General features: G+C 52.8%; 140 protein-coding genes (1 of these 140 only partly in view). 68 read left to right on the forward strand and 72 right to left on the reverse strand.

Annotated features, from left to right (window positions below):
* Positions 1-673: the start of a glycosyltransferase family 2 protein gene (locus VFA09_08335; GenBank protein ID HZU67271.1), read on the reverse strand. It extends 740 nt beyond the left edge of the window; 673 of the gene's 1,413 nt are visible here — the first part of the coding sequence; its start codon is at positions 671-673; the stop codon falls past the left edge of the window.
* 274 nt (positions 674-947) lie between these two features.
* Here VFA09_08335 and VFA09_08340 point away from each other — a divergent pair, with 274 nt between their 5' ends.
* Entirely contained in the window at positions 948-2,732 is a 1,785-nt protein-coding gene (locus tag VFA09_08340) for a DNA methyltransferase (protein HZU67272.1), read from the forward strand.
* Between the two features lie 282 nt (positions 2,733-3,014).
* Positions 3,015-3,230: a hypothetical protein gene (locus tag VFA09_08345; protein ID HZU67273.1), complete on the forward strand. Its 216-nt coding sequence runs from the start codon at positions 3,015-3,017 to the stop codon at positions 3,228-3,230.
* Between the two features lie 31 nt (positions 3,231-3,261).
* Here VFA09_08345 and VFA09_08350 read toward each other — a convergent pair whose 3' ends face one another.
* On the reverse strand, positions 3,262-4,455 hold the full coding sequence (locus tag VFA09_08350; protein ID HZU67274.1) for a serine hydrolase domain-containing protein: 1,194 nt from the start codon (positions 4,453-4,455) through the stop codon (positions 3,262-3,264).
* A gap of 398 nt (positions 4,456-4,853) precedes the next feature.
* Between VFA09_08350 and VFA09_08355 the strand changes: the two genes are divergently transcribed.
* Positions 4,854-5,255, forward strand: coding sequence for an SPW repeat protein (locus VFA09_08355; GenBank protein ID HZU67275.1), 402 nt, complete (start codon positions 4,854-4,856; stop codon positions 5,253-5,255).
* Between the two features lie 84 nt (positions 5,256-5,339).
* On the opposite strand, the gene rocF is transcribed toward VFA09_08355, so the two are convergent.
* Positions 5,340-6,233, reverse strand: coding sequence for an arginase (gene rocF, locus VFA09_08360; protein ID HZU67276.1), 894 nt, complete (start codon positions 6,231-6,233; stop codon positions 5,340-5,342).
* Positions 6,234-6,404: 171 nt separating this feature from the next.
* Between rocF and VFA09_08365 the strand changes: the two genes are divergently transcribed.
* Both VFA09_08365 and VFA09_08370 read left to right on the forward strand, forming a co-directional pair.
* Positions 6,405-7,214 carry a hypothetical protein gene (locus tag VFA09_08365; protein HZU67277.1) on the forward strand — a complete coding sequence of 270 codons (810 nt, stop codon included), beginning with the start codon at positions 6,405-6,407 and terminating at the stop codon, positions 7,212-7,214.
* Positions 7,215-7,260: 46 nt separating this feature from the next.
* Positions 7,261-8,919: a M20/M25/M40 family metallo-hydrolase gene (locus VFA09_08370; protein HZU67278.1), complete on the forward strand. Its 1,659-nt coding sequence runs from the start codon at positions 7,261-7,263 to the stop codon at positions 8,917-8,919.
* Positions 8,920-8,986: 67 nt separating this feature from the next.
* On the opposite strand, the gene argS is transcribed toward VFA09_08370, so the two are convergent.
* A complete protein-coding gene (argS, locus tag VFA09_08375) occupies positions 8,987-11,020 on the reverse strand; it encodes an arginine--tRNA ligase (protein HZU67279.1) in 2,034 nt (677 codons plus the stop codon).
* Between the two features lie 274 nt (positions 11,021-11,294).
* Here argS and VFA09_08380 point away from each other — a divergent pair, with 274 nt between their 5' ends.
* Positions 11,295-11,879, forward strand: a complete 585-nt coding sequence (locus VFA09_08380; GenBank protein ID HZU67280.1) for a TIGR00730 family Rossman fold protein — start codon at positions 11,295-11,297, stop codon at positions 11,877-11,879.
* Between the two features lie 521 nt (positions 11,880-12,400).
* Positions 12,401-13,936 (forward strand): cell division protein FtsZ, encoded by a 1,536-nt coding sequence (ftsZ, locus tag VFA09_08385; protein HZU67281.1) that lies wholly within the window; start codon positions 12,401-12,403, stop codon positions 13,934-13,936.
* Positions 13,937-13,996: 60 nt separating this feature from the next.
* Here ftsZ and VFA09_08390 read toward each other — a convergent pair whose 3' ends face one another.
* Positions 13,997-14,269, reverse strand: coding sequence for a KGG domain-containing protein (locus VFA09_08390; protein HZU67282.1), 273 nt, complete (start codon positions 14,267-14,269; stop codon positions 13,997-13,999).
* A gap of 84 nt (positions 14,270-14,353) precedes the next feature.
* Positions 14,354-15,136: a nickel pincer cofactor biosynthesis protein LarB gene (gene larB, locus VFA09_08395; protein HZU67283.1), complete on the reverse strand. Its 783-nt coding sequence runs from the start codon at positions 15,134-15,136 to the stop codon at positions 14,354-14,356.
* Between the two features lie 479 nt (positions 15,137-15,615).
* On the opposite strand from larB, the gene VFA09_08400 reads away from it, so the two are divergent.
* On the forward strand, positions 15,616-16,035 hold the full coding sequence (locus tag VFA09_08400) for a hypothetical protein (GenBank protein ID HZU67284.1): 420 nt from the start codon (positions 15,616-15,618) through the stop codon (positions 16,033-16,035).
* Here the strand turns inward: VFA09_08400 and mutM are convergent.
* Positions 16,022-16,972, reverse strand: coding sequence for a DNA-formamidopyrimidine glycosylase (mutM, locus tag VFA09_08405; GenBank protein ID HZU67285.1), 951 nt, complete (start codon positions 16,970-16,972; stop codon positions 16,022-16,024). The genes VFA09_08400 and mutM overlap by 14 nt on opposite strands.
* Positions 16,973-17,455: 483 nt before the next feature.
* Between mutM and VFA09_08410 the strand changes: the two genes are divergently transcribed.
* Entirely contained in the window at positions 17,456-18,547 is a 1,092-nt protein-coding gene (locus VFA09_08410; protein HZU67286.1) for a hybrid sensor histidine kinase/response regulator, read from the forward strand.
* A gap of 2 nt (positions 18,548-18,549) precedes the next feature.
* Here VFA09_08410 and VFA09_08415 read toward each other — a convergent pair whose 3' ends face one another.
* Positions 18,550-19,170 carry a PadR family transcriptional regulator gene (locus VFA09_08415; GenBank protein HZU67287.1) on the reverse strand — a complete coding sequence of 207 codons (621 nt, stop codon included), beginning with the start codon at positions 19,168-19,170 and terminating at the stop codon, positions 18,550-18,552.
* Positions 19,171-19,390: 220 nt separating this feature from the next.
* Here VFA09_08415 and VFA09_08420 point away from each other — a divergent pair, with 220 nt between their 5' ends.
* From VFA09_08420 to VFA09_08430, 3 genes are all read left to right on the forward strand, one after another.
* On the forward strand, positions 19,391-19,858 hold the full coding sequence (locus tag VFA09_08420; GenBank protein HZU67288.1) for an SRPBCC family protein: 468 nt from the start codon (positions 19,391-19,393) through the stop codon (positions 19,856-19,858).
* Between the two features lie 178 nt (positions 19,859-20,036).
* The gene (locus tag VFA09_08425) at positions 20,037-20,348 is read left to right on the forward strand and encodes a hypothetical protein (GenBank protein ID HZU67289.1); all 312 of its coding nucleotides are present in this window, start codon (positions 20,037-20,039) and stop codon (positions 20,346-20,348) included.
* A complete protein-coding gene (locus VFA09_08430) occupies positions 20,348-20,827 on the forward strand; it encodes a type II toxin-antitoxin system VapC family toxin (GenBank protein ID HZU67290.1) in 480 nt (159 codons plus the stop codon). Before VFA09_08425 ends, VFA09_08430 begins: the two co-directional genes overlap by 1 nt.
* A gap of 60 nt (positions 20,828-20,887) precedes the next feature.
* Here VFA09_08430 and VFA09_08435 read toward each other — a convergent pair whose 3' ends face one another.
* The 3 genes from VFA09_08435 to VFA09_08445 all read right to left on the reverse strand — a co-directional run bounded on the left by VFA09_08435 (position 20,888) and on the right by VFA09_08445 (position 23,676).
* Positions 20,888-21,523 carry a DUF3267 domain-containing protein gene (locus tag VFA09_08435; GenBank protein ID HZU67291.1) on the reverse strand — a complete coding sequence of 212 codons (636 nt, stop codon included), beginning with the start codon at positions 21,521-21,523 and terminating at the stop codon, positions 20,888-20,890.
* A gap of 113 nt (positions 21,524-21,636) precedes the next feature.
* Positions 21,637-22,431 (reverse strand): PhzF family phenazine biosynthesis protein, encoded by a 795-nt coding sequence (locus VFA09_08440; GenBank protein ID HZU67292.1) that lies wholly within the window; start codon positions 22,429-22,431, stop codon positions 21,637-21,639.
* Between the two features lie 234 nt (positions 22,432-22,665).
* Entirely contained in the window at positions 22,666-23,676 is a 1,011-nt protein-coding gene (locus VFA09_08445; GenBank protein HZU67293.1) for a DUF1848 domain-containing protein, read from the reverse strand.
* A gap of 171 nt (positions 23,677-23,847) precedes the next feature.
* Here VFA09_08445 and VFA09_08450 point away from each other — a divergent pair, with 171 nt between their 5' ends.
* The 3 genes from VFA09_08450 (at position 23,848) to VFA09_08460 (ending at position 29,779) form a co-directional block, all read left to right on the forward strand.
* Positions 23,848-24,987 carry a hypothetical protein gene (locus tag VFA09_08450; protein ID HZU67294.1) on the forward strand — a complete coding sequence of 380 codons (1,140 nt, stop codon included), beginning with the start codon at positions 23,848-23,850 and terminating at the stop codon, positions 24,985-24,987.
* 14 nt (positions 24,988-25,001) lie between these two features.
* Positions 25,002-26,663 carry an O-antigen ligase family protein gene (locus tag VFA09_08455; GenBank protein HZU67295.1) on the forward strand — a complete coding sequence of 554 codons (1,662 nt, stop codon included), beginning with the start codon at positions 25,002-25,004 and terminating at the stop codon, positions 26,661-26,663.
* 308 nt (positions 26,664-26,971) lie between these two features.
* Entirely contained in the window at positions 26,972-29,779 is a 2,808-nt protein-coding gene (locus VFA09_08460) for a tetratricopeptide repeat protein (GenBank protein HZU67296.1), read from the forward strand.
* Positions 29,780-30,020: 241 nt separating this feature from the next.
* On the opposite strand, the gene VFA09_08465 is transcribed toward VFA09_08460, so the two are convergent.
* Positions 30,021-31,199, reverse strand: coding sequence for an FAD-dependent oxidoreductase (locus VFA09_08465; GenBank protein HZU67297.1), 1,179 nt, complete (start codon positions 31,197-31,199; stop codon positions 30,021-30,023).
* A gap of 470 nt (positions 31,200-31,669) precedes the next feature.
* On the opposite strand from VFA09_08465, the gene VFA09_08470 reads away from it, so the two are divergent.
* On the forward strand, positions 31,670-31,921 hold the full coding sequence (locus tag VFA09_08470) for a hypothetical protein (protein ID HZU67298.1): 252 nt from the start codon (positions 31,670-31,672) through the stop codon (positions 31,919-31,921).
* Positions 31,922-31,939: 18 nt separating this feature from the next.
* Positions 31,940-33,205, forward strand: coding sequence for a radical SAM protein (locus tag VFA09_08475; GenBank protein HZU67299.1), 1,266 nt, complete (start codon positions 31,940-31,942; stop codon positions 33,203-33,205).
* 47 nt (positions 33,206-33,252) lie between these two features.
* Here VFA09_08475 and VFA09_08480 read toward each other — a convergent pair whose 3' ends face one another.
* From VFA09_08480 to ispE, 8 genes are all read right to left on the reverse strand, one after another.
* Complete coding sequence (locus VFA09_08480; protein ID HZU67300.1) at positions 33,253-34,122, reverse strand: DUF1186 domain-containing protein; 870 nt, start codon at positions 34,120-34,122, stop codon at positions 33,253-33,255.
* An 11-nt stretch (positions 34,123-34,133) separates the two neighbouring features.
* Positions 34,134-35,108 carry a D-glycero-beta-D-manno-heptose-7-phosphate kinase gene (gene rfaE1, locus VFA09_08485; GenBank protein HZU67301.1) on the reverse strand — a complete coding sequence of 325 codons (975 nt, stop codon included), beginning with the start codon at positions 35,106-35,108 and terminating at the stop codon, positions 34,134-34,136.
* A gap of 29 nt (positions 35,109-35,137) precedes the next feature.
* The gene (locus VFA09_08490; protein ID HZU67302.1) at positions 35,138-36,316 is read right to left on the reverse strand and encodes a glycosyltransferase family 9 protein; all 1,179 of its coding nucleotides are present in this window, start codon (positions 36,314-36,316) and stop codon (positions 35,138-35,140) included.
* Between the two features lie 202 nt (positions 36,317-36,518).
* Complete coding sequence (gene waaF / locus VFA09_08495) at positions 36,519-37,898, reverse strand: lipopolysaccharide heptosyltransferase II (protein ID HZU67303.1); 1,380 nt, start codon at positions 37,896-37,898, stop codon at positions 36,519-36,521.
* Positions 37,877-39,103, reverse strand: coding sequence for a glycosyltransferase family 9 protein (locus VFA09_08500; GenBank protein ID HZU67304.1), 1,227 nt, complete (start codon positions 39,101-39,103; stop codon positions 37,877-37,879). The genes waaF (VFA09_08495) and VFA09_08500 overlap by 22 nt, the downstream gene beginning before the upstream one ends.
* A complete protein-coding gene (waaF, locus tag VFA09_08505; protein HZU67305.1) occupies positions 39,100-40,293 on the reverse strand; it encodes a lipopolysaccharide heptosyltransferase II in 1,194 nt (397 codons plus the stop codon). The genes VFA09_08500 and waaF (VFA09_08505) overlap by 4 nt, the downstream gene beginning before the upstream one ends.
* A 97-nt stretch (positions 40,294-40,390) precedes the next feature.
* A complete protein-coding gene (locus VFA09_08510) occupies positions 40,391-40,549 on the reverse strand; it encodes a DUF5679 domain-containing protein (protein HZU67306.1) in 159 nt (52 codons plus the stop codon).
* Between the two features lie 30 nt (positions 40,550-40,579).
* Positions 40,580-41,497, reverse strand: coding sequence for a 4-(cytidine 5'-diphospho)-2-C-methyl-D-erythritol kinase (gene ispE, locus VFA09_08515; GenBank protein ID HZU67307.1), 918 nt, complete (start codon positions 41,495-41,497; stop codon positions 40,580-40,582).
* 199 nt (positions 41,498-41,696) lie between these two features.
* Here ispE and VFA09_08520 point away from each other — a divergent pair, with 199 nt between their 5' ends.
* On the forward strand, positions 41,697-42,650 hold the full coding sequence (locus tag VFA09_08520; protein HZU67308.1) for a hypothetical protein: 954 nt from the start codon (positions 41,697-41,699) through the stop codon (positions 42,648-42,650).
* Positions 42,651-42,717: 67 nt separating this feature from the next.
* Here the strand turns inward: VFA09_08520 and VFA09_08525 are convergent, their stop codons facing one another.
* Positions 42,718-43,506: a hypothetical protein gene (locus VFA09_08525; GenBank protein ID HZU67309.1), complete on the reverse strand. Its 789-nt coding sequence runs from the start codon at positions 43,504-43,506 to the stop codon at positions 42,718-42,720.
* Between the two features lie 421 nt (positions 43,507-43,927).
* On the opposite strand from VFA09_08525, the gene VFA09_08530 reads away from it, so the two are divergent.
* Together VFA09_08530 and VFA09_08535 are read left to right on the forward strand one after the other, a co-directional pair.
* Positions 43,928-44,821, forward strand: coding sequence for a tyrosine-type recombinase/integrase (locus tag VFA09_08530; protein HZU67310.1), 894 nt, complete (start codon positions 43,928-43,930; stop codon positions 44,819-44,821).
* A gap of 46 nt (positions 44,822-44,867) precedes the next feature.
* Entirely contained in the window at positions 44,868-45,719 is an 852-nt protein-coding gene (locus tag VFA09_08535; GenBank protein ID HZU67311.1) for a purine-nucleoside phosphorylase, read from the forward strand.
* Here the strand turns inward: VFA09_08535 and VFA09_08540 are convergent.
* Positions 45,697-46,374 (reverse strand): hypothetical protein, encoded by a 678-nt coding sequence (locus VFA09_08540; GenBank protein HZU67312.1) that lies wholly within the window; start codon positions 46,372-46,374, stop codon positions 45,697-45,699. The genes VFA09_08535 and VFA09_08540 overlap by 23 nt on opposite strands.
* A gap of 463 nt (positions 46,375-46,837) precedes the next feature.
* Between VFA09_08540 and VFA09_08545 the strand changes: the two genes are divergently transcribed.
* Positions 46,838-47,665: an alpha/beta hydrolase gene (locus VFA09_08545; protein HZU67313.1), complete on the forward strand. Its 828-nt coding sequence runs from the start codon at positions 46,838-46,840 to the stop codon at positions 47,663-47,665.
* Positions 47,666-47,719: 54 nt separating this feature from the next.
* Here the strand turns inward: VFA09_08545 and VFA09_08550 are convergent, their stop codons facing one another.
* From VFA09_08550 to VFA09_08565, 4 genes are all read right to left on the reverse strand, one after another.
* Positions 47,720-48,490: an HD-GYP domain-containing protein gene (locus VFA09_08550; GenBank protein ID HZU67314.1), complete on the reverse strand. Its 771-nt coding sequence runs from the start codon at positions 48,488-48,490 to the stop codon at positions 47,720-47,722.
* Positions 48,491-48,628: 138 nt separating this feature from the next.
* Positions 48,629-51,613 carry an FHA domain-containing protein gene (locus VFA09_08555; GenBank protein HZU67315.1) on the reverse strand — a complete coding sequence of 995 codons (2,985 nt, stop codon included), beginning with the start codon at positions 51,611-51,613 and terminating at the stop codon, positions 48,629-48,631.
* 187 nt (positions 51,614-51,800) lie between these two features.
* Positions 51,801-52,385, reverse strand: coding sequence for a hypothetical protein (locus VFA09_08560; GenBank protein ID HZU67316.1), 585 nt, complete (start codon positions 52,383-52,385; stop codon positions 51,801-51,803).
* 15 nt (positions 52,386-52,400) lie between these two features.
* Positions 52,401-53,618 carry a hypothetical protein gene (locus VFA09_08565; GenBank protein ID HZU67317.1) on the reverse strand — a complete coding sequence of 406 codons (1,218 nt, stop codon included), beginning with the start codon at positions 53,616-53,618 and terminating at the stop codon, positions 52,401-52,403.
* Positions 53,619-53,760: 142 nt separating this feature from the next.
* Here VFA09_08565 and VFA09_08570 point away from each other — a divergent pair, with 142 nt between their 5' ends.
* From VFA09_08570 to VFA09_08580, 3 genes are all read left to right on the forward strand, one after another.
* Positions 53,761-54,648, forward strand: a complete 888-nt coding sequence (locus VFA09_08570) for a WD40 repeat domain-containing protein (GenBank protein ID HZU67318.1) — start codon at positions 53,761-53,763, stop codon at positions 54,646-54,648.
* A 463-nt stretch (positions 54,649-55,111) separates the two neighbouring features.
* A complete protein-coding gene (locus VFA09_08575; protein HZU67319.1) occupies positions 55,112-55,426 on the forward strand; it encodes a twin-arginine translocase TatA/TatE family subunit in 315 nt (104 codons plus the stop codon).
* Positions 55,413-55,784 carry a 4a-hydroxytetrahydrobiopterin dehydratase gene (locus tag VFA09_08580; GenBank protein ID HZU67320.1) on the forward strand — a complete coding sequence of 124 codons (372 nt, stop codon included), beginning with the start codon at positions 55,413-55,415 and terminating at the stop codon, positions 55,782-55,784. Before VFA09_08575 ends, VFA09_08580 begins: the two co-directional genes overlap by 14 nt.
* Before the next feature lie 183 nt (positions 55,785-55,967).
* On the opposite strand, the gene VFA09_08585 is transcribed toward VFA09_08580, so the two are convergent.
* Complete coding sequence (locus tag VFA09_08585; GenBank protein ID HZU67321.1) at positions 55,968-56,381, reverse strand: hypothetical protein; 414 nt, start codon at positions 56,379-56,381, stop codon at positions 55,968-55,970.
* A gap of 140 nt (positions 56,382-56,521) precedes the next feature.
* Positions 56,522-57,988, reverse strand: coding sequence for a hypothetical protein (locus VFA09_08590; protein HZU67322.1), 1,467 nt, complete (start codon positions 57,986-57,988; stop codon positions 56,522-56,524).
* A gap of 269 nt (positions 57,989-58,257) precedes the next feature.
* On the opposite strand from VFA09_08590, the gene VFA09_08595 reads away from it, so the two are divergent.
* A complete protein-coding gene (locus VFA09_08595) occupies positions 58,258-59,691 on the forward strand; it encodes an IS66 family transposase (GenBank protein HZU67323.1) in 1,434 nt (477 codons plus the stop codon).
* A 115-nt stretch (positions 59,692-59,806) separates the two neighbouring features.
* Here VFA09_08595 and VFA09_08600 read toward each other — a convergent pair whose 3' ends face one another.
* The 3 genes from VFA09_08600 to VFA09_08610 form a co-directional block, all read right to left on the reverse strand.
* Entirely contained in the window at positions 59,807-60,928 is a 1,122-nt protein-coding gene (locus tag VFA09_08600; protein HZU67324.1) for a tyrosine-type recombinase/integrase, read from the reverse strand.
* A gap of 21 nt (positions 60,929-60,949) precedes the next feature.
* Positions 60,950-61,156 carry a helix-turn-helix domain-containing protein gene (locus tag VFA09_08605; protein HZU67325.1) on the reverse strand — a complete coding sequence of 69 codons (207 nt, stop codon included), beginning with the start codon at positions 61,154-61,156 and terminating at the stop codon, positions 60,950-60,952.
* Between the two features lie 733 nt (positions 61,157-61,889).
* Positions 61,890-62,705, reverse strand: coding sequence for a sigma-70 family RNA polymerase sigma factor (locus tag VFA09_08610; GenBank protein HZU67326.1), 816 nt, complete (start codon positions 62,703-62,705; stop codon positions 61,890-61,892).
* Between the two features lie 625 nt (positions 62,706-63,330).
* Here VFA09_08610 and VFA09_08615 point away from each other — a divergent pair.
* Complete coding sequence (locus VFA09_08615) at positions 63,331-64,272, forward strand: hypothetical protein (GenBank protein HZU67327.1); 942 nt, start codon at positions 63,331-63,333, stop codon at positions 64,270-64,272.
* Between the two features lie 467 nt (positions 64,273-64,739).
* Here VFA09_08615 and VFA09_08620 read toward each other — a convergent pair whose 3' ends face one another.
* A complete protein-coding gene (locus VFA09_08620) occupies positions 64,740-65,681 on the reverse strand; it encodes a hypothetical protein (GenBank protein ID HZU67328.1) in 942 nt (313 codons plus the stop codon).
* A 272-nt stretch (positions 65,682-65,953) separates the two neighbouring features.
* Positions 65,954-67,039, reverse strand: coding sequence for a hypothetical protein (locus tag VFA09_08625; GenBank protein HZU67329.1), 1,086 nt, complete (start codon positions 67,037-67,039; stop codon positions 65,954-65,956).
* A gap of 252 nt (positions 67,040-67,291) precedes the next feature.
* Here VFA09_08625 and VFA09_08630 point away from each other — a divergent pair, with 252 nt between their 5' ends.
* Positions 67,292-68,689, forward strand: coding sequence for a PQQ-binding-like beta-propeller repeat protein (locus VFA09_08630; protein HZU67330.1), 1,398 nt, complete (start codon positions 67,292-67,294; stop codon positions 68,687-68,689).
* A 68-nt stretch (positions 68,690-68,757) separates the two neighbouring features.
* Here VFA09_08630 and VFA09_08635 read toward each other — a convergent pair whose 3' ends face one another.
* From VFA09_08635 to VFA09_08645, 3 genes are all read right to left on the reverse strand, one after another.
* A complete protein-coding gene (locus VFA09_08635) occupies positions 68,758-69,702 on the reverse strand; it encodes a CoA ester lyase (protein ID HZU67331.1) in 945 nt (314 codons plus the stop codon).
* A 94-nt stretch (positions 69,703-69,796) separates the two neighbouring features.
* Positions 69,797-70,567 carry a hypothetical protein gene (locus tag VFA09_08640; GenBank protein ID HZU67332.1) on the reverse strand — a complete coding sequence of 257 codons (771 nt, stop codon included), beginning with the start codon at positions 70,565-70,567 and terminating at the stop codon, positions 69,797-69,799.
* Positions 70,560-71,078 carry a MaoC family dehydratase gene (locus tag VFA09_08645; protein ID HZU67333.1) on the reverse strand — a complete coding sequence of 173 codons (519 nt, stop codon included), beginning with the start codon at positions 71,076-71,078 and terminating at the stop codon, positions 70,560-70,562. Before VFA09_08645 ends, VFA09_08640 begins: the two co-directional genes overlap by 8 nt.
* 200 nt (positions 71,079-71,278) lie before the next feature.
* Between VFA09_08645 and VFA09_08650 the strand changes: the two genes are divergently transcribed.
* Both VFA09_08650 and VFA09_08655 read left to right on the forward strand, forming a co-directional pair.
* Positions 71,279-72,274: a Virginiamycin B lyase gene (locus VFA09_08650; protein HZU67334.1), complete on the forward strand. Its 996-nt coding sequence runs from the start codon at positions 71,279-71,281 to the stop codon at positions 72,272-72,274.
* Between the two features lie 73 nt (positions 72,275-72,347).
* Positions 72,348-73,340: a Virginiamycin B lyase gene (locus VFA09_08655; GenBank protein ID HZU67335.1), complete on the forward strand. Its 993-nt coding sequence runs from the start codon at positions 72,348-72,350 to the stop codon at positions 73,338-73,340.
* Between the two features lie 113 nt (positions 73,341-73,453).
* Here VFA09_08655 and VFA09_08660 read toward each other — a convergent pair whose 3' ends face one another.
* The 3 genes from VFA09_08660 to VFA09_08670 form a co-directional block, all read right to left on the reverse strand.
* A complete protein-coding gene (locus VFA09_08660) occupies positions 73,454-74,611 on the reverse strand; it encodes an acyl-CoA dehydrogenase family protein (protein ID HZU67336.1) in 1,158 nt (385 codons plus the stop codon).
* A gap of 18 nt (positions 74,612-74,629) precedes the next feature.
* The gene (locus VFA09_08665; GenBank protein ID HZU67337.1) at positions 74,630-75,547 is read right to left on the reverse strand and encodes a LysR family transcriptional regulator; all 918 of its coding nucleotides are present in this window, start codon (positions 75,545-75,547) and stop codon (positions 74,630-74,632) included.
* A gap of 87 nt (positions 75,548-75,634) precedes the next feature.
* Positions 75,635-76,084 (reverse strand): hypothetical protein, encoded by a 450-nt coding sequence (locus VFA09_08670; GenBank protein ID HZU67338.1) that lies wholly within the window; start codon positions 76,082-76,084, stop codon positions 75,635-75,637.
* A 400-nt stretch (positions 76,085-76,484) separates the two neighbouring features.
* Between VFA09_08670 and VFA09_08675 the strand changes: the two genes are divergently transcribed.
* Together VFA09_08675 and VFA09_08680 are read left to right on the forward strand one after the other, a co-directional pair.
* Complete coding sequence (locus VFA09_08675; protein HZU67339.1) at positions 76,485-77,270, forward strand: cytidylate kinase-like family protein; 786 nt, start codon at positions 76,485-76,487, stop codon at positions 77,268-77,270.
* A 623-nt stretch (positions 77,271-77,893) separates the two neighbouring features.
* Positions 77,894-79,156 (forward strand): alkaline phosphatase family protein, encoded by a 1,263-nt coding sequence (locus VFA09_08680; GenBank protein HZU67340.1) that lies wholly within the window; start codon positions 77,894-77,896, stop codon positions 79,154-79,156.
* Positions 79,157-79,279: 123 nt separating this feature from the next.
* Here VFA09_08680 and VFA09_08685 read toward each other — a convergent pair whose 3' ends face one another.
* From VFA09_08685 to VFA09_08695, 3 genes are all read right to left on the reverse strand, one after another.
* The gene (locus VFA09_08685) at positions 79,280-80,416 is read right to left on the reverse strand and encodes a lipocalin family protein (protein ID HZU67341.1); all 1,137 of its coding nucleotides are present in this window, start codon (positions 80,414-80,416) and stop codon (positions 79,280-79,282) included.
* Positions 80,413-82,836 (reverse strand): MMPL family transporter, encoded by a 2,424-nt coding sequence (locus VFA09_08690; GenBank protein HZU67342.1) that lies wholly within the window; start codon positions 82,834-82,836, stop codon positions 80,413-80,415. Before VFA09_08690 ends, VFA09_08685 begins: the two co-directional genes overlap by 4 nt.
* A gap of 241 nt (positions 82,837-83,077) precedes the next feature.
* Complete coding sequence (locus tag VFA09_08695) at positions 83,078-84,103, reverse strand: WD40 repeat domain-containing protein (protein ID HZU67343.1); 1,026 nt, start codon at positions 84,101-84,103, stop codon at positions 83,078-83,080.
* A gap of 163 nt (positions 84,104-84,266) precedes the next feature.
* Between VFA09_08695 and smpB the strand changes: the two genes are divergently transcribed.
* The gene (gene smpB, locus VFA09_08700; GenBank protein HZU67344.1) at positions 84,267-84,770 is read left to right on the forward strand and encodes an SsrA-binding protein SmpB; all 504 of its coding nucleotides are present in this window, start codon (positions 84,267-84,269) and stop codon (positions 84,768-84,770) included.
* A gap of 2 nt (positions 84,771-84,772) precedes the next feature.
* On the forward strand, positions 84,773-85,231 hold the full coding sequence (locus tag VFA09_08705) for a PaaI family thioesterase (GenBank protein HZU67345.1): 459 nt from the start codon (positions 84,773-84,775) through the stop codon (positions 85,229-85,231).
* A 103-nt stretch (positions 85,232-85,334) separates the two neighbouring features.
* Here VFA09_08705 and VFA09_08710 read toward each other — a convergent pair whose 3' ends face one another.
* The 11 genes from VFA09_08710 to VFA09_08760 form a co-directional block, all read right to left on the reverse strand.
* Positions 85,335-86,906, reverse strand: a complete 1,572-nt coding sequence (locus VFA09_08710) for an MDR family MFS transporter (GenBank protein ID HZU67346.1) — start codon at positions 86,904-86,906, stop codon at positions 85,335-85,337.
* A 174-nt stretch (positions 86,907-87,080) separates the two neighbouring features.
* Entirely contained in the window at positions 87,081-88,388 is a 1,308-nt protein-coding gene (locus VFA09_08715) for an MFS transporter (GenBank protein HZU67347.1), read from the reverse strand.
* A 1-nt stretch (position 88,389) separates the two neighbouring features.
* Positions 88,390-88,590 (reverse strand): hypothetical protein, encoded by a 201-nt coding sequence (locus VFA09_08720; protein ID HZU67348.1) that lies wholly within the window; start codon positions 88,588-88,590, stop codon positions 88,390-88,392.
* 246 nt (positions 88,591-88,836) lie between these two features.
* A complete protein-coding gene (locus VFA09_08725) occupies positions 88,837-89,817 on the reverse strand; it encodes a GNAT family N-acetyltransferase (protein HZU67349.1) in 981 nt (326 codons plus the stop codon).
* 195 nt (positions 89,818-90,012) lie between these two features.
* Positions 90,013-90,693 carry a GNAT family N-acetyltransferase gene (locus tag VFA09_08730; protein ID HZU67350.1) on the reverse strand — a complete coding sequence of 227 codons (681 nt, stop codon included), beginning with the start codon at positions 90,691-90,693 and terminating at the stop codon, positions 90,013-90,015.
* Positions 90,694-90,773: 80 nt separating this feature from the next.
* A complete protein-coding gene (locus VFA09_08735; GenBank protein HZU67351.1) occupies positions 90,774-91,760 on the reverse strand; it encodes a GNAT family N-acetyltransferase in 987 nt (328 codons plus the stop codon).
* Between the two features lie 102 nt (positions 91,761-91,862).
* The gene (locus VFA09_08740) at positions 91,863-92,693 is read right to left on the reverse strand and encodes an ABC transporter permease (GenBank protein ID HZU67352.1); all 831 of its coding nucleotides are present in this window, start codon (positions 92,691-92,693) and stop codon (positions 91,863-91,865) included.
* Positions 92,694-92,764: 71 nt separating this feature from the next.
* Positions 92,765-93,718 (reverse strand): ABC transporter ATP-binding protein, encoded by a 954-nt coding sequence (locus VFA09_08745; protein HZU67353.1) that lies wholly within the window; start codon positions 93,716-93,718, stop codon positions 92,765-92,767.
* A gap of 609 nt (positions 93,719-94,327) precedes the next feature.
* A complete protein-coding gene (locus tag VFA09_08750) occupies positions 94,328-96,796 on the reverse strand; it encodes a transglutaminase domain-containing protein (GenBank protein ID HZU67354.1) in 2,469 nt (822 codons plus the stop codon).
* Between the two features lie 5 nt (positions 96,797-96,801).
* Positions 96,802-98,013, reverse strand: a complete 1,212-nt coding sequence (locus tag VFA09_08755; protein HZU67355.1) for a DUF58 domain-containing protein — start codon at positions 98,011-98,013, stop codon at positions 96,802-96,804.
* A gap of 3 nt (positions 98,014-98,016) precedes the next feature.
* Complete coding sequence (locus tag VFA09_08760) at positions 98,017-98,988, reverse strand: MoxR family ATPase (GenBank protein HZU67356.1); 972 nt, start codon at positions 98,986-98,988, stop codon at positions 98,017-98,019.
* 487 nt (positions 98,989-99,475) lie between these two features.
* Between VFA09_08760 and VFA09_08765 the strand changes: the two genes are divergently transcribed.
* The 6 genes from VFA09_08765 to VFA09_08790 all read left to right on the forward strand — a co-directional run bounded on the left by VFA09_08765 (position 99,476) and on the right by VFA09_08790 (position 105,831).
* A complete protein-coding gene (locus VFA09_08765) occupies positions 99,476-99,772 on the forward strand; it encodes an acylphosphatase (protein ID HZU67357.1) in 297 nt (98 codons plus the stop codon).
* 332 nt (positions 99,773-100,104) lie between these two features.
* A complete protein-coding gene (locus VFA09_08770; protein HZU67358.1) occupies positions 100,105-101,610 on the forward strand; it encodes a PAS domain S-box protein in 1,506 nt (501 codons plus the stop codon).
* A gap of 101 nt (positions 101,611-101,711) precedes the next feature.
* Positions 101,712-101,993 carry an Asp-tRNA(Asn)/Glu-tRNA(Gln) amidotransferase subunit GatC gene (gatC, locus tag VFA09_08775; protein HZU67359.1) on the forward strand — a complete coding sequence of 94 codons (282 nt, stop codon included), beginning with the start codon at positions 101,712-101,714 and terminating at the stop codon, positions 101,991-101,993.
* Positions 101,994-101,999: 6 nt separating this feature from the next.
* Positions 102,000-103,409, forward strand: a complete 1,410-nt coding sequence (gene gatA, locus VFA09_08780) for an Asp-tRNA(Asn)/Glu-tRNA(Gln) amidotransferase subunit GatA (GenBank protein HZU67360.1) — start codon at positions 102,000-102,002, stop codon at positions 103,407-103,409.
* Positions 103,406-104,752 carry an Asp-tRNA(Asn)/Glu-tRNA(Gln) amidotransferase subunit GatB gene (gene gatB / locus VFA09_08785; GenBank protein HZU67361.1) on the forward strand — a complete coding sequence of 449 codons (1,347 nt, stop codon included), beginning with the start codon at positions 103,406-103,408 and terminating at the stop codon, positions 104,750-104,752. The genes gatA and gatB overlap by 4 nt, the downstream gene beginning before the upstream one ends.
* A gap of 83 nt (positions 104,753-104,835) precedes the next feature.
* Positions 104,836-105,831 carry a D-alanyl-D-alanine carboxypeptidase family protein gene (locus tag VFA09_08790; protein HZU67362.1) on the forward strand — a complete coding sequence of 332 codons (996 nt, stop codon included), beginning with the start codon at positions 104,836-104,838 and terminating at the stop codon, positions 105,829-105,831.
* 5 nt (positions 105,832-105,836) lie between these two features.
* Here the strand turns inward: VFA09_08790 and VFA09_08795 are convergent, their stop codons facing one another.
* The gene (locus VFA09_08795) at positions 105,837-107,111 is read right to left on the reverse strand and encodes an alkaline phosphatase family protein (GenBank protein ID HZU67363.1); all 1,275 of its coding nucleotides are present in this window, start codon (positions 107,109-107,111) and stop codon (positions 105,837-105,839) included.
* A gap of 272 nt (positions 107,112-107,383) precedes the next feature.
* Between VFA09_08795 and VFA09_08800 the strand changes: the two genes are divergently transcribed.
* Positions 107,384-108,460: a Glu/Leu/Phe/Val dehydrogenase dimerization domain-containing protein gene (locus VFA09_08800; protein HZU67364.1), complete on the forward strand. Its 1,077-nt coding sequence runs from the start codon at positions 107,384-107,386 to the stop codon at positions 108,458-108,460.
* 16 nt (positions 108,461-108,476) lie between these two features.
* Positions 108,477-109,145: a class I SAM-dependent methyltransferase gene (locus VFA09_08805; GenBank protein HZU67365.1), complete on the forward strand. Its 669-nt coding sequence runs from the start codon at positions 108,477-108,479 to the stop codon at positions 109,143-109,145.
* Here the strand turns inward: VFA09_08805 and VFA09_08810 are convergent.
* Positions 109,142-110,302 carry a hypothetical protein gene (locus VFA09_08810; GenBank protein ID HZU67366.1) on the reverse strand — a complete coding sequence of 387 codons (1,161 nt, stop codon included), beginning with the start codon at positions 110,300-110,302 and terminating at the stop codon, positions 109,142-109,144. The two genes, VFA09_08805 and VFA09_08810, sit on opposite strands and share 4 nt — an antisense overlap.
* A 284-nt stretch (positions 110,303-110,586) precedes the next feature.
* On the opposite strand from VFA09_08810, the gene VFA09_08815 reads away from it, so the two are divergent.
* The gene (locus VFA09_08815; GenBank protein ID HZU67367.1) at positions 110,587-111,516 is read left to right on the forward strand and encodes a family 16 glycoside hydrolase; all 930 of its coding nucleotides are present in this window, start codon (positions 110,587-110,589) and stop codon (positions 111,514-111,516) included.
* A gap of 260 nt (positions 111,517-111,776) precedes the next feature.
* Here VFA09_08815 and VFA09_08820 read toward each other — a convergent pair whose 3' ends face one another.
* Positions 111,777-113,906: an ATP-binding protein gene (locus tag VFA09_08820; GenBank protein HZU67368.1), complete on the reverse strand. Its 2,130-nt coding sequence runs from the start codon at positions 113,904-113,906 to the stop codon at positions 111,777-111,779.
* Between the two features lie 538 nt (positions 113,907-114,444).
* Between VFA09_08820 and VFA09_08825 the strand changes: the two genes are divergently transcribed.
* The 10 genes from VFA09_08825 (at position 114,445) to VFA09_08870 (ending at position 125,808) form a co-directional block, all read left to right on the forward strand.
* Positions 114,445-115,665, forward strand: coding sequence for a hypothetical protein (locus VFA09_08825; GenBank protein HZU67369.1), 1,221 nt, complete (start codon positions 114,445-114,447; stop codon positions 115,663-115,665).
* A 128-nt stretch (positions 115,666-115,793) separates the two neighbouring features.
* Positions 115,794-115,931 carry a hypothetical protein gene (locus tag VFA09_08830; protein ID HZU67370.1) on the forward strand — a complete coding sequence of 46 codons (138 nt, stop codon included), beginning with the start codon at positions 115,794-115,796 and terminating at the stop codon, positions 115,929-115,931.
* Positions 115,932-115,940: 9 nt separating this feature from the next.
* Entirely contained in the window at positions 115,941-117,281 is a 1,341-nt protein-coding gene (locus tag VFA09_08835; GenBank protein ID HZU67371.1) for an alkyl hydroperoxide reductase, read from the forward strand.
* A gap of 30 nt (positions 117,282-117,311) precedes the next feature.
* Positions 117,312-118,175 carry an LLM class flavin-dependent oxidoreductase gene (locus VFA09_08840; protein ID HZU67372.1) on the forward strand — a complete coding sequence of 288 codons (864 nt, stop codon included), beginning with the start codon at positions 117,312-117,314 and terminating at the stop codon, positions 118,173-118,175.
* A gap of 152 nt (positions 118,176-118,327) precedes the next feature.
* The gene (gene pruA / locus VFA09_08845) at positions 118,328-119,905 is read left to right on the forward strand and encodes an L-glutamate gamma-semialdehyde dehydrogenase (GenBank protein HZU67373.1); all 1,578 of its coding nucleotides are present in this window, start codon (positions 118,328-118,330) and stop codon (positions 119,903-119,905) included.
* 12 nt (positions 119,906-119,917) lie between these two features.
* Positions 119,918-120,853, forward strand: a complete 936-nt coding sequence (locus VFA09_08850) for an MBL fold metallo-hydrolase (protein HZU67374.1) — start codon at positions 119,918-119,920, stop codon at positions 120,851-120,853.
* A gap of 61 nt (positions 120,854-120,914) precedes the next feature.
* Entirely contained in the window at positions 120,915-121,742 is an 828-nt protein-coding gene (locus VFA09_08855; protein ID HZU67375.1) for an IclR family transcriptional regulator, read from the forward strand.
* Positions 121,743-121,775: 33 nt separating this feature from the next.
* Complete coding sequence (locus VFA09_08860) at positions 121,776-122,255, forward strand: (2Fe-2S)-binding protein (protein ID HZU67376.1); 480 nt, start codon at positions 121,776-121,778, stop codon at positions 122,253-122,255.
* The gene (locus tag VFA09_08865) at positions 122,252-124,804 is read left to right on the forward strand and encodes a molybdopterin cofactor-binding domain-containing protein (GenBank protein HZU67377.1); all 2,553 of its coding nucleotides are present in this window, start codon (positions 122,252-122,254) and stop codon (positions 124,802-124,804) included. The genes VFA09_08860 and VFA09_08865 overlap by 4 nt, the downstream gene beginning before the upstream one ends.
* Positions 124,804-125,808 (forward strand): FAD binding domain-containing protein, encoded by a 1,005-nt coding sequence (locus VFA09_08870; GenBank protein HZU67378.1) that lies wholly within the window; start codon positions 124,804-124,806, stop codon positions 125,806-125,808. Before VFA09_08865 ends, VFA09_08870 begins: the two co-directional genes overlap by 1 nt.
* Positions 125,809-125,856: 48 nt before the next feature.
* On the opposite strand, the gene VFA09_08875 is transcribed toward VFA09_08870, so the two are convergent.
* Positions 125,857-127,368: an alkaline phosphatase family protein gene (locus tag VFA09_08875; protein ID HZU67379.1), complete on the reverse strand. Its 1,512-nt coding sequence runs from the start codon at positions 127,366-127,368 to the stop codon at positions 125,857-125,859.
* Between the two features lie 417 nt (positions 127,369-127,785).
* Between VFA09_08875 and VFA09_08880 the strand changes: the two genes are divergently transcribed.
* Positions 127,786-128,601: a hypothetical protein gene (locus VFA09_08880; GenBank protein ID HZU67380.1), complete on the forward strand. Its 816-nt coding sequence runs from the start codon at positions 127,786-127,788 to the stop codon at positions 128,599-128,601.
* Between the two features lie 11 nt (positions 128,602-128,612).
* Here the strand turns inward: VFA09_08880 and VFA09_08885 are convergent, their stop codons facing one another.
* Complete coding sequence (locus VFA09_08885; GenBank protein ID HZU67381.1) at positions 128,613-130,127, reverse strand: MFS transporter; 1,515 nt, start codon at positions 130,125-130,127, stop codon at positions 128,613-128,615.
* Between the two features lie 344 nt (positions 130,128-130,471).
* Between VFA09_08885 and VFA09_08890 the strand changes: the two genes are divergently transcribed.
* The gene (locus VFA09_08890) at positions 130,472-131,833 is read left to right on the forward strand and encodes an alkaline phosphatase family protein (GenBank protein ID HZU67382.1); all 1,362 of its coding nucleotides are present in this window, start codon (positions 130,472-130,474) and stop codon (positions 131,831-131,833) included.
* Between the two features lie 26 nt (positions 131,834-131,859).
* Complete coding sequence (locus tag VFA09_08895) at positions 131,860-133,221, forward strand: hypothetical protein (protein HZU67383.1); 1,362 nt, start codon at positions 131,860-131,862, stop codon at positions 133,219-133,221.
* A 20-nt stretch (positions 133,222-133,241) separates the two neighbouring features.
* Here VFA09_08895 and VFA09_08900 read toward each other — a convergent pair whose 3' ends face one another.
* The 5 genes from VFA09_08900 to VFA09_08920 form a co-directional block, all read right to left on the reverse strand.
* Positions 133,242-133,988, reverse strand: coding sequence for a hypothetical protein (locus VFA09_08900; GenBank protein ID HZU67384.1), 747 nt, complete (start codon positions 133,986-133,988; stop codon positions 133,242-133,244).
* Positions 133,989-134,195: 207 nt separating this feature from the next.
* Positions 134,196-135,215, reverse strand: coding sequence for a succinylglutamate desuccinylase/aspartoacylase family protein (locus VFA09_08905; GenBank protein ID HZU67385.1), 1,020 nt, complete (start codon positions 135,213-135,215; stop codon positions 134,196-134,198).
* 59 nt (positions 135,216-135,274) lie between these two features.
* Positions 135,275-136,117 carry a class I SAM-dependent methyltransferase gene (locus tag VFA09_08910; GenBank protein ID HZU67386.1) on the reverse strand — a complete coding sequence of 281 codons (843 nt, stop codon included), beginning with the start codon at positions 136,115-136,117 and terminating at the stop codon, positions 135,275-135,277.
* Between the two features lie 167 nt (positions 136,118-136,284).
* On the reverse strand, positions 136,285-136,755 hold the full coding sequence (locus tag VFA09_08915) for a DinB family protein (GenBank protein ID HZU67387.1): 471 nt from the start codon (positions 136,753-136,755) through the stop codon (positions 136,285-136,287).
* A gap of 144 nt (positions 136,756-136,899) precedes the next feature.
* The gene (locus VFA09_08920; protein HZU67388.1) at positions 136,900-137,883 is read right to left on the reverse strand and encodes a hypothetical protein; all 984 of its coding nucleotides are present in this window, start codon (positions 137,881-137,883) and stop codon (positions 136,900-136,902) included.
* A 253-nt stretch (positions 137,884-138,136) separates the two neighbouring features.
* On the opposite strand from VFA09_08920, the gene VFA09_08925 reads away from it, so the two are divergent.
* Both VFA09_08925 and VFA09_08930 read left to right on the forward strand, forming a co-directional pair.
* Entirely contained in the window at positions 138,137-140,110 is a 1,974-nt protein-coding gene (locus VFA09_08925) for an FAD-dependent oxidoreductase (GenBank protein ID HZU67389.1), read from the forward strand.
* Positions 140,110-142,095, forward strand: coding sequence for a mycofactocin system FadH/OYE family oxidoreductase 2 (locus VFA09_08930; GenBank protein HZU67390.1), 1,986 nt, complete (start codon positions 140,110-140,112; stop codon positions 142,093-142,095). The genes VFA09_08925 and VFA09_08930 overlap by 1 nt, the downstream gene beginning before the upstream one ends.
* A gap of 67 nt (positions 142,096-142,162) precedes the next feature.
* On the opposite strand, the gene VFA09_08935 is transcribed toward VFA09_08930, so the two are convergent.
* Both VFA09_08935 and VFA09_08940 read right to left on the reverse strand, forming a co-directional pair.
* Complete coding sequence (locus tag VFA09_08935; GenBank protein HZU67391.1) at positions 142,163-143,269, reverse strand: hypothetical protein; 1,107 nt, start codon at positions 143,267-143,269, stop codon at positions 142,163-142,165.
* A gap of 283 nt (positions 143,270-143,552) precedes the next feature.
* Positions 143,553-144,626, reverse strand: a complete 1,074-nt coding sequence (locus VFA09_08940) for a dipeptidase (GenBank protein ID HZU67392.1) — start codon at positions 144,624-144,626, stop codon at positions 143,553-143,555.
* A gap of 160 nt (positions 144,627-144,786) precedes the next feature.
* Between VFA09_08940 and VFA09_08945 the strand changes: the two genes are divergently transcribed.
* The 6 genes from VFA09_08945 (at position 144,787) to VFA09_08970 (ending at position 150,810) form a co-directional block, all read left to right on the forward strand.
* Positions 144,787-145,803 carry an electron transfer flavoprotein subunit alpha/FixB family protein gene (locus VFA09_08945; protein HZU67393.1) on the forward strand — a complete coding sequence of 339 codons (1,017 nt, stop codon included), beginning with the start codon at positions 144,787-144,789 and terminating at the stop codon, positions 145,801-145,803.
* Between the two features lie 85 nt (positions 145,804-145,888).
* Entirely contained in the window at positions 145,889-146,839 is a 951-nt protein-coding gene (locus tag VFA09_08950; GenBank protein ID HZU67394.1) for a zinc-binding dehydrogenase, read from the forward strand.
* Positions 146,840-146,853: 14 nt separating this feature from the next.
* Positions 146,854-148,158 carry an MFS transporter gene (locus tag VFA09_08955; GenBank protein HZU67395.1) on the forward strand — a complete coding sequence of 435 codons (1,305 nt, stop codon included), beginning with the start codon at positions 146,854-146,856 and terminating at the stop codon, positions 148,156-148,158.
* Positions 148,159-148,348: 190 nt separating this feature from the next.
* Positions 148,349-149,659: an FAD-dependent oxidoreductase gene (locus VFA09_08960; GenBank protein ID HZU67396.1), complete on the forward strand. Its 1,311-nt coding sequence runs from the start codon at positions 148,349-148,351 to the stop codon at positions 149,657-149,659.
* A 25-nt stretch (positions 149,660-149,684) separates the two neighbouring features.
* The gene (locus tag VFA09_08965; GenBank protein ID HZU67397.1) at positions 149,685-149,957 is read left to right on the forward strand and encodes a 4Fe-4S dicluster domain-containing protein; all 273 of its coding nucleotides are present in this window, start codon (positions 149,685-149,687) and stop codon (positions 149,955-149,957) included.
* Positions 149,958-149,982: 25 nt separating this feature from the next.
* The gene (locus tag VFA09_08970; protein HZU67398.1) at positions 149,983-150,810 is read left to right on the forward strand and encodes a methyltransferase domain-containing protein; all 828 of its coding nucleotides are present in this window, start codon (positions 149,983-149,985) and stop codon (positions 150,808-150,810) included.
* A 15-nt stretch (positions 150,811-150,825) separates the two neighbouring features.
* On the opposite strand, the gene VFA09_08975 is transcribed toward VFA09_08970, so the two are convergent.
* The 4 genes from VFA09_08975 to VFA09_08990 form a co-directional block, all read right to left on the reverse strand.
* Entirely contained in the window at positions 150,826-151,206 is a 381-nt protein-coding gene (locus tag VFA09_08975; GenBank protein HZU67399.1) for a response regulator, read from the reverse strand.
* Positions 151,207-151,324: 118 nt separating this feature from the next.
* On the reverse strand, positions 151,325-152,776 hold the full coding sequence (locus VFA09_08980) for an alkaline phosphatase family protein (GenBank protein HZU67400.1): 1,452 nt from the start codon (positions 152,774-152,776) through the stop codon (positions 151,325-151,327).
* A gap of 272 nt (positions 152,777-153,048) precedes the next feature.
* Positions 153,049-153,705 carry a hypothetical protein gene (locus tag VFA09_08985; GenBank protein ID HZU67401.1) on the reverse strand — a complete coding sequence of 219 codons (657 nt, stop codon included), beginning with the start codon at positions 153,703-153,705 and terminating at the stop codon, positions 153,049-153,051.
* A gap of 26 nt (positions 153,706-153,731) precedes the next feature.
* Positions 153,732-154,571, reverse strand: coding sequence for a hypothetical protein (locus VFA09_08990; GenBank protein HZU67402.1), 840 nt, complete (start codon positions 154,569-154,571; stop codon positions 153,732-153,734).
* A 554-nt stretch (positions 154,572-155,125) separates the two neighbouring features.
* On the opposite strand from VFA09_08990, the gene VFA09_08995 reads away from it, so the two are divergent.
* The 3 genes from VFA09_08995 to VFA09_09005 all read left to right on the forward strand — a co-directional run bounded on the left by VFA09_08995 (position 155,126) and on the right by VFA09_09005 (position 158,038).
* Complete coding sequence (locus VFA09_08995) at positions 155,126-156,517, forward strand: alkaline phosphatase family protein (protein HZU67403.1); 1,392 nt, start codon at positions 155,126-155,128, stop codon at positions 156,515-156,517.
* A 138-nt stretch (positions 156,518-156,655) separates the two neighbouring features.
* Positions 156,656-157,138, forward strand: a complete 483-nt coding sequence (locus VFA09_09000; GenBank protein ID HZU67404.1) for a RidA family protein — start codon at positions 156,656-156,658, stop codon at positions 157,136-157,138.
* Positions 157,139-157,156: 18 nt separating this feature from the next.
* Positions 157,157-158,038, forward strand: coding sequence for an electron transfer flavoprotein subunit beta/FixA family protein (locus VFA09_09005; GenBank protein HZU67405.1), 882 nt, complete (start codon positions 157,157-157,159; stop codon positions 158,036-158,038).
* A gap of 67 nt (positions 158,039-158,105) precedes the next feature.
* Here VFA09_09005 and VFA09_09010 read toward each other — a convergent pair whose 3' ends face one another.
* From VFA09_09010 to VFA09_09020, 3 genes are all read right to left on the reverse strand, one after another.
* Positions 158,106-160,562, reverse strand: a complete 2,457-nt coding sequence (locus VFA09_09010; GenBank protein HZU67406.1) for a flippase activity-associated protein Agl23 — start codon at positions 160,560-160,562, stop codon at positions 158,106-158,108.
* 121 nt (positions 160,563-160,683) lie between these two features.
* Positions 160,684-163,500 carry a DUF2298 domain-containing protein gene (locus VFA09_09015; protein HZU67407.1) on the reverse strand — a complete coding sequence of 939 codons (2,817 nt, stop codon included), beginning with the start codon at positions 163,498-163,500 and terminating at the stop codon, positions 160,684-160,686.
* Between the two features lie 178 nt (positions 163,501-163,678).
* Entirely contained in the window at positions 163,679-168,010 is a 4,332-nt protein-coding gene (locus VFA09_09020; protein ID HZU67408.1) for a DUF2298 domain-containing protein, read from the reverse strand.
* A gap of 196 nt (positions 168,011-168,206) precedes the next feature.
* Between VFA09_09020 and VFA09_09025 the strand changes: the two genes are divergently transcribed.
* Complete coding sequence (locus VFA09_09025; protein ID HZU67409.1) at positions 168,207-170,645, forward strand: glycosyltransferase family 39 protein; 2,439 nt, start codon at positions 168,207-168,209, stop codon at positions 170,643-170,645.
* Positions 170,646-170,818: 173 nt separating this feature from the next.
* Positions 170,819-173,395 (forward strand): BsuBI/PstI family type II restriction endonuclease, encoded by a 2,577-nt coding sequence (locus VFA09_09030; GenBank protein ID HZU67410.1) that lies wholly within the window; start codon positions 170,819-170,821, stop codon positions 173,393-173,395.
* The last annotated feature ends 63 nt before the right edge of the window (positions 173,396-173,458 follow it).

Here is a 173,458-nt window from a genome sequence, read left to right on the forward strand (position 1 = left end):
CGAACGCGCGTGGGTGCGCAGGATCGCTAATCTCGCCCGGTGTCACACGATGGGCCAGGATCACCTCGCTCAAGGGCATCAGCAAGGGCATCGCCGTGCCACTCATATCCATCAGATTTGTGTACATGGTCAGTAAATCGATGTTCCGGCCCAACGCGTGCCCGACCATCAGGCGCAGCGTCTGTGGAGCATGCCGTGTATCGGCGTCCGTAAACAGCATCCATTCGCCATCTGTAAGGGTAGCTCCCGTATGCAGCGCGTGCGGCTTGCCCGCCCAATCAGGGGGCAGATCGTCAATCCGGTGTACCATGATACGCGGGTCGCGTCCTCTCCACTGATCCAGCAGGCAAGGAGTAGCGTCGGTTGAGCCATCATCGATAACCGTGATACTGAAATTTGGATAATCCTGCGCCAGCAGCGATTTGAGGCAGGCATCAATATTCGCCTCCTCATTGCGTACCGGCAGGATAATCGAGACACGCGGTGCCGTTTCCGGCAAAGGAAGATCGTCCGGTGGATGTAGCTCTCGAACGGCGCGATGCGAACGATAACTCTGATACAGCGCAATCAGCGCCATGATGGAGAGTCCCCCCAGCATGAGGAAGTGCTGTAGGGACAGTGCCTGGTGCCTGTCCCGTTTCCCCATGTCACCTGTGGTTCGACCTGAAAACATAATAACTCCTGCTAGAAAAATTGATGAGTAGATTACTCAGGTTAATTATCGCATATAATGGGAAGATATAGAGAATGCTGGTGCCTGTCGACGCCCGCATTCGGCAATCTCGGTACGTTTTGTAGGGACAAGCAACTGTCCCTACAAAACGTACCACAATCAGGTCTCTAGATTTGGCTAACAGCAAGAAATAACATACAATAGTTTCATGCAATCCCCGGCCAGAATCATAAATAAGGCGGGAAACACGGTATTAAAGGTGTATTCAGAGAAAATGGGTAAATATAATCTGATCTTAGGCGATAGCTCCCAACTCATTAAAACAATACCCGACCAATCCATTGACCTGATTCTAACAGACCCACCCTATAATCTAGGCCGTTACTCCACCGGCAACATCAAAATGTCCTGGCGAAAAGACTTTAATAACGACGTTGCCGAGTGGGATACCACCATCTTCAACCCCGCTGATTGGCTAAATGAGTTCAAACGCGTGCTGAAGCCAACAGGCACCATCTTTGCTTTCACCAGCTATAACTTATTGGGCCAGTGGCACCAGGTGTTTGATCCTGCCTTCGATACCTTTCAGTTCATGGTGTGGCATAAGTGTCTTGCCGCAAGTACAAGGGTATACGCCAGGACTGCTGAAGGCGATGGCCCGCTGATGCTAAAAGACCTTGTGCGTATGGAGCCTTGTTCTGTAAAGCTTTGGAATGGGCAGAAGTGGACGCAGGTACTATCGTGGGACAGGGCGCAACCAGGGAGCGAAGGACTTGAGATAGAGCTTCGCAGCGGTGAAAAAATTTCTGCCACCAAGGAACATCGCTGGCCGACAGCGCGCGGGTTGGTTCCTACGCGAGATTTGCAGATTGGCGATATCATCCAGACAACAGTCATCCCAGAGCCTGATACTCCCGATTATCCTGCCTTTTTGCCTGACGAAGAAATCGGCTGGTTTGTGGGTATGTACCTGGCGGAAGGCAATATAGGTACTGATAACGACACGGTCTTTTTTGCGGCACATAGAAAAGAGACAGCAAGGTTTGATCGCATTGACCGTATAGCGAGAGCGCTGGGCTGTTCATCAGATACAAAATACTATGGTGATGGGGATGGAGCTACCACCATTATCCGGGGGAAGATAGCAGTCGAGGTGATCAAAAAGTATATTGATGACACAAACGCAAAGACCAGGCATCTACGCATGACTTGCTGGCGAAGGTCGAACCGGTTTCTGGAATCATTGCTTGCCGGTTACTTAGAGGGTGATGGAAATTATGATGAGCAGAATGAACGCTGGCGACTGAGCTTTACCTGCAATGATGCACTGGCGCGGGATATGCGAACGCTCTGCGCTCGTCTGGGATACCACCTGACGCTCAAGGTTGCTGATGGCCGGTTGAGGGATGTGCCATTCCCCAAATACATGGGTACTATTCGCACGAGTCGCAATGGGCATAGTGATGAGAAGCAGAGGAGCGAAGTAATAGCTGTCAGGCCATCCATGTGTGACACATTCTGGGATGTAACGCTCGCGGATGATCCGCATGTCTTTGCCCTGGCTTCTGGTATTCTTACCCATAACACCAACCCGCCGCCAAAGCTCAGGCGAGCAGGCTTCCTCAATAGCTGCGAACTCATCGTATGCGTCTGGAACAAAGGGCACACCTGGAATTTTACCAGGCAGAAAGACATGCACAACTTCATAGAAAGCCCCATCTGTATGGGCAAGGAACGAGTAAAAAACCCTGTTCATCCAACTCAGAAGCCCATCAAGGTGTTGAGCAGACTGATAGAATTAGCCACCCATCCAGGCGACCTCGTGTTCGACCCCTTTATGGGAGTTGGTTCAACTGGAGTAGCTGCCTTGCAACTCAACCGGTGTTTTACCGGCATAGAAATCGATCCAGCCTACTTCGCCGCAGCCGAGAAACGCATCCAGCTGGCCGCATTTACTCCCGAAGTGTTTGCACCTGAGTCAGAAGACCGGAAGAATAACGCCCGTGTCGATAATCTCAATGAGGAGAGTCAAGAGCAGACACTTTTTGCATCGAATTAAGCAGACCCATAATCCCTGCGCTTAGAATAACATGACCAGAATCATGTCATTCTGAGCAAAGCGAAGAATCTCCTGGCCCCTGCATGTCATTCTGAGCGCAATAAGCCGAAGCCCTGAGGAATGAAAGGGGAAGAATCCTTCAAATCGAAAATGTTAAATGAATGATAAATTTGCCAGTTCCCTTCAAGCGGCATTTTCAGCTATCCTGTGCAATCGGGGGTATTAGCCACGCAGATTGATAGGATATCTGCTCTTGTGACCCCAGAAGGAGCTATTGCTACCATGTATGAGATTACCATTCGCGCCCAGATCGAAGCCTCTGTCGTTCCTTATGAGCTCAAAAATATCGAGCGAACAGAAATGATGGTAGAAGGTGCTGTAAGCTTAACGCTCGAAAAGCTATTCGCGATTGTCAATATGAAAGGGGTAACCATAAGCCCATCTTCACGAGAGTTTGAACCGGACCTCGACGGCTTGCTTTCACAGGAACGCTACTAAACAGCACCGGTTCCGACAATCCCCCCCTGTCTTATACCATAGCGGCCAATGCCAGCCCCGTTCGCAACACATTTGTCGTCTCCAGGTTGCTCAGCACAACGACGACAAGATTGCTTTTGGGATAGAAGCCATTATATGTGAAGAATCCGTCAATATGGCCGACATGATAGATCAATCTGCCCTGCGGCTCCGCGGCAATGAACCAGCCATAGCCGTATCCCAGGTCCGCGTGTTGCAAACAACCGCCCGGTCCAGGCGGCGGGCACGCGATATGTGGGGTGAACATCGCATCTAGCGCCTGCTGGGAAACCAGTTTATGCATCATCAGCGCCTGGTCCCATATGTTCAAATCTTCCACGGTCGAATACAATGCCCCTGCCGCGTAGAGCACTGTGGGATCATAGGGCGCCGGTTTGATGTATCCCTGGTAATAGCCGGTGGCATGTTGTGGCAGCGCAGGGTAGGTCGTATCGTAGCCCGTATTGTACATCTTGAGCGGTGTAAAGATATTTTGCTGCAAAAACGCCGCATACGATTCACCGCTGACACGCTCGATGATATAGCCCAGCAGGGTATAGCCCGAATTGCTGTACTTGAAACGCGAGCCGGGTGTAAATTCAAGCGGCAGGTCTTTAAAACGCGCAACCAGTTCTTCAGGAGTGGCAGGCTTAAGCCAGAACGATAGGAAATCAGGTGAGTTGATGTAATCAGGAATGCCGGAAGTATGTGTTAGCAGATTTTCGATAGTGATAGACTGCCAATCCTGCGGGCAGTCGGGAACATAGAGGCAGATGTGGTCCTGCACATGCAATTTGCCACGTTCCTGTAATAGAAGGATCGCCATCGCCGTAAACTGCTTGGTATTCGAGCCGATGCGGAAGCGTGTCTGCGGCGTATTAGGAATATTCGCGTCCTTATCTGCCAGCCCGTAGCCTTTCTCGAAGAGCATCCCATCATGTGCTACAAGTACGGACCCGCTCAAAACGCCCTTCTGTTCCAGTCCCGTCAGGTAAGCATCGATTTGAGCCGCATTGGGAAAGGGTGTTGAAGCGGTTGGAACATTCAAGGTGGCAGTAGCAACGGGTTTTTTAGTGAGAGTAGTAACACCCGATGTTCCGCAACCAGCCACTAGCAAGATGAGCATAAGCATACAAACAGAGAACCAGGCGCTATAGTAGGGGCGTACCCTTGTGGTCGCCCATTTTTCTACATTATCTTTTGACACCTTGTTTGCCTATCTCCATCATGGTATTCCTCTTTATCAGGTAGCTATGAAAAAGAGTTCCTTGCATGTCATTCTGAGCGCAGCGAAGAATCTGAGGCAAGCACCTGACCGATCTGGCTCCTTTCAGATTCTTCGCTGCGCTCAGAATGACACGTTCGAACTGGTTTTCAGTAGCTAGCCAGGTTTTTGCCCTCAACACACCCAGCATAACATGAAAAAACACGTGCGTCATTCGCCAAAGGACGTATTGTGAATGATCTAGACGACAAATTATTCCGTACATTACGACAAATAGCACTACTGAAAGCTTCAGGCGGTGCTAGATAAAGGTAAAACGGTTATATATCGTCATCTTTGCTGATTATTCAGCAGGATCATTACGAAAGGAAATTACTTTAATGAACAGCATTCGTTTTGTGCCCACATCGATTCATGGCATCTTCGACTACATCGGTGGTGTTGGACTGATCGCCGCTCCATTTGTTTTCGGTTTCTTCAACGTCGGTGGGATAGCCGTTATTCTGCCCATGGTACTTGGCGTCGTCCTCATCATCTATAGCCTGTTGACCAACTACGAGCGTGGCATTCCGGGCGTGCGCTTCCTGCCCATGACCTACCACCTGGTCATCGACTTCCTGGCCGCCGCGTTTCTCGCCGTCTCGCCATTCCTGTTCGGATTTTACAAGGACGCTCCGAACGTCTGGCTGCCGCACCTGATCGCCGGTGTCACCGTCGTAATCCTGGTGCTGGTTTCACAGACAAAACCACGGACAGCAGCTATGGCCAAAGCTACGGCGTAAGTAATAACTCAGGTTTTTAGCAATAAGAGGAACGCCAAAACCTCGCCCGGGCGAGGTTTTGGCGTTCCTCTTATTGCTAAAAACCTAATAAATGCGCTTCCCAAAAGCGGACAGTATCAGATCTACCGCCATCATTGCCGTCCGGTTCTTGTTGTCGAGTAAAGGATTATCCTCAACCACATCCAGCGAGGTCATCTTGCCAGATGCCGCGATCTCTTCCATCACCACGCTGGCCTCGCGGTACGTCAGGCCGCCTCTGACCGGCGTACCCACACCGTGCGCCTCTCGCGGATCAAGCACATCGATATCAAAACTCACATGCAGGCCGCGTGTGCCATTTGTTGTAATTGCCAGCGCCTGCTCGATAACGGCGGCAATACCCATATGGTCGATATCTTTCATCGTAAAGACATGCACCTGGGCGGCGCGCAGCAGTTCCTTCTCACCCACATCGAGGTCGCGCACTCCCACAATAGCGATATGCGCCGGGTCCAGCTTTGGACTGAATCCGCCGAGGGAAACCAGCCGCTCATCGCCGAAGCCTGCCAGCGCCGCCAGTGGCATACCGTGAATATGACCGGAGGGCGAAGTCTGATCGGTGTTGAAATCGCCATGCGCGTCAACCCATAACAGGCCCAACGGCTTCTGAATCTTCGCGACTCCGGTAATCGACCCCAGCGCCAGGCTATGGTCACCGCCGATCACCAGCGGAAAATCACCCCCGGCCGCGATGTCTTCTACACGCCTGGCCAACTCTGTACATACTTCCAGAATAGGCTCCAGATTTGTCAGCTTTGGTTCACCCGAAAGGGATGTTTCAGGGCCAGGAACAGGCAGATTTCCCTCGTCAATAACCGTATAACCCAGCTGGCGTAGCTTTTTGTTCAGGTCGGCGTAACGAATTGCCGCCGGTCCTAAATCGGCCCCATGCCGGCCAGCGCCCAGGTCTATTGGGACTCCGATAACACGAATGTTCACAATCTTTCCTCGTCTCTTCTCTTCTCCATTGAACAGCGAAACTGCCGTCTATTGTAGCCCTACATTTCGTGCTTGTCCAGACGGTATGATCACTGGTGGCTTGACACATGGAATATGATTGAAGCTGATCTACAAGTGTGCTAAAGCGCTATGAGACTGGAGGATTTCCGCATGTTTGGTCACCACGAGTCTGCCCAGGCAAAGGTTCTGTACGCCGAGATGGTGTTCGGCCGTTGGGAAGAAGAGCACCATGACAAATTTGAGTTTGTGCTGGAGGTACACCCTGCAAACCGCCAGCCGTTCAGGGCGAAGACCACGCACCACTTTTACTCGTTTACCCCCCATCCCGAGGTGGGCGATACGGTGAATGTGAAGTATGATCCCAACAGCCTGGAAGTTGAGCTTGATCTATCTCATGATGACCGCTATGACTTGAAAGGAATGAAACATAGGCAGCAAGTCGAGCGGCAGGCAGAAAAGGTCAGGCGCGATGCGCTGCTCTCGGCACCGCCCGGAACACCTGCTTCGTCCGCTACCGGCGCTGGAAAGTACGGCCTGGACCCAGAATTGCAGGCCTTAATGGACCTGGAAGAAGCTGAGCGCCGGGCAGAACAGGCCAGTAGTAGGCAGCAGCGGACTATGCCCGGCGCTCAGCAGCCCGCTGGTTTCTCGGGCATGGCCGCCCAGGTTGATGCACAGGCGGCTCTGGCACTGGCAGAGGTGCAGATGCTGCATCATCAGCTAGAGAAAACTGGAGCTTCAGGGCAGGCGAGCATTCTGCGCAAACAGCAAGCAGGTGCTCCGATCCAGCGCTTCGCCCCGTTTTTTGTTGAGGTAGAGGTACAGCCGGATAACATGGGGTTTCCTTTTCAAAGCTCCTTCACTACCTGGATCGATACCAGTAAGATAACGCTCACGGAAGGATTCACGTTTCCGGTCAAATACGACCCGCAAAACCCTTCGCGCATGGTGTTTGTCTGATTGCATCCACGGAACGGCGCTGTCTGCTATATGAGGGAAAATTTCTTTGCAAAATAACTGGTATGATGTAGTGCGAGATTATACGCTACGCCTGGTAGGGATACGCAGCGTCAACTCGACCGGTGGCGAATTGCGCGTTGCTGAAGAGGTGCTGCACCTGCTTCGATCAGATGGCCTGGAAAACGCCTATACCGCCACCGGGCTTGATCCGCTCCCCAATGACCCTTATGGACGCGCGAATGTCTATGCCTTCCTGCGCGGAAACAGCCATCGCACGCTCGTACTGCTCGGGCATATCGATACCGTAGATACAACGGACTATGGCCCGCTCGAACCATGGGCGCTCGATCCTCAAGGCCTCACGGAACGATTGGACATATTAACGAACTTAGCTCCCGGCCTCGCGGAAGACTTGCGAACTCACCCTGACGATTGGATGTTCGGGCGCGGTTCCGCGGATATGAAAAGTGGAGTTGCTGCCAACATCGCCGTCATGCGCCGCCTTGCTCAGTTGTCCCAGGAAGGCAGTCTGCCGCTCTCGGTCGTCATGCTGGCGGAAGCCGATGAAGAAAACGCGTCGATGGGCGTTTTGCAGGCCGTGAACTTTCTCTTGCACCTGCGCAAAGAGTACGGGCTGGAATATCTTGGGACCATCAATACCGACTACACAACCGCGCGCTATCCCGGTGATCCGCACCGCTATATCTACACCGGCACTGTAGGCAAACTCCTGCCCAGTTTCCTCATTATCGGACGCGAATCCCATGTCGGCCTGCCTTTCGACGGCCTCGATGCCAACCTGCTGGCGGCAGAGTTGATACGCAACCTCAGTATGAACCACGAGTTATGCGACATCGTGCGCGGGCAAATTACACCACCGCCGGTCACCTTACACGCGACCGATCTCAAAACCCGCTACGATGTGCAGCTCCCCTTTATGGCCTATTTCTATCTGAACGTCCTGACCTACTCCACCACACCCGGCCAATTACTGGCGCGCTTGCAAGGCTTATCCGAAACGGTGCTGGATCAGACCCTACAACGCATTGATGAAGCAGAGCGCCGCTGGATGCAGGCTGCCGGCAATCCTTCACCGGATTCAGTATTGAAGCCCCGCGCCGGTTCAGTGCTGACCTTTGCCGGTCTTTATGCCGCTCTGGCGCAACAACTCGGCCAGCAGCGCCTGGATGGTGAACTCAATAGAGCCTGGGAAAGCTGCCCCCCTGACCTTGATGCTCGCGAACGCGCTCTTCACCTGGTGGGCAGCCTGTGGAAGCTCAGTGGTAGAGTCGGGCCGGCCATCATCATTTACTATTCACCGCCCTATTACCCACACGTGCCCGCAACTCCATGCGCGTTAGTTGACGCCGTTCAAACCGTAGCAGAGTCGCATCCCGAACTGCACCTGCTCGTCCAGGAATATTACCCCTATATTTCCGATATGAGTTACCTGCGCCTCGATCCAGGCACCGATATCACAGCTTTGACAGCCAATATACCCACCTGGCAGCCAGCTGCTAAGAGCGCCCGCCCCGGTTCCTACAGCCTTCCTTTGCAGGCTATTGCGGACCTGGGCATGCCCGTGGTCAACCTTGGCCCATATGGGCGCGGCGTCCACCAATCCGGCGAAGGCGTGCTCATGTCCTACTCGTTCGGCGTGCTGCCGCAATTGATCTACGAAGTGATTCAGAAACTGAAGGCATGAGCAATGCCGGCCCCATATCAGCGCACGCGCTGATATGGGGCCGGCATTGCTCATGTAATTCACTTCATCAAATGCTTTCCAACGGTACAAACCCCATCACCCGCAGCGCGTTGTCCATCGTCTGCACCGTCGCCTGCACCAGGCGCGCGCGGAATGCCTTCACCCGTTCATCATCTTCTCTCACGATTGGAGGCGTGTGTTCGTAGAAATCGCTGAAATGGGATGCCAGATCAAACACGTAGGAGGCCAGCATGTGAGGAGCGAGCTGCCGGCTTGCCTCTGCCAGGCTTCTTGGATAAGCGTCGATCTGGCGCAGCAGTTCCCACTCGCTCTGCTCAAGTTGATCGGGCAGAGCGTCCAATCGCTCGGGAATCTCATAGCCCGTCTCCTGTAAGCGTCGCGCAATGCTATTGGCTCGCGCATAGGCATATTGCAGGTAGACTCCCGTATCACCGTTCGCGCGCAAGGTCTCGTTGATATCCAGCGCGATGGTCTGTTGTAACCCGAAACGGATCATATAGTAGCGAATCGCCGACGCCGCCAGGGCAGTTGCTGTTTCAGCAGGCAGGTCTGGCTTTGTCTCTCGCATGCGTGCAACCGCCGCGTTCACCAGGTCATCGGCTTTTACCTCGATACCTTTGCGCCCGGAGAACGCGTACACCTCGCGCCCATCCGATGTATCTATGCCCAGCTGCGCAGCGGTAGCGGCAGAAAGCGCGACGATCTCATAAGCCAGGTGGATCGAATTCTCCGCCTGCTCCACGTAGCCCAGCCGTCGCAGGCTCTCGTATACTACCTGCTGTGGGTACGTTTGGCGCACATCGATCACAGTGATTACTCGTTTCGCGTGTCCGAAGCGTTTGGGATTCGCCTCTATCTCCGGCTCGATACCCTCTGCTGTTCCGCGCATCGACCATAGCATACGCCCATCATGTTGCCGTCCCCACGGCACAAAATGGAAGTGGACATCCAGATCATCGGAGAGGCCGAATTTCCACAACTGGTAAGCAATATCCTTCCCCGTATACGTCGCCGTCCCATCGCTCTTCACTAGAATCTTATCGCTGCTGCGCTCGCCATCTTCTGTCTGCGCTTCTCCATCGCCAAAGGGGATTACCCAGCAGCCAGCCGCTTTGCCCGTCTCAGGATGCTCCAACACTCCCCTATCGCGCAGCATTTCAAACGTGCGTTTCCACAGCCCCGCCGTCAGGATCGCGGATTCCCAGGTCAGCAGATCATATGAGACATTGAGCCGCCCCATCGTCTTCAAGTGGGCCTGCACGATTTTGTGCGAGAGGTCGGCTGCCATTTCCGCGTATGGTTCGTCGCGATGCTCGATGGCGCGCAAAACTTCCTTGCGCCGTTCGAGCAATTCGGGATGGTTTTCATATGCCTTACCCACGGCAACATAGAGGCGCGAACAATAGTAATCAAAAGATTCGCCCGGCAAGCGCTCGATACCCTCCGGTATATCCAGTATGCCCTCATTGAGCACGGTGAACGCCACGATCACATCTGCCACCTGTACGCCTGTGTCATCAATATAATTCTCGGCCTCGACCTGGTAGCCCTGCGAGCGCAGCATACGCACAACAGTATCGCCAATAGAGGCATTGCGGACATGGCCCACGTGCGCAGCCTTGTTGCTATTGATACTTGTATGCTCGACAACCACCTTCGTACCAACACCTACATCGCTTTGACCAAAATCCGCCCCCGCTTCCAGCACGCGCTCGATAATCTGCTGCCCTACCTGCGGATGGCTCAGCCGGAAATTGATATACCCCGGTCTGGTGGCCGTAACCTCTTCAATGGCGGGAATATGCATCGCGTTCAGTAGCGCGGCCAGCGCCTCAGCAATCTCCATGGGCGGGCGCCCCAGCTTGTTCTTCCCTGCCCAGGACATCACAGGCATAGAATAATCGCCAAAACTGGCCTGCGCCGAGAAGCCGAGGTTAAAAGGCAATTGCTCAATATCGCAATCTATTTGCTCTTGAGCAAGATAGGTTCGAACCGCCTGTCGAATAATTCGCACAAGATATTCATAAAGATCTTCTGGTTGTGTTTCAGCAGTTTCCGCTTCCTGACTGGTTAATGACATTACTCCTCACTCTCTTTATCTCTTCATAGACAAACCGCTCATAATGAGAGATATTCCCTGACCGGTATATGTTTTCCCCACTATAACCTAATGTATCTGTCCGGTCAAGGATTTTTCCAGAGCGCCATTCCCAAATCCCCTTCAGGACTCCAACAAGGACAGGGATGAGTCGCTGTCCCTAGAGAACGGTATTGCAAGGACGCGCTATACTACTGAATGGGGCTAACGTCTCACAACTAAGAGCATTCATCATATGTACTATAAGGAAAAAGTTATGCAACGTATCTGTGTGTTCGCGGGATCAAATAAAGGCAATCGTCCAGAATACGAAGAGGCGGCTCGCGCCCTGGGCCAGGAACTGGCGAAGCGCGAACTCGGCCTCGTCTATGGAGGCGCAAGTGTCGGCTTGATGGGCATCGTTGCCAATACAGTTCTGGCCGCGGGAGGCGAAGCCATCGGCGTGCTGCCACGCGGATTATTTCGCCGCGAAATACCGCATAAGGGCCTGACTGAGATGCATGAAGTCGGCAGTATGCACGAGCGTAAAGCGTTAATGGCCGATCTCGCGGATGGCTTCATCGCCCTTCCCGGCGGTTTTGGCACATTCGACGAACTCTTCGAAATCATTACCTGGGCACAGCTTGGATTGCATAAGAAGCCGGTTGGCCTGGTGAATGTCGCCAATTATTTCGAGCCATTACTTGCCCTTGTTCGCCATGCCTCGACAGAAGGCTTCATTCCAGAGATTCACCTGTCACTGCTCATGCATGAAGAGCATCCTGCCCTCTTGCTGGATCGCTTTGCGCAATACAAACCACTCGATACATCTTCTAAATGGGCCGATCTTCCAGAGCGATAGGAGGGAAGAGATGCAGGAAGCGTAGACCCCACTTGAGTATATCTGGTACAATACGGGTATCAACATGATGTCGGCTTTCATCTAGTAAGCGTTCATCAAAGGAGGTTTTTGTGGCTAACAAAGAGCAGAAAAAAGTGCAAAAGGCGCCGCCCAAGTCCAATAAACAAAAGAAAGAGATGCAAAAAGAGAAAAAAGCGGCTAAATCAAGCAAACAATCCGGGCTATAATTTACGGGAAACCACAAGGATACGCCCCTACCCCATCCATGTGGGGTAGGAGCGTATCCTTGTGGTTTCCCTCTTTTCATTTTCCCCGTTCCTCTCTCCAATTCATAGAGATCAACACTTTTCCTCTTCTCATTCGTTAATGCTAGTAGACAGGTAGAAGCCCGCTCGCTCTTGACAGGATTGTTACAATGCGGAAAGAAAAGCCATCCAATGTTGTAGATAACCTGCTCAAAGCGCGTGGGCCTATTGCTCGGCCATCTCGCGACGAGCGGGACAAGCAGAAATGGGGGTATTGTGCAGTATAAGCCTCACGACGATGCAAACAAACGCGAGCAGACCCCACAGCAACGGCAAGGGATGGCTCCAGGAAAGCCGGACATGTACCGGGAGCAGGAAGATCAATGGGCCGTACTCCGGCATGAGGTGGAGGAGGAGGATATGAGGAGGCAAGACGAGCCAGGCCGGCCAGTCTGGGATCAACGAGATACAGAGGATGACGCGATCTCCTCTCAGGCATCTCTGGATGATATGCTTGCGGAAGCGCCCAACCAGGTAGATATTGTTGTCGCGGGCATTGGCGGAGCAGGTATGAATGCCGTCAACCGCATGATTACCCGGCGCGTGCGCGGGGTGCGTTTCGTTGCCATGAACACCGATGCCCAGGTGCTTTCCCTATCCGAAGCCCCCGCGCGTATCTGTCTGGGGCAGCACATTACGAAAGGTCTGGGCGCCGGCGGTAACGCTGCTGTCGGAGCGCGTGCCGCTGCCGAGAGCGAAGCGGAGATTCAAGAGGCGCTCAATGGCGCCAATCTCGTTTTCATCGCCGCCGGTATGGGTGGAGGAACCGGCACCGGAGGCGCGCCGGTAGTCGCCTCGATTGCCAAAAAACTGGGTGCCCTCACCGTCGGAATCGTCACGCTGCCTTTCGCTTTCGAAGGCAGGCGCCGGCGGAAAATCGCGGAAGATGGCCTGGCGGCCCTTGGTGCCGAGATCGACGCGCTCATCACCGTACCCAATGACCGGCTCCTTGCTGTGACGGGAAAAGATCGCAGCCTCGCCGATGCTTTCAGGCTCGCGGATGATGTGTTGCGCCAGGGCGTGCAGGGGATCGCCGAAGTCATTAATGTGCCAGGACTGGTAAACGTAGACTTTGCCGATGTTCGCAGCGTCTTGCGCGAAGCAGGTACCGCGTTAATGAGTATTGGCCAGGGGAAAGGACGCAATCGCGCCCAACTCGCTGCCCAGGAAGCCATTGCCGGGGGTTTTCTCAATGTAACCATTCGCGGCGCGCAGCGCGTACTGTTCAATATCAGCGGTGGAGAAGATATGACATTGTTCGAGGTCAACGAAGTGGCCGAATACATTGGCAACGCGATCGACAACAGCGCCGATATCACTTTTGGAGCCGTCATCGACCCCGCCCTGGATGATGTCATTCGTGTGACGTTGATCGCGGCAGGTATGGAGGAACTGCGAACAAAGCGCATTCCGGCTCTCAATGTAGAGCAATCACACACATCTTTTGTGACATCGCCTCGTGCAGGAACCGCTTCACCTGGGCTTTCTACGCCCCAGCAGCCGCCTTACGCACAATCTGTAGGGAAAGCGCCCCAGCCATCATCAGCGCCAAAACCTCCCCTTGCCCGGCCTGTTGGCCCGGCAGCATCAGGGCGGCCACAGCGCAGCCTGGATGATTTGCGCGGCCTGCGCGATATGGGCCGTCGCCAGGGTCAAGAACCCTCACGAGGGAAACCCCGGCAAACAAATGACGGCGATCCGGCAGAAGATGTTGGTGTAGATGTCCCCCCTTTCATCAAAAAGTACCGCTAGTTGCATTTGTATATTCTCGAGGTGAGACAGGCCGGTAAAGGCCTGTCCCACCCCGTGAAACTACTCTTTATCAGCTGCGACAGCGCGACCGCGCTCTCCGCCTTTTTTCCCAATTTTAGAATAGAACTCGGAGCCTTGCTGGCGCTTCGTGGACTCGCCACCTTTCTTTCCAATCTCAGCATAAAATTGTGGCCCACGTTTCTCCTTGACCGTTTCGCCGCCTTTTTTGCCGATTCTGGAGTAGAACTCCGCACCGTACTTTTCACGTACGGCCTGGCCGCCTCGCTTCGCCTTTTGTGACCCAGGTTCTGGTCCGCGTTTGTTATTTGCCATAGAAGTTTCGCCCTTCTTAAACTCAAACTACCACACCAAACAAAGCGGTGAGACATCCTGCTGCCAGAACATCCCGCTGCTTCCCTACTGCGCTTGATGTTCTCGCGCCTGTGCCACGCGATTAGCAATAATCGCGGCGGTACTTCCCGCGCCTACGCCGTTGTCGATGTTGACCACAGAAAGACCCGGCACACACGTTTGTAACATCGAAAGCAACGCGGCGACACCTTTGCCGCCCATACCATAGCCAATTGAGGTTGGCAAACCAATAACAGGGACAGGAACCAGTCCTGCCACTACTGACGGCAACGCACCATCCATACCCGCTGCAACAATGATCACATCCACACCGTTGGAGAGGAGATTCCGCAAGGGCTCCATCAGGCGATGCAATCCTGCTACCCCCACATCATAGATGCGCGTTACATGACAACCCATCTCTTCCGCAATCAGAGCCGCCTCCTCTGCCACCGGAATGTCAGACGTGCCAGCACTGATTACACCAACAAGCCCTCCCGTGCTCCGTCGCACATAGTCAGGCCTGTAAATAACTACTGCCCGAGCCTGTTCGCGAATACGAAATTCGTTTCCCTGAAACTCCTCACGCAGTACCTCTACGATCCCAGGTTGGACGCGACTGATAATCGCACGTCCAGAAGCCGAAAGCAGGCTCCTGGCCATCGCTATGATTTGCCCCGGCTCTTTTGTCTCCCCCAAAATTACTTCCGGGACGCCTTTACGCCTTTCGCGTTCGGGATCTGCACGTATCTCGATTATCGATGAGATGTCATCGCTCAGAATTCTATGTAAATCCTGCTGTCTATCACCAGCAGGCTGTTGATCACTTTGCCGTTCGTTCAATGACAAACTACTCCCATCACCTTGCTAAAATGCTTCCCACAGAGCAAGAGGTCAATAGTAGTACACCATAAGTTGTACCCTCAGCCCGGTGATTTACAGGAATGTACATCCTTACTTGAGCTTGTAGGGTAATGCTCTCTCTCATCCAGAAGTCTTCCAACCAGTCTTAGTTTAACACACTCAAACCAATTGAGCAAGCCAACAATTCCACAATCTTTTGGAAAAACCGCAATAAATCGCAACGCTCCTCAATACATTATAGAAAATAGACAAAATATCCCGTCTCCCCGCGGCTCGCATGACCTGTTCGAGGCGATTGTCTCACAGAATTTGCACAGAAAGCCTTACTCTGTTATAGTAAATCGCAGGGATATTCTCGAGACGATGTTGATGAGTTCTTCATTTGACAAAATAGCTCTATAAAGATGACGAAAAAGATGATGAACAAGTTCCGCTTTCTTACGTTAGGATCAGTTTTCCTTGTAATGCTGCTTGCAACAGCGTGTGGCACCTCCGCGACCGCTATAAAGCCGCAACCAACCGTCGTAATCAGCAAATCGTTCCAAAACCAGCTTTCGCCGATTCCCACGGCTCCCACGTATAGCTGTGGGGCGTGGTCATCAAACAACACCCCAGGTCCAGGCGCGACGATTAACATTTATGCCAGAATCATGCATGACCTCAAACCGGTCAGCGGCGCAACCGCTTCGGCAGTGGTACACTTCCAAAACTTCGATCAGCAGCTTGGGCAGGAAACGAGCGATAATGGAGGTTACGTGACGTTCACGCTCTCCCTGCAAGGCCACCAGCCGGTAAACGTTCCCGCGACCGTCGATGTCACCGTGACCAACTTACCAGGCGGAAAGACAGTACACTGCACCCCGGCATTTTTCACTCCGGTATGAGCTTTTGGCATGTAGGACAGAAGTGGGTTCCGCGTTGACCAACCACAATGCGCTCGATAAGCGTTCCACAGCGTGGGCAGGGCTTTCCCTCTTGTTGGTAGACGCGAACATGGTCGTAGTTATCGCCTGCCTCACCCCACAGGTCGCGATACTCATTGAAGGATGTACCCCCGTGTTCGATGCCGAGCGTCAGCACCGCGATAATCCCCTCGTGCAACCAGCGTACTTCCTCCACCGTGAGCGACCCTGCGCGGCGTAGGGGATGAATGCGGGCGTAGAAAAGGGCCTCGTCCGCGTAAATGTTGCCCAGGCCCGCTATCACCTCCTGCGACAGCAGCACCTGTTTGATCGCGCCCCTGCGCCCCACCAGGCGCTGCGCCAGGCTTTCCACCGTAAATTCGTCGCTTAAAGGCTCCGGCCCCAGCCTCTCCAGCGCCTCCGCCTCTTGTTCTCGCGGCCATAACTCGATGCGTCCAAATTTGCGTGGGTCGGTGAAGAGCAGGCGCCTCCCGTCGGTAAGATTGAAGCAAACGCGGCAATACGCCGTTTTAGGAGAGGATACGATGGTTTGCTGGTTTCCCTGCTGCTCGGAATGAGTTTCGCGTATAGAAAAGGTTGGCCCTTTTCGATCCCATGTCGCCAGATCGCTCTCTCTCAAGCTCGTATCGATCTCCCAACCAGGCGGCAGCAGCAGCAAATTCCCCGACATACGCCGGTGAATGGTCAAAAGCAGCTCTCCTTCCAGGTCCATCACCAGAAATTTCCCGCGCCGTCGAACTCCAAGGATACGGCTCTGCGCGATTCCGGCGAGAAAATCGGGCAGGTCGGGATGGCCGATAGAGCGCTGCCAAAAGACAAGCGCCCCCGCAATGGTTGCATCTACGATGGCATGTCGTAGCTGGCGGGCAGTATATTCTACTTCGGGTAATTCTGGCACAGTTATCCTGGTTCTAGAGCGGGTTGATATCCTTCCGCACGTATGCGATGCTTGTGCTCTTTAATTTCTCTTTGTTTTAGCCTCTTTTCCAATGCTCGTCCTTGTTCGTTGCGTATTGGAGGCTTTCTGGTAGTATTGTATCACGCCTGGAAGGATATCATGCCCGCTCTTTCCCTCCTTTATGAAGTTAAGCTGGCAAGAGGATTTTTAAAGTATCAAAACAAGAAAGGGGTTATGTATTGAAGATTGGCCCGGGAACACTGAAGAACTCATCCTCACCACCAAAAAAGGAGCAGGAATAATCCCACTCCTCCCCCACTTCTCCCCCCTATAGACACGTAGCAAGCAGGCAAAAAGTTACATGATTAACTCCTCCCGCTGAAACGGTAGAGTTCCTTTCGTTCGTATTATAAGAAAAGCCTGATTGTCTTGCCGGTGGGGAGAGGCATCAGCACAAAAAACAGCGGATGAAGGAGGTACTGAATGGATTCGCCTCATATCCTTCTCGTTGATGATGATAGAGCGTTACTGCAAGCACTGCCTCATATGGTTGCTCTGCGCATCCACGGCGTACAGGTCGATACTTCCGATACAGCCCAGGGAGCGCTCGAGCAGATTCAGGAGCATGATTACGATGCCATTGTCACCGATATCAAGATGCCGGGCATGGATGGACTGGAGCTGCTGGCAAAGATACAGGAACTGCGCCCAGAGATACCAACCCTACTGATTACCGGGCATGCGGATCAGTCACTGATTATCCAGGCCCTGCGCTATGGAGCCTATGATTTTATTGAAAAACCTATTGACCGTGTCTACTTTGTAGCCGCGTTGCATCGCGCCATCCAGGCGCGTCAATTACGACGGCAGGTGCAGGAACAACAGCACGCTTTAGAACAGCACGCCCAAACGCTTGAGCAACTGGTGGAGCAGCGCACGCGGGAACTACTCGTGGCCAATGAACTCATGGACTCACTTGTCCGTGATCTGCTCGATTACTCTCTCATCCAATCAGGTGAATTCGTCCTCCACCCGGAGAGGTGCAACCTGGTCGAACTATGCCAGCAGGTACTGGACGCTTATACGACCGGTGCAGGTCTTGCATTAGTCTTTGAATCTGATGCGGCGCCGGTAGAGGTCGATGTGGATCGCGAGCGCATTGGTCAGGTACTCATTCACCTGCTTTCACATGCGCGTAAGCATTCCCCAGTTGGAACTCCTATCTCGATCACCCTACATCATTCTCATAAAGCAGCAATTATAGAGGTGCGAGATAGCGGTATTGGTCTGGAGCATGAGCTACTGCCTCATATCTTTGAGCCATTCTATCGCGCCCCAGAAATTGAAGCGCCAGCTACGATGCGTCCCAACATCAGCCCTGGACTGTACCTTTCACGATATATCATAGAACAACACGGGGGGTCTATCGAGGTTCAGAGTATTCCTGGTGAAGGTAACATATTCTCTATCATGCTGCCGCTTGCCACCAGTTCCACAGAGGAAGAGGTGAATGATCTGGTTTCTGCGGGGCGTGTATCATCGCCCTTTCAGCCACCGCGCTGGCTTGTTTCGTGAACTCACTCTTCGTCCTCAGATGGTTGCCCCTCAGGGGATTCAACCATTTCCAGCGCTTCGTATAGCCATTGCAGGTAGGTTTGCTCGAAAGCGATGGCAAAGCGAGCAATCAGGTTGAGATAGGGATTTTCCTGACTCTCAGTAGTGTAGGGGTTTGGGCGTTTGTTATCGTGCCGAAATGCTCCCTGCATAGGCATGGAGAGGGCGTTCTGCCGGTAGGCGAGCAGACGCATTTGATGCTCGGTGATACTGGTACGCAAGTTCCGTGCCAGGTCGCCAGGAGAGGCGAAGATGCCAAACAGGACTTTGAGCAGCAATTCATCACGAATTTGAAAGACATCGGGTGGCTGTGCCTGCCAACTTCGTAATGCCGCGTAGCCTTGCTCCGTAATAGAGTAGACCTTGCGGTCGGGACGCGATTCCTGCTCCTCTCGCTCCATCCTGACCCAGCCAAGTTCTTTCATGCGCCGCAATTCTTTATAGACCTGGCTCTGCACCACTCCCCACATCGGTGCCAGGATATGATCACTTAAATGCTTCAGGTCATATCCTGATAAAGGTCCCCACAAAGCCAGCAAGCCGAGCATGCCATAAGTGATTGGATAGGCTTCAAGCGATTCCATTATGTTCTCTTCCCTCTTTTTCTGCCAATCAAGAGAATAGGTCGGAGCCGATTACGATATCCGCACCATTCTCTGCTCTTGACGAATCCTATGTTCTCCTATTATACTCGTTAGAGGAATATAACTTGAAGATATATTGTTTGAAGGAATAAACAGCTGAGAACCTGCTTCGATCAGAAACCATGGGCGAGGAAGAGTCATCAAAGAAAGGAAAAAATATATGGGACAGATCACAGTGAAGTCAGAAGCTGTGCTTGAGGCGCCAGCGGAGGATGTATATGCTACGATAGCTGATTATTATCAGGGACATCCCAGGATTCTGCCCAAAGAGTTTGAAGATTTGCGGGTCGAGCAGGGAGGCTATGGAGCAGGAACCATTATCCGCTTTAAGATGCGTGTGATGGGATCTGAGCAATCATTCTACCAGCGGGTGAGCGAACCGGAACCAGGCCGGGTGCTGGTCGAGCAAGATATCAACCCCCCGCAACAAGTCACCACGACTTTCAAAGTAGATCCCCTCGAACAGGGACAAAAATCTCACGTCGAGATTTCCACTACAATGAAGACCAGCCCTGGTTTGCGGGGTCTGGTTGAACGAATCCTGGTGCCGATGATCAATCCAGCTGTCTACCGGAAAGAACTCAAGTTGCTGGAAGAGGTTACGCGCAAAAGAAGTACACGTGCGTAATCATCAAGGCATTTCAAGACAGCATGCAATGTATCGGTTGGAAGGTTTTCCCTTAGCTCGCAGAAATAGCTATCAGGTTTCTTTGTGTTTATGGTATAGTACAGAAAAATGGCCAGCGGGAGAGTGTCTGATAGACGAGCAGCATCTCCCTTAGTTCCCTCATAGGAGAAACGTCTCTATGACATATCAAATTACCTTGAGCGACAAGGAATATGCAGCACTTGCCGCTGCCGCTGCTCAAAGGGGTACAGAGCCTGAAAAGCTTTTGCATGATATACTCCTGGACTTACAAACATCGTTTCAAGGAAAGCAAAATTTGATGGTGCAGGAGATAGCAAGAAGGCAATATGATGAAGGGAAAATTAGCCATATTCCCACAAGACAGCCACTCACTGTAGAAGAACGTGAATTGCGTGAGCAACGAGCTCGTCGTTTTGCTGGGGGGAAGTCTGCATCTCAAATGGTCATTGAAGATCGGGGACCTTATTAATGGTAGTATATTTTCTTGATTCTTCGGCTATTGTGAAGCGATACTTTTATGAGAAAGGGCATGATTGGGTAGAATCACTTCATGATCCAATCCAGGGGCATGCACTCTACATTGCGCAGGCGGCTCTAGTTGAGGTAGTAGCAAGCATTTGCCGGAAAGCGCGTGAGCAAAATATATCTTTTGAGGAACGAGATTCTACCATTGATGATTTCCGAGGAGATGTGCAAAATATCTACAGTATCTGGTTGATTGATAATGCTCTATATACTGCTGCTGGTAACCTATGCCGCTTGTACCGATTACGTGCCTATGATGCCATTCAGTTAGCCTGTGCTATCGCGGTACGTGAGGATATTTCCAAAACTCAGTTGCTTCAGACTGAACAGCCTGACTTTATCTTCGTTTCAGCAGATGTTGGACTACTCACCATTGCTAGCGCCGCCGGACTTAGCGTCGAGAACCCGAACAATTATGTTTAAACTTCCTTCAAGTTTTAAGAACATCCGATCATTCTCATAAAGATTGATGAGCTAAATACGTCACGCCACTTCCCAGACCCTGTACCCCGCCTCTGTGTCCTCCACCAGCGCCGATTTTGGATACCTCAACAATCGGGCAACAGTCCAGACATCGCCCGCTGCGCCGGAGACGTTACCCAGGCTGGCAAAGAGCGTGTACGACGCCAGCACGGGATTGAGCAGGGTGAAGATAATGCCTGCCAGGGTCAGCACAACGAGCGGGGCCAGGCCGATCACAAGATACTGGTCGCGGTGAAACAACTGATTTTTCGCGCCACAGTAGAGCGCCAGCGGCAGTTTCGTGCCAAAATAGGGCCTGCCACCCCAGAATAGGAAGGCTAACGCATGCACAACTTCATGAATTGGCAGGATAAGCACGTAGCCGGCGATATTGATTGCCAGCCACAGCAGCACACTTCCCCAGGTAAGATGCAGGGCAAGCGTGCGCGTTCGCCAGAAATAGGCGGCATAGTTCAGCACGACGAAAAATACCGCGCCGATACCCAACATTTGCAGGCTGATTTTTGCCAGGGGCTGCAATTGTTCAGGCTCGAGCAGTTCAAGTTCTTCGAGCTTCTGAATTTGCTCGGCATCTACTGCTTTCTGCTCCTCACGTGCTAAGTCAGGGTGAAAGCGATCAATGATAGTTAAGGACATAACCTTCCTCTTTATATCATCAGCATCGCGCTTTCGACTATTTTTGTGCTCTCAATCGCAATTGTTGCGCTTGCCTGGGCGCATACACATGATTTTGATCAGGCTGATTCCAACTATTCTCCGACCAGTTCTCCCTTTAAAACCGTCACTGCCTGTCCACCAAGATAAACCCGGTCACCCTCCACGCGCACACGTATCGTACCACCGCGGGGTGAGGCCTGGTGGGCCACGAATTCTTTTTGCCCCAGGCGCTTGCTCCAGTAGGGACCCAGGCAGCAGTGCGCGGAGCCTGTCACCGGGTCCTCGGGAACGCCCACCTGCGGCGCGAAAAAGCGCGAGACAAAATCATAGCCTTGCTTGCTGGGAATGCTCGTCACTATCACACCTCGCACGGGTACCTTCGCCAGCAGCGTGAAATCCGGCTGCATGTTGCGTACCACCTCCTCCGAGTCCACCTCGACCAGGTAATCGAATTTGTTCCTGCCGACATAGGCTGCTGGTACGCCCAGCGCCTCTATCAAACCATCGGGAGCCTCGGCAGCTTCCTCAGGCGTGGCCGGAAAGTTCATCTCGATCCAATCGTCCTTACGTTCGGCCGTCAGCAGGCCGCTGCGAGTGCTGAAACGCGCCTGCTCCTCCGGCTTCAGATATCCCTCTTCCCAGAGAATATGCGCGCTGGCGAGTGTCGCATGCCCGCAGAGATCAACCTCCACAGCAGGCGTGAACCAGCGCAAATTGTAGCCATCTGCCTCCTTCAGCAGGAAAGCGGTTTCAGACAGGTTCATCTCACGCGCTACATTTTGCATCCAGGCATCGTCCCGTAGCCTGGACAGGACACACACGCCCGCAGGATTGCCCGCGAATGGTTTATCTGTAAATGCATCAACCTGGAAAATTGTTTGTGCCATATGCTCTCTGCTCCTTCTCTGATAGATGGGTAACTTACTTTTGTGTTTTGCGAGTTATCGCAATTCGTCGGCTCCATATCACAGACATAGCATAGGATAAAGAGTAGGCAATGTAAACAGCCAATAGGGGACAACATACCCGTATGAATAGGAACAGCCGAATTCAGGCCTGTCATTCTGAGTGCAGCGAAGAATCCCGCTCGCCCATGAATAGGAACAGCCGAATTCGGCCTGTCATTCTGAGTGAAGCGAAGAATCTCGCTCACCCAGGAGCTTCTTCTTTTTCCGAACCTGTAGTGCCGGAATAATCTGTTGTCTCTCCATCTCCTCATCTGCCGCCACAGAATCGTCATGGGGAAACAGAAATTCGCTCGTGGGGTCGTGTGCCTTGTAGCGTTCCAGCGCCAGGTCGCGATGCTGCACTGCGTAGCAATACACGCATCCATGCGGGCACGTATCGTATTCGCCGATATCTCTCGACTCGTAGCAGCCGCACTCCTCGCGATTACCTTTGAGCCTGATGCGATTAGTCAGCAGCTTGCCGGAAACCTTCTCAAGCCGCTCCGCATCGACGCAGCGCGCCTCCTGGGTCACACCCGGAATGACGAAATCTCTCTGGGAGCAAATCTTCACCTGCATACCATGTGAACCCGCTACCTGGGCAAGCCCGGCAATCAGATTCCTTATATTCTCTAGCGACATGACCTCGTGTTCGTGCCATTGGAAGCCAAACTCTTTTGCCGCCCAGTCCATATTGCGCCGCGTCTTCTTGTAGATTTGCGCGAACGAGATAACCACTTCGTCCGTCGATCCCTCTAGAGCGCGGGCAAGGTGCTCGAAATTGCGCCGATGCCAGTCCGCATCCGTGAGAGATGAGATCACAATGGGGTCGTAGCGCCAGACCGCGACGTATGGCCCATAATTCTCCGCCAGCGCCTTCATGTGTTCGACGGTATGCGTGTAATTGATGACCCGGTATTCCAGCTCGCGTGGATAGCCCGTAATGGTATGCTGCACAATGAACGGGTAACCGCGCTGCCGCACTTCCGGCAGGTATTTAAGGAAAGGGCCAATATTTTTAGTCCAGAAGACAAAGCCATCCACGTATCCGGGCGTAAGATCGATGGTGTAAAAGCGACGCGCGTAGGGGCTAACCGTCTTACAATAGCCGGCCCGCAAACGGTTCATAAACCATTCACCGTAGAAGGTCGGGATATCGGTCCTGTAACTGGCCGAGATTATCATGGCATCGATCTCCTCTGTAGTACAATAGTCTCTGCTTTTTCAAAAGATATTGCCATCGCTTCGTTTATTCTGCTATAGTACCTTTGGGTTATTCAGTATATTGGACTAGTGGCTTTATGTGATGCCTTTACTCTAAGGCAGAAAAAGCATGGATAAAAGGACGTAATCGCCGTGTTAAAGGAAATGAGCCGGTCAGATGACCGACCTTCAGCGCCCAGTTTTAACCAGCGCCTGTACAACCTGCTCTGGCGTCCATCGCTCCTTGTGGCCGTCGCATACCTGCTTTTTCTCGCTTATTTCACCATCAGTCATCATTACCAGCTCATCGATTACGTTCACATCGGCACCCGCTTTTCGCTCCATGACCCTCATGGCACAAATGGATATGATGGGCAATTCTATTATTATATAGCGCGCGACCCCTTACACGCATACCGGTATATGGATAGCGCTCCATATCGTTACCAGCGTATTCTTTTTGGCATTGTCATCTATGTCCTCAGCCTGGGAAATGCCTCGCTTATTCCATTTCTCATGCTGTTTGTCAATTTTCTCTCCATCGTTCTCAGTGTTGAGATCGTATCGCGTTTGCTTGCCAGGAGAAACCTCTCGCCCTGGTTCAGCCTGGCGCTTGCTTTCTATTTCGGCCAGACTGCTGCCCTGCTTTTTGATACAGCCGAACCATTTGCGATTCTCCTGCTGTGTGCGGGTTTATGGTGCATGGATGATGAAAACGTAACGCTCGCCGCGATTTTTATGGGACTGGCCGCGTTGACACGAGAAACAACTATTTTCTTCCCACTCGTGTATATGCTTGCTTTTCTCTGGCAGCGTCGTTGGTCGGATGCCATCCGTTTCCTTGTCCTGGCCATATTACCCCTGGCTGCCTGGTATATTGTCATCTGGATCATCTTCGGACAACTGGGAGCAGCAGCAGCGCCGGCATTTGAACGCATCCCATTCGCGGGCATTTTCGCTTATCTGTCTCAGTATCGCTACTTCCTGTCTCTGGTTGCCCTGATTCTCATCCCAACCGTTGGGGGATGGCTTTACGCGGTACGAGAGGTATTGCGGGGGAACTGGCGCAGTAGCGTTTTCTTTATCTGGGTGTTAAATCTTATCCTCGTTACCTTTATGTCAGCAACTTCGTATGAAGATTATGTCTCTTGCGGACGTATCTCGACAACTTTAATCCTTGCCACGTTGCTTTATGCCTGGTCTAACAAAGACCGGTGGCTTCTGTGGGCATCGCAGTATTACCTGCTGACGGTTCCATTATATGTAATTGGTCTCAGGCTCATTCATACCTGAGCAGGAGTACAAACGTGATTGACCGGTTGGGTCAACAGGTCAACAGCCTGGACCCAGTTGAAAGTCCCTCTGGAGAGGAAGAGAAAAAAGCGCGATCTACGTCTTTCTGGCGTATGCGGGCTATCGAAGCCGGCATGATTCTTTCGATGGCGCTCTATTATGTTGCCTGCAATCCGAACATTCGCATTCATTCTATGCATCTGCCGGCGCAAAATCTCAATCCCCTCTATTCTCTGCCATTTTTGTTAATTTTCGCGATATTATGCTGGTATCGTTTTCCGGTTGCTATTGCCCTGTTGCCCCTTTCTCTACCGTTTTGTTACGTGCAAAAAGATGTAACCCAGAACCTGCGTTTTAGCCTGGTAGAGATTACTTTATATACCTGCGTAACTGTCGGCATATTGCAGTATCTCGTCTACCTTCTTCGACGGAAAAAGTGGCCTTACCAGCTCTCGTGGTCTGCTTTGCGCAATCGCTATGGCCCGTTTCTCTTGCCCATAGGCATCTTCTTCCTGGCGGCGCTGGTCTCGATTGCGATTGCGTATTCGCAGCGCAATGCCGCGCGCGCCTTTCGCGAAGAGGTTTTTGGTCCGCTGCTCTATGTCGTGTTGATCTTTTTGTGCCTGCGCACCCGCCAGGATTTGCTGCGTTTGCTGCTGGCCTTGTTTGGCTCTGGTTTGATCGTTGCCTTGATAGGTGCCGTACAGTATTTCTTCTTTAGAAGTACCATCGTTCCAGACGTAGATGGTCTCAGGCGCGTTACAGCCGTTTATAGCAGTGGGAACGGGATTGGCACCTTTTTTGATTATATGCTCCCGCTGGGGCTGGCCATCATATGCTCTCGTCTTTCATGGAAATGGCGCCTTCCCATCCTGATCTGCTGTCTCCCCTTTTTGTTCGTGCTGTATGAGAGCGGCTCGCGCGGCGCGATTCTGCTGGCAATACCCGCCGCGCTGGTATTTATCGTCGCGTTCGCCATTCGCAACCGTAGAATATTGCTGATCGCCTCCATCTCTTTTATAGTCGTGGCGTCTATTGTTGGCAGCCTCTATTCACAAAAAATCGTCAATGCTATCCTGGATGCGCATACCAGCAGCAACGGGCAGAGTACGGTTCTGGAACGCCCCTGGTTATGGCTCACTGCTCTTGACATGATTCACGACAGCCCCTGGCTCGGCTACGGCATGGATAACTGGCTCTGCCATTTCAGCAACAGCTATTACAACGTCTGCCTGTATCCCAACGGTTTCCCCGGGGGCAAATGGGTGCCCGGATCGCCTCCTCATCCACCGCTGCATGCCTACTGGATTACTCGCACCCCCTCTGGCCAGCCAACCGGCCTCGGCAGCCAGCCAACCCTATCGCACCCGCACAATGTCTTTTTACAGGTCTGGGTCAGCATCGGCATTTTCGGCTTGCTGGCCTTTCTCTCCATCCTGGTCCTCTTCTACTGGACGTTCGCTCGCCTCTTACGCTATCTCGCGAAAATAGGCCCGCCCGATTATGAGCTGCAGCGCACCCTGCTCATAGGTATCGGTGCCGGAATGCTGGCCGCGCTTGTGCAGGGCCTGGGTGACAGTTCTTTCCTGGAGCAGAACCTGTCGTTCTGTTTCTGGATACTGGTTGCCGCCCTGCTCCTCATTCGTTTTCGTCTTCGCATGCCCTGGCGTAGATAGACCCTGGTGAATTTTTCCTGGCAAAATCGGTAATCCGAGCGATCCCAACCGTGTCATTCTGAGCGCAGCGAAGAATCTGCGTCCACTGGCCCTGAGATTCTTCGCTGCGCTCAGAATGATCCGGCCTGGGAGCGATTACCAGTTTTGGTGGTAAAAATTCATGAGGGACAGCGGCTCGTCCCTGTCCCCGTCCCTATGCAACCATTCGACCTGATGATCTTTTCCAACCGAACATAGAATTGCTACAAACACAGCCTGTGCTATAATCATAACAGTCTATACCACTCAAAATCGAGGAAGATGGAAATATGCAGCAGGTTCAGGGACGGCAGCCGAAACGATCAATTCGCGTGCGCCTGATCGTATTTATAATCGCGCTACTCATACTCATCGCCGGCGCGATCTTCCTGGCTTTGCAGAGCCTCAACTCCCTCCCTGCCCTTATCGTAACAATTTTCGGCGCGTTGGCAACCATATTTACCTTCCTGCAATTGTGGCCCATTTTCTTCCAAAAACCACCTGGACCGGTTGCAGCCGCACCGCCCGTTCCCGTACCCCAGCCTATCAACATCCACTTTCACAATCCAGGTGGTACAGCATCTACAATGTTGCCGGTTATTACAACGGAGCCTCAACCGGTTAGCACCTTACCTGATCCACCTGCCCCAGCTATTGCTCGCGATGATCTTACCCTGCACGCTCTACCTTTGCCCACAGACCCATCCAGCATCCAGCAGCGCCAGATAGCCGTTGATGAAATCTACTCATTGCTAGTTGCTCCCGATACCGCCGCCGTTGTACTTACTGGCATCGGTGGCATCGGCAAATCCACGCTAGCATCGTTAGTATTCAACCACGCGGAACGCGAGCGGCGCGCAGGCAGAGGACCTTTTCAAAGCGAAGCCATATTATTGCGCATCAATGACAATACCACCTTCCTCGAACTTGCTACCAACCTCTTTGCCGCCACGAATAGATCTATGCCCAATTTGGCAAACCTGCCACCACAGAATCAGGCCTTCGCCGTCTTCAATGCCCTGAATACGACAGACCAGCCGCGCCTGATCGTCCTGGATCAGTTCGAGAGCATGCTTGACCAGCACAGCGGACGCGCCCTCCCGACTCAAGCCGGTGTGGGTGAATTCCTTGATGCTCTTAATAGCCAGTCCTGCACCAGCGGCCTACTGCTCACCAGCCGACCGCACCCCCACGGCACGCGCAACGATGCACCTGCCTCACTGCGCATCTATCCTGTTGGCGGCCTTGATGAACAGGAAGGTGCTGCCTTGCTCAAGAGCCAGGGCGTTGCAGGCACCGAGCAGGAATTGTATGAAGCCGTGAGGCGCTGCAAAGGCCATACCCTCTCGCTCCGACTGCTCAACACCCTTTTGCGAACATACGGCATCAGCCTGACAACCCTGCTTACCAACCCTGATTATGAGCGTCTCTGGAGAGACCACATCGCGCAAAACCTGCTTAACCGCATTTTCGCCGGCCTGCCAGAACAAGCCTGTCAATTGTTATGCGCCTTTTCCGTCTATCGTGAAGCCGTGCCTATCGATGCAGCATTGCCAATCGCTACTAGCATAACAAAACCCCAGGCGCTGGCAATCCTTGCCAGCCTGTTGGGTCAGCACCTCATCGAGCCTCAATCCATGAATGGTTCTTACAGGCTTCATCCTATTGTCGCCACCTACGCCTATGACCATTTTGTCGAAAACGATGAGGCAGCGAACAGAGAAGCTCAGCAAGTGGCCCACGCGAAAGCCGCCCAATACTATCTGCCGGTAGCCACCATACGCTGTCCCGAACCCGACAAACGAAAAAAGATCAGCGATGTGGAACCGCTGATCGAGGCGGTCTGGCAATTCTGCCAGGCTGGACAGTTTCAAGAGGCGTATGATCTCCTGGAGCGGGATGGCCTTGCTGATAGTTTGAGTCTTTGGAGTGCAAATACCACCTTGCTTGAGTTGTATCGGCTTTTCTTATCTGAAAACAGGCAATATACACCACAGCAAAAGGATCTTATTTTCAACAATTTGGGCTACATTTATGATTCCTTAGGGCAGAAGCGGCAGGCGTTAGAGTACTATAAGAAGTCTCTGGATATCAGCCGAGAAGTGGGAGACCGTGGGGGAGAGGGAATCTCACTCAACAACGTAGGCGGCGTATACGATAACTTAGGGCAGAAACAGCAGGCGTTAGAGTACTATAAGCAATCTCTGGACATCAGGCGGGAAGTAGGAGATCGTAGAGGAGAGGGAACCACACTCAATAGCCTGGGTCGCATGTACGATAACTTAGGACAGAAACAGCAGGCGTTAGAGTACTATAAGCAATCTCTGGACATCAGGCGGGAAGTAGGAGATCGCAGAGGAGAGGGTATCACTCTCAACAATCTGGGCACTGTGTACAATGATTTAGGACAGAAGGAGCAGGCCTTGGAGTACTACGAACAGGCATTGACCACCAGCCAAGAAGTAGGAGATCGCGCAGCAGAAGGAACCACATTCAATAACCTGGGTTTACTGTACAATAATTTAGGGCAGAAGCAAGAGGCGTTGCGCTACTACGAGCAGGCCTTACGCATCTTTGGGGAAGTGGGAGATCGCGGGGGAGAAGGGACAATACTCAACAACCTGGGTCTCCTGTACGAAAGTTTAGGGCAGAAGCAGCAGGCGCTCCAGTATTTCCGGCAAGTATTGGCCATCAGCCAAGAAGTAGGAGATCGCGCAGCAGAAGGAACCGCGCTAAACAACATAGGCGGCGTGTACAATGCATTAGGGCAAAAGCAGCAAGCGTTGGAGTATTGCAAACAGGCATTGGTCATTGGGCAGGAAGTGGGATCTCCATTTGGTGAGGGAGTAAGTCTTAATAATATTGGGGCAATCTTTAATGAACGAGGTGATGACGAACCTGCTCTTGCTTGCTTCCTGCTTGCCAGAACCCTCTTCGAACGAGTGCAAAGCCCATCAGATATTGATTCTGTAGAACGGTGGATAGAAGATTTGCGAAAGCGCCTGGGAGAAGATCGATTCGCAACTCTGCTGGCACAAGTTGAGCCGAGGGCTGAGCAGATTGTGCAGGATGCGCTGCGTTCGTCTGAATACCTCTAGAGACCCTATCGAGGGCGACCACAAGGACCCCAGCCGCCACCGCCCATACTATGACTACGAAACCGCCCCACAAGAGCCGTAATCATTGTAAGGGTGGGGGGTGGAGCGGTTGCGGGGATGGGACCCTTGTAGTCGCCCTCCAGGGGTATGCACTCGCTAGCTGGATCCGTCCCTGTGTGGTTTCCCTCCGCAGGATAGCACTCGCTTGCCCTTACGGAAAGAAGTGTCAGGGAGATAACTCCTACGCCCCAGCCGCAATTGCCTCAACGAAGGAAGCCCTTTCTCGCGACGCGAACCGTCCCAACCGGAACTTCTCCAACGGCACCTCCGGCTCCCTGTCGCGTACCATGCTGGCAAGCAGTTCGCCGAGCAGGATGCCGAACTTGAAGGCGTGGCCCGACATGCCGGTGGCGAAGATGATGCGCGGCTCTCCAGGCACGCGATCAAGGATGAAGTTCTCGTCGGGCGTCACATCGTACATGCACGAATCGACGCATGCGAGCCTGGCGTGTCGCAGATCGGGCAGCAGTTTGCACAACTTATCGGTGATCTGAGCAATCACCTGCTCATCCGGCGGCGAGATTTCGTCTGGATGCACGGTTTTGCCAAAATTGTGCGAAGATGCTTTGATCCAGCCGTTGCAGCCCTCGTGAATTGGGAATCCATAGAGGTCGTCGACGATGAAGGCCGGGAATGTACCTGCGCTATAGAGCGGTAATGGTTCAATGGAAAAAAAGAGCAGGTACTGGCGCGTTATTCGTACAGGAAGGCGCAGGTGTGGCAGTAACCTATGCACCCAGCCGCCCGTTGCCAGCACAACGCGATCCGCCGCCAGTTCATCTCCCGAATCGAGTTTGAGACGAACAGGTCGATATTCTCCCTCGCTCCACAGTTGATTGACGCGGCAGCATTCGCGGACTTCTCCTCCTAGATCAAGAACCAGCTCTTTCAATGTGCGCAAACATGTTGAGGCGTGCAGGATACCCGCCTCGCGGTTGTAGGTAAATATATCGTGACCTCGCGTTGAGAATTGTGGGAAGCGCCGCCGGCATTGAGTCTCGGAAAGAAGCTCGGTTGGCAATCCCATTGCTCGCAGGATAACATAGCTGGGGTATGTGCAATTATCGGCTACAGTTCCCATCGAAAGCAAACCCGCCGGCGTATACAACGTGCGCTCCGCCTTCGCCTGCAGCGTTTTCCATCTTTGCAAACTCAGGCCCACCATCTCCGAATAAAAGGCGTCCAGGCCATACTCAAAGCGCAGCAGCCGCGAGAACCCGTGCGAACTGCATCGCGGATGATCGACGGCCTCCTGTTCCAGCACGGTAACATGCCGCATCCCCTGGGATAAGAGGGCATATGCCGTCGAAAGGCCGATAATTCCCGCTCCCACAATCAGTATGCGTTGCTGAAAATCCATGTTTCCCCCTTCTCAATGACAAGATTGCTTACACTTACGTGAGTATAACAGAAAGTACATTTAAAGTCAATATTTACATTTAAAACTGTTCGGTAGGAAATAGACTGAAAGATGTAATATATTACACTATATTTTGTTAGCACACTGTAATGCCTTTGTTTGTCTTTCTGTCAGGAAAAGGTATGGCAAAAGATGAGCCAAAGTAATAATTTTGGTCATCACCGAATAAGCATTGTGATATGAAAATGTTTTGTTCGTTCTCGTACTTGCGGGAGTTTACATACCCGCGTGCAAAAAAAGGAAAGAGGTAGACTTATGTGGTAAAATGTCTCTTATACAGGTAATATGGCTTTCGATCAGTGGGGAAAATTATCGTCTGCGCGTTCTCTTAAAGTAGCTGGATTTCAGGTCGAAAGGATAAGAAATTGTACAGGTTTAAAGGCTTTGATAGCGCCCAATGTGGTGATAGTATGTCTGCCCTCGAAGCCATGATCAATGCCTGGATGGAGGAGGAGCGTCCTCGCATTCGACATGTGTGTCAAACCATGCGCGGTGAACACATCCTGCTCAGTTTTGTATATGAAGAGACGCGCGAATTGGAGCAGCGCGTTGCGACACAGACGCAGGCCGCGACATTATCCCGCTTTTACGATGATGACTATATTGTTGAAGAACGGCCCACCGGCTCCCATATTCCGGCGACCCCGCCGCCTATGCATTAAGTATATGTAAGGATAAGCATGACTATTCCATATCTCATCTATTGTACTCCTGATGGAGAGGTACGCGAGGAGCCGCGCCTGCGTGCTCTTGCTTTCGGCGATCAACCCCTGGAGGCGAGCGATCTCATTCCTTTGCCAGACGGCGTGACGCTCTCGATGATGCCCGACCGCCTGGCCGTTGGCTTGAAGCGCTCGGGCGAGCGTCAAATTGTCGCGCAATCGCGCGGCTGGGCTGCCGCTGCCCTGCTGCCCATTGGCTACACGCGCACCCTCTTGCCGGCATACGAAAAAGTGCCAGATACCGCTCCCCTGCCTTTCTTTGGCTACAGCGCCGTCGCCGGAATGCATGGCCGGTTGTACGTAGCAGCCATGCGCACCGATGATCCGCGCAAATGGCATCCGCGCGCTTTCAACAAACGTGCGTTGACGCGCCTGGTGGCCGAGAAGAGGGCCGCTCATCCCCATAATCGGATCATCGAGCAGCATGCCCATTGCGCCCTCGACTACTCCTGTCCCACCGCCAGCAACCTGTTCTTTGGGCGTTGGGAAATGGCCATCGCCGTCTCACCCGGCTGCAATGCCCGCTGCATCGGCTGCATCTCCAAACAGGAAGAGGAAGACCTGATTTCACCGCAGGACCGCCTGACCTTTATTCCTGGCGTTGAAGAGATCGTAGAGGTAGCCGTGCCGCACCTGGAGCAGGCGGAAGATGCCATCGTCAGCTTCGGTCAGGGTTGCGAGGGCGAGCCGTTATTGCAGTGGCGGCGTATCGAGCAGGCCATTCGTGCCATGCGCGCCAAAACCGCTAAGGGCGTAATTAATATCAATACCAATGCCAGCAATCCGCGCTGGCTGCAGCGCCTCTACGACGCGGGCCTTGATACCATCCGCGCCAGCACCATCTCCGGTCATCCCGAAACCTACAACGCCTATTATCGCCCCTTGGGATACACGTTCGAGGATGTAAAAGAATCTTTGAAACGCGCGCGCGACGCTGGCGTATATAGTTCCATTAACCTGCTGTGCTTCCCCGGCATGATCGACCGCGAGCGCGAGGTAGAGGCACTGCTCGCATTTGTGAAGGAGACCGGCTTGCGGCTGATCCAGCTGCGCAACCTCAATATCGACCCCGAAGTGCTGCTGCCTCGCATGCCTCCCCTCGACTCGATGGGCAAGGCGCTGGGAATGCGCGCTCTGATAGAGATTCTTCGCCGCGAAGCTCCCGAAGTTGAGATAGGAAATTTTACCCGGCCCGTGAAGAGAAATTTGATTGCACAGCGATGAAGAACAAGCCCGCGGGCTTGTTCTTCATCGCTGTGCAATCAAGAAAATTATTTCTTCCTTCTATTTTTCTTGCGTGATTGTTTGGCCATCTTGCTTTTATTCTTCTGACTGGCCTTGCTTTTATGCGATGCATGCGCCCTGGCCGGTGCCGTAATAGGTTCAGTAACACTCTCCGCGGCCCCGTTCTCGTCACCTTTGTGTTCCAGAGCAGACGAAATAGTATCTCTCAGAGTGGGCACTTTAGCCAAAGACACTTCTGGCCACGGTTCGCGTTCTTTCAGGCCAAAATCTACCAGCACATCATCCAGGCCTATGAAACCTTCTTCGACCGCATCCGCATTATATGCGCGTTCGATGAGGGGAAGCGTTTCTACGGCTTTCAGCTGTGCAAGATCGCTGATGAGGAGTGCGTTGAGTTCAGGGTCTTCCTCGTCAAACAGTTCAAGCTGCTTGGAGATCGCCGATATCACTTCTGGACGCGCCTCTGGATGCATTTGGGCGATCTCTACCAATCCGTTTGAAGCTGAACTGCGCGAGTAGAGTTCTTTGGATTGATCGCTAAGATGTCTTGTGAGAGCAGGAATTGCGCCAGGGCCAATCATCCCGTAAGTTTTAGGCAATTCTTCTAGAATCCAGTCGTTATCATCAATTTTGTCAAACAGGGTCAGCAGCGGTTCGGCGGCTGCTTCGGCATGTAACTGTCCTAGCGCGCGAAATGCATGGACGGGAGCAAAGAATTCTTCGACAGGCGTATCTTCTGTCATTAACGATGAATCGGTCGCCATGCGGATGAGTTCCGGGATATCTTCTGGTCCTAGACCAAGCGCGAGATAATCGGGCCATTCTGTCGATGTCTCGTCTTCTAATGACCCGTATGTGAGTAGTTTATCAACCGGTGATGTGTACGTTGTAGCCATATTCATCTCCTCTAATTACTGAGTCCTTCAAATCCTGCCCAAAGTTCCTCCAGGCTTACGGAAGCTGTGCCCACCTTGCCGACCACAATGCCCGCGGCATAATTAGCCAGTCTCGCGGCGGTCTCCAGATCCATGTGCAGGGCGAGCGATAAAGCAAGGACGGCGACGACCGTATCGCCCGCGCCGGTCACATCGTAGATGATACGCGCCTCGGCAGGTATATGCAGGACAGGACTATCGCGCCGGAAGAGCGACATGCCCCTGGCTCCTTGCGTGATCAGCAGGGCGCCATCGCGAATTTCTCCCAGTAAGCGATCTGCCACTTCCTCCAGGGTGAGTTGTTCTTCTTCCATTTCTACCGCTAAGTGCGCTTCCGCCAGGTTCGGTGTAACCACTGTAGCTCCTTGATAGCGCGCGTAGCGGTGACCCTTGGGATCGACAATTACAGGAATCCCGGCCTGCTTGCACAGCTTGATGACCGAGCGAATCAACTTTTCGGTCAGCGTGCCCTTGGCATAGTCCGAAAGCACGCAGGCATGCAGGCCGGGCAGCTGTTCCTGTATGTAGTCAAGAATATGTTCCTCGGCCCCGGCAGGTATGGGCCGCCTCTCCTCGCGGTCGGCGCGCAAGAGTTGCTTACCCTCGGCGATGATGCGTGTCTTGATGGTCGTCGGTCGATCCTGGCATGGATAGAGATAAGGAGTGATATTGGGCATCAGCGCAAGTATTTCAGCGATCTGCGCCGCCTGAGCATCTGTCCCCACGACTCCCACCAGCGATACCCTGCTGCCCAGGGCAGCCAGGTTAGCTGCCACATTACCCGCGCCTCCCAGGGCATGGCTTTGACGTTCGACCGCGACAACGGGTACCGGAGCCTCCGGCGACATGCGATGGACATTGCCCCATAAATATTCGTCCAACATAACGTCGCCAACAACCAGAATACTACGACCAGTAACCGCCTCCATTAACTCATCAACACGCATACACACCTCTTAATACAAAAGTAATATCATCATGATGTCTTGCTTCCCTCGGTTTTACTCGCCGCATCCCTCAACAAACGGCGGGCCGCGACTGCCACCGGATCAACGCCCAGCATTGCCAGGCAGTCGCGCGTCATACAGCCCTCCGGCGTGCCAAGATCATGGCCGCGATAGAAACAGGGCATGCACGGCAGGTCCAGCCTCACGACTACCGCCTGTTGTTTTGACCCGTCGGCTACATATGGTCCCCATGCCTTCCAGTTCGAAAGGCCGAAGATAGCCACGGTAGGTGTACACATAGCCGTGGCCAGGTGCATCAGGCCCGCGTCGTTGCCCACAAAAAGATCGGCCTGCCCTAATATCGCCGCCGCGACCTTGATACTCCCCTTCCCCGCGAAATTGCGCACCGGCATGCCTGAACGCATCATACCCATAATGCGCTCATTCAACTCGGCTTCCTCTGGCCCGCCCATCAAAAGCAACTGCCCACCGGTATCGTGAAAGAGCGTATCGGCCAGTTGCGCGAATTTCTCCGGCGCCCAGCGACGCGCCGTGCTGTAGCCACCGCTGCCCGCGTGCATGGCGATGATCGGGCGCGGCACGCTACCAGGTGCCTCATCTCCATACACGAGTTTCCATGCCTGCTCGTATTCAGACTCGCCGAGTGGCACCACCAGCCGTTTATCGCTGATGGTTGCGCCCACGGCCTTTGCCACCGCGAGATTGTAATCAGCCTCGTGCATCGCTCCAAAGCCGTTGTCCTTGACGCGCACATTGAGAAACCAGCCGTGCCCGTTATCCAGTCCCACGCGCCATTTTGCTCCCGTTGCCCGCATCAGCAGTTGATGCTTCAGGCGTCCGAAAGGCAGTGTAAGGTGGTGGAGCAGGAGAACAGCATCGTAATGACCCGCGCGCAATTGCTCCCATAGTGGCCGCAGGCGCAGCAGATCGCGTGGGTTCTTCACTATCTGCCAGCCATAGTCATAGAGGTACTTGTCGAGTACGATTACATGATCGATTACATCCCAGTCATCGAGCAGTCCAGCGGAACTCGGCGTCACCAGCAGATCGATGGTCGCGCGCGGATAGGTTTCACGCAGCGCGCGCAACGCGGGTGTAGCCAGCAACAGATCACCGATCGTTGCCAGTTTCACCACGAGAATACGCGCATTTTCTGGAAGCGCAACCGGTTGGAATTTGTTTCGCATAGTTTGCATCAATCTATCGGCTGCCACTAAAAACCGATTCGGACATGTCATTCTGAGCCCTACGAGTGGCGTGCATGACGATCAGGTGGATGCGGCTGCCACTAAAAACCGATTCGGACATGTCATTCTGAGCGCAGCGAAGAATCTCTGGTCAGCCCCTGATCGATCTGGCCCCTTTCAGATTCTTCCCCGCTCGCTGCGCTCAGGGCTTCGGCATTTTTCGCTCAGCATGACATGCGAGAGGGCCTTTTTCTTGCCCTGCTACCAGGTTTTCTGAATATTGCCGTTTTCCTGCCTGGATCTTTTCCCGTGCCATAGCAAGCACCGTCGATGGTAAGATATTTTTCATGCATTGCGTCGTATAGAACGGGCAATCGGCAGGGTCTTTTGCATTATAACATGGACTGCACCAGATATGGCTGCGTAAGGTCGTTGCGCCAGGACTGACTGGCCCATACCGCGACGGATTCGTTGGCCCAAAAAAGGCGATGAGCGGCGCATCCACTGCTTCTGCCATATGCATGGGGCCGCTGTCGCCACTGATAACGAGGTCCGCCCTCTGCAAAAGCGCCGTAAGTTGAGGCAGGCTGGTTTTACCCGCGAGATTGATAGCTCGCTCCCGCGCGCGCCGCAAAACGCTCTCGATGATGGGGAGATCGCCGGGAGCGCCTGTCAGCACAACCTGCGCGTGATTCTCGCGTACCAGGCGATCAATCAATGTTGCCCAATACGGAATGGGCCAGCGTTTGGACTGCCCGTTATTCGAACCCACGTGGCAAACAACTACCGGCTCGCCCGGCGAAACACCGGCAACATGCAGCATTTGCACGACCTCCTGCCGCGACTGTTCATCCACATAAAGATGAGGGATGCGGTCTTCAGGAGTGAGCGCTACCCCGGCTACTCTGGCCAGTTCGAGGCAGTAATCGACTTCGTGCTTCTGATCAAGTGGTTCATACTGCTGCCGGCGCGCAGGAATGCCTCGCGGCACGGGATCGGTCATAAAACCCGGATAGCCCTCCTGCCGGTAACCAGCGCGGCGACTTGACCCGCTCAGCGCGGCCAGTACTGCCGCCCATTGCCCGTAGACGCTGATGGCCAGGTCGTAATGGCGCGAGCGCAGGCGGCGCAAGAGGTTACGCGCCTCGCGCCAGTTTTTCAACCGCGCCAGGGCCTGGGGACGACGCCAGATGTTGGGGTCGTAGGTGATGATCTGGCTCAGGTTGGGATCGTGCAGGGCTACTCTGGCGCTGGCAGGCGTGGCGAGCAGATCAATTTCTGCATCTGGATACGCGCGCTTCAACGCCTGCACCAGCGGCAGCGTGAGGACAAGGTCGCCGATCAGATCGAGCCGTATCACCAGGATACGCCTGGGATGAAACGTTGCGGGTGCCAGCGGTGGTTGTCGCTTGCCCAGCCTTCCCAGCCATAACATGCTCCCGGCAAGGCTCAACGCCAGGTAGATGCATTTAACCAGCAGGCTTCTGGCCGTCTTGATGCTATTCTTCCGCAATTTTCGCCGCGAATCCGGCGGAAACGGGTAGCCATAAGTATCCAGGTCTACTTGCTCTTTTGATGACATATGTTATATAACTTTTCAGCTGCGGCCAGCACCTGTTGCTCGCTGATGAGCCGGACACAGGGATGAGCCGGTAATTCTGATGAAGAAAATTCCAGGCGCCCGCAGGGAATAGCCGGGCAGTCTGGGCAGCGCGCCGTAGATGCCAGCACGATATGCTTTTCCGCCGCGCCCCAGGGGCCAAAGATGCGATAATCAGTTGGCCCGAAGAGTTCCACGGTCGGCGTCCCCTGAGCCACCGCGATATGCGCCGGACCGTTATCGACGGCCAGCAACATCTGTGCCCGGCCCAGGAGCGCCGCCAGCTGGCCCACCGTCGCGTCCGTTACTATTATAGCAGGTGAGGCCATTTTTCTCGCAATCTCTTCAAGCATCGCCCGCTCGTTCTTGCTGCCCGTCAGTAGTATATGTACCGGCTTCGGCCACTGCGGTGAGTTCACAAGCGCGTCCGCACAGCTGGCCCATGCCTCATTACGCCATAACTTGACGGGCGCTCCGGTTCCCGGATGAATGATAACGAAAGGCGTTTCCGTGTCAATGCCCTCGCTGCTCAGTCGTTTTATCGCCCAGCGCTGCTCCTCCCCGGTAGGAATAAACTCTGACGGGTATCTTTCTGGCGAAAAGGGTTCTTCCAGCGGTGGATAGCCCATTACCTCAAGGGCGGCGCTGGCCAGTCGAAGGTTGGAGACGGTGGCATGCTCAGGCGAGTGAAACGGCAGCGTCTTTGTCAGGAATGGTTTGCCAGGCTCAAGCGCGTAGCCGACGCGATGCGGGATGCGCGCGAGGTACATCAAAGCGGCGCCCCACCAGAAATCGGGGCGCAGGTTAACTGCCACATCGTACTGCCCGCGCCGCAGTTGCTTCGCGGTTGTCCATAACAGGACATATGGGGCTAATGCTCGTTGCGGAGCGCGTTGAAAGCCGGGAAATGGACAGGTGAGCAGGTGATCGATATCAGGATGACGAGCAACTATTTCGCTTGACCACGGCCCAACCATCATAGTAATCTGCGCGTTGGGCGCGTGCTGCTTCAAGGCGTGCAGCACCGGCGTGGTCAATACCATATCACCCAGGTGATCCGGGCGTATCAACAGGATGCGCGGCGCAGCCGAAAGAGGTTTTCTAGCCTGCTTCGGGGCTGCCCATGCGCCGGGCGCACCCAGCAGGCGTACCAGCAACAACATAACTCTGCGGAGCAGGCGTTTCAAGGCGCGACCTCTTTGCTTTGAATGCTGGAAATGATCTGCCGCGCCGCCTGCCACACTTCGTCAAGCGTCACCGACTCAATGCAGCGGCATCCCTCAGCGGTCTGCATCTTGCCCATGAAGAAACACGGTTGTGCCGACGCGGGATGCCATAAAGAGACATGCAAGGGATCATTTGGCGGGTAAGGTCCGTACTCTTCTGGGCTGGTAGGCCCGAAAATGGCAATCACCGGAATGCCAACCGCAGCCGCCAGGTGCATGGGGCTGCTATCGTTGCCGATGAAGAGCGCGCAACGTTCCAACTGGGCCGCCAGTTCTCCGAAGCTGGTTTTGCCCGCGATATTTTTAACGCTGCCCTCCGGCGCATCGAGACCTTCCAACAGCGACGCATTCAGCGCTGCGTCGTCCGGTCCGCCGATCAGCAGTACTTCGACATCCAGTTCTCGCACCAGCCGCCTTGCCAGTTCCCGGTAGCGATCCAGGGGCCAGCGCTTGGCCGTCAATTCCATGCCCGGATTGCTGCCACCGCCCGGCAACAGTGCCACCTGCATATGAGAAGAGCGTAAAGCAGCCTGCCTTTCCTCTGCCGCAGGTTCAAACCGCATACGAGGCTCACGAACAGGTAGCCCGATAGCTCTTGCGAGGTTCAAGTAGATTTCGGCCTCGTGTTGTAGCTTGTCTGGCGAACTGGAAACTGGTACCCGCGTAGTGAGCGAAAAGCCGCGTCCGAGGCTATCAGGCCCGACGCGACGTGGTATGCCGGCCAGCCAGGGCAGCAGCGTCATCATGGGAGAGCGGTCAAGGACAAAGGCGAGATCGAAATGATAGCTGCGCAGCCTGCGTGCCAGTTTCATATAGTCAGACAAACGGTAGCGTCCAGGAATGCCGGTGCTGCCGCAGTCGATAACAGCGCTCACTGCCGGGTGATGTTCGGGCACTACCTTCGACCACGAGCCTGCTACATAGGTAATTCTTGCGTCCGGGTAAGCGGAGTGGATAACGTCCAGCAGGGGAGTTGTCATCAACAGATCGCCCAGGCAACATGGTTTAATTACCACAATACTCTGCGGCCCGCGGCGGGTGCGTGGACGAAAGAACAGGGATATGCCATTCAGCAGCGCAAAAGGGATGCGTAATATAAGACAAAGTGCAGTAATGATGCGCTGGCGCAGCGTTTTCTCCCTTTCGATCAAGTCGCGATCATTTTTTGAGGGATATTATCTCTCGCTTCTAGTTTCTCGCTTGCTGCCCGTGGGCAGCAAGCGAGAAACTAGAAGCGAGAGATAATACTTATGCCTTCTTTTCGGAGCCGAGGATCGTATTGATCGTCGTACCGCAAACGGAACACTGCCCTTTGAGGGCCGGCTTGCCATTCTTCATGGTCACCTTCTGCGGGTCTTTCATCTCCCGCTTTGTTTTGCATTTCACGCAATAGTACAAATCTGCCATAGTAAAGTTGCCTCCTTATAATCGCTCAGGTTAACAAATCCATACATTCCCGGCGTCGGGATGTATTGCACGCGACAGATACACATCATATCCCCTGGCCTGCATATCTTCCTGCACCTGCCTGGCGCGAGAAAGTTCAGCGAATGGCGCAAACAGCGTCGGCCCGCTTCCAGAAAGCCGTACAAGTCGAGCTCCTGCATCCAACAGGTCCTCTCTGGCCCTGGCAACCTCTGGATATTTCTCCAGTACGCTCCGTTCCAGGCCATTGTACAGGTCTTCCGGGCGTGGCGTACTCCTGGCATCGAAGGCTGCGCAAACAGCGCCGGTGTGAGAGCCGTCTGTATAGTCGCTAGCAGGTAAGCCGCGAAAAACTGCCGCCGTTGACACGCTGATCGCCGGTTTAACCAGCAGCAGCCAGCGCATTGTGGGTGGCCAGTAAGGGGCAAGCGGTGTTACACGTTCGCCGCGCCCCTCGCAAAGCGCAAGCCCGCCTGTTAGAAAGAACGGCACATCCGAACCCAGTTCCGCCGCCATATCCAGCAGCTCTGATGAGGATAGCGGTAATTGCAACCACTGCTGCAAGGCAAGCAAGATAGCAGCCGCATCACTACTTCCCCCACCCAGCCCGGCTGCCACAGGAATGCGCTTGTACAGCTCGATGCCAATTCCCTGCTCCAGGGCAAAGTACTCGCGTACTAACCGCGCGGCGCGAACAGCCAGGTTTTTATCGTTGCTCAATTCGGGTGTTGTACAGATCAAGCTGATACCGTCATCAGCGGTAGTTACCAGGCAGAGGGTATCATAGAGATCAACAGTCTGCATCACTGTTGCCAGGTCATGATAGCCGTCGGCCCGGCGGCCCAAAATATCAAGCGTCAGATTGATCTTGGCATACGCCCGGACGAAACAAACGCTGCCAGAGGTTCGTGCTTGCTGTGCGTGACTCATGCGTGCATTGTGCATAGAAATCAGAAACTTGTCAAGCATGAGGGCGGAATGGCCTATAAAATTCCTGATTACCAATTACCTATAGTACGCGAGTCAATACCGAAACTATGTTATACTTGAGCATATAGAAGGTGAATGTATTTACCTTTTTGTCCTATGTTGTTTATTAGTGCGTATCTCTGGTAGTTTAGCAGGTCACATGGATATAACGGTCGCATATTTTCATCCGTTGTTGCACGCAGCTAGTGTGAAACAGGATTTTGAGCAAATTCGCGCCGCCGGGGCGAGCAGCATTCTTTATGCCATACACGAACAGGAGGAGCAGCGCTTCCAGCGCGATATAGAGCGTGGTCTGCGGCAGGCGCAGGACGCAGGTTTGAAGGTACATGTAAGCCCCGGTCGCCATGGCAATCTATTCGCCGGCCCCTTATTTGTTCCCAGCTGGTATACATTTCGTCATCCACAATCGCGTGTAATGGACCGTCATGGGCGTTATCACGATATCTCCTGCTTCAATCACCAGTCTTTTCGCTCCTGGCTTTTCAAGGAGATCGAGCATTACCTCACCTCCTATCCGATCAACGGTATTGTGATCGATGAGCCGCGCGGCCTCGAAGTGACCTGTTTTTGCTCCGTTTGCCGGGCGCTCTGCCCCGACGTGACCGATATCCAGCGTTTTCGCAGGCGCTCCATGGTCGAGTTCCTGGGTGAGTTATGCTCCTGCGTCAAGCGCGTTGATAGCAACATCAAAACAACCGTCGTTCTGCTGCCACAGGATATGTCGCTGATCGAAGATTTTGCCACCATTCCAGACCTGGATACAATCGGCTCTCACCTGTTCTGGAATTTACTAAACGAAGATGTAATGAGCGTTGAGCAATGGAGCAACGAGGTCGTCAATATCGCTCGCAGGCAAGGCAAACGCAGCCAGCTCTGGCTACAGAACTTCAACCTGGACGAAGAAAGCCAGCAAGACCTCGGCACGGCTTTCACCCAGATTCTGAGCTCCGAACCCGATGAACTCGGCTGCTATTACTTCTGGCGCAATAATGCTAACCCCATTTCGGTCTGGCAGGAGACAAAAAAATACCTGCATCGCATCCCACGCCGCCAGCTCTACTGGCACGTAAGTTCGGCTGCCAAGCAAGAATAAAACGTATCACATAAATCAGCTTCCAGCGTGGTGTGCTGGAAGCTGATTTATGTGATACGTTTTTCTTTTATCCTCTCCCAGGCATATTTGAGGACTCTTTCTCGTCCTCGTGTACCTTTTCAAGCACTTCGCGTAGCGACTGAATTTGCCGGCTCATCTCTGCTTCACTATCACCGGCCGTTAAGATCACCGCCTGCACGCCTAACGTCGTGAGGGCGAAGGCATCATCTTCGCCGGTATTCTCGCTCACCTTGAGCAGTGCAGGGAAGCGTACCGCCTCGCGTACCGCGCGATAGCGCAGCATATCCTCGATGGTCATCGTGCCGACCTCGTCTGACAGCCCGAAATTCAGTAAAACTGCCGCGATATTGTCAAATGCGGTCAAGTTGCGAATAAAGACCGGATACATATCTCCTTCGCGCATAGGCACGGAGACAGCCAGTTCCAGGTCCTTTATTTTCAGTGCCAACAAACGCGCCGGAGCCTGCAACGGAATTATCACGAAGCTCAGGCCCAGTTCCTTGAAGTGCTCGATATCTTTGCGCTCCAGCTTGTTCCAGCCACCGGTGATCTCCAGGCCGCAGATGAGATTTTCGTTACCGGTTTGAGCGGCCTCTATCGTTTTTTGTAGCACCTCAAGCGCGCTCGTATTCCCCTTGCCATCCCAGCTGAAGAGCAGACCATCCGCTCCAGCTTTAACGGCTGCTTCCGCCGTTCCTGCGTCGAAATTGTTCAAGGCCACAATCAGTGCCGCGGCGCGTGGCTTCACCATCGATTTATTCTTGCCGACAAATCCTATCCCGCCGCTGCTTTGCGCCCGGCGTACCTGCGTAAACAGGTCCTGTAATTTTCCCATGCTTTTTTGTTACTCCTTATTTATTCAATGACGGAGATCATCGCTCGAATCTACCGTTCCCAAGTCATTCTAAGCCCCGTTCCCAAGTCATTGATTTCCCAAGTCATTCTGGTTTCCCACGTCATTCGTAATTTCCCATGTCATTCTGAGCGAAGCGAAGAATCTGCGTGCGAGGCAGAACAGAATGGTACTTTATTATAGCACTTCTGGGACAAATCTGACTTGTCCCTGCCTCTTCCTACTTGCCCTCCATCGCCTCATCGCTTATAATGGCTATGGCCGTAATTATAGTCATTTCCTGTAAGTGGCATTGTCATCAGACAATGAAGCCAGGGCAATCAGGGTGGTTGCCCTGAAGGTAGAATCGTCCAACCGGGCATCTCTCCATGAGTGATCGGTAATAAATAAACGGAAGTGTTCTATGTTAGAAGATGTCGTTGATGAGTATATTGCCTCGCTTTCTGTGAGGGAACAGGGGCGAGATGGCACCAATCATAACACAATCATAGCTTATCGCAATGATCTGAACCAGGTTTGCCTCTATCTCAGACGACAGAAGGTGGAAAACTGGCAGCAGGTCACGCGCGAGCATATTGCAGCGTATCTGCTCGAAATGCGCGAGGGCCAGGCCTATCGTCCAACCACCATAGCCCGTAAGCTTGCCGCCTTGAAAACCTTCTTCCGCTATATGCGCAGCAGCGGCCTGATTGCCGCCGATCCTATCGAAAGTCTTGAGGCTCCGCGCATACAGAAGGAGCCGCCGCACGTCTTGAGCGCGGAGCAGCTTGCCAGCCTCTTCCGGCAGTTGGAAGTCGAGACTCCCGCGGGGAAGCGCGATTTCGCCATGCTGCACATGCTCTATGCTACCGGTATGCGTGTCGGCGAGCTTGTATCCTTGAACCTGGATGATTTCGATGCCGCGAAAGCCACGATTGTTTGCCCAGGTCGCAATGGCCGCGTCCGGCGTGAGCGGGTCTTGCCGCTTTCCGCCGTTGCCGTGGAGGCCACAAAGCAGTATCTCGAAATGGCGCGTCCAGGCCTCATGGCCCGCCATCCTGAAGAGCAGGCGCTGTTCGTCAACCATCATGGCGAGCGTCTGACGCGGCAGGGTTTCTGGCTGATCATCAAAGGCTACGCGCGGCAGGCAGGCATCACCACGATCACCCCGCACATGCTGCGGCACTCGTTCGCCATTTTGATGCTCCAGGGTGGCATGGAACTGCGCTCTGTGCAGGAACTGCTTGGTCATGCTCATATTTCTACCACCTCGATCTATACGCAGCTCGCCCGCGAAAGCATGGCCACAGGCGTTTGACGGCGGTGGCCGCTATTCATACACCTGCTATTGAGGAAGCAAAGCTATGGAACTCTATGAGCAAATAAGAGAAGCAGCGGCAGCTATTCAACTACGCGCATCCCTGCAGCCTGACGTAGCACTTATCCTTGGCTCCGGCCTGGGAGATCTGGCCGCGGATGTAAGCCACGCCACTGCCATCCCCTATGAAGAGATTCCGCATTTCGCCCGTTCGACCGCTCCCGGTCACTCGGGCCGCCTGCTGCTGGGAACCCTAGAGAACGTCCCGGTCGTAGTCATGCAGGGGCGCTTTCACCTCTATGAAGGCTATACGCCGCAAACACTGACTCTCCCCGTGCGCGTTATGCGCATGCTTGGCGCGCATACACTGGTCGTGACGAACGCGGCGGGCGGTGTCAATCCTGCCTATGCCGCCGGTGATTTCATGCTCATACGCGATCACATCAATTTTCCGGGTCTGGCAGGCATGAATCCACTTATAGGGCCGAACGATGAGCGTCTCGGCCAGCGTTTTCCACCATTGGCCAGAGCCTATGACGCGGGCTTACGTGCATTGGCGCAGAAGGTAGCCGCCGCACAGCCGGAAATCACGCTGCACGAAGGGATTTATGCTATGGTTGCTGGCCCTGGCTTTGAGACCGGCGCGGAACTACGTTTCCTGCGCGCCATCGGCGTGGATGCAGTAGGAATGTCAACCGCGCCCGAAGTCGTCGTCGCCCGTCATATGGCGATGCGCGTCCTGGGGATCAGCCTCATTACCAACAAGGCGACCGGCGACGATATAGAAGAGATCACACATGAAGGCGTGTTGGGCATCGCGGATGCCGCGCGTGCTAAATTTGCGCAGCTCGTGCTGGGAATTTTGCGGGGATTGGCTAATCTTCCTTCGGGACAATAATGCTGATCCAGACCCAATTATAGTGGATTCCGCTCCAATCTGCCAGGATAACCAGGTAGTACTGGCCGTGCTCAACCGAATTGTTCATGCTGTAATTCCATGTTACCTGTCCGGCAGCATTTGTGTCCTGTACCTGTGAAGAATTACCACTAAAGCTCAGCGCTCCTACAATTTCTCCAGGAAGTGGTTGTGAAAGCGTCCCCACCGATTTAAGCCTCTTATAGTTATTCATCTTCAGATTGTCATTAACGTTGCTATCTTTCGTCAGCCAGATTTTACATGTAATGCCGGCAACATGGATAGGAGGGCCGGCCTTCTGATCTCTGGTTTCGCTTACCACCTGGATAGAGATCCTGTACGTAGTAGCTCCATCTGCTTTTTCCGTACCTGGAGGTTCCTGGATAATCTGCGGCCAGTAGATGGGCGAGGGATGAATTGTTTTTGTGCTGCCCGGCGTCTGCGTCTTTTGCGGTGTGACTTGCCCCGTATGAGAACCCGAATTGCCCGTCGTCGTTCCTATCTTCGGATGAATAAATGCGCCGGCAGCGAAACCGCTGATTAGTCCCGCGAATGCAAAGAGAATCACGGCTAAAACGGCAATCGCGCGCGTTTGCGAACGAACATTATTTGGACTACGGTCGGCTATAGATTGCATTGGTGAAAACGATCCTCTTGTCAAATTCTTATACATGCCTGTACCTCAGCATATCACAAATATGTTCCTTTGTCTGCTAAAATAAACGCAGCATAGCCACTTTTGGCCGCTATCTCCCCATAGCGCGATGTATCTGGCCCTACCCCTGTGCTCCATGTTCGCGGGTAGGGGCCGATTTACCAGCCCGCGTGCCAATTACCAGAATATTTTATCAAACTGCATCATCGCGCCCTGCCGGGGGAATCGCTCCACCAGAGATGATCTATCATGTTAAACTCTCAAGTGCTTTTAGAGGCTCCTTTACCATTCTTCTCTATCGCATCGAGCAGGCATATTGGGCCTGGATAGGGCGCCTGCATACTCAAATGTAAGTATCTCGATGCGGCCTTACCCTCCAGTTGGGCATTGGTGTTGTACAGTAGAGATGTGATCCAGAAAAAAGCAAATGATGGAGGGAACTTCTATGCCTGAAGCGACATTGCATGACGGGAGTACTATCGAGATCGAAATTCATGGTGCAGGACCGGCTCTATTGCTGCCGGTCAATCCACAGCCGGTGACCGGGCCCCTGGCGGAGCAAATGCGGCAATATGGCGCTGATCCAGCTCTGGGCCAATCGTTGATCGATGGGCTGAGAGATGTCTTTCGCGTGGTAGCCTTCGACTATGAAGGACAATGTCTTCGCATACCGAAACCGGACACGCTGACACCGGCCAATATTGCGAGCGATCTGCTTGCGGTGGCCGATGCTGCAAGGGTGGACCGTTTCGCCTACTATGGCTACTCCTGGCTGGCGATGATTGGCCTTCAACTCGCCATCCGTACCGGCCGCCTCTCGGCGCTCATCATGGGTGGCTTCCCGCCGCTGAATGGCCCATACGAGGAGATGCTGCGGGTCACTACTGCTACCTATGAGATGGCCGCTGGTGCGCGACCAATGCCGCCGGCAGGTGAATCTGAATGGTCTGAGATGACTCTCACAAGAGATCAGACGCGCCAATTTGTAACCCTGTACCAGGCATTGCGGGGGTTCGACGACCGGGCGGCCCAGGCCCGGCTCGCCTGTCCTCGCCTCTGTTTTGTTGGTTCGAAGGACGAGATCCAGTATCCCCAAAGCTGGGAGAACGTCTATGTGAGCTTAGCCGATCCAATTGTACAGGGACAGGCAGAACTCCATGATCTTGGCTGGGATGTGCAGGTACTTGATGGGCTTGATCACATCCAGGCAATGCAGGCAAAATATGTCGTGCCAATGCTACGTTCGTGGTTGATAGCCCGGCTCCGGCCATAACCTGTTTGCCGTCCGGGACAGGGACGACCCACTGTCCCTACAGGACGGTGCCAATCACAGCGCGTATGCCGGTTGCGTGCGGAAGAACTTCGATTGCATGCCACGGCAAAAGAGGTCGGTCAGGGTGGGATCGAATTGCGTTCCGGCGCATCTACGCAGTTCGGCCAGCGCCTGTTCCTCTGTGCGCCTGGCCGAATAGGGGCGAGAGGCGGTCATCGCATCAAATGCATCGGCAATGCTAATAATGCGCGCCCCTGGTGGAATAGCCTTACCCTGCAATCCGGTGGGATATCCATGACCGTCCCAGCGCTCGTGGTGGTGATAGACCAGCGCTACTACCTCTTTCGAAGCTCCTATTTGCCTGAGCAGCATCGCGCCATATGCAGGATGCTGCTTCATTTGCTCGAACTCCTTCTGGGTGAGCGACGATGTTTTCTGGAGTATTGCATCATCGATGAGCATTTTACCAAGATCGTGAAATAATGCGGCCTGTTCGATGATCCTCACTTCGGATTCGGTCAGCGCCAGTTTTTGCGACAGGTGACGAGCAAGTTGTTGCACGCGACGCGAGTGCTGGTAGAGGGACGCATCCTTTTCTTGTAACAACTGCAGCAGGGGATTCTGCGCTTCACTCGGAATAACATGCCCCGGAGATGTCATTCCAAGTGAAGCGCAGAATCCCTGGAACGCATCAACTTGCTTCTGCAGACTGGCGTTGCTATAGAAGTATAAATCCGTTCTGCCAGGAGAGCCTGCTGCTTTATCCGGGACGGCAGGCGAGGAAAATCCTCTATCGAGGGGAATCAAGGTCTGTACAGCGTTCATACTCCATCTTCTTCCCTGTGCGGCCTATTCAAGAATGTATGGTAGGCTTCTTTCTTATCAAGAAGCCTACCATACATTCTTGAATTCAAGCTTTGAACAGGCTGAGAAGTTTATAAGAAAGCAAGCGGATGCAAGCAGCTACCCGCGCACATCTTTGCGTTTAAGAAAGTAAGCTGTCACTATGCCGAGTACGAGGATGGAAACGACCAGCGCCAACCAGGTGATCAGCAGGTAGTGCGTATTGTGCTGATAGGTGTCGCAAGTCGCGCATGTGCCGAATATTTTATCGCCGTTGCCGGTCAGGTTCATCGTGGACCCTAACGACGCCAGGGACCAGCGCAGCGAAAACACTGCCCCAATCGTTTGCAACGGAATATCTTTCAACGGAAAAATGGCCCCAGAAAAGATCACCTGCGGGAGCAAGAGCAATGGAATGAAGCTCATGGCCTGGTCGTTGTTGCGTACCAGGGCCGAGATGGTCAACCCGAGCATTTGCCCCGCCAGAGCTGTCAGGGCGAGCGTGATATACACTTCCCACATGGCCGGCAGGATGATTCCAGCGTAAAACTGCGCCGCCAGGCTCATCAGAAGCAGTAACACGGCGCATTGCACCAGGCAAAGCACGCCCAGCACGATGATTTTCGACAGCAGGTAGGGCAGAATGCCGAGATTTACTGTACGCTCGCGCTGGTAGATGTGTAGCTCTTTGATGATCTCCCGTGCCGAATTGATGGTGCCGAACATGATAGCCGCAAAAGCCAGAATGAACAGGAAATGCTGCGCGTCTCCTTGCAGTAAAAAAGGAATGGGCTGCTTGAATACCGTCCTCTCGTTCAATACAAGCACGAGGATAAACAGGATGAAGCCTATCACGGGCGCTTGCAAGAGCAGGATGGACAAGTTCCATTTATCATTCCATAGCAGTTCCAGGTAGCGCTGGCAGAGCAGAAGAAATTGTCTCCAGAAGCTGCCGCGCCTGGGCGCTTTTTGCTGCCGCTGCCCTTTTTGCGCATACTGTTTTGGATGTGCAAATTGCTTTGGCCGCGCAACTTCTTCCCCTTCGCTTCGTTCAGAGCTTCGGCTCCTGCGCTCAGAATGATATGTCGGAGCCATGTCATTCTGAGCGGAGCGAAGAATCTGCGTGGATTTCAACCGTGACGCGATATAAGTCTGGTATGCGGCAGACCTGCGGAAGCGCTCCTCGGCTTCTTGTGGGATGTTGGGATGTTCGTCGGTTGGCTCCAGGCAATTGTATATTTCGGCAAAATCTGGCTGCTGGAAATAGGCTTTTGCCTCTTCCGGTGGGCCAAAGTAGGCCAGGCGACCACCTTGCGCCAGGAAACAAACGGCATCACAAATGTTGATGTTGTTTGTGGCGTGTGTGACGAGGAGAACCGTGTGCCCTTTATCGGCCAGTTTGCGTAGAAGCACCATCATTTTGCGATCCAGGCCGGGATCAAGCCCCGACGTGGGTTCATCGAGGAAAAAGACGCTCGGATTGGCCAGCAGTTCGAGGGCGATAGAGACCCGCTTGCGCTGGCCGCCGGAGAGTTTTTTGATCAGCAGCTTGCGGCGATGCGTCATTTCTACATCCTCAAGCACTTCGTCAATGCGCTGCTCGATCTGGGCGCGTGTAAAATCCGGCGGAAGGCGTAACTTTGCCGCATAATAGAGCGCTCTTTCCACCGTCAAATCGCGGTGAATGATATCTTCCTGTGGTACATAGCCCAGTTGCGAGCGGAAGGCGGAGAGATGCGTATAATAATTCTGCCCGTTATAGAAGACTGAACCTTGCTGGGCGGGCCGCAAACCGCTCAAGGCGTCCAGCAGTGTCGATTTGCCGGCCCCGGAACTGCCCACCAGCGCGACAAAGGAGCGCGGCGGAATACTCAGCGAGATACCATCCAGCAATACAACCTGGTTATTTCCTACCTTCCGCAGTTCTAAGGCGTCTATACCGATGCTTCCACTTTCATCATACTGCCGCAGCTCGTCTCCGGTATACGTGAGCCTGAACGGCCCGATACGGATTTCATCGTCCACCTTCAGTAAGACACTGGTTACGCGCATGCCATTCACATATGTATGGTTACTGCTGTTCAGGTCAGAGAGACGATGCGTTCCTGCTTCTAACGTCAGACGGGCATGGTGCGCCGAGACCTGCGGATGGTTCAACACGATATCGTTATCCTGCTGGCGACCGAGCGAGATGGAGGCTGTATGGAGCGGTATGGGTGAAATCAATGGCGAGATTACTTGAGGTGACCCTGTGCCGTCGTTATAGGTCAAGGTCACGACGCTGCCATTGTCATCAGCGATGCGAAACACGTCGCCGCGCGCCAGTGTCTTACGAAATGTCTTGTTGCCGCGAATCTTACGTCCCTGGTACATCAGGCCTGTGCGCGTTTGTTGCCTGTCTGGATGTGGATGGATGAGCACCCATGCATTATTCTCATGCACGATTTGCATGTGAAAATCGGAGATAATCGGATCATCGATAACGATGTCGTTTGTCTCCTTACGCCCAATGTTGATGACTTCCTGATCCAGCGGGAAAACCCGCCTGTGCCCGGAAGTATTGTCCATCACCTCTATTGAAGGTATACCAAGCCTTGAGTAGGCGGCGATTTCCGTCTGCGCTGGCAAGTCCGGCGCTTTTGCCTCAAACTGTGGTACGCTTTCCGGCAAAGCCACAGGCCGCATGTGCAGTGTGTCTTCCTCTTTTCCAGAAGCGGATACAGCTTCTTGAGACTGGCCCGGAGGATTGGCATTTGCCGCCAGCGCAAAAAGGTATACGCTGTCTTGCCCCAGTTCGATTCTAGAGTTATGTACAAGGGTCGCCTTCTCTATGCTTTGTCCATCGACGATCAGCGGGCGGGTCTGGGAGAGTTTTTCAATGCTCCAAGTGCCGTTGTCGAAGGTAATGCGGGCATGGTATCTTGAGACTTTTTCGTCGAGAATAATAATATCATTGCTTGTATGGCGGCCAATAGTAGTAATTGGTTTTGTAATTTCAAATGTTTTGCCCATCAGAGGCCCACTGACAAAAGTGATAGAGACCTGTAGGGATAATGGCTTGTCCCTGTCCTCGTGCGCTGCTTGTAAATTTGCATTTATGAACATAGGTTATTGCTCTCCTTGATACTCAACGTTAGCCGAATGGCATGGCGAACTTGTTATGCAAAGTATGCAATAATCCAGGTTTGGAGATAAGATCTTTTGCTAGTCTTTTGCTAGTCTGCTTACCGTCTCAGAATTGAAATTGTTCTCTAATACGATGTGCAAGAGACCATTTTTCATGGCAAGGCTATTATTTTCCACGCGATTGAGCAGAGTACGTGCTTTGCTCAATCGACCCGGGTTTCTTCCGACTTGCGCGATCTAGCAGGTTGCGGCGATAGCGCCCCTGGCGCCAGAGCCACCATAGAAAGATGGCCAGGGGAATCAGGCCGATGAGCCAGCCGAGCCACGCAGGCATATCAAACGGAACCCGGGCAGTGATAGGAAGCGAGGCGGAAGCAGGTCCCAGTGGGCCGTTGAATTCGAAGGTGAGACGCCAGTTGCCGCGTACAGAAAGGCTCAAAATTCCTACAAGTGTGCCGGGATGACCCGCCAGCGCATTCAGGCTCGCATGCGCCGGAATAGCGTCGGTGCCGTTTTCAGGCTCGGCAATGACGCGACCGGTCAGCGCCAGGTCGTTCTGAGAGACAACTGTGATAGTGAAAGCTTGCCCGACGTAGGGTGGATTCTGCGAGAATGTGACCTGTACCAGATATGGACCGGCTTGCAAAGGTTGCCCTTGTATGAATTGCCTGCCATTTGCCGCGAGCGCCGTCCCTGAGTTGAGCATGAGCGCCAATAAGATAACTACACCATATATGCCAATTCTATGCATGCAATCTTCCTCTGCTTAACGCCTGTTCCATTGCCAGATGTCCCCGAAAAATGCTCCCAGGAAAGCTCCCAGCAGTCCTGAGACTATCGCGACCGGCAATTCGAGCAGGACATTGGACCAGTCTGGCTGCAAAACCTGAGATTCCTCGTATGGTAGCCCCAGGGTCATCAGGACTTGTACGAGGAAAGGTGGAACCAGCGCGGCCAGTATCCCGATCAATATACCCGGTGACCAGATGCCTTGCAGGAGACGAGGTATGGTTTTGCCGGGCCGTCGCAAGAGCGCCAGTCCATCTATAACGAGAGCCGTCACCAGGAAGATGCATGGTACCAGCGCAATGGTCAGATTGAAAACAGGGCTAGCATTGTAGCGGTAAACATAGCCAGTACGAGGCACAACGAGATCGAGCGCAGCGGGTACGCCGGCCTGGGTCGCTATCGACTCAATCCATACCATGAGAGCCGTGAGTGTTGCCGCGCCGGTTTTACCGGTCAGGCGCTGGACGCTGAGCAGGCAACCCGCACCTGCCAGGGCAAGTGGAATGGCATAGGTTGGAATCTGCACGGAACCGCCGGTAATGGGCACGAACGTCGTGAGAGCCGGCAGGATGAATTCCATCACCGCCGAGAGAGCAATCATAGCCCCTATTTCTAGTGGAAGCAGTCCGAGGAAACGGTGGGCAGGACATCTGGATGCTCGTTCGATGGCGGCTTCGGACGCAAAGAGGTAGATCAGCCCCAATCCGGCAATGAAGCCTCCAATAGTGCCCATCACATGGAAAGGCGACCACAGTGTCAGGTCGATGCCGTAAAGTTCGTGCCAGTAATTGTCGAAAGGAGCGGCCACCAGGTCGGTGAGCGCGCCGAAGCCCAGCAGGACAAAGCCCAATGGAGCGTGGAAAATACCAAAGATGCTGATGGTCGATTCGTCATCGACGCCTGGTTTGCCCTGATAGTAACGCAGGGTATCGAGCAGCACAACCAGTAGTGTGACGAATCCCGCCCCGGCCATCCCGCTATAAAGGGTGATATGCGGTGGTATCCAGAACTGGTCGCGACCAACGAGATCATGCCAGCGCCTATCCCAGGCAAGACCAAATTCGGCCTGGAGGAGCAAATACAGGATGAGCCACGCCGCTACCTGACGTAATCTACGTTCACCGCTATTTGATTCTGGAACAATTCTCGTCTGCCGGATTGCGCCTGCGTCTGTATGCCTGACTGACCGTTCCATGACCCACTTATACTTTTACAATCGCATTGCCGTACACTTTTCACTAATGAGCATAACATATTGGTAACAAACTTGCATATATCAATCCTGATAAGCTGGTGATTCCTCAGAAGGTGGGCAGAGATGCTTCGCGGCGCTCAGCATGACATGCAGCTACGGCCATACTAATTACGTGCGCTCAATAGCATTCAGCCCAGACGGCAATACACTTGCCAGCGGCAGTGAAGATGAAACGATACGCCTCTGGCATCCTTATACAGGTCATTATCTGCGCGTTCTGCGTGGACACACCCATCTTGTGCGCTCAGTCGCATTTCACCCGGATAGTACACTGCTCGCGAGCGGGAGCCATGATCAGACCATTCGTCTCTGGCAGGTGAGCGATGGCCAATGTCTTCGTGTGCTGCCAGGACACGGGGGATTGATCTGGGCGGTTGCCTTTAACTTTGACGGTAGCCTGATTGCCAGTGCTAACGATGATACGACCGTGCGTCTCTGGGATACCAGAAGCGGTGAATGCCTTCAGGTGCTCAAGGGGCACACACACCGCGTATGGGCGGTTGCTTTCAGTCCCAACAAAAATGTCCTGGCCAGTTGTGGCGATGATTCGACGATACGTCTTTGGGATGCAGGTTCTGGAAAAAATGTTAGCACGTTGCGCGGTCACACAAGCTGGGTCAGAACAGTGGCAATCAGTCCCGATGGTGGGCTCGTCGCCAGTGGAAGCCATGATCAAACCATTCGGCTCTGGAAGACGCAGACTGGGCAATGCCTGGCAGTTTTGCATGGGCATAGCAATTGCCTCTGTTCTGTAGCTTTTCGCCCTGATGGAAGGACAATCGTCAGTGGTAGCGATGATGGAACGATGAAACTCTGGGATGTAGAGACAGGAACATGCATCAAGACATTGCAGGGTCTTCGTCCCTACGAAGGGATGAACATAACCGGTGTAAAGGGACTCACAGCGGCTCAAAAAGAAGGACTCAAAGCTCTGGGTGCGATTGAATACGAGGAACAGCTAGCCGGTTAGCCATCTTTCTCAAAAAAAAGAGACCGGTCGCTGTCCTGGGGGAAGCACGACCGGTGAACCCAGATTAAGGGGTGTGTGGGGGAAGTCCTGGGTACTGAATACCGCCCATCGCGCTCCAGCGAGGATGGCTCAAGTGCAGAAGCCTGGTAGTCATCCTACCCTGCTCGCCCTTTCGCGAGGCTGCATTTGAGCCATCCTGCCTCTTCGCGACTTCTTGTACACTCTCTATTTAAGAGAACGCGACTGCTCTTATTTTTCGGGGAAATTTTGCGGAATTGTTATCCCCTCTTCTGGTTCTTCCGTATGATATGATAGAGGGGTGATGTACTACATACATATAAATATGTGGGGTAACGAATTGTGAGATTCTTCGCTGCGCTCAGAATGACATGATGAAGGGAGTGTCTTTTCATCATGTCATTCTGAGCGTAGCGAAGAATCGCCTATCAAAGAAGGGGGCACTATGGGATTTCACTTGTTGGACCTGCTGCCGATTCTCGTCGTCGGACTGCTTATCCTGGGTCCGAAGACGTTTCAATCGGTGGCACGCAACGCGGGCAAGGGAGTAAAAAAGGCGAAATCGGCAAAGGATGATCTCCTGGCAGACTTGCCTGTCGAAGAAATCAATAAGATAGCGCAACAAATACCGATGAGCCCCCAGCAGGCCGTTCTGAAACTCTTGACCCCGCAAGAGGAAGAAGCCCAACGCTCAAAACGCAAAAAGAAGAAAGTACCATCCGTCTCCATCGAGGAAGACAGCTCAATTGATAAAGGATAGAGGGAGACTGAGAGCCATGGAAGAACTGGCGCAATTGAAATGTACCGCCTGCCGTGGGGGCGAGCCGACTCTGACAGATGCCGAAATTACCGGGCTGCAACCCCAGGTCCCACAGTGGCACGTCATCGAAGTCGACGGCATCAAACGGCTGCAGCGCGTCTTCATCTTTAAGGACTTCATCGCCGCGCTCGCCTTCACCAACCTCGTAGGCGATCTGGCCGAGGAAGAGGGCCATCATCCCGCCATCCTCACCGAATGGGGCAAGGTAACGGTCACCTGGTGGACGCATAAAATCAAAGGCCTGCATCGCAACGATTTTATCATGGCCGCGAAGACCGATGCGCTGTACCAGCTGTAGGGACAGCGGCTTGTCCTTGACCTGTCCGCCTTGTCCCGTAGGGGCCGATTCATCGCGCCCATCGCCGATTGATCGACCCCTGGTGGGATTCCCACCATCATTTGTTAAACCGCGTCATCGCGCCCATCGCCGATTGATTGGCCCTGTCCTCGCCCCGGCCTGGACAGCGACTTGTCGCTGTCCCTACAATTTAATGGTGTGTACGTTCTCCACGCAAATCCATGCCGCCATCGCTCCAAACCCTTGTTTATTGATCTCAAATGGCTCTACACGGCGCGCATTTTTCAGGTAGATCAACATGCAGTAGCGTTTCTGTTTGAAGCGTTCAAAGAACTGCGGGATGTTCTGCTCCTCAATGCCGGCATCCTTTGCATAGGTTTCTAGAATCTGCGACACTTTTCCGGGCGTAAGATCGGAAAAATAGCGCACCTTTTCGACCTCTGCCACCAGTGTAACCGGCTCACCGGCGTTCTTGAAGTAGACGTTCTCTCCCGGTTCAATGCGCCCCCATGGAGCATATCTGGCCCTGTACCAGCGCGATTCGATGATCTTTTCGCCGGACGCGATCCTGGGAATGAAGCCCCAGGATTTTCTCATGATGGCAACATGCTCCATAAAGGTGCCCTTTGATCAAATTGAATGGTTTGCCATGAAAAAGACTCGCTCGCATGTCATTCTGAGCGAAGCGAAGAATCTCATGCGAGCGAGTCTTTTTATCTCACCGCGCTCACCTGGCTCTACGTCCCATAGGCATAGAAATTACCATCCTTATTGCCAATATACAACACGCCGTTTGAAATCGAAGCCGCTCCATAGTACTTGGAATTACCGCTCTTGTCCCAGGTTTTGAAGAGATTGCTGCCATCTGCCGCGGCTACCAGATCAATAGCGGTGCCTTCTCCAATCGCGACGACACCGGGAACAACGGTAACAGCGCCGATAGCGGGTCCATCGGTCAGGCAGTTTTCCCAGATGTAGGCTCCCGTCGCCGGATTGACGGCCCGCAATCCCCCCTGGCAATTCTGTCCCTTGATAGTCGTGTTACCGCCGCCAACATAAAGCGTCTTGCCATCCCAGGCACTGGGCGAAATCGTTCCCTGGCCACTCTCAGGCCCGGAGCCACCAATGGCAACCTGGTCTTCCCAGATGGGACCCTGGCTCAGGTTCGTGCGGTCGAAGGCATAATAGATGCCATTTTTGTTGCCAACGCCTACGAGCTTATGCAAAGAGCCGTTGATAGTGGCCGTGAAGAGGGTGGGAGTAGAGCCAAAGTCGCTGTCGTTCACCTGCTGGTTCTGCGGAACCTGCCAGGAACTGACGACTGATAGATCAGAGGCTTTCAGTTTGACGATAGCCACGGCGTATGGTTCTGATTGCCCGCAGACGTTGCCATTGCCGGTGGCAAAGTAAAGCGAATTATCACTGGTGTCAATCGTTACGCTGCCCCATACACCCGCGCCGGTACAACCATTGGGCACGACATTAAAGGTATTCTCGATAGTACCATCGCTGGCCTTCAGCTGAAAAACCTTGCCCTGCACCAGCGGGCAATCGCCAAAAGATGCAAGTCCGATATAAATGCTGCCCTGGTAATACACTGGTGAGGCCCAGATGATATTATCGGGCGATGTCCCCAGGCGTGTCTTCCACAGGATCGCGCCCGTCCTGGCGTTAAGGGCGTAGAATTGCGCATCGCCCCCGCCTACCAGCAGCATGTTCGTCGTTTTCCCATGGCTTTTCACCTTGACTACTGTTCCTGTGCTCAATACGCCTAACGTACCGCCCCCACAACTTGGATCGGTCGTTTTGCCGATAAAGGTCGTCCAGGCCTGACTGCCATCCAGATTTGTCGCGTGCTCGTTGCCATCCCATGATCCCCAATAGATCAGACCATTGGCCACAACCGGCTGTGTTGAGATAGTACTGGTTCCTGCAATCATCCAGTGCTGCTTGAGATTCTTTGCCGAACCGGGATTGATAATCTTCTCCGCGCTGTTATAGCCACTGTGATTCTTGTCATACAGGTATGTAGTCCAGTCGCCCGCCGATTTTGATTGTGGCGAGCTGATAGATGCGGCATGAGCGGCAATACCACTGCCAAATGTTGCGAATAGCAGTGCTAATATTCCTGCTGCCATGAACGCGTGCAGCACGTATCGTCTTTGGATACGCAGGCCATCCTTCCGCGTTTGTAATCTCTGCATGTCCAGGCTTCCTCTCAAAATAGGTGAGGCATTTTAGAAAGGATGATCAAGCGCGCAGTGCTGCAAGCCAATGTATCAACTTTTGCCGTAAAGAGGAATCTACACGGGCAAATGCATAAGAATATGCCAATGTACAAATCTGCGTTGCTGCCAGAAGGCCATCCCCCGACTGCCTCTGTTTTCATTACTTCTGTTGGATTAAACGAATAGTAACTACTCAGGTGTCCTAGAGATTTGCCAAAGAGTTCAACATCCTGTAGAGTAAGGGCATGACGCCAGAAGAAGAACTGCTTCAGCTTCGACAAGAGAATAAAGACTTGCATGAGCGACTGGCCCAACGAGATGAACTGATCGCTCACTTGCAGCAACGGGTGCAAGCGCTGGAAGAGCGGCTGGCCAAAGATAGTCACAACAGTCACTTGCCGCCGTCCTCGGACCGCTTTGTGCGACAGCCCAAGAGTCTGCGCAAGAAGAGCGGGAAGAAAGCGGGCGGACAGGAGGGTCACCCAGGCGCGACGCTGGCGTGGCATGCCTGCCCTGATGAGGTGATTGTGCATGCGGTCACCTGCTGTGACCACTGCCAATACGATCTGCAAGGGGTGAAGCCCCTGCAAATCGAACGTCGCCAAGTGGTGGATGTGCCAGCGCCCCGCCTGCTCGTGCAAGAGCATCAAGCGGAGCGCAAACAGTGTCCTTGCTGCCAACAAATCACCGCCGCCGCCTTCCCAGCGGGGGTAGAAGCCCCGCTCCAGTACGGCATGCGTCTGGGGGCCACTGCTGTCTACCTGGTGCAGCAGCAACTCTTGCCCTGGGGCCGAGCCTGTGAAGTACTCGCGGACCTGCTCGGGGTCCAGATCAGTGAGGGCACGCTGGCTAGTCTGATCGAGCGCTGCGCCCAGAACCTGAAAGAAGTCGAGCAAGCCACCAAGGAAGCTTTGGTGAAAGCCGAGGTGCTCCATCAAGATGAAACGGGTCTCTACGTGAAAGGCATGCGCTACTGGATGCATGTGGCCTCTACAGCGCAGCTCACCCACTACGCGGTTCACCCCAAGCGAGGCAAAGACGCCTTGGATGCCATCGGCATCTTGCCCCGTTTTGGGGGCACATCGGTCCATGATGGCTGGCGCTCGTACTTCCTGTATGCCTGTGCGCACGCCCTCTGTCTGGTGCATCTGTTGCGCGAGCTGACGTTCCTGGCAGAAGAACAGGGCCTGCAGTGGGCAGCAGAGCTCAAAACCTTGTTGCTGGATATGAAAGAGGCGACTGATGAAGCACGAAAGCTCGGTCTGGCCACGTTGCATCCCCTGGAGGTAGAGGACTGGCAAGCCCAGTTCGTGGCTCTGCTGGCACACGCTGACGCGACGACCCCCACCGCTCAGGCTCCCCCCGGCAAAAAAGGACGGGTGAAACAGAGTGCGGCGCGCAACTTGCTGGACCGCTTGCTCGAGGACCAGGAGGCCGTGCTGGCCTTCCTGCACCGCCTCGTCGTGCCTTTTGACAATAACCAGGCGGAGCGCGATGTGCGCATGGTCAAAGTCCAGCAAAAGGTCTCTGGCTCTTTCCGCAGCGAAGCGGGAGCGACGGCCTTTTGTCGCATCCGCGGTTATTTGTCGACGTTGCGCAAGCAGGGCGTGGATCTGCTTTCTGCTTTGGAGGCCACGTTGCGCGGTCATCCTGTCCTTCCTTCATTTCAGACTACCTGAGTAGTTACTAAATTCCTAAGTTCATCCTCCTCAATTTAAATATAACATAATAAGTCAACAAGCAACCAAACATTTCGATGTAACTATACTTTATGGGACTTAGTCGAACTATATTTTAAGGACGCTTAAAGATATTCTCCATTCTTTCAACGACTTCCCGCCTCTGCTCAGGTAGCACGCTCTGATAGATATCCGCCGTAATCGCTATCGAGCTATGGCCCAACAATTCTGACACGACCTTTAAGTCAACTTTTGCCACAATCAAGATAGTTGCCACACTATGACGCAAATCATGAAACCGCACATCCGGTAAACCTGCCTTTTTCAAAAGTTTCTTAAAAAGCACGGTCATATGGTCAGCGTCATGATAGTTACCAACGGTGTTGCAGAAAACAAGCCCTTTTTCTTGCCACTTCTCACCAGCTTTTAACCTTGCCTGTTCCTGCTTTTCCCGATGCTCTTCTAACGCTTTTAACACAACAGGAGCAAGCGCAATCTTACGCCTACCCGCTTTTGACTTTGGTTCTTTCTCAATATTTCCTACGCCATCCATACGCGCAACATTGCGCCGCACATGTAGTATCCCCGTCTCACTATCTAAATCACTCCAATGAAGCGAAACCAGTTCGCCACGTCTCATCCCTGTTGTAAGAGCTACCAAAAGCAACGCATCCAGACGAGAACCACGCGCCACATCCAAAAGTTTACGCGCTTGAGCTTCTGTCAATACTTGCCCCTCGTATCTCTCAGCACTAGGAAGCTGTACCATACTAGCTATATTGCGTTCGACTAATCCCCACTGTGCAGCATTGGTCAAGGCACTACTCAACACAGTACGGATATACCCAAGCATCGAAGGCTTTAACATTCCCTGCTTTTTCGCAAAAAAAGCCTGTAACTGCTCTACTGTGAGCTTTTGAAGCTTAATATGTCCAAGCGCAGGTATCAAATGGCATTTTACCGCCGAACGATACCCATTGTACGTATTCGGACTCTTCGTTAACCTAATCACCTGCTCTATCCACTTTTCTAGATACGTCCCTAATGTCTGTTCTGGCCCAGTTAGTAAAGCCCCGCGCTTCTGTTCGTAGAGTGCTAATTTTAGCTTTTCTTGCACTTCCCTACGAGTTTCACCATAGAATGTCTTCCTCTTACGGTTCTCTAAAGTAACAGCCGCAGCCCATCGCCCATCTTTCCGTTGATAAATGGAACCTTCACCATGCCCACGACGTGCCATTATTTTTATCCTTTCTGGAGCCTATGCCCCACGCTCAATACGCCGCTCTATCCAATCCCGAAGCGAGACGTGATAGACCCGCACCGACCGCCCAAAATGCACGACAGGCAAACCTTCCATAGCGATCAGTTCGTACACTTTCGCCCGACTCAACCGCAGCGATACCGCCACTTCTGGAATACTCAACAATAATGGTTGAAAACTGGAACTCTGTTTCTGTTTCGTCATAGCACACCACTCTTTCAAAACCCGAACCGATAAACAGAACAAACCCGACCAATTTCCGAGAAGAAACCCGAAACCGAGCAAGCAGAGATGTAGATAGAGGGGCGCGGTTTACTTGCACTGCGCCTATGAAACATCTCGCGACGTTTTTCAAAACTGTGCGTTAGGCACGCTTTTTTGAAGGATATTTTTTGTGTGGCTCGACTCCCGACGCGAACAGCCAAGAGCCAGCAGGACAGCAACCCACCGCTTTTTTTGAAGTACATTTTTTTTGTGCTGGTTGTCCACGCGAACAGCCACAGGGGAACCGAACAGCACGCCGACACTTTTTTGAAGGACAGGTGTGGTGTGGCTTGACGCCCGATCAGTGCCAGTGCGACCGGGCAGGAGCAGCCCCCGCCCCGTTGGTGCAGGGAATTTTTTTTAGTGTCGGCGGTGGAAGCGGTACACGTTGTGGCAACAAGAGAGCCACCCGCAGCCAGAGCCGCAGACCCGCCATCAGCCGTCACGAGAACCAGAGAGCGTGTGGCGTGTGGCGTGCAAGGAGTTTCTCCAACCGAGCAACCATCAGAAGCCATCCAATCCACACGAGCCACCCAATATGCCAAACTGAGCGATGAAACAGACCAGGAGAAGACCCATCGGGAGGGAAGGCCGAGAACCAAAGAGGTATCAGTCACGGCCCCCCACTGGCGTAAAGTATCCTGCTGCATGGCCCTTGCTTTTTCTCTCTCCACTATGCCACCTCCTGAGAAGACAGACCTGATTGTTCGAGCCGCCCAATCAACCGGCCAAGAGCACACCGGTTATGTTCCATGACACACGTCTTCGACAGACCAAGCATCTTAGCGACCTCTCGCCACGACCGCACCGCCGATGGCCCTTCATCAAATCCATAGCGGGTGTACAAAACCTTGCGTTGTTGCTCCGTTAATACCGTGTGTATCGCCTCATAAAGTACCTCTATCACCGCCGTTGTCCCTTCCATACCCCCATCGAGAGACGCATACAGCAGACGCACACCATCACACGCCTCCTCACCCTCCTTCTCAAGATGACCCTCAAAACTGGCAAGAAAGCGATACTGTTGATAGGAACCTAATTCCAGCACCTTTTCAACCGAGAGATGCAAAGCCGCCGCCAGTTCACACGGCATCGGTTCACGTTCCTGTGTGTCACAGAACCTCTCCTCAGCCTGTGCCAGCCGTTTGAGTTGACCAACCACCTCAGCAGGGACTCGTACCATGCCATCGCGATGATAGGACAAATCGTACATCGCTCCACGAATATAGGCCAGTGCCAGCGTGTGAAAAGCGGCTCCCGTCAACGCTTCATACGTGTCTAAGCGATCAAGAAAATGGAGCAATCCGATTACACCCTCATTGATAAAATCGAGTCGGTCATTACTCGCACTCGAACGAGCGAACGAAGCAGCAATACTGGCAATCACCCGTTGATACGCCTCGACCAGACGGCTACGAGCTTCACGTGCTACCTGAACATCCACAGATGAAGCAGCAGAAGCCCTTCCCTGTTGGAGCAGTGCAACCAAACGGGCTTCTTCCTCTCGTGAAAGCGTCGGCATCCAACACAATTCCCGAAAGTATTGGTCATGTGCCATCAACGAAACAGCAAGGTCAGCGTCATGTGCATGAGCCTCATCAAAGTACGTCATTCCCGTTGTTCCTTCCGTGTGTTTGACAGGTCAGGCTCGATGCTCATATGATGAGAGCGAGAGCCTGACAGTACGACCCAATCGGCTAACTGGTTTCTCATGGCTGGCTCGTGTGCTGGAACCATACGAGCTAGCACCTCAACAGAACGCACTACGAATGTTCGCGACACCAATACACGGCGAACCATCGCTCTAACCCCGGTAGGCAGCCCGGACACACAAAACGTTGCCAGCAGCGAATGCACACAAAATGGCCTTTTTTGCTTCCGACACTGGCTTGAATGAGATGTCCCTTACTCGAAGAACAAGCCGAACTCATAACCAACTCCTCATACAGTAATATCCATTGCCAAAATAGGAAACTTGGATAACTTGGACAACTTGATAATATTGTACCTGATAATTTTTAATTCGTCAAGTCAAATAGGCCAAATTTGCAAAGTTGGGAAACTTAGTGTAAAATAGACATATTAACACTGTCAAAAAAGGAGGATAAACCCACATGGCATTGAAGGAGTCTAAGGACTACTACACAGCCGCTCAGGTCAAAGAAATACTTGGTATCACAGACGGAATGCTCTACAACTATGTAGACAACGGAGCTTTGCAACGCATCATCCCACCCGGAAAAAAGCAAGGAGTATACCGCCGCGATCAGGTAAACCGACTGGCACGCGACCTCAAAGTCTTTATTGTCACGAGAGAAAGCCGACCCACCATCTTTACCAGAATGACCACCAGAGAGGAGGTACTTGAAACCACAAAAATTAGCGATGCAATCTTCGGAGGACACATAGATATTGACAGACAGTTAGCATGGTTGAAGAGAAATCCCGACATCGGCTATGTGGTCAAAAATGAAGGCAAAGTAGTAGGCTACGCAATCGTACTACCGCTAAAACCGGAGAAGATAGAAAAGCTCCTACGAGAGGAAGAACACACTGTCAATCTCGAACCCGAAGAGCTACAGGTATTCGAGCCAGGCATACCGGTACACCTCTATGGAGGAGCAATAGGCGTTCTCTCTGGCATAAGCCTTGCAGAAAAACGCACCTATGGTGCACGCCTCGTTGGTGGACTCATTGACGCCTTGATTGATATGGGAAAAAGAGGTATCATCTTTGAGAGTTTCACCGCTAGAAGTACAAAGCCCGATGGCATAAAACTTTTACGCAATCTTGGCTTTACTCAGATACCGTCAGTCACAGAGAAAAAGGATTTCGTACTGAATGTCGAGATGTCAGGAGCAAGAGAAGTCATGCAATATAAACTGGCATTAAAAGAGTACGAACTAAAAACCGACCGTCAGGAGCAAAGAATTGACAGCAAATCTGACAGCAAAGCCGACGGAAAAGCACAAACAATGGTAGACATCAGTGGACAAAGTAACGCGAAGCGAAAAACGCCGAGCCACTCGAAAAGCCACTCGACAAAGGTACAATAACCTGTAAGGAGATATCGCTATGCAAAAGAAAAAGACCTTTAGCACAATGGAGAAAGTGCTGAAAGCATTGCTGTTCTCAATAATGATGTATATATAGGTACCAACAAATCAAATATCTATCAGCTTGCTCTCCCGTAAGAAGGAGGACTTTTGCTTCGGGTGTGTTTTGCCATATATAGATGCGATTGCTCTGCCCGGATGAATTGCATCTACTTAGCTTGTGAAAACCTTTTAGCAATCTCTATGGGTTCCATAGACTGATTTGTAGCAAGCAATTAGTAAAGATTTGCCGGCATAATCATGCTTTAGGAGCAGTTCTAAGGCTGCTCCAGCTGATTGAAACTACCGAGACGACGAAAGAAGCAGCGATTTCTTGCTAGAGGGAGAGCTAGCTAACGCAGCAAGCAATCGCTGCTTCTCTTGAGCAAGAAAGCTTCAGCAGTCATATGGTCAAGCCGAAGCTCTCTCTACTCTCCTTGCGAACAACCACCTTGATTGTTACTCCACATTTCTTGAATGATGTAGTAGTGGTTGTTCCAGAGCTGATTCGCCTGGTCATTGTCCATGAGGTTGCCCCACTGACCCTCGCACTCATCACCTATCTCAGGAGTTTGGTTAGGCGCATACCACGCGCCTTGACTTGAGATGTATGTGAGAGGATCGGTTGCAGCCTCAAACTGCTCATGTGCAGACCAGGATATCGCATCATCGCATGATAGACACACGTTCGGGCTGACAAGGTTATTCTCAACTTTCAAGAGACAGTTATGAAGATACTGACTATCAGGGTACGGAATGTATCCGTAGATAATGTCATTGGACGATGCTATATAGTTGTGGTATCCGCAGCCACCTACTGAGGATTGCACACCTGGATCAGTATAGACGACGAAATAGTTGGTCCAGCCACCCGCGGACCAACCGTTCGTGGCAATAGCATGGTTAACCTCGCCTTCAATGTCTGATTGAGACAGCGTACAAGGCGGTTGACTACATGAGAAGGGATATGCTGCGGTATCCACCCATGAATCAGAGGATGCGAATGTCGCCGAGCCAGGAGTACCAGTATATCCTGGATATTGGGAAAGCAGGTTGTACAGTTGATTGCCGCCGACATCACTATAGTACCGATCAATCAAGGAAATATAATATGGGTCGACGGTACTGGGAAAGCTTGATGGTAGCCAGTAAATGATGTAGACGCTCACTGTACCTGACATGACAGGGCCACCATGATATCTCAAACATTGGCCCGGGGGATTAGTAGAAGAACAATCCACAACAAAAGGTTCGGCATGAGTAGCATGCACTGCTGTACTTTGGGCATGGGCAGAAAGGGGGAATATAACGAAAGCGACTAACAGAACGAAGAAACTGAAAGGGAACGAAAACCAGGGGCGTTGTTTCATGAGAATCTCCTTTGTCTTCAGACTAGGGTGCTGCGGAAATCTGCCCGCTGTTTAGCCGATTAACATTGCCTTGATAGGTCGATTTGAACGACTTAGCCATCATCTGTTTGTAATGGTTGATACAAGCTCCTTTTCTTGTAGAAAGCAAACAACCTGGCACGATTGAAGTATACTAAATAATCCCATTCTTTCCCTATAAGGAAGATAACACAGCTAGAAGAAAAAAGCTACCCTATGGGAATTTTAAATTTTACTTGCTGCAATTATGCTTTTTACGGACATGTCGGCGCATAACTTTTGAATGTACCTCTATAGGTATACCGCCCATGGATGCCTTCTGACGGCGCCTGGCGCGCAAACCAGGAGAGGAACGTAATATCCTGCGGGTGATAAACAGTGCCGCCAACTTCCACTTCATAAGCTATACCGATCAAAGGATCACCTACCTCTAGCAAACTCTGGCATGTCCCCTGTGGATTAAAAGGTAATTTATAGGACGGTACAACATTATTGTCAAAAGGATCGTTCATCCATTCGGCAACTTCATGGCTCAAAAAGTTGATATCCTGCATTCCTGGATATACACCGGGAGAGAGATACGAACCCCAGATAAATGTCTGGAGATTGGAATAAATCACCTGGTGAAAACCCGCCAGGCAGCAGGCGCTACCTCCCCTATCAAAGAAGGTGAAGACATTGTAGGACAGGAAGAAAGGCAACATGTTGGGCGCGATGCCGTCCGAGCCAAGCAGTCCCTCAAGTTTGCTATTAAACCAGCCGAAATAGACTGTGCCAACTACCACGCCATTTGCGGTGACACGAACCGAGCCATCGGTAGCTGGTACATGGATAGTTACGACAGGAGCAATTGTTGGTGTAGTCAGCAGGACATGATAATCCGGGCTGGTCTTCGAGACAATTTTCCAGAACTCGGCGCGCTGCATGGCATCTCCAAACTGTGTAGTGCCGCTCGAAAAACTGGCGGGCTGGAAAAGGGGCGAATTCAGCACGTTCGTGACTTGCTGCGAACCATCAAAGGTTGTGCCGTCAGAGAAAACAATCTTCAGCGGGATGATGGTTACGGGAACCGTTGTGGTAGCGGAACCTTGCGAGGGATCGGTACCGATCATCGTATAGGGATATGTGTTCCCATTGTAGTCGAATGATGATGTCCAGGTCGGCAGCTGCGAACCGGCTTCTTGTACGAGAGTAATATGGCTTTGCGGTTGATAAGATACGGACCGGGCAGGAAATGGTTGCATTGGCATACCTGCCGCATGCGTACCAGAGCTGAAAAAGAAGCCGGGCACGATAGTTCCCAGCATCAGAGTTATAGCCACACAAAGTGAGGTACACATCCCCATGACAATCCTCTTCTTTGAAGTCAAGATGCACCTTTCCTTTCGTCGCAACTCATGGCACAATTTTAATCAAGCTGTGAAAATCATTGTATATGATCGCAATATGGAGATGCAAACAATTGAAAAACCTGATCTCAACCGATTCTTAACCAGCCCTCACTGTTCTATCGATGGGTTGATATGAGACAATCCGTTATTGGGAGCGTTTCATCCAGGACAGATCATGCATTGGAAAGTGAGAACAAGTGAATGTGCTTATCTTCCAGCTATAAATCGTTACTGCTGCTGATACTGCTGTTGATTTGCAGTGTGAGCAGCGTTTCGTTCTTTCATAATGCAGGCCTCGTTCATGCTGCTAGCGCGAGCATCAAACTCAATCCCAATGCGGGACCTCCAACGACACGGATAAAAGTGAGCGGCAAGCACTTCGGCAAAAATGAGCAGGTGCTGATCACCTTTGACTCCAACCCCCTGGCAACGGCCATGACGAATAATGCCGGCTCGTTCTCACAGCATGCAACAATCCCGGCTTCAGTCCTGCCAGGAAATCATACCGTGCAGGCTACCGGTCAGTCGAGCGGACTTTCAGCTTCAGCAATCTTCCTGGTGCAGACAAACTGGTCAATGTTTGGCTTCGATACGCAGCGCACCCATTTTAACCCTTATGAGAACGTCCTCAACACCTCGAATGTATCAGGATTAACACTTGCCTGGAAGTACAAGACAGGCGCAGGTGTTGGTTCTTCTCCGGCTGTCGTCAATGGCATCGTTTATTTCGGCTCACGAGACGACAAGTTCTATGCTGTGGATGCACAGACAGGTGCTCTCAAATGGAGTTTCACCACCGGTGATCTCATCACAGCTTCACCGGCCGTAGCCAATGGCATTGTCTATATAGGCTCGCACGACCGCAATCTCTATGCCCTCAATGCGATCACCGGCGCAAAAATATGGAGCTTCACTACCGGAGACCTTATTTTCGCTTCGCCTGTTGTGGTGAAAGGCATGGTCTACATCACTTCGCACGACGGCAATTTATATGCTATTAATGCTACAATGGGCACACTGACATGGAGCTATGCTATTGGACCCAATATGCAAAGTTCACCGAGCGTCGCCAATGGTATCGTTTATGCCACATCAACCGACGTTTTTGCACTCAATGCGAAGACGGGCAAATTGCTATGGCGAACGAATTTTAACGCTGCAAACGCGTCCACTGCCACAGTGTCGAATGGCATTGTCTATGCTGCAATCGGCAACAATACACTGGATGCTCTGAATGCTAAGAACGGAACGCTTCTATGGAGTTACAGCTCATCAAGCGCAATCACATCTAATATCGCCGTAGGCTACGACTTGATCTATTTTGGCGCATTTGATAGCAACTTGTACGCGCTTGATGCATCGAATGGATCATTGAAGTGGAATTACGCTACGAAAGGCTCCATCTACTCCACTCCAGCTATAGCCAACGGCGTCATTTATGTTGGTTCGCAGGACAGCAATCTCTACGCCCTCAATGCCATATCAGGAGCATTTCTATGGAGCTACACGGCAGGAAGCGGTATATCCTCTTCACCGGCTGTAGCCAATGGCGTAGTGTACGTTGGCTCGCTTGATGACAATCTCTATTCGTTCAGCTAAACATAGCAAGAGATCGATGCGGTAAAAAAGCGGCCAGGACAAATACCTGATCGCTTTTTTACCGCATCTTAGACCAACCCGGCTTTCTGCGCAATCGCCAGCTTTCTCCACTCCACCCGCAGCACCGCGGCATCGATCATCTGGTCATCAATCACAATCGCGCCCAGCCCACCCTGCACATCGGCCTTCTCGTATTCCTCAGTAATATGCTTTGCCTTCGCGATCTCCTCGGCAGTTGGCGTAAAGGTCTCGTTAATGATGTCAATTTGGGCCGGGTGAATGGCCCATTTGCCGTCGAAGCCCATACGTGCCGCCATCTGGGAATCGCGCTTGCAGGCCTCGTTGTCGCGAATCGCCAGCGTCACGCCGTCAACCACCGTAATGCCTGCCGCTCGAGCCGCCGTGATGCATTTGGCCTTGGCATAGTTATAGTAGAAGAATTGTTCGCTCCCCAATTCCTGCGCGCCGATATCGCCCGCGAAATCGACCAGCCCAAAAATTAGGCCTCCCATACGCGGTGTACATTTGGCAATCTGCTCGGCGTGCAGCACCGCATCGGCAGACTCTATCAAAACTTCGAGCCGAATGCGGCCAATCTCGAAGCCCATGTTCTCTTCGATTTGCGTTAAAAAGCGATCAACGAACAGAATGTCCTCAGGTCCATAACATTTGGGAATGACGACCACGTCGATGTTGAGTCCTGCAGCCTCGATCACCTCGATCAGATCGCGATAGAAGAACCTGGTGCGAATATTATTGGGGCGAAAAGCTCGTATCTTGCCGCCGAAGTCGAGCGTATTGAACGCCTCCACGACGGTTTTTCGTGCCTCGACCTTCTGCGACACGGCACAGGCATCCTCCAGATCGAACATAACCTGGTCGGCATTGGAAGCTGCTGCCTTTGTCATCATTTTGAGGCTATGCCCTGGCACGGTCAGTTCGGAACGCCGCACCACGAAGTCTCGCGCCATCACCATCTGCGCTTTCGGTGGAATGATATTGCCGCTGCTCATATTCGACACAACCCTTTATCTCTCTTCATGATTCCTGAAAGCGTAATAGCAACGCTGCGCTCAGGGCAATCAAATCCGATCATTGTTAGCTCTCTCATGATTCCTCGGGAATACTTGCCACCACTTTTAGCTCTGGATGGCGATAGCTAACGTAAAAGAGTGCCGCCTGGCATTCTTGCGCCTCGGCAGGATTACTATAATGGGGTTTAGCCACAAGCTCAGGCTCTGCTTCAGCTATATTAATAGCCAGAGTGGTAGTCAGTTCCGCCTGGCACAAAGGACATCGCCATTGTACTTGTAGTCTGACCGAGCTATCGCACTGAATCTCTTTGTGCGGTAGCTGCTCTTCTGCCTTAACTCGTTCCGCAACCGCGTACTGTTCCAGCGCACTCTTCAATCCTAAGAGAGCGTTCATCGTCGCAGCCAGTTCTGTTTCACATTCTATCCCATCATTTATGTGAATGGGATAAATCGCGTTGGCTGTGTTTATTATATGTATGTTCTCCATCGCAGTGAGGACAGAAGCATCTACATCACTCAGGTGTTCGCGTAATGTTTCCACATCGGGGGTTACCTGCGCTTCAAGGGTATTTGCTGGCTCATTTTCTGACGAAGCTGATGTTTCAGTTTCAGAAGTTGATATTTCAGTTTCGTCAGAAGGTAGCCCCAGATCCTTCTTCATCTCTGTGAGAGCATTTATCGCTTCTCTCAGCTCTTTTCTACTACTCTTACCTTCCTTCATATAAATAGGATATATGGAATTGGTGGAGATGAGCGTTTGTAGCAACTCATAGGTGGCAAGGAGATGAGTTTCTACAACTTCCAATTGTTCACGCAATTTCTCTGTATCCACGAGTTTACTCACTTTCTAATGTTCCACGAGCTTTTGCCATCTTCTCTTCCCATGCTCGCTGGCGCGCCTCATCCAGGGCCTTCGTAGGAACCATCACGCGCCGTTTGAACGAGAGGACGGTTACACCCTGCTGATTATACGCAATCGTTTCAACCGTGACAATACCACGGTCCGGCTTAGAGTTGGAGAGCCTTTTGTCGAGCACTTTCGTCTCCGCGTAAATGGTGTCGCCATGAAACGTAGGCCCCAGGTGCCTCACATTTTCGAACTCCAGATTGGCAATCGCCTTTCCGCTAACATCAGGTACGCTCATGCCAAGTGCTATACTGAAGATGAGCGGGCCAACCACCAGGCGCTGCTTGAACTCGGTATCCTCACAGTAATTCGCGTCGATATGCAAGGGATTGTGATTCATAGTCAGCATGCTGAACAGCGTATCATCGTATTCGGTGATGGTGCGGCCTGGCCAATGTTTGTAGACCGCACCAATTTCAAACTCTTCAAACGTTCGACCAAACTGCATGTTGCGTCTCCTCATTTCTAGATTGCAATCCGTTGACATTACCAAATATATCACTTAGAATTAAAGTAGGGGTAAACAACAATCTTTTTGCGTTGCCTATCCGGTGCCACTATAGGTGTAAGCCATGAAAAAGCAGATGAGCTACATTGCCCGGTAGTGCTAGCTCATTCCATTCAATTCCAAAAGAAGGGGGATATTTCATGAGAATTTCTCGTTTCGCGCGTTCACTGCTCTTCTTGCTCCTGCCTTTGTTCGTAGTCACCCTCTCTACTGCTGCACCAATTGCTCAGGCAAAGGTGGGCAAGATTAAAGAGTTCCAGCTCCCATTCAGCAAAAAGTGGGGGAGTAACAGGCCATATATTATTGTAACCGGCCCCGATGGGAATCTGTGGTTTACGGACTTCTACACCGACAAAATCGGACGGATGACCCCTACCGGCCAATACAAGGCATTCAATATTCCCACGAAAAAGAGCGAACCTTACGGCATTGCAGTCGGTTCCGACGACAATCTCTGGTTTACCGAACAGGTCGGAAGTAAGATAGGTCGCATCACGCTCCAGGGCAAAATCACTGAGTACCCAACTCCTACTGCGAACAGCGGTCCTCTTAATATTACTCCTGGTCCCGATGGTAACCTCTGGTTCACAGAGAACTACACCAATAAGATTGGACGCATCACCACCAGCGGCTCCATCACTGAGTTTACCGTTCCGACTCCCAATAGCGGGCCTTTCAGCATCAGAACCGGTCCCGATGGCAACCTCTGGTTTACCGAGTCCAGCGCCAATAAGATCGGACGCATCACCCTCAGTGGTTCAATCACCGAGTTTGCAGTTCCAACTCCTGGCAGCTTGCTTCGTTTCATCACAACCGGCCCCGACGGCAATCTCTGGTTTACCGAGTACTTCGCGAATAAAGTTGGTCGCATGACTCCAACGGGTACATTCACCGAGTTCCCAATTCCAACAACGAATAGTGGACCTTTCGATATCACCGCTGGCCCCGATGGCAATCTGTGGTTCCTGGAGTCAATGGGAGACAATGTTGCTCGCATCACTACCAGCGGGTCTATCACCGAGTTCCCTGTTCCAACTCCAAAGAGTGTACCATTCGGCATTACAAATGGGCCTGGTGGCAATCTGTGGTTCGCCGAGGATCGCGGGAATAAAATCGCCTATATCACTCCCCAATAAGGGAAGTTTGATATATACCGGTCGTCATACGTTACTTGTTGTATTTTCCAGTCAAGTAAAAGGGGGATTTACCATGAAACTTGTTCGTATCACCGGTTACCTGTTCGTCCTCGTTGCTTTTTTCAGTTTCACTGCATCGGCTACGGCTTCCGCTGCTAGCAGCCCAACGAAAGCGGGCAAAATCAAGGAGTACTCCATCCCGACTTCCGGCAGTCTCCCGTACTACATTACGCGCGGGCCGGATCACAGTCTCTGGTTCGACGAGTACACTGCCAATCAAATTGGTAAATTGTCCACTAAGGGTACATTTACCGAATACCCGATCCCTACGGCCAGCAGCGGACCCGTCGATATCACCGCCGGTCCCGACGGGAATGTCTGGTTCACCGAGTACAATGTCAGTAACATTGCCAAGATTACTCCCAAGGGCAAAGTTACTGAATACCCGGTACCCACCTCTGGCGCTAATCCCTACAGCATTACAAGTGGACCTGACGGGAACCTCTGGTTCACTGAGTACACCGGCAATAATATCGGCAAAATCACTCCCAAGGGTACAATAACCGAGTATCCGATCCCGACACCCGGTAGTCTTCCGTTTGATATTACAACGGGTCCCGATGGCAACCTGTGGTTCGTTGAAAGGCAGGGGAACAATATCGGTCGCATCACTCCCAGTGGTCAAATTACCGAGTTCCCGGTGCCTACTCCTGGCAGTATGCCCCACAGCATCGCCGCCGGGCCGGATGGCAATCTCTGGTTCACTGAGTACACCGGCAATAATATCGGCCGCATCACTCCCAGCGGTCAAATTACCGAGTTCCCGGTGCCCACCGCCAACAGCCAACCTGCCGATATTACCCTTGGTCCCGATGGCAACCTCTGGTTCACGGAATTGCAAGGGAACAATATCGGCCGCATCACTCCCAGCGGTCAAATTACCGAGTTCCCGGTGCCCACCGCCAATAGCCAGCCTCTCGGCATCACACCTGGCCCTGACCACCTTCATAATCTCTGGTTCGTTGAACACAACACGAACATAATTGGAAGGATCAGCACGAAGTAAGAGAGGCACTACCCGAAATCGAAAAGTAAGTAATGACGACCGTGTAAATAGAAGCAGGAACTGCCTTGAAATGCGACAGAAATTTCGGGGTAGCTCCTGTTTTCTGCTGTCAACTATGATCTATATTTCTCCAGCAACTGCCTCGCAATCACCAGGCGCTGAATTTCGCTAGTTCCTTCGCCAACCAGCATAAACGGCGCATCGCGGTAATAACGCTCGACGTTGAACTCTTTGGTATAACCGAAGCCACCAAAAATTCGCATGGCCTCCAGCGTCACTTCCTGGCACGTTTCGGTGGCGAAGAGTTTGGCCATACCGGCTTCAAGGTCGGAACGTTCGCCGCGATCTTTTTTCTGCGCTGCTTTGTGACAGAGCAGCCGGGCAGCCTCGATTCTGGTTGCCATATCGGCCAGTTTGAGCTGGATGGCCTGGTGCTGCGCAATCGGCTTGCCAAAGGTCATTCGCTGCTGCGCGTATTTGATGGCGTCGTCGAAAGCGGCCTGCGCAACCCCTATGGCGCGGGCCGCGACATTGATGCGTCCCACTTCCAGGCCACTCATCACCTGCTTAAAACCTTCACCTTCAACCCCACCAAGCAGATTGGAGGCAGGTACAATCGTTGCATGAAATACCAGTTCGGCGGTTTCAACACCCTTGTAACCAAGCTTGTCAAATGTGCGGCTGACACTCAAACCTGACGCGCCTTTTTCGACCAGGAACACGCTCATGCCACGATGGGGAGGCTGAACTCTGGTATTCGTTCGCGCCAGCACCGCGAAAATGCTACCATAGACACCATTCGTGACCCACAGTTTGGAGCCATTGAGAATGTACTCATCATTCTCGCGCTCGGCAGTCATGGTAATGGCCTGCACATCGCTGCCCGCATTGGCCTCGGATATACAGATTCCTCCTCGTTTCTCGCCGCGGGCCATTACCGGCAGGAAACGACGCCGTTGCTCCTCGGTACCGAAGGTCGCGATCATGTAGGCAACGAGGATGTGGGTATTCACAATTCCAGCCAGACTCATCCAACCGCGAGATAGCTCTTCAATGATCTGGACATAGGTAAGAAAATCAAGGCCAAGACCGCCATATGCTTCTGGAATAGTGGCGCTAAAGATGCCCAATTCCTTGAGCTTCTCAATCAACTCGAAAGGATATTCATCCGCCTGCTCCAGGCGATGAGCATTGGGAATCACCTCGCGATTCACGAAGTGCCGCACCTCGGCTATGAGTGCCTGCCTTTCATCATCGAACTGTGTGCCCATAGGATTGATCCTTCCTACTCATACCACTTTTCTACGCAAACGGCGGTCGGCGTGTTGCAAGAGGAACGACTTGAAAGCGCGGGTCGTGGCCGATAGATACTTATCTTTTAAGTGTACGATGCGCCATTGCCTGACTATAGGGAACCCCTCAACGTCGAGAATAGTCAGGCGGTGAGTTTCCAACTCCATATCAATAGCCACGCGCGAAATCAGAGCGATACCGAGGCCTGCCGCCACACCTTGCTTAATAGCGCTATTATTGCCAACCTGCATGCTCACCTGTAAAGGAATATCGGCCTCTTGCAAAGCCCTTTCCAGCGCGGCTCGCGTACCCGAACCAGATTCACGCAGCAAGAAATGTTCGTGTCCCAATTCCTCGATCGGCACTTCCTTTCGCCCGGCCAGCCGGTGCGAGGGAGCGGCAACCAGCACCAGTTCATTGAATGCGAAAGGCTCAATCTCAACGGGAAGGTCGGCAGGCACAGTCCCCATAACGGCGATATCCACACGGTTACTCATGAGCGCCTCAACGAGTGAGGCACGGTTCAGGACCTCCAGGGATATTTCGACTTGCGGGTAAATCTGGCGGAACTTTCCCAGCAAACCCGGTATAACATACGAACCAACCGTTGTATCGGCCCCCACACTTAAACGGCCATAGTAAGGGCTGCGCAGCGCCTCGATAATCTCCAGCGTCTCGTCAATCACGGCAAATATTTTCTGGCTATAGAGATAGAGTTCTTCCCCGGCCTGTGTAAGGTGAGTCTTGCGGCCAATCTGGTCGAATAGTTTGACGCCCAGGGTCTTTTCAAGGTGTCGAATCTGCGCGGAGACGGCGGGCTGGCTGAAATGCAGTTCCTCCGCTGCACGCACGAAACTGCAATATTTCGCGACGACTTGAAAGGTTGCGAGTTGGTGTAGGTTCAGCGTATGCATAGTTTCAATCCCGGCCAGGAAGTCGTGAAAAGATCCGGTTCCCGCCGCTTCTCTGTAGGGAGAGTATAGCGGCCAAACCCGATCATGTCAAGAGCAAATGCACCAGGCAAAAAGCCCCCTATGAAGAACGAGGCAGCCCAGGTATATATAGTATCTTAGCTGAATATGTGACACTCCGCTCCCGTTGGATAAGCGCAGCGAGCCCTCTTTGAGGCTCATGGCCGACCGTTTGTACTCAATCCTGAAGTACCATTTGCGTTTGTGAGGGGGGTTGACAGTCGGATCACCGGCCTGTTTGCGTACTCTCCACGCTTTGAGCGAGGCAAAGAAGGCTTGCACACAGGTATCAGAGGTATGGGCATGCAGCTTCCTGGAAGTGAAGAGGCGCATCAGGTGTTTGGGTTTGAGCCATATCCCCTTGTGTCGCACGGTACGCCAGAAGAAGACCACCGTTTGCGAGTAAAGGCGCCCACATTCTCGCGCCAGGTCATCAAGCTGCTCGGTCTGGCCAATGGTCACCCGTCGTACTTGATACATGAGCGCACTCCTTTCTGAGCGTCGATGTCCATCTCGCATGGTTTGCTGACTGCTAGTGCTTGCTGTTGAAGCGAAGTGGTTTCTTGTCCACAGCGAGGGCAACTGCTTCAAAGCCAGAAACGCTTTGCGCAAGGTGAAGGACATGACGCCCTTCTGTTCCTTTTCATAGTCTTTGTATACCAGATACGTGACCAGGATGCAAGGGCTAAAGCCCTTTACTGTCAATTGTTTCCTCTGCTGATTCCTCAGCAGTCAGTAGGGATGCTTCTCCTTCGTTCCTCAGAGCTAAAGACCCGGCATGACATGTTCTTTGCCCTCCAATCGATGCAGCATTCCTTGCAATTCGTCTTTGCCATGTTGTACGATAATGTCGCGCGATACTCCACAACAAGGACGAGCCATGTCATACCTGTTTAAAGGACGAGGGAAAGAGAAAGACCAGCGTTTTTCTCAGAGGCAAAAGGATTCAAGTGCCACTCAATTCTTGCCCGAAACAAGTTGGGCCGATGAATCTTTGCCATCTGGAATACCGCCGGAGGGGCGTCTAGTTGTGACGATTTCCCGCCAGTTTGGCAGCGGCGGGGCAGAGATCGGGCGCATCGTGGCTCGCGAGAGCGGACTCCAATACGTTGACCATGAGATCATCGACGAGGTGGCAAAACGGCTGGGTATCTCTTCAGAGAGCGCGGCCCGCCTCGATGAGCAAACTGCGGGATACGTCCGGCATATCCTCAATGCAGTCAATTCCAGCAATCCTTTCAATACAAACTACAGCAGGTTGTTCTCGACAACGCGGATTCCGGCACAGGTCAATGAACTGGCTTACCTGCGATTGACACAGCGAGTGATTCTAGAGTTGGCGACCGAGGGTAATGTCGTGATTGTAGGCCGCGGCTCACAGTTTTTATTGCATAGCTCACCCCGCACGCTGCATATCTATATTTTCGCGCCGTTCCCCTATCGCGTTGCCAATATTATGCAGCGCTTACAACTTGACCGAGCTCAGGCTACGCGCTTGATTGAGCGCCGCGATTATGAGCACGCTTCCTATCTCCGTCACTACTATGGTACCGATGGTCACCAGCCCGCGTTATATCACCTCCTCATCAATACGAGTCTTTTCCCTTTCGAACTCGCGGCCAGTTTCGTACAACAGGCGCTTCCGGTAGTGCAGGAGATGCGTTAAATTGTGCCTGATCCCACGTCAGACCAGGTAATTTTATGTACTTGCGCAAAATACCATGGGTTATGTATACTGAATGCAGGGCACTGGCGTCCCCTGACCCCGGCGATCAACAATGGCGTTGATGGCCTCGGGTCGGCAAGAGCAGAGAGCTCCATCTCTTCCCTGGCCACAGCTACATGCTATTTCTTTCCAAAGCTTAACCAGAAATACATTGACAAACCGGGCGAAGCAGAATATACTCTTCCATAGAGCCGATTCCTGTCAATTGTGTTCTATATCTGATTCTTTAGTACATCTCTACTTGACCTTTTCGGGTTTGGTGGTATACTTTTCCCGACGCCGAGGCAGCAGAAACCACACCCGTTCCCGAACCCGTTTGGGACTGAGATGATCTGATTTGGCGTTTGGTAGTAACAGGCGTAAGTGAGAATACAGGGGGATTGTTCCTCGCTTATGCAAGATTGCCGTATTATCCACTGCTTCCTGTTTGGGATCGAAAGAGATCGACTTGAAAAAAGTATGCTCCTGCCTGCCTATTCATGAAAAGGTAGGAGAATCCCCCAAAAACATTCTCAAGAGCTGCTAAATGCTAACTTCTACTGTTTGAAGAGAGGAAGAAGGAATTGCGAAGATTTCGATTGCTCCTTATCCTTGTTGTGATTGTGCCCGCGGTACTCATCACCAAAACGCTTGCTCCACAAACACATGCCCGGGCAGATAATCCCATCCAGCACATCATTTTCATCGTCAAGGAAAACCACTCCTTCGATGATTATTTTGGCCTGTTTCCCGGCGCAAATGGGACAACCGTCGGATATGCTAAGATCAATGGGGTCACAACACAGATTCCATTGAACCCCGGCCTCGATAAATCTCCCAACTATATCCACGAGTGGAATCCCGCGCATATCGCCTATGACAACGGTCTGATGGATGCGTTCAACATTGCGGCACATAACAAATGCAGTGCGCCACCCTATCTGTGCTACCAGGAAATGACGCAGGCGCAGATCCCGAACTACTGGTCCTATGCCCAGAACTTCGTTTTGAACGATAACACGTTCGCTCCGCTCATGGGTCCATCATTTCCCAATCACCAGTATACCGTCGCCGCCGGCTCTGGACCGGACCTCGACCATAGTGTGATTGACAACCCACATACACCGCCCTGGGGCTGCCTGGACCCTCCATCGGTGAGAGTCAAATTGTACGATGGAGAGCTTGTCTATCCCTGTTTTGACTACTCGAACCTGGCCGATGAGATGACCGCCGCGGGCATCTCCTGGAAGTATTATTCATCGTCGCAAACCATCTTCAACGCCCTGGAGGCCAACCAGAACGATTACCAGTTGCCCAATGCCAATGCTCGGCCCCAGGATTTCCTGAACGACTTGAAGAATAATACGCTGCCCAACTTTAGCTGGCTGGTCGCACCCGACGCTTTCGACGAGCATCCACCCAACTCGACATGCGTTGGCGAGAACTGGACGGTGCAGATGATGAACGCCCTCATGCAGTCTTCTGCCTGGAGCAGCACGGTCGTGTTCCTGACATGGGATGAGTATGGCGGGTTCTATGATCATGTGGCCCCGCCGCAAATGGATCAACTTGGTCTTGGCTTCCGCGTGCCATTTCTCATTATCAGCCCGTTTGCCTACGCCAATAATGATCCGAGTAATCCTCACATCGGCCATGATCTCTTCGACTTCTCGAGCGTCCTCAAGTTTGCCGAGGAGGTGTTCAATCTTCCGTCGCTGGGCCGGGACGACGTGAACGCGGGCGATCCCATGACGGAAATCGATACCTCGATGGTTCACAACCAGCCATTGATACTCCAGCAGCGCAAATGCGGAAAATTCGATCCGGTCCCGATTACCGACGATTAGCGAGCATCATAGGAATTCTGGCAAGGAGGTTTTCTGTAGGGACAGGGCCTGGTGCCTGTCCCTACAGAAAATCTTCCCCTGGAACGATGAAGCATATCTCTGCCGCGATAATGTCATAGCACCTTAGCTATTGGCGTAGCCGGTCAATTCTACATAGCCCTCGCCACTGACGGGTACGCCTGCGCTCTGTCCCTGAATACTCACGGCCCCTTCCCAATAACTATTGCCGGTTGATTGGTAGACGACAAGCTCCTGATCTTTCAATTCTGGAGTTAAAGTGAGCGTGGCTTGCAATTGTGGATCATCGATTTGCAGGCGCCAACCAGAGGGATAATTCGCGCCTGTTACGGGACTTTTCCAGTGATTCAGCACACTGATCTTCAAGGCACTGGCCGGCAAAAGGTGATCTCTGGCGCTGGCATCGATAAAACTGGCATAGGTCGAAAGAATGTTGCCCTGCGCGTCACGGATAACGTACAACTTCATTTCCGTACCATTTTTGAGCTGGATGCTGTACCAATCCCAGCCACCACCACCTGACGGAAGGAAGTTGCCCCATTGATGATCCATCCACGCCAGACCCGTCACCTGCAAAGGCTGCCCGTGATCGATAAGCGTGCCGGAGACCGCCATGCGCGTGCGTGAATAGTAGTAAGAAAATCCACCCAATCCATAGGTAATCAGGCCATTGCCATTGTGCAGGACAGGCGGTTTGAGACCGCGCAGGTTGAACTGGATCGTGTAATTGTTTATAGAGGCGCTGAGATGGTCTAAACCGTTCAGACCGGTAATCGTCCAGTTGCCGACATGCTCCGAGATGCCGCCGGTAGATGTGCCATTTGGAATGACGGCATTCGGCTCGGCCTGACTGCGTTGATCGTAGTGAAACTCTCCACGCGTGATGTCGCTGATCGCAAAGTGCGCTGCGTATACGGGCGGCAGGTCGCTGCGCAATGCCTGGAAGATGACCAGTTCAAAGCCATAATGGTGTGCTGTACCAGCGGAAGTCACAGCATTGACATGGCCGGTATAGTACCACCACTCCGTGAGGTCGCGGTGTGCCGCCTCATCCTGTGGAAAGCGGATAGGCGGTAGCGGTGCGGCTGTTGGTGTGGAATTTACAACCGGCAATTGCGCGGACGTTGAAGGAATGCCAGGAAAGCTACACGCTGAGAGCAACAACACCAGCAGCGCACCTGTACTCATGATAGGAACGATATATTTTGTATGGGCCAGTTTACGCCAGAAATGCTGTATCATCGCCTGCCGCCTCCTATTCCGGTATCGCTCAATGTTTCGCTCGTGTTTTGGTGCGGCTCCTGACCTTCGTTCAACCGGCCATAACTCTCGGCAAGCGCAGGAGGATGGCGCTGCACTCCTACAAGTGGAAGCCACCAGTTCAGATTGCCGAGCAGCCGCATGGTGGCAGGAACGAGCAATCCTCGCACCAACGTTGCATCGAGCGCGACCGCGAGCGCCATGCCCAGGCCGAGCGCCTTGACCAGAATCATATCGGCAGAGGCGAAACAGGCGCTGACCACAATCACGATGACGGCGGCGCTCGTGATAATGCCACCGCTGCGCTGCAAACCAAGTGCCACGGCACGCGTATTATCGCCGGTCTGCCAGAATGCCTCCTGGATGCGCGAGAGCAGGAAGACCTCGTAGTCCATCGAAAGCCCGAAAAGCGAGCAGAACAGGAGAATGGGGCTTGAGGCCTCGACAAACCCAAGCGGTGTGAAGCCTAACACCTGGTGCAAGAAGCCATCCTGAAAGATGAGTACCAGCGCCCCATAGCTCGCCAGAATAGACAGCGTGTTCATCAGAATGGCCTTCAATGGCAACACCACTGAACGGAAGAAGAGCAACAACACGATATAGGTGACAATCGCGACGATCAGCACAGCTTTAGGGAAGTCGGTATAGAGTGAGGTAACATAGTCGATATTACCGGCAGTTCCTCCATCCACCAGCACAGTGATTCCTCCGCCGGGGTTCGTGTTACGAATCGTCTGTACCAGCTCTTCCGACCGTTGATCGAGCATATCATACTTGCTGATGACCTGGATCATGGTCGTATTGCCCGCGACCGATGACTTGAGCAGGGCTGACAGGTAGGGATCAGTTATCAACTGTGGATGGGTATAAACCAGTTCATATTGATCGAGCGTGTAGCGCGGGTCGGCGCTGACGATGCTATCCACACGCGCAACGCGCGGATCGGCCTCAATTCGCAGCACATACAGGTAAAGTTTGCGGATGTTATCGGGGGTTAATACGTCGCCTCTGGTTTGCACGGCCAGTAAGATAGGCGTTGTTTCGTTGGCATTGAAGCGCGTGGCCAGCAGGTCATATGCCGCTCGCGACGGGACGCTGGCCGGCAAGATTGACGCGTCGGGCGCGGAGAAACGCACCCCCAGGAATGGCGTTCCGAGCGCGATCAAAAAGAGCAGCACCGGCACCAGGATACGCACGGGATAGCGCATCACAAGGCTGGAGAGCCGGTACCAGAAACCAGAATGTGGTTCTATCTTGCTGTTTTGTGTTGCTATATCATGCGGCGCAATAGAACGAACACCGGTGCGTTTCCGCGGCCAGGGAATGCGCACGGGAAAAGCATTGATTCTTGTGCCGGTGATGGCAAGTACGGCGGGCAGCAGTGTGATGGCCGCGAGCACAGCCATCAATACGACGAGGACGCCGCCTATACCGACCGAACGCAGCATGTTGATGCGGAAGAATATGAGGCCAGCCAGGCCGATTGAGACGGTAAAGCCAGAAAAGGTAACGGCTCGCCCGGCAGTGGCAACAGTAATCGCCACCGCCTCCTCAACACTGCGTCCATGCGAGAGTTCTTCCCGGAAGCGACTGACCATGAACAGCGAGTAGTCTACGCCCAGTCCAAGACCGAAAAGGGTTGTAATATTCAGTACGAAGATGGAGAGAGGCGTTATGTGCCCCAGACCAAAGATGAGCGCAAGTGAGACGACGACCGCTCCCCCACCGACAAGCGCCGGAAGTATAGCGGCAACCACCGAACGGAAGACGAGCAGTAAGGCTATGATGGCAAAAGGAAACGCTAATAGTTCCGCGCGCCGCAAGTCGTTTTCGCTGACGGTCTGGATATCTTCATAAAAGACCGGGCCACCACCGACAGTTGTGTGCAGGTCGGGAACGGATTGCAGGCGATGCTCTAACTGGGGCAAGAGCTTCGGAGCGCTATCCGGATCGGATTTGAGCATTACATTGGCATAGGCCGCGTGTTGATCTAGCGAAACCTGGCGCGGATTGTCGGTATAGTTGATGACGCCCGAGACCTCCGACCAGTTGCGTAGCCCGGCCAGCGCCTCCTGTGATTCTTGCAGAAATTGCGGGCTATAGGCAGTATAACGCTGGCTGGTAAAGATGACCTGGACAATATTGAGATTGAGATGCAGCTTTGCGGTCAGGAGATCAACAGCGCGTTCCGATTGAACATCAGGACTGGTAAAACCGCCGGATTGCAGCACCGAACTGGCTTGCGGCGCGAATGGTAATCCAGCCACGATAGCGACCATCCAGAAGCCCACGATCAACCAGCGATAGCGGGTAGCAAACTTGCCCAGATGGTAGAACATAACCGGCCTTTCTATAGAAGCCTGGCAGAGATGCTTCGCTGCGCTCAGAATGGCAGGATGCATGGCCACCATGCATCCTGCCATTCTGAGCGCAGCGAAGCATCTCTGCCGCTAGCAAAACAAAGGAATATGCATATACAAGACGCATGCTCTTTTGCTGAGGGGTAAACTCGTTGCTCAAGGCGAGTAAAAAAGTTGGAGCAACGTTTTCCCGTTGCTCCCTATAGTCTAGCAGATTCCTTGCTCTTTTCAAGCCCTCTGCTTCCACTAATTCCTATATGCTTGTAAGCCGCTACAACAGGGTTTATCCCAGTTTCGCGACTCGCTCTTTCATATCTATGCCTCCGGTGACAACATACATCCCATCCGGCGAGAGATCCATCGTCTCCACATCACCGGAAGGATCGGTATAGGTAGAGATCTTGCTACCGGTACCGGCATCAAAGAGCTGCACCGTTCCATCAAAGCCTGCCGCGACAATACGCTTGCCATCGGACAACCATTTCACTGCCGAGATTCCTTCTGCAAAACCCTTATACACTACCCCCAATTTGCCCGTCGTGGCATCAAAGACCTGGATCAGTCCTGTATTAGTACCGTAGACGATCTGCTTCCCATCAGGTGACCAGGCGATGGCATTCGGATTCACCTGGGTCTGGTCGCTAGATTGACCTACAGTAAAAAGAAGGCTGGCTGAGGTGGCATTCCACACCGTTACAGTACCATCAGTATGGCCCGCGGCGATCTGCTTGCTATCTGGAGACCAGGCCAAAGCGTTTACCCCAGCTTTAGGATTTATAGTCTGGGAGGTCTTTCCGGTTGTCGCATCCCAGATCTGAATGGTATCCGCGCCAGAGGCAATCAACTTGCCATCAGGCGACCAGGCAACGGCGCCAACAGAGGAATCCGGGCTGTGAAAGGTAAGAACGTTGCTTCCAGTAGTGGCATCCCAGACCTGTACCGTGCCATCAGAACTTCCCGAAGCAATTCTTTTGCTATCAGGCGACCACGCGATAGCGTTCACTTCGTCGGAATGACCCGTAAAGGTATAGAGAGCCTTACCGGTGACAGCATCCCATACGCGCACGGTCTTGTCTTTGCTGGAGGATGCAATCAATTTCCCATTCGGCGACCAGGCCACATCAGTTATATCATCGCTATGACCGGACACAGTATAAGGCGTGATATTCGCCAGAGTGGGACTTGGGGTTGCTGCTGGTGTCGTCACAGATGTCGGACTGCCGCCAGTTGTGCTGCAGGCAGCTAAAAACAAAAACAGAAAGCCGGTAATAAGGGTAAGAAAAAAAGGGCGGTGTAAAGATTTCCACATACTTGCTTGTACCTCCTCAAGCGCTGATTTTGTACCACTCGACTGATATGCGCCATTGTTGTATCATGAGACTATCCCGTCTATTGCTCAGTACGTCCCAATTGATACTGGTTAATATTCGTCCAGTAAACGTCGAGAGTGGGATTTTTTAGAAGAGGTGTTTATGGCAAAACAGACGCATGCTAAAAATACGCAGGTCAAAACTTCGGACAATAGCGAGGCGATAAAGGTTATTACGGTGAACCGCCAGGCCTACCACGATTACTTTGTCGAACGTACCATCGAGGCAGGCATTTCACTGGTCGGCACCGAAATCAAATCTATTCGCGATGGCAAGGTCAACCTGCGCGGCTCCTATGCTCTCATACGCAATGGTGAAGTATGGTTGGAGAACGCCCATATCGCCATCTATGAGCATGGCAATCGCTACAATCACGAACCGCTGCGCAACCGCAAGCTCTTGCTGCACCACCGTGAAATCGCGCAGCTCCAGGCAAAGGTCGCGACGAAAGGCCTGACGCTCATTCCGCTCAAGCTGTACCTCAAAGGTGGCAGGGCCAAGGTCGAACTGGGCCTGTGTCGTGGCAAAAAGCTCTATGATAAACGCGAGGCCATCGCCGAACGCGAGGTGAAGCGCGAGATCGAGCGCGTTATTCGTAAAGGATAGGTATGCCAGATTCATACGAAGAACGGGGAAACCTTTCCCCAGATTTTTTGCAAGAGATTCCTAAAAATTTTGGTATCCTGCACCTGCTAGGGATGAAGATTGTGAAGGCCGGTGCAGGAATAGGACAGGTAAGCATTCACGTGGATAGCCGTTTGATGCACCCACAGCAGATTGTGCATGGCGGCGTCATTTTTACGATTGCCGACGCGGCCATGTCTATGGCGCTGATGCCAGTCATTCCCCAGGGTTCGCTTTTCGGCACTATCGAGGCGAAAATAAATTTTATGCAGCCGGTACGGGCCGGCGACCTGCTGGCCGAAGGCAAAATTATTCACAAGGGACGCACCACGGCAGTAATCGAAGCCACGGTCTATAACATTAACGAGGGTGAACAGCAGGCCGTCGCGAAGGTGCTGGGAACATTTTATATCCGGCAGCCTAAAGATACGAGTACGCAATGAGGAAATTATGACTCTCAAGGGCCTTTTGAGATACGAGATCCATTTTGCAACAGGATGGAGTTTATTCAGGCCCTCTGAGTCCTCAAGCAGAAGATATTCATGTTTATCCCATCAAGGTAATCTCTGGTTTTGCCTCAACAACCTCTTCACCGGCAGTATCGTCTGGTCCACTTTTATAAGAATACTGTTCCGCGCCGCCGCCCGGCAATAAAAACATACAGGCCAGGCCGATAAGCGCTAAGACGAATATCAAAGTGTATACCCAGAACAGGCTCTGGGAAAGCGCGACTTGCAGTTGATACAAAAAGTCGTGCGGCAGAGAGGCCCGCACATTCGGCGTGAGCAGGACGTTTGCCGGAGCCACACTTTTAGGCAGACGCGCTACGGTACCGGCGAAACGCGCAAAAATGGGAGCGAAGCGCGTGGCCATCTGGGCATTGAGGATCGTTCCCATGATGGCTACGCCGACGGTGCCACCAATCGTGCGAAAGAACTGGGTTGACGCGGTTGCCACGCCACGCAGGTTCCAGGGTACGGCATTTTGCACCGAAAGGACAAAGGCTGTACTCAGCATTCCCAGTCCCGTACCCGTTATAGCCATGGCGCATATGATAAGGGGCAGGCTCGTATCGACATTAAAGAGCGCGACGATACCTACACCCACTGCCTCAAGAATGGCCCCTACCACCGTGGTAAAACGATAGCCATAGCGAATGACGATCCTGCTGCTGAGCGTTGCCGCAATAGGCCATGCCAGCAGCAGCGGGCCAAGCGTAATACCGGCACTGGTCGCGGTTCCACCTTTTACACCCTGCACAAAGAGCGGAACATACGAGGTGAGACCGAACATCACTACTCCCAGGATCACCCCACCGATGCTCGCAATCGCGATGATGCGGTTATTAAACAACGTCAGCGGAAGAATCGGCTCTGCGGCTCGACGTTCTTGAATCAAGAAAAGGACGAGTAGAATAGCGGCAATAGCAAAAAGTCCGATGCTCGGCAGCGAATCCCAGGCCCAGCTTGTCCCACCCTGTAGCGTGGCGAAGAGCAGCGCCACAATGCCACCGGTGAGGGTTACTGTTCCCAGGTAATCGAGCGAGTGCTTCTTACGTTCTACATGTTCCTGCAACGAAATAATCAGCAGGAAAGCCGAAAGCAGACCAAAAGGAATGTTGATGTAAAAGACCCAGCGCCAGGAGAAATGATCGACAATCACTCCGCCAATGGCAGGGCCGACGATACTTGAAAGTCCCCAGACACCGCTGAAAAGCCCTTGCACTCTGGCTCGCTCTTTTAACTCAAAAATATCACCGATGATAGTGAGGACGATAGGTAAAACGGCGCCCGCTCCTAATCCTTGAATGGCACGGAATATAATCAGTTGCTCCATGGATTGAGCAGCGCCCGATGCCGCCGAACCTAGCAGGAATAGAGCAGTACCGAAGAGGAAGAGTGGTTTGCGCCCATAGAGGTCCGCGAGCTTGCCATAGATAGGGACGGTGGTAGTAGAAGTGAGAAGGTAAGCTGAAAAAACCCAGGAATAGAGGGTGATGCCACCCAGCTTTCCGACGATGCTCGGCAGCGCTGTACCAACGATAGTCGTATCAAGCGCTGCCAGCGACATACCCAGCATAAGTCCAATAGTGACAATAATCCTTGCGTTCCTGGTCATATCCGCGATTCCTTCTATTTATGTCACATGAATGCTCTTTGAAAGCAAAAAGCGAGCTCCCGCAGTCTCGCCTTGAGATGTACGATGCTCTACCGGCCGGCTGATCAGATGCCATGGCATTGAGGACGAGTAAAAAGAACTGTCTATTCGGGTTAACACAATCCCAAGAACGAATTATTCCGCAGGCCCGAAATTCGCAACTGAATGCTGGGTACTATGAGCAATCCTGCGCTCCTGCCGGAATAAGAACAGCAGAGAAATGAGCGCGATGAATGCTAGCAGGGCTGTGAGATAGATTAAGCCGTTGAATCCCCACACCTGGGCGAATACGCCTCCCAATCCATTGCCCACCAGCTGTCCCAGTCCTAGAAAAACAGAATACAAGCCCATCAGCAGACCACGATCCTTGGCCGCCTCCTCAGATACATCGGCAAGATACGCGAGGGCCGCCGGAGCGAAGGCAGTTTCCGCGAAGATTCCCAGCATCAACACCACAATCCAGAATACCAGCACCGGAATTTGCTCCACACCGCCGCTGTTGATGCCAAAAAGAGCAATACAGCCCAGGTAGACTCCGGCCACGGAAAAGAGCATCAGCACAAGGCGAGGTATACGATTGAGGAAAAATGCCCAGAAGAGCAGGCAAAGCCCGAAGAAGAGGACATAGGCGCCGAGAATGAGGCTCAAACGCCCGCCGCCGCCATGACCACTCACAATGCCCATTAAATACTGGTGCGGCAAATGCCTGCGAGCAGAGAGGATGAAGGTCAATTGAGAACTCAGCCAGACACCCAGTAGAGCCGCGATGCTTATCCATGCCGGAATAAAGATGAAGAGGCGCGGAGTGCGGATAATGCGCCAGTAGCGCATGGCAAGGGCATTTATCCTACCACGATCCATGATTTGCCGGACTTTCGGCACCACCATCATACAAAGAGCTACCAGCAAATAACCGAGGGCAAGCACGCCGAAGGAGAAGCGACCAAAACGATCCCAGGCAAATCCTCCCGCGGCCACACCTGCTGCCAACCCGCCGCTAGTCGCAAGTTCGTAAAAGCTCATGAAGCGCATGCGACGGGCCGGATTCTGAGCCGTGTAGTCGGCGAGATAGCCAAGGACGGCAGGCACCTGCATGGCCGAGGATATTCCTGCCAGGACTTGCAGGCTTACCAGGTACAGTAGAGCATTCTCAGAAGGAGTAAAAAAGAGTAGCGCTACCTGTATCAGGCCCAATACTGGCCCGATAGTAAGGAATATACGGCGCCCCCAGCGGTCGCTGAATGCGCCCATGACGGGGGCCAGGGTCAGCTCAGTAACAAAAAAAGCCACCGAGAGCATGCCAACATTGATATTGGTAATCACACGACCATGACGCAGCGAAAGCTCCGCCAGGAAACGCCCCAGGATGATATTTCCCGCACCACCATTGAGGCGTAAGATAAACGTGCCGACGAGCAGTGGTATGACCGAACGTCGAAGCATGTTATTCTTTTTCGTTGTTGGATGGTTCGACGGCGATACGAGCAACATGTTCTTTCCGCTGGCTGCGTAGCGTCAATAGGGCAATGACACTGCCCGCAAGTATCAAGACAACGGCTATTAGCAACAATGCGAGTAGAAGTGGCCGCATTCCTTCGTTTCCTGCTGAACTCAGAGCCAGTGCCCCCACGACAAACATTGTCATTTCTCTCTCTCTTTAGCACACGTTCTTCAAGCTATCCGGTGTCCAATTGCCTGATGGCCACTATCTGTCACAGTAAAATAGCAGCTACATAGTGAGGATTAACTGCCCGGCGAGACCAGGGGATGGCAACCCCCTGGCCTTGCTTAAAAACGACGATTACCGTGTACACACGTATTGCCCGCCCACTACTTCTACGTATCATGACGGCACAAACAGATTGAAAGTAACCGCCTTAAGACACGGTAATTATACTGATAGCGAGTGCGTGGCTAATTCGACACCTGCGCGCAGTTCCTTCTCATAGTTGTACGACTCGTGGGCCTTATGCATACCGGCGCGCTCATAAAGGCGGGTGGCACCGGATAGATTTTGCGAATCGACGCCCAGGCGGGCCTTACGCGAACCACGCCGGTAGAACTCACCGAACGAATGGCGCAGCAAAGCCATACCCAGACCCTTGCGCCTCCAGGGACGACGCACGGCTAAATCACCAACCCATGGCGTTCCCAGCGAATACTCACAGAGCGAAATGCCGGCGATCTCATCTCCCTCATATGCAATGAACCACAGCGACGGATCAAAGTCCGCGCGATCCAACGTCCAATGTTTCCAGGACTCAAAATCTCCCGGTACATATCCCCAGTGGTCCTGGAAAGCCTCGTCGAAAGCCGCGAACACTGCACGTTCCTGGCCCGGCTGGAATGTGCGCACTCCAATATGGTCCGGCCATTCCGGCGCAGGTGGCCTCTGATTGAACTCAATTTCCATCGACCAATGAATGCGGATGCGCTTGAAACCCTCTTCTTCAAGCACTCGAGCCAGGTCTACATTGTGGCTATTGACCCAGGAATTGAGCGCTACGCGAGCGCCTTCAGGAGCTTGAGGAATGAAGTGCTGAGCTCGCTCTTCGGCCAGTCGCAGCAGGTGAGCCTCGATGCCCAGCCCTCTATAAGCGGGATGGACACGGGGCGTCGTGTACATATGGATAATATCCTTATGCCCCAGGCTCGCGCGCGCCACAATTTGTCCGTTGGGTGCGACAACTACCCAGGCATCTTTTGCAAGATCAAAGCCCGGCATCCGCCAGCCGTTGCGTATATCCTCTTCGGAATCGGCCGGCTCGCCTACCTCAACGAGGTTACAGGCGTTTACTAGCTCCGTGACGGCTTTCACGTCATCCATCGTTGGCGGACGTATAAGGAAATCTCTCGGAAATAGGTATGCCATAATTTTGCCTCTATTCTTTACAGACTCACACCCCCTGATGGATTTTGCCAACCGAATGGGGCAATCAGTTCGTGTCATTCTTCGCTGCGCTCAGAATCTCAGCGTCCCAAGGCACAGATTCTTCGCTGCGCTCAGAATGACACGACCGGATTCCCCACTTCGATTGGAAAAATTCATAAGGATCGAGATGCGTATCTAGCTGGCGCACGAAATTGTATCCCATTCCCCATCCAGGAGCATGGAATCTTCTCCTACGCGTAGTTCCTTCTCATAAGTGTTGTATTGGTGGACGACGAAGATCGCATCGCGTTCGTAGCACTGGCTTGCGCCATAGAGTCGCAGCGAATCAACATCGAGTTCAATCTGCAACTTGCCCTGCGGCTTAGACGCGCTCAGGGCCTCCTCGACTTCGAGGGCTATCCGCCAGAACTGCCGGACGGATGTGTAGCCTTCGCGTTCGAACAGGCGCCTGGCCTGTTGATTGTTGCTTGCGACCGTTCCTCTCAATGTGACGCGAGTTCCGCGACGCGCATACAGGACATGCAGGCGCGCCCGTTCCTCTACCAGCCGCAGCAACAGCGTGCCAATACCACGGTTGCGATACTCAGGGTGAACGCATAGGAACATGGAGATTTGCTCGTGGTCGCGATGCCACACACACGCAAATCCAACTAACTGTCCCTTCGTTGTGACTATGACCCAGGCATCGGTGGCGAGGTTGAACCCGCACTGCTGCCAGTTGGAGAGTAAATCCTCCATCGTGTTATCCGCCGCACCGAACTCGGCTGTGTCACATGCCAGCACCAGTTCCCTGATAGCTTCCAGGTCTTCGGTCTTTGGAGCACGCGCCAATAGATTTTTTAGTAGTACAGCCATAGTCATTTTCTCCGATCTTGTAGACCCCTTTGGGTTTCCCGCTCCCAGGGCATCGTCGCGGATACCCTGGGAGCCTTCGCTTACACTGCGATCGTCTGCGTGCTCAGTTCTTTACCGGCACGCAACTCCTTTTGATAGGAGATGTATTGCCGCGCAGCATGCATACCGGCCCGTTCATAGAGCCGCACTGCGCCAGTCAAATTCTGTGAATCGACACCTAAGCCAACCTTGCGCCTGCCGCGTTTGTAGAACTCCCCGAATGCATGAAGCAACAGGGCTAATCCTACCCCCTTGCGCCTCCAGGGACGCAGGACGGCTAGCTGGCCAACCCAGCCTAAATCCATATCCACTTCATCGTTACAAAGCGCACCGCCGGCAATCTGTTCGCCTTCGAATGCCAGAAACCACAGCGTCGGATCAAAGGTTTCCCTGCTAATCATCCAGTGCTGCCAGTCCTCGAAATTTCCCGGCAGGTGGCCCCAGTGATCCTGGAAAGCCGTATCGATCATTTCGAAGACCTGGCGATCCATACCCGGCTGGAATGTGCGCACCGTAATGCCCTCAGGCCATACCGGCTCCGGCGGGGGAGTCTCCATATCGATTTCCATGCGCCAGTTGTGGCGTACAGCCTGGAAGCCTGCTCGTTCAAAGAGTTGCTGTGCGGTCTCATTTTTGGAGCTGGCCCAGCTATTCAAGGTGACACGCGCTTCAGGATCGGCTTCGGCCATTTGCTGGCGTCCCCAGGCCTCAGCCAATTGAAGTAAATGTTCGCCAATACCCTGGTCTTCATATCCGGGTCGCACGCGAACAAAGGTGAAGATTTTCGCGTGCAGCCGTTGCTCCATGTCCGCGTATCCAACCAGTTGACCGTTCGGCGCCAGGACCATCATGGCATCCGTATCCAGGTGGAACGATGGGGCCTGCCACACGGTTCGTAGCTCATCAAGCGTAATGTCCGGCACACCGTATTCCGCGATATCACATGTATTTAAGAGTTCGCTTACTGTTTCTACATCGTCCATTGTTGGGCGGCGCACTTGATAAGCCTCTGAAAGTATATTCGCCATTGAGTTTCTCTCCTTTCTGCCGGCTTCGCCCTGGGAATGTGGGGGCCGATTGATCGACCTCAGCGCCGATTCATCGGCCCCGGCCGGGGCTAAAACCCGGCATTATCCATTTCTCTTCAATTTACCGGTGCGTTTCGCGTAGCGCTCGGCGAGCCTGAAGACGAAAATTCCGAGCGGTACGCTGATGATGCCGGTGATGATCAGCGGCCAGGTATAACTCCATATCTCTGCCGACCAGATCGTCTGGTTATTCAGCAAAGCCGCGCGCAATCCCTCAAGCACATACGTTGCGGGCGAGATGCGTGCGAACGGTTGCATCCATCCTGGCAGGACGCTGATCGGATAGTAGACACCCGATACGAGCAGCAAGATGGCGCGCACAATATAGGACATCTGCGAGCCTCGCTCGGTGTAGAGCAGCGGCAGGATCGACGCGCCGATGCCGAAACCGATGAACGAGATGCTGCCAACCAGCAACATGAAGATGGCCGTCAGGTAGTTGGCATGGCTCAAATCGAGATGGAAGAACGCTCCCACTACGAGCAGCTGGATGAAGGTAAAAAGCATACCATGCGCCACCGCGTACCAGCAGCTCCCTATCAGGTGCGTGAACCGCGAGATGGGAGCCATGAAGGTATGTTCAATCGTCCCTTCCCAGCGCTCGATTGTGATCATATCGGTGACGCCCTCGAAGGTGACGCTCAGGTACGACCACACCGAGGTGCCAATCAACAGGTAGAGAATCAGGTAACTCGTATTGATCGGTGTGCCGGTGATGATCGATGCGCTGGCGCCGATGTAGGTTACCGACATGGCGTTGACTATGTTGTAAACCAGCCAGACGATCTCCCACGCCCAGTAGCGCTTGGTCAGGTTCCAGTTGCGCTCAAAGAAGGCATAAGTTGCGCGTCCCTGGTGCATGAGCATTGACATTGGTTATTCTCCTTAATAAGGGCGCGAGAGCATTAAAAGGCGTTTCGCGAGCTGCGCTTCTGGCCCCCAGGCTATTCCTCTTCATCTTCTCGTCGCGCTTCGTAAGCCTCAAAGGCTTTTTCCCAGCTTCCGTAGCGCGCGATATCGGCGTCGGTGATGAGGTGAGACGCGGTATAGTGCATGAATACTTCATTCATGGTGACAGGTGTTGTACGTTCCGTGCGTTCCGCGACCGCGCGTTTGAGTTCTCCCACCTCGCCCATCGCCACGATGCGTCCCTTGTCGATAATCGCGACCCGGTCGCATAGGGCTTCAGCCTCGTCCATATCATGTGTGGTGATCAGAATGGTAGCATCATGATCCTCGCGCAGGCGCTCGACAAAGTTCTGCACGTCAATCTTCGAACGTGGGTCGAGTCCCGTCGTCGGCTCATCCAGTAGCAGCACGATGGGTGCGGTCAGAAATGCACGAGCGATGGCAACTTTCTGCTGCATGCCACGGGACATATTCTCCAGTGGCTGTCCAACACGGTCTTCAGGGATGCCCAGACGGCTCAAGATGCTACGGATTTTGGTGCGTGCCTCCTGACCTGGCATGTTGTAGAGACGTGCCGCATAGATCAGGTTCTCCATCGGCGAGAGCTTCTTGAAGAACGAGGCCTCAACGCTCACACGATTGATGAGTCGTTGCACCATGCGTTCATCCTTTTCAACATCGTAACCAAAGATGCTGACATGCCCTGTATCAGGAATCAACAGCGTTGAGAGGATGCGGATGAGCGTCGATTTACCGGAACCATTCGCGCCCAGGATACCCATGATCTCGCGGCGCTTTACCACCATATTCACATTATCGACGGCGACGACCTCCGTTTTTCCCTCTTTCTGCTTCTTACCAGGCCAGCGCAACAGCGGGCGTGACTTTTTGAACACTTTAGAGACGCCGTCTATCACCACAGCATCCTTCGTTTGATCGATAACAATATTCCCTAAGAGCGGTGTTTCATTGAGATCTGTAATTGCCACGAGCATTCTCCTTCCATTGTTCTATTCTTTCCTGAGCGACGAAAAAAAGCATTAAAAAACCGTGGGACTGAATTTCATTTTCGTCAGTACCCACGGTTGAGGTTTCTCTTTACTTTTCACCTTTTCAATCATCTGAAATAGGTGGTGAACCCCTCGAAATGGGCATACTGACCCTCTGGGCGATACCGAAAACTGGTCCAGACTGCTTACCGATGCCGGTGATGCACTCCCTCATCATGCAGAAGGGCATAGCATAGCCGTAAATGGCAGAATCATTGCGCATTCTGGTGATGCTAAGCCACTTTGTGTAAGTAGCTGAGTTAGCCATGCTAGCCTTCTCCTTTCGAAAAGATTTGTGCAAGTAATGCTTCAGGTGTTGAAGCTTATGTTCTAGACAAGATTAGAGATTGCGCCTGCAATCTCCATTAGTTCGAGTATAAGGGATAAACCGGCGTTTTGTCAAGGGCAATTCGCGATTTAACAGGCATTTAACTTTCCCATCTCGAAATCACTCAAAATCGACGCCGGATAACCCCTATCCTTTCTGGTATGTAAACGCTGGCACTGAGAATTTTTAGTGGAGCATTTGCTACCCGCCTCACTCGAGCATCAAATATCCTCATCCAGGATATCGTGAGCTCGTCTCCTACGCCTGCGTTGGCTTATAACTCTTCCAATACGCTCCGGGAGCCATCGCAAGAAGTGGGGATGGCGCAGGACGTACATGAACAGGCGCGGCTGCAGGCGTTTCCAGAGGGTCGGTAATTCTTGTATTTCCCCGGTGCTGCGCGGGTGTTCTTGACTTGCGGGATCGGCCCAGCGGTCGCGGACATAGATATCCCCCAGGCGTTCAAGCGTGACGGCCTGGTCAGGTGCGACTTCGGCAAGCGCATGGACATACTCGTAGGGTGTTTTAGAGCGTGGTAGGGATATGCCCGCCCAGTTAGCGAGCAGGCAGAGACGGCCATACACCTGCGACGAGAGGGCGAGACCTCGGAAGAGCCGGCGCCACCAGAAGCTGAAGTAGAGCAGGCCAAGCAGGATGAGTATGACAATGGCAAAGAGGGCCAGGCCAATATCCTGGCGGATCTGAGCTTGCTGCTGAGCGGGGGTTGCAGGAATGCCTGTGCTGGTATTGCCTGTTTCATTCGGTAAGCCAACTCGACCACGGCCATTGGACTTACCACTACCGGCGGGCCCTCCTGGCGTCACGGTAATATTCCCATTCGAACTGGTGAGAGGACGAGTGAACTGCGAGAAGCTGGGCGAAGGCTCGAAGTTGATCCATCCGTAGCCCGCGAAGTAAATCTGCGTCCAGAGATGGGCGTCGGTGCCGCGCACGACCATCTCTTTGGTTTTGGGGTCGAGGGTACCATGGGTGTAGCCGGCGACGACACGCGCCGGCATGCCGAGTTCGCGCGCCATGACTGCCATCGCGGTGGCGAAGTAGTTACAATAGGCGCGATGCCCACTCTGGAAGAGCAGCCAGGATGTGCCTTCCGCACCCGGGGGCAGGCTGACATTGACATCATAGGTAAAGCTGCGCAGGTACGATTCGAGCGCGACGGCTTTGTCATACATATTTGTGGCACCGGCAGTCTGTTGTTTCGCTACCTGGTAAATGCGAGGATCGAGACCGGATGGCAACTGCAGGTAGGTACGCACGATACTCGTGTCGTAATAATTGACGGAACGTTGACCATCGAAGTTGGGTGGGTAGGTGGGAGCGTTCGCAGGCAGCGGTACCGATTCGAGCGTTTTGATATCGGCGGCGGACACATACGAGGTAACGCTATAGGAATCTCCCGCGGCAAGTTTGCCATTTGTGCGCAGCCATGAAACAACCGCATCATTGGCGCTACTGCTGACGACCTGGGCATTCTGGTTGGTGGAAACGATCTGGGGAGCGCCGAGAATGTAGGCTTTTTGTTCGCCTGGTGGATTGACTATCTTGATATTCTGATGCACTGCGCGCAGGTCGGTGTACTGGGCTTGATCATAATCGAAATCATTGGCTCTGTAGGCAGTACCATAGGTAGGGCTAATGAGCCAGCCACGACCGGTATAGGTATCATAGGTAAGTGATTCGAGATACTGCGTATCATCATCGGTTTTCATGGTCAGGACGACAACGTTGGTCAGATTGGGATTGCCACCTAATGTCAGTGTATCCGTAAAATTCCCATGATTGGCCGGGTTATAACCACCGCTTACAGAAACAAGCCGGTTCCACGTATTCTGAATCTCAACCCAGGGGTTGTTATCGGCGCTCCAGATTTGAGACGCGGCATCGTTGGTATAGCCCCAGGGAATGAGCCACGAGACAATCAGAATGCCGATAGAGATCAGCGCCCCGGCCTGCATGAACTCCCAACCGAGATCATCAGCACAGCGCAGGCCAAGCTTCTTCCAGCGTACCGACGACTCATACAGATTGATACGCAACAAAAGCAACAGCGAAGCCACCAGGAAAACCACCAGGAAAACGATATAGCCTGGTTCGATGTAGCTCAGGTTAATCAGCAACACCACGGCATTCGCCAGGATCATGAGCCATGGACTGCGTGTACGGTACACCAGCCACGCGCTCGTATAGGCCAGTAGGAAGCTGAGCGCGATAATCAAGAACAGGAAGATCGAGTCATCACTGCTGGTGCCACCGGCAAGCGCCAACATGATCCAGTTATGTATGCTGGCAAAGAACGCGCCAAAGCTGCCTGCGTAGTCTGCGCTTGTCGTCTGCCAGATTGCCAGGAGTAGCGCAAAGAGAACGGCGAAGGCATGGACGAGGAAACGTGAAAGACTTCGCTGTTTCGCCGCAACGACACCTGCGATCAAACCGATAGCGGTGGTGAGGGTCAGGATATTGAGGTGATCCACCCAGCCCGCTGCCTGCACGCACCAGATAGTGCTATACACGACGACGGCCAGCAAGAAGAGTGAAAACCATCCCTCCGCCAGGCCCATATGAAACTGTATCGACGGCCTGCGGAAAGGCCCTTTCTTTCCCGACTTATCATCGCGCTGGCGTGATTCAGCGATGATCTTGGTTAGCCGTTCAACGGTCGCATCTTGCATTGCAATTACCTCCGTCGCGCATAGCGGGCCTCCGGTTCCCGTTCGAGTGCCTCTTCCAATGACTCTTCGCATTTGACACGCAACACTGGAATGCCTGCGCCCTCCAACAGAGCCAGGGTGTCTTCATCGGGCTGCCGGTTGTCGAACGAGGCGGCATCTAAGCCGACGACGGCCACCTGAACGCCGCGTCTTTGCAGGTGGCGCAGGCCATCATGCCAGCCTCGCGAGGTTGAGGGTGTGATGACAATAGCTACAGTGTTCCGACCAAAATGAAAAGCATCGAGGGCCAGCGCCTCTTTCAAGTCCGGTCCAGGTCCCGCTTTTACGACTGCAAGCATCTCTAGTACGCGCTCAAGTTGCCGATCACCACGGTCGAGTGAAAGAAATTCGCGCTGCTCTGCATTGACGATCATACCAAGCGAGAGGTCCTGGCGCAACAAATATGCTGCAATCGAAGCCGCAATGGTGACGCCATACTCCTCGGTTGAATGCTCGCCTTCGCCGGCCTGCACTGCATCATGCAGATCAAGAAAGATCCAGGCATCCATTGCGGGATCCAGATCAAATTCTTTCACCATTAATTTATTATAATGCGCGGTGGAACGCCAGTGAATACGATTGAGGGCGTCACCGACGGTGTAATCACGAATAGTGGTTGCGTTGGTGGTTGTCTGCAATGCTCGCCGCGAACTTCGGCCACGTCCAGGCAGGCCGCCGGTAAAGAGCGCGAAATTGGTGAGCGGTACAACGCGTGGCAGCACCAGGAGTTCTTTTTGGGCGGTGAGGAAGACGCGCCGCCGGAAGAGGCCGAATGGATCTCCACTGGTGGCAACAACCGGGCCAAGTTGAAAACGACCCCGCTGCCGGCATACGGTACGCGCCCGCCACGTTGCCCGCTTGCGCCCGCCCATACTGGCAACATACCCTGCTCGATGCCCCGGTAGGGTCGAGCCGTCGGCAATCTGCACCCAGAGTTTGGGCATGATTCCGACATTATCCAGCATCAGCCGTTCGTCAAACATCTCGCCAACCTGCACCCGCCCGGTAGCGGAACTGCGACGAAAGACCAGGTTGCTCAGACTATAACGCGCCCACAGCCAGGACAGGATAAATAAGGTGAGCAGGACATAGGTCAAGATATAGAGTACGTGCCAGCCACTACTGATCGAGAAAAAAGCCAGCAGCACTATCAGTATGATTGCCTGCCAGGGCCGCATAGGTCAGCGCCCCTTTCCACCGCCGACCCACGCGCCAGGTACCGGTACGCTCTGCAAAATTTCATCCAGGATGGCAGTAGATGAAATGGCGCGCACGCGGGCCGCGGGAGTAACGATGATGCGGTGCGCTAATGTAGGTTTGGTCAGCAGCTTGACATCATCGGGGATGACGTAGCCACGACCGCGTATCGCGGCCAGAGCCTGGGAAGCGCGGAAGAGCGCCAGAGACCCACGCGGGCTGGCGCCCAGGTAAATATTATTATGGTTGCGCGTAGCATTGGCGATGGCCACGATATATTCGCGAATCGAGGGATCAACATGAATGCTGCGCACTTGCTGCTGGATTTGCACCAGTTCTTCAGCCGTCATAATTTGCGCCAGGTCATCGAGGGGATGATGAAACTGGTGCGTATCAAGGATATTCATTTCGTCCCCGGCCTTTGGATAGCCCAGCCGGATATTCATCATGAAACGGTCAAGCTGCGCCTCGGGCAATGGGAATGTGCCCTCGTATTCGATAGGGTTCTGTGTCGCCATGACCATAAAGGGTTCCGGCAGGCGGTACGTCACGCCATCGATCGTGACCTGGTTTTCTTCCATGGCTTCGAGCAGGGCTGACTGAGTTTTGGGAGTGGCGCGGTTGATCTCGTCGGCAAGCACGATCTGCGCCATAATAGGGCCTGCACGAAACTCAAAATTACCCGTCTTCTGATTATAAATAGAGACGCCAGTAACATCACTTGGGAGCAGGTCTGGAGTAAACTGGATACGTTTAAATGTGCATCCGATAGAACGCGCAATAGCCTTGGTAAGAACGGTTTTGCCAACGCCCGGCACATCTTCAATTAATACATGCCCCCGGCAGATCACGGCTATCAAACTGAAAGCCACCGGCTCGGCCTTTCCAACAATGACTTTCTCAACATTGCTGATCACCCGTTGTACCGCGTTAGCTAAATCTTGTATTGACTGCATATGAATTTTTTCTCCTGGCAGCCTGACCTTGCACCTGCTAGGACAGGCAAAGGCACTGTCCCTACTTCGTGTAGTGCTGTCCGATGAAAGGTGCAATGTATTACGCCCCTACAATATGAACACCCATCATTCCATAGTGTACCACGTTAATACGCCAGTACAAAGGAAAAAGGTGCAGCACCAGGCGATTCCAAAAAATAGTTGTGTATATTACTACGTCATAAAAATGGCTTTTGTTGCATGTTTGCACTCATTTTATCAACCCTGGCTGAATTGATGCTGAAAAAGGGGGTGATTCTTCCCCTTCGTGCCTCAGGGCTTCGGCTCATGCGCTCAGTATGACAGGGCGATTGAAAAGTCGCGTCAAGTGAGGTCAACTTTAGAAGGCGCTCCGACAAAATCAAGCTCGGTCTCGCGACTTTTCAATCGCCCTGATCACCAGAAGATCTCTCTGGTAGGTTCATGTCGTTTATGCTATCATCAAACTATGAATCAAGCTAATCCTGGTTATATCCAGGAGTTACACGCATATGTACTTGGTCGCGTTCAAGGTGTGGGCTTTCGCTACTTTGTCGTAGAACATGCCCTGGCGCTGGGACTGCGAGGATATGCACGCAATGAGTATGACGGCAGTGTAGAAGTAGTGGCTCAAGGACCGCGCCCCGCACTCGAACGCCTTGTTACCTTGCTAAGACAGGGTCCATCAGCTGCCCATGTCACCGATGTACGCATAACATGGGGATCGCCAACGCAGCATCTCAGTGGTTTCCATGTACGCTGGTGATCGCGGAGCTTGCGGGTGATTTTGGGATAGGTGGCTTCCACGCACGCTAGTGATCCCGGAGCTTGCAAGTCATATTGGGAAGGATGTAGGCCCCGATTTATCGCGGGCAGCGCCGATTTATCGGCCCCACAGAATTGCCGAATCAAATCCAAAAACTGTAACTTTTCGTTTCATTGTGCTGTAATAGAAAAAAGGGGATCGATTGGAAAGGAACCTGGTTTATGCATGACCCGCTTGCTTCTCAAAAGGGAATGCAAACAGGCACTGCAAATTCGAATAACATGCAAGCGTGGAACGAAAATAGCCCTTCTGAAGGTGAGCATCGATTTCCTGTGCCAATAGAAAACAGTTCTGAGGCCGAAGACGCCCGCCACAGGCTCGCTGCTATCGTTGTTTCATCCTTCGACGCTATCATTAGCAAAACGCTTGACGGGATTATCACCAGCTGGAATGCCTCTGCCGAGAGAATGTATGGCTACAGCGCCGCAGAGGTAATTGGCAAATCCATTACCGTGATTTTTCCCCCTGATAGACAGGATGAGTTTTTCCAGATTATGGAGCGCATCAAAAGAGGGGAGCGCGTCGAACCCTATGAGACGAAACGGGTGCGAAAAGATGGAACCATGCTCGATGTCTCCATCACCATTTCACCTGTCAGGGACCGGACAGGCAAGATTACCGGCGCTTCGACCATCGCGCGAGACATCAGCGAGCAAAAACGCCTGCAGGCCGAATTATGGCAGGCCAAACAGCAGCTTGAGGTGATTTTCCAGCATGTTGCCGATGGTATCACAGTACAGGACACGCGTGGTAGCATCATTTTTGCCAATGACACGGGCGCGCGGCGCTGTGGGTTTTCCTCCGCGCAAGAGATGCTTGCGCTCGACAGGCAGGCATTAGAGCTGCATCTCACTCGTTTCCAGATGAAGGATGAACATGATCGCCTTCTCACGCTGGCAGAGCTCCCAGCAGTGAAGGTATGGCAGGGAGACAAATTTGCGGAACAGGTTATTCATTTCCTGGATATGCAGAGTGGCGCCTCTGCCTGGTCTTTAGTCAAGTCAACTCCCATTGTTGATGAACATGGCGCCGTGCAACTGGCCATCAGCATTTTCAGCGATATCACGGAACAAAAAGAGCTTGAGCAACGCAAAGATGCCTTCATCGGCATGGCAAGTCATGAACTGAAAACCCCTCTCACCAGTCTAAAAGGCTTCACCCAACTGCTGAAACGCATGTTTGAAAGGCAGGACATACTTGAGCCACTGCCATATCTTGCGCGCATGGATAGTCAACTGGACCGGCTTACGAAACTGATCAAAGACCTGCTTGACATCTCGAAAATGCAAAAGGATAAACTTCCCCTCAATATTGAAACCTTCGACCTCAACGAGCTGGTGGACCAGACCGTCGAAGTCATGCAGGCAATCATGCGCACGCACCACCTGCGCGTTGAAAGCACCTCACAGCCTGAAGTAGTTGGCGATAAAGACCGTATTGGACAGGTGTTAATTAACCTGCTGACCAACGCCGTGAAGTATTCTCCCGATGCCGATCAGATCATTGTTCGTGTATCAGCAGATCAGGAACAGGCAATCGTCAGCGTGCAGGACTTCGGGAAAGGCATTGCGAGCGTTCATCAACAGAAAATTTTTGATCGCTTCTACCAGATCAGCGATGGCGACGATAAACCCTTTTCGGGACTGGGCATTGGTTTATACATCTCCAGCCAGATCATCAAGCAGCATCATGGGCGGCTCTGGGTAGAGAGCCAGAAAGGGTCAGGCGCTACCTTCTACTTTACGCTCCCACTCAAAAGCCAGAAACAGGACGATTAAGGGTGCAGGCCCTGGGCCAGAAAGCAGCATTATTGACCTGGCGAGAGCATTGTAGTAGGATAGTGAAGCGCAATCATGTCTATTCCCTAAAGGAGAGAAGCTTGGAAATCAACGTAGAACATGTGGCGAAACTTGCGAACCTGCCACTCGATGAAAAACGCCTGGAAATACTCGGCAAACAACTTACCGAAACACTGTTGTATATAGACCGGCTGAATGAAATATCCACCGAAGATGTAGAGCCGACAAGCCAGGTAACCGGCCTTACCAATGTGACGCGAAATGATACCGTATCGGATTCTTTGCCCCAGCAGGCTGCTCTGGAGAACGCGCCCGAAACATACAATGGATACATCGTCGTAAATGCCATCTTTGAGGAATAACTACCTATGAAACTCTATGAACTGACTATCACAGAAGCTCGCAAGGGGCTGCAAGAAAAGAAGTTTTCCTCGCGCGAACTAACAAGCGCCTGCCTTGAGAGAATGAAAGCCATTGAGCCAAAAGTGCATGCATTTGTAACCTTCACTGAAGAACAGGCGCTGGAACAGGCCCAAAAAGCTGATTTCTTGATAGAGAGTGGCGATGTTCGACCTTTGCTCGGCGTCCCCATTTCCATTAAAGATAACTTTTGCACGAACGGAGTAAGAACCACTGCCTCGAGCAATGTGTTAAGGAATTTTGTGCCCCCGTATGACGCGACGGTTGTACGGCGCGTGACAGAGGCGGGCGCGATCAGCCTGGGAAAAACCAATATGGATGCCTTCGCGCACGGTTCTTCAACCGAGGCATCCGATTTCGGCCCTACCCGCAATCCCTGGAACATCGAGCGCTTGCCCGGTGGCTCATCTGGTGGCGCGGCTGCAAGCGTGGCAGCAGATGAGGCGATAGCCGCCGTCGGTTCTGAAACCGCCGGCTCAATTCGGCAACCGGCTGCATGGTGCGGCGTTGTCGGTTTGAAACCAACGTATGGAAGGGTTAGCCGCTACGGGGTAATCGCCATGGCATCATCCCTGGATAGCCCCGGCCCCATCACAAAATCCGTGGAAGACGCCGCGCTGATGCTCGAGGTGTTAGCCGGACACGACCCCATGGATGCCACAACATCGCCCCTGCCACCAAAGGCATATCGCAAACTGCTCAAGGAAAAGCGCGAGAACCTGACTATTGGCATTTCGGATGACTACTTCAACGGCGTCGATCCAGAGATCGTAGCCGCTGTGCAAAAGTCGTTGCAAGAGTTCGAGCGCCTGGGACACAAAGTCAAGAAGATTAAGCTATTCGACCCGCAATACGCCATTGCCGTGTACACGATTCTCCAACGTTCCGAGGTCTCTTCAAACCTGGCGCGTTACGATGGCATACGCTACGGCTTCGGACGCGAAGCATTCGGCGAAGAGGCGCAAAGACGAATTATGCTCGGCACGTACAGCCTGTCGGCAGGCTATTATGACGCGTACTACGCAAAGGCGCAAAAAGTTAGGACGCTGATTGTCGAAGACTTCGCGAAAGCTTTTGAAGAGGTTGATGTGGTCATCGGGCCAACCAGTCCTTCCACAGCATTACCGGTTGGCTCAAGCAAAGACCATCCCATGTTCGGCGAGATTTCTGATGTGCTGGTAGAACCCTCGACCATCGCCGGACTGCCCGGCATCAGCATGTGCTGCGGTTTTTCCAGCGAGCTTCTGCCAATAAGCATGCAAATCATCGGCCCCTACTTTATAGAAGACCTGATCCTCAATCTCGCCTACCAATATGAACAAGTCACCGACTGGAGCAACAGGAAGCCAAATCTATGAGTAACGATATAGCAACAACAGCCTATGAACTCGTTATCGGTCTGGAAGTTCACGTAGAACTGAGCACCGCGTCCAAAATGTTTTGCCGGTGCAGCAGCGATTACTTTGGCCAGGAGCCAAATACGCATACCTGCCCCGTTTGCCTGGGACTTCCTGGAGCGCTGCCGGTGCCCAACGCGAAGGCCATCGAGGGCTGTATTATGATCGGCCTGGCCCTCAATTGCGAGATAGCATTGTTTTCGCAATTCGACAGGAAGCACTACTATTACCCTGACTTGCCCAAGGGCTATCAAATCAGTCAATACCAGCATCCTTTTTGCGCAAAAGGATATATCATGCTCAGCAACGACAAGAAGATTCGCATTCGCAGGGTCCATATGGAAGAAGACACCGGCAAGCTCATGCATCAAGACCTCGATGGCCGCGCAGTCAGCCTGATCGATTTCAACCGCTCAGGCGTCCCACTGGTTGAGATCGTCACCGAGCCTGATTTTGAGAACGCGGAACAGGTCAAAGAATACCTGCAAAAGCTGCAACAAATCATCCGCTACCTTGGCGTAGCCGCTGCTAACCCTGACAAGGGCGAGATGCGCTTCGAGCCAAACATCTCTGTGCGTAAACCAGGTCAAACGAGCTTGCCGGACTACAAAGTAGAGGTCAAAAACATCAACTCGTTCTCTTTCGTGGAGAGGGCCATCAACTACGAACTCAAGCGCCAGAGCAGCATCCTTGAACGTGGAGAGACGCCCATTCAAGAGACCAGAGGCTGGGACGAAAAAAGGCATATCACCCTCGGTCAGCGTACAAAAGAGGAAGCCATGGACTACAGGTACTTCCCCGAACCTGATATCCCGCCTTTCCAATGGCAACCCGAACAGATCGATGCCCTTCGTAAGACGCTACCAGAATTGGCAGACGCGAAAAAGGCGCGCTTTATACAAAGCTACCACATCACAGACTATGATGCGGAACTGCTGACACGAGAAAGAGGCCTCGCCGACTTTTTCGAGGAGACGGTGAAAGTCGGCCAGCAGCAAGGCGTAGAGCCGAAGACCATCGCCAACGTCATCATCAACAAAAAGGTAGACATCGACACCACCGTTCCTGCCGAGTTGATTAAGGACATCGTTGTCTCCAGGAAAATCGAGGCCATCGACGAAACCGCGTTGCAGGCCATCGTCTCAGAGGCCATCACGAGCAATCCAAAGGCGGTCGAGGATTACAAAAAGGGCAAGACGAATGCCGTCATGTTCCTGGTGGGAGCGTGCATGCGCCAGCTCAAAGGAAAAGCCACGCCGGAGCGAGTGAAAGAGCTGCTTGTAGCGCGGCTCGATGCAATGTAGCCGCTTTTCGATGTGACGGGGATTCTTCGCTGCGCTCAGAATCCCCGTCAGGGGCCGTCTCAGATGGGAAACATGGAACGAGTATGACACGTCGTACCCTTGCTTTTATCCTCATCATCATCGCCATCCTGCTCTTGCTGCTGGTGCCGGTGCTTATCCTGACGCCTGTTGGTGAAAATCTATTTGGGGGCAACTCTCAGGCTGCCCTCTATCTGACACCAACCCTCTTGCCCTTTACCCCCACGCCCACCCCAAAACCCACGCCTATCCTTACCGTAACAGGCAAACCGCCCGCGATCACCGCCTCTGAAGCCATCTTAATCGATGCCGATACTGGACATATCCTCGAAGATCTAAACGCCGAACGCCCCGTTCCCATGGCAAGCACAACCAAAATCATGACCGCCCTGGTGGCTTTACGCGCCGGCCACCTGAACCAACTCGTCACCATCCACCAGGACGCCATCAACGAGGTCATATTGAATAATGGCAGCAATGCCCAGCTACGAGTCGGTGACCAGCTTTCCCTGAAAGACCTGCTGTACGCCCTGTTGTTACCATCAGGCGACGACGCCGCCATCGCCATCGCCGACACCGTGGGTGGCACGACCGGCAACTTCGTCAACCTGATGAACCTGTTCGCCTACCGCTTACACCTCTATTCAACCCACTACATCAATCCTGATGGGCTTACCTACTATGACGCTGGCGGTCATCCCCTACCCGGTCACTACACAACCGCCTATGACCTGGTGCGACTGGCCGACTATGCCATGAGCATCCCACTCTTCGCCCAGATTGTCGATACCCAGCACTACACGCTTCCCGCGACCGGCGCGCATCATGCCTATAGCTGGACCAACACGAACCTCTTGCTCAGCACATACTCTGGCGCAACCGGCATCAAGACCGGCTATACCCTTGAAGCCGGAGAGTGCCTGGTTTTTTCGGCGACACGCTCCGGCCACCATCTCATTGGCGTCGTCCTGCACAGTAGCGACGCCACCCATCGTTTCAACGACGCCAAATCACTGCTCAACTGGGGCTTCGGGCTGCCACTGCTGCCACCAGCGCCATAGCATTCCTATAATGAAGGCAGCGACGGATAATAATCGGGATTCTGTGAAAAATCGAATGCCTCGTAGAAATCGCCAATCCGCGCAAGGCCGTCGCGAGGTGGCGCAGCTGGACCGGTTGGCTTGCCATTGGCCGCATCGTTATTCGTCCCCGGCGTCGAGGTATCGAACTGGTGGTTGACACTTGCCAGCGTGGGCAGGCCAAAACGCCGTTCGATAAACTTCAGAATCGAACTATGTTCGTACAACTGCCCTGAAACATAGCCCCGCCTGGCATAGGGCGAAACAACTACCGTTGGCACGCGAATACCCAGGCCATACGCATCGACCTGCGGCGGCGCCACATGATCGAAAAAGCCGCCACCCTCGTCATAGGTAAAGAACAGAGCCGAGCTTTGCCAGGAACTCGATCCGATAAGCGCATTGATGACATCGGCCATTTTATGCTGGCCCATCTGGATATCGGCCGGTGGATGCTCGCTGATAAGCGCCTCAGTAATCAAAAACGAGACTTGCGGCAGCGTACCGTTCGCAAGATCGTTCTGATAATCATCCTCGGTGAACATCAGCCGGGCATCGTTTTGCCATTTTTTGAAATACACGAGGATGTTGAAATCTTCCAGGGATGTGCCGGTACCAAGGCCGAGATTGTAGCACTTCCATGAAATATGATACTGATCGAGCAGATCGGCGATGGTTGGCCAGTCGAAGCTCCCGCGATCCCCATTGTTGGTCGTATTGCCGCCACAGGTGCCGCTCATAAGATAGAAACGGTTGGGATTGGACGGGCCAAGCAATGAACAAAAATAATTGCCACACAGGGTAAACGCATTCGCCAGCGCGTAATAATAAGGGAGATCGGAGCCATCGTAATAGCCGAGCGCGTTAGAGCCATCGGTGGTATAAAAACCATCCATTTTTCCGTTATCCCATTCCTTGTGAATATCCTGCCAGGTATGGGAGTTATCACCGGTAATCGGGAAAAAATTATGATGGGGGGTAACGGTACCACCATTGCCATCCGGCTGCGAATAATTGGCGGGCACGCCAAATCTTCCCGCCCGTGGATAATAGCCGAAATAGTGGTCGAAGGAACGATTTTCCTGGCAGGCAACCAGGACGTGGTCGATGGGATTGACATTGCTGCCCGGCATCGAAGCCGCAACTCTGCTCACTGCCCGGATACCGGCATCGATTGAGAGACCGGCTCCAGCGAGTATGCCGAGATTGCGCAACGCCTTACGGCGTGTCTGGCGCGTATTGAACCACTGTCGCGGATCCATGAATACACATTCTCCTGACTACGAAATGAACAATCAAGGGGCTTTACGTTATCTAAATGAACGCTGGATAGATGGGTATTTCCCTATCTCGCATGGTAGGCGATTTCAAAGAGGAATGTGCGCATTCCTGCAATGTGGTTCCAATGCAAGGAATGGAATGGAAATGGCGACAGGCCTTTGAAAGCCTGCAGCGATACCGCGCTGAAAAGAGGGGAAAGTTATGATATAGTGCTGTTATGAACGGGCTTGATACTACTTAGGAGAGGATTATTTTGCGCAGCTTTATTTTCGAGCTGATGGAACAGCACGACTTCGAAAACATCTTCTTGTGCCAGGAGAAAACGCTTGGACTACAAGCGATTATCGCTATTCATGACACCACCCTGGGTCCTGCCGCCGGTGGAGTGCGTATGAAAGCATACGAGACGGAGGCGGACGCAATCAACGACGCACTACGCCTGGCGCGTGGCATGACCTATAAGTGCGCAGCGGCAGGCGTTCCCTATGGCGGGGGTAAATGTGTGGTGATTGGCGACCCAAAGCGCGATAAGACCGAGGCACGGTTGCGGGCACTTGGTCGCTTCATTCACCGTCTCAATGGGCTCTTCCTGACCGGGCCAGATTCGGGAACCGACCTGGACGATATGGTAGTGATACGCATGGAAACACCGTATGTCGTCACTCTACCAGAATCGTGGGGCGGCCCAGGCGATAGCTCCGCAGCCACCGCATTTGGCCTTGTACAGGGAATGCGAGCATGTCTCAAAGCGGTATACGGCAGCGCCGACCTGCAGGGCCGCAGCGTGGCTCTTCAAGGCGTGGGAGCCGTAGGAAAACATGCCCTCCCGTACCTGATTGAGGCCGGGGCAACAGTTACTATTGCAGATATCGACCAGGAGAGGGTCAGGCAGATGGCAACGGCATACGAGGTCAAAGTTGTTCATCCCGATGAAATTCATGCCCTGCATGTCGATGTCTATTGTCCCTGCGCGCTGGGCGGCACATTAAACGACCGCACATTGCTGGAACTACAATGCAAGATCGTATGCGGCTCGGCCAATAACCAGCTTGCGGAGGATCGACACGGCGATATGTTGCAGGAGCGCGGCATCCTGTACGCGCCCGACTACATCGTCAATGCCGGAGGAGTGCTTTCAGGCCTCGATAGCCTTCGACCCGGCGGTTTTCAGCGCCAGCGCGCCATGGAAAGAGTGGCTCGCATCTACGAGACGATGGAGAAGGTGCTTGCGATTGCCAGAGAACAAAACGTGCCCACGTATCGCGCAGCCGATTTGTTGGCCGAGCAGCATATCGCAATGGTGCGGCAGGTCAAGAGTCTACGAATCTGAAGCAGGAGCTTACTTTATGGATCGCGAACAGTGGCGGCAGCAACGTCGGCTGTGGAACGAAGTACAAATGGATACCATCTATGCCCGGCAATACGATGATCATTGGGGAGGCTACATCAATCCTGCACACCGTCACATGATCGAGCGCCTCCTCGATCTTTGTCAACCAGGAGCGTTTATTCTCGACGCCGCCTGCGGAACGGGCAAATACTGGCCGCTCTTACTGGAGCGTGGATTTTCCGTGCAAGGAACCGACCAGTCCCAGCAGATGCTCAACCGCGCCCACAGCAAATTCCCAGAGGTGCCTGTGCTACATGTTGGCCTGCAAGAGCTGCCATTCGTGGATACGTTTGACGCGGTGATCTGCATGGATGCGATGGAGAATATTTTTCCAGAGGACTGGCCCATCGTCTTAGACAATTTCGCCAGGGCGCTGTATGAAAACGGCCTGCTGTATCTCACGGTCGAGCTAGAGACCGAAGAGGAGTTGCAGATAGCTTACGAAGCCGGTAAGCGCCTGGGATTGCCGCTCCTCTATGGCGAATATGCTCACCACGGTGGATATCATTATTATCCGACCACTGAGCAAGTGCATGACTGGCTTCATGCTGCGCATTTCACAGTAATGGAAGCCATCGAGGGCGATGGATACCGGCATTATCTAACGCGCAAAGAGACTGGCTAACTCACCGTACCTGGCGGCCACATTGTCAGCGTTTGCCGGTATTCCTCCGTAAACCATACCCTGCCGCTACCATCCACCACCAGCCCATCATTGGGATGCGCATTCGTCGCATGGATGGTACGCGCCACCATCTGGCCCGTCGATGGAACGATATAGCCAACGCGCAGACTGAGCGAGTCGGTAAACCAGATATTGCCTTTACTATCGACATAGATTCCTGAAATATGCGTGCCGGTGCAATTGGGCGGAGTCAGGCAGGCGCCCGTATAGGCCACATACGACGTATTCTTTCCCGTGCGCGGGTCGAACTCGCCTATCGCGCCGTTAAATCCCCCGCTGTACCAGATATTTCCCGCACCGTCAGAGGCAATCAGATGCGGTCGAAAGCTGCCAACCCCGTATTCTTTGATCTTGATGGTTCCCGATTGGGTAGGTGTAAAGCTGCCTATCTGGTCTATTCCCGCTGCATTTTCGCAAAACCAGATCGTTCCCTGTGGAGTGATAGTCATGCCATATGGATTGCTGCCCGGCGTAGGAATAGGAGTCTCTACCACCTGGTGTGTATTCGTGTTCAGAAAACCGATATCGTTCGAGCTAAATTCCGTGAACCAGAGATTTCCTCGCGCATCGAAAACCAGGTCAAACGGCGAACTGCCTTTCTTTAACGACCATTGATTCCAGCTCCCGCTTTGCGGACTAAATTCGCCTATCGCATCGCTGGTAGGCTCAGTAAACCAGACATTGCCAGCGCCATCCACTTTTAGAAAGAGTGGACCGGTGTAGCCGGCAGGTTCGTTGAAATCTTGAATGAAGTTGCCATCGGAGAAGGCATACTGGCCGAGAACTCCCTGCGATCTGGTAGGGCACTTCGGTTTTGGCTCGCACCCCGGCTCCGCGACCCAGATAAATCCATGCGCAGGGTCAAGCACAATTCCCCACGGCAATAACGTTGTCCGGGCCTGATTTGACACCATTGATAGCGCTCGTTGCGTGGAAAATGGCGCCTCTTCCGAGCGCGGAACGCTATCATGTTGTGTTTGCGCTACCTGCTGCGGTGCAGCAGGCGTAAATGCCGCCCGGAAGAACCAGAAGGCGCCGGCGCCCGCAATAACGATAAGCACTACCAGCGCAAGGCTGGTCAACATTCTCCTATTCATGATAAGCAGCTATTCTCTCTTATCCGGCTAAAACGGTTCCATTTAATACAAGGAAATATTTCCTACTCTGCTACAATATTGCTCCTCCGCTATTATACTTCATCTTATAAGGATTCTTCGCTGCGCTCAGAATGACATGCCCACTCATGTCATTCTGAGCGCAGCGAAGAATCCTACCAGATAGTAATGGGCGTTGGACGCAACTCTACCAAAAGCTATAAGATGTAACGTATAAACATACGAAAATATATCTTGATCTATTGCTGAGATTTGAGGAATCCTTCATGTCGGTATCAAAACAAAAAGCATTTTTACGCCTCTGCCCCCGTTGCAAAGCCCCATTAGCGCCGGGTAGTGCTGCCTGCTTCAGTTGTGGTTACCGATTCGCCCCTACACCATCCAATAGTACTATGCAACCACCTTCTCCAGTACCTCCATCCTATCGCAAAAGACAGGAACCATCGCCTTTACAAAAGCGAGCGCCCTTGCTCTATTTTCTTAGCGTTTTTCTGGTGATTATTCTTTTTACCCTTGTAGCACTGCACGCGGCAGGCATATCACCTTCAACACTTTTTGCGAAGCAAACCGCGCCGGTTCAGGCAGTAACCTATCCTGCGCCAAAAGTGCCGCCCCTTTTTTCAGACAACTTTACCAGCGATACATACGGATGGAACCTGCAAAGTTCTCCCGGCAACTACGCCGTCACCCTGGGCAATGGCGCGCTGGCCTTGCAAATAGACAAGAATAAGTTGCTCTGGGAGCTATTGCCCGGCCAGAGGTCTTTCAGCAATTTTACGCTGACGGTGAACGCAATTCTTTCGCAGGGCGACCAGAACAACGGGTATGGAGTCTATATTCGCGGTTCCTCAAGTGCGGAGAGCGACCTTGCGAGCTACTATCGCTTCGAACTGTATGGTGATGGCTCGTATGCAATATTCAAGGGTGCGACGGACGCAAGCGGCCACTCGAGCGATACAAAACTCGTGGATTACACGCTCCATCCCGCCATTCAAAAGCAAGGCAAGGTCAATCACATCATGATTATCGCGAAAGGTCCCAACCTATCATTTATCGTGAACGGCCAGCTTGTAAAGACCATCACCGATCATAGCTATACAAGCGGGTCTGTTGCCCTCTTCGTTTCAAATCTGCCTGAGGCGAAGCCAGGCGCTACCGCGCAGTTTTCGAATCTGAACATTTATCCGGCGCAATAGTTCGCCCTGGCCTGTCCTCAGATGTACATTCACTAATTTTTTCCGGTCCTCACGTTTACAGTACAGAAACTTTCCTTCTTTTTGATCTGCCTGTCATTCCCACCAATCCTTCGTCGTCAAGGCTGGCCGGAGATACCTATGACTCCACCTTCTACATGTGGTCTGTAGTCGGTACAGTTGTGATCGGCCTTGGGACTATTGTGTTAGTTATCACCGCTATTATCTTCGCACCCCGGTAGCAGATGGGTTCGCGCCCGCACTTATGTCACTACCGCTGTTGTGTTAAGAAGCGTCAAGGTAAACCAGAAGGTCGCTCCTCCCCCTGGAACGCTCTCCACCCCAACCTGCCCACCATGAGCTTCAACAATGTAGCGGCAAATGGCCAGACCTAATCCCAGGCCAACCTCGGAGCCACTTTGAGTTTCGATCCCCGGCACCTGGTAGTACCGCTCCCATACCCGTTGCTGCTCCGGTAGCGAGAGACCTGGTCCCTGGTCGCGCACCAGCAATCGCACCGCCTGGTCTTCTTGCTGGAGCCTTACTTCTATCATCTGACCAACTGGAGTATATTTGAGGGCATTGGACAGGTAGTTGTTGACCACCTGCCGGATGCGATCAGCATCAGCCAGCACATGCATTGGATACTCCGGCAGCGAGAGTACAAAGCGCTGCCCGGAGGTCAGTTGCTCTTGCTCTTCCACAACAGCACGTATCAATGCGCTCAATTCACAGCGATCGAACTGGAACTGGAGCGTATGAGATTCAATACGAGCGATATCAAGTAAATCATTCGCTAAGCGGGTTAAGCGGTGAATATGTTGCTGCGTGCGCTGAAGGATTTGTTGAATCGCCTGTTGCTCCTTTGCTACTTCCGAGCCTGAAAGTGTGAGGCGAGACAGGTATTTGAGCGCTAACTGCACATTGCCCAGAATACTGGTCAAGGGCGTCTTGATCTCATGACCGGCGATACTAATGAAGTCGTCTTTGAGCCGATTGAGGAGTTCGAGTTGCCGGCTCGCTTGCTTCTGCTCTTCCAGGCGAACCTGCAGCTCGTGTGTGATGGTATGAAGTTCCTGATTATCCATTGCTGCCTCACTGCTCGTGATTTCGAGTTCTTCATTGGTCGCCTGCAGTTCCTCATTGGCTTCCTGCAACAGCTCATGAACCCGTTCCGCGTCCTCAAGCGTTTGCTGAAAGAACGCCATCTGGCTTTCGAGCTGTTCATTCACCTGGTGCAATGTTTCTTGTAGGGGTTCCAATTTCTCAGTAGAGGAATCTCTTGATCGCGAAGCAAGCTTCGTGCTCTCGGAAGTGGGATAGCCAAGCGAAAGCTGCCTGGCATCACTGATCAAAATAGCTACGAGGGATGGCTCAGTTTCTGCGGCACGCAGGTGGGCAAATTGAAGTGTGAGCGGAGGTCTCTGCACAAAAGCATCTTGCGCCTGCGCGCGCAGGGAGAGCTTCAGCGGCACATGTTGTTCAAAAACAGACACAAGTGCCAGGCGCAACAACGCCTCCGATAGGCCGGAGATTGTCTTGCTGAAATCCTGCCCAACCACTTCTCCGGGGACACCCAGCAGCTCAGCGGCAACGCTATCCAGGTACATGATACGATATGCCCGGTTCACCAGCACCATGCCTACTCCATCAAATTGCCACGGGAAAGGCCTCACTCCTTCTGAGACGACCTGCTCTTGAGGTGACGAAAGATGCTCTGCGGCAACAGCCATGTCCATTCCCTTAAGCGCCGGAATCGACTGCTGGGGTCTATTGGAGGCAGCGAGAGGATGTACTGCGCGGCAGCGATACAGATTCCATCGCGGATCTAGCAGCTCATATACATGTGGATGTGGCTGCACAGATGCACCGGGGCCAAGCAATAGCAGGCCACCGCCGGTCAGGGAGGTCGCAAAACGACCGAGTACCACCTGCTGCACCGGCAGGGTCAACGAATCGAGGTCATGCAGGGCAATCAGCAAGTGCAGGTGAGATAACGGGGAATGGTTGAGCAGATCATGCCTGCCAAAGATCACCAGGTGGCGTACCACACCGGTCAGAGCAAAGGAGTACGGCTGATCGCTATTTCCTGCATCCACGCGCTCAAAGAACTGTTGCTGATAGTTGAGCGGAAGGTGGGCGAGGCTTTGTTCGGAAAAGGTGAAATGGCGTGCCTCTGCTACCATCTTCTCCTGGCTGTAGGTAGCAAAAATCTTGATGCTCCAACTGACTGCATCCGGCCCCAAATGATCAGCTAAAAGCAAAGCCAGAAGATACGGTGCTTCTGCCGGGGTCTGCTCCACCATCCAGATGCGCACGACGCGTCCTTGCCAGCAGTGTTGCAACACCTGCGGGACGAGTTGCTCTCTCAAATATTCCAGGACACCATCCATTGAAGCCTCTCCTGGTCAATGATTCGAAAAGACCTGTGATCGACTGTTGCACCCATTGTTTTCGAGGGAACTTATATTCCCACCTCCGTGTGTAATACGAATAACTGGTGGAGAAAGCCTCAACTTGACTCTCGTCCGACTATTCCATAGTTCTAAAGAGCTGAAGCTATGCAAGAGCGCTCAACTGGGTATGTCAGATAGGCCATTGTAATCTTATTGCTACATAAGGAATTGTAGGAATGCTTATTTCTTCAATGCCTGCTCTTCCCAGGCCCTATGACTGGACGACCGATCCAACATCTCTTGCCTGTGTCACTTTACATTCAAGCAGTTATCGATTATACTTGTGAAGGTGAGCAATATAGGTGGAGTTCGAGTGCCTTCTATTCCTACCAAAACTCGTTCAATCATTATTGGCCCTGGCTAGCTGCTGGTAGCTTATGGGCGGCTACCTCTACTTTCGATAGCATTGCCTATGGGAGCAACCGCTTCCTCACATGCGTCTATTTACTAGCAAGCAATTGCAGGGGAGAACAAGATGAAACATCTTCTCAAGGGAACCATACTGCTGTGTGTCGTTACTCTTTTATTGGGTGCGCTGTCTCTCACAGCGGTAGAGGCAAAAGCCAATTCATCATCCTGGCAACCCTTCCAGGGCCATTTCAGGCTTAAAACAGAAGCACCCAAAGTTACATTCCCCGGGGGGATGTTCCTGAATAGCGTCGCAACCGTCTCGGCCAGCGATGTCTGGACGGTAGGATACTATCTCACGCCAAGTACTATCGGATTCGTTGACAAGACGCTGATTGAACATTGGGATGGCTCGCAGTGGAGCATTGTCACCAGCCCCAATCCAGGCTCAACGTCCAATGCACTTGGCAGCATAGCTGCTGTCTCCGCGAGTGATATCTGGGCCGTCGGCACCTCCTCCAATAACAACTCTACATCGCAGACGTTGATTGAGCACTGGAACGGCACGCAGTGGAGCGTCGTCACCAGCCCCAATCCAGGTTCATTTTCTAATGCGCTCGATGGAATCGTTGTCATTTCCAGCGGTGATATCTGGGCCGTCGGTAGTTTTTCCAATAACAGCACCTCATCGCAAACATTAGTCGAACAATGGGATGGCTCACAATGGAGTGTGGTTACAAGTCCCAATCCAGGCTCAGCGGGAAACGGCCTGAGTAGCATAGCCGCAGTGAACGCGAACAACCTCTGGGCCGTTGGTGGTTTTTCCAGTAACAGCAACTCGCAACAGACATTGGTTGAACACTGGAACGGCTCGAAATGGAGCGTGGTCAAGAGTCCCAATCCAACAGGATCAACGGTCAACAATCTAAGTGGAGTGGCCGTGGCCTCGGCAAATGATGTTTGGGCCGCCGGCAGTGGCAATGGTTTCAGCACAACGCTGATCGAGCACTGGAACGGCTCGAAATGGAGCATCGTACAGAGTCCCAATCCAGGGCAGATCAATCTTCTTGATGATATAGCGGTCGTTTCTGGCAGCAACATCTGGGCCGTTGGGCAGTCCTTAGCATTCACCGGGCAGACGCTGATCGAACAATGGAATGGCAAGCAGTGGAGCGTCGTGCAAAGCCCGAACGCGCCGGGATCAACAAATAATTTTCTGTCGGGCATCGCTGTCATCTCCGCCAGCGACATCTGGACTGTTGGGGGATACCAGGATAATAACCTTGCCGGACACACACTGACCGAGAACTGGGACGGCAACACGTGGAGTATTGTACCCAGCCCATAGTGCCAAACCTCAACGGTAAGCGGAACTACGGTTCCGCTTACCGTTGCCGGACCTTCAGATCGCTAAACTCGTATGATATGATGCTATAGACTGATTTGTGATCTTCTATAGTGAAAACGAGAACATCTATGGCAAGAACATATCGCGGCGAAGTCCGGGCGCCCGACTTTCCAACCGGGCTGGATTGGATCAATAGCGACCACCCCCTGCATATCAAGGAGTTTCGCAATCATATTCTGATCATCCATTTCTGGACGCTGTGCTGAATTAACTGCATGCATGCGCTCGCGCAGTTGCGTGAGATCGAAATCGCCTTTCCCAACGAGCTGGCAGTCGTCAGCGTTCACTCTCCCAAGTTCAAACGCGAACAATATACCGAAAGCGTTCGAGACGCTGTGCTGCGTTATGGCATTACCCATCCCGTCGTCAATGACCGCTCCATGCGCATGTGGCGAGAGTACGCCGTGCGGGCATGGCCGACCTTGATGTTCATCGACCCGGAAAATAGAGTGATTGCCAGGCACGAAGGGGAAATTAATCCTGATGGCGCGAAACGACTCATCGCAGAGATGATTAAAGAGTTCGACGCCGAAAACTTGCTCAATCACCGCCCGCTGCGCTTCGCGCATGAAACCGCGCCGGAGGCAATTATGGCCTTCCCCGGCAAGCTGGCGGTCGATGCCCCGGCAAATCGCCTGGTTATCAGCGATTCCGCTCATCATCGCCTGCTGGAAATGGACCTGGAAGGTAAGGTACGGCATATCATTGGCAGCGGAGAACCGGGCAAGGCAAACGGGCCATTCGCGCAGGCTCAATTCAATCGCCCGCAAGGTGTGACGCTCGACGGCGAGATTCTTTACGTGGCCGACACGGAAAATCACATGATCCGGCGCGTCGATCTCGCTGCGCAGCAGGTCGAAACCATCGCTGGAACGGGCGAGCAGGCCGGCATGAGCGATACAACCGCGTGGGGGCCTGCGCTCAATGCAGCCTTGAGCTCGCCCTGGGATATCGTTCACTCCAGCAACCAACTCTATATTGCCATGGCGGGGATGCACCAGATCTTCGTGTACTATATTGACCGCCAGGAAATCGAGCCATTTGCCGGCACCGGCCATGAGGATATTCGTGATGGCACGCTTACAGAAGCGTTCTTCGCCCAGCCCAACGGCCTATCGTTGGATGATAACCGCGTGCTATATGTGGCTGATAGTGAGACAAGCGCGGTCCGAGCTGTATCCCTGACAGGGACAGAAAACGTAATCACACTGGTTGGAACGGGATTATTCGATTTCGGCGACAGGAATGGTGTGGGCGACGAGGTGCTCTTGCAGCATGTGCAAGCCGTTTGCTTTATCGATGGTATGGTCTACCTCGCCGATACCTATAACAATCGTATCAAAGTACTGAACCCACAAACACGCGAAGTACAATCTTTTGCCGGCAGCGGCGAGGCGGGATATACTGATGGTGCGCCTGACACGGCACAATTCAATGAACCTGGCGGCCTGGCAACTGCTGGCGGCAAATTATACGTGGCGGACACGAACAACCATGCCATACGTGTGATAGACCTGGCGTCGGGAAATGTGGGGACGCTGAACGTGCGTATGTAAAACTCTAAGAAACATCCTGGAGGATAAGAAATGCAAATTGCGATTGGACTGCCCGGCACAATACCGGGAGTATCGGGTGAATTTATTCTAGACTGGGCCAAGTTGGCAGAAGTGGGACCGTTCTCGAGTTTCGCCGTGCTTGATCGCCTGGTCTATCCCAACTATGAACCACTGATCACGCTCGCGGCAGTCGCCGGTGTGACAGAGCGCATGCGCTTGATGACCAGTATCTTGATAGCCCCATTACATGACACCGCCATACTCGCGAAGCAGGCTGCCAGCATCGATGCGCTCTCCAATGGTCGCCTGACGCTCGGCATCGCCGTCGGTGGCCGGCAAGATGATTATCAGGCCGCGCAGGTTCCATTTCACGAACGCGGCAAGCGCTTTGATGAGCAACTGGCAACCATGAAGCGCATCTGGTCCGGCCAGCCAGTAAGCGATAAAGTGGGGGCAATTGGCCCGAACCCCGTGCAGAAAGGCGGGCCAGAACTGCTGATTGGGGGTTATTCGCCGGAAGCTATTAAGCGCGTAGGTCGTTGGGGCGATGGATTTATCAGCGGAGGCGGAGGCCCAGATGCAGCTCGCCAGGGCTATAATGTAGCCGAGCAGTCCTGGAAAGAGGCGGGCAGGCCCGGCAAGCCACGATTCGTTGGCGCCACTTACTATGGACTGGGACAAGATGCGGCTGAGAAGGCCGCCCAGTATATTCGTCACTATTATTCGTTCATGGGACCGATGGCAGATAGAATCGCCGCCAGCGTCCCAAGCACTCCCGAGGCAATTAAAGGGGCCTTGAAAGCATTTGCTGATGTGGGAGTAGACGAACTGATCTTCTGGCCCACCATTGCCGACCTGAACCAGGTCGATATGCTGGCGGAATTGGTGAGTTAAGAAATCCTTTCACACGAACAGAGCCAGGTATGCGCCTGAAATGCCGGTCGCACACCTGGCTCTGTTCGTGTGAAAACTCCCTACCATCTTACCCTCTCCATGAGGTACAATGAGGGAGAAACTGTCTCACACACACAAAGGAGTGTTTTTCTATGGCAAAAATGATTGAGAGTGTGGCGTCACGAGCAGCGACGCCTTTTGTGAATGCCCCTTACACCGATTTTACGAAAGAGGAGAACCGCCGCGCGCAGATGGAGGCGCTGGAGCAGGTCAAAAGCGAACTGGGGCAGACGTACCCGCTGATTATCGGCGGCAAAAAGATAACGAACGAGGCGACATTTGCCTCGGTTAATCCATCACAGCCCGACCAGGTAATTGGCTATTTTTCGAAAGCCACGGTCGAGCAGGCAAACGAAGCAGTACAGGCAGCCGCGGAGGCTTTTGAAAGTTGGAAACACGTCCCGGCTGAAGAGCGCGCCGGTTATCTTTTCGCGGCAGCTGATCTACTGAAACAGCGCCGATTTTATGTCAATGCCTGGATGATCTACGAGGTCGGTAAAAGCTGGCCGGAGGCCGATGGCGATACCGCCGAAGCCATCGACTTCCTTGAATTCTATGCTCGTGAGATGATGCGCCTGGCCAGTGAGCAGCCGCTGGTTCATATCGATACCGAAGATAATGAACTGGTTTACATCCCCCTCGGCGTGGGTGCTGTGATACCACCCTGGAACTTCCCTGCCGCCATCATGGTTGGCATGACCAGCGCATCGTTCGTGGCCGGCAACACTGTCATCCTTAAGCCCGCCAGCACCTCACCGATGATCGCCTGGCAGTTCATGCGCATCCTGGAAGATATCGGCCTGCCCGCGGGTGTGGTCAACTTCCTCACGGGTTCCGGCTCCACGATTGGGGACGCGTTGGTCGAGAATCCGCAGGTGCGTTACATTGCCTTCACCGGTTCGCGCGACGTGGGATTACGTATCAACGAACTCGCCGCTAAGCACCGCAAGGGACAGAAGTGGATCAAGCGCACCATTCTGGAGATGGGCGGAAAAGATGCCGTCGTCGTCGATGAGACCGCCGACCTGGACGCCGCGGCAAGTGGTATCGTCGCCTCGGCCTTTGGCTTCCAGGGGCAGAAATGTTCGGCAGGCTCGCGCGCCATCATCGTTGAGCAGGTCTATGACCAGGTGCTGCAAAAGATCATCGAGAAGACGAAGCAGCTGACCGTAGGCGATGTCACGAATCCAGAAGTATCGATAGGCCCGGTCGTTGATGAGAACGCCATGAAGAAAATTACCGATTACATCGAGATCGGCAAGCAGGAGGGACACCTGGTTGTTGGCGGCGGACATCATGGCCCCGGTTACTTTATCGAGCCAACCATAATAGCCGATGTTGACCCTCATGCTCGCATCGCGCAGGAAGAAATCTTCGGGCCGGTGCTGGCCGTCATCAAAGCCAAAGACTTCGACGAGGCCATCCGCATCGCAAATGACACCGAGTACGGACTGACGGGTTCGCTGTATTCAAACAACCCTCAGCGCATCGAAAAAGCGAAGGAAGATTTCTTTGTTGGCAATCTGTACTTTAATCGCAAATGTACAGGGGCGCTGGTCGGCGTGCATCCTTTCGGCGGCTTCAACATGTCCGGGACCGACTCCAAGGCGGGCGGCAGGGATTACCTGCTCCTGTTCACACAGGCAAAGGCCATCTCGGCAAAGAAATAGAGGGAGCTTTGCTTGTCGAATGTCACTCAAGTAAGCCCCGGCGCATGGCTGATTTCTCATCCATTTCTGGGTGAACATGGCATCATTGGCTCCTACCTGCTGGCGGAAGCCAATGATCTCGCCATTATCGATCCTGGGCCGGGCAGTATGCTGGATTCCCTTCTAGCATCAATACGAGAAGCCGGTTTTGACCCGCGGGATGTGACGCATATCCTCGCGACCCATGTCCACCTGGATCACGCCGGCGCCACCGGCTCGCTGGTTCGCCGGATGCCGCGCGCCCAGGTCTACGCTCATAGCAAAGGCGTTCCACACCTGCTCGATACCTCTAAAGTGGTGGCAAGCGCGGCACGCATCTATGGCGAACGCATGCAATTGCTCTGGGGCGAGATCGAACCAACACCCCAGGAGCGGCTGCACGCCATCGAACACGGCGATACCTTATATGTTGCCGGTCGTCACCTGCAGGTACTCTACACACCAGGGCATGCCGTACACCACGTCACCTTTTTCGACCCCAACTCAGGCGAAGCGTTTGTGGGAGACGTGGCCGGAGTGCGCTTGCAGGATGTAGATTATGTGCGCCCGCCAACACCCCCGCCGGATATCGACCTCGAAGCCTGGTCGGACAGCATGAATCTGATCAAGAGCCTGCATCCTGAAGTGTTGTATATCGCGCATTTCGGCCCTATCCGCGACATAGATTCACATTTCGAGCGCCTGCATGACAGACTCTATGCCTGGGGAGAATTCGTGCTGGCCGCCATGCGCGATGGCAAGGACGAGGCCGAGATCATTACGATGCTCATCGAGCATACGCAGCCCGAGCTGGAACGGGTTGCCAACAATCCAAAGGCCATCCAACGCTACGAAATCGCCACGAACTATGCGATGACGGTACAGGGCTATATGCGCTACTGGCGCAAGAAGCACCCTGAAAGGCTCTAAGGAAACCCTACCGGGGGCGCAGCCACTTGACTTTCCCACCAAAATTCGTTATGCTGTTCCCATGGAAGAACAAATAGTTCAATATAACGAACATCCCCAGGTGGATGAAGAAAATACAACGGTATCAACGGCGCCGGCTCCCATGGTTGAGCGCGCTTTTCGTCTACTGGACATCTTGAGTGGCTCAGAAGAGGGGCTGATTCTCTCTGACCTTGCGCGCATGCTCAACATGAGCAAGGGCAGTGTGCATGGACTCCTCAAGACGCTGGAGAGCAGCGGAGCGGTCGAGCAGATAGAGGAGCGTCGTTATGTACTCGGCCCGCGCCTCTACGATATTACACAGGCTTACATCCAACGTGCCGGTTTGCGTCATTTCGCTGTACCCGCCATGCGCAGGCTGGCGACAAAGAGCGGCGAGACGGTGTTTTTAGGCAGGATTGAGCAAAAAGGCGTGCGCATCATCGAGTGTATCGTGGATGAAGGAGAAACGACTTCTCTACACATCACTGCTCCGCGAGGCGCGCGCGTACACATGCTGGCAGCTGCCACTGGCCCTCTCGTGCTGGCAAGCTGGCCGGCGGAACAACGCAAGGAGTATTTGCACGCTCAACCCCTGCCTCGCTTCACCGAACATTCGATTTTAGACCCTCAACAATACCTGGCCCGCATAGAAGAGGCTATTCATAACGGTGTGAGTATTGACTACGAGGAATATCTTGCGGGCGTTAACGCGGTAGCTGCTCCAATTTATGGCGCAAGCGGAAGACTCATCGCTCTGCTCTGGATGGTTGGCTTCTCCTCGCGCTTCTCCGGCTCCGCTCTTGAACGCGCCGCAACTGAGTTGCGTGGCGAAGCAGAGGCGATCTCACGCTCTCTTGGCGCAGTATGATAAAGCTGCCACCGCTCAGGAAAGGAGGCCACATTGCGTGAACTCATTACGCTACATGTGAATGGCGAACGCCGCGAAGTAGCAGTACTGCCACATCATACGCTGCTCGAAGTGCTGCGTGAAGATTTGGGATTGACCGGAACCAAACATGGCTGCGAGCTTGGCGAATGCGGTGCCTGTACAGTCCTGATTGACGGCATCCCTATGCTCTCATGCCTCACATTACCGCTAGAAGTGCAGGAAAGCGAGATCACCACTATCGAGGGCCTGGAACAAAACGGCAAACTCCATCCCCTCCAGGAGACGTTCGCCGAACTGGGCGCCGCGCAATGCGGATACTGCACGCCGGGTATCCTGCTATCAGGCGCTGCTCTGTTGCAGGCAAACCCGCGGCCCACGCGCGAGCAAATCAAGGATGCGCTGGCGGGAAACCTCTGCCGCTGTACTGGCTATACGAAAATCTACGAGGCGGTTGAATCCGCTGCCGAACGCATGCAGGGAGGCGTATCATGAAGCAACAGCAAGACGAGCAAGTGCAAAAGGCTCATCCTCCATATAAGATCATCGGTACTCCGCGTCCGAAGGTCGATGCCTACAGCAAAGTAACCGGTCGCGCGCTCTATGCCGACGATATTATGCTGCCGCGCATGCTTTATGGACGACTCGTGCGCTCTCCCCATCCACATGCTCGCATTCTCTCCATCGATACGCATAAGGCTCTGGAATTGCCAGGCGTCATCGCCATCATCACGGGTGAAGACCTGCCACAAAAATATGGCATTCTTCCCTCCAGCCAGGATGAGTACGCGCTGGCTATCGACAAGGTGCGCTACGTGGGCGACCCGGTCGTCGCGATTGCCGCGCTCGACCCCGATATCCTCGACGAAGCAGTCAAGCTCATCCAGGTTGAATACGAGGTGCTGCCCGCGCTGATGAGCATCGATGAAGCGCTCGCGCATCCCGAGGTAAAAATCAATGATGAGGCGCGTATTGGCAACATTCACAAGGCCGTCTCCTACGAATTTGGTGGGGTCGAGGCCGGTTTTGCCGAAGCTGATTACATCCGCGAAGACTGGCTCTACTATGAGGGCAACAATCATGCTCCGATTGAAGCGCATGCCTGTGTCGCGAATTGGGAACCTAATCCCAGCGATCCTGTTGGCGGCAAACTCACTCTCTGGTCTTCCACCCAGACCCCACACTATGTTCATCGTGAGTTGAGCAAGGTGCTGGGCATACCGCAATCGCATATCCGTGTGATCGCGCCCAACGTCGGCGGTGGCTTTGGCGGCAAGAGCGATCCATTCTCGCATGAAATCTGCGCCGCCGAACTCTCGCGGCGCACCGGCAGGCCCGTAAAAATTACCTGCACGCGCGAGGAAGTCTTCTTGATTCACCGGGGTCGCCATCCCGTCAAAATGTGGATCAAGACCGGCGTGAAGCGAGACGGCACGCTGACCGCCATGCACTTCCGCTCATTCCTGGATGGCGGCGCTTACGGTTCCTACGGCATAGCAACCACGTATTACACGGGCGCATTGCAGACGGTGACATACAAGCTGCCCGCGTATAAGTTCGAGGGCATGCGCCTCTTCACCAATAAGCCGCCCTGTGGTCCAAAGCGCGGTCATGGAACGACGCAGCCGCGCTATGCTGTAGAAGTACACATGGATAAAATCGCGCACGACCTCGGCATGGACCCGGTTGAATTTCGCCGCCACAATCTGATTGAGCCATATACGCGCACCGTGAATGGATTGCGCATCACCAGCTGCGCGCTCGGTGAATGCCTCGACCAGGTCGTCGAACGCTCCGGTTGGAAAGATTTCCATTTGACAAAGCAATCAGGAACATCCGATCAGCGAACTGACCATGCAGGCGCGAAATCCAATCAGACGACTAAGCGCGGGCTTGGATTGGCCGCTTCCTCTTATATTTGCGGCGCGGGCAAGCCCATCTACTGGAATGACCTGCCGCATTCGGCTGTGCAGATACGGCTTGATCGCGGCGGCGGTGTCACCGTCTACTGCGGCTCGACCGATATTGGCCAGGGGTCTACCTCGATACTGGCGTACATCGTTGCCGAAGAATTGGGTATCCAGCCGGAACAGATTCACATGGAGACGGCAGATACGAGCCTGACGCCGGTTGATCTTGGCTCATATTCCAGCCGCGTCACCTTCATGGCTGGCAACGCCGCTATTGCCGCAGCCCGCAAACTGAAAGAGCAGCTTTTTTCGGTCGTTGCCGAACAGTTGCACACGCCGATTGAGCAACTGGAAAGCGCTGATGGCATGATCTTCGATACAAACGACCCCGGCAATACTCTGCCGTTCGTAAAAGCGGTGCAGCTGGCCGAAGCTCGTTATGGCGCGCTGGTAGCTGCCGGTTCTTATGCTCCACCGGAGGGCATTCACGGCGATTACAAGGGAGCCGGTGTCGGCCCTTCACCGGCCTATTCCTATTCAGCTTGCGTTGCTCAGGTAGCCGTCGATGTAGAGACAGGCGAGGTTATCGTAGAGAAGTTATGGATGGCGCACGACGTTGGACAGTCCATCAATCCCTTGCTGGTCGCGGGCCAGGTTGAGGGAGGCGCGTACATGGGTTATGGTGAAGCGCTCATGGAGCAGCAAATCTTCCGCAAGGGGCGACACAAAATACCCTCCCTGCTGGATTATAAGCTGGCTACCACCCTCGATACGCCCGAAATTGAGACCATCCTGGTCGAAGTACCCGACAGGGAAGGGCCGTTTGGGGGTAAGGAAGCAGGCCAGGGACCGCTAAATCCGGTCATTCCGGCAATTGCCAACGCTGTCTACGACGCTATTGGTGTGCGTATCGACGAGGTTCCCATTACGGCGGACAAGGTACTGAAGGCATTGAAAGCCAGGAGCCAGGAAAAAGGCGCCGGCCAACCACCCATCGTCAAGCCGGTCGAAATACCATCTCCGTGGCCGACCCGCCTCATCAAATGGCAGCCTGAAGAGATTGAACTGGCACGCAGCAATGGCAATGGGCAGCATACGGATATGAGAGTTGCGGCAAAAGGAGGACAATCCTGATGCTGCGACTTCCACCTTTTCGTTATCTTGCTCCACGCAATCTCGAAGAAGCTACGGAAATGCTGGCGCGAGAAGGGGAGCAGGCCATGCTCGTCGCAGGCGGCACCGACCTGTATCCCAATATGAAACGCCGCCAGTTCACACCGCCGGTTTTGATCGGCTTGCGCGGCATCGCATCGCTGAAGGGCATTAGCGGCTCGCCTGAACAGGGTTTGAGCATCGGAGCAGGCACAACACTTACAACGATTGCCGAGCATCCGGTTATTCAGCAGCATTATGCCGCGCTGGCTATCGCCGCAGGTTCGGTCTCGACGCCACAGTTACGTAATGCAGGCACTCTCGGTGGCAACCTGCTGCTGGATACGCGCTGCAACTACTACAATCAGACAGAATTCTGGCGGCAATCGATTGGCTATTGCATGAAGAAGGATGGGGATATTTGCCTGGTAGCTCCGGGAAGCCCGCGCTGCTGGGCCATCTCTTCGGCGGACACTGCCCCTGTACTGGTCAGCCTGGAAGCGACGGTACGCCTGGTAAGCGCGCGGGGCGAGCGTGTTTTGCCGGTACGAGATCTGTTTCGCGACGACGGCATGCATCCCTATACAAAAGCTGCCGATGAAATACTGAGCGAAATTATCCTTCCTCCCGCCGGTAACTGGCATAGCACCTACATGAAGCTGCGCCGCCGGGGTTCATTTGATTTTCCTATCCTTGGCGTCGCGGCAGCGCTGCGTTTCGCGCATGATGGTAATGTAGCGGACGCGCGCATCACCCTGGGAGCCGTCGCCTCTCATCCCGTCGAAGCAAAGGAAGCAGCCGCATTGTTAGTGGGACAGCGCCTGACTCCTGAAGTCATCGATGCGGCAGCCGCCAGCGCGGCGAAGCGCTCAAAGCCGTTGGATAATGCCGACCTGACGATAAACTATCGAAAACAGGTGACAACGGTATATGTTCGCCGCGCATTGAATGACTTGGTGCAGCGGGCAGACAAAGAGGGCCGATAAATCGGCCCCGCGCGAACCCTATGGTCGCGCTACCAGAAACCACGAATTCTAACTCCAATCAATACTGTTGGGATCGACCTGCACATAGCCCGGACAGTTCCGTTGCTTTAAAATCAGCGGTGGCAAGGGATTCTGATTGAAATTGAAGGCGCCAATCAGATTATTTGCGGACTGATCCAGTCCCCCGAGCGATGGCAAGTTCAGAATGGTTTCCGTGAACTTGAGCATGGAGGAGAAATTGTACTGAGTCGAGTCAACGTAATGCGGCTTCGCATAGGGCGAGATGACGATTAAAGGCGCGCGCAGGCCATACTCGATGTACTTATTGGGGCCAACCGGCGGCACCACGTGATCATAGAAGCCACCAAAGTCATCCCAGGTCAGGAAGATGGCGGTACTATTCCAGAGCGACTTGTTGTTCATGACGGCGTTAATTTCCTGCACCGTAAAGTTCTCACCCTGGCACACACTCTGTCCAGGATGATCGCTGTACTTGTGTGGCTGCACGAGCCAGCTGACGGTGGGAAGATTGCCATTGGCGGCATCCTTGACAAACTGCGTGTAGTCGGCCATATGCTGCTTCCAGAGACCGGAATCGCGGACACTCTTGATAGCATCATACGCGTTCCACTCATAGCCGTCCTGTCCGTAGAGCGGTGCATACTCTGTCCAGGAAATGCCTTTCTGACTCAGTAAATCACCCATAGATTCAAAATCTGAAAAACAAGGGTAAGGATGCGTGATATTGCCATTTGAATGAATCTCCTGGACGGTAGTACCGGAAGGAGAGTCGCAACCCCATTTCAACACGTGCCCCCCATTTGGAATTCTAGGAATATCACTGGCATCATCATCCTCTGCCGCGATGGAGAAGATATGGTTGGGGAAGCTGTTTGAGTCGATATTATAAAAGAAGTGATCGGGCAGGGCAAAGGTCTGCGCGTACTGCCAATAGTTGGGGATATCGGACTGGTACATCTGGGAATCGGCTTCGTCCGTCTTTTTGCCATTGATATACTGCTCAGCACCGGGAATCAGTGAGAACCCATCCATCTTCCCATGATCATAGCCCTTCAAAAAATCAGTATGGGTATGGCCGATATCAAAGAAAAGCTGGTCAGGCTGGTGGTTCAGAGGTTGTATCTGCCCCTTTTTGTTTTTGTAAGTGGTCGCTCCATCAGCACCAGGAAAGGTACCGAAATAGTTATCAAACGTCCTGTTCTCTTTAACGATGATGATGATATGTTTGATGGGATAGGATGCCTGAGGAGCTGCCTTGGCCGACTGCGAATTAAGCACCGGCCCGATGGCCACAAGCACAAGCAGCATGGGAAGGATACTTAACAACCGGGTTTTGTTCGATATCCCATACCTTCGCCAGAAGGTATGTTCTTGTTTCTGCTGTTGAAACATGCTCATCCCTTTCAAATAAAAGTTGCCCGCCTGGCAATCCATGCTCATGAGAGCCGTTTCTTCATCCGGTAGGATAACGAAGATGGGGAAATGAACGCTCAAAAGAGGCATAGGACGACCACCATGCCACCCTGATACCTCATACATGATCGCTATGATCTCCCCCAGACATAGCCGACGGACTTGAAAAAGGGGCAGATAGCACCCTTATGTTTAATGTTCAGGACATTCCAGGCAGATATGTCCTTCAAGTTCATCTGTAAGTTTAACTGAAAAATAGCCAGATGTAAAGTAGTGAAATTACGCATTCCATTTTAACAACCATCTAGCTGCCGGTAGGTTGCCGCCACCTGTGATTCTCTGTTCTCTAAAGGACAGATCAAACCAGGATTCGTGAGTCCTCAATTATCACTGGGCGATCAGCCTATGAAGCTGATTGCTGGTCGATGAAATGAGACTTGACACTCAGCAATTCTTCTTTGTATTATGCAACGAGAGCGATATTAAGTACTTGTGCAATATCTTTTACGCTCGCGCAATTTTGAGAGGCCGGTGAAATTAACTGTGAGTCAGGTTCATTCAAGGCGCTTTTCATGGCAAGGTTCCTTACGCGACCTGGCCGTGATTGTGAATACAATCCGGCACTCGCGCGCCTATGGCCGCCTGACTCTGCGTAACATGGACCGGATCGGCGTGGCTCATCTCTACTTCCGCGCAGGCAAACTTGAGTATATTCTCAGCGGTCGAGGGGGTGCGAACGCAACGCTGGTTGAACTCCGTGCATGGAAACGAGCCACGGCGCGTTTTGAGCGAGGCACCTTTCCGGTAAAAGGCGAGCCGATCAATGATGCACAAGAGCAGGCTTTTGATGCATTACTTATTCTGTTGCAAAGAGAGGGTGTGATTGAAACGCCACGCGTTGTTGAAGGTGGATTGATGGCATCGGCGGAGGTGAAGCAATTGATTACGCCCCAGGAATGGCAGGTGCTGGTCGAGGGAACGCGCAGGGTGTCGCTGGCAGTGGTTCATTTAATAGGACCGCAGGAGGCTCTGGCCGTGCTGCGCGATATTCTGGATGACTGCTCCTCGGCATTTCCGGCTTTTGCCAGTTTGCAGATTGCACCCGGTGGCTACCTCTCGGTTGCCGATATGTCGCAGCTCGACCGCCTGCCTAGACAGGAAGTACTCGAAGGCTTCGCGGCGTTAATCGCTACCTGCCAGTATTTCTGCGCACCTATCATTGGCGAGCAAGAAGCCCATAAACTGATGATCCAGGCATTGTCCGATATTGGTCCTGCACTCGTCAACCTGGGCGTATTCGTGATCGACTATGCGCTGCTCTCTCCACGTGCCTTACCTGAAGGCAACCAGGCAGGGTAGATCATTTTATTTCAGTCTCCCCCTTTCACCGGCTGTTCCGAAAGGGTTGTTTCTTTTGAAGTCAATGGAGGCTCAGCAGCTATAGGAGCTACAGTACGACGCCTATCCTCGCGAATGACTGAGAACAGGATGGCGAGGAAACAGATACAGGCCGAGGCAATGAAAGCATGCGTCATCCCGCCCGTGAATATGGCAGAGATGGCGGGCTGCAGGTGGCCCACTGTGCCAAGGAAGACAGCATTCACCAGCGCAGGTGGCATTGAAGCCGCTGCAACTGCTAGCGCGAGCGCAAAGCTACACACCATACCAACATTGCGCATCGTATTCAGCGTGGCGGCGGCTACACCCAGCCGGTTGCGTGGCGCGGCTCCCATGGTCGTACTGGTATTTGGCGACCAGAAGAAAGCACTGCCAAGCCCCATCAGGCCGAGCGCTACCGCCAGCATCAGATAAGATGTGGTGGGAGTCAGAAAAACCAGCATCAACAGGGCCAGCATTTGAAGCACCAGCCCTACCGTCGCTGGAGTCGTTCCGTGGAAACGATCATGGTCTGCCCAGCGCCCCCCAAGAGGCCCAAAAACTGAGGTCATCACCGGCAAGGGCAGGATGAGAAACGCCGCCGTCAGAGGGCTATATCCTCGTACACCCTGCAAGTAAAAAATCAGCAGGAATTGCACGGCAAAAACGGCCAGGGATTGCAGTGTCGCCGCGGCAACAGAAAAGGCATAGCGACGGCGCGTAAAGAGATTCAAATCCAGCATCGGGAACGCCACATGCCGCTCCCAGAAGAAGAAGGCGACAAAAGCAATGATGGTGATTGCATAGAGCGCAAGTTCAGAAGGAGCCAGCCAACCCGCCCCAATGCTTCCGGTTAGCGCGAGCAATAGAGCGATCAATCCTATACAGAAGAGGAACGAGCCGAACAGATCGAAACGCTCCCCGCGAGGATTCGGCGCGATATCGTGCAAAAGCAGGAAAGCGGCAACAGTCGCAATAATGCCGATGGGGAGATTCACCAGAAAAATCCAGCGCCAGCTTGCGACCGCCAGGATGAATCCGCCAAGCACCGGGCCAAGCACGCTGCCCGCACCCCAGGTGACGGCGTTAAAGCCCATCGCCTGTCCTCGCTGCTCCGCGGGAAAGACCTCTGTAATGATCGCCATGGCATTTGCGGAAAGCATAGCGCCGCCCACTCCCTGGATGACACGGGAGCCAATCAACATAGTATCACTCTGGGCCAGGCCACAGAGGACAGAGCCAATCGTGAAGACAATAAATCCAAGATTATACATTCTTACACGACCAAACATATCCGCCATACGGCCAAAGGTGAGTTGCAGGATCGTACTCACGATGAGATATCCCATAATCACCCATGTCATGCGTACAAGATCGGAATGCAGGTCCTGGAGCATATTTGGCAGCGCCAGGATCACAATCGTAGAGTCAATTGCGACCATGAGCGAACCAATCGTAGTAACTGAAAGCGCGACCCATTTGTAAGCAGGTTTTTTGACGAGCAACATCTTCAACCAGTCTTCCTTCCAGAAAGTTCGTAACTAATATGTCCTTCAATTATATCAAATGATGCACCCTTTACTGTACCAAAAGGAACGGTCAACATCCCCTGTCCTTTTGGACAGATTCTCCTGCGCCTGGCACGAGCATCACAAAAGAATCAGGCAATCGCTGGCCTTTACTTTCAGGTTTTTTTCGGCTACACTTGTTGCTGTACTTATGGAACCAACGATAAGTACAGGAGATTCTGGAAGGCCACTCCTCTTTTCCAGGAACTTGCTGGTGGGGTTACTACATACCATGTATTTTGTAGGTGACGACACTTCATTCAGAGCTTTGAAAGGTCGGGAAGATGAATAATCAGCAAAACCAGCCTTATTTCTTCCATCAACGGTTCCAGGGATTCCAGAAGGCGTATATTGCGAATACCCTTGTCATTCTGTTTGTTGTGATGTGCCTTATTCCAACAGCCGCGCCTCGCACGCTTCAAGCTGCTCCACGCGCCAGCAATCCCATCAAACATATCATCATCATGGTCAAGGAGAACCGGAGCTTTGACAGCATGTTCGGGACGTTCCCAGGAGCTGATGGAGCGACGAAGTATCCCGACCCGCAAGGTAAAATCCATCGCTTAAATCACCAGCCCGACAGGCTCTTCCTGGATATTCTTCATGACCATTCGGCGTTTCTAACCGCGTATGATCACGGAAAACTCGACAAATTCTCGAAAGAACGCGGCGCAATTCAGTACATCAATGGCAAGCCGGTTGACGTAGCCGATTCGCAATTCTATCAATCGGATATTCCAAATTATTGGAAATACGCGCAGACTTTCACGCTGACCGACCATCTCTTCACCACCATCCAGTCGGATAGCTTCCCCAATCATCTCTTCTCCATCGCGGCGGAAGACGATGACGCGGCCAACATTCCGGTTATCGTTGGTGGAAGACATAAAACGAGATGGGGATGTGATGCCCCGACGGGCAGCTACGTGTTAGAAATTCATTCTAATGGGTCAACGACAAAGGCATTTCCGTGTTTTAATTTCCAGACGCTCGGCGATCTTTTAACTGCCGCCGGCGTTTCATGGAATTACTACGCGCCCGCGCAGGACCAACCCGGGTATGAATTTTCCTCATACGATGCCATCAAACATATTCGTGAAACGCAGCAATGGCAAACGCATGTCGTCGATTACACCCAATTCGCGAAAGATGCGGCCAATGGCAAACTTCCCTCCGTGAGCTGGCTGGTGCAGCCTGATACTGACAGCGATCATCCCGGGGCCAGTGTCTGTGTAGGCGAAAACTGGACGGTGCAACAGATCAACACGGTTATGAAAAATAAATCGCTCTGGAATTCCACCGCCATCTTTCTGACCTGGGACGATTACGGTGGTTTCTATGACCACGTGGTGCCACCGGTCGGGCCGAACACGCACCTGGAATACGGCCTGCGCGCGCCCCTGATTGTGATTTCGCCCTACGCGAAGCCGCAGTTCGTTGACCACACAGTCTACAACTTCGTATCTATGGTCAAGTTTGTTGAAACGCAGTTCAATTTACCCTCGTTAGGAGGACTGGATAAGCTGGCGAACAATATGTACAACGCTTTTAATTTCAAGCAGAACCCCTTGCCGCCGCTCATTTTACAGCAGCGCAAGTGCCCGCAATCTTCGCTTGAATCTCCACCGGGATTGCTTGGAGATTGATAGAGAGGCGTATCAGGAGGCATCGTATGCAATTGCTCCATTCAAGAAATTCCTGGACATATAGCTTTGGTTTCAATATGGCGGTCGATTTTTGCGTCTGGGTATTGGAAATCGATGGTTTACACGTCCCTCCATTCGATCATCATACCGGCGGAGATGGCTCGCTACAGGCATCCGGCTTGAACACGGAACAATGGCAATCCTGGTTCGCGCGTGTGATCAATGCGCAGGAAACACAGCGACAGCGATTCCAACAAAGAGCAAAAGAGGATCCCCAACATAGCCAGAAGGACCTATCGAAATGGCTTATTGCCGAAGCGCATCTCCCGGCTGCCGCCTGGCAAGGTGATGCCACTGTAGGTAACCAGCTTACCACTTTATGGAACCAGTATGGGCCGCTTTCAAATGAGCGCAGAAGTTGGGAACGTGACCTGTCGAGACAATTGCATAAGGCCGAAGCTGGAGCGAGAAAAAGGCTTTATGATGAGTTGCTGCCATATTCCAACGGTATTCCGAGCCTGACCATTCATTTCATCAACTACCCACAGCCGCTTGACTATCTTTTACCCCCATCAACGATCATTATGACGATACAACATGGACAACCCGACGCAGCCGAATTTCGAGAGCGCGTCCTCGCTGCTGCCGGCGAACTTGCCGCAATGCGCTCTGGCAAGCGCCGTTCACAGAGCAAGTTCATCACTGCCGCTGCAATTCTTCCCGGCCAGACCTTAACTGCATATACCATACTTACTCGCAAGCCCGTAATGCCTGCACCTGCACGAGAAAAAGTGCAGCCTGTGGCCGAGAACGCAACGAAACAAGTTGTTCTCGACTGGCTGAACGATGAGCGACACCGATCTCATTTTGATGAGGTGAATATGGCGACGGTGCGCTTCGAGAGAGAGAAGGCCATTCCAGGCTGGCAATTGTACTTTGTCTCTTTTGCCGGTATCAACGGAGATCAATACCGGCAGACGTTCGTCCTCAGGCAGCGCGCAGACGATTCCTGGATGGTCTGTAGCGCCTCTTCAAGCAGCAATATAGAAGAACTCGTTTCGCAATTCCTGGTGCCAATTCGCGATCATCCACTGATCTTCTTGTCCGGTGGCAAAGCTGGTCATGCCAACAACCAGTTCCAGTTCATCGCGCATGGCGAAGTGATCGATAACGGTTTTAATGTGGCACGCGTGCGATTGTTGAACAACGCCGGGCAGGTATTTGAGGACGCGGTAGAGGATGGTCTTGTATTCTTCGCCACGATGCAGGATCAGGAGGTACAGTGGCCGATGCAGGCCGAACTCTATGACAATAGCGGTAAGCTCGTCTGGCGGCAGACGGTTTTCGACGACCGCCCGCCGCCATGGTTACGCTTCAAAAGGCGCTGAAGCGTTTACGAAGTGAGCGATCAGACGCAGGCATTGGCCTTATTGGACCATTCCTTCTGGACTGTATAACTACCAACCGTTTTCGTTTGCCAGGCGCAAATATCGCCAATCTCGCCGTTAGTATCGTCGTACCAGCCTTGTGCCGGAATAGGGTCTGTGATAGCCTCGCATAATTCGTGAGAGCTGGTGTTCGTCAGCGCGTCAAAAACTGCCATGTTGGCAGTACAGCCGGCGCAATCTGGATATGGCTCTACCGCATAGAAAATTTGCCCATTGATGGCATCATGGTAGCCACAAAATGTCTGGCACGAGCTACTTCCACCCTGCGATACAGTAACGCCTGATGGGAAGTAAACGAAGTAGAGTGTATTTGCCGTTGGCTGTGGAAGCGCATTAGCGGCAATCTGGTTTTGCAACATTGATTGGATATCAGAATCGGATACCGTCTGAGCTACATCCGGGGAAGTCAGTGTGAGCGTGCCGGTGCGACTGCCATATCCGATGGTCTGCGTTGGTGTATTATACTCGGCCAGCTGGTCGATGAGCGAACTGGTGAGAATATAGTCGAAGAAACCGTTGATTTGCGTAATCAGGTCGCTTTGAGGTGACTGCGTCCAGGCCTGTCCCCAGAAGACAGTGAAGACCTGCACATTGCTGATTACCGGCCCACCCCGATAGGTGAGTTGCGGTGTACCAGCAGCTGGTGCCTCAGCTCCGTGAATCGGCACGATTTTAATAGGACTACCTACATTTGCATTACTAGCCATACGTTCTCCTTTTGTACTTATATCAACCAAAAAGGGCTAAAAGAGCCTTCTGTATTACCACTTACCAGGTAGCTCTTCAGTTTCAAATAGAACTTTATCATAGGGGATTCTTATGAAAGAAGCATGAAAGTTCTGTCAGAACTTTGTAAAGTTTTTGTAAATTCTTCCGGTTGCCGCAACAATTTCCTGTTTTGCAGCCCGGCATAATCAAAAGCGACAAATATTGACCAGGGCATCGCCCATATTAACAATCGGCACGTCGCTCGTACCCAGCACGTATCCATCATAAGGAGCTTTGAGGTACTCTACGACCTCAAACGTGCGAATCGAATAGATCTGTCCGAGCGGCTGATTTTCGCTGACCCTGTCGCCAGCCTTTACGTTTGAGACCCAGATACCACCCTGTGCGGCCCATACCCTGTCTAAATGCGAGCCGAATAGCGTGATGGGCGGCTGCGCTGGCAATTCCATCGCGCCTTCCAGCATGGCCAGATATTTCATCACATTGATCACGCCCTGCGCGCCGAGACGAATATGCTCTTCCTCAAAACAATTATTGCCACCCAGTTCGGGGGTGATGGCAGCGATGCCCTGCGATGTCAAAAAGTTGCGCAGTTTGCCGGTAAAACGCGATTGCTTCAGATCCTCGGTAACCTCTTCTTCCAGCAGGACATTCAGTCCAAAAGCTTCTGCTATATTCTGGCTGGCCTCGTCTCCGTGCCCATAGACGATGTGCAGCGCCGTATTGCTATTGGCCGTATGCAGATCAATGACATAGTCGGCATAGTGGATGGCCTGCTGGTAAAGATCGTAGGCGATATGCTGGCTCGCCTGTCCGCTCGCCTTACCAGGCCAGACGCGATTCATATCTTCCTCGTCGAGTGGATTGCGCCGTTGATGTTGCACAAAGCCGGCGACATTAGCAACCGGCACCACAATCAACATTCCTCGTAACTGGCCTGGCTCAACGCTCGTTACTACGCGGCGCAAAACCTCGACGCCATTCACCTCATCACCATGCACTGCCGCCTGAACATACAATACCGGCCCTTCCTCTTTTCCGACCACGACATGCACGGCGCTCTGCAAAGGAGTACCGTCTGCATAGGAACCATGCGTAATAAGGCCATAGACTTTGCTGTTCGCCTTTATCTCTGTGAGTGATCCAATACTCCAGGTTCGTTCATTCCAGGGGATGTGCTCGCCCTCAGGTCGCTTGCTCGTCAAGGTGTCCTCCAGTCTGTCTCAGCAGGCAAATACTACTGCATCATTACGTTATAATGAATTCACTTGATTGCGATGATGAAGCGCAAGTCCCATACTTCGTGAATGCCACCCGATTGCTGTGCCTCCTCCAATTGAGCGAAGACCTCGCTTTTGAACTGTTCTAATACCTCTGGCGGCATGTGTTCCAGGGAATAGCGCGTGCCATGCGTCCATTTTTCATCCCAATACTGCTGCGCGTCAGTATAGACAAAATCCGCCCGCTCATGTATAACCCGCGCGTCTCTAAATCCGGCATGTGTAAGGTGTGAAGGAATATCAGAATAATTAAGTGGTTGATCTCCAACACGCAGTGGGAAATGATACTGCTCGTGATAGTCGGTGAGGCGCTTGCCATACCACTGGGAAAGCGCGTCCACATCCTGCGCTACCGTAAATCCTATCTTCCCACCGGGGCGCAGGACGCGCAAAAACCCGGACAATGCCCGTTCGAGATGAGGAAAGAAGAAGATCGCAAATCCACACAGGATATCATCAAAAGAGGCATCATCGAAAGCAAGCTGTTCGGCATCCATTTGCATGACAGTAGCCTGGGAAAGTTGGCGGCGCTCGATCTCCGCCTGTGTTTCCTCCACCATTTTTTCGGCCAGGTCAATGCCTATTACCCTGCCAGCGGGACCGACTTTCTCAGCCGCCGCGAATAGATTTGCGCCTCGCCCCACCGCGACATCAAGCACCTTCGCTCCCTCAGCAATGCCCACGTGTTCGACCAGGCGCCGTCCGGCATAAGCATATTTTTCAGGCCCCACGCGGCCATAACTTGCGGCAACGCGATTATATAGCCCGGCAATATTTGTTTTCAGCCCATTTTCGTCATGTATCTCACCCATGGTGATACCTCCCATCTCATCCGTCCTGATTGTGTCATCTTTTAAGCGATTTCCTAAAAGATACGATTCAGGCTATTGGACTGTTATATATGATAACATACCCAACCCCTCCGCTCTTCATGGGAGAGATATCATTTCTGGCTTGCATATTCTGACCAACCGGGCGAAGATATCTTCTTCACCTACAATTTCTGACGGAAGCGTGCAATTTGCGCGCAATGTTCCTGCGTATGCTCATACATGCGCTGGATGAAATCGGCCAGAGAGGCATTCTCATCATACCAGGGCATTGTTCCTTTCTCCAACACCCTCTCCGTGGGAATCTGCATCAACAATGATGTTGCCTGCACCTGCATATCCTGGTACTCATCCTCAATATGTTGGGCCGTTTCATACGTACGCGCCTCGACCTCCTCATTATTAAATTGCTGCGGTTGGTGGAGAAACTTCAGGATCAAAGGGGTAGGTTCCCCTTTCTGGAAGATACTCAACACTTCGACGATAATATGTTCATAGGAAGCGAGGTGCGCGACAATATCTTTTACAGACCAGTTACCGCATGCTCCTGGAATATCCCACGCCGTTTCGGGCAGGTCTTCCACTGTCTGAATGACCATCAAGTTGCTTTTTTCCAACAGTCCAGCTGCGTCCATACGATACTCCTCTTTACAAAAATATCTACTTACATTCTTTGACACGCAGGGAAGCTGAAGTTGGTTTTTAAGACAAAGAAGGAGCACCAAATGATGCTCCTGAAAAGTGTTAAATGCGTCCGAAATGCTTGTTGTTACTATACATCAGACCTGGGCTGCTCCTGAGTTTCCTGTCTCGATCTCGCGGCGCAGGTCACGCGCAAATCTGGTGCGAGCAGGTTGAGTATGCGTTTGACGCGCAGATGGCCATATTGCCAGCGCCATAACGACCAACAATAATCCTGAATTGAAGTCGGTCGCCATCCCGGTAAAGATCATGCCGAACCCCTGGACGACATACCAGATGATCAGACTCACCACGATGGAGACGATCAGGAATGGACGCAGTTGCTCCTCTTTGACCACCGCGATGCCGATACCCAGCGCCAGAAATATCACAATCAGCGCGATATTAAGTGGGATCTCGAGATTAGCGGTCGCGTTAGAGATCTGGGTGAGAACGGGGTCAACCAGTATGGTATTTAGCCCTCCCTGGCCAACCATTGCGCTTATCGCCTGAGAAATCTGCCCCTGTTGCCACCAGTATGGCTGCAATTGCAGTAGCGCCACGAAGCACCAGAAGCCGGCGAAAACCCAGCGCAGGCCGTGCCGTGAGAGCAATCCATCTTCACCGGCTTTCCCGGCGGTATTTTTAGATTGCCTGCGCGGATAGACTGCCAGGCCCAGGAGCGGGTAGAGCATCACTGCCCCCGGCGCACCGGTGAGCGCGCTGGCCTGCCCGGTGAGCAGCATACTCAGGCCCTCGCCACCAAACCAGACGATCAAGGCCCATACGAAAGAAGCGATGACCAGATCTTTTACCCAGCGATCATTGGCTAACAGGAAGCCCAGACCAAGCAGTATCTGGACAATCGCAATGAGCAGGTTGACCTCGGTGAGATGAAGCGTTGTCTGATTGACAATAAATTGCAGGCTTGGCTCAATAATTCCCGGCTGGCCATCCAGCATCGGCTTCATGACACCATTGACCATATTCATCGTGAACATCTGTGGCTGTAGCTGTAAGAGGCCGTCGATAAGCCACAACGTCCCGAGAACTCGTTGAAGCGCTTTGCGCGAAAGTAGCATAACGCTGTAGCATCCTTTCCAAATGGTAGAGAGAATCGGCACACACGAGGGAATACCCTGTTGCGGCTCTCTTCCCCCGAGCAAGTATCTCGCTCAAAGCCAGGAATGTGAGGGTCAGGCGGATACTAGTCTCGCAACAGAGTATAGGCCAGATCAAATTCTTTGTCCATCAGGAGGAATCCCTATTTTTCACTGTAGGGTGCGTATCTGATTGGGAGCAATCTGAGGAAAAGGATCAATCAGAATAAGCAAAATGCGCTATAATATCCCCATGCAGAACAAACTCTACCAACCTCTTCCTATCGGGCCGCGTGAAGCACGCAACCGCATCATGTTTGGCAGTCACACGACAAACTTTGCCCGGTATCATCTCTTAAGCCAGCAGCATGCCGGCTATTATGCCGCGCGCGCCGAGGGCGGCGCCGGCATCATCGTGCTGGAAGAGCATATCGTCCACCCTTCCGATCTCCCTTATGAGCAGGCGCTGCTCGGCTATTTGCCGGAAACGCCCCGGGCTATTGCAAAAGTGAGCGAGCGCATCCACGCGCATGGAGCGCTGGCAATCGTTCAACTCAATCATAATGGGCAGCAGTCCAGCAGCGACCATCATCAACACGAACTATGGGCGCCCTCGGCAGTGCAGGATGTGGCTTCGCGCGAGATTCCCAAAGCTATGGAACTGACAGATATCGCTGCCGTGATCGAGGGATTTGCGCTGACCGCGAAGCATGCTGCCCAGGGCGATGCCGATGGGGTCGAGTTGCAAATTTCCGACCGCTCATTGTTGCGCCAATTTCTCTCACCGCTCACTAACCAGCGCGACGACCGCTATGGAGGGACGCTGGAAAACCGGCTGCGGTTCGTGCAGGAAACAATCGAAGCCGTAGACACCGTCATGGGAAAAGATAGAGTGATAGGTATCCGTCTCTGCGCCGATGAACTCGCCCCCTGGGGTGGCATCACGCCGGAGCAAGGAGCAGAGATAGCGCGTTCGCTTACCAGCACGGGACGCATCGATTACCTGACGATTACGATGGGCAGCATCTTCAGCACGCACATGTTCCCATTTCATGCCTCTATGCACACGCCGCCGGGTTACGCAGTTGCATTAGCCGCATCGATCAAAGCCGTGGTGACGATCCCAGTCTTCGCCGCGGGGCGCATCATGAACGCGCAGCAGGCCGAACGGATTCTTGCCCCAGGGCAGGCCGATGGAGTTGAAATGATCCGCCCATTGATCGCCGACCCCAACCTGCCCAGGCTTTCGCAGGAGGAATACGCCAACCGGGTACGTCCCTGCATCGCCTGCAATCAGGGCTGCCAGGTACGCTCAACTATGAACGTCTTGTTGAGTTGCAATGTCAATCCTGATGTGATTGACAATGAAAAAATTGGCACCACCATTATCACTTCGACATCCCGCGGGCCATTTTACATCATCGGTGGCGGACCGGCAGGACTGGAAGCGGCTCGTACAGCAGCATTGCGAGGGAAACAGGTCATATTGTACGAACGCGAAGTCTCGCTGGGAGGTACTGTGAGGCTGGCCGCACAAGGCCCTGGTAGGGGAGAATTACAGCTGATTACGGACTACTTGCAGGAAGAGATTGAAAAGCTCGGTGTAGAGCTTCACCTGGGCGTCGAGGTAACGGCAGCAATGATTCTTGAACAATCCCCCCAATCGGTATTGATCGCGACGGGGGCCAGTCCCGGTGCGGGATTACTGCCCATTCCTGGTCACGATCTGCCACACGTGAGAAGTGTGCGACAAATCTTATCTGGAGAGCCCATTGGGGACAAGCGCGTTGTGATTATTGACGAAACCGGATCGCATGGAGTCCTCTCGGTCGCCGAACTGTTGGCGGCGCAGGGATATAGTGTCGAAATACTGACCGAAGACTGGTACGTCGGGCGCGACCTTGTTGCCACACACGATATCGTACCGTGGATGCAGCGGACCATGGCTTCCGGCGTGGTCATGACGCCTCACACATCAATTGTGCGCATCGAACCGGGTCAGGTAATTGTAACAGACCGTTTTATGGCGGAGGAACGTGCTATTGCCGCCGATACAGTTGTCCTGGGAACATATGAACGACCTGCGCAGGAACTTTACTATGCCCTCAAGGGAAAGGTACTTCGCCTCTTCCGCGCGGGCGACTGCATAGCTCCACGTCGCATCGAGCAGGCGATTTTAGAGGGCAGGCAGATAGGAGCGCAGGTCTGATGGCAGGACAATATCAATATCTTTTTACACCCATACGTATCGGACAGACAATTATTCCTAACCGTGTGGTCTTTGCCGCGCACCTGACGAATCTTGCCGAGGAAAATTTGCCAGGGCCCAGACTGATTGCCTACTATGCGGAACGAGCCAGGGGCGGCTGCGGGCTGATCATCACCGAAGAGCAATCGGTGCATCCGAGCGATTGGGCCTATCAAAAGCTCATACATGGCTTCGACTCCCATGTCATTCCCCATTACCGGCACATGACGCGCGCGGTTCATGATTACGGCACGCGCATGTTCGCGCAGATCAACCACAATGGCATGCAGGCCAGCAGCATCTATTCGCGTCGTCCCGTTGTCGGGCCATCGTCGCTGGTCGATCCGATTCACCGCGAGATGTGCAAGGAGTTGGAGCCGGAAGAGATTGCCGAAATCGTGCGCGGCTACGCACTTGTAGCACGACACGTGCGCGAAGGAGGGTTCGATGGTGCAGAACTCCAATCGTCGCATAGTTCATTGATGCGACAATTCTTCTCACCCTACTACAACCGGCGCGATGATGATTATGGTGGTTCCCTGGAAAACCGCATGCGCTTCGCCCTGGAGGTAATCGAGGCGGTGCGAGCCGAAGTTGGACGCGATTTCACGCTCGGCATCCGGCTTTGTGGCGATGAATTGATACCGGCGGGGTTAACGCTCGATGATGTCTGCGAAATCGCGCGGCGCCTGGAAGCAACGGGGCAGCTTGATTTCATCAATACCAGCATTGGCGAGTTTCACAACCTCTACATGGTAGAGGGTTCGATGCACACACCGCCCGGCTACCAATTGTTCGTCTCGGCCAGTATTCGCGAAACGGTCAAACTGCCCGTCTTCTGTACCGGGCGCATCAAGGACCCGGTGCAGGCCGAACGCATCCTGCGCGAGGGATTGGCGGATATGGTGGACGTAGTACGCGGCCAGATCTGCGACCCCGAATTTACACGCAAAGCGCGTGAAGGACGCAGCGAATCGATCCGGCTCTGCATCTCCTGCAACCAGTATTGCATCGGGCGCATGGGCCTTAATTTAAGTCTCGGCTGCATTCAAACGCCCGCGACCGGAAACGAACTTCAATTCTCCAATCTTATCAAAACCCACGAGTTCAAAGAGCAAAGACCGCGCCTGCACAGGCCACAGTTAATGGTCGTTGGCGGAGGTCCAGCAGGGATGCAGGCGGCGAAGGTCGCAGCACAACGCGGCTATCGTGTCCGGCTATATGAAAAACAAGAAGAGTTGGGTGGTCAGATCAACCTGCTCGTGCGCGTTCCCAGCCGTGTAGAATTTGGCGATGCCTCGCGCAACCTGCAGCGCGAAATTCAGGAGGCAGGAGTCGAGGTGAACCTGGGAGTCGAGGTTACAGCGGAGATGATTGAGCGCGAACACCCCGATGCGGTTATTATCGCGACAGGCTCATATCCCAATCTTCCGCCCCTGCCCGGCATCGATTTACCACACGTTGCCACGGTCTGGCAGGTGTTGCAGGGCGAGAAAAGCGCTCAACCGGGAGAATCCGTCCTTGTCTATGACACCATCGGTTTTCACCAGGCAACCAGTACAGCCGAGTGGCTAGCAGAGGGTGGTTGCCAGGTAGAGGTGGTAACGCCGCAATTCTACGTTGGCGGCGACCTGGGAATCACGCTGGACATCGAGCTATGGTATCGCCGCGTACTGGCAAAAGGCGTGAAATTGACAGCCAATCATTTCCTGGCCGGATTGGCAGCGGGCAGTGCCACCATCGTCAACAACTATACCGGTCAATCCCGTCAGATCGAGCAGCTTGCCCTGGTGGTGATGGCTACGCCACAGGTTGCTAATGACGGCCTGTACCGGCAGTTGCAAGGGAGGGTGAAGGAACTGTACCGCGTCGGGGATTGCATTGCCCCGCGGCGCGTTGAACACGCGATTCTGGATGGGGAGAGAGCGGCAAGGGCTTTGGGCTAAGAAAACGGGTCCCTTTTCAGGGACCCGCCAGCTTTTCAGCTTCCTCTTGCAATGCTACTGCTGAGGTCTAACACTTCACAGAAAGGCCGGTGAAAGTCCCCAGGTAGGTGTAAAGATGGTTGATGGCTTTCGATTTCTTCTCACGCGCAAACCACGTGAAGAAAGCGACATCCTGTAAATGATCGCTTGAGAAACCGTTCACTGTAAAGAGTACACCGACAAGTGGGTCACCTACCTCTAACAGGTTATTACAACCATACTGCGGGGCGATTGGCGACTTCCAGTTGGGTACAACATTGTTGGTATAGGGGTCGTTGAACCACTCCAGGATTTCATGGCTGGACGCACTGACATCCTCACTGAAACCACCCTGGACACCCTCGTCAACCTGGGTCGTCCAGATGTAGGTCTGCATGTTCTGTAAGGCATTGTGATAGCCACCAATGCAGCAGTTCCCCAGGACAGGAGCACCGGCCGTAGCATAGACCATGTAAGACAGGAAGATCGGCAGCATGTTGTTCGTGAAGTGCATCGAAGTAATCAAGCCCTGAAGTTGCGGATCGAGCCAGTTAATATTCACCAGGCCGATCAGCTTGCCGGTAGATGGATCATGCGCAGTAGCGCCATCGGCTGATGGAATGTTCATCGTCACCGTATTGGCAATAGTGGGAGTTCCAAGCAGGGTATGGTAATTGGGACTCTTTTTGTTGACGCTGTTCCAGAACTCGGCACGAGCAACAGCGTCACCGTACTGTGTGGTGCCGCTAATAAATGGAGCATTCTGGAAAAGCGGCGAACCGGTCAAAACTGGCACCTGCCCGGTTCCATCGAAGCTATTGCCATCCGAAAACTTCATAAGCAGGGGGACAATGGTGACCGGGGTAGTCGTTGTCGCAGAACCCTTGGACGGGTTTGTACCGACCATCGTGTAGGTCCACGTCCTTCCCTCAGATTTGAACGACGAGGTCCAGGTTGTCAGAGCTGACTGAGCCAGCTGCTGTGGGGTGAACGTGTGGTGGAACTCATAAAAACGTGGCGTTCCATTCACGCGAGATACTTGCCGGGTCGCCTGAGCACCAGCGCTTGATACTGCAAATACACCAAAAGTCAATGCCAGGACCATGGCCATGCTGAGCGCAGATAACAATCGTACTACAAACTTAGGACGATGCATGCGAGTCATTCCTTCCTTTCTTGTTCACTAGCGTGACATTACAGAAACCAAGGTTTGAAGCAGCATGAGGCAGCTACGAGCAGGCTCCGTTGCTTGTGAGCCCTCTTGCTTCCACCACAAGTATACCTGTCCCGTCTTCTCCAATCCTTCACGCCGGCTTACTCAATCCGTTATTCTGCGAACAACGAAATAAGCTAGGTATAAATACCTAGCCAAGCACATCTTAGAGAAGATGTCTTATATAAAACTACATAAGACAAATGATGGGGTTAACCTGCTCTTGCTATTTCCACGTTTTGCTTAGAACACGTATCCAGTTCTGGTAAGCAAGCTTGTGTAGTGCTTCCTCGTCATATCCACGCTCGCGTAGCGCCTGAACCAGCCCCGGCAAGCCGGTCACATCGCCGATTTCCAGCGGAACCCGCGTACCATCGAAGTCGGTACCCAGCGCGATACAATCAATTCCCAGCTGCTCGACAAGATAATCGATATGATCGACGACTTTAGCAAGCGGAAGGTCAGGGTCATTACGTCCATCCTGGCGCAGATCACCAACACTAAAGTTCAAACCCACCAGGCCTTCCGATTCTTTAATTGCGGCGAGTTGTTTATCTGTCAGGTTGCGTGTTGAGGGGCTGATCGTATGCGCATTGGAATGTGTTGCCACCAGTGGCGCGTTCGATAAGCGGGCGACATCCCAGAAACCCTGCTCATTGAGGTGAGAGAGGTCGAGCATGATGCCAAGTTCATTGCAGGCACGCACCAGGTCTTTGCCCGCTTCTGTCAATCCAGGTCCGGTATCGGGAGAATGAGGATACCTGAAAGGCACGCCTTCCGCGAAGATGTTAGGGCGACTCCATACAAGGCCCAGTGAGCGCAGCCCCGCCTGGTAAAAAACTTCGAGCGCATCCAGGCCCGGATCAATCGCTTCAGCCCCCTCGAAATGCAGGATGGCCGCAAGTACTCTTTCCCGCACACATTTCTCAAGTTCACCCGTTGTGCGCACGACTTTGAGCTGTCCCTCGGATGCGGCTTCAAGACGAAATAGAATCGCCATCATTGCTATAGTCACGCGCTGAGCATAAGTGGGATCGATTGGCGCTTGCATCGGTATTTCGTAGCCGTTCTCGGTTACCTTGATATTCATACGGGGAGCCGCCTCCCCATGCGACTCTGGGGGGACGAAGATCGCGAAGAATCCCCCTGCCAGGCCAGCCGCCTGCGCGCGCGGCAGATCGATATGCCCCTTATCGCTGCGTACAAAAAAGCTGCGTCCTCCCCCACGCTCAGGAAGATAAAGACTCAGTAATGTATCATTATGCCCAATGATGATAGGAAGGGTATTCGTAGTGGTCATGTAGCCTCTCTTCTAAGAAAAATGATGGAACCTGGCAACCATAAAGGTATTGTACCATTCTAAAAAGGCTTCTGGTACTTTTAACCAGGAGGGATTGTCCAGGAGATTCGCCTTGCAGCCGCCCATCATGCCTGATATACTCTCTAACGGAGGTGAAGCCATGTCCGAAATCTGGGCTGTGCTTGAATATGATGGCATTGCGTTTCATGAGAATAGCGACGAGTTGCTGGCCGAACTGGTCGAAATTGCGCGAAAGCACCAACAGGAAAAAGTATGCGCGGTCATTCTCATTGCTCCCGGCATGCCATTGCCGGATACGACCTATCTGGCAAATCCAGGCATGCACAACCTCTACGTTCTGGAGCACCCACTGCTGGCTCAGTATACAACCGGCGGATATGTCAGCGCCCTGGCATGGTTGATAGAGCAGCAGCATCCTTCACTTGTGCTGGCCAGCGACACGCTATACGGTCGGGATTGGATACCACGGCTCGCGGCACGATTACATCTTCCATTCGTTTCGGGCTGCCTTGGAGTCGAACTGCACAACGATTCTCTGTTAGCATTACGCTCAGTCTATGAAGGACGCGCTTATGTCCAGACGCGCACCGAATTGCATGGGAAAACCGGATTGGCAACCCTTGTGCCAGGAGTGCGCGGTACACCGGTAAAAAACGAGCAAGGTGCATCCCAAACACTGGCGATCAAACGCGAGATACCGGAGATTGTTGTCGGTCCCGGGCAGGAGCGCATCCGGCGTCTTGCTTTGCAGGCACCTTCACCAGAGGAGATCGAACTGGATGCGGCTGAACGAATCGTTGCTGGCGGGCGCGGAGTGGGACAGGAGGGGTTCAGACATATTGCCGACTTTGCGCGCATGATTGGCGCGGCGGTGGGCGCGACAAGAGTGGCGACCGACCGGGGCTGGGTCGAGCAGGCACGGCAAATTGGTGCTACCGGTAAGAGTGTTCATCCAAAACTCTATATCGCCTGTGGTATCTCCGGCGCGGCCCAGCATATCAGCGGCATGCGCGAGGCCCAGACCGTTGTAGCCATCAATCCAGACCGGACGGCTCCTATCTTCGCGCTGGCCGACCTGGGCTTGCTCGGAGACGCGAGCCAGGTGCTTTTGCTGACAGCGGATATGCTTCAATCCCAACGGGTTGAGCCATCCTGAGCGCTCGCGCCGCTGCCAAAGAGGAAAGGATACCTCTCGAATCCGGGACGTTCAAGTAGAATAGTACTAACGAAAGGGGATACATATGAAAGTCGTACAGTTTGCCCAATATGGCGGGCCTGAGGTCTTACAACTCACCGAAGTGCCTGATCCCGTTCCAGGGTCAGATGATGTACTAATCGAGGTCAAAGCAACCACGGTTAACCATCTTGACCTTTTTCAACGCGATGGCAGCCGCCCTGTTAACAAACTGCCGTTTACTCCTGGCCTGGAAGCTGCCGGTATTGTCGTGCAGGATAGTAACGGGTTTCACACTGGCGAACGAGTGCTGACTACCAATGCAGTCTCGGCGAAAGGCGGCGGCGGATATGCAAGCAAAATGGCCGTACCTGCCTCGCATCTTGTACGCATTCCTGATGGAGTCACATTTGAGCAGGCAGTAGCGGCAGGCCTGACTTCATCGACGGCCTGGGGGGCATTATTTGATCTTGGACATTTAAAGGCGGGAGAGCGTGTGTTGATCTGGGCCGGTTCGAGTGGTGTAGGTTCAATTGCGATACAGCTCGCCAAACATGCCGGATGCTGGGTAGCGACAACTGCCAGCAACAGAGACAAGGCTGGTGAATTGCGCCGTTTAGGAGCCGACCTGGTGGTCAATCATAAAGAAGAGAATGTTGGACAGGCAGTTCAAAAAGCTGGCGGCGTGAATCTGGTGATCGAACTCGTCAGCACAACTTTGCAGGCCAGCCTCGATGCTTGCCTGAACGATGGACGCGTGGTGCTTATCGGCAACCTGGGCGGTCAAAAGGCCACCGTCGATACACAAACATGGCGCCTCAAACGCACTGTGGTAATTGGAGGTGGCGTGTTACATACATCTCCCGAAAACGAGGAGCGCATCTTGCAATTGATCGCCGAAAAGGCCATTGCTCCCGTTATTGCCCGCACGATGCCGGTGGAACAGGCAGCAGAGGCGCATCGCATATTGGAATCGGGCGAGCCAATCGGTAAGATCGTGCTTGTGCATGGTCAATAAGGCATTTTACGCTCATGATTGCGGCTGTAAGTAAACGCTTTCAATCTGTCAGCGCATTAAAATTCCGTTCTTTCAGGATGGTCTGGATAGGGCAGAGCGTCTCTAGCCTGGGAGATGGCATATTCTATATCGCCCTGGCATGGCAGGTTCTGCTGATGACCCATTCCGGCACCGCCATGGGCATTGTACTTGTCTCAAGCACCATTCCCCGGCTGGCATTCCTGTTGATTGGAGGGGTGACCGCAGATCGTATGCCGAGACGTCTGATTATCCTCTGGTCAGACGGGGGGCGCGGCGTAGTTGTGCTACTTATCAGTATTCTCGGCTTTACGGGTCTGTTGCAATTCTGGCACCTGGTCGTCGAATCGCTTATCTTTGGCATTGTGGATGGTTTCTTCAACCCGGCAGTGGTGTCGATAACGCCCGACCTTGTCGAAAAAGAGCAACTGGCCTCGGCAAATGCGCTGATCTCATTCAGTGGCAACCTGGCGCAGTTGCTCGGTCCGATACTGGGCGCCGGACTGATCGCCCTGTTCAGCCCGATGGGTGCTTTTGCCGCCAATGCCCTGAGCTACTTCGTCTCGGTCGCCTTTCTCCTGCCCGTCCATATTCCTGAACGGCATATGCTCAACGCGCTTGAAACTCAGCAATCCACGAACGAAGGCGGTCAAGAGGAACTGCTCGCAAAGCGCAAAGGCTTTCGCAGTGTGATTGCCGATGTTCGGGAGGGTCTGGCCTATGTACGAGGCTCGCGATGGCTGTGGGTAAGCATCACCAATTTCGCGCTCTTCAATGTTGGCTTTGTTGCCGCACTTTCGGTTGCCATGCCCAAGCTAGTGCATGATGTCTACGGTCAGGGTGCATGGCTGCTCGGTCTAATCAGTGGAGTGGGAGCCATTGGTTCATTCCTGGCGCTCGTGCTGATCGGCCAGGCTACGCGCATCAAAAAGCGTGGCCTGCTGGCCTATCTCTCGACCGCCCTGAGTTGCATTGGTATCCTGATTTTCGGCCTGCCATTTCCACGTGTGTTCGCGCCGGTTATCGCGCCTCTGGCCAGTGTGCTGGTCGGTTTCGGGCTGGCTTTCTTCAATACCATCTGGTTCACCATCCTGCACGAAACGATTCCCAGCGATAAGCTGGGGCGCGTAGTCAGCCTGGATTCGCTCGGCTCTTTTATTATGATTCCCATCGGTGAGGTAGTGGGTGGCATCTTGACCGACCGCATCGGCCCGGCAATGGTTTTCATTGTCTTCGGCATATTCAACCTGGCAATTGTGCTGATCCCTCTGCTGGTGCGCGAGGTGCGCGAGTTGGAGTAACCCCCGATGATTCTCCAAAGGTGAGTGCAGCGAAGAATCTCTCACTCCAAGTCGTCCAGCCGTTCCGGTTCTCGTCACCTGGCTCACATCTGGAGAATAACCAGAGTAACCCGGCTTGCATTTGGATTAGACAACGTGTATCATGAGGCCATCGCATGAACGAATGGACTTGAGTAAGAATGTGCCGCGCATGAAGACAACACAGCAATTCGACGCCATCGTTGTGGGCGCCGGACCGGCGGGAAGCAGCGCCGCGCTGGCGATGGCCCGCGCCGGATTATCCGTAGCCTTAATCGAGCGCGGTGAATACGCGGGCGCCAAGAATGTGTCGGGGGCCGCGCTCTATGCTCCTGAGCTACTGGCCAGTCTGCTGCCGGATTATTGGGAAGAGGCGCCCGTTGAACGCTACCTGACACGGCGCGTCGTCACCTTCCTGGGCGAGGAATCCGCGCTTTCGGTCGATTTTCGCACGAGTCATTTCGCGCACCCGCCCTATAACGGCTTCACGGTGCTACGCCCCAAATTTGATCGCTGGCTCGCCGGCAAAGCCGAGGAGGAGGGCGCGCTGCTCATCACCTCGACCGTGGTTGACGACCTGCTTTACGAGGGAGAGCAGGTGATTGGTGTGCGCTGCCGCCGCGAGGATGGAGAGCTTTACGCGCCGGTGGTGGTTGCTGCCGATGGAGCCAATTCTTTTCTGGCGAAGAAAGCCGGCTTGCAACGTGAGTTTCGCGCTGAGGAAATGTCGCTGGGCGTCAAGGAGATTCTACGGCTCGATGCTGACACCATAGAAGAACGCTTCAATCTGACCGGTGATGAGGGCATGGCCAATGAATTCGTGGGATTTGCCACCGGCAATGTCAAAGGCGGCGGTTTCCTCTATACCAATCGCGACACGCTTTCCATTGGTGTGATTACGCAGATCGCATCGCTGGCCGAAAAGCGCCTCAAAGCCTATGAGTTGCTCGATCAGTTCAAGCAGCATCCATCAGTTGCCCCATTGGTGCGCGATAGCGTTACGCTGGAATATTCGGCGCATATGATTCCTGAAGCCGGTTGGGCTATGCTGCCCAAGCTCTCACAAGGTGGTTTGCTGGTGGTGGGAGACGCGGCAGGTTTTGTCTTTGCCGCCGGAATTTTTCTGGAAGGTATGAACTTCGCGATTGCTTCAGGGCTGGCCGCGGCAGAGACGATTCAGCAGGCCCATGCCGAGTCCGATTTCTCGGCGCTCAGCATGTCGCGCTATCGCAAGCGGCTCGAGCAGAGCTTTGTGTTGCAAGATCTGAAACGCTTCCACCGCGCTCCTGATTTTGTCAATAACGAACGCTTGCAGAACCTCTATCCTGAATTGTTCTGCCAGGCTGCAGAGAATGTCTTTCGCTCGAATGGCACACCGCGCAGCAAGCTGGGACGCACTATCTTTAAAACTATGCGGGGGAAAGTGCCGCTGCGCACGCTGGTACGCGACGGCTGGCAGGCTGCACGCGCCCTATTCTTTTAGGTCAGGTAGCAGCAGGAGGTCATGAATGCAACCCATTGAGGAGCGGCTGGAACTGGTACGCTTCAAAGTCGATAAAACGGCGCATATTCGCGTCAATAGCGAAACATGCAAAGAGTGTGATACCACTCCTTGCGTTTACGTGTGTCCTGCCGGTCTATTCGAGTTGCTGGGAGGCGAGATGCACTTCTCCTACGAGCACTGCCTGGAATGCGGTACCTGCTATGTCGCCTGCGAACGCAAAGCTATCGAATGGGATTATCCGCGTGGCGGCTGGGGAGTTAGCTTCCGCGCATCTTAAATATTCTCAATGAAAGGATTGCTACATGGCGGCATCTGACCAGGAACATCGTCAAACAAACCAGTTTCAGGAATATCTGCGGACAAACCAGTACAAAGATTCCTCGAATCTGCAGGCGCGCATCCGCATTCACCAGCTTTTCAGCACCAACACCTATCCTTTTCATCGCTGGGTCTTCGATCATTTCAGCATCCCTCATCCGGCGCGCATCCTCGAAGCGGGCTGCGGGCCTGGATATTTATGGACGCAAAACAGAGACCGCATTCCTGAAAATTGGGATATCACGTTATCGGATTTCTCAGGAGGGATGCTGCAAGAGGCACAACGCAATCTGAGCAAGGTTCAGGGACATTTCAGCTTCCAATTATTTGACATCCAGTCTATCCCTTTCGAGGATGCTCATTTTGATGCCGTGATTGCCAACCACATGCTCTATCACGTGCCCGACCGCCAGAAAGCCTTGTCGGAGATTCGTCGCGTGCTAAAGCCAGGTGGCAAATTCTATGCCGTCACCAATGGCCAGAAACATATGCAGGAACTGTACCAGTTGCTCAAAAAATTCAATCCCGCGCTGCCTGACCCACGTGGCGACTTATTTTCCCTACAATTTGGTCTGGAGAATGGAGCAGAACAAATCGCGCCCTGGTTTAAGACAATTACGCTGCACCGCTACGAAGATGGGCTGGTCGTCACCGAGGTTGGCCCTCTCGTGGACTACGTGCTATCGACAACAGCAGGACAGGCTGCCATTGAGAACAAGATCGCGGAATTCACCCAATTTCTTGAAAATGAACTGGCGGCGCATGGAGCAATCCATATTACGAAAGATACCGGCATGTTCGAGGCATGCTGATCTGCAAGGAGAATATCAAGAGTGTTCAGCGATTACTTCTCCAACAACCTTGATGAGCTCCTCGGCTGAAAATGGTTTGGGTAAGTAACGGTCAGCGCCCTGGCGTAGCCCCCAGCTATGATCCAGGGCAGTATTTTTGACGCTAACCAGAATGATAGAGAGTTTACGATATGGATCTAATGCTCTCAGTTGCCTGCATAGCCTGAATCCATCGACTCCTGGTAATACCACATCCAATATGATACAACGGGGATGTTGCTTGAGTGCTTTTATCCTTCCTTCAGGCCCATCTGACGCCGTTATCACATCATACCCGGCATTTTGAAGAGCACTTGCCATTAAAAGGCGTGACGGTACACTATCATCGATAATGAGGACTACCGGTAATTGAGCCATTGGAAGTATAACCCTCTTTCAAAATATTTGAATGCCCCTAATGGATGCTAAAGGTGCTGAAAGAACACTTGCCAGCACCTTTAGCATATGCGTATCTGCCACAGCAACTACGATAACACTATCCCTGGGGATAAGTTACTGTACGACGGCGACCCAGATACCATGGGCGAGCAAACAGTACTGCCAGCAAAGGCACAGAGAAAGGCAGAACATCCAGGTAAGAAATCTTTTGCGCTCCATGGCCGTCGCAATCTACCTGGCCACTAAGGGCCTCACTAAGCGGTGGCAAGGTAGCTGTTTTCAGGTTCAGGCACATCGTATAGGCCAGAGTTGAGCCAATCTGCATGTCGAACACGTGATCGTCAATTGAAACCCCTTGCTTAATGACGGGGCCGGAAATGAATAACGGGACCCTGATATCGCTCGCATTAAATCCGCCATGTTCCACGTGCTTCATGAGCGGAGGGCTGGTATAGACGACAGCAGGAGTTCCATGACGGCCAATAGTTGGCTGAATGGCAAAATCTGGCGTCCGGTATTGAGGAGCCGCGTTAAGTTCCTCCAACTGATCCTGATTCAGAAAGTAACTGATGCCGAACTGCCGCCTCACGGATGGAGGAGAGAGCAGCTTGATAGCCGCCTTCGTCTGCGAGGGGTCCTGCAACCATACGAGATACACCTGGTCAGCTGTTGCCTGAATGACCGGTATACCATGATCGTCCAGGTACTGCTGGATACTCCCTGGCCCACTATCAGGAATAGCAGTATTCACAGCAGTATTTCCATGATCGGCCGTCACAACAATATCGGTCTGATCATAAATGCCTGCTTGCTTGAGAGTATCCACCGTTTGTTTTATCTCGTTATCTTCAAATGAAATCGCCTGAGCGACCTGCGGCGCATTGATACCATACTGCTTCTCAATACTATTAGGAGCCACCGCGTAGATCACGAAGAGATTCGGGCGATTCGACCCCGACAGAATATCTGCACGCAGGTGATCGAAATTCTTATGATCGTACTGCTGCGGCGTACCTTTGAAGTTGGCGAAGGTAGGTGTGCGCAGTATATCAATGCTGGGTGAAGGTCCAAGATCCTTTGGACCATTCTCAATGCTATACGCGGGATACTTCGAGATAAACTCTGTTCGTAGACCCCCCTCCTTAGCGGCCTGGAACAGCGTCTCCGCATAGAGCAGGTTACCGGCATTTTTTAATGTGAAACCTGGCGGAAGCATAGGTGTCTCATCCAACTCAATCACCTGATTGTAATGACGATCATAAAACGTTTCGTAGATCATCCCCGATTGAGTTGGATACGTCCCGGTCAGGTCCGCCGTAATATCGGTGATCGAGTCACCCGGCACTGCCGTTTCCGCGTTTGTCAGGTGCGCCCCCGTCTGTCCAAGGCTGGTAATAAATGGCGCATCCTTACTTGTAATCATCCCTGGCAAAACGCCATCAAGAAATACGACAAAGGAATACTTAGCAGGTTCAGTATCTCCACCAGCACGTGCAATAGAGGTAGAACCCTTTACCAGGAGACTGGACGCCATGCTCATTGCAAGCATAAGGAAAAGAAGTGCCCCTACAAGTGCCCCTCTCCGCAGAAGAGCGTTGAAATTTTTCATCAATGAGATCCCCCTTGAGTTGAGAAAAACTAGCCGCGTCTAATTACAAATCGGATGGCAGGACACGCAACACAGCTATTATACAACACCAGAGAGGGCTATGCGCATATCGAGAATTATGGCTCTCCATATTTCAGGGGAGTGGGGATGGATGGCTCCACTCCAGGGTACGATGAATCTGGCCCCTACCTCCCCAGGGATGCAGACCCGAATTATGCGCCTGTTTCCGCGTAACTCTGCTGCGAACGCTCTGGCAATAACACTGCCAGGAATAGAACCAGGAGACCTGCTATGCGAATCAAATCTCCATTTTGATCCAGTGCATCATTCGGTGTCACATATTTCGGAATAATGATGGAGTAGCCGAGGCAAAGCAAGAGAAAGGCAATGCCCATGAGCAGGCTAAAGCGCGTCTCTTTCCTCATAAAAACATAGACGTAGTAGAAAAAGATGACAAAACAGATGAAGCCGCGCGAACCGCTGAGAATAGATTTCGTGACAGCAGGTGCGGGGAATTCAGGTGGCAATACCGGCGCCAGGAATAACAAAACGAGGAGTAATAGAGATACTACAATATGCCAACGCATGAGACTACGAAGGTATTCATCGGAGTTGCGGAAAAAACTGAGCAAGATAAAGATAAAGCTCACTGTCTGCCCAATGTAATTGAACCAATCAACATTGAGGCTAATACTTGTAACATTATCCCCTGCGTATCCGGCTACTGCCGTCAGCGCAATCATTCCCATAGACAACGCTAGAATGAAAATGCGCCGGCTACGCGCCTGTATATAAAGATAAAACGCGCGCACCGAAATGAACAGGGAAACGAAAAATAGCGTGAGCGAAAGCAGATTAGCAATATCCATACAAATATTCTCCTTACATAAAAGCACTACAGCACATCTTGCAATGCCGAGTCATCCACTAATTGACCACCTGGGGTATAGAACTGAATCCGGTGCTGAGCCATGAGAATCTTTAACGCCCTGCGTGCCTCTTTTGCATCCATACCGGTCACTTCACAGATCTCTTTCACGGCTCTATGACCGTCTACAGCATTATAGAGGCGACGGGCCTGCTTATCCGTAATGGCGCCTGAACCGGCAAATGGATTGCTCGACTTCAAGAGCTTATCGTCCTCATAACGATGGGGAATGAGTTCTGGTAAAGCTGACCGCGGCTCCTGCTGAGCATATCCATTCCTCAGTGAATGATTCCCTGTCGCAGCAGGAGGCTGGAGCAGACCATACGTACCGGCAGCCTGTATCGCCTGCTCCAGCACAAGTCCCAATGCCGAGATAGTGGTTTGTGAAGGAACCTGCCGCAGGAAAAGGAGCACAGCCAGTGCTAGAGGCATGGGTAACAGTTGCCCCTGAGAAGATGGATCGTAGGCAGGAGGAAGTAATAGAGCGCTACTGAGGAAGTAGCATGAGCAATAGTTCAATCCATAACGCGCCAGAAGATCAGCCTGGAACGGGGAAAACAGGTTGCTCACCTTCTGCATCATGAAACCACGCCGCTGATTCAGGACGTTTCCGGCCAGCGTTACAACATGGTTATTTGTAACAACATGCTGAGGTAATGAGTTGTCCTGAAAAACTAAGGCACGTAACTGAGTAAATACTTCACCGGTACGATTTGTTTGCAATCCCCAGAATTGGGCAACTTGAACATCCAGGTTTTGCACACTTACATTAGCTAGCCATAGAAATAGTTCATCTATCTGCCGCATATTTGCCGCAGCTTGAAACAATCGTGCGGTTATCATTAATGGCCATCGACCTGCCCCCGGCCGAGAAACGTCACCATTCGCTCCATTACTATCCATCAGCTCTACCCTTTTAGCTCTGATCCTCTTGATTTATAGGAGCCCTATTTACACCAACGAAAAGACCCACCAGAGCATTCCCTAAATATTCATTCCTCCAGACGACATTGACCGTGTATCTTCAAAAACTGGAAAACTGCGAGCTAAACTAAAGCAGGCTCTCATGACCCCTTTGCAGAGAATATCATAAATGCACACCGGTTTGTCAAGCATAATGTGCATTCTCCACTTAAGAATAGGAAATTTGTCTATTTAATAAAAGCTTACTTTTTGCACCTATCCGGTTTTCTTTACTTCTTTTCCATCCACTACCCTGTACGCTGTATAAATACCTGATACAACCCAGATTGCCTAATCCTCTTGTTTAATTTTCTCATTCATGTTATATGATGAGCATTGATTAAACTCTATCTGGTTGTAGAGTTTCGTAACAGTTGTAATTTTGAGGAGTTTGTTTCATGACCAGAACACCTATCTCTTTTCGTAGGTGGATTTTCAGAGGGGGACTGCTTTTTCTGTTCGTCGCCAGTATTGCAACGGGGTTGCTGATCAAAAACCATACCTTTGCGCATGCTGATAACGGTAATAACCGCGTACCGGCAAAATATGCATTTATCGTTATTCTTGATGGCGGTCATCCTGAGCTGTATAATGCCACGAATGCTCCGTTTCTGACCAGTTTGAAAGCGAGTGGGGCCTCTTATACCAATGCTCAAGCGCAGGTACCTGCCGATTCGATTACCAACATCATGGGTATTTTTACCGGAACTGACGCCTCCCATCATGGGTTTCCCTACGAAACTTTTTGGGATCGACAATATAACCATTTGATCGAACTCGACGAAACTCCCGTCCTACCGCCCGGTATTACCGAGGATCGCAATGTTGGACGCGCATGCACACTATTTCAAGCGGCCAAAGCTGGTGGTTTGAGTACAGCATTTATCTCCAAATACCCGGCCTACGACGTTTTAGATGGCCCCAATACCTGTTCCGTATATAGCGGGCCGGGAGTTGATAATCTACAAACCCCAACATTTGCCGATTTCCAGGGGACACCTGAGCAATACGACCAGATGAACTTTAATACCGTGCGCGCTGAGATCAACTCCGGGCCTAATCGACCCAACGTCTTCGGTCTCTATGCAGTTGCTCCCAATAGCATTATGAAAGAATATGGGATCAACTCCCCGCAGGTCGCTTCAACGATCCAGTTCGAGGACAATCAGATTGCTCAGACAGTAGCACTACTCAAAAGCGTTGGCATTTACAATCAGACTGAGATTGCTATTGTCAACGATCATGGCAATACCGCATTGACCGAGGCCATTCCAGATCATGGTCCCGGTAGCATCGACCAGTATTTGAACGATCATGGTATACCGACCGATCAAACCACAACCGACCGTGTCGCTCTTGTCTGGTTACAGAATCCCTCGCAGGCACAGGCAGCCATCAACCTGTTGAGCACACCGCAGAACATGTCCCAATTCGGCATTCAGGCAATAACGCCAGCCTCAGGTCTGGGACAGTATATGGTCACTCCGCAGTATCGTACCCCTGACTTTATTGTATGGCCAACAGACGGATCAAATGGCACACAGGCTGTCGTGTATGACACCCCACCACTTAGCAAGTTAGCGGAACACGGTGGGCGTGGCGCATCAGACCAGAACGTCATGATTATTATGGAAGGCCCCGGCGTTCAGCCAGGCTTCACAACCGACAGGCACGTCTGGCTCATGCAAGTTGGCACAACCGTAGCAAACGATATGTGCTTAGACCTGGCAAATGCAACCTATCCACAGTTGCCCGGAACCAGTAATGACGATAACAACTGTCAGAACTAAATAAAGCACAGCTCACTTGATTAAGAGGTAGTACGGACGATAGTAGTTCGCACTACCTCTTGTCTTGTAGAATAAGATGGAGCAAAATGAAGGAGTTGTGAGTTAAAGGCCCTGAGTTAACACGACAGGAGAAGAACAATGTTAATCGAGGTGAAACTGGAATCGCTCGGACTTGTGCTGCCCGAGCCGCTCAAGACTCCTGCTGGATTGGAGTTACCATTTCCCTGGGTGCGCGTGCATGGCAATCGTGCCTATATTTCAGGGCACGGCCCGCAAAATGCCGATGGTTCGCTTGCCGGGCCACTGGGAAAGGTCGGCACGGAGGTATCGGTAGAAGAGGCGTACCACGCTGCCAGCCTGGTGGCTCTGGCAATACTGGGCAATCTGAAAAGGGCGATTGGCGACCTTGACCGTGTGACCGCGTGGTTAAAGGTACACGGTATGGTGAACTCGGCCCCCGGTTTCAACCGCCAACCGGCTGTGATCAACGGCTTCTCCGATTTAATTATCGAACTGTACGGAGTCGAGAGAGGGCAGCACGCGCGCTCGGCAGTGGGTATGGCGGAGTTACCATTTGGCATTCCGGTGGAGATCGAAGGCGAAGTGGAGATTAGTCTGTAGGGAACGATACCAGATAGTATGCATATATGCGTCTGCATCAAACAAACACCGGACAGCAGTTCGGTCTACATAGACCCTATTACGGGACAGCCAGACTACGAACGCTTCGTACAGATACTCAATCCGGCGGATGCCTGCGCCGTTGAAGCAGCTGTACGTCTCAAAGAGCAGTTCGGCGGCAGCGTCACCGCGATTACGCTGGGGCCGCAGGATGCCGAAGGGGCACTGCGGGCAGCGCTGGCTATCGGAGTCGATACAGCGCTGCGGCTCTGGCATCCGCAGGCTGGTGATTGGGGGCCGTTTGCGGTCGTAGCCGCATCAGGCGCCTGTATTCAAAGAGAGGTGCCAGCAGCTGACCTGGTCCTATGCGGCGATAAGAGTAGCGACTGGTCATCGGGAATAGTTGGACCCGCCCTCGCCGAAAAACTCGCTCTCCCGCAAATTACGGGTGTGATGCAGTTACACGCGCTACGCGAACAGGGGCAGGATACTATAAAGTTGCAGGTAACGCGCAGGCTCGAACGCGGCTACCGGGAAGTGCTTGAGGCGGAGTTGCCGGTTTTGCTGACCGTCACCGGCGATTTGAATGAACCACGCTATCCATCACTGCCAGCCCACCTGGCTGCTCTCAAAGCCACCATCCCGGTGATTGATCCTCTGCCATTAATCGACCAGGCGGATGGAGCAGAAGCAGAGGAAACCACCTTGCTGGAAATATACGTGCCTCGCCCGCGCCCAAGAAGGATTGCTGCTCCCGATAGCCGCCACAGCGCGTTTGAACGCATTGGAGAAATCATTGCCGGAGGCGCAGCCGGGCACAAGACGCGCCTCGTGGAGGGCTCACCGGAGGAGCTGGCCAGGGCACTGGTCGAGTTTCTGAGAGAAAAGGGATTTCTGTAAGCAATGCCAGAAGACAGAACCGGCACCCGCGCGGGTGCCGGTTCTGTCTTCTGGCATTGCTTACAGGCTACGGCGTTACATCGAGTCCCTTGTGGATAAACAGCACCATATCGTAGGCTCCATCGGTGCTGCCGATAGCTTTGCGATTCCACCACCATTGCCAGATGTTATTGACGGCCAGGCCCAGGTTAAACTTTGCTCCCGGCGGTGGGTTGTCGCCATAGCTGAGCCAGAGGCCGGGACCAACACCGCCATATGTTTGCTGGCCGGCACAGTTGTTGTTTGCCTTTGTGGGAATGCACGGTGGTGGTTTGTATCCTTCATCCCACCAGGTACGCATATGGTACTGGTGCCACGCATATTGCCCGCCATACTGCGTCTCAAGGGCATAGGGGTCATCCCCGCCGCCTATAATCACCGGGATATTCTTCGGCCAGTTCGGGCAACCGGTGGGATAGTTGAAACATATATTGGGATAATCGCGCACATACCAGGCGAACGGCCAGGTGGCATCGTTAGTCAGCGCAATAGGCATCTGGTGATCGCCATGATAGTATTTCTGATCCAGTTCATCGACCTTCGCCATCACGATGTTGATATCGGTGGTAGTCTGCACATAGACCATCATCTCGTGCGGCCCATCAGCGGCATGTACATAAGTGACCTCGTACATGTTATGCAGGGTCGGCAGTAGCAGCAATACCGCCATGACGACGCCGAAAACTGCTGCGCTGCCCGCCAATACCCCCACTTTTCGACGCGGGCGTGGAGGCAGCAGTTGACCATTAGTTGCGCCGTTCAAAGCGATTGATGTCGAGCGCGAAGTACGCTCTTTCTGCTGTGCCAGGCGATTTTTCACCATGACGATAACCGTCCTCACCGCCGGCTCCAGGCCAATGGCTGCCAGGATCATCATGGGCATCGTCATATGAATCATCAGCCAGGGCATTTTCTCACCTGCCCAGGAGTAGATGAAGACGTTGCCTACGAACCAGTACAACAGGAAGAGGCGGAATGGATTGGGTTTGGCAATACAACGGATGATGCCTACGATGCTGAAGACGACTCCTATTTGCTCATACAGGGGGATGAGCAGGAAATAGTAGTACCAGGGCTGGCCGCCGCGTGCAACCTGCTGCTGTTGTATCCAGTAGTAGAGTCCGGCCCAGATACCATCGCCGATACCACCGCGAATATTGGTGAATTCGACGGTGAACAAGACCAGGAAAATCGTCCAGGCGACCAGGATACCAAAGAACCAGTGCGTCCACGGCATAGTGAGAATAGTATCAAGCACCGGCTGTAGCTTTGGATTGACTTTTTTAGCAAGGCCACGCCGTCCCTGCGGAGGGATTTTGCCGAACATTTCGCGCCCCAGGATGCTGAGGACGTAGACGCCAAGCAGAATGCCGAGCCAGGGCACAATGGCGACGGTCTTGTCTTTCAATCCCTGCACAAATGCGTCAGAGATGGGCTGCGTCTTGGGATCAGTGGTATAAACCGCCAGGTAATCGAGCCAGCGCAGCAGGATTTTAGCCGCTATGCCGGCAATCACGACATAGAGTACCAGGAAAATCGGCGCGAGCGTGCGCGGAACCAGGGCCGTGGAGAGCGTCCTTTTTTGATCCGGCGAACTGAGCCGGAACCTTTTGCCTATTTCCCAGACGATCAGGCCGCCTAAGAAGCTGCCAAAGACTCCGATGGTTAAAAACGTGGCCTCTTTCGTAGCATAGGAGAGCGAGAAGGCAGCGGCAGCAATTACGAACCAGCGCATCTTGCGACTGCGGATGTAGCGCGCAATGGCGACCACCATCAGCAGCGTAAAACAGGCCATGTAGATATCTTCACGCGCGAAACGAGAGAAATAGACCATGCTGGGAGAGACGGCCAGCAGAAAGCAGGCTAGCCAGGCGCCAATCTTGCCAAGATAGTCGCGCAGGAAGTAGGGCAGTCCAACAATGATCGTGCCAAGGGTAGCGGCTCCGATGCGCACGGTGGTCGTATTCACGCCGTTATCAGGAGCGCCCACCAGGTGGCTGATCCAGTAGACGAATGCGATGAGATGAAATTGAAACGGCCCGTGCAGGAGTGGATCATAGGTATAGCAGGTGTACCCAGGATAAGGCGGATTGATACAATTACCCCATGTTTCCAGGTCATGGAGCAATTGCAGCGAATAGTAGGCATGCAGGCTTTCATCATGATGAAGAGGTTTATCGCCAAGCCCCCAGAAACGCAGCACCGCTCCCAGTATGATCACGCCAATGAATGGAGCCCATTGTAGAATTTGCTCGCGTGTAGGCGGAGAAATCGACCACTTGCGGCGCGTAGGCTGCTCAGCTTCGATTTCCGTAGGAGGCGGCTCAACACCATCCAGGTCGGTAATCTCAGCGCCGGGCACGTCGATTTCTTCATTGATTATTCCGACCTCTGCCATTTCCGCTTCTGTGGTAGAATCGGCCTCTACTAGAGAATCCTCTACCTCTTCCGTATTCTTGCGCGGCCTCGTTTCGTAACTCTTCAAAGGACTACTCCTCACGTGGACAGGCACCAGGCGCTGCCCCTACATTTTTCCGGTTTGAGGACAGGCGCCAGGCGCTGTCCCTACACCGGGAGATATCAATACTTATTATAACCCGAAAACTTCATTTCACCTTATAAATCGTCACACCATGGTCGGAATAGACTACCTGCATAAATGAACTGAAACGATGCAGATTAGCACCCAGGTATGTCTCTTCCTCTAGAGGCCCAACATATAGATATTGGGCATTGTAGTGAGCCATCAAGGATAAAACGACATCAGGGTTGTTATTTGTATAGATACTGGTAACGTCGTTCTGCCGGCGGTCGAAATCGGCGGCATTGGCAGGCCTGTTCAGCCAGTTCACTCGCCACTGGTATTCATGTCCGACCCATCCCATGATGGTTGGTAAACCCGTAAATGCAGAGATGCGAGCGTAGTCACTGTAGTCAGGTCCTACAGCCTCTACGATAACCGGGTCTCCCTGAATATTATTATTGAGCCACTGGATGCCGTAGTAGTCGGCGGGGTCGGAAATCTTCATATAGGCCAGCCCATCAAGGCTATTCGTGCGAGACGCGAACTGACCAGTGCGCTGGTAGCTACCGACGATAGGGTAGATCAAGCCCGCAACCAGGAACAAAAACAGCGCGGCCATCCAGACCACCTGCGCCGTCTTGCGCGTGAAACGTTGCTCCGCCGTCGCATTTGCCGCCGGTCGAAAATGCTCCATAATAAAGTACAGTCCTGCGCCGCAGGTCACGGAGAGCAACGCCCAGGACTGGAAATAGAACTTGAAGACGGTATTCATGCGCGGGAAATTATCCGCGAAGACATCCTTCAGATAGAAAACCTCGCAGATAGCGACGAGCGCAAATGCTACCGTACCCAGAAGTATCGTAAAAGCGCGCGGGCGATCACGCAGATTGGTGAGTACCAGCATCGTTCCTACTGCCGCGATGCTCCCTGTCACCACAAACGTCAGGCTATTCTTCATGACCACGAGCGTCACAAGCCCAACTGCCAGGATGATCAATACCACGATCAGTCTCATATCCCAGTAACTACGACGAACAGTGTTGTCTTCAGACGAGCGACCATTACCAGGCAGCGGACTTATTGTAGGCATTTCCAGGCTATCATGCATGGCTACTTCATCGCTTTCAGGAGCAGCAAGCATATTATCAAATTCACTGGTAAGTTTTCCAGATTCGATATTCGTGGCCGGTTGCAGGCGGTTTCGCCCACCATCAGGCATCAATGTACCACTGGTGGAGGGGGCGGGCCGATAAATCGGCGCTGGGCACGATAAATCGGCCCCTACGGTATTATGGGAATTTGCCTGATTATACTCCTGCCCGCCATTACGAGCAGTTCTCTGATCCAGATTGGAAGCATTCCCCGGTGCATGCAGCGCCACAAGACCTCCCGTTGCGACGAAACCTGGAGCAGTCTGTTTTCTGAACAGCGTGATTATGAGCAATGAGATGAAAATAAAGGCGAAAATACCATAAATGAGTACTTCGTCTCCAAGCGGAGAGCGGTCTGCCGGACCAACAATGCCAATGCCCTGCGACGGTGAGATGAAATTAATATAGAACGGCGCGAACAGGAAAAACGACAATGCGCCAAGCGCTAACCCGGCAGTAATGACATCCAGCACCAGGGAGAGGCTGAACTGCGAGCGATAGGCCAGCCACTGCTGCAAAGCGATACAGATGAGCGCGATACCCAGGTAGGTTGGCAGATCCCATCCATTCATAGTGAAGAGACCACCGATAATTACCGCCGTCATGCCAAGTGTGAACGGCAGCCGCCAGCCGCGCCCAAAGGCAAACAATCCTCTTCCATTACGTTCAAGGAATAGATTCAGCCCCAGGGCTATACCCACAATTGTAAACGCCAGCGTCAGCACGTGCGCGTGGAAGCACGAGAGTAGGAAGCTGAAAGCGGGAAATTCGTTGATAGTTTTATCGATCACACGTGATGGATCATACCAGTAATATGGGGGCAGGTCTCCATGCTGTATCCACCATTGCTGTGTCGAGGCAAGATTACCGAGAATCAGGCCCATGACGAGGGTCAGTAGCCCATATGGAACTGTTCCAAGTAACGGCGGGAATACTCTATCGGGACGCTCGGCTCGAGCATTGCGCTGGGGTGCCGTAGGGGCCGAAGCAGCCGTGACCCTTGTCATTCTGAGCGCAGCGAAGAATCTCTGGGGCCACGGAGGCGGATTCTTCGCTGCGCTCAGAATGACATGGCCGACCTGGTTAGGGCCCCCAACCGTCGCAAGCTCTCTCTTACGGCGATAGCGTGCCCAGGCCACGATATTGCAGGTGACGCCAAACAGGTTGATCGCTGTTAAGCCGAAGAGGGTAGAAATGCCAGTATTAAATGCGACATACGAGGGTTGGCCCAACAATTTTGCCAGCACCGCAATCGTATAGTGGGCGTAGTAGTAGTAGTTGATTGGGTAACCGGCCAGCCACATATCATTGGGCGGAAAATGGGGACTGCGCATGATCGCCGAGAGAAATCCCTCGTCCATAAACATTTCATTGATGCGAATATCCGGCCCATAGGATCGAATCCAGCCCAGCAAGAATGCCATACCCAGAAAGACAACTTCGCAGACGATGATATAAGAAATATTGGAGCGCACGAATTGTACCAGCGTGCGCCATACTTTCACAAAACCTATCAGATTGAGGGCTGCCAGGACGAGCAAAACGCCGGAAATAAATAACTGGCTGAATGGGAGAGCTTGCACATACATTAACGGCAACCAGACGCAAAATGCAAGCAGCGCTATGCCGATAGCCTTCGTAAAAGCCCAGCCGCGGTCTGGCAGATTATGAAATACGGTGATAGTTAATGGCAGGCAGATGATTCCCAACACTTCCACCAGTGCCCACATTTGTAACAATTGAAGCATAGACACCTTCAATCAGATTGAGCTTCGATTCTAATGGGAGGGCCACCACAAGGGTACGCCCTTACATTAAAACACGCGCCAGGCATTACAATTTTACGTAGATTACCACTTTATCGCTGTTATTGACGTTTGGATTCGCCCATTTGTTTCCTTTTCGGGCCATTTATCTTACTACATCTTACATTACTTCGTAGATCGTTACGCCGTTTGATCGATAGACCAGCCGCAGCGAACTACCAACCATTGCATCAAATTTATCCAGGCCTGCCGTCGATTGCTGCGCGTACGCCTCGCGTTCCAATTCACCCACGTAAATATAGCGTACATGATAATAGTAGAGCAATTCAAGAGCTTGAGCCGGATCAGGTGTGGTATAGATAATACCAATATCTGTCATACGATTCAAGGGCTGGTTGTTATAGCGCTGCTCATCCTCGTGGTCAACCCAGCCTAAAACATCGGGAAGCCCCGTGTAGACGGAAACACGATTGAACCATGCATATGAAACGGGCGCGGCAGCTTCCAGGATGACCGGTGAGCCCGTGATATTCTCGTTGAGCCAGCTAATTGCTTGCGCATCACCGGGATACCAGGAGCGCGCGAAAGCAAAGCCGTCCAGCGTTGGTGTGTAAGTGGCACTTTGTGCGGGTGGACTCGCAGCGGCCCACGCCCGGTGGTCATCGATACGCGAAAGCGTTCCCAATGGTAGAAACACCGAACTGCCGAGCAGCAATAACGCGAAAATGAGAAACCATGCCTGCTTGAGGAAGCCGCGCAAATAACTCCATAATCTCTGTACTACCGATGCTCCCGCGACGGCAAAGCACAGCCAGGCTTGCATAGAGAACTTGAAGACCGTATTCATGCGCTCGTAGTCGCCACCATCCAGAAAGTCGCGGATATAGACAATTTCAACCCCCAGACCGATACCGAGCGCCATGAGCAACAAAAGGTAAGTGTACTGCGACTGGAAATCGAGGCTACGAAGCTCGAATGATTTCTTGATGCTGGCGGCATTCGTGACTCCAAGGAAAGGAGCATCTCTGACCTGCATTACGAACAGGAAAGCGCCGAGTACGATCAATAGTAATAAAACTATCTTCAGCCCGAGCAGTGCCGCAAAGGTCAACACGACGCCACAGAGCAATAAATAACCGGCTACCTGTTGTTGTGCCGGGAAACCCTTGAATTTAGAATTGCCTATAATCAGGCCGCCCGACCGCGATGCACGCGCCCGCGACCACCAGAGGTACAGTTCGAGCAGGAAGAAACTGAGCGTGAGAAAGATCCATAAACCGGAAATAGTAAGATAATCGCCTAAACTTGTTCCCTGGCTCACTCGCCCAAACCCATTGACGTAGAGTTCCTGGTACCATGTATAAAAGGGCCAGTAGAGGAGATAGCCGGCAATAGCCAGAAAAGCAAACGCGGCAAGTGTAAAGACCAGCGAAATAGATACTTCCAGCTTCCCCGTTCCTCGTTTCGCCTTTATTGTGCGCAGGAAAAGCACGACGGCCAGGATCAGCGCATACACCGGCATATCCCATGGATTGACGCACGCAATAGTGCCAAAGACAAAAGCCGCCAATCCATACAGCACAGAGAGGGCAACCTTCCCTTGAAATTGCTCGCCCGGCAAAACATCCTTCGATCCATCAAAGAGCAGCAAGGCGGCAACGATACCAAGCATGAATGTGGCTATTGGCAGGTCGATAACATGCGGATGCAGATCAGCAAACAGGAAGCTCCAGAAAGGAAATTCGTTGATGGTAAAAGGAATAATGCGGCTGCTTTGCCAGTAATTAAATGCGGCGGGCTGCATGTGCGACAACAGGGCCGCAAACTGCTGCTTGAGTTGCAATGCGCCATCGAAGTTGCCTATCAACGCGGCAAAGTAACCGCCCAGCAGCGCTAATGAGAAACGCCGCGTAAAGCTATAGACGACCGTCACCACGCCGGTAAAAGTCAATGCGAACAGCGTGGGGATGGCTAGATTGAATGCCGTCGTGGGAACAATGCCCGTCAGTTTAATCAAAGCGCCGGAGATTACATACCCATAGTAGTAATAGTTAATGTACCCACCTGAAAACCATGGGTCGTAAGGTGGCATGTAGGGACTGCGCAGCACGGCATTGAGAAACGCCAGCTCCATCGGCTTCTCACCACCCAAAAAAGGATTCCAGAGATCGGGATTGAATGAGCGGATAGCGACAAAAGCAAGGAAAGCCAGCGTGAAAATACCTTCTTCAATCAAAAGCAATCGCCAGCGCTGGCGTATAAATCCAGTTATAGCTTTCCGTTGCCACCAGTACAGCACCAGCGCCAAAAAGAAGAGCGACAGGCACACAACCAGCATCGAAAGGTGACTGAACGCAATCAGGTGCAAATTAGCCAGCATCCAGGCGAGGTACGCGAGCAAGAGAATGCCCAGCGTTTTACTGAAAATATAGCCGCGGTCCGCGAGTCCACGCAAGGCGGAAAACGTTAGTGGATATGCCAGCGCTCCCAAAAGCGCCAGCGCCAACCACCAGAAGAAGACCGGATACGTATTCGAGGGGCTATTTTGTGGAAACTGCGAACCAAATGAGGGCGATTGCTGATCGTCGTCGATTTGCTGAGCGGTCAGCAGCAAGGAACGCTGCGAACCACTCAGGCCGGTGCCAGAAGCCGGCAATTGCACACCATCCAGTAACTTTTGCAGGAGCTGCGCGGAAGTGTAGGGGTAGGGATTATCTCGCACAAAGATGCGCGCCGTGGGATGATCGAAAACCGAGTAGCTTTCGTCCGCTCCGCTATCGTCCAGCGTGATACCCAGAAGGTTGGGGCGCACTTCGAACTGCGCGGCGAGATGAAAGCCCAGCTGGCCACTGAACAGCAACTGGTAATAGTGAATAGTCAGAGGGTAACGAGCGGGCAGGCGCGGAATCGATTTATCAAGACGGTCCGTCGGCATGGTAATGGCATCGATGGTGGGCAGAAGCTTTGCCAGTTCCTGCGCCTTTTGTATTGTGTCCGCACCATAGAGGTCAAGCCCCTGCACAGGTTGCCCATTCGCATCGGGATCAGGATAGGTAGCCTGCTGATAAATGGAGGGGTCATGTCCATCGACGGCCACAGGCAGCGGATCATCCCACTGCTCATACGTCAAAACGCTGCCTGGTTTGATATGGCTATATATCCAGAGCGAGGCTTGAATACGTGTATTGGGCTGGCTATAGACATTCAATAGCGCCAGGCCCTGAAAAATCGTCCCGGCCAGCACGATTGCAATAGCGCCATAAGCAAGAACAGTCAGGGGAATTTGCTTGATGTGCCAGTCCCGCTCCTTTAACCAACACCAGAGGGCCAGCAGTCCCGCAGCCGCCATCAAAGTGAGGAATGGATAGATCGGCAGCATGTAACGCATAAACTTGGCATAGAAGCTGCCGGTAATCGCGCCATAAACAATCACCCACGAAAGCACGATCAGCCAGGAACCCGCATCTCGTTTCCAGACGCGCCAGCATAGCCAGATCAGTGCTGCCAGCGCCACAACACCCAGCACCACACCCAGACCCCATATCACCATATTTTGTAGCTCGTACACATATGGTATCGTGCCTGCAAACTGTATCTCATAAGGCACGTCAATCAATCCACGGGCCAGGTCACCCTGATAAGCAATCTGCTGCACAAAATTCGTATGATCCAACAGCGCATATGGCATGGCTATAAGAAATACCAGGATGGTTGAGACAACAGAAATGAGGGTTGCGGCAACCATGGAGGAAAAGCCCAATTTGTACCAGCGCAAAGCCAGGGCCACAAGTAGTGGTACAATCAAGGGCGCGGCGCTGAATTTAGTCGCCAGCGCCAGGCCATAACCAAGGCCAACGATCAGCGACCAGCGCACTGGTTTATCGGTATCGACAAGTTTGACGCAAGCAAAGATAGTCAGGGTAACGAAGAACAACAGCATTGTGTCGACGGTATAAAAGTGCGACTGCTGGATCTGAAATGGCGTGAATGCCACCAACACCGCGGCCAGCAATGCTGCCGACCAGGCATAACGGCGACCAGGAGTGCGATCAGGCACCAGCAAAAGTGCCAGGCCGCCGGTCAGGAGAATAGTGCCGGTATCAAAAATCGCGTTCAGAGCGCGACCGGTGAGTGTCAGGTTGGCGAAATTCGCTAATGCGGGGGAAAAGTGCGACAGAATATTGCCAACGCCCGCCAATAAATACATCGGGAAAGAACCATAGGCAAAGAAGTGCGGATTGAGGGGAGAATTGGCAGCATCGAAGAATTGCGCCCAACTGTCCGGCCAGGCCAGCTGAACAACATGAAACATGATCTGCCGCTCATCTGGATGAAAATTATTGCCATACGCATACGCCGGTCCATACACGCGTAGCAAGTACTGAAAGCGCGAGGCAAGCGAATCCCAATCTAATACATAAAGACGCAAGGCCAGCCCAAGCAACGCTATGCCGGACAGGGCCAGGGGCCGCCAGCGAATAACGATCTTCAACTTTTGCTATCTCTTCCTTCCTCTATCAAAGAGGAGTGATTACTGCTCAGGCCAATAATGTAGGTGCCTCTGCCTCACTAGTATAAGGACAGTCGCAGCATAGGTCAAGAGGGAAAACTCATCAGAAAATATTCCTGATTGACACGTATGGTAAAACAGGCATCAGCATGAACAAATCGGAGGAAGAAATAACTCTATGCGACAGCTACAATCACGAATCCCGCGTGGTGTGGCTGTATTGTCATTTTTAACGCTGTTAGCGCTCATATTACTTGCGTTGGATGCATTATGCTATACCGTTGCCTTACCGGTTGAGATCGATATTGAGAGCGGTATCGCTACACTTCATGTTGATAGCCAGACCCTGCGACTTGGTCACATCTCGCTGCCCATAACGCTGCAATTCGCGCCGCGCGACCCGGTAGTCCATGAATACCAGATTGATGGCACCGACAGCACCAACAACCTGACATTAGACCCGGCATACCTGCACTCTATTTCCTCGTCCCCTTATTACCACTTCCAGGCATGGATGCGCGACCTGGATGGCACCAGTCGCTGGCGCAACCTTGAAGTATTTGCCGGTGGTCACTCGATTGGAGGGACGAACTGGCCCCTCAATGGTTCGCAAGTAGTGCTGCCGAACGCCGGATCATTACGTATAAGCGTAGAACTACAGCGCCCAGAGACACCCATGACGCTCAACCTGATCGCAGCGGATGGCACAATCCTGCATATCACGCTCGACCGTAACGACCGCCAGATTGCTATCACCCGCGATGTGCAAGGGCAGGCCGCCAATCAACCTGTGACCAGCGCATTCTTCCCAATCAGTTCTCTTCCTTTTGTCGCCATGGTTATTGACACGCTGGTGCGGATCATGCTCTGGGCCGTGATACTTTTGCTCATGGTCCTGATTGGCGAAAGCGTAATCGGGTTCATCATAAAAACAAAATGGCCTCGCTCAACATCACAGGTTATGGAAAGTCCACCTGACTTTCCAACAATGCCGGCGGCTGGACAAACAAGCAGGCAAGAGACAAAGCAGCATCTTACTGCTTTCAGTCTTTACCTGCGAAAATGTTGGCAGAGTTTTACCAAAGCCATCCACCCGGTTGCCCTGATTGCGCTCACCGGCTCTCTGATTTTCGTATCGTGGATTTCGCTCGTCCAGTACAACGCTGAGCCGCACATCTACGATGCCAGCGCGTATCTTTTTGCAGCGAAAATGTACGCGCTGGAACACCTCTCCGTTCCCATACCAGCAGCGATAGACCGTTTCCCGGGGCCTTTCATGGTGGTATTCAACGGGCAGTGGTTTGGACAATATGAACCTGGCACCTCCTTAACTCTGGTTCCGGGCATCTGGCTGGGCATACCCTGGTTGGTCGAACCGGTTCTGGGAACCTTCGCACTGCTTGGTATCGGGCTGATAGCGGCGAGGCTTTATGACCGCCGGGTGGCAACATTGGCGATCTTACTGGGTGCGCTTTCGCCGTTTTACAGTTACCTTGCCGCCAGCTACCTGAGTCATGCAGTTGCGCTCTTCTACCTCGTCTGGGGACTATGGGCGCTGCTGCGTTTCGCACAGGGCGAGGCAGGCTGGAATTTGCCGTTATCGGCGGTTTGCTTCGGCATGGCAGCATTGACACGCGACCTGGTTGCTGTCCTCTTCGTTCTCATTGTCCTGCTGGGAGTGCTTTTGCTTCATTGGAAAAGACTACGTCATGATTGGCAGCGCTGGATCATACCGGGATTGAGCTTTATCGCGGTCGCAATCATCTTTCTCGGTCTTTACTTCAGCTTCAATGCCATTTTGACTGGCAACCCTCAAACGACGCCGCGCAGCCTCTTTTTCGCCGGTGACCACTGGGGCTTTGGGCAGGGAGTTGGCTTCTACGGGCAGCACACGGTGGCCGCCGGTTTCGTCAACCTGGACGAGTTGCTGACCATTCTCCAGATCGACCTCTTCGGCTGGCCGTTTTATCTGACACTGGCATTTCTGGCACTGCCGTTCCTGACCTGGCGAGCTAAAGGCGCAGACTGGCTGATGCTGGCAGGGGCAGCTATCATGACCGGCGCTTATATTGGCTATTTCTACCACGGCATTTACCTCGGGCCGCGCTACCTTTTTGAAACACTGCCATTCCTGCTCATCCTCACTGCTCGCGGCATCCTGGCTCTGAATTCGGCGGGCATAGCTGCCGGGCGCGCAGCAGTTCAGTGGCTGCATCATACGTTACCCGTGAACAAAGTACGGAACGGGCCTGCTTTCAGCCTCATTACGGTAGCACTGGTTGTAGCGCTGATAGCCTGCAATCTGGGATATTACATGCCGCGCCAGATTGCACTGCATACCAACTACACCGGCCTGCCGGCCTGGTACAACGTTGACGCGTCGGAGATATATCATGCTCCCCTGCACAGTGCCATCGTTGTAACGGATGATTACACCATTTACCAGTTCATTCTCTTCCCCCTAAACGACCCGCTGCTGCAAGGCAATGTGATCTACGCCTGGGCCAGCAACCCTGCGCAATATGAAGAACTGCGCACTGCCTTTCCTGGCAGGACGCTGTACCAGATGGTGATTGAGGCAGATGGGTCGGTGAGGTTTGTCAATTTGGGGGATTGATTTCCGCTTTTTGGGATGGGAGATGTATTAGGTATATAGGAGCATGAATACATGTCAAGTTGCTAACTTAGTAGCAATTAGTCCCTGAAATATTGCTAACCAGTATAAGAGATGGTAGCATTATGAGAAATCATGAGCAACTGTTCTAACAAAGATATGGAGAGAAAATAGCCATGGTGATGGAGCAGGTTCGAAAGTCTAAATCATACGCACTTCCATTAGATAATTTACGGATTCTAGCTCCCGACATTCCATGGAATCATACCCCCGCTATTTCGCCAGACCTCTTACCTGTTGAAGTATGCCAAATGCTCGGAGAATGGTATGCTGCTAATACTAGTGAGACCCGACGACGTGATGCCGGGCAATTTTTTACTCCTCCAATTGTGGCACGCTACATGGCGAATCAGGCGGGAGAACTTCACGATCGAATGCGGGTCCTTGATCCAGGAGCTGGCACAGGAATATTATCTTGCGCTATTTGCGAACTTGCGGTTGTTCAAAAGATATCCAGGTTTTCTATCATCGTCTATGAAGCTGATCCTGTACTTTATATCCTTTGTTCCTTTGCTCTTAACTACGCCAGAGACTTTCTCCAAGAACATGGTATCGAACTATCCATCGAGCTTCACAGGCAAGATTTTATCGAAGCCATGGCAGAACAAATTTCCCAAACATCCTTGTGGACAGATGAACTTCAACCTCAACAACCTTTTGACCTTGCTATTCTCAATCCTCCTTATTTCAAGGTTAATCAAAAAGATACGCGTGCCAGACTTGTAAAAGATATTGCACATGGTCGAACAAACATATATACAATCTTCATGTCCTTAGCAGCATCTTCTTTGCGAATAGGAGGGCGTTTCATTTCAATTACACCTCGATCGTTTGCTTCCGGTACATATTTCCAGCACTTCCGTCACCAGTTTTTTTATACCATTATGCCCGAATTTATGCATATATTTGATTCCAGGCGATCTGCTTTCGAAAATGCCGATGTACTTCAGGAGAATATTATCCTCGCTGGTATAAGGAAAGGAGCAGTTTCCATAGATGCTCCTTTTGTCACTCTTTCACGAAGTCGGGGAATTGAAGATTTGGCCCACCCACTTACCCAACAAGTGCAGCGTCGGCTCGTTTTCGATGAAAGGCAGAATGACCCTGTATTACACTTACCAACAAGCGACATTGATACACATCTTTTGCAAGCATTCAGACGTTGGCCTGATCGACTAGCAACATATGGATTGGAGATATCAACCGGTCCTGTCGTTCCTTTTCGGAGCCTTGATATGTTAACATCTGTAGAGGACGTGAAGCAAGGCAGAGCCGTTCCTCTTTTATGGTTGCAGCATGTCAAACGCATGGATATTAAGTGGCCTCTTGAGCAATTTGACAAACCACAAGGGATACTGCTTCAGGCAGGGCATAAATTACTTACTAAGAATACAACACAGATTATTTTACGACGGTTTAGTGCTAAGGAAGAACCACGCCGCATTACAGCAGCTGTTCTACTAGAGAATACCTTTAGTACAGATCTGATTGCTTTTGAAAATCACCTGAATTATCTGTATCGTCCTGGTGGAACGCTTTCTCATGAGGAAGCTGTAGGAGTAGCAGCTTTCCTCAACAGCACTCTCGTTGATCGTTACTTTCGGATAACAAATGGCAACACGCAGGTTAATGCTACTGAACTGAGAAAACTGCCATTACCTCCATTGGATCAACTTATTCGATTAGGTCAACAAGTGATAAATTTGCGAATCGAACAAGATTTTGATGCAATCGAAACTATCCTTATGGAGGATCTTGGGAAAGACCTGATTGTGGGAAGTGAGGAGAATGATCTCCAACTCCCTATACTTAAAGATTCGAGGATGTCTATGGGTAAAATTCAGGAGGCCCAGCGCATTTTACACGATCTTGGCCTACCACCAGCACAACAAAACGAAATTAGTGCTTTAACACTACTAGCATTAGGCAACCTGACTGAGACAACGCCCTGGGAAAATGTATCCAATCGACCAGTCACCATTCATCATATGATGGCTTTTATGAAGCAACATTATGGTAGAATCTATGCGGAAAACACTCGAGAGGTGGTACGCCGGCAGGTGATTCATCAATTCGAACAGGCCCGCTTAGTAGACCGCAATCCAGATGATCCAACACGTCCTACTAATAGCCCAGATTTCTGCTATGGATTAACGAGAGACGTTCTTGATGTGCTGGTTCAATTCGAAACAAAAGAGTGGGAAAATGCCGCCGCAAAATTTCTAAGCAATCATGGTGCATTATGGGAACAGTATCAACGAAGTCGTCAAACTCATGCTCTACCTCTCAAGTTAGCCGATGGCAAACAACTTTACCTTACACCAGGAAAGCATAATCAGCTACAGATTGCGATTATTGAAAAGTTTGGACCTCGCTACGCTCCCGCCGCTACAGTACTTTATTTAGGCGATGCTGCCCAAAAATTTGTGATTTATGAAAAAGAGCGGTTAGAGCAACTCGGAGTACCTATGACAGCTCATGATAAATTACCTGACATTATTCTTTATGACGAAAATAAGAACTGGCTTTATCTTATTGAAGCCGTTACTTCCCATGGGCCTGTATCACATAAACGCCATTATGAGTTAGAGAACCTTTTAGTGAACTGTACTGCTGAACGTATCTATGTCTCATGTTGTAACTACTCAGGTGTCCTAGAGATTTGCCAAAGAGTTCAACATCCTGTAGAGTAAGGGCATGACGCCAGAAGAAGAACTGCTTCAGCTTCGACAAGAGAATAAAGACTTGCATGAGCG

Source organism: Ktedonobacteraceae bacterium, assembly GCA_035653615.1.
Classification (GTDB): domain Bacteria; phylum Chloroflexota; class Ktedonobacteria; order Ktedonobacterales; family Ktedonobacteraceae; genus DASRBN01.

Bases quoted from the DNA above. Each gene is read 5' to 3' on its own strand.
- VFA09_08340 (HZU67272.1), top strand. From the start codon at position 948: ATGGGTAAATATAATCTGATCTTAGGCGATAGCTCCCAACTCATTAAA.
- VFA09_08345 (HZU67273.1), top strand. From the start codon at position 3,015: ATGTATGAGATTACCATTCGCGCCCAGATCGAAGCCTCTGTCGTTCCT.
- VFA09_08355 (HZU67275.1), top strand. From the start codon at position 4,854: ATGAACAGCATTCGTTTTGTGCCCACATCGATTCATGGCATCTTCGAC.
- VFA09_08365 (HZU67277.1), top strand. From the start codon at position 6,405: ATGTTTGGTCACCACGAGTCTGCCCAGGCAAAGGTTCTGTACGCCGAG.
- argS (HZU67279.1), bottom strand. From the start codon at position 11,020: ATGTCATTAACCAGTCAGGAAGCGGAAACTGCTGAAACACAACCAGAA.
- VFA09_08380 (HZU67280.1), top strand. From the start codon at position 11,295: ATGCAACGTATCTGTGTGTTCGCGGGATCAAATAAAGGCAATCGTCCA.
- VFA09_08390 (HZU67282.1), bottom strand. From the start codon at position 14,269: ATGGCAAATAACAAACGCGGACCAGAACCTGGGTCACAAAAGGCGAAG.
- VFA09_08400 (HZU67284.1), top strand. From the start codon at position 15,616: ATGCTGCTTGCAACAGCGTGTGGCACCTCCGCGACCGCTATAAAGCCG.
- VFA09_08410 (HZU67286.1), top strand. From the start codon at position 17,456: ATGGATTCGCCTCATATCCTTCTCGTTGATGATGATAGAGCGTTACTG.
- VFA09_08415 (HZU67287.1), bottom strand. From the start codon at position 19,170: ATGGAATCGCTTGAAGCCTATCCAATCACTTATGGCATGCTCGGCTTG.
- VFA09_08420 (HZU67288.1), top strand. From the start codon at position 19,391: ATGGGACAGATCACAGTGAAGTCAGAAGCTGTGCTTGAGGCGCCAGCG.
- VFA09_08425 (HZU67289.1), top strand. From the start codon at position 20,037: ATGACATATCAAATTACCTTGAGCGACAAGGAATATGCAGCACTTGCC.
- VFA09_08430 (HZU67290.1), top strand. From the start codon at position 20,348: ATGGTAGTATATTTTCTTGATTCTTCGGCTATTGTGAAGCGATACTTT.
- VFA09_08435 (HZU67291.1), bottom strand. From the start codon at position 21,523: ATGTCCTTAACTATCATTGATCGCTTTCACCCTGACTTAGCACGTGAG.
- VFA09_08440 (HZU67292.1), bottom strand. From the start codon at position 22,431: ATGGCACAAACAATTTTCCAGGTTGATGCATTTACAGATAAACCATTC.
- VFA09_08445 (HZU67293.1), bottom strand. From the start codon at position 23,676: ATGATAATCTCGGCCAGTTACAGGACCGATATCCCGACCTTCTACGGT.
- VFA09_08460 (HZU67296.1), top strand. From the start codon at position 26,972: ATGCAGCAGGTTCAGGGACGGCAGCCGAAACGATCAATTCGCGTGCGC.
- VFA09_08465 (HZU67297.1), bottom strand. From the start codon at position 31,199: ATGGATTTTCAGCAACGCATACTGATTGTGGGAGCGGGAATTATCGGC.
- VFA09_08470 (HZU67298.1), top strand. From the start codon at position 31,670: ATGTCTGCCCTCGAAGCCATGATCAATGCCTGGATGGAGGAGGAGCGT.
- VFA09_08475 (HZU67299.1), top strand. From the start codon at position 31,940: ATGACTATTCCATATCTCATCTATTGTACTCCTGATGGAGAGGTACGC.
- VFA09_08480 (HZU67300.1), bottom strand. From the start codon at position 34,122: ATGGCTACAACGTACACATCACCGGTTGATAAACTACTCACATACGGG.
- rfaE1 (HZU67301.1), bottom strand. From the start codon at position 35,108: ATGCGTGTTGATGAGTTAATGGAGGCGGTTACTGGTCGTAGTATTCTG.
- VFA09_08490 (HZU67302.1), bottom strand. From the start codon at position 36,316: ATGCGAAACAAATTCCAACCGGTTGCGCTTCCAGAAAATGCGCGTATT.
- waaF (HZU67303.1), bottom strand. From the start codon at position 37,898: ATGTCATCAAAAGAGCAAGTAGACCTGGATACTTATGGCTACCCGTTT.
- VFA09_08510 (HZU67306.1), bottom strand. From the start codon at position 40,549: ATGGCAGATTTGTACTATTGCGTGAAATGCAAAACAAAGCGGGAGATG.
- ispE (HZU67307.1), bottom strand. From the start codon at position 41,497: ATGAGTCACGCACAGCAAGCACGAACCTCTGGCAGCGTTTGTTTCGTC.
- VFA09_08520 (HZU67308.1), top strand. From the start codon at position 41,697: ATGGATATAACGGTCGCATATTTTCATCCGTTGTTGCACGCAGCTAGT.
- VFA09_08525 (HZU67309.1), bottom strand. From the start codon at position 43,506: ATGGGAAAATTACAGGACCTGTTTACGCAGGTACGCCGGGCGCAAAGC.
- VFA09_08530 (HZU67310.1), top strand. From the start codon at position 43,928: ATGTTAGAAGATGTCGTTGATGAGTATATTGCCTCGCTTTCTGTGAGG.
- VFA09_08535 (HZU67311.1), top strand. From the start codon at position 44,868: ATGGAACTCTATGAGCAAATAAGAGAAGCAGCGGCAGCTATTCAACTA.
- VFA09_08540 (HZU67312.1), bottom strand. From the start codon at position 46,374: ATGCAATCTATAGCCGACCGTAGTCCAAATAATGTTCGTTCGCAAACG.
- VFA09_08545 (HZU67313.1), top strand. From the start codon at position 46,838: ATGCCTGAAGCGACATTGCATGACGGGAGTACTATCGAGATCGAAATT.
- VFA09_08550 (HZU67314.1), bottom strand. From the start codon at position 48,490: ATGAACGCTGTACAGACCTTGATTCCCCTCGATAGAGGATTTTCCTCG.
- VFA09_08555 (HZU67315.1), bottom strand. From the start codon at position 51,613: ATGTTCATAAATGCAAATTTACAAGCAGCGCACGAGGACAGGGACAAG.
- VFA09_08560 (HZU67316.1), bottom strand. From the start codon at position 52,385: ATGCATAGAATTGGCATATATGGTGTAGTTATCTTATTGGCGCTCATG.
- VFA09_08565 (HZU67317.1), bottom strand. From the start codon at position 53,618: ATGGAACGGTCAGTCAGGCATACAGACGCAGGCGCAATCCGGCAGACG.
- VFA09_08570 (HZU67318.1), top strand. From the start codon at position 53,761: ATGACATGCAGCTACGGCCATACTAATTACGTGCGCTCAATAGCATTC.
- VFA09_08575 (HZU67319.1), top strand. From the start codon at position 55,112: ATGGGATTTCACTTGTTGGACCTGCTGCCGATTCTCGTCGTCGGACTG.
- VFA09_08585 (HZU67321.1), bottom strand. From the start codon at position 56,381: ATGAGAAAATCCTGGGGCTTCATTCCCAGGATCGCGTCCGGCGAAAAG.
- VFA09_08590 (HZU67322.1), bottom strand. From the start codon at position 57,988: ATGCAGAGATTACAAACGCGGAAGGATGGCCTGCGTATCCAAAGACGA.
- VFA09_08595 (HZU67323.1), top strand. From the start codon at position 58,258: ATGACGCCAGAAGAAGAACTGCTTCAGCTTCGACAAGAGAATAAAGAC.
- VFA09_08600 (HZU67324.1), bottom strand. From the start codon at position 60,928: ATGGCACGTCGTGGGCATGGTGAAGGTTCCATTTATCAACGGAAAGAT.
- VFA09_08605 (HZU67325.1), bottom strand. From the start codon at position 61,156: ATGACGAAACAGAAACAGAGTTCCAGTTTTCAACCATTATTGTTGAGT.
- VFA09_08615 (HZU67327.1), top strand. From the start codon at position 63,331: ATGGCATTGAAGGAGTCTAAGGACTACTACACAGCCGCTCAGGTCAAA.
- VFA09_08620 (HZU67328.1), bottom strand. From the start codon at position 65,681: ATGAAACAACGCCCCTGGTTTTCGTTCCCTTTCAGTTTCTTCGTTCTG.
- VFA09_08625 (HZU67329.1), bottom strand. From the start codon at position 67,039: ATGTGTACCTCACTTTGTGTGGCTATAACTCTGATGCTGGGAACTATC.
- VFA09_08630 (HZU67330.1), top strand. From the start codon at position 67,292: ATGTGCTTATCTTCCAGCTATAAATCGTTACTGCTGCTGATACTGCTG.
- VFA09_08635 (HZU67331.1), bottom strand. From the start codon at position 69,702: ATGAGCAGCGGCAATATCATTCCACCGAAAGCGCAGATGGTGATGGCG.
- VFA09_08645 (HZU67333.1), bottom strand. From the start codon at position 71,078: ATGCAGTTTGGTCGAACGTTTGAAGAGTTTGAAATTGGTGCGGTCTAC.
- VFA09_08650 (HZU67334.1), top strand. From the start codon at position 71,279: ATGAGAATTTCTCGTTTCGCGCGTTCACTGCTCTTCTTGCTCCTGCCT.
- VFA09_08655 (HZU67335.1), top strand. From the start codon at position 72,348: ATGAAACTTGTTCGTATCACCGGTTACCTGTTCGTCCTCGTTGCTTTT.
- VFA09_08660 (HZU67336.1), bottom strand. From the start codon at position 74,611: ATGGGCACACAGTTCGATGATGAAAGGCAGGCACTCATAGCCGAGGTG.
- VFA09_08665 (HZU67337.1), bottom strand. From the start codon at position 75,547: ATGCATACGCTGAACCTACACCAACTCGCAACCTTTCAAGTCGTCGCG.
- VFA09_08670 (HZU67338.1), bottom strand. From the start codon at position 76,084: ATGTATCAAGTACGACGGGTGACCATTGGCCAGACCGAGCAGCTTGAT.
- VFA09_08675 (HZU67339.1), top strand. From the start codon at position 76,485: ATGTCATACCTGTTTAAAGGACGAGGGAAAGAGAAAGACCAGCGTTTT.
- VFA09_08685 (HZU67341.1), bottom strand. From the start codon at position 80,416: ATGATACAGCATTTCTGGCGTAAACTGGCCCATACAAAATATATCGTT.
- VFA09_08690 (HZU67342.1), bottom strand. From the start codon at position 82,836: ATGCATCCTGCCATTCTGAGCGCAGCGAAGCATCTCTGCCAGGCTTCT.
- VFA09_08695 (HZU67343.1), bottom strand. From the start codon at position 84,103: ATGTGGAAATCTTTACACCGCCCTTTTTTTCTTACCCTTATTACCGGC.
- smpB (HZU67344.1), top strand. From the start codon at position 84,267: ATGGCAAAACAGACGCATGCTAAAAATACGCAGGTCAAAACTTCGGAC.
- VFA09_08705 (HZU67345.1), top strand. From the start codon at position 84,773: ATGCCAGATTCATACGAAGAACGGGGAAACCTTTCCCCAGATTTTTTG.
- VFA09_08710 (HZU67346.1), bottom strand. From the start codon at position 86,906: ATGACCAGGAACGCAAGGATTATTGTCACTATTGGACTTATGCTGGGT.
- VFA09_08715 (HZU67347.1), bottom strand. From the start codon at position 88,388: ATGCTTCGACGTTCGGTCATACCACTGCTCGTCGGCACGTTTATCTTA.
- VFA09_08720 (HZU67348.1), bottom strand. From the start codon at position 88,590: ATGACAATGTTTGTCGTGGGGGCACTGGCTCTGAGTTCAGCAGGAAAC.
- VFA09_08725 (HZU67349.1), bottom strand. From the start codon at position 89,817: ATGGCATACCTATTTCCGAGAGATTTCCTTATACGTCCGCCAACGATG.
- VFA09_08730 (HZU67350.1), bottom strand. From the start codon at position 90,693: ATGGCTGTACTACTAAAAAATCTATTGGCGCGTGCTCCAAAGACCGAA.
- VFA09_08735 (HZU67351.1), bottom strand. From the start codon at position 91,760: ATGGCGAATATACTTTCAGAGGCTTATCAAGTGCGCCGCCCAACAATG.
- VFA09_08740 (HZU67352.1), bottom strand. From the start codon at position 92,693: ATGTCAATGCTCATGCACCAGGGACGCGCAACTTATGCCTTCTTTGAG.
- VFA09_08750 (HZU67354.1), bottom strand. From the start codon at position 96,796: ATGCAAGATGCGACCGTTGAACGGCTAACCAAGATCATCGCTGAATCA.
- VFA09_08755 (HZU67355.1), bottom strand. From the start codon at position 98,013: ATGCGGCCCTGGCAGGCAATCATACTGATAGTGCTGCTGGCTTTTTTC.
- VFA09_08760 (HZU67356.1), bottom strand. From the start codon at position 98,988: ATGCAGTCAATACAAGATTTAGCTAACGCGGTACAACGGGTGATCAGC.
- VFA09_08765 (HZU67357.1), top strand. From the start codon at position 99,476: ATGAATCAAGCTAATCCTGGTTATATCCAGGAGTTACACGCATATGTA.
- gatA (HZU67360.1), top strand. From the start codon at position 102,000: ATGAAACTCTATGAACTGACTATCACAGAAGCTCGCAAGGGGCTGCAA.
- gatB (HZU67361.1), top strand. From the start codon at position 103,406: ATGAGTAACGATATAGCAACAACAGCCTATGAACTCGTTATCGGTCTG.
- VFA09_08790 (HZU67362.1), top strand. From the start codon at position 104,836: ATGACACGTCGTACCCTTGCTTTTATCCTCATCATCATCGCCATCCTG.
- VFA09_08795 (HZU67363.1), bottom strand. From the start codon at position 107,111: ATGGATCCGCGACAGTGGTTCAATACGCGCCAGACACGCCGTAAGGCG.
- VFA09_08805 (HZU67365.1), top strand. From the start codon at position 108,477: ATGGATCGCGAACAGTGGCGGCAGCAACGTCGGCTGTGGAACGAAGTA.
- VFA09_08810 (HZU67366.1), bottom strand. From the start codon at position 110,302: ATGAATAGGAGAATGTTGACCAGCCTTGCGCTGGTAGTGCTTATCGTT.
- VFA09_08815 (HZU67367.1), top strand. From the start codon at position 110,587: ATGTCGGTATCAAAACAAAAAGCATTTTTACGCCTCTGCCCCCGTTGC.
- VFA09_08820 (HZU67368.1), bottom strand. From the start codon at position 113,906: ATGGATGGTGTCCTGGAATATTTGAGAGAGCAACTCGTCCCGCAGGTG.
- VFA09_08825 (HZU67369.1), top strand. From the start codon at position 114,445: ATGAAACATCTTCTCAAGGGAACCATACTGCTGTGTGTCGTTACTCTT.
- VFA09_08830 (HZU67370.1), top strand. From the start codon at position 115,794: ATGGCAAGAACATATCGCGGCGAAGTCCGGGCGCCCGACTTTCCAACC.
- VFA09_08835 (HZU67371.1), top strand. From the start codon at position 115,941: ATGCATGCGCTCGCGCAGTTGCGTGAGATCGAAATCGCCTTTCCCAAC.
- VFA09_08840 (HZU67372.1), top strand. From the start codon at position 117,312: ATGCAAATTGCGATTGGACTGCCCGGCACAATACCGGGAGTATCGGGT.
- pruA (HZU67373.1), top strand. From the start codon at position 118,328: ATGGCAAAAATGATTGAGAGTGTGGCGTCACGAGCAGCGACGCCTTTT.
- VFA09_08855 (HZU67375.1), top strand. From the start codon at position 120,915: ATGGAAGAACAAATAGTTCAATATAACGAACATCCCCAGGTGGATGAA.
- VFA09_08865 (HZU67377.1), top strand. From the start codon at position 122,252: ATGAAGCAACAGCAAGACGAGCAAGTGCAAAAGGCTCATCCTCCATAT.
- VFA09_08870 (HZU67378.1), top strand. From the start codon at position 124,804: ATGCTGCGACTTCCACCTTTTCGTTATCTTGCTCCACGCAATCTCGAA.
- VFA09_08875 (HZU67379.1), bottom strand. From the start codon at position 127,368: ATGTATGAGGTATCAGGGTGGCATGGTGGTCGTCCTATGCCTCTTTTG.
- VFA09_08885 (HZU67381.1), bottom strand. From the start codon at position 130,127: ATGTTGCTCGTCAAAAAACCTGCTTACAAATGGGTCGCGCTTTCAGTT.
- VFA09_08890 (HZU67382.1), top strand. From the start codon at position 130,472: ATGAATAATCAGCAAAACCAGCCTTATTTCTTCCATCAACGGTTCCAG.
- VFA09_08895 (HZU67383.1), top strand. From the start codon at position 131,860: ATGCAATTGCTCCATTCAAGAAATTCCTGGACATATAGCTTTGGTTTC.
- VFA09_08900 (HZU67384.1), bottom strand. From the start codon at position 133,988: ATGGCTAGTAATGCAAATGTAGGTAGTCCTATTAAAATCGTGCCGATT.
- VFA09_08910 (HZU67386.1), bottom strand. From the start codon at position 136,117: ATGGGAGGTATCACCATGGGTGAGATACATGACGAAAATGGGCTGAAA.
- VFA09_08915 (HZU67387.1), bottom strand. From the start codon at position 136,755: ATGGACGCAGCTGGACTGTTGGAAAAAAGCAACTTGATGGTCATTCAG.
- VFA09_08920 (HZU67388.1), bottom strand. From the start codon at position 137,883: ATGCTACTTTCGCGCAAAGCGCTTCAACGAGTTCTCGGGACGTTGTGG.
- VFA09_08925 (HZU67389.1), top strand. From the start codon at position 138,137: ATGCGCTATAATATCCCCATGCAGAACAAACTCTACCAACCTCTTCCT.
- VFA09_08930 (HZU67390.1), top strand. From the start codon at position 140,110: ATGGCAGGACAATATCAATATCTTTTTACACCCATACGTATCGGACAG.
- VFA09_08935 (HZU67391.1), bottom strand. From the start codon at position 143,269: ATGCATCGTCCTAAGTTTGTAGTACGATTGTTATCTGCGCTCAGCATG.
- VFA09_08940 (HZU67392.1), bottom strand. From the start codon at position 144,626: ATGACCACTACGAATACCCTTCCTATCATCATTGGGCATAATGATACA.
- VFA09_08945 (HZU67393.1), top strand. From the start codon at position 144,787: ATGTCCGAAATCTGGGCTGTGCTTGAATATGATGGCATTGCGTTTCAT.
- VFA09_08950 (HZU67394.1), top strand. From the start codon at position 145,889: ATGAAAGTCGTACAGTTTGCCCAATATGGCGGGCCTGAGGTCTTACAA.
- VFA09_08955 (HZU67395.1), top strand. From the start codon at position 146,854: ATGATTGCGGCTGTAAGTAAACGCTTTCAATCTGTCAGCGCATTAAAA.
- VFA09_08960 (HZU67396.1), top strand. From the start codon at position 148,349: ATGAAGACAACACAGCAATTCGACGCCATCGTTGTGGGCGCCGGACCG.
- VFA09_08965 (HZU67397.1), top strand. From the start codon at position 149,685: ATGCAACCCATTGAGGAGCGGCTGGAACTGGTACGCTTCAAAGTCGAT.
- VFA09_08970 (HZU67398.1), top strand. From the start codon at position 149,983: ATGGCGGCATCTGACCAGGAACATCGTCAAACAAACCAGTTTCAGGAA.
- VFA09_08975 (HZU67399.1), bottom strand. From the start codon at position 151,206: ATGGCTCAATTACCGGTAGTCCTCATTATCGATGATAGTGTACCGTCA.
- VFA09_08980 (HZU67400.1), bottom strand. From the start codon at position 152,776: ATGCTTGCAATGAGCATGGCGTCCAGTCTCCTGGTAAAGGGTTCTACC.
- VFA09_08985 (HZU67401.1), bottom strand. From the start codon at position 153,705: ATGGATATTGCTAATCTGCTTTCGCTCACGCTATTTTTCGTTTCCCTG.
- VFA09_08990 (HZU67402.1), bottom strand. From the start codon at position 154,571: ATGCGGCAGATAGATGAACTATTTCTATGGCTAGCTAATGTAAGTGTG.
- VFA09_08995 (HZU67403.1), top strand. From the start codon at position 155,126: ATGACCAGAACACCTATCTCTTTTCGTAGGTGGATTTTCAGAGGGGGA.
- VFA09_09000 (HZU67404.1), top strand. From the start codon at position 156,656: ATGTTAATCGAGGTGAAACTGGAATCGCTCGGACTTGTGCTGCCCGAG.
- VFA09_09005 (HZU67405.1), top strand. From the start codon at position 157,157: ATGCATATATGCGTCTGCATCAAACAAACACCGGACAGCAGTTCGGTC.
- VFA09_09015 (HZU67407.1), bottom strand. From the start codon at position 163,500: ATGCTTCAATTGTTACAAATGTGGGCACTGGTGGAAGTGTTGGGAATC.
- VFA09_09025 (HZU67409.1), top strand. From the start codon at position 168,207: ATGCGACAGCTACAATCACGAATCCCGCGTGGTGTGGCTGTATTGTCA.
- VFA09_09030 (HZU67410.1), top strand. From the start codon at position 170,819: ATGGTGATGGAGCAGGTTCGAAAGTCTAAATCATACGCACTTCCATTA.